Genomic DNA, 230686 nt, shown 5'->3' on the forward strand with positions numbered 1-230686 from the left:
GCGTGCTGATATCAATACAGCCCAAGCCCGTCTTCGCCGGGCAGAAATAAACCTTGCCTACACAGAGATCAAAGCACCTTATGATGGCATCATCATGGCAAAAGAAACAGAAACAGGTGCCTATGTAGCAACCGGAGATGCCGTGGTTACTTTGCTTTCACGCGAAAGCCTCGAAATCGAAGTTGATGTACCCGCACGTCGACTTGCCGGTATAAAAGCGGGAATGGAATTCACCCTGAGCCTAGAGGACAACACACCACTTGTTGCAACAATCAGGGCAATTCTGCCTCGTGAAAATCCTCTGACCCGTACGCGTCCTGTCAGATTAACTGCAGAACTTCCCAATCAAGATACTCTGGCAAACAATCAGAGTATTACTCTTCTGGTTCCTGCTGGCCCCAAAAGAGAAGTAGCAACAGTCCACAAAGATGCGATCATTCAAAGCCCTAATGGACCCATGGTTTTCCTAAATGCTAACGGTAATGCACTACCTCGTCCTGTTCAACTAGGACAACAGATTGGCGAACGTATCGAAGTCATATACGGCCTGCAAACAAGCGATGAAGTTGTGATCCGTGGGAACGAAAGACTGTTCCCCGGTGTTCCGCTTCAGGTTAATGACGCGGCATCGCCTGCAGAAAAAGGCACACAAGAAGAAAATACTGCAGATCAAGCCCCAGAAGAAGGTATAGATAAAGAAGATACAGATAAAAACGAGGGAGCCTCGTAATGAATCTGATCAAAATATCAATCGAGCGGCCTATCGCGATCATATCTGCCGTGATCATGGTCGTTCTATTCGGGGCCGTGGCTCTACAGCTTATCCCAATCCAGTTGACCCCGGATGTTAACCGACCAGTTATCACCATCAGAACCAACTGGGCCGGAGCAGCTCCGGCAGAGGTTGAGCGCCAGATCATCACCGAGCAGGAAGAAAAGCTTAAGGGCCTAGAAAACCTGCACAGTATGACCAGTAACTCATCCTATGGATCTGGTCGAATTACTTTGGAATTTAACGTCGGCACAGACATGGGCAAGGCCCTCCTTCTGACTGCCAACCGCCTGGACCGCGTCAGTGGTTACCCGGATGAAGCTGACGAGCCAACGCTTGATACTGCGGGCGCCGAAGATAGCCCCATTGCCTGGTTTGTTCTCACGCGTGAAGATGGCAACACAACCCCGATCCATACCTATGGTGATTTCGTAGAAGACATTGTCAAAGACAGAGTTGAACGTGTTCAAGGCGTTAGTGGCGTCAATATTTATGGCGGCAGTGAGCGCGAAATAGAAATCGTTATCCAACCCGAACTTCTTGCTCGGTACGGCCTAACCGCGAGTTCAGTGGTCAGTACACTCAGAGCAGCCAGTTCTTCGATTTCAGCTGGTGATGTGGAAGAAGGCAAAAGACGTTATATCGTTAGAACCGAAGGTGATCTAAACACACTCGAAGCTGTTAAAAAAGTTGTCTTGCGGAGTACGCGGGACGCCTTTACTGGCGGTGTTGCCCGCGTCACCGTGGGCGATATTGCACGTGTAAACTTTAACTACAAAGATCCCGGGGCCAAAATTCGGGTGCTCGGTAACGCCGCGATCGCTTTCAATGCCACTCGGGAAACAGGGGCCAATGTCATCGAAACCATGGATGGCATATATGAGGCAGTGGAAGAGCTTAATGCCCGGGCAATACCCGAGGCCGGGCTGAAACTGGAACAGGTTTACGACGAAACAGTTTACATCAATTCTGCGATTGATCTTGTCCGCCAAAATATTTGGTTTGGTGGTATACTCGCCGCAATTATTCTTTTGACCTTCCTAAGGTCTGTGCGTGCCACCGTTATTATTTCCATGGCGATCCCCGTCTCTGTCGTCGGGTCTTTTGTTGCCATGGCAGCCCTTGGCAGATCCATCAATGTGATTTCTCTTGCTGGATTAGCTTTTGCTGTCGGCATGGTGGTTGATGCCGCCATTGTCGTTCTCGAAAACATTTTCCGCCTGAAAGAAGAAGGTAAATCACCTGCTGTCGCGGCTTATGAAGGTGCACAACAGGTTTGGGGCGCAATTCTGGTTTCGGCACTAACAACGGTTATGGTCTTTATTCCGATCATGATTATGGAACTGGAAGTCGGACAGCTATTTCGGGACATCGCAGTTGCCATATCTGTATCGGTTACTCTATCACTCATTGTTTCTATTACGGTTATCCCTGCGCTATCCCGGCGGTTTTTACGTGACCACGACACCGATGGCAGTGATACCGTAAAACGTATTCCTCTGCCTGGAATTGATCAGTTTGGCTCTGGTTTTGTTCGGTTTGTCATGGGCTTCCAGACCATTGTTGTACAGCGGAAAATAGTCGCTATAGCGTTGGTAGGTGCTATTACCGCCATCGCGTCCTTAGGAACATGGAAATTCCTGCCCAAGCTGGAGTACTTGCCTGAAGGAAACCAAAATTTGGTCTTTGGTGTTATCATCCCGCCACCAGGCTATAACCTCGATACCATGACATCAATTGCTGTTGAGGTAGAGAATTCTATTCGTAACTTGTGGGCAAGCGAAACAGGGCCAGAATCCGAACCTGATCAGCCCCCAAAAATGGAACGTTTTTTCTTTGTTGCGACAAGATCAAACACCTTCCTCGGCGCTATTTCCGTTGATGGACAACGTGTAGGTGAACTCATTCCCGTTCTTCAAAAGCCTGTCTTTAAAGAACCCGGTACCTTCGGCTTCATCTACCAGCCCTCCCTATTTGGGCGTGGCATCGGTGGTGGACGTAAAATTGACCTCGACATTTCCGGGTCAAATCTTAACGAAATCCTTGCCATCGCCGGACAGGCGACCGGAAAGATGCTGGCCGTTTTCCCTACCAGTGAAGGCAACCAGTTCCGCCCCAAACCGGGACTTGAACTTGGTGCCCCAGAAGTCCGTGTTTTACCCGACAGAACACGTCTGGCAGATAACGGGCTGTCCGTTAACGATCTTGGCACCTCCATTGATGTCTTTAATGACGGCCTTAGAGTGGAAGAGGTAACTGTTGGAAACAAGCGCCTTGATCTAACCCTTAAAGGTCCGAACAAAGGCGTTACTCAAACGCAGGGGATTTCAAGTCTGCCTGTCGTCACATCTGATGGCACAATTGTTCCAGCGTCCAGTCTTGCCGATATTATTCTTACAGCTGGTCCGACCGAAATTCGTCACCGTGAACGCATGCGGACAATTACACTGGAACTCCGTCCTTCAGCGGGCGTACCTCTCGAAGAAGCTCTGGATATACTTCAGGCAGAAGTCATTGGCCCGATGGAAGAAGCCGGACTGCCAAACGATGTAAAGATGAGCCTCAGCGGAACAGCCGATAATCTGGCACAGACCTGGGATGCCATGGTGGTCAATTTGTTACTGGCGATCGTCATTGTCTATCTCGTGATGGCCGTTCTTTTTGAGAGCTTCGTCTATCCCCTGATTATCTTGTTGGCAGTTCCTTTGGCGACGGCTGGTGGTGTCGCAGGCTTGGTATTCCTCAACACCTTTGTGTTCCAACCGTTGGATATGCTGACACTCCTCGGTTTTGTCATTCTGGTCGGGATCGTGGTGAACAATGCTATTCTGGTCGTCCATCAAACCCTTCATCATTTGAGGGTCGAGAACATGCCTGCACAACAGGCTATTCTTGAGGCTACCAGAAACCGTATTCGTCCTATCTTTATGTCAACACTGACATCGGTCGTTGGCATGCTGCCACTGGTTCTGGTGCCCGGCGCAGGTTCTGAACTTTATCGCGGTTTGGGATCTGTAGTAGTTGGTGGGCTCTCGTTATCAGCCGTTTTAACTCTGCTTATCATTCCGCCGATGCTTTCCTTGATGGAACGCACTCTTGAAAAAGACCGCCTACATAATCAGGAACTGAAATCCCGCCCGGGACTGGCAGAGGCAGCTGAATAGCGCGATGATCGTTTTGCAGAAATAATATACTTCTGCAAAACGATCATCCTACAAAAAAGAAGTCTTTGGTACTCAAAGGCTTCTTTTTTGTGCGCAACACTGTTCCACAAAATCCAACCCTCTACCAATAAGTATTAATCAATAACGAGCTTAAGATTATGACCACGAGTCTTTACACTCCAATCAATACACTTAAACCAATTGGGGAAGACATATGGATTGCGGACGGACCTTCTGTATCTTTCTACGGCATTCCCTTCCCTACCCGCATGACCGTGGTCCGGTTAGAGAGCGGGACCCTTTGGGTGCATTCCCCGATCGCTATCAATAAAGAGTTATTGGACGAGATTAATCTTCTGGGCGATGTTAAATATCTCATTGCCCCTAACAATATCCACTATCTCTCTGTCGGCAAGTGGCAGGAAATCTATCCAAATGCTCAAGTATGGGCGGCCCCAAATGTTGCCGACAGAGCCAGAAAATACAATATTCCCTTTCCGACATTCCAAGAGTTAGACAATACGCCTCCTATGGCCTGGGAGCAGGAAATCGATCAGGTCTATGTGCAAGGTAACAAAATACTGCACGAGATCGATTTCTTTCACAGAAAGACGAAAACGCTAATACTCACTGATCTTATTGAAAATTTTGAAGCACAGAAGCTGCCTTGGTATTTTGCTTTTTTATGTAAGTTGGCCGGCAACCTTTCTCCAGATGGAAAAGCCCCTATAGACATGCGTATGGCTTTTTCAGGGGGACGAAGCAAAGCCCGAAAAGCTATTGAGCGCATGATATCGTGGAAGCCCGAAAAAATTATTCTCGCCCATGGTAAATGGTATGACAAAAACGGGACAGTCGAATTAAAACGTGCCTTTCGTTGGTTACTTTCCTAATCATACCATTTTCAGTTTAGATCGGTTTCTTAATCGTCAAGAGAAAAACGTCATAAGTGCGTTCTTCGAATGGCATCAACTCGCGCCCGGTTGTTTCGCAAAAATGCTTAAAATCAAGTTCGGCACTGTTATCCGTTTCAGGACCAGAACCCTGCCGTGGTCTGGGGGCTGTTTTGCTTGGTGAACTTACACTATCAACCGTTTTGACTCTACTGATCATTCCGCCAATGCTCTCCCTGTTGGAACACACTCTTGAAAAAGATCGCCTTCATAATCAGGACCTAAAATCCCGACCAGGACTGGCAGAGGCCGCGGAATAAAGCTTTGGAAATCCTGATAATTAAATACTCTTTGATACAGTTTCCAGAATGAAAAAAATCCAGCTGTACTCAATACAGCTGGATTTTTTTAACAGATACTTTTACCCTGGATTGGGTAAACATCTCATCTTCTTAAAGATGGTGATATTCACCCATTGCATCCAAGAGCCAGTCAACCAGATATTCGGCAAAGGATGGGCGGACAAACATCCGATAGGTCGGCTTGTCATCCAGCATTTGTAAAAGTACCGGTGCTTTCCCGACACGGGTTTGAACTGCCTGTCCCGGTGTAAAAGACTGAGCATCCATGTCCAAGCGACAACTTTTCTTCATGACATTACGCGCCTGAGCACCCGTTAGATCAAGCGCTGTACGGTTACCGGAAACATCGATAACAGCAACGTGCAATCCATCCAGCGCATCGCGCAGTTTTGTAACAAGATCATCTTGTCCGTCGACCGGACCAACAACCTGCCATTCGTCAGGACCAAGCCAGAAAACAGTAAAGTCACCCTTTGTTACATAGGTATTCGGGTCTGTAGGTACAGCAACACCAACGACCTTTTTCACCGCAGAAACAAACTTTTTATCTTCGACATTCCCACGGATATTCACCTGTGCCAGAAAAGGAATTTCCGACAAGTTGACACCCTGATCTCCGCTCACAGAACCATTGATCATGGCCTGTTCTTTGTGCGCGATAATACTGTTACGGAATGTATCAACCATCACGACGTTCTCCTTTTGGATCATAGAAGACCGGGCTGACAATTTTTACCTTTGTCACCTTGCCGCGATCATGCGCGTAAATCCATTGTCCCATACGGTTATGTCCATCCTTCACCAAAGCCATCGCGATGGAATGTCCAAGGTTAGGGCTCCAATAAGAAGATGTTACATGGCCGACCATCGGTGCCGGTGTCGGGTTCACACGCTCATAAGTAAGCTGCGCGCCCTCTTCCAGAACTTCCTTTGGATTTTCAGTTACAAGACCAACAAGCTGCTTACGATTTTCACGGGCAGTATCCTCACGCGTGAAAGAACGACGCCCAATGAAGTCACCTTTTTTCTTCGCAACGATCCAGTCCATACCAAGATCCTGCGGCGTTTGCGTGCCGTCAGTTTCCTGACCAATGATCACAAAGCCTTTTTCCGCACGAAGAACGTGCATGGTTTCAGTACCGTATGGCGTAATGTCGTACTTTTCACCGAGCTCCATACATTTCTTCCACAGATGGAGACCATGCCAGTTTCTGACGTTAATCTCGTAGGAAAGATCACCGGTAAAAGAAATCCGGAAGACGCGCGCCGGAACACCTGCAACTTCACCTTCACGCCATGTCATGAACGGGAAAGCTTCGTTAGAGAAATCCATCTCCGGCGCAAGTTCTTCCAATAGCTGACGAGCTTTTGGACCACCGATAGAAAGCGTCGACCACTCTTCAGTAACAGACGTGCAGTAAACTTCCAGATCAGGCCATTCTGTCTGCAAGTATTCCTCAAGCCAATCAAGAACACCAGCCGCACCACCAGTCGTCGTTGTCATGTGGAAGTGGTTTTCCCCAAGACGCGATGTCACACCATCATCAAAGACCATACCGTCTTCTTTAAGCATGAAGCCATACCGGCAAGATCCTACAGGAAGCTTTAGCCAGGCATTGGTATAAACCAGATTAAGGAACTGTGCGGCATCCTTACCCTGAATATCAATTTTACCTAGTGTGGACGCATCAAGAATACCGACGCCATCACGAAGAGCTGCGGTTTCGCGTGCAACCGCGGCATCCATGTCTTCACCAGCTTTCGGGTAATACCATGCACGCTGCCATTGGCCAACAGGCTCAAAAGTAGCGCCATTTTCCAGATGCCAGCCATACATAGACGTTCGACGAACCGGATCAGCCAAATCGCCATTGATTCCACGTCCAGCCAGCGCACCAAAGTTAACAGGTGTATACGGCGGACGGAAAGTCGTCGTACCGACTTTTGGAATGTCCTTTTCCAGCTGGGAAGACAAGATCGCCAAACCGTTCACGTTGGAAAGCTTACCCTGATCAGTCGCCATACCTGTTGTTGTATAACGCTTCATATGCTCGACAGAGTGCATACCTTCACGCGCTGCCAACATAATATCTGCGGCGGTAACATCGTGTTGATAATCAACATAATGCTTACGCTTGCCCTGACCAACGGGATGATCTGTTGGAACAACCCAATAGGCTTTGATGGCTTTTTCTTCGACAACAAGTGCTTTTGGTGAAGCTTTCGCCTTACCTTTGCCAAAACCTGTATCCATGGCTGCGGCAGCACCCGCTGCAGCACCTTCGTCAAGTGCAGACTGCAGGTCAAAAGAACCTTTACAGGCACCAACGGTACGTTCGTTTTGTGAAGAAATATTTGGTACAAAACAGATTTTCTCTTCATCATAACGGAGCTTGCCGATTGATTGAGAGAAAAGGTGAACTGCCGGATTCCAGCCACCAGAAGTCAGGATGGTGTCGCAATCAATTTTACGCTTGCTACCCGTGATCTTACTACCGTCTGAAGACACTGTTGCAACTTCAACCCCGGTAACACGCTTGCGGCCGAGTGTGGCGACAATACCAGAACCTGTTAGAACTTCGATACCTTTTTGACGTGCCGCGTTTGGCAGATCACCGTCAACGATTTCACGCAAATCAATGATGGTTGGAATATCCATTCCTGCATCAACAAGATCAATTGCAACAGAATAGGCACTGTCGTTATTTGTGAAAATAACACCACGACGCCCAGGTAGCGCACCATAACGATTTGCATAAGCCTGCCCCGCATTGGCCAGCATAATACCCGGACGATCATTATCCGCGAAAACCAACGGACGTTCGTGCGAACCTGTCGCCAGAACAACCTGTTTAGCACGGAAATGCCAGATACGGTGTTTGCTCAAGCCCGGCTTGGCACCCGGTCCAAAATGATCAGTTCTGCGTTCGTGAACTGTGATATAGTTATGGTCATAATATCCAAAAGCATTTGCACGCTTTAACAGACGAACATTATCCATAGATTCCAGTTCAGCAATAGCGGTATCAACCCATTCCTGAGCAGGCTTGCCATCAATGATCTGTTTTGTGTTCAACAAAGAACCACCAAATTCAGGTTGCTCATCACACAAAACAACACGGGCACCAGTACGGCCAGCTTCAAGCGCCGCACTCAGGCCCGCAGGACCGGCCCCAACAACCATGACTTCACAGAACTCGTTCATGTGGTCATAGGTATCCGGGTCTTTTTCACGGGGAAGCACACCCAGACCAGCCATGCGCCGGATAATCGGCTCGTACACCGTCATCCACATGGATTTTGGATCCATAAAGGTTTTGTAATAGAAGCCGGCAACAAAAATACGGGATGCTACAGAGTTAACCGCGGCAAGGTCAAAGTTTACAGACGGCCAGCAGTTAACTGATTTAGCTGTCAGACCTTCGTAAAGTTCAATCTGTGTCGCACGAACATTCGGCTCGCTACGCGGTCCGGTTTCGAGTTGGATAATTGCATTTGGTTCTTCAGAACCAGCTGTCAAAATACCGCGAGGGCGGTGCGTTTTGAAACTACGGCCCACCAAGTGAACCCCGTTGGCAACCAATGCAGAGGCCAAGGTGTCCCCTTTGGCACCTGTATAATTTTTACCGTTAAAGGTAAAATTAATGACATTGGAACGGTCAACCCGTGTTCCCTGTGTCGTACGGAACTTTTCGGTCATCACGCACCCTCTTTCTTTTTAACAGGGGCCTTTTTAGCAGCAGCTTTCTTAGCTGGAGCAGGTTTGGTAGTCACTGCTTCAGGTAAATCAGGCTTTTCACCTGTTTTATAAACAGAGACGATTTCATTGGTTACGGTGTTACGTGCAACGTTGAACCAACGACGGCATCCGTCAGAATGCACCCAACGCTCGCGGTGAACACCCTTGGTATTCGTCCGCATGAAAACGTATTCAGCCCATTCTGCATCAGTCAATTCATCCGGGTTTTCCGGGCGCACAATGTGTGCCTCGCCACCGTAATGGTATTCTGTTTCGTCGCGCTCACCACACCAGGGACATTTGATATAAAGCATCCAATTAACTCCTTAGTGGGCTACACCAGCAGCACCGTGTTCATCCACAAGCGCACCGGTAATAAAACGATCAATAGAGAACGCAGCATTAAGATCATGCGGTTCATCTTTGGCGATTGTATGGGCATAACACCAACCGGCACCTGGTGTTGCTTTGAAACCACCAGTTCCCCAGCCGGCATTAACGTAAAGGTTTTTAACCGGAGTTTTGCCAACAATCGGTGACGCATCAGGACAGGTATCAACAATACCGCCCCACGAACGCATCATCCGTGTCCGGGAGAACAGCGGGAAAAGCTCCATGGCTGATCCTAGCTGATCTTCGATCACGTGTAGCGAGCCACGTTGGCTATACCCAACATAGGCATCAATACCCGCCCCCATAACCAGTTCGCCCTTGTCTGACTGAGACACATAAACGTGCACGGCATTTGACATAACCACGCAATCAATCACTGGTTTCATCGGCTCTGAAACAAGTGCCTGCAAAGGATGGGATTCGATCGGCAAACGGATACCAGCCATATCAGCAACAACAGATGTGTGCCCGGCACAAGCCATCGCAACTTTCTTGGCTTTAATATCACCAAGCGACGTACGGACACCTTTTACAGTCCCGTTGTCGATCATCAGTCCTTGAACTTCACAGTTCTGGATCACGTCCACACCCATGTCATCCGCACCACGGGCATAGCCCCAGGCAACGGCATCATGGCGGGCTGTACCGCCACGGCGCTGTAGCGTGGCACCCATAACCGGATAACGGCTGTCTTTAGAGATATTGATAATCGGGCAAAATTCTTTGACCTGTTCAGCGTTCAGCCATTCAGCATCAATACCGTTCAGGTTATTCGCATTTACACGGCGAATTGATTCGCGAACATCACCAAGATTATGAGCAAGGTTCAAAACGCCGCGCTGAGAGAACATCACGTTGTAGTTCAGTTCCTGGGACAAGTTTTCCCACAGCTTCATCGCGTTTTCATAGAACAGGCCAGACTCGTCCCACAGATAGTTCGAACGAACAATCGTGGTATTACGTCCGGTGTTACCACCACCGAGCCAGCCTTTTTCAATAACGGCGACATTGGTAATGCCGTGCTCTTTTGCCAGATAATAAGCCGTTGCCAAGCCATGGCCACCAGCACCAATAATCACAACATCATATTCCGGCTTCGGATCTGGACTACGCCATTGGCGGGGCCAGTTCTGATGCCAGCTCATGGCATTTCTTGCCAAGCTGAAAATCGAAAAACGGGACATAGCCGTTCACACTCCTCTATTAGTTGTCCATATCCTACGCCTAGTTTCAAAACACTTCCATGTACGGCGAAGACAAGATCATTGAATACTTGCGACATTCTGATAATCTTCGTGTTTATAAGCGACACATTTCAGTCTTTATAAGCAAATCGTCATCACAAAGAGATACGCCACCAAAGGCAAGCAACACATGACATACAGAAGTTCGCAGGCAGATCCTCTATCCACCAAAGAAACCACATCTTTGAGTGTCGCATTTATCCTGCTCCCAAACTTCACTCTCACTCCCTTTTCCTCTGTTATTGATACCCTGAGACTCGCAGCAGATGATGAAGATTACAGCCGCCCCCTCAAATGCAGATGGTCCATCATCAGCCCCAAGCCCGGCAAACCTGTTAAATCAAGTTGCGGGGTAGAGATCACCCCATCACAGGGGATAAATGATCTCTCTCAATACGACTATCTGGTTGTCGTTGGTGGCCTTCTCCACAAGGGACCACAAGCGGATCATGAAAGCATCTCTGTATTGAAAAAAGCTGCCGCACAAGGTGTCTCCATCATCGGATTATGTACCGGCAGTTTTGCGATGATCAGAGCTGGATTGATGCAGGGGCGCAGATGTTGTGTCAGCTGGTATCACTATAATGATTTCCTAGAAGAATTCGCTGACGTCAAACCAGTCGCCGACCAGGTTTATGTTATTGATGGAAAACGCATTACCTGCGCAGGTGGTGCAGGTGCGTTGGATCTAGCCGCCTGGCTTGTCGAAAAACATTTGGGAAAAGCAGTGGCACAAAAAAGTCTCAGAATTCTTCAAGTCGACAGAGTTCGTTCAGCGTCGGCCCCGCAGCCGCAGCCCCCTACTGTCCAACTATCCCATAATGAGCGGGTCAGAAAAGCTGTTTTAACCATGGAACAGAATATGTCCGTACCGCTTTCCATCGAAGAGCTGTCCAGTCGTGTGAATATTTCAAAGCGCCAGCTCGAACGTACCTTTAGTGAACAGCTTGGTGTTTCACCCCAAGCTTGCTACAGAGACCTCCGGCTACGCCATGGTCTGTGGCAACTACTAAACACCGATAAGGCTATCAGTGACATCGCAGCCGATTGTGGCTTCTCCGATGCGTCACATTTCTCCCGGCACTTTAGCAAAACCTTCAAACGTCCGCCGTCTACTGTTCGTAGTCATCGTGAGGAAGGTCTGGAAATGCTACAAAAACTCATCCCGGAAAATCTCTCAAAACTAAACTTCGAATAATCGAATAGCAGCAATAAAAAAAGGCAGGGCTTCAAAGAAGCCCTGCCTTTTTTCGTACAAAGTATAAACCTCTTTAGGTAATACCGCGGATCCTGTCAGAACGACGACGTAGAATTTCCACTGTGGACAGCATAATAACCGAGAAAGTTATCAAAATTGTCGCCACAGCCAGAATAGTCGGACTGATCTGCTCTCGGATACCGGACCACATCTGCAACGGAATAGTTCGCTGCTCAACACCAGCGATAAAGATCGCCACAATAACCTCGTCAAAAGACGTCATCATCGCGAACAAAGCGCCAGAGATAACACCCGTCATAATTAGCGGCATCGTCACCCTAAAGAAAGTGTAGGTTGGTGTTGCTCCCAAACTCGCACCTGCCTTAATCAAGGTATGATCAAAGCCACTCAACGTTGCGGTTACCGTTATAACAACAAATGGTGTTCCCAAAGCAGTATGCGCAAGAATTAAACCTATGTAACTTTGCGCAATCCCAAGCTTTGAGTAAAAGAAAAACATCCCAGCAGCAGCAATAATCAAAGGCACGATCATCGGAGAAATCAACAATCCCATGATCATCCCTTTGAAAGGAAGTTCTGATCTATTTAATCCTAACGCAGCCAAGGTACCTAGAGCAGCGGAAAGTATTGTCGAAAAGAATGCGATAATCACAGAGTTTTTAATAGATTCCAGCCAGCGATCACTGGTCAAAAATTCTTCATACCAACGCAGAGAATAAGCGTCAGGATCAAGCGTTAACATCCCTTGCGTAAAACTAAAGTAAGGCTCTGCATTAAAAGAAAGCGGAACGATTACAAGAATTGGTGCAATCAAAAAGATGAAAATAGCCGCGCATAAAAAACGAAAGGTATAGTACCACGTACGTTCCAACGGGCCAGCATATGAAGGTACAGCCATAATCTTTATCCCAACTTAACAGAGTTAGTACCGACAACTCGGTTATAAACGCCATAGATTCCCAAGACGAGTACAAGCAACATGACACCCAGTGCCGCTGCCAATCCCCAGTTAAGTGAACCTTGCATATGATAGGCAATAAGGTTGCCGATAAACTGCCCTGATTGTCCACCAACCAAAGCCGGAGTGATGTAATAGCCAATCGACAGGATAAAGACGAGGATCGCCCCGGCAGAAATACCAGGAACAGTCTGTGGCAAGTATACTTGCCAGAAAGCAGTCCACGGAGTTGCGCCGAGTGATCGAGCGGCACGTAAATAGCTTGGCGGAACAGTCTTCATCACTGAATACAAGGGCAAAATCATAAATGGCAATAGGATATGGGTCATAGCAACCACCGTACCAATCGCATTATAAATCATCTGTATTCGAGCTTCATCAGCAATGATGCCGAACCAGACGAGTAAATCATTTAGAATTCCCTGTGCCTGAAGCATTGCAATCCAAGAACTAGTCCGCACAAGTAGCGATGTCCAAAAAGGAAGTAACACTAAAATCATTAAGACATTAGCAGTCTTCAAAGGTAACGAAGCCAAAAGATAGGATACAGGGTAACCGAGCAGAACTGTCATTCCAGTTATGAGCATCGACATCCATATTGTACGCCAGAACAGCTTTAGATATATCTGCTCTTTCGGATCAACAAAAGAAACCTCACCTTCCGGAGAAGTCTCCATATCAAAAGCATTGATATAATACGAAGCTGTTATACTTGCCCCAAGACGCTTGATTACTTTCCAGTTATCAATATCGCCCCATCCTTTTTTGATATCGACAAGAGATTCTTTATAGGGCGCCTGCAATTTTTTATGTTTACGCGAAGTCCCCATAATCAGACTACGCATACCACTTTTTTCGTAATTCAGTCGCTTAGCAGCTTTACCTATTGTCTTCGCCTTGCGTCCCTCAATAATATCTTGCGCCAAAGCAGCATAGATAGCTTCATCAGGTAGCTGTTGTTCATCCCAGTTTTCAAGAGCAGCCGTTGTTTGAGGCATAAACTCGTTAACCAGTGGATCATCAACACTACGATACAGCATGTTACCGATCGGCGCGACAAAGGTGACAATGATAAAAATAACTAAGGGCGCAACCAACATGGATGCCCTGATTTTGTTCCGGCGTAATGAGCGATGTAGGTCAGCTTTAAGCCGCTTCTGCTCTTCGGGGGCGAGTTCGCCCTTATTAGCCTCGACTGATATCGACATGAATTTTTCCCAGACGGTCTTTGAGGTTCAACTATTACCCGATTGATCACACAAAGAGTTTCCCCTTGCAGAGGGTTTATTATCTTTTGGGGCAGCTATTTAAATATTGATAGCTAAGTACTTTTGCAAAAGAGGGAGCATTTTCAGCTCCCTCTCTCATTTATTGACTTACTGAGCCAACCAAGCGTTGAAACGCTCGCTCAGATCATCGCCATTATCAGCCCAGAAACCAGCATCCTTTTTAATAGGAGTTTTGAAGTTTTCAGGGTTAGTCGGCATATGTGGGTTCATATCTACACCAGTGGAAATGTGTGTAGAGATCAACGGTGCAGACGACTTACGTGCAGGACCATAAGAAATATATTTCGCTTGATCAGCAAGAGCCTGTGTCGTTGTTGAGAAACGAAGATAGTCCATAGCAGCTTTTTTGTTCGGTGCATTCTTTGGAATCACCCAACCATCAAGCTCAAACATCTGGCCATCCCAGATAATTGTAAACGGCTGATTTTCAACAACTTGCGCATTAAAGATACGACCATTGTATGCAGACGCGATTGTTACTTCACCATCAGCAAGAAGCTGTGGAGGCTGCGCACCAGCGTCCCACCAAACAACAGAATCTTTAATTGTGTCAAGCTTTGCAAATGCACGATCTACGCCTTCTGGTGTATCAAGGACATCATAAACTTCGTCATAAGGAACGCCATCAGCAACAAGAGCCCACTCTAGGTTTGCCCCTGGAATTTTTTCAAGAGCACGTTTTCCCGGAAATTTCTCCAGGTCAAAAACGTCAGCGATTGTTTTTGGAGCATCTCCAGAGAAAGCAGTGTTGTTATAAGCAAATAGCGTCGCGTATACGATTGTAGGTACAAAGCAACCGCTTAAAGATCCATCAACAAAATCATCAAGAGGCATTGAACCATCAGCGCCTTTATCAAGATCATTGTTGTAGTCGATTTCTTCAACCAAACCTTCATCACAAGCAGTTAAAGCACCACCTTCAAGGATATCAACGACATCCCATGTACCATTACCAGCTTCAGCCTGGGCGCGCATACCAGCAAGTCCATTACCAGACTTATCTTCATCAAGAACGGTAATCCCGGTCTTTGCTGTAAAAGGATCACTGTATGCACCACGTTGGCTGGCAGTATATGCGCCACCCCATGATACCACTGTGATTGAATCTGCAGCTTGGGCTGCTGCACCAGCTACAAATGAACCCAGCACTAACGCAGTCGTAAGTTTTAAAGTTTTCTTCATTCTTAATATGCCTCCCTAAGGCTTTGTGACCTTCGTGTAAAACACCTCATTATCTTTTGTAAGAACAAAAGATGGTCTTAAGTATCAGGCATCAAGTGCCCGACAATCATCAATGCTCCATCCCACAGGAATGGTGTCGCCTTCGGCAAGACCTTTCTTGTCTGAAGAATTTGGAACTTTGACGATAAAATCATTATGACCACAGACGTTCATGCGAACGCGAATATGGTCACCAAGATAAATAACTTCTTCTGCTTTACCAGAGAACATGTTTTGACACTGACCCTCTGTCGGGTTCAAGAAAACTCGCTCTGGTCGTAGAGATAGCGTTGTCGCAGTACCTGCGCCATCTGTATTGATATCCAACGCCTTAACACGATCGCCGCTATCAAGAACGACTTCGCAAATACCATCAGCCAACGCATCAACTTTACCCGTAAGCTTGTTGTTCTCACCAATAAATTGAGCAACAAAAGCATTTTCGGGTTTTTCATAAAGTTCAACAGGAGGAGCAAGTTGCTGAATGCGACCATCCTCAAACACGGCAACACGATTTGACATTGTCAGCGCTTCGGATTGATCGTGCGTCACGTAAACAACCGTGACACCCAAGCGCTCATGAATATGTTTGATTTCATACTGCATCTGTTCACGCAGATTCTTATCAAGTGCCCCAAGAGGTTCATCCATAAGAACAAGGTCTGGTTCAAAAACAAGGGCACGCGCCACAGCAACACGCTGCTGCTGGCCACCAGATAATTGGGCCGGTCGTCGGTTTCCGAACTCTCCCAACTCTACCATATCCAGTGCGCGTTGAACTTTCTCTTCAACGTCTGCTTTGCTCATCTTTCTGACTTGCAGTGGAAAAGCTAGATTTTCCGCAACAGTCATATGCGGAAAAAGAGCATAGTTCTGGAACACCATGCCAATGCCACGTTTATGTGGTGCGACATTATTAATGGAACGTCCGTTAAGATAGATATCACCATGCGTTGCGGTTTCAAACCCGGCAAGCATCATCAGTGAAGTGGTTTTACCGGAACCAGAAGGTCCCAACATTGTTAGAAATTCGCCCCGTGGTATGTCAACGTTAAGGTCTTTAACAACCAAATTTACGCCGTCATAACTCTTTTGGACCCCATCAAAGCGTACATACGCTTCACTAGATGCGGGATTCGCCATAGCGCTTATTGCCTCGCTACCTGTTTATTTTTTTACGCTGTATGCGCATTATTTTGCTCACACATTAGAAACACTAATTCCTGATGAATCAAGCACTCACAAAAAAATGTTGTGCAATTCCAAAGGAACAAGCATCTCGCTCACTATTAATTCATATGGCTGGATTTACTTTATCCGACTTGCTGACCAAGTCTTGCCTCCCATTTTTAGCACAGCTAAATGCCACACTATCTTCACTGAATGTTTTTTAAGAAGAAGAGACTTACTTCTCTCAAAAAGTACCCTTCTTGAACGAGGGTTATTATCAATTCAGCTTATTTGCCTTTACCTCAACTACGATGGCTCATGAACCGAACACTGTCATGAATAGATGTGACATTAACATGAACGATTGAGACATAATGACTTATTTTTCATCCAATAGCGACATTTTCATCTTTAAAATCGCCAGTTTTCAAAATTAAATTTCCTACGCGCTTCACCTAAATAAATTAGGTAAATCAACAAGATCTTTTCACCTCATCGCGACAGCAGCCTTTATCCTAAGGCCGCTAATAAACATCATTCCTCGGGAACAACTTTACCGGGATTTAAAAGCCCCTTGGGATCGAGAGCCTGTTTAATTTTCCGCATGACTGCAACGGCATTATCCCCATGTTCTTTGATCAAGTACTTTTTCTTGCCCATACCAACCCCGTGCTCTCCGGTACAGGTTCCCCCAAAACCTATCGCCATATCTACCATCGCCTTGTTGACGCGTGACGCACTGTCCATTTCATTCTGGTTTTGTGGATCAACAATAAAAAGGACGTGAAAGTTTCCATCCCCTACGTGCCCGATAATCGGTGCGACAAGTTCTGCCTGATCAATTAACTTGCGCGTTTCGAGGATACATTCTGATAACTTTGAGACAGGGACACACACATCTGTTGGCCACCCCTCACAATCTGAACGCAGATTGATACTGGCATAATAGGCATCATGTCGTGCCTGCCATAATTTATTGCGATCTTCCTGCTCAGAAGCCCATTGGAAATCACCGCCACCATAATCTTTGACAATCTCTCCTACCTGCTCGGCTTGTTCAGCCACACCAGCAGGTGTTCCGTGAAACTCAAAGAAAAGAGTCGGTAAAACAGCATAATTAAGTTTGGAATAGCGATTAACAGCATCCATCTGCACATCATCCAGCAACTCAATTCGAGCCACAGGAATACCAGTTTGCACGATCAGCATGACGGCATCTACAGCTGTTTCAAGACTATCAAAGGAACAAACCGCAGATGAAATCGCCTCTGGAATGCCATAAAGCTTTAATTGCAGCTCAGTAATAATGCCCAGCGTACCTTCTGACCCCACCATAAGTCGCGTAAGATCATAACCTGCTGAAGATTTTCGCGCCCGTCCGCCCGTACGAATTACCTCCCCATCAGGCAAAACAACCGTTAGCCCAAGAACATTATCGCGCATGGTACCATAGCGCACAGCATTAGTACCCGACGCCCGCGTCGCAGCCATACCACCAAGGGACGCATCTGCCCCAGGATCAATCGGAAAAAACAGCCCCATATCCCGCAAATGGTGATTAATCTGTTTACGTGTCACACCGGCTTCAACCCGGCAGTCCAAGTCTTCGTCGTTTACTTCCAAAATGTTTCCCATTTCAGAAAGATCAATACACAAACCACCGGCAACAGCCGCAACGTGCCCTTCTAACGACGTGCCCGTACCAAAAGGTACAACGGGGCAATCATGCTCATTACAAAGTTTCATTATCGCTGAAACTTCTTCCGTCGAACGCACAAAGGCAACGGCCTCTGGCGGCATAACGGGATGATGGGACTCACCTTTGCCATGTCTTTCGCAAATCGCAGCAGAGAAGTTCAGGCGGTCCCCCAATATTTTAATCAGGGAAGCCTTCAAACTATCATTAAGACGTACTTTATTCCTCATTCAACCACCTGCGAAACTATGAAGATCGGACTCAAAGTCCTGAAGAAACCAAATCATGCTGGACTAACATCATGAGATCATTACCCTATCACGGAAGGAAATCATCAACCACCTGACAATAATATTTATTTTAATTTCATAGAGATAAGAGCATTCCCTTGCGAGAAACAGAGCTATATCCACCAGTAAAGGCATACCTTGAAAATCAGGGATATGAAGTAAAATCTGAAATAAAGGGATGTGATGTCATTGCAGTTCGCGGCAATGAAACACCTATCATTGTCGAGCTCAAAACCGGCTTTAATCTGACGCTCCTTCTTCAAGGGATTGATCGGCAAACACTGAGTGACGATGTCTATATTGCCTTCGCAATTCCCCACAGGTTAAAGAGAACCAATCCCTGGTTCCGCCAACAAAAAGATATCATCAAACTGTGTCGCCGTTTAGGATTGGGCCTCATTACTGTGCGCATGAGCGAAAATCAACCAACAGACATTCAGGTTCACGTTGACCCCGGCCCCTATCAGCCACGTAAAAACAAACGCCGCCAAGGATTGCTCCTCCAAGAGTTTGAACGCCGAGTTGGCGATCCCAACGAAGGCGGCACGAATAAACGCCCCATCATCACAGCTTATCGTCAAGATGCCCTGCGCTGTATAAGCTTTCTTCATCAACATCAAAAAGCAAAAGTTGCAGACGTCCGAAAGAATACACAGGTAGAAAAAACAGCCGCGATACTTCAGCGCGATGTTTATGGCTGGTTTATCCGTGTTGAAAGGGGAATATACGAACTTTCGCCCAAAGGGCAGGAAGCCATCAAAGAGTATGATGATATTATACAGGGCCTCAATGGCCAAAAGTCACCCGACGAATAAAGGAGAGGTAAGGTAAAATACGCTCATCACAAACCGGAGCAATAATCTATCACGAGTACGTGATATAACCTCCTCGATTACTTGTCAGAGGGATACTTGCCATATGAATGCCCTATTATCCTTTTAGAAACAGGATATGAAATATTTTTTTAGGTCGATAAGACGCCTCACAGCCATTGTATTGCTTTTACTTGTTGGTCCCGGACTTGTCATTCTGACAGGGCAAGTTGATCTGAATACGCCGTGGAGCAAAGCAAATCATGACAGAACAGGTATTGCTCCAGATCCGAGCCTTACCCCGGAAGCAATTATACAAATCTATGGCGCACGTACCTTTAACTGGCGCGGTGCATTTGCCGTCCACACCTGGATTGCTTTTAAAGAGAAAAATGCCCAAGAATACACCCGGCTGGAAGTCATTGGCTGGCGTCACTATCGAGGAATGCCTGTTACCTCAATATCGACTGGATGGCCTGATAGAAACTGGTTTGGATCCAGTCCTGAAATTTATTACGACCTTCGTGGCGAACAGGCCGCTGAAATCATTCCACAGATTATAAAAGCAGCAGAAACATATCGCTTTCCCGATCGATACGAAGCGTGGCCCGGACCAAATTCCAACACCTTTACGGCCCACGTGATCAGGCAAATCCCATCTTTGGATGCAGACCTGCCGCCAACAGCTATTGGCAAAGATTATCTGGATGAAGACGATAATTTTTTTGCCGCTGCGCCAAGTAACACAGGCCTCCAGCTGTCTATCTATGGCATCGCAGGGGTTACCGTTGCCAAAACCGAAGGTTTGGAAATTAATCTGCTCGGATTAAACTTTGGTGTTGACCCTGATGACCTTGCTCTTCGCTTACCCGGTATCGGCAAAGTGGGTTTTATAGAAAGCTCATCTGCATCCCAATCGCAAAATTGACAAAAAGTTCTGATATAAATTTCTAATAAGAAAGGTTGCCGTCGCACACGATAGCATTCTGAACGTGAACGATAGCTCTGATTTAGCTTCTTTCTTGGCACAGGGATTGACTCTCATGCAGTGGCAAGCTAGTGCAAAAGAGTTATATTGCAGCGCTTTCAGATGTCCTTTTGAATAAAGGATGAAGCCTCTAAGACAGACATTGGACAGACAAGGGCATAATAAACAGACAATGAGTATCTGGGGAAAAATCGTTGGAGGAGCCGCAGGCTTCGCACTTGGCGGACCGATTGGCGCTTTTCTTGGCGCTATGGCTGGGCATGCGGTTGATCGTATGCGCTCGGAAACCGAGGAAGAAGGCACTGACAGCACGAAACAGATTACCTTTACAATTGGTGTAATTGTCCTCGGCGCAAAAATGGCCAAGGCTGATGGCGTTGTCACCAAGGATGAAGTTGCCGCCTTTAAACAGGTTTTCCGCATTCCCCCGGAAGAAATGAAGAATGTGGGCCGCCTTTTTGATCGTGCAAGACAAGATGCGGAGGGCTTTGAGCCCTATGCGAACCAGATCGGACGAACCTTTAAGGATAATCCAGCTGTTTTGGAAGAACTTCTGAACGGCTTGTTCCACATTGCAAAAGCTGATGGCAACGTTTCCTCCGAAGAAGTTGTCTTTCTGCAACGTGTCGCAGAAATTTTTGGTTTTAGTGAAACCCAATGGGATCGTCTTCATGCATCAAATGTAGGGCCAGATAAATCTGATCCTTATAAAATTCTGGGCATTGCCCGCGAAAGCAGCGATCAAGAAATCAAAAGCGCACATCGCAAACTTGTTATCGAAAACCATCCTGACAAGCTGGTTGCACAAGGTATGCCGCAAGAATTTGTTGACCTTGCCAATGAAAAACTTGCCGCTATCAATGCTGCTTACGACCAAATCAAACAACTCAGAAGTTAAGAATTAAAACGAAATGGCGCCTCCTTCTCATCTTGTCGCTCTCAATAGCGCCGGATTGCGTTTTGGTACAAAAACGCTCTTTAATGATCTTACTTTCGGCTTGGCCCGCGGTGAAAAAGCCTGTCTGGTTGGCCGAAACGGAACTGGTAAATCCACCCTGTTGAAAATCATGTCTGGTCAGCAGGAACTGGACGAAGGACAACGCTTTCTTCAGCCCGGTATAACCGTTGCTTATTTGCCGCAAGATCCAGTTTTCAATCAGGATGAAACTGTCTTTGAACATGTAAAAGCTGGCCTACGTCCAGACGTAAGCGAAGCCGACTATTTGGTCGATGCCATGCTCAACCACGTCAAACTTCCCGGTGATAGGAAATTAACAGGACTATCCGGTGGCGAGGGTCGTCGCGCAGCATTGGCACGAGCCCTTATCAGTGACCCCGAAGTCCTCTTGATGGATGAGCCAACCAACCATCTGGACTTACCAACGATACAGTGGTTGGAAGAAGAACTTAAAAACTTCCGCGGCGCTCTGATGGTTATCAGCCATGACAGAGCCTTCCTCAACCACCTCACGCGTCAAACCTTTTGGTTAGATCGCGGGACCATTCATCGCCTTGGCAAAGGTTTCGAGCATTACGAAGCCTGGGCCGAAGAAATGCGCGAGAACGAGGCACAGGAATTCCACCGCCTTAAACGTAAAATTGTCCGCGAAGAGCATTGGCTACAACGTGGTGTAACCGGGCGACGGAAACGTAATATGGGCCGCCTGAGGAATTTACAGGATCTCAGGCAAAAACGTGCAGAGTGGATGAAAGGCCCGGGAACAGCCAAACTTCAAGTAGAAACCCTTGATACTGGCGGGGATAAAGTCATCACCGCAGAGAATATCAGCAAATCCTATCCTCTGGCAGATGGCGGAACCCGTGAAATCATCAAAGATTTCAGCACCAAGGTCAAACGCGGTGACCGTATTGGCATCGTTGGCCCCAATGGTGCCGGAAAGTCCACCCTTGTCAAAATGCTGGTTGAAAAGATTGAGCCGGATACGGGCAAGGTCGATCTGGGCACAAATCTGACCATGCTCTATTTTGATCAGAAGCGTGAAGATCTTGATCCAAACAGCACTCTTTGGGAAACCATGTCTCCCGGTGGTGGTGACTCCATCATGGTACGCGGACAACAAAAACATGTTGTCAGCTACCTGAAAGATTTCCTGTTCGACGACGGTCAGGTTCGCCAGCCCGTCTACACCCTTTCCGGTGGCGAAAAGAACCGCCTGTTACTTGCCCGTATGTTTGCTCAGGCAAGTAACTTGCTGATCCTTGATGAGCCTACCAACGATCTGGACATGGATACTCTTGACCTATTGGTTGAGGTGCTTGATGAATATGACGGCACGCTTTTACTCGTAAGCCACGACCGCGACTTTCTCGACCGATTGGCAACGGCTATTTATGCGGTTGAGGGCGATGGTACCGTTATCGAATATGCCGGTGGCTATAGCGATTATCGTACGCAAAAAGCGCTCAGCAATAATGCGACAGATGTATCAGGTATTACGCCTGAAAAATCCTCAGGAAAATCCAAAAAAGAAAATGCTCCCAGGGCAAAATCTTCTGCGAAACTTGGATACAAAGAACAACGAGAACTCGACTCTCTACCGGGTTTAATCGAAAAGCTAACCGAGCAATCTGAAAAGCTTCAGGCGGAAATGGCCGATCCGGAACTCTACAGTAAAAAACCGGAACGCTTTCAGGAAGCCAGCAAGCTTCTTGAAAAAGCACAAAGCGAACTTGAAGCATCTGAAGAACGCTGGTTGGAGTTAGAAGAAAAACAAGAGAATCTCAAAGCTGGAAAGCTGTAGAGAAATAATCTTTATCTAGGTTAAGATTGCCCATTACGAGTAAGGATTAAAACGCAAAGCATGGAACAGGTTGATTGTGTTGTCATAGGTGCTGGCGTTGTTGGTATGGCCTGCGCCAGAGCGTTGGCATTATCTGGACGTGATGTCATCGTCATTGAAAAAGAGTCCATGCCCGGGTCCGAAATCTCGGCTAGAAACAGTGGCGTTATTCACGCTGGTATTTACTATCCCCAAAATAGCCTGAAAGCCGAACTTTGCATCAAAGGCAAAGAGCTTCTCTACAGCTACTGCAATGATCATGCTGTACCCCATAAAAAGTGTGGAAAGCTTATAGTTGCGACAACTTCGGCAGAAGAAAAAACACTGGAAGACATAAAACAACGTGCAATAAAAAACGGCGTTGATGATTTACACTATCTTTCAGCTTCAGAAATAAAAGATCGCGAACCAGAACTCCATGCAACTAAAGCTCTGTTTTCACCATCCACCGGCATTGTTGACGTTCACAGCCTTATTCTGGCATTTCAGGGTGATCTGGAAAACAACGGGGGCATGATTGCCTTCAACACACCAGTAACTGGTGGCAAGGCCAGTGATCAAGGGATCATCCTTCATACGGGTGGCGAAAGTCCTATGACACTTCAAGCAAAAACTGTCATCAACGCAGGCGGCCTCCACGCACCGACACTGGCAGGAAAACTTACCCACTTTCCAAAAGAGTGTGTTCCTGATCTTTTTTATGCAAAAGGTAATTACTTTAGCCTTAGCGGCAAAGCACCTTTTTCAAACCTGATATATCCCGTTCCCGAGGCAGCCGGCCTGGGTGTTCATGTTACTCTGGACATGGAAGGTCAAATCAGATTTGGCCCGGATGTGGAATGGGTTGAAACCCTCGACTATGAAGTATCACCAGACAGATCCAGGCCTTTTTACGATGCTATCCGACGTTATTGGCCCGCCCTGAAAGATGGTGCGTTAACACCCGACTACTCAGGTATTCGCCCAAAGCTACAGGCACCAGGCAAACCTGCTGTCGATTTTGTCATTCAGGATAAAACCAATCACGGCATTCACGGTTTAATAAACCTCTTTGGGATTGAATCTCCGGGACTGACTGCTTCTATGGCAATCGCTGAAAAGGTTCTGGCGCTCAGCAGCCAAGGGTAGGATATCGAGCCTGGTATCCAAAAAGACTGGTCTGGTAAGAAAGTCCCTGCAGTCTTTTTCAACACCGAAACAAAAATTACCTAAATCATAGGACTTGCTTTCACCCGAAGAGAAACGCTGTAAAAACTGAGATATCAATCGATTTTTTCTCATAACAGCAAAGCTCCGTGATAAACAAAAATTTGAATTTCTAATTATGATCAATAGTTAAGATCACAGGGGATTGTTATTCAAACTGGAATTTGTCATACTTGAATGAGATTTTCTCATGGATCAAAGAATGCGTCGACAACTCCCACCTCTTAATGCGCTCAAAGCTTTCGAAGCAGCTGCCAGAAGGCTAAGTTTTACCGATGCAGCGGACGAATTGAATGTCACACAGGGTGCAATTAGTCGCCAAATAAAAACACTGGAAGTTTATTATCAGATCCAACTTTTTGAACGGGAACACCGCGGCTTAAGCCTTACTGAAAACGGACAGAAACTCCTCCCCGTTTTAAGCGATGTTTTTGATCGTGTGCATGAAGTATCCGAAGAGCTCACCGGGACATCCGAAGAACTAACCATCAAAGTTTTCCCTTCTTTTGCAGTAAGATGGCTCATCCCCCGATTATCAGAGTTCCAACAGCTTGAACCAGACATTAATATCAGGCTCACGACAGCATGGTTTCCCGTCGATTTTGATAGAGAAAATTTCGACGCAGGGATACTCCATAGCCATTGTATGCAGTCCGGACTGCACGATACTGTCGTTACAAATGAATGGATGACGCCTGTTTGCGCGCCCTCCACATTGCAAAAGCTCTCAAATCCACAAGACCCGAATTCACTCAGCGAAGTTATGCTTTTACATTGCGGCAGTTCTCATAAAGACGGAAGCCAGCTAACCTCCCAAAGTAAATACAGAGAATGGGCACAGTGGTGCAACGAGGCTAAAACGACATCCCTGGACCCAAACCACGGGGAAGCTTTTGATACGACCGACAGCGCTCTTCAGGCCGCAGCAATGGGATATGGGGTTGCCCTTGGGGATCTTATGATGATCGAAGATGATTTGGCATCAGGTCGGCTCGTCATGCCTTTTCCTCATCTCGTATCCCTTATAGGGCGTTATCATATCGTCAGCCCCAAAAACAAAGCAAACAGACCTGCCCTGCGAAAATTCAGGCAATGGCTCCTCTCCGTCAACGAGGATATCGTCGCCCGCAACCCAATCCTCAAAAAACTTGAAGCACAAACATCAAAAAAACTGGTCCCCTTACCGGAAAGAGACATATGAAACTCAATCATACTTTCCAATCTCCGAACTTTGGTCCTCGTCTAGAGGGTTCAGATATCAATATGCTTTTGCTGCATTACACCGGGATGCAGACAGGCAAAGAGGCACTTGAACGCCTGTGCGATAGCGCAGCACAGGTAAGTGCCCATTATTTGGTAGAGGAAAATGGAGAGGTCTTTCAGCTCGTCCCTGAAGAACTACGTGCCTGGCATGCCGGACTTGCATACTGGGGTGGACAAACAGATATCAATAGCTGCTCTATAGGCGTAGAAATTGTTAACCCCGGCCATGAATGGGGATACAGAGCTTTTCCTGCCGCACAAATGGAAGCCGTTACCGTCCTCTGTAAGCAGATTCTGAAACACCATCCTATTCCTGCATCCAGAGTATTAGCTCACTCAGACGTGGCCCCGGAACGTAAAGAAGATCCCGGCGAATTGTTTGACTGGGCCTTTCTTGCTAAACAAGGCATTGGTGCTTTCCCAGTTAAAACAACACAGAATAACAGCATTTCAGAAGATAACTTCGTTTTAAAACTAGGCGAATATGGCTACCCGGTGGACATGGATAGTCCAACGGGATCAGCGACAAAAGCGGCCATAATCGCCTTTCAAAGACATTTTCGTCCGAGCAAATTAAACGGACAAATCGACAAGGAATGCTGCCAAATTCTTGCGGATCTATATTCACAGCTTGACGACGACTGAGAAGCCGCCTAACTGTAGCGCGTCAGACGGTCCGACAGGCTGCTCTTTCTGGCAGGCCTTGCCTGAACCGGAAAGGGAGGAAAGTCCGGGCTCCACGGGAATACGGTGCCGGGTAACGCCCGGCGGGGGCGACCCTAGGGAAAGTGCCACAGAAAGCAAACCACCTGTAGGCCGCATTCCTTTATGGATTGTGACAAGCAGGTAAGGGTGAAAGGGTGTGGTAAGAGCACACCGCGCGGCCAGAAATGGAAGCGGCATGGTAAACCCCACCGGGAGCAAAACTAAATAGGGTCGGCAGGTTCACAAAACTTCGTTTTGAGGAATCAGGTGTTTTTCCGCATCGTCGACCGGGTCAGTTGCGAGAGGTGCTCAGCAATGAGCATCCCAGATGAATAGCCTTCCGTTGTCACAGGCTTCGGCTTTGTAGCAAGCGACAAAACCCGGCTTATGACCGTCTGACATTTATCACTTCAACCTTAGGACTTATCGGCTAAGTCAGCAGCTTGCTCTCTTAAGACGAACTTTTGTATTTTGCCCGTAGATGTTCTGGGAATGGATGTGAAAACAAACTTTTTGGGAATCTTGTAAGAAGCCAGATGCTCTCGACACCAATCATTTAGCTCCTCAGAACAAGCATCTTGATCAGACGCCAATTCGACAAAGGCACAGGGTGTTTCTCCCCATTTTTCGTGTGGCATAGCTACGACGGCGACGACAGCAACTGCGGGATGTCGATAAAGGATTTCCTCAATTTCAATGGACGAAATATTTTCTCCCCCGGAGATAATAATATCCTTTGATCTGTCCTTGAGCTCTATATATCCATCTGGATGCATCACCCCGAGATCACCAGAGTGAAACCACCCCCCCTCGAAGGCCTCTTTTGTTGCCTTATGATTACGAAAATAGCCCTTCATGACAACATTACCCCGGAACATAACCTCTCCCAATGTTTCCCCGTCACGAGGCACCGGGATCATCGTTTCCGGGTCAATGACGTCCAGCCCCTCCAACGGTAAGTAACGCACCCCTTGTCGTGCCTTAAGACCGGCCTGTTCCATTGATGAAAGATCTGACCATTCTTGGTGCCAGTCGTTAACCACGGCTGGTCCATAGGTTTCTGTAAGACCGTATAAATGCGTAACATCAAATCCGCCAGACTTCATGTCCGCCAACAATTTTTGTGGCGGTGGGGACGCCGCAGTCAAGAACTGTACTGTATGGCTCAAATCTCGCTTGATCGTATCTGAGGCAGAAATCATCAGCGACATAACAATCGGCGCTCCACAGAGGTGCGTCACACCATGATCAGCCAGTGAATTCCAGATTGGTTCAGCACGTACCTGTCTCAAGCAGACATGTGTCCCTATCACAGCAGAAAGTGTCCAGGGGAAACACCAGCCATTACAGTGAAACATTGGTAACGTCCAAAGATACACAGAATGTTTGGCCATAGAGGTTGTCAGTGCATTTCCCTGCGCCAGCAGATATGCCCCTCGGTGATGAGACACAACCCCCTTGGGATCACCTGTCGTCCCAGAAGTGTAGTTGATAGAAATTGCATCCCATTCGTCCTCTGGCATCATCCAGTCAAAATTTGGGTTACCCTGTGCCAAGACCTCTTCGTAATCCAGAGCATCAACACTGGTCATTGGCTCGGAATATTCTGGGTCATCATATTGAATAAGGAGCGGCGTAACTGTTGCCAAGGTTAGAGCTTGCTCCGCCAATGGCATGAACTCACGATCAACAATAAGTATTTTAGCGCCAGCATGATCCAACTGGAATGCGATGACAGTTGCGTCCAGCCTCGTATTTATTGAATGCAGAACAGCCCCGCACATCGGCACACCATAGTGGCATTCCAGCATCGCAGGTGTATTGGCAAGAAGAGCGGAAACCGTATCTCCACGGCCAATACCTTGTAACGACAAGGCAGACGCCAGCTGCCGCGAGCGTGCGTAAAAGTCCGCATAGTTACGATGCAACTTGCCATGAACAATCGCAGTATGGTTAGGGAAAACACTCGCCGCACGCTCAAGAAAGGTCAATGGCGTCAAGGATTGATAATTGGCCGGGTTACGATCAAGGCCTGTGTTATAAGGATTACTCATCTCCAACTTACTCATTTCGGACCTATTTATCTCGCCATTGTGGTGTTCGCTTTTCAACAAAAGCGCCGATGCCTTCCTCCGCATCAAACGCCAGCATGTTTTCAACCATCACATTCGATGCATATTCATAAGCTTGTGGCAGGCTCATTTCGCGCTGTTCGTAAAAAGCACGTTTCCCAGTCGCAAGAGTTAAACTGGATTTTGATGCAATCTTGTGAGCGAGACCAAGCACTGTCTCGTTTAATTCCTCGGGGCGCGCGACCCGATTAACCAAACCAATTTCAGCAGCCCGTGCTGCAGAAATCATATCCCCGGTCAAAAGCATTTCCATTGCATGCTTGTTTGAGACATTACGCGACAAGGCAACCATAGGCGTAGAACAAAAAAGTCCGATATGAACACCCGGCGTGCTGAATTGCGCTGTTTCAGATGCAATGGCGAGATCACAGCTTGCCACCAACTGGCACCCTGCCGCAGTCGCAATGCCGGAAATTTTCGCAATAACCGGCTTTGAGCAAGCGACTATTCCCTGCATTACCTCGGAACATAACGCCAGTATTTTTGCAAAGTAAGCCCGACCACGATCATCATGCTCTCGCGCCGCCGTCATTTCTTTGAGATTGTGTCCAGAGCTGAATACAGGCCCTTTCGCAGCAAGAACGATGACACGCACAGATGCGTCAACAGCAGCCGCAGAAAATGCATCTTTTAACTTGCGCAACATTTCTTCTGAAAGGGCATTACGCCGCTTGTCATCGTTCAATGTAAGGCGTAATACGCCCGCTGCATCTTTCTCACTGAGTAAAATATCCTGATCAGGTCCAGTCTCTGGCACAGCCCCTACTCCCTAAGTTCCGCAAATATTAATTTCAACGCTATCAGCTAATGTATTCGCAATAAAACAATAACGATGCGCGCGATGCTGCATCTTATCCAGCTCTTCTGATGTAATCGTAAAATCATTATCAAACTCGACAACAGGATGCAGATCAATTTTCACAACAGACATTTGCCCTTTAGAGTTCTTGCCCAAAAAAGCAACGGCACGATCTTTAAAGCCAGCGACCGGCCAGCCAGCTTTGGCTGCCAACGCAAGAAAGGTCATCATGTGGCAGCTTGATAAAGCAGCCCCCAATGCCTGTTCAGGATTTGTATTGTCCTCATCACCGCCCCAATCGGGGGCAGCATCAACTTTCACTTCATAATTATCATTGTAACGAACAGTGTGTGCGTTGGAATATTTACCCGGACGCAACTCAGCTTCAGAACGTTGCCAGGTTAGCTCAATTGAAAGTTCAGACATAATCTTTAGACCATTATTTGTGGTTCAGAGTATTTAATGTGAAATCAGGCCGCGACAGCGATCATCTTCTTCGGGTCAAAGAAAGGCTTTTCGACAACTCTAGCCTGTAAGATCCCGGACGGCATTTCAATATCAAAAACAGTTCCAACTTCACTTACATCCTCAGAGACCATTGCCAAGGCAATGTTTTGATTTAGACGGGGCGAGTAAATAGCCGAGGTAACCTTACCAACGATCCCATCACCCTTTTTCACTTTCCAGAATGTTGTATTAGACCCTTTAAGAGCTGGACCATTAATAACAAGCCCAATCTGTTTACGGGCAACACCCTTTTGACAAATCTTCCTTAAAGCATCCTTGCCAATGAAGTCGGCATCCATCTCCAAATCAACCAAGCGATCTAATCCCAATTCGTAAGGGTTGGTCATGATATCCATATCAGCATGATAAGACAGCATTCCACCCTCTATCCGACGGATTGAAGAGGTATGTCCCGGCTCAAGTCCAAAAGGTACGCCAGCCTTCATAATCTTTTCCCACAGCACATCCCCCTGCGCACTATCACGAAGATATAACTCATACCCGAGTTCACTAGACCAACCAGTCCGTGAAACAATCAATGGGATGCCATCAAGATTAACTTCGCGCAGCCAGTAGTAACGCAAATCCATAATGCTTTCGCCAAACAGCGCCTGCATGATTTCTCCAGATTTTGGCCCCTGTAATTGAAGAGGAGAAACATCCGGCTCACCAATAGTCACATCCAGACCAGAATGAACTGCAACGCCCTGCGCCCATAACAGGACGTCACTATCAGCCAACGATATCCAATAATGATTTTCGCCTAGGCGCAGCAGAATAGGATCATTAAGAACCCCGCCATCAGCATTGGTAATCAAAATGTATTTGCACTGCCCGACAGCAAGGCTTGATAAATTACGCGGCGTTAATAACTGAACAAACTTGCTGGCATCCGGCCCTGTAATTTCGACCTGACGCTCAACAGCAACATCACATAGAATAGCATTGTTCACCAGATTCCAGAAGTTCTGTTCCGGATCACCAAAATCGCGGGGGATATACATGTGATTATATACTGAAAACGCTTTTGCCCCCCAGCGAACAGTTGCATCAAAATAAGGGGATTTACGAATTTGTGTACCAAAACCAAAGTCATCGGTGTTCGTCATGCTACTTGCCTCTAATAGGGCAGCTTTTGACGGCTGCCGCGTGCTGATTGAATTCATCAGACGCTAACAGCCATTACAGAGAAATACGGGCTAAATTTTCCTGTCAAAAAGTCCAAACAGACCAATATACTTGTTGATAAAATCCATTTGGTCTCTTGCAATCTTCATCGGACTATATCAGGCGATTTTCGCACATTATAGTTGCCTCAGTTTTTCTGAACCGGAAGTAATCGAGTAAGATTTGGAGAAATAGATTTCACCTCTCTGGTGACAATGTAGGTCATGTAACGATCAATCCCCAATTCAGCAGAAAGCATGGCATCCATCATTTCTTGAAAAGAAGAGAGATCCTTAGAAACAATCTTCATCACATAATCGGTACCGCCACCCGTCGCGATGCATTCAATAACGTCATCCTCCCCATCTATATACGTTTCAAAACGTTTAAAGTCCTGCTTACGATGATTTGCTAACGAGATCGTCACAATGACTTTTGATAGGTTTACAACGTAGTCCAGTGCGATATTTGCAGAATATCCCCTGATCAGCCCTGCCTTTTTCAACCTTCCTAAACGCACCCAGCAAGGTGTTGGAGAAAGATTCACAATCTCGGCAAGTCTGGATTTACTAAGCTGGCCATTTTGTTGCACGGCGGCAAGAATACGAATATCAGCAGTATCCAGAACAATCTTACTCATTTGTTACCACCTTCTATTCAATTCCCGAGCTGAAAAACACTCAATATTCAATTGCAGATAAAACCTGCCTATAGATAACCAGAGAAAACAAATAAATCATTCCTGATCGCGACAAGAATACGAATGAATCGATCCGGGTTTATTAAAAATAATTCAAAACATCTCTCATCGAAATCAATACATCTAACATCCCGGGAAATCTTTAATGCCTCATTCATTCTTCATCATTCCCAACGCAATCTAAATTTACCAATAAAATCAATCCAAAACCTCATTTTTCATCCAGAGTATTTATCAAAAATTTATCATAAAAAATAAGCAATTAACTATGTTTTAACCATACCTTGACACAGCCTGAAATCGTTGACACCCATTCAATCCCATGATATCCCATAATATCCCATTTGAGATCAGAAACGACCCATTTCAGACCAAATCGGGAACAGGGCGAGATAGGAACGCAGGGGTGTGTTCTTAAAAGACCAATATCGGTCAATTCATTTTGAGGCGAAATCAGTGACCTTTTTTATAGGTACATTTGAAAACAAGGTAGATAAGAAGGGCCGCGTGTCGGTTCCGGCTACCTTTCGCCAAATGCTCGCCGACCAACCCTTTCAGGGAATAGTCATTTTCCGGTCATACCGTGCTGATGCCCTAGAAGCAGCCGGGATGGATTTCATGCGTCGCCTCCACAAAAGCATGAGCTCAAACCTCGACCTTTTCTCTGATGAGCATGATGATCTTGCCACAGCTATCCTTGCAGACTCTCACCAACTTTCTTTTGATGGTGACGGACGTATCCTCTTGCCCCCGGCACTGATCGCACACGCCCAAATCGATGATCGTGCAGCTTTTGTCGGCAAAGGAGATCTGTTTCAGGTCTGGAATCCTGCAACTCTGGAAGAGAAAAAGCAGGAAGCCAGAGATCGTGCCAAAGCCAAAAAGCTGACAATTACACTGGATAGAGAAGGAGAAAACGAATGACCTCTCCTCGTTCTCTATTCGCTATTCCTCGACCTGTTTTTAGCTCTCATGACCAGACATCGGAGTCATCTGATTCAAACCTGAATGCTCAGCAAGACGGCCACTACTCTGTCATGCTGTCGGAAATCATTGCTGCCTTGGCCCCGCAGGACAACGAAACCTTTGTTGATGGTACTTTTGGTGCTGGTGGCTACAGTCGAGCTATTGCACAACAGGCTGACTGCAAAGTGTTTGGCATTGATCGGGACCCAACGGCACATGAAAGTGCAAAAAAATTACCTGAAGTGATTTCAGGTAAAATTTCAACACTTTCCGGCTGCTTTGGTGATATGCAAGCGCTGTTGAAACAGGTCGATATCGACAAGGTTAATGGGATTACCCTGGATCTCGGTGTTTCTTCAATGCAGTTAGATCAAGCAGAGCGCGGTTTTTCTTTTCAGGAAGACGGTCCGCTTGATATGCGCATGGACGGCCCTAATTCTGATCAACGTCCGCCAGCGTCTCATATCGTAAATACATACGGCGAAAAAGAGATTGCGGACATTCTGTATAAATACGGGGAAGAGAAAAAATCACGCCTGATTGCACGTGCGATTGTGACCGATCGGGTTGAAAAACCCTTTGAAACCACCTTGCAGCTTGCAGAACTCATTCGCCGCATCATCAGGCAAAAGCCCAGAAAAGATGGTAAAACAATCCATCCCGCCACCCGCTCTTTTCAGGCCTTACGTATTTTTGTGAATGACGAACTGGGCGAACTGGAACGCGGTTTGGAAGCCGCAGAACAGCTTCTTGCTCCCGGTGGACGTCTGGCAATCGTTTCCTTCCACTCTTTGGAAGACCGTATCGTTAAAAACTTTTTACGCGAACGCAGTGGGGGGACGCCGCAGGGCTCCCGTCATTCTCCGACGGTCGAGCCCGCGGCTCTGCGTAAAGCACCGTTCTCTCTACCGGCAAAAAAGGCTATTGCCCCAAGCGAGAAAGAATGTAGCGAAAACCCTCGTTCCCGTTCGGCAAGGCTACGGGTGGCGATCCGCACAGATGCTCCTTGCACAAAAGGAGCAGCCACATGAAGAATCTCGGACTCACAATCTGGATCGTTGTTGGCGCTGCCTGCGCAATTGTTCTCTTCCAAATCAAAGAAGAAGTGAATGCGCTCGAAGGGCAATTGGCTCAGGTAGAATCACAGATCAAACACGACAAGGAAGCTATTCGTATCCTACAGGCGGAATGGAGTTATCTTAACCGCCCAGAGCGTTTAGCACGCTTGTCTTCTCAATATCTGGAACTAAAGCCACTGGATCCGGCACAAGTAATCACGCTATCCGATCTTCCCTATAAAGATCAGGAAGAAACACCAGGTACCAGCATCAAATTACCAGGGTCAGCAACCCCTGCCAGCGCAGAGGTGACAGAATGAGTGATTGGCGTGATGACAACAAACAGGGCCGTTTAACAAATCTGAACAACCCTAAAACGCCCAAATCAGTAATCACTCTGGACGGACGGTTGCGGCAAGCACTTGAGATTGGCCGAACGAGGTTGATTGTTTCCGGTGCGTTGATGGCAATGGCCTTTATGGTCATCTCTATTCGCTTGGTTGACCTGACTCTTTTACAAGGCCCTAAAGCAAGCAATAAAACGGTACAGGAAATTGATGAAGCCCCACCGGTCCAGACAACCCGTGCAGATATTGTCGATCGCAACGGTATTGTCCTAGCCACAACGCTTCCAACCGCATCGCTTTACGCCGAGCCGAGAAAAATTCCAAATCCGGAAGTCGCGACCAGAGTTCTGGCGGATATTTTGCCTGAACTTTCTCAGGACAAGCTCCTAAAGAAGCTCTCCTCTGACCGTGGTTTTATCTGGATCAAACGAAATCTGACACCGCGCCAGCAATATGCAATTAACAACCTGGGTATTCCCGGACTGGAATTCGAGCAGGAACAACGTCGTTTTTATCCTCACGGAAACCTTGGTGCCCACGTTATCGGATTTACAAACGTTGATAACAAAGGCCTTGCCGGAATAGAGCGCTCTTTTGACCGGGTACTACGTGAAAACCCCGAGCCAATTCAGTTAAGTCTGGACCTCCGCGTCCAACACATCTTACGGGAAGAAATGGCGCGTTCGATGAAAGAGTTCAGTGCCATCGGTGCCGCAGGCATTGTCATGGACGTGAACTCAGGCGAGATCATTTCTTCAGTTTCACTCCCCAGTTTCGACCCAAGCAATCCGGGAACAGCGTCAGATGATGCACGTTTCAATCGTGCAACGCTCGGTATCTATGAAATGGGGTCAACCTTCAAGCTGCTAACGTCATCCATGGCGCTTGATGAAGGTGTGGCTTCTGTTTACGACGGTTATGATGTCAGTAAACCTATTCGTGTATCTCGCTTTACCATCAATGATTACAAGCCGTTAAAGCGCTGGTTATCTGTTCCGGAAATCCTTATTTATTCCAGCAACATCGGCACAGTTCAGATGGCGATGGAAGTTGGCACAGAAGCACAACGTAAATATCTGTCCAACTTCGGTCTGTTACGCCCGGCATCTGTTGAGATCAGCGAAGTCGGTACGCCACTTGTTCCGTCACCATGGCGTGAAATCAATACCATGACTATCTCTTATGGCCACGGTATTGCCGTCAGCCCATTACAGTTGAGCTCTGCCATCTCAAGTCTGGTTAACGGCGGCACATTAAAGCCAGCCACTTTTATTAAACGCGCCAAGGATGATGTACCTCTCGGACGCCGCATTTTAAGCGAAAAAACGTCAGATTATATGCGTGATTTAATGAGGCTTGTTGTTTTGCACGGTTCAGGTAAAAACGCCAACGCCAAGGGATATCTCGTCGGCGGAAAGACAGGTACGGCAGACAAATTAAGAGGCGGGCGATATGTGAAAAATTCACGCGTTTCCTCCTTTGTTGCGGCCTTCCCGATGAACAATCCGCGCTATGTAGTTTATGTCATGGTGGATGAACCCAAAGGCACTAAGAAAACATATGGATTTGCAACGGGTGGCTGGGTCGCAGCCCCCGTGGTCAAACGTGTTGTCGAACGAATGGCGCCTCTAATGGGCATTGAACCCGCCTATATTGAAGATGCAGATACTGTTGGAAATACAATTTTGAAAAAGGCAAAGGCCCGCATGGAAGGACGTAAGGTTGCGGCTAGATAAACTGTTGTCAAAAATACCCGAAGAACTTCGCCCCTCAAGCAGTGATGACAACAGGGAAATAAAAGAACTGTCTCTTGATAGCAGAAAAGTAAAAACAGGTTACCTTTTTGCTGCTCTGCCTTCAGCGGTTGAAGGCGGCCCCGACGGCTTTAGCTTTATCCCTCAGGCCTTAGCTTCCGGCGCAACTGCTATTCTTGTTCCATCCAACAAAGACACCTCTTCGTTCGAAGCTAAAGTGGCTGTTCTGAAAAGCGACAACCCGCGGCAGACGATATCATTGCTGGCCGCGGCGTTTAGCGAGAAACAACCGGAAACGCTGGTGGCTATCACAGGCACCAATGGCAAGACATCAATTGCGACTTTCACACGACAAATTTGGGAAGCTCTTGGACATAAAGCAGCCAGCCTCGGAACGCTTGGTATCTACCCCCCTATTCCAAACGCACCCGCTGCCTTAACAACACCAGACTCTATTGGGCTTTTTAATAGCCTCAAAGACCTGAGCGATCTTGGCTATAGCCATCTGGCCCTTGAAGCATCCAGCCACGGGCTAGATCAATATCGCCTTGATGGCCTGCGCCTTAAAGCAGCAGCTTTTAGCAACCTTTCACAGGACCATCTGGACTACCACCCAGATATGGCCAGCTATCTAGACGCCAAACTAAGGTTGTTCCGTAACTTGTTACCTAAGGGCGCAACCGCTGTTCTCAATGCCGATATGCCAGAATATGAGAAAACTGCTAAAATTTGCGCTGAGAAAAACCACCATATTATCAGCTATGGTCACAGCCCCAGCGACCTGCAAATCATCGAACAAAGTCCAACAACAGACGGGCAGGATCTGACTTTATCGCTCTTCGGAGAAACTCATAAGGTGACGCTTCCTTTGACGGGCAGTTTCCAAGCTTCCAATATTATGGCCGCAGTTGGCCTTGTCCTTGCCTGCGGCGCAGATCTTAAGGAAATCCTGGATACCCTGCCTACGCTGAATGGCGTTCCCGGACGCGCTGAGAAAATAGGTAAAACAGCCAAAGGAGGTACGGTCTATGTTGATTTTGCCCATACTCCCGATGCTGTAGAAACCATCATTCAGGCTCTGCGTCCGCACACACCCGGCAAACTATCTATTATTGTTGGCTGTGGCGGTGATCGCGATCCGGGGAAACGCCCCTTGATGGGCGGTATTGCTGATAAGCTGGCCGATCAAGCCTACATTACAGACGATAACCCCAGAACAGAAAATCCTGCGACTATCCGCGCGCAGGCGATGGCTGCAGCGCCAAATGCCATTGAGATTGATGATCGACGCAAAGCCATTTTCAGAGCTGTTTCAGACCTTAATGACGGAGATCTCCTTATTATTGCCGGAAAGGGTCATGAAAGCGGCCAAATTGTCGGCGATAAAGTCCTTCCCTTTGATGATCGAATTGTTGCCAAAGAGGCAATAGATCACACGCTAGAAACCCGGAATACAGCCCAGGATACAGGAGGTCCAGATCATGCGTGAAGTATTATGGACAGCCGCAGAAGCAGCAAGTGCGACGGGTGGCGAGAACACACATGACTGGCAAGCTACCGGCCTGTCTCTGAACACGCGTAGCCTGGAAAAGGGTGACTTGTTTTTTGCTCTGCAAGGTCCAAACTTTGATGGTCATGATTATGTTGCCAAAGCCTTTGAAGAAGGTGCATCCGCAGCAGTTGTACAACGTCGGCCAGAACGCCTGTCTGATGACGCACCCCTACTTATCGTCGATGATACACTCGGTGCCCTCAACAGATTTGGAGCCGCAGCCCGTGCTAATAGCTCAGCTAAATTCATCGGTGTAACAGGCTCAGTCGGAAAGACTACGATCAAGGAAATCCTACGGCATTGTCTAAGCCAGCAAGCAGAAACAGCCGCCAGTGCCGCAAGCTTTAACAATCACTGGGGTGTTCCGCTCAGCCTGGCCCGAATGCAGCGAAATGCTGTCTATGCCGTTAACGAAATGGGCATGAACAGCACTGGTGAAATTCGTGAACTGACCAAGTTGGTCCGCCCTGACGTTGCTATTATCAGTACTATCGAAGCAGCACACTTTGAGTTCTTTAAATCTCTTGAAGAAATTGCCGAAGCAAAGTGTGAGATATTCGAAGCAATGTCTGCTGATGGTGTCGCAATATTAAATCGTGATCATCCGCTTTTTGATCTCATGGCCGAACGAGCAAACACAAACGGCGTAACAAACATTGTCAGTTTTGGGGAACATCCCAAAGCACAGGCAAGGCTGATCGGATATGAGCTTTTTGCAGAATATAGCCGAGTTGAAGCTGACATCTGCGGAAAGATTATCGATTACACGATTTCCAATCCTGGCTTTCACTGGATTTTAAACAGTCTGGCGGCCTTAGCTGCGGTTGATGCTGTTGGTGCAGGTGTTGAGAAAGCAGCCGCAGATTTAAGTACAGTTCATGGTCTTCCCGGACGCGGAGAAAAATCTGTTCAGCAGCTCGCAAATGGAAAACATTTCGAGCTTATCGACGACAGCTATAATGCAAACCCTGCATCAGTCCGGGCCAGTATAAACGTTCTCGCAAATGCCGTTCCTGATAATGCGGGGCGCAGAATAGCTGTTCTGGGCGACATGTTAGAGCTGGGTAAAAAGGCAAAAAAAATACACGCAGATCTCGCCGGTCCGCTTAATGATTCCGGCATAGATCTCGTATTTACTTGCGGACAGCACATGAAAGCCTTACACGAGGCATTGCCCGCGAACTTACGCGGTGTTCACACAAAAAATTCACAAGAATTAGCCGTCGTTCTGGCCACGGAACTTCAGGCCGATGACGTTGTATCAGTCAAAGGATCATTGGGAAGTAAGATGTCCGTGATTATAGAAACTCTGAAGTCTCTATCTGCACAAAATGATGGAGGAGAAGAGTAATGTTGTATGAAATATTCTTTCCACTGGCTGATGACTATTCGCTGTTCAATGTTTTCCGCTACATTACCTTTAGAAGCGGTGGTGCGGTTCTGACCGCTCTTCTCATCTCCTTTATTTTTGGCCCCAGGATAATTCGCTGGCTGAAGAACAAACAAGGTGAAGGCCAGCCGATCCGTGACGATGGCCCGGAAAGCCACCTCTTGACCAAAAAAGGAACCCCGACTATGGGGGGGGCACTCATACTGCTCGCCCTGTCGGTTTCCACCCTACTTTGGGCTAATCTGAGCAATCCTTTTATATGGATTATTCTGCTTGTAACCATTGGCTTTGGTCTTATTGGTTTTGGTGATGATTACCTCAAGCTGACCCAGCGCAATACCAAGGGCCTGCCCGGTAAAGCCAAACTACTCGCTCAAGTTCTGATCTCTGTTCTTGCTGCAACGGGTACAATGGCTGTCAGTCCTCCAGAAATGGGAACTCATCTGGCAATCCCTTTCTTCAAAGAGCTTATGCTGAACCTTGGCCTTTTCTACGTGCCTTTTGCTGTTTTTGTGATGGTCGGCGCATCAAATGCCGTAAATCTGACAGATGGACTTGATGGACTGGCAACTGTTCCTGTGATGATCGCGGGTGCCTGCTTTGGCCTGATCTCGTATCTTGTCGGTAACACCATCTTTGCTGAGTATCTACAGATTTCCTATGTACCCGGCACAGGCGAACTAACAGTTTTCTGTGGTGCTCTTGTTGGTGCGTGTCTTGGCTTCCTATGGTTCAATGCACCACCAGCCATGGTCTTTATGGGTGATACCGGTTCTCTAAGCATGGGAGGTGCTCTCGGAACTATTGCTGTTATCACCAAGCATGAAATCGTTTTATCAATAATCGGTGGTCTTTTTGTCCTTGAGACAGTTTCCGTAATCGTACAGGTCGCCTCGTTCAAAACGACGGGAAAACGTGTTTTCCGAATGGCCCCCTTGCACCATCATTTTGAAAAAAAGGGCTGGGCAGAACCAACAGTGGTTATTCGCTTTTGGATTATTTCCATGATCCTTGCCCTCATCGGCCTCGCCACACTGAAACTCAGATAAGAATAGATGATCGACTTAAGCACATATATCAGCTCAACCAATGAAAAAGCCTTTGCCGTTTTAGGTCTGGGACGTTCGGGGTTGACTGCTGCATGTGCGCTCGCCCAATCTGGCGCAAAAGTTTGGGCATGGGATGATAACCCGACAGGTCGTGAAAAGGCTGAAGAAGCGGGCCTGACACTTGTTGATTTGAATAACTGTGATTGGAACGCGGTACAAAGCTTGGTGATGTCACCAGGCATCCCTCTGACACACCCGACACCACATCCTGTTGCTGCAGCCGCAATAAAGAATAAAGTTGAAATCATTTGCGAAGTCGAGCTCCTTTACAGGGCTGTGCCCAAAGCAACTTTCATTGGCATCACCGGCACCAATGGAAAATCAACAACGACAAGCCTCATTGCGCACATTTTAACGTCGGCTGGACGTAATATTGCTGTCGGGGGAAATCTTGGTACCCCTGCTCTGGAATTGCCACAGCTGGATAGTACAGGCATCTACGTTTTGGAGATGTCATCCTATCAACTTGATCTGTTATCCCAGCTGACTTTCGATATCGCACTTTTCATGAATATCAGCCCGGATCATCTGGACCGTCACGGCGATATAGATGGTTATATCAAAGCAAAAAAACACATTTTCGAGCGCCAATCAAAAAGCGACACAGCAATCATTGGAATGGATGACAACCATTCCCGCGCAGTGTTCGATGCCGTCAACCAAACCGGAACGGTAAGAACAGTACCGATTTCTGGATCAACCAGATTGGCCGAAGGTGTTTTTGTGGCAGAAGGGCACCTTATTGATGATGTCTTTTCTACCGAAAAAGATGTTGCGGACCTAGGCACAATAGAACGCTTGCCTGGCAATCATAATCACCAGAATGCAGCTGCTGCTTTTGCCGCCTGCCGCTCTGTTGGACTGCCGGATGAACAAATCATTGCCGGGATGAAATCATTTCCCGGTTTAGCTCACCGTCAGGAACTTGTTACGACAAACAACGGTGTTCGCTATATCAATGATTCAAAAGCGACCAATGCAGATGCTGCCGCACGTGCGCTCGGCAGTTATGACAATATCTACTGGATAGCTGGTGGACGGGCAAAAGACGGCGGTATCGAAAGCCTATCACCCTACTTCCCGCGCATTCAAAAAGCTTATCTAGTTGGTGAAAGTGCAGATGCATTTGCCAATCAAATTGGCAGTTCGTTACCTTATGAGATTTGCGGAACGCTTGATGTTGCGGTCACAAAAGCAGCGAATGATGCCTTTCAATCAATTGAACAAGATCCCGTTGTACTTCTCTCTCCCGCGTGTGCGTCTTGGGACCAGTATCGCAGTTTTGAACTTCGGGGCGATCACTTCAAAGAGTGTGTCGCAAAGCTGAAGCATCAACCTGTAAAGGAAATTGCCTCATGAGCACTTTTTCTCGTACAGACACATCTGTTTTAGGCCGCTGGTGGTGGACCGTGGATCGATGGAATCTTGCTGCATTGCTCGCACTTATGGGATTTGGCGCTCTTCTGGTTCTAGCCGCCTCTCCTGCCGCTGCTGACCGGATCAGCGGTGTAGGAACTTTCCAGCTTGCGAAACGCCATTTCTTACTGCTTCCGGCTGCTGCTGCGTTCATGATTGGCATTTCCCTAATGCCTGTAAAAAAAGTGCGCCGTTTTGCCGTTATTGGTATGGGCCTGACAGTCCTTGCTTTACTGGCGACACTAGTGCTGGGCGTTGAAATCAAAGGTGCGACCCGATGGATTAACATTCTCGGCTTCTCTCTCCAGCCTTCTGAATTTGTGAAACCCTTTTTTGCCGTCACGATTGCCTGGATGCTTGCCAGCGCAAAAAGCGACGAAGGTATTCCGGGCACATTGATCGCTGTTGGCATCTGGCTCGTCGTCATCAGCCTTTTACTCATGCAACCGGACTTGGGACAAACAGTCGTTGTAACTGCCATCGGCGGTGTACAGTTATTTTTAGCAGGTCTCCCTATGATTTTGGTCGGTGGATTAGTTCTTTTCGCGGCCCTTGGCTTGATCACCGCTTACTTTACTCTCCCACACGTTACGGCACGTATTGATGGCTTTCTTGATCCCGCAGCAGGAAGTCGATACCAGGTTAATCGTTCGATGGAAGCCTTCAAGAATGGTGGGTTACTTGGGCAAGGCCCTGGCGAAGGCACTGTAAAATCACAGCTACCCGATGCACATTCTGATTTTATCTTTTCAGTCGCTGGCGAAGAACTTGGCCTTATTGCCTGCCTGATCATTGTCAGCCTGTTCGCTTTCGTCGTCTTGCGTGGTTTTAGCCGTCTATTACAAGAGAACAATCTTTTTGTTCTGCTCGCTTGCACAGGCTTGCTCGTACAATTTGGTCTGCAGGCTATTATCAACATGGCATCTGCAATTCACCTCATCCCAACAAAAGGTATGACACTCCCCTTCATCAGTTATGGCGGATCATCACTTCTCGCCTTGGCAGTCGGTATGGGAATGGTACTGGCCTTCACCAGACGCCGCCCTCACGGCGATTATGACGGGGGCATATAATGACAAACAAACCAATGCACATTGTACTCACAGCTGGCGGAACAGGCGGACATATGTTCCCGGCGCGCGCACTTGCCGACGAGTTACTTGCACGTGGCAATAAAGTCAGCCTCGTTACGGATCTAAGAGGTGCCGGTTTTGGCGAAGACCTGAAAGACGTAACAGTTTATCGCGTCTCTGCCGGCGGTGTTGCGGGTGGCGGCATTGTACGTAAAGTCCTTAGTCTCGGTAAAATCTTCATCGGCACCCTGAAAGCCCGGAAACTACTCAAGTCAATCAAAGCTGATGTTGTCGTGGCTTTCGGTGGTTATGCTTCTGTACCAGCAGGTTTGGCCGCCGGGCAATTTGGAATTCCTCTTTTCCTGCATGAACAGAACGCCGTGTTGGGTCGAGCAAATCGCCTAATGGCTACTAAAGCACACGGTATCTGTACCTCGTTCAAGAACGTCAGCCATATCCCGCAGGGATTAGAGAACAAAATCACCCTGACAGGAAATCCGGTTCGTCCTGAGATCCTGGCTCTTCGCGAAGTTGCCTACCCGACACCAGATGATCAGTCCACGTTAAATATCCTGGTCACAGGCGGTAGCCAAGGTGCTACTGTATTTAATACGATTGTCCCCGAAGCCCTTGCCCTTCTCCCCAAAGAAATTCGGACACGCCTTCATATCTCACAACAGGTGCGTGGTGAAGGGGCTGAGACAATCGAAGCCCTCTACAACGACAACGGCATCAAAGCAGATCTCAAAGCTTTTTTTGACGATATGCCAACAAGGCTAGCAACGGCACATATTGCTATCTGTCGCTCTGGTGCTTCAACGGTAACAGAATTGGCCGCGGCCGGACGCCCTGCCATTTTGGTTCCTTACCCCCACGCAACAGATGATCACCAAACTGAAAATGCACGTGATTTCACAGATGCAGGGGCTGGTTGGCTCATGGCGCAGCGCTGTTTAAAGCCACAAAAACTGGCAGATAGATTAATTTCACTTTTTTCACACACACAACTGCTCGAAAGATCAGCATCTTGTGCCCGCAACAGCGCCATCACTGCCGCTGCGAGTAATCTCGCAGATGTTGTGTGCGGCATAAAAGAAAGTAACGGAGACGAAAAATTAACAAGCGAGAACGTTTCAACGGGGGCGGTAGCATGAAAGGCATGCCACTCGACATAGGCCCTTTGCATTTTGTGGGTATCGGCGGTATCGGGATGAGCGGGATTGCCGAAATCTTGCACAATCTCGGATACCAGATTCAAGGCAGTGACATTGCTGAATCAGCCAACGTTCTCCGCCTGCGCGATATGGGTATTAAAGTCATGATCGGCCACAAGGCTGAGAACGTGCAAGATGCCCGCGTTGTTGTCGTATCCTCGGCTATCAAGCTGGATAATCCAGAAGTCGAAGAAGCACGTAATAATCTAACCCCTATTGTTCGCCGTGCCGAAATGCTTGCCGAACTTATGCGCTTCAAATCCTGCGTGGCTGTGGGTGGAACGCATGGCAAGACAACAACAACCTCTATGATTGCTGCGCTACTTGATGGGGGACGCTTTGATCCAACGGTCATCAATGGCGGAATTATCAATGCCTATGGCACCAACGCACGGTTGGGCGATGGTGACTGGATGGTTGTTGAAGCCGATGAAAGTGACGGTACCTTTATCAAACTACCCGCGACAATCTCGGTCATTACGAATATTGACCCGGAACACATGGAATTTTACGGCTCAATAGAAGCACTCCACGATGCTTTCGCAACTTTTGTTAAAAACATTCCCTTCTATGGATTTTCCGTCCTGTGCATAGATCACCCTGTGGTTCAGTCACTGATCGGACGTATTGAGGATCGCAGAATTGTCACCTATGGCTTTAGCCCACAGGCAAAATTCCGTGCCGTGAATGTTCGCACAGAAATCACAGGTAACGTTTTTGATGTCGTCATTTCAAAACGGAGTGACGCTGACAGCAGAACCATTACTGACTGCCGCCTACCAATGCTGGGGAATCACAATATCCTCAATGCACTTGCCGCGATCTCTGTTGCCAGCGAACTGGGTATGAATGATGATGAAATCCGGGCATCGTTGATGGATTTCAAAGGTGTGAAACGCCGCTTCACCAAAACAGGTGAAGTCAACGGCATAACCATCATTGATGACTATGGGCACCATCCCGTCGAAATTGCCGCTGTTTTACAGGCTGCAAGACAAGCTATTGACGAGGATTCGAAAGTAATTGCCGTCGTACAGCCACATCGTTATTCACGCCTGTCAGATCACTTTGAAGGTTTTTGCTCCTGCTTTAACGATGCGGATCAAGTTATCGTTTCTGATGTATACACCGCTGGTGAAGAACCAATTGAAGGGGCCGATCGCGACAGTCTTGTAAAAGGTCTCCTGACACGTGGGCACAGAAACGCGATTGCTTTATCTGGCCCCGACAAGCTTGCTGAGCTGGTTTCTGAAACGGCCACTACAGGTGATGTTGTTGTTTGCCTTGGTGCTGGATCAATATCGGCCTGGGCACATGCCTTGCCTGACGAACTGGACGCAGTACTATCCGGGGGTCGTAAATAAGCATGTCTCAACAGGCTCTTCCAGAAAACCATCTTATACATAGCCTGCCCCCCGTTCGGGGCAACTATAAGACTGATGCGCAATTGGCAAAGGTCACGTGGTTTAAAGTCGGGGGCCCAACAGACGTACTTTATACACCCGCAGATCAGGACGATCTAATTCACTTTCTACAGAACAAACCAGTAGATACACCAGTGCTTGTCATCGGAGTAGGGTCAAATCTCTTGATCCGTGACGGTGGTATTCCCGGCGTTGTTATTCGCCTCGGTCCTGCTTTTGCAAAGGTAGAAGCATCTGATGAAACAAAAAATCAGATTATTACCGGTGCCGCAGCCTTAGATGTCAAAGTCGCAAAAACAGCAATGAAAGCAGGAATTACCGGATTGGAATTCCTCTGTGGTGTTCCCGGCACAATTGGTGGTGCATTGCGAATGAATGCCGGGGCTTACGGTCGAGAAACCAAAGACATCTTGGTTTGGGCCGAAGCAATTGACTTATCAGGAAACATTCAACGCTTTAGTCCCGAGCAATTAGGGTATGCCTATCGTCATTGTGAATTGGGAAAAGAGTGGATTTTTGTTCGTGCCTGTTTTGTCGGCACAGCTGGAAATTCAAGCGAAATTGCTGAGAGAATGAAAGAAATTCAGGATGCACGGGGCAGCACACAACCCATTAAATCCCGTACAGGCGGCAGTACGTTTAAAAATCCTGATGACAACAAAGCCTGGCAGTTAATCGACAAAGCGGGATGCCGTGGCCTCAAGATTGGTGACGCTCAAGTATCTGAACAACATTGTAATTTTCTGATTAACAATGACAAAGCATCCGCACGTGATCTGGAAAATCTTGGCGAAGAAGTCAGGAAACGGGTCAAAGAAACCTCGGGCATAGAATTGCACTGGGAAATAAAACGCCTGGGAAACAAAACGCCTGAAAATAAAGCTGGCGAGCACTAAGAATATAAAAGGAAGAAGCATTTATGACCTGTCATGTCGCATTACTAAAAGGTGGTTTTTCAGCTGAGCGAGACGTGTCTCTTGCCAGCGGAGCTGCCTGTGCTGAGGCATTGCGCAAGGCAGGTTATACCGTAACGGAAATAGATGTTAGCCAAGATATCCCGGCATTGATTTCTCAGTTGCAAGAAAGCAAAGCTGTTGTCGTTTTCAATGCTCTCCACGGACAGTGGGGCGAAGATGGCTGTGTTCAGGGATTCCTGGAACTCTTGTCTCTGCCTTATACACATTCCAAGGTTCTAAGCTCTGCCCTTGCCATGCACAAAGAACGTGCCAAAGCGATGGTTGAGCAAGTTGGCGTACGTGTTCCCGAGAGCAAAAGCATTCAGGCCGTTGATCTGGCTGCGGGTGATCCCTTGCCCCGACCGTATGTTATCAAGCCATTGAGCGAAGGCTCATCCGTTGGTGTTCACATTGTCTTCGAAGGGGACAATCACGTTGCGGCAACGCGCGAAGATCTCGGGTTTTCCGGCGATATAATGGTTGAACGTTATATCCCCGGACGTGAACTGACTGTTGCTGTGATGGGTGACAAGCCACTCGCCGTTACAGAGCTTTCTCCTAAAGAAGGGTTTTATGATTACGAAGCCAAGTATACTGAGGGCAAAACCGATCATATAATTCCTGCATCAATTCCTGAAGCCATATACCAAGAAGCACTGGATGCTGCCCTGAAATCACATCAGGTTCTTGGTTGTGCCGGAGTAAGTCGAAGTGATTTCCGCTACGACGACACAGCAAATGGTGACGGCAAACTCTATTACCTGGAAACCAACACACAACCTGGAATGACAGACCTCAGTCTGGTCCCCGAGCAGGCAAAACATATCGGTATTTCTTTCTCTGAACTCTGTTCCTGGATGGTCCAAGAAGCCTTGGGGAACAAGGAGGAGCTATGAGTAGTAATAAAAAAACCACGCGCAGACGCAAAAGACCTCAGAAAAGGAGTAAAATTCCTTTTCGAGATACAAACTGGCGCAAAGTATTTTGGGGCACAGCCGCCGGAAGCCTAGTCGCAACTGTCGGGCTTGTCACGGTACTATGGACTAATGGCTGGATACCGGAAAAGATCAATCAAGGCGTTGAAGACTTTCATGGTATGACCGCTGATGCTGGGTTATCGGTAGAAGACGTCCTTGTCGAGGGCCGTAAAAGAAGCAACGCTGCAGCTATCCTCAGTAAACTGGATGTAGAGCGCGGCACACCGATTTTATCTTTTTCTCCTGAACAGGCAAAAGCGGATCTCGAGGAATTACCCTGGGTAAAAAGAGCTATTGTTGAACGCCGCCTGCCGAATATTATTTACGTAAATCTGGAAGAAAGAGAACCACTGGCACTCTGGCAAGAAGAAGGCGTTCTGCATGTCATTGATCAAAGCGGCGAAGTGATCGCATCTGCCAAGGCCAACAGATTTTCAAAGCTACCACTTATCGTTGGCCCTGATGCCCCTGATCACGCCCGCGAAATTCTCGCTCTCATAGAAAGCGAGCCAGAGCTTGGTAATCGAGTAAAAGCAGCCGTTCGTGTGAGTGGACGCCGCTGGAACATCCGCCTCAACAACGGTGTTGATGTGCAACTTCCCGAAGAAGACGCCAATGACGCCTGGTCTTTCTTTGCCCGTATCGAACGTGACGAAGGTGTTTTAGAGCGAGACGTTATCGTCGTTGATTTACGCTTGAGAGATCGTCTCATTGTCAGAACGTCCGGTGGCTCTGAAAAAAACAAAACGAAGAAAGTAAAAGGAAAGAAAACTTAATGGTACTGTCCCCTCGTTTCCGGACAAAAACAATGATCACGCCTTCTATCCAGGGAAACCGCCAATCATGAAGCGGAACCCCGGGGCTATCAAGCATGGAACAATAGCTGCCATAGACGTGGGCAGCAGCAAAATTTGCTGTTTCATTGCTCAAATGGATGGCGATAACCCACCGAAAGTAATCGGTATTGGACAACAGGCCAGCCATGGTATGAAGAGCGGCAACATTGTTGATATGGAAGCATTGGAAGATTCCATTCTGAATGCCGTGCATTCTGCAGAGCAAATGGCAAGTGAAACGGTTAATGCAGTACTCGTAAATCTCTCGGGGGGATCACCAGCATCCCACAACATAAACCTCGAAGTTGCCATCAATGGCCATGAAGTTACTGAAACCGACTTGAAACAAGCTCTTGAGCACGCCAGCAAAATTCAGGGGCCAGAAGGCAACGCTGAACAAGGTCGTCAGCTTATTCACTCCCTGCCAACAGGCTTTACCCTCGACGGTAATCGTGGCGTCAAGGACCCAAGGGGAATGCACGGGGAAATGCTGGGTGTAACAATGCACCTTATTACCGCCGCAGCAAATTCTTTGCGTAACCTGACAACCTGCGTCAAACGCTGCCACCTTGACCCCCTAAGTTTTGTGCTCACACCTTATGCATCAGGCCTTGCTTGTCTGGTCGATGATGAAATGGAACTCGGTGTTACTCTGGTTGATATGGGTGGCACAACAACATCGATTGCCGTCTTCAGCGAAGGAAAGCTGGTGTTCAGTGATGTCATCCCTGTTGGAGGCCATCACGTGACCAATGATGTTGCACGTGGTCTTTCCACACCAGTCGCCGAAGCTGAACGCATGAAAACCCTGTACGGTCATGCTGTCGCAACCGTTACAGATGAACGGGAAATGATTGATGTCCCACAGGTAGGCGAAGAAGCTGGTAGCCAACCGCAACAGGTCCCGCGATCACTTCTAGTCGGCATTATACAGCCAAGACTGGAAGAAACTTTTGAAATCGTCCGCTCGAAACTGGAAATGAGTGGCTTCGATAAAGTTGGTGGGCGGCGTGTTGTTTTGACAGGCGGTGCCAGCCAGCTTCCTGGCTTACCGGATCTTGCGAGCTTGATTCTCGACAAACAAGTTCGGATCGGTAGACCGATACGCGTAAACGGTTTGGCAGACGCCACAGGCGGGCCAAGCTTCTCTACCTGCGCGGGTCTTTTGACCTACGCAACCATTGCCCATAACGACGTTCAAACCGAGAAAACCCCCGAGGAGACTCAGCCTCAGAACTTCGTGAGTAAGTTTGGGAAGTGGTTCAGTGAAAATTTTTAAGAAAAAGTTAGGAATTAGCTCGACTGATTCCACTACTTTATAGTACAACTTGACAAACGAATGCGCCGAGTCGGCGTGCAACGGAGGTTAGTGATGGCTTTAAATTTAGATGTACCACCAGTTGATTCCGAACTGACCCCTCAGATTACGGTTATAGGGGTCGGTGGTGCAGGCGGTAATGCTGTAAACAACATGATCCAGAGTAATCTGGAGGGTGTCGAGTTTTTGATAGCAAATACCGACGCGCAAGCAATCGCGCAGTCATCATGTGATCGCACGATCCAGCTAGGCAGAAACATTACCCAGGGCCTTGGTGCCGGATCACGTCCAGACATAGGACAAGCTGCAGCAGAGGAAGCCATGGATGAAATCCTTGGTCACCTCGAAGGCTCGAACATGGTCTTTATTACAGCCGGCATGGGCGGTGGTACCGGAACCGGTGCTGCACCTGTCATTGCCAAATCAGCACGTGATGCTGGTATTTTGACAGTTGGCGTTGTGACCAAGCCTTTCCACTTCGAAGGTGTGCATCGTATGCGCCTTGCGGAAAAGGGTATCGAAGAGCTGGCACAATACGTTGATACGCTGATCATTATTCCAAACCAGAATCTGTTCAGAATTGCCAACGAAAAGACAACCTTCGCCGATGCATTTAAAATGGCGGATGACGTGTTGCGCTCCGGCGTTAGTGGTGTAACCGACCTTATGGTTATGCCTGGTCTGATCAACCTCGATTTTGCTGATATTCGCGCTGTTATGACCGAAATGGGCAAAGCCATGATGGGAACTGGCGAAGCCGATGGCGAAAGCCGTGCGATGGATGCTGCCGAAGCAGCAATTTCCAACCCGCTGCTTGACGAAGTATCTATGAAGGGCGCTCGTGGAGTTCTTATAAACATCACAGGTGGACCAGATCTGACACTGTTTGAAGTCGATGAAGCTGCAAACCGCATCCGGGACGAAGTTGATCCCGAAGCAAACATCATTTTTGGTTCTACATATGATCCGAATATGGAAGGCACCATGCGGGTATCTGTTGTTGCCACCGGTATTGATGCTGAATCAATGAAGAACATTCGTCCACCTGAAACGAAAGAATTCAAAGCGCCGCCAGCACCGTTGAATGTGACACCTGAAGCGCCCGCAGAACCACAGCCTGAACAAGCTGTTGCATCTGTTGCCGAAGCACCTCAACCTGCAGCAACGCCTGTCTCAACACCGGCCGCGGCAGCAAGTGCAGAACCTGCCGCTCAACCAATTATTGAGACAGGACCATCACAAACAAGTATCGAATCAGCGATCACACGCAGTGAAGCTGATGCTCAGCCTGTTTCCGCAACAGCACCACAAGCTGAAATAAAGAACGATACCTTTGTTGCTCCCACCCCGACCACGGTTACAAACCAGAAACCTGCGGCTCCTCAGGTAACAGGGCAAAAGGCAGATCCTTTTGCGGCGGCTGCTCTGGCTAACGGCACGGACAAACACGAAGATGCATCCAAAAAAGGACGCGGCTTGTTTGGACGCATTACCGGTGGTGCAGCACGTGCTCTTCAAGCTGCCACGCAGTCCGAAGAACAAGAAGAGCTTGAGATGGGAAAAGCAACTGTTAATGCCCCTGCGACACCTTCTGTGGCACCGACAGCAACCCCATCCGAATCGCCTGTAGCAGGTAACAGTCAACAGCCAAGATTGACCGGGTTGGATCCTCAAGACCGGATTCAAACGCCATCTACCGAAGAAGACCTTCTGGATATCCCAGCATTTCTGCGGCGTCAGGCCAATTAAAAGCAAATATTTCAAAGTACGTTACATTTCGTAACATATTGAAACAAACAGTGATTTGTTAGAGACAGGGGGACGAGCTATCGTTCCCTTGTTGCATTTTATCGGATGAACAGCTCGGCTGCTCCGGGGGATTAACTAACAAACGAAGCGTACTCATGAAAACCAACACTGCTGCCAATCGTGTACTGAAGCAAAAGACACTCAAAAGCGCAATCAATTGCTCTGGTGTCGGCCTACATTCAGGTGACAATGTTGTTATGACGCTTCACCCTGCAGAGCCAGGTACTGGTATTGTTTTTCACCGTACCGATGTCGCCGGGAAAGGCGCTATTATTCCAGCAACCTGGGAATACGCCATTGAGTCTCCTCTCTGTACCACCCTTGTAAAAGGTGATGTGAAAATCGGCACGATTGAGCACCTTATGTCAGCACTCGCTGGTTTTGGTATCGACAACTGTCGTATTGACATTAATTCTTGCGAAGTACCCGTTATGGACGGCAGTTCATCTCCCTTTGTGTTTCTAATCGAATGCGCAGGCGTTGTTGAACAGAATGCGCCAAAGCGTGCCATTCGCATCCTCAAAGAAGTACGTGACGATGAGGAAACCCGCTCTGGTATCCTGAGCCCAGCAGAAGGTTTCTCTGTCAGTTTCGAAATTGATTTTGATACACAAGCAATCGGACGTCAGGAACTCTTTATGGAAGTCCGCCCCGACCAATATAAACAGGAAGTAAGTCGCGCCCGTACTTTCGGCTTCCTGCATGAAGCAGATCAGCTTCGTAAAATGGGCCTTGCCCGTGGTGGCTCACTGGACAATGCCATTGTTATTGATGGCGATACGGTGATGAATGAAGGCGGTCTTCGTTATGGCAACGAATTTGTCCGCCATAAAATTCTAGATTCTATCGGGGATCTGTTCCTTGCAGGCGCACCAATTATTGGTCATTACCACGGCATTAAAAGTGGTCACGCCCAAACATACCGCTTGGTGAAACAGCTGCTTTCCGACAATAGCGCTTGGGAATGGGCCACCCTACCAGCGGAAAACACTGTTGCTCGCAGCTCTAGCTTTGTTGCACCGGAACGCGCGGTCGCTGCTTCTGTTTAATATTCATCGTATTGAAGATCACAAAAGCCCGGTTTCACTGGGCTTTTTGCATTTATAAACGCTGGAAAAATATTTTTTTTATCCTGAAGAGATCAAGTTATCCTTACGACGCTTGAGGACAAGAGTTTGAAGCCCTATAGTGCTCTGGTTATACCCTTACCATTGGTGTTTATATGCCTATGGAACAAGCCCGAATAAGTCATTTGGGGATGCATAATTTGGTTTTGGATAAAGAGTAACCTAAGATGAATTTCCGTCTTTTCGGACAGCAGATTGATAGTTCCTACAAACAAGTGACCCTTGCGGTATCACTCCTCGCATCTTTAGCAGCTTGTAGCTCTGATGACAGACCCGCTTATGTAGAGCGCCCCGTTGAAGAACTGTACAACGATGCTAATAGCGCCTTAAAAGCAGGTGACAACGAAGATGCAGCAAGGCTCTTTGACGAAGTTGAGCGTCAGCATCCTTATTCGGTATGGGCATCAAAGGCACAGTTAATGGCAGCCTATGCTCTTTATTCCGAGAACAGATATGATGATGCCATCAGCGCCTTGGATCGCTTCATTGATTTGCATCCCGGTAACCGCGATACGCCTTATGCGTATTATCTGAAGGCACTTTGCTATTACGAGCAGATTTCGGACGTCGGACGTGATCAAAAGATGACGCGTGATGCACTGTCGTCTCTACGGGATGTTGTCCGCAGATTCCCCGAAAGTAAGTATGCACGTGATGCTCAGCTAAAAATTGACCTTGCAAACGATCACCTCGCCGGGAAACAGATGACCATCGGGCGCTTCTATCTGAACCGTAAAGAGTACCTTGCCGCAATCAACCGCTTTAGAACTGTCATAGGTCAATACCAGACAACCACACACGTCCCAGAAGCATTACATCGCTTGGTAGAGGCGTATCTTGCACTTGGTATTATTGACGAAGCACAAGCAACTGCTTCAGTTCTAGGGCACAACTTCCCCGGCGAACGTTGGTATCAAGACAGTTACGCGCTCTTAACCGGACAGGATCTGGAACCAGAAGAAAAAGAAGGTTCCTGGATTTCTGAAGTTTGGGATTCCATTCTCTAGTGATAGGTGCTCCATGCTGCTGAACCTTTCCATCAGCAATGTTGTGCTGATTGACCGCCTGGAACTTTCTTTTGATAACGGCCTCTGCGTTCTAACGGGCGAGACAGGCGCAGGTAAATCCATACTGCTTGATTCTCTTGGTCTTGCCCTTGGCGCAAGAGCTGAATCCCGGCTGGTTCGCCAAGGCACCGACAAAGCAACCGTGTCCGCCGTTTTTGATCCAGTATCAGACCATCCCGTTTTCGAGTTCTTAAAAGATAAAGACGTTTCCATCGACGATGATCTGCTCGTTTTCAGACGTGTGGTAAACCCTGATGGCAGAAGTCGTGCTTACATTAACGACACACCAGTTTCCGCAAACCTGCTCAGGCAAGCAGGCGATTTACTGATAGAAATACAAGGGCAATTCGAACAGCGCGGCCTTTTGGATCAGAGTAATCACCGAAACTTACTCGACGCGGCAAGCGATAACGTTCACCTTACATCACAAACCTCCGAGCTTTGGCGCAAATGGCAGGCTCTTTCCAATGAGCGATCTGAAGCCGATGAAAAGCTAGCTCAGGCACAACGCGAAGAGACATTTTTACGTCATTCTCTGGAAGAGTTAGATAATCTGTCTCCGGTTGCAGGAGAGCTAGAAACTCTTTCATCACAAAGACAATTATTAATTCACAGTGAAAAATTAATTCAAGCGATGAATGCTTGTACACTGGAACTTAGCGGAGAAAACGGTATTGGTGGTGCCGAAAATTCGCTTGCCGAAGCACAACGGCACTTGGCAACAACACCAGAAAACGTTAGTGAAAAAATACAGCCTGTGGTCGAAGCTTTGGATCGCGCAACTTTCGAAATACAAGATGCTCTCGCCAACCTCCAAGACGTATCCAATGATCTAGATCTAGATCTAGATCCAGCCCGCCTTCAAGAAACAGAAGAACGCTATTTCCTCTATCAAGACCTCGCCAGAAAGCACCGTGTTGAGCCAAAAGAGCTGGTCAAAGTGCGAGACCAAGTAGCAGAGCAGCTCAAGCTCATCGATACAGGCAACGAACATCTCCAAAAACTAGATCGTTTATGCGAAGAAGCGAGATCTGCCTATGCCAAAGCAGCTGAAAAACTAAGCAAGGCTCGACATAAAAAGGCCAAAGAATTAGATCAGGCAATCAATAACGAGTTACCACCCCTTAAACTCGAGCGTGCCATTTTTCAAACCTCTCTAATTATTCAATCCGAAGAGAGCTGGGGTCAACATGGCTGGGATCAGGTCGCATTTCTGGTCGCGACAAATTCAGGCTCAACACCGGGTCCATTGGGTAAGATTGCATCCGGCGGCGAACTCGCACGGTTTCTTCTTGCGTTAAAAGTCGTTATGGCAAAGGTCAGTCCAATTGATTGCCTTGTCTTTGACGAAGTTGATGCAGGCATTGGTGGTGCCACTGCACACGCAGTCGGAGAACGCCTGTCCCGCCTCGCAGAAGAACGACAAATTCTTGTCATTACGCATAGCCCTCAAGTCGCCGCCAAAGGTATGCAACATCTCAAAGTCGCGAAGTCCTCCAAAGCAGATCAGACCACAACAACTGTTTTCCATTTAAGCAACGAAGAACGCCGGGAAGAAGTAGCCCGTATGCTGTCTGGTGCCGAGATAACCAACGAAGCACGTTCAGCAGCCGATAGCCTTTTAGGATAGATACCTTGACAAAAGACACCTCTACATTCTCTCTCTTTGATCCAGAGACAGAAAGGCTTACCGATGAGCAGGCTACGACTGAACTCGCATATCTCGCAACAGAAATAGCACGTCATGATGCACTTTATTATCAGAACGATGAACCCGAATTAACTGACGCTGAATATGACGTCCTAAGACGTCGGAACGAAGCTATTGAAAAGGCATTCCCGCATCTTGTACGCGAAGACAGCCCGACACATAAAGTCGGGGCAGCACCATCCTCCGGTTTCGGCAAGATAAAACATTCTGTGCCCATGCTCTCTCTTGGGAATGCTTTTGCTGACGAAGATGTTTCTGAGTTTTTGGCACGTATCAGGCGCTTTCTTGGCCTAGGTAAAGATGAGGCGGTAAATATCTTTGCTGAACCCAAGATCGACGGTCTTTCATGTTCTATCCGTTACGAGAAAGGTGTTCTCGTACAAGCAGCAACTCGTGGCGATGGTGCCATCGGTGAAAATATAACCGCGAACGTAAAAACCATTGCCTGTATCCCCCATCAACTCACCGGGACCTCTTATCCTGATGTTGTCGAAATTCGGGGTGAGGTTTACATGCGTCGGGATCGTTTTCAGGAACTTAATACAAATCAGGCATCCACCGGGGGCAAGACATTTGCCAACCCCCGAAATGCCGCAGCAGGGTCATTAAGACAACTAGATCCTTCCATTACATCCGCCAGACCATTAGATTTTTTTGCTTATGCCTGGGGGGAAACTTCTGCGCCCTTAGGTGAAAGCCTAACTGACGTTCGGGCCAAGATGAAATCCTGGGGATTACCCGTTAATCCAGGACAACTATGCACGTCACTAGATGAAATCCTTGGCTATTACCGTCAGATCATGACCGACCGTCCCGATCTTAACCATGAAATTGACGGTATTGTTTACAAGGTGAACCGCCTTGATTGGCAAGAACGCCTCGGTTTTGTCAGTCGTGCCCCGCGTTGGGCTATTGCACACAAATTCCCTGCCGAGCGTGCGATAACACGCCTTAACGAAATAACCATTCAAGTGGGCAGAACCGGCGCACTCACCCCCGTTGCAAACCTTGAACCAATCACGGTTGGTGGTGTTGTCGTTTCCAGGGCAACCTTACACAACAAAGACGAGATTGAACGAAAAGACGTACGTGAAGGTGATAGCATTGTCATCCAACGCGCTGGCGACGTTATCCCACAGGTCGTAGAAGTTATTCTCGAAAAACGTCCCGAGGACTCTGTCCCTTTCCCCTTCCCTGATCATTGCCCTGAGTGCGGATCTCAGGCCACACAAGAAGACGGCGAAGTTGTCACCCGTTGTACGGGCGGCTTGATATGCCCGGCGCAGGCCGTAGAACGTCTGAAGCATTTTGTCAGCAGGAATGCCTTTGACATCGAAGGACTTGGCGACAAACAAATCAAGTTTTTCTTTGAACAAGGCACTATCAAATCGCCAGCAGATCTATTCAGATTGGCCGAGAATGACCGCAGAAGGCTAACGCCCCTTCGAAACCAACCTGGTTGGGGACGGCAATCTGTAGAAAACCTTTACAATGCCATCGAAAGCAAAAGAACAATCGGCCTGGACCGCTTTATCTTTGCCCTTGGCATCCCCCAGATTGGTCAAGCCACAGCTAAACTAATGGCTAAAACCTATGGCACCCTGGAACATATAGAAGAAATCACACAACTTGCGCATGATCCGGAAAGTGATGCCCTGCAAGAGTTACTGTCAATCGACGGCATCGGGGCTTCTATGGCAGGTGATTTGATTGCCTTCTTTAACGAACCTCACAATCAGGAAGTCATCGCCGATCTTAAGGCACAAATAAAAGTTGAAGAGTTTATTCTCGAAATTAATACCGACTCACCAGTAACAGGGAAGACAGTTGTTTTCACTGGCAAGTTACAGACAATGTCCAGGGATGAAGCCAAAGCAAAAGCGGAAAGCCTGGGCGCGAAGGTTTCCGGATCTGTTTCGAAGAAGACTGATTACGTAGTGGCTGGTGCTGATGCTGGTTCCAAACTGAAAAAAGCTGCCGACTTGGGTGTAAGTGTTTTAAGTGAAGAAGAATGGCACAAACTTGTGGGGTGAACTAAAGCGGCTCCACACAACCTTTTTATCATCCAAATCACTTATTTCAACAAGCTATTCTTACAAACACTACACACAACCATAGCGATAATTATATTTTCATTTACCCATTATTAGTAAATAAAATTCAAACTTAAAACCGCTCGTAATCTAAAACTACATAACTGCCAAACTTTGCCGAGTTGGTATATTTCGTAGTCACGAGACAAAACCCCTAGGTTGGATTGAGTATAGGTTCCCACCTCAAACACCTACACAGGAGCGGTTCTGTCATGTTGAAACTTACTTTTTTCCGAAGTGCAAAAATCAGTTTACGTATTAGCCTTATTGCAGTTCTTGCCGTTGCTAGTCTTGTTATTCTTGGTGGTACATTTTTTTCAGGCGATCAATTGGTTGGACGCGCCTTTAACGATCAAGAAAACAATGAAAAACTAGCCACGCTGACAAAAAATATAGAAATTGGTGTCTTACAGATGCGCCGAAGGGAAAAAGATTTCCTTTTACGTAAAGATCAAAAATATGCGGATCTGTACCTCAAACAGGGAAAAGAAATTTCAACAGCATTGACTGAACTTGCAAGCCTTCCAGCAGCAGAAAATCTGCAAACCGAAATTAGTCGCCTTCGCAACAATCTAGATCAGCACTCTCAACAGTTTGAAAAGGTTGTCACCCTATTAACAGCAATGGGACTTGATGAAGAGAGCGGTTTGAAAGGTGACTTACGAACTGCAGTTCATAAGGTAGAGGAACAGCTAAAAATTAACGAACAAGAAGCACTAACAATTAAAATGCTCATGATACGTCGCCATGAAAAAGATTTCATGCTTCGGGGACAGGACAAATATATAAATCGTATCGCAGATCGTCGAACTGAATTTTTACAATTACTTGAAAATTCTACTCTATCCACCCCAGACAAAGAAGAGTTAACTACCTTAATCAATCACTATCAACTTAAATTCTCTCTTTGGGCAGAAACCCACCTAGAAGCGCAAAAGGAAATAACGAATTTAAGTGCAATATTCAAATTAATGGAGCCCGATTTCAAATTGCTGTTTGAAACAGCAGGAACGGGATTGATTCAAGCAAAGACTGAATTAACAAACGTACGCGAAAAGACAAACATCATCACAATTTCTGTTGGTCTTGTTCTACTACTTAGCTCTATTTTGTTAAGTATTCTTATTACACGTAGTATTACACTACCTTTGGGGAAAATTATTTCTGCGATGAAACGTCTTGCAAAGGGCGACCAGACAATTGAACTCACCGGCTTGGATCGCAAAGATGAAATGGGTGAAATGAGTCGCGCCGTCCAGGTTTTCAAAGAGAATTCAATTGAAATCACACAAACACGCGCCGAAAATGCGAAACGCAGAGAAGAACAAGCAGCCAGTCTCAAAGCTGAGATTCTTTCGATTGCAGATGCTCTGGGGCAAGAGGTCAGAGATGCAGTAGAGGACGCCAATGCAAAAACAACCGAAATGAGGTCTGCCTCACGGAATATGAATGAGATCGTAGAATCATTAACGAATAGAACAACATCAGTATCGACCAGTACTGGCCAAGCCAGCGAGCGCATTCAAGCCGTCGCATCTGCATCAGAAGAATTATCCTCTTCTATTGGGGAAATCACAAGACAAGTGGAGCAATCGAATGCCATCACCCTTAAAGCCGTAGGAGAGGCACAAAGTACCGACACAACAATCAGCGAGCTTTCTGGTGCTGCCGAAAAGATTGGTCATGTTGTTAATTTAATTCAAGATATTGCCGAGCAAACCAATCTTCTGGCTTTGAATGCCACAATTGAGGCCGCTCGTGCTGGTGACGCAGGTAAAGGCTTTGCTGTGGTTGCTTCAGAAGTCAAAAGCCTCGCGACACAAACAGCCAAAGCAACGGAAGAAATCAGCGACCAAGTCACATCAATCAGAAGCGAAACCGGCAAGGCTGTTACTGCTATTCGTTCAATCACAGGGACAATTAGTGAGGTTAATGATATAGCTCAAACCATTGGGGATTCGATTGAACAACAAGATCTGGCAACCAGAGAGATCAGTCAAAACGTTCAAGAAACAGCAATCAACACGACCGAAGCCTCAAACGAGGTCAGCCACCTTGCTGTAGAAACAAATGAAGTTAGAAACATATCGACCCAAGTACGGAATAACGCAGATCAGACAGCGGATCAAATTATAGAGCTACAAAACAGAATGGCTGATGTTTTGAAAAAATTGAGAGAGTCTGCTGTTGGCAATCGCCGTTCAACAGAAAGGTTTGATGGCCCTTGGTCCGCAGCTTTAATAAACGGATCAGAGATGATCGACGTTGAATTGACGAACCTCTCACTGAGCGGTGCCAAGGTGAGTCCGCTATCTGTTATTCCCGATCAAGTATCCCAAATTCAGCTTGCAGAATTTAATGAAGCCCTCAACTTTAATATTGTTGAGTTAAATTCAACCGGTGAAATGCGGCTGGCTTTTGTACACACAGCAAATACAGAGTCTCAGCTTGCTGAATATATTGCAGCACACACGAAAGGGACCATAAATCAACAAGCCGTTGCCTAGATTATTTTTGTAAATTCCAAGATAGGAAGTCTCTATGTTTGTCGCATAGAGACTTCTGTTTTAATAATCCGCGTTCATAGCAACTGTGAAGTACTAGGTCTTATATGGCCTTTAGGGATAATAAGGTACTAATTCATGACACCTTTATCTTCGCTTAGTGAACGATTTCTAATGGTATCCAATGCCTGTTGCCACTTTTCAACAATTTCTGTTGGCGTACTGTTTGAAAAAGCAAGATAGAGATCGAATTCACCAATGTCTGCAACTCTTCGGATGCGCGATTGAGGGATATTTTCGGCTTCTAATATGAACTGCAAATAATTTCCATCAAGTGCCAACAGTTCGTATCGATGATCGATCAATCTCAAAATGGCTTTGCGGGAAGTTGCGGAATGATGCAAATTCTTGAATCCCATTGACATAAGGATCTTTTCCGCTGCGCCTCCTCGCTGTACCCCGATACTAACCGCCTCCTTGGCTTGCTCAAGCCTCTGGTCGTTCTCTCCAAAGTATTCATTATCGTTAAGCTCTGATGTATATATCCCCATATTGACCGTCTCAATTGGGCCAACCCATTGAAAGTCAGGCTCTCTCGAAGGAACACGCACAATAGAGAAAATACCACTATTCTCTCTATCTTTTGCATATTTATAGGCTCTTGCCCAAGGCAAAAAGGAAATGGAAGGTTCGACACCTATTTCACGGGCCATTTTCTGGATGATTTTACTGGATAATCCCAGTAATTTTCCATCAACCTCATAGTTATATGGCGGAAAATTCTCTGTATATATCGTTTGGGCGTGTGCAGGTACAAAGAGCAAGCTCAACAGCAGATAAAATACAGCCCCATACCCACATGATCTCATAGATACCAACCAACTCATAGTAGTCGTACTCTTTGACTACAAATCACACACCAATCAAATATAACCTTTGCTCTATAGCAATATGATCAACGAAAAGAGCACGTATCATATGGGAATTGTTTTAACATGTGTTTAAGAAAACGATCTAATTCATTAGCTAAAACATTATATCTACCCTTAGAACACACCAACAAGTCGAGTATACTCTCGCCTGCAGCAACATCGCTTGGCTTTGCAGTCCACCCTGCTAAAATATAGTGATGAAAACAAGTCGTCGAACCTATACAAGTGACTTTAAGAGTCATAGCCACAGAGCTTTTCACCAGCTGATTATTCCGCACAAAGGTGAATTGGAACTTGAGGCAGAACAATCTTCCGGTGTTGCCAGAATTGATCAAGTCGCCATTATAACGGCCAATGACACACATGCATTCAGGGGACTTCGCCCTAATAGTTTTACCGTCGTCGACTTTGATTTTGCTGATGCCAACTATATGCCCGAGCTCAATTCACTCTGGGACAGCGCCCACAACCAGATTCTGTTTCCGCTTGATGATGGCCTGCTAAACCTCAGCCAATTTACGGCTTCAGAATTCAAAGACCAGGCCATGACATCTATCGGAGAGCAAAGCATCAAGCTCTTCCTGCTAGCCCTTGCGGATAGAAATAACACTGAAGACAACAAGCTTCCAGAAAAGCTGCAAAAGGCCTTGAAGTTCATTAAACAAAACCATACGAGGAAGCTATCTTCAAAAGATATTGCCGAACAGGCTTGCCTGTCCGTGAGCCATCTACATGCGCTCTTCAGTAACTATTTAGGATATTCACCGCAAAAATTCCAAACCAACTTGAAGCTGGAACACGCCCGGCAGCTCGTTTTAAATTCAAGGCTTTCCCTGATCGAGATCGCACAAGATGTTGGCTATTCAGATCAAAGTAGCTTCAATCGGGCCTATCGCACTAGCTTTGGGACAACACCCGGCACTGACCGTAGGCTCCACAATAAAACCTGAAACAGAATTCCAAAAACAGAATCCCCAAAACAGAATCCTGGCAAAAAAAATCAGAACCAAAGACAAGACATCTGTTCCAAAACCTCTACATTCCAAGCCTTAGCTTTGCCCCATAACTTTGGAACTCTAAACAGAAATGACATCCTCACCAAGCCACAGCATACGAGCGACTATTATCGGCACTATTGCTATTCTTTTGTGGGCACTTTTGGCGCTTTTCACAACGTGGGCAAAAGGTATTCCTCCCTTCCAGCTCTTAGCCCTCACATTCTTTATTGCCTTTGTATCCGGGTTTATTGTTTTAAGTGCCAAAGGCAAAAAATCTTTTCAAAACTTAAAACAGAAGCCCATTGTCTGGATTGTCTCAGTTGGTGGCCTCTTTGGGTATCATTTGTTTTACTTCATTGCCCTGCATAATGCCCCCGCAGTTGAAGCAAGCCTGATTGCATACCTCTGGCCGCTCCTGATTGTTTTCTTCTCTGCATTGCTACCAGGCGAGAGACTTTACTGGTTTCATGTGGCAGGTACTCTTATCGGTCTGGCCGGCGCTGTCCTGATTGTCACCAAAGGACAGAGTTTATCTTGGAGTGCGGAGCATTATGTGGGTTACCTTGCCGCAATCGCCTGCGCGCTGACCTGGTCAAGCTACTCTGTCCTCAACAGAAAATTTAAAGACGTTCCAACAGATGCCGTTACCGGGTTTTGCGGGGCAACAGCTTTTCTAGGGTTTGTTTTCCACCTCGGCACAGAAACATGGGTAACACCCACAAGCATCCAGTCGTTAGCTATTCTAGCTCTTGGGCTTGGTCCTGTTGGCCTAGCTTTCTTTGTCTGGGATTACGGAACGAAGCACGGAGATATTCAAGTCCTTGGCGCTCTCTCTTATGGTGCGCCGCTTCTGAGTACCTTGTTACTTGTCGCTGTTGGCTTGGCACAGGCAAGCTGGACGCTTGCCATCGCTTGTTTGCTCATCGTCGGTGGCGCGTTCCTGGCCTCAGCAAAAATGCTAAAATCGAATTCTACTTTCCATGAGACCGAATCTCTTCCCGAAAAGGAGCTTTAGGCAAAAATAAGTAAACACCGTAATCTCATAACCAGACCCAACCTTTACAACATGGCAGCCACAATCGCTTCCGGTCGATCTTCCTGTACCAGATGCCCCGCATTTGGAACGATAGAAAGCCGACCATTGTTAAGGAATTTGGCCAGTTTCTTCCCATGAGACAATGGTATCCACTTATCTTCTTCACCCCAAATAATGTTAAGGGGGCACGCCATAGAAGCATATTGATCAGATATGTCATCCGTATATTTTTGATCCATTTGTGCAATTTGTCGGTAAAAGGCCGCTTTCCCCCGATTACCTTGCCAAGGCTGCATATAGAAAGATAAAGCTTCTTCATCCAACGGATGAAAAGCAGCACCCTGTATATAGGCCCGCAAGATCGCATCGTGAATATAATCCGGGTTCCCCACAAATGCTGTTTCATGGTTTCGCACATGCTGAACAAAAGGAGATCCCCAAGGAGCCAACGCCACAGGATCAACCAGTGTCATTTGTGCATAATTCAGCCCGTTTAGGTAATGAGCGCGTAGAGCTGTAGCACCACCAAAATCGTGAGCTAGAATAGCCGGTTTGACCAGTTGCCAATGATTAACTAGAGCGACCAGGAGTTCATTTTGAACACCCAGAGAAACATCTTGCCCCTCTCTTTTTTCAGATTGCCCATAGCCCAAAAGATCAAAATAATACACCCGCCATTTATGGGCCAACAAAGGAGCAATTCGACGCCAGACTTGCGATGAAAAAGGCGTACCATGAACAAGAACAAGTGGTTCGCCGCTACCTATCACGTCCCACGCCACAAATTGCCCTTTAAAATCAAACTGATGATCCAACGTCAACATAATGCGCTTCCCTTATATGGGGGTGGATACCCGAATTTAATCACCCCGAACTTAATGGCAAGGACACTCAGGAGAAACACTCAGGAACTTGAAAAAGCTTCCAGCTTTAAACTTCCAGTTCGCCTTTTTTTGTTCCCTCGGCTTCTCAACATTATGATTTATCGTTTTCTGTCCGAAGTTTCCGCGCCCCTCAAACACATCATGGCTCTCTAATCGCGTCGCTAAAATGTAAGTTTTTCCTAAAATATCTATCATTGATCCATTCCTTTCATGTAACTATTCTCATAAATATCAGGTAGAATGGGTTTAAATTCAAATTAGGAAAAATCTTAAAATGTTAGATTTTATTACATTTAATGCGTGACTTTCCCTCCCTTTCCAGCCTACGCGCCTTCGAAGCTGTCGTGAGACATCACAATCTAAGTCACGCAGCCAAAGAGCTGAATGTGACCCACGCTGCTGTTGCCCAACAAATCAAGCGGCTTGAAGAATGGTTTGGCATCACACTCACCCAACGTGAAGGCCGGGGTGTCGTACCGACAGAGTCCGGGTTTCGCCTCGGTGCCGAACTGGGAAAGAGCTTTGATATCATTGATGATGCGGTCAAGGATCTCAAAGACAGCACAACAGACCGCCCCTTGCGTATTACCATGACACCAACCTTCGTAAACTTCTGGCTCATGCCACGCTTGGGGGATTTTCGCAAACAGCACCCTGATGTTGAAATTCTACTGAATGCTAACAGTGATGTCGTCGATCTGCGCAGGGATGATTACGATCTTGCCATACGTTATGGTGCCGGCAATTGGCCAGGCTTTAGCGTTGAGCAGCTTATGCCCAGCTACACCAGCATCGTAGTATCGCCAGAACTTCTAAAAGATATTCGAATCAAAGAGCCTAAAGATCTTATGAAATTACCTTGGGTGTGTGATATTGATCATCGTCACTCAGAATGGCAGCTTTGGCTTCAACATCATAAAATTGATTTTCATGCGCATCATGCAAAAATTCATTTATCAGGATACTTAACCAAGGACGCTATTCGTGATGGACAGGGCGTCGGCGTCTTGCCTTCTAACTGGGTGCAGGAAGACATTAAAACTGGCCAACTCGTCGAGCTCTTCTCGCTGACAGGAGAAGAGCTCACTGGATACCACCTTGTCTATAAACAAGGTATCATTCCAGTACATCTAAAAAAATTCCTGACCTGGATACGCAGCCAAAACAAAGATAACGTGATGTAAATGCCCGCCCTCTTGCTTTCAAACAGAGAGCGGGCATACAAAATCAAATAGCCTGTGTCGCGGTTTCAAGCCATGCCGCATGATCTTGATCCAGCAAAGGCGTCAACTCTTTACGAACCCAGGCGTGATACTCATTCAGCCATTTAATCTCTGCCGCACTCATCAAAGACGGCTCAATCAAGCGCAGATCAATTGGACATAGCGTAACCGTTTCAAAATCATATAACGGTATATCCAAGCCAACCATCTGTCCCGCATCACGCACGATCATCAGGTTTTCGATACGGATGCCATATTCTCCAGCTTTGTAGTAACCGGGCTCATTCGACAGAAACATCCCGGGCTCCAAAGCTACAGGTGATGAAACTTTTGCAATTCGTTGCGGCCCTTCATGTACCCCAAGGAAGCAGCCGACACCGTGCCCGGTTCCATGGTCATAATCCAAACCAGCATCCCAAAGCGGACGTCTTGCAAGACTATCCAGCTGAATACCGTTCGTACCCTTCGGGAATTTTGCCGTAGACAGAGAAATATGCCCCATCAATACCCGGGTAAAACGATCCTTCATTTCCTCGTTCGGTGTACCAATAATAACCGTACGTGTGATATCAGTCGTACCATCCAGATACTGCCCCCCGGAATCGATCAAGAAGATCTCATCTTTGTTGAGCGGTAAAGAACTTTCATCACTCACTTTATAGTGACAAAGAGCACCATTGGGTCCAGCACCGGAAATGGTATCAAAAGAGATATCTTTATATAAAGGAACCTCTTCCCTGAATACTCTGAGTTTTTCAGCCGCTTCCATTTCAGTCACGGGATTATCTGTACCAGCCCGTGCCGTTGCGTTTTCTGTCACCCACTTGAGGAACCGTACCATAGCAGCACCATCGCGGACATGAGCAGCACGAATACCGTCCAGTTCTGATGTATTCTTTCTGGCCTTTGGAAGACTTACTGGGTCCAAATCCCGAACAAGCTGCGCACCATTTTCTTCCAAGAGGGACGTGATACGCTCGGGGCAGGTTGCTGGATCAACTAAAACTCTTTTGCCTTCACGCGCAAAAGTTTCAAGGCGCGCTTCCAATGTGCCCGGCTCAGCCACTTCAACCTGATTGTCCAATGCCGAGAGGGTTTCACTTGTCACTTTTTCTGAATCAACAAACCACTGCACGGCACCGTCGGCATGCACAACTGCAAAGGAAAGAACCAACGGTGTATGATCCACATCTTCGCCACGCACATTTAAAAGCCATGCAACAGAGTCCGGTAAACTCAAAACTGCGCAGTCCGCGTCTGATTTTGTAAGTAGTTTACCAATCTCTTCGCGTTTATCGCGTGAAGATTGCCCTGCATGCTTTAGATCGTATGGCATGGATTTAGTACAAGGCCTGGCAGGCTGGTCCAACCAAACCTTATCAAGCGGATTTTCCGAAAGAGGAACCAGAACACCCCCGGCTTTTTCAACCCCCTTGCGCAAGGCTTTGATTTGGTTTTCACTCTGCAACCAGGGATCATAGGCAATACGCATACCCGCGGAAACATTATCTTCCAACCATTGATGGGCAGGCTCTTCAACCAGATGCTGGTAGGCAAAAAGCTGTTCACTTACTTCTTGCCGCACCTGAATTGTATAACGCCCATCCACAAAAATAGCTGCCTTGTCCATAAGAACAGTCCCCAGCCCGGCAGATCCCGTAAAACCACTTAACCATGCCAACCTCTGGGCCTGTGGCGGAACGTATTCTCCTTGGTGTTCATCAGTCCTGGGAACGATGAAGCCGTCCACACCTTCTGATACCAGTTGGTCCCTCAATGCTTTTAGGCGTGCCGTATGATCAAGAATAGCCGTTTCAGGCATTTTTCAGTCCTTATACAATATACAATCCAGTTTTCAGCAGATTATCTGAGCAATCCACGCATAACAACACTTGCTTTTGCATAACACTAAATTATTTATTTTCAACACCTTAACCGGTACAAAACAAAATTATGCTCAAAATGCATAGCTGTGGTGCAGAATCACCGCTACCGAAAAAACTTTTATGAGCTAGATATAGTGCAACAACACAGCGGCAATAGAAAGACATAGTCGGCCGCATTAACTGATCTAGGAGAAATGATCATGAGAGAAGATAAATTCGTATTCGCGGCCAACGAAATTGCTAACCAGCCTGTATTCGTAACTGTGGCACCACACCGCTACACAAAAACATACCGCATCTATGCAGCTATTTCTGGCCTCGTTCAGAACTTCAAAAACTACATGGAACGTCGCGCAACTGTAAATCAGCTTTGGGACCTTAACGATCGTGAACTGAACGACATTGGCCTAAGCCGCGGTAACATCGAAGCAACTGTAAACAGCCTTTATGCTGAAGCAGCAGAAAAAGAAACCAAAACTTTTGAACCAGGCTTCTCTTTCCTTTCTTCTTCAGATTTTGTTTCTACAAAAGAAACCAAAGAAGCTGAAAACAACAGCAAGGCAGTACGCGCAGCATAACCCCCCTTTTGCTTGCAGCACTACTTGTTGAAACGCGCCGGAATCCCCGGCGCGTTTTTTGTTTGTCCAAAAGATATGCCTAACCAAGAAAGGCCCCTGTTGAATGAACAAGGGCCTTTCTTTTAGTTTGAAATAAATGTGATGAGGCTTTTACCGAGATAAAACCAATGTCGCCCACTCACCCAAGTGAAGTTCTCGGATAACTTTTAGCCCCACGGCTTCATGAGCTTTCACAACCTTATCCTGTTGCGTGATGAGCAACCCGGAAAGCACAGCGACACCGCCATTGACCAAGTTCTTTTCCAGTAAAGGCGCCATCTGGCAGAGCGGTTCAGCAAGAATGTTTGCCGCGATCAGATCATAGGGGCCACGCGCGGCAACTTCCGGGGCATTATAGCCATCCCCGCAAACACCTGTGATATCAGAAACATTATTCAGATCTGCATTTTCCAGTGCCACACGTACAGAATCAGCATCAATATCCACCCCGAGAACAGGACAGTTCCATAGGATTTTGATTCCCATAGATAGGATCCCGGACCCACATCCCATATCCAACGCATTAACGACTTTTTTGTCCTCGGCCAAATCTGTGAGCGCGATCAAACACCCCTTTGTCGTATCATGTTGCCCGGTACCAAACGCTACATTAGCCTCAATCAACAGAGGTACAGAACCTTCTGGTGGCTGCTCGGTTACATGTGATCCATGAACAAAAAACTTTCCGGCCACGATTGGCGGCAAAGCCTTTTGACTTTCAGCAACCCAATCAATTTCAGGAAGTTGTTCAATCGTAGTCGTTGGAACATCACCACCAACGATTTCAGCCGTACTGGCCAAAATGTTGTTAACCTGCTCATCAGATGGCTTGCCATCTACATATACTTTAACAGACACAACCCCAGATTCATTCGGGTTTGTTGTGACGATTGCGCCATCAAGTGGTTCCAGAGCAAGCTCATAGATAGGTAAGTTGACCTCTTTTATATCCAAAGCCACAACCCAAACTGCGGAGTTATCTTCTCTCATTACATACCTGCCTGTTCGGCGGGAACCACAAAGTTACTCAGAACTTTTTTGCTTCCGGCCTTATCAAAAGAAATTGTCAGACGTTCACCTTCAACCGAAGTTACTAACCCATAGCCGAATTTTTGATGGAAAACCCGTTCTCCACGACCAAAACCGCTTTTACTTTCAGAAACCTTTTGCGCTGCTTGTCGTACAAGTTGAGATTCACCGCCTGAATAGCTTCTGGCACGCTGCATTCCCGGGCTCGTCCGGTCATTATCTTGCCAGCCTCTGCCAGAGCCAAAACCACCATAAGATGGCTCTAACGGCGCAGAGTAAATGCCCCGATCACTTTCCCGCTCAATGTGTTCATGGGGAAGCTCATCGACAAATCGTGACGGGATTGCCGAAGCCCAGGAACCATGCATACGCCTGTTCGCTGCAAAGGAAATGATCGCGCGTTCTCTGGCACGGGTTAATCCCACATAAGCCAATCGACGCTCTTCTTCCAACCCTTTAAGACCTTGCTCATCCATGGCTCGTTGGTTCGGAAACAGTCCCTCTTCCCAACCGGGTAGAAAAACAGTTTCAAACTCAAGTCCCTTGGCACCATGCAAGGTCATGATAGAAACCATTTCCTGGTTCTGTTGGCTATTGGTATCCATCACAAGACTGACGTGTTCCAGAAAGTCAGGAAGGCTTTCGAATTCACCCAAAGCATTAACCAGTTCACGCAGGTTCTCAACACGTCCTTTGGCCTCAACGGACTTATCGTTCTGCCAGAATTCCAGATAGCCGCTTTCTTCCAGAATAAGGTCAGCCAATTCCGGATGCGGCAATTCATTCTTCTTATTTTGCCAACTTTCAACTAGTGCAACAAAACCTGCCATAGATTTACGAGCCGCAGGGCGTAACTCATCGGTTTCAACAATCACCTGCGCCGCCTTAAACAGCGATGTTTCATTCTGTCGCGCTAATTGGTGAACAACAGCCATAGCAGCTGGCCCTAGTCCTCTTTTAGGTTTAGCAATACAACGCTCAAAAGCCAGACTGTCATCAGCTGAATTCACGAGGCGCAGGTACGCCAGAGCATCGCGTATTTCCAGACGCTCGTAGAAGCGTGCGCCGCCGATCACCCTATAAGGAATGCCCAGCGTCAAGAAGCGTTCTTCAAATTCACGGGTCATCGCCCCCGTCCGAACGAGAACAGCAATCTGGTCCAGTGATTGACCTTGGCGTTGCAGACTTTCCGTTTCTTCACCGACAAAACGGGCTTCGGCTTCCCCATCCCAGAGTCCGCGAACACGCAGCATTTCACCTTCGTCATCATCCGTCCAAAGCGTCTTGCCTAAGCGTCCTTCGTTATGACTGATAACAGAAGAAGCCGCGGCAAGTATCCGTCCCGTAGAACGGTAGTTCCGCTCCAGACGAACCACCTTTGCACCGGGGAAATCTTTTTCAAAGCGAAGGATATTACCAACTTCTGCCCCGCGCCACCCGTAGATAGATTGATCATCATCCCCGACACAGCACACATTCTGATGCCCCTGCGCTAAAAGACGTAACCAAAGATACTGGGCCACGTTGGTGTCCTGATACTCATCGACCAAAATATAGTGAAAACGTCGATGGTAATCCGCCAACACATCCGGATAGGTCTGAAAAATCACGAGAGTATGCAACAACAAGTCACCAAAGTCACAGGCGTTCAGCTCTTTCATACGCTGTTGATAGCTCTGGTAAATTTTATGAATGCGCCCGCCAGCAAATTCTTTGGCTTCATTGGCAGAAACATGATCAGGTGTTTGCCCCCGATCCTTCCAACGCTGAATAACACCAAGAACAGATTTTGGCGGCCATTTCTTATCGTCGAGATTATTTTCTTTCAGAAGCTGCTTCACCAATCGCAGCTGATCATCCGTGTCAATAATCGCAAAATCACTTCCCAGGCCAACCTTCTCGGCATGAGCCCGTAACATACGAACCGCGATAGCATGGAAAGTCCCCAACCACCAACGCTCGACGGTCGGCTCGTTCAGAATCGAAGCAACACGCTCCTTCATCTCCTGCGCCGCTTTATTGGTAAAGGTCACAGCCAGAACCTGACCGGGGAAAGCTTTTCCTGTTGCCAGAATATGAGCAAGGCGCGTGGTAAGAACCCGCGTTTTCCCAGTTCCGGCCCCAGCCAGGACAAGAACAGGTCCATCCGTAGTCTGAACGGCATCCATCTGCGATTCATTAAGACCAGTAAGATAGGGCGGTAGCCCTTCGTTTTGCATTTGCGATTCGTCTATCATGATTGGTTTATAGCGCAGCTTCTCGACAAGCTCATCCACTTTTACCTCTTGACCTAAAGATCAAACAACTCTTTATGTTATGCAAAACTCTGGATCACAAGAATATACAGGAAAAAACATGGCCCGTATTACAGAGCGCCACGCGCTACTTTCTGAAACACCAAGTACACAACGGGTCGTCACCATGCATCGCTACGGTGCAGATACAAATGGCAAAGTTGCTTATGTTCAAGCCTGCCTACACGCCGACGAAACCCCGGCTATGGCTTGCACACATCATCTTCTGCAACGCTTGGAAGAAGCGGACCAACAAGGATTATTAAAAGGTGAAATTGTCATCGTTCCCTTTGCCAACCCGATCGGACTGGATCAGTTTGAAGACGATATTCTCATTGGGCGCGTTCACCGTGGTGGTGATGGTAATTTTAACCGCGGTTGGTACGACCTGACAGCAATGGTCCAAGATCGTCTTGCAAACAAACTCGGCAAAGATGAAGACGATAATGTAAAGTTGATCCGCTCAACGATGCAGGACGTTCTAAACGAAGTTACACCAACAAGTGAATTTGACAGCCTCCGCAAGATATTAGCGAAAGAAGCAGCCCGAGCGGATTACGTCTTCGATCTTCATTGTGATGACGAATCCCTCCCCTATCTTTATATCTCTGACCTCAACTGGCCCGATTGTCAGGATTTTGCCGCTGACTTTGGCGCAACAGCCGTCATGATGGCCGAAAATTCCGGCGGCGGCAGCTTCGACGAAGTATATACCCGCCCCTGGGCCGAGCTTTCACGCCTGTTCCCCGATGCAGCAATTCCGCAGGCAACCATGTCAATGACTGTTGAACACCGGGGACGCCCGGATGTGTCAGACGAAATCGGAGCAAAAGATGCTGATGCACTCTATAACTTCTTCATCCGTCGCGGCCTAATCGAAGGCGATGCAGGGCCATTACCTGCTCCACTGTGTGAAGCAACGGGTACAGACGCTTGTGAAATAATTCCCTCGCCGGGCGCAGGCTTTGTTACCTATTGTAGGGAGTTGGGTGACATCGTGAAGAAAGGCGATCAGATCGCAACCTTGATTGATCCCGCAGCAGAAGATCCAACCCAATCCCGCACACCGATCTATGCTGGAACCGATGGTATTTTCTTCACTCGCCGCCAGCACAAAGCTGTAAAGCCTGGCCTTGTTATTGGTAAAGTCGCTGGCAAAGAACCGCTAAAGGCAGGATACCTTCTCGAAGACTAACCTCTTCAGAAAGCCTCACGAAATAATAAGGGCTGAGAACGATATCGTTCTCAGCCCTTATACATATTAAATACAGCTTTGTACTTAGTCATCCCTTACAGAAGCAATCACATGTCACCGCGTTCTTCAGCCCGGGCTTGCTCCATTGCTTTTTTATAGGCAAGTGCCACGTCATGTTCATGAAGAACACCTTTGAGAATACCTTCTTCATCAATCACCGGGATATAAACTTCCCCACTTGCACCATGCGCCTGAAGCGCCTGCTCGATATTAGAATCTTCTTCCAATTGAACAGCTTTGGTTCGCGCAATATCCAATGCGGTTAAGGCAACACCCTTTTCCTCTTGCAGATCTAGTCCATCAGCCAATTCGATAAAGGTAATAGAGCCTTTAAGCCGTTCATCTTCATCAATAACAAAGACCTGCCCCAGTCGGTTTTTTCTGATTTCTTCCCTGACGTGGCTTAAATCTGCAGAGGTATCAACAGTCGAGACTTCGCAATGCACCATATGCGATATTGTAATAGACCGCATCAAACTTGCCTCACGCCCACCCCGGATTTCAACGCCACGTCTTTCAAGTTGCCACATAAAAAAAGAGCGCCCATGAACCTGTTGCGTGATCACACTCGATAGAGATGTCGCGATCATCACCGCAATAGTTAAAGCATAGTCATTTGTTAGCTCAAAAATCATAAGGATGGTTGAGACCGGCGCCCCGAGAACCGCACCCGCAACGGCCCCCATACCAATGACGGTATAAGCTCCGGTGCCTGAAGAGAGTTCCGGAAAAAGACTGGTCGCAATGATTCCATAGGCACCACCCACCATTGCCCCTAGAAAAATCGAAGGTGAAAACACACCACCCGAAAACCCTGACCCCAGAGAAATAGCCGTTGCAATCGTCTTAACCACAATCAAAGCCAGTAACAACCACAGAGGATAAAGTTCTGACAAGGCTGCGTCAGTTGCTTCATAACCAACACCAAGAACCTGAGGGAAAACAAGAGCCATGACACCCAAGGCCAAGCCCCCGATCATAGGCTTTCCCCAAAAAGGAATATTCAACTTCTTGAAAGTATCTTCAGCAAAGATCACCGACCACATAAAGGCAATCGCCGCCAAGGCAGAAATAATCCCCAAAAGAGCAAAAGCCGGAAATTCCCAGAATGATGACAATGACATTGCTTTAGGCAAGATAAAGGCTGGAAAATCACCATAATAAATCCGGCTGATAATCGTACCCACAACCGAAGCAATAACAATAGGCGCAAAAGCAGAAAGCGCGTAGTGACCAACAACAACTTCAAGTGCAAAAAAGACACCCGCTATCGGAGCGTTAAAAGAGGTCGCAATCGCTGCGGCGACACCACACCCCAGAAGTGTTCGGAAGAGTGAATAGCCAAGGTGTAGCCTTTTAGAAAGCCAGGCACCAATTGATGCCCCAAGATGAACAACAGGCCCTTCACGTCCGACCGATGCCCCCACACCGATAGAGAAAGCTGAAGCAATTGCAGCCCTAACGCCAATTTTCAAAGACATCCGTCCGCCCTTGAGCGCGGTTGCTTCGATAACATGTGGCACACCTTGCGGCTTACCATCGGGTAAGAAATACCGAATAAATAACCCTACGATTCCCCCACCAATAACGGGAACAAGAACAATGTGCCACCAGGGTAATCCCGCAATACCAACGGATATTTTTTCACCTTGAAACCCATAAAAAAACATCTGAACAAGATCAATAAAATGACGGAACGCCATAGCGGCAAGACCCGCAGCAGCACCAATAATCACCGCTAAAGACGATAATATCACCTGTTCATTTTGTATGAATTGCCTGATCTGTTGCAGTGGCGACAAGCGGGCACCCTTATCTTCAGACATACCGCCCCCGGTCCATAACGTCGCTAAAGGGAACATTTGAGCATAAACTGTCTTTACAGAATACCCGGTTATCCGCCCCTAGAGGTAAATCAGAAATGCAAGTTGAATTAAGCAGGACCGCCATCCGCAGCTATCGTATTTAATTGTTCTAATAACCGTTATAACGCTATGGAAATTATAGTTCCACCAGAACAATGTATTTTTTTATAAAATTACCGAGAGCAGTACTTTAAAGTTACGGGAAAATTTTACTGCCGATTTAGACTACATACAGCGCCCGATCGACCCTTCTGCACAAATTCGTTTACCATCGATCCACGTTGCACCCGACAAATCTGCTTTCGTCAAATCCGCTCCTTCGATTTGTGCTTTAGTGAGATCAGCTCCTCTAAGTATCGTCTTGAAAAGACGTGCACGCTTTAAATTTGCCCTTGTAAAATCAGCACCCTGTAGATCTGCTTTGGTAAAATCCGCTTCTGGTAAAGAAGCCTTTGTGAAATTGGCCTCTACCAATGAAGCGCTGACAAACTTGGTCCTAAAGGCAGAGACGTTTTTTAGATCAGCCCGGTTTAGTGATCCTCGCAGGAAACTGGTATCTCTTAATCGAGCGCCAGAAAGCTCAACATCATCCAGATTCAGTCCGTCCATATTACATCGCTGCCAGTTCACATCAGCTCCGGCCGGGTCTGTACAAGCCGCCACAACAGCAGAAGATGATTGAAAATAAAAAAAAGCGACAATCGCAAAACAAAGACTTTTATTCATAATCTTAATGTTAGAAATCAAACTCTTAACTTCAAGTAAATTTACGCTCACTTGTTTTGCTTTCGACAATTTCATTCTGATTAAATGGGTCAGCTATCGGTATTCCAGGACATTATTGATCGCCCAACGTTAACAGGCAAGGGCAAGCCTTCTTGGCCTTCATATATATCTTTTAAATTATCAATCAGTGCATTTGGCATTTCACATGAAATACGTCTCTTCAAATCGACATGAAGAGATATCCATTCGGACGTCGCAGCTAAATAATTTTCATCAATATTGTAAAGCGAATGATGGTAGCTCATCTTTTTACGATCATACCCAAGTAATTTGGTTTCTACTCTCATATTAGAGCCCAGATGGAGTTCCTTCATATAGTTCACATGATTTTCAACGACAAAGGTCGAACAGTTCGTCTGCTGGCGATAATTTTCGGTAACACCAAAAAATTCGAGAAAAGCATCGGTAGCATCACAAAAAACGTGCATATAATAAGCAACGTTCATATGCCCGTTATAATCGAGCCATTCTGACGGAACACACCCTTCAAAACTGACTAAAGGCATTACCTCATTCGGGTGAATCACGACACTATTTCCTTTAACAAAAAACAATAAAACAACACAAACACCACGAATCCGGCGGAAAATTACAGAAGAAAAAAGATTAAAATAACATTACGCTAAGGAAGATTCGCAGGAACATATTCGTTAAAATTTAAAACAAATCAAGCGAGCGTGATGCAAAAATACAACAGTATATTTCTTCCACCCTATTTAATGACTCTTATGACTGGTTTTGCAATCAAGCTTGTGATAATCAACCATACTAAGATTTAGTCTCTTTAAAAATTAAGTAGAGTTATGTTTTAAAGAGCATTTAAGTATTTTGTTTTGTTCACGTTCGTTTGTGTTGCAATATTTATTATATTGCCAGCAAATATCAGGGGGGTCTCTGGGTGAGCAAGTGTTATGACCGTAGAAACAAATGATAGGCGAAATGTCGTGGGGTTAGGTATTTTGTCCGAGATTAATTCTCGACTGATAAAACGTTTGGTTGCTTTTACTGCCGTTGCTATTTTTGTGACAGGCTGTGCAAGTAAGCCGAACTCAACACTGCAGGATGAAGCCAATGCAAGCACTGATGACCAGTGGGCGCAGACTGAAGGCTCAACCGCAGTTGACGAAGGTGATAACGATCCAATTGAGACCGTTAACCGCTTTATTTTTGCGTTTAACGATGCAGCAGACACAATTATTTTCCGTCCTGTTGCAGAAGGATATCGTTTCCTGGTTCCTTCTCCAATTCGGGATTCTGTTCGTAATTTCATCAGAAATACTTACACACCCGTCATTCTTGCCAACGACTTGCTTCAAGGCGATATCGAAAAGGCCGAGAATACGTTTGCTCGATTCCTCATCAACACAATTGCAGGTGCTGGTGGTTTGGCTGATGTCGCGAGCCAAACAGGTCTAGAATACCACTCAGAAGATTTTGGACAGACAATGGGAACATGGGGCGTACCAGAAGGTCCTTACCTCGTACTTCCAATCTTGGGTCCATCAAACGTCCGTGATGGTGTTGGCCTGATTGGCGATGCTCTTCTTGATCCGTTGACCTATGTTGCTAAAACAGAAGTTTTGATTGGACGCAAAGTAACCGATGGTATCGACAAAAGATCACGTAACATCGAAACTGTTGATGAACTAAAACGTGATTCTGTCGATTTCTATGCGCGGGTTCGTTCGCTTTATCATCAAAAGCGTGTAAACGAAATTAATGATGGTGAAGCAGAACCAACATTGGCACCTGGACTAACAGACATCTTCCCGGAAGATGATGACCAAGTGTCTTATGCGGAATAAATCATGAAGCGGTTTACGAGCTTTATAAAAAACATTGCAGCTCTCCTTGCGGGGGCTGCTTTCTGTTTAGCTGCCTTTAATGGGCCAGCAAATGCAGATGATGATGCAGGACAATATCTCAAGGCCCTGCAAAAAAAGGCAATCACTCAACTATCAAATGAAGACGTTTCAGAAGAAGAGCGTGAAAAGCAATTCCGCGCACTCCTTAATAAAAATTTTGATGTTGAAGGAATAGCGCGCTTTGTAATCGGAAAATACTGGCGAAAAGCCGAGGACGATCATCGCAAGGAATTCATTGTTATCTTTGAAGACGTCATGGTTCAACGCTTTCTTCCGACCTTCTCTCAGTACGCAGGTTCAGATTTCAGAGTTACGAAAGTTGTTCCCAAAAAATCTTTCTTCATCGTTTTTAGTACCGTAAAAGCAGAAAACGGCGAACCCGCACAAATTCTTTGGCGGGTTGAGAAGAAAGACGGCTCATCAGACTATATCATTACAGACATCGCTGCAGAAGGTATCAGTCTGCGATCCACCTATCGCTCTGACTACACATCTGCACTAAAAAGCCTGGGTGGAGATCTCTCCGAACTCAATACCAAGCTTCGCGAAAAAATACAGTCTGGTGATTTTGCGCCTAAAGAAAATAGCTAAGAGTATAAGAGAGAAACAAAGCATTCTCTTAGAGTTAAGAAGCCTCGGATTTATAAAACCGGGGCTTTTTTTATGGGCGCATGTCATGCCCGCAAGACTTATAGATGAAATCTACAAAAAAGATAAAATCCCAAAATTAAAAGCGCTGAAACAATCTATGCTTCAGCGCTTTTACAAACTATCCGGACTTAATACGAACGGTATTATCGTTTAAGTGGCTTGTATTTAATACGGTGTGGCTGGTCAGCTTCAGCACCAAGACGACGCTTACGATCTACTTCGTAATCTTCATAGTTCCCTTCGAACCAAACAACCTGACTATCCCCTTCGAAGGCAAGGATATGCGTAGCAATGCGATCAAGGAACCAGCGATCGTGCGACGTCACCAGAACACAGCCACTATATTCAAGGATTGATTCTTCCAAAGAACGCAGTGTATCTACATCCAGATCGTTTGTTGGCTCATCGAGAAGAATAACGTTCGCGCTCTTACGTAGCATCTTGGCAAGATGCACCCGATTTCGCTCACCACCAGAAAGTTGACCAACCTTCTTCTGTTGATCACCGCCTTTAAAGTTGAACGCACCGACATAAGAACGAGACTGATAAGTGTGCTTGCCAATTTCGATTACATCGAGGCCATCTGAAATTTCTTCCCACACGTTCTTATCTGCAGAAAGCGCATCACGACTTTGATCTACATACCCAATTTCAACAGTCTCACCAACATTCAACGAACCTTCATTTGGCTGTTCTTGTCCGGTGATCATTCTGAACAGGGTCGTTTTACCAGCACCATTGGGACCAATAATACCAACGATAGCACCTTTAGGAATTTTGAAATTCAAGTCTTCAATAAGAAGCTTGTCACCAAAAGCCTTTGAAAGATTATTGGCCTCAATCACAAGATCACCCAACCGGGGGGCCGGAGGAATCACGATACGACCAGGATCTGGTGCACGAGAGCTTTCTTCTTGTACGAGATTTTCATAAGCTTGCAGACGCGCTTTGGATTTAGTCTGACGCGCTTTCGCGCCCTGACGCACCCATTGCAGCTCATCTTTCAGGAATTTCTGCTTCGAGCTTTCCTGCTTTTCTTCAATAGAAAGACGCTTCTGCTTTTGCTCAAGCCAGCTAGAGTAATTTCCTTCGTAAGGAATACCTTCACCACGATCTAGCTCTAAGATCCAGCCAGCAACATTATCAAGGAAGTATCTATCGTGCGTTACGCAGACAACAGTTCCTTTATAATCTTCAAGAAAGCGTTCCAGCCATGATACTGATTCAGCATCCAGATGGTTAGTCGGCTCATCGAGAAGAAGCATATCAGGACTGGACAAAAGCAACTGACATAAAGCAACACGACGACGCTCACCACCAGATAACTTTGTCACATCAGCATCACCCGGTGGACAACGCAACGCATCCATAGCGATCTCGACCTGACGATCAAGATCCCAAGCATCTAGTGCATCGATCTTTTCTTGTAACTCACCCTGCTGTGCGATCAAATCGTCCATTTCATCTGGATCGACCTCGGCAAATTTCGCACTCAAAGCTTCAAAATTTTCAAGTAGTGCTTTTGTCTCTGCAACGCCCTCAAAAACATTTCCCGCAACATCCTTCTCCGGATCGAGCTGAGGTTCCTGAGGTAAGTACCCAACCTTCACACCATCGGCAGCACGCGCTTCGCCATTGATTTCGTTATCAAGGCCCGCCATAACTTTCATCAAGGTAGATTTACCTGAACCGTTCAAGCCCAGAACACCAATTTTGGCGCCCGGGAGAAAGTTCAAATGAATGTTTTTTAGAACCTGTTTTCCACCGGGGAAAGTTTTAGAAACCCCATCCATTTGGTAGATATACTGATATGATGCCATTCGGCGCTCCAATTAATGGTCTGTTGTATATGTGCAAGCTATCTTGCGTTGATGCGGTTTTACCCTATTGAACAGCCGGAAGCAATCACCGCTCGCCAAGATTGTCCAGATACCAATCCGATGTTTTCACTCACCAGCTTTCGCAACTATCTGCTTGGCCTGTAGAGGCAAAAAAACACCAAAAACAGATCCTCTACTACCTGTTTGAACCAGCTCTAACCGTCCGCCAAAATGTTCAACAATCTGACGAGAAATACTCAACCCCAAGCCTGTCCCGTGTGGTTTATCTGCTAAGCCTTCACGAGATTGGTGGAATTTTTCAAAGATATGTTCACGCGCTTGCCAAGGCACTCCCCGTCCATTATCCGCAACAGTAATCGCCACTTCCTCGCCCTGTAGAAAAACTGATACCTTGACCCATCCACGGCTTTCATCACAAAATTTAATGGCATTGGATAACAAGTTCACAAAAACCTGCATCAACCTATCCCGATCCCCCCTGATCACAGGCAGGTCAGACGCGAAATCGACATCAAGGGCAATTTCTTTCTCACTCAGAATTGCAGACATCGTATCCATCGAATTCTCAACAACTTGCGGAATGTCCAGATCCTCAAGTATCCATTCCATTTGACCCGCTTCAATTTTTGCCAGATCGAGAACCTGATTAATCAGTCGCGTCAAACGAACACTCTCTTTGACAATGATCTCAAGAAACCGACTTTTTTCCTCTTCTTCGAGGTCGGGGTGATCACTTAAAATTTCACTGAAAGATCGGATAGAAGTCAGCGGCGTTCTAAGCTCATGACTCACCGTCGATAAAAACTCGTCTTTCAGACGATCAAGTTCCTGCAAGCGTTCATTCGCAGCTCGCAATTGCGCCGTTGTACTTTCCAACTCTTTGGATTTCTGCTCCAAGCTCTGGCTGTATTCAATAACTTGAGACGTCTCATCAAGAATTGTCATCACTTCTTCAAGACGCACGACCTCCCCCTTGACCACTGAAGAAATCATCACACGAGCAGACGCCGCGCCAATAGCGCCGGACAGAAGACGTTCTGTCACATGAACCAGATCAGCATCAGCCGTGATAACACGCCTGCGCTCCAAGCCTCGATCTCTGAAATAACCGCTGAAAGCCCTGTCAGCTCTGGCGCGCCCTAAAAAGCGAACAAGAAGATTAAACAAATCTTCGACAGAGGCAGAACCTTGCCATATCTGAGAACGCGCCCCCTGATCAGCATAGCGATAAACATCCACAAATAACGCCCCCTGAACACGCTCAATCGCCGAGTGTCGTGTATAGAGAGATACAAAAACGTAGGCTCCAGCGTTAAAGACTGTTGTCCAGAAAAGCGCATGCGTTAAGTGATCAAGTCCCTGCAAACCAAACAGCTCATATGGTCTCAGCAACTCAACACCCAAAGGACCGGCGGCGATAAAAGTAATCGGCAACAAACCAGACTTCGCAAAAGCGGGCAACAGAAGCGTATAGGCCCAAACAACAAAGCCGAGGGAAAGACCAACTAACGCCCCTTTGCGGTTTCCGCCTTTCCAGAACATCCCCCCAATCATTGCTGGTGCGAACTGGAAAACCGCCGCAAAAGAGATAAGACCAATGGTGACAAGGGCATCGCTTTCCCCCAGAAAACGAAAGTAGGCATACCCAAACAGGAGAATGAGTATAATACTGCTACGTCGCACAAAAAGCAGGACGCCTGTAAAGTCACTTTTTTCCCTCAGACCTAACCAGTTCCATCGCAAGAGCACCGGCATCACCAAGTCATTGCAAACCATAGTGCTCAAGGCGATCGTAGCGACAATAACCATCGATGTCGCAGCTGAAAGCCCACCTAAAAACACAAGAAGAGCAAGCATCTCTTGTTCGTGCGCCATAGGAAGAGTGAGAATGAAAGTATCTGCATTTACATCCCCCCGCGGAAATTGAAGCATCCCCCCCAAAGCAATTGGTAAAACAAAAATATTAATCGCCAGAAGGTAAAGCGGGAACAGCCAGACACCTTTTCGAAGCTCGGGCTCATTAACGTTCTCAACAGCAATAACCTGAAATTGTCGCGGCAAACACACTGCCGCAACCATAGACAAAGTCGTCAAGGTTACCCACGTTGTATAAGCTCCTTCTTTTTCAAAGGTCATCAATTGCACAAGTTCGGGCACACGTGACGCTTGCTGAAAAAGGTCACCGAAACCATCATACAACCCAAAGGTTACAAAAATCCCCACAGCCAAAAAGGCAAGAAGCTTCACAACGGATTCAAAGGCGATGGCCACCACAACGCCATCGTGATGCTCACTGTTATCAATATGCCGTGTCCCAAAGAGGATCGCAAAAATAGCAAGAACCAAAGCGACCCAGAAGGCCGTATCCGCAACCGTGGCAATCGGAGGTGAATTAAGGGGCGCAATGACTTCCGGATATTGCTTTAAAACATTGAAGCTGGTGGCAACGGCCTTAAGCTGGAGGGATATATAAGGCACAATTCCCACAACCGCGATTACAGTTACCAAGGCACTCAAAGGCGTACTTTTCCCATAGCGCGAAGATATAAAGTCAGCAATTGACGTTATGCGGTGGGCTTTTGTAATACGGATAATCTTTTTAACGACCAGCCACCACAGGACAAAAACAAGGGTTGGCCCCAAGTAGATGGGCAGAAAATCCAAACCGCTGGAGGCCGCGCGCCCTACAGAACCGTAGAATGTCCAGGATGTACAATACACCCCCAGTGAGAGCGCATAGATATAGGGGTGCGACGTTATTCCTGCACCACGCTCTGCACGCTTATCTGCGAAATAGGCGATCGCAAAAAGAACCAGAAGGTAGCCAATAGAAGAAAGTATGATGATCCAATCAACCAGCATGATCATCATCCTTGAGTGAAAGATTTTTGCTCTGATCCGTCGGTGCTTCTTTATCAGAAGAAAGCCCAGCATCCGATACCAAAGTATCAATCACTGTCGGCGCATTGGGATCAAGCGCATTCGTTGCATCATCAGCATCTTTCGAGGCTGACCAGGCAACAGCAGCAATAATCCCTCCCCACGCAGCAAAAAGATATAGGAACAATGGCGGAAGCCCCCACACAAGCTTTTCATCACTAAAAATAGACAGAAAAAGGGGGCTGAAAAGCAGTAAGGCCAATAGAAACAGCGCAATACTGCGATCACCCTTATCACCGGGACGGCTCACTCACACTCCTTCCGGGGGAATAGCGAACTCATGAACTTGACTGCCATTAATTTTGAAAAACCTATGCCAGTTTCTCTTCAACACCCAAATGCTGTTTGACCAACCTAACAACATCTTTTGTTGAAAAAGGCTTTGTCACAAAATCATCGGCACCGAGTTCCATCCCCTTCAATCGATCAACATCACGTCCTTTTGCCGTCAACAAAATAACGCGCATTTCTTTCCATGCGTCATTTGCACGTACATACTTCAAGACTTCAAAACCGTCTCTTCTTGGCAGCATGATATCAAGCAATATCAGATCAGGCGGACGACTTTCCACCATTCGCAAGGCTGCATCACCATCACGTGCAATAAAGACATCAAAGCCAGCCTTCTTCATCAGAAAGCTTAATGAGTCGACAATATGAGGCTCGTCCTCGACCACGAGAACCGTCTGAGGCATTTTCTGCCTTTCTCCGCTATCCGGTTATCTCTTTTAAATTCCCTGTTGGCCTAACATTACAGTGTAGGTCCATGTTTTGCCAAGCGGTGTTTTGCCAAGTTGTGTTTTCAGGCCTTCACACCGCCCGTCATACTACAGGGCATTAATTTCCAATTAAAACACTATCTGGATGCGCAAAATCAACGCCATCGGCATAAACCACATGTCTAGCAAACGATGCCTCACACCCTAAGCTCACCGCAAAGGTATTCCCCGCCTGTCCCACCATCACACCAGGTTTGGTTACAGTCTTTGATATCGAAAAATAAACACTTTGATCCTCTGCACGGAGAGAATGAAGGTTAATACGCCCAGGCTTTAAAAACGCATCCTGTACACCCCAATCGGGCGAGAGAACGCCATATCTTGGTATTCGTAAACCAGATGCACTGAAACGCTTCGAGATCTGTCCTGCGAGATCAACTCGGATAAAATGGAACGGCACCCCTTCTTCCTCGGGCTTTTGCAAGGTTGTCAATCGATGGCACACCTGTTCAAAACCAGCCCGAAAACGTCGACGTAACAGATCAATGTCGTGCCGTAACTCAAAAGCCGCACTCCGAAACGCACTGTAGGGCATCATAACCGCACCGGCGAAATAACTTCCCAATGCCTTCAAACACAGATTTTTCGCTTCTTTACTACTCAAAGGAACATTAGAAAGAACATTTTCCAGTACATCAGCATAGGCAACTTCTGCGATAATTCTGGCCATTCTAAAATTTAAAGAACTTGTCGCCAAAGTTTCCATCAACCTCAATGTGCCACCGTCCTCTCCCTTTAACTCCCACATCCCTCGCAGGAGCGTTCCTTGCGACGATACAGGAACAATCTCAACCTCAATACCCAACTGTTCATCCAAGTAATTCGCCAAAGCATCAAACAATCCGTAGGGCTTGGGCTCATTTAAGCGGCTTCGGAGTTCTTCGGCAGCTTGTTCCAAAACAGGAAAATAGTGATCGTTGGCCGAAAGCATATCAACCACTTCATCCGTTGGCGTTTCGCTCAGCAAAGCAGCCTGTTTTGATTCACCATTAATAAAATCAAACAGCTCTCCAACCATAGTGGTTAGCTTTTGGCTCTCATCGACAAGGACATTAGTAAATCTTTCCCGCTGATGCTCTGAAAGGTCATCATTGTCCTGTAAGATTTCGGCAAAAGACCTAATCGATGTTAGCTGAGTCAAAAGCTGATGACTGGTTTCTGTAAAATAAGGATCAGCAGAAATAGATTCCCGCGCTTTAAGCGTATCTTCTCGTGCATTACGGAAAGCCCTGTACAGCTTCAACAAAGCACGACTGATCTCTGGATGCATGGCAACGAAATCACCAAGCACGGTGGTATCAGGCCTTGACTTTTCAAACAGGGGATCAGAAAAAAGCTCATTCATAGCAGAAAGAAGCCGCGCTTCTTCTCCCCCCGTAAGCTCACCTTCTTTCACATTGAAAGCTTCTTCCAGCTTCTTTTGTAACTTTCTTGATAAGGGCCGTTGATTATGCTCAACCAAGTTCAAATAGGCAGCAGAAATGTCAATTTTCTTTGCCATGGCAATTTGTGTAAGCCCTATCTGGCTTCTAAGATGGCGAATTTTTCGCCCCGCAAATATTTGTCGCGCCATGACATTTACAGCTTTCACAAAATTCAGAGAAATACCCTAAATAATTTTACAAAATTTGCAAAATTACACAACGCTTTATTGTCATCACACTCTATGAATTCTATTTTTGAGTCATACGAACAAGTCAGTCCCTGTGCTTGATATTGTTAGTTGTGGCTTTTGTGCATGAGCCATCGTACACCTGTCCTGCGGCACTCTTATTTTCTTACCGGAAGAAGAGCGCATTCAGATTAAGACAGGAAATTGATCTCTAAAGTAAGTTCTGGCGTTTTGTGTTTTCGCATAGAACAGCAAATGCTTTAGGGATATAGGCAAGCTGGTTATCGCCAACTTTATAATCAGCGAAGCTCTATCGACCTTACTGAGCGAGAGAGGCAACGCCCCTCTCGTTTTTTTCAAAACCCGATATTAAATCCCGATATTAAATAAAGATTTGTCCCGCAGCCATATAGGCCACAATCGCAACCGTCGACACAGCCAAGACACTATTTACAATCAACCTTTTTTGCGGACTCTGAATTGCCGATATTATTCTTGCACCTCCCCATGACCACATACAATTCGTAGGGAAACCACCAATAATAAACACCCCACACATTACTACCCATTGTTCAAGCACTGGGCTCTCCGGATTAGTAAATTGCGCAAATACCGTCGTTGCCATCAACCATGCTTTCGGGTTCATCGGATGCACAATTAACCCGTTTAAATACCCCACAGTATCAGCACTTTGATCCCCAGATAATTTACCGAGGTCTGATCTGGCGATTTTCCATGCGAGATACAAAAGATAACAACTACTAATCACGGTTATTACCGGCGCGAGTGCTGGTATACCTTTTAAAAGGCTTGTAATACCAAAGGCCGCAACAGCCAAGACAAGAAAGAAACCGCTTTGGACACCGAAGGTAAAAGGCAAAGCACCACGAAAGCCCAACTTTGCCCCTGTCGCCATCAAAATCATATTTGCAGGCCCCGGCGTTCCGGACATAACCGCAGCAAAAATTAACGCAGGAATAATATTCTCTATCGGCATGGCATCGTGCCCTTTCCTCTCATTATCAGACAAAACATCTGATCACCTGTCACGCCTTGCATATTCATATTGAAATGTTCATTGAACAATTGTTATATTGTTACTATGACAATTTTATCCCTCATCTCAAAAAACCAAACGGACGACGGTCAGAAATACGCCCATCTGGAACAGCTGTTTAAAACGGCTATCCGCGATGGTATTTTGAAACCGGGAGAGAAATTACCGCCTTTGCGAACAGCCGCGTGGGAAGCCAAGTGCAGTCTCGGTACAATGTCACGTGTTTACAGTTCGTTAGAACGTAAAGGTTTGGTTAGTGCCAAAGTAGGTCGTGGCACCTTCGTTGAAGAAGCTGCAAACATTGGCGCCGATGTCATTCTGCCCAATCCACAGCATTCCCGAAGAGAACACCCTCTAAAAAACGACTACACTGTTGATTTGGGAATGAACGCCATAGCCAATGATTGGGGAGAAGAAATAATTCGCTGGGCGCTGCAACGTACTTCAACCAAAGCATCCAGCTTCAATCTGATGACTTATCGTGATGGTTTTGGCGACGCGCAACAGAAGCTTGCATTACGCGCTTTTTTACCCGAACCATTACGTGGAATAAGTGATGACAGAATACTCATCAACCATGGTGCTCAGAATGGTGTTTACACGGCGCTTGGACGATTATCTTCACCAGGCGACACAATATGTCAGGAACCCCTAAGCTACCCCGGTGTCTCAGCGGCTATATCTCAACTGGGATTATCCAGTTTAACAGTGGAGACCGATGATCAAGGCATTTGTCCAATCTCATTTGAGCAACACTGTAAAAAAGGCCGTGTTCGTATTCTTGTAACAACAGCCACAGGTCACAATCCCACCTGCATCACAACACCACTCTCCCGCAGGAAAGAAATTGGGGCAATAGCCCGAAAATATGATGTTCTTATTATTGAGGATGATATCTATGGCTTCCTCTATCCGGACGCCCCACCTCCCTATGCTGAACTTTTCCCAGAACAGGCAATCTATCTCAGCGGTCTGGCCAAAAGAATCACTCCATCTCTGCGCATAGGTTTTGCTGTTGCACCGCCCCATCTCACGATGCTGATGGCCCAAGGAATCACCGCCCAAACCTGGATGGTTTCACCAATACTCATCAACGCAGCCATAGAAATTGCCAGTCGCACAGATGATCTTACCGACTTCACCCGCCAGACGACTGCCACGGCGAAAGAACGCCATAACCTGACAAGCCGCATTCTCTCACCTTACATCGACAGTTACGCATCCTGCCAATCCCACGCATGGGTCCGACTACCAGAAACAATCTCAATATCACAACTTGTCCGCCGGGCCTCCAAAGTCGGAGTCCATATTCTAGACGGTAGTCGTTTCGCCAACAATACAACTTCGGGCAGACACAACGTCAGGCTCTCAATCATGGCCCCAGAAACAATACAAGAACTGGAAATAGGCTTAATAAAGCTGAGTACCGCTCTCTCTAACCCAAATGAAAGATCTTGCGACTTCTTTTAAACTAAAGATATATTGCTAAAATAATGAAATATTACTCGCACAACAATTGTCGTAACATCATTTAAACACCAACATTTCAGTAATCACACAAAACTATACTTTTACAGCGCCATACTACCAGTGATCAGAAATTAATAATCATTATCAATAACTTTATTTTTTCATAAACTACTTGAAAATCTGATCAAACGATTTACATTATTGGAAAGATTCTAAAGTAGATCACAAGCCGTAGTAAGATAATAAATTTCAAATAAATATAAATTCAAAGCGAGGATATCATGAAAGGCGACAAAAAAGTTATTGAGCACTTGAACACTGCGTTAACGCACGAACTAACAGCGATTAACCAGTATTACCTGCACTACAAGCTTCTTCAGGACTGGGGTGTTGAAGGCCTTGCCAAGCATGAATACAAAGAATCCATCGAAGAAATGCAGCACGCTGACAAGCTTATGGATCGCATTTTGCTTCTTGATGGCTTCCCAAATCTTCAAAACCTGAACAAGCTTAAAATCGGGGAAGATGTAGAAGAAATTCTAAAATGCGACCTCGCCGGTGAACTAGAAGCCGTTGAAGTTTACAAAGCAGGCATCGCCTATTGTGAGTCAGTACAAGACTATGGCAGCCGCGAACTTCTTCGTGAAATTCTCGTCGACGAAGAAGAACATGTGGATCACCTGGAATCACAGTTTGAGTTGATCAAACGTATTGGTATTCAGAACTACGTCCAATCTCAGAGTAAAGTCGAAGGCGATTAAATCTCCTTAAATCTTCGGACTCGCAGAGCACGATCAGAAAAAGCCAGTGATTTTCACTGGCTTTTTTATATGCAAATCAAATTATCGCATAAAAATTTACCTCATTCTCTTTCCTGTAAAGCTTTTAAACACCAAGGATTCACTCCACTAATCTGACTTATTTAGTACAGTATTTTCCACAAGAAAGAGTAATTACGAAATTGCAACTCATTCTCAAATATGCTAGTCGTTGCGAATAATACTCATCTGCTTTTGTGTTCTTCAGAAGCAACACGTTATGTCGCCTGGCTATTAAAGTCCGAAACTAGCCAAAACTAAATTGGCCAGATTTAAATTGGTCGAAACAAAATTGGAATGAAAATGAGTCACGCTCTCAAAAAAGCTGCGCGTGTAGCGAGCACTGTTACAGTTCTTACTGTTCTCGGTGCAGGTACTGCATTTGCAGACACTGTTGACGCAAAAAGCGTCTTGAACAACTACGCCAACATTGCTCAGGCAGGCTTTGAAGATTCTCTAACATCAGCAAAAGCTTTGGACAGTGCAATTGATAAGCTCATTGCCACGCCAACTTCAGCCTCTCTGAACGCTGCGCGTGCTGCCTGGGTAACTGCACGTGCTCCTTATCAGCAAACAGAAGTTTACCGTTTCGGTAATGCCATCGTTGACGATTGGGAAGGTCGCGTTAACGCCTGGCCTCTTGATGAAGGTCTCATCGACTATGTTGATACTTCCTATGGCGACGAATCAGACGAAAACGCACTTTACACAGTCAACGTAGTTGCTAACTCAAAACTATCCGTAAACGGTAAAGCTGTTGATGCTTCTGAAATTACGCCAGCTTTGATTTCTGAAACGCTGCACGAAGCAGAAGAAGTCGAATCAAACGTTGCAACAGGTTATCATGCAATAGAATTCCTTCTTTGGGGGCAGGATCTAAACGGTAATGGCGCAGGCGCAGGCAACCGCCCGGCAACTGACTTTGACGTTAAGAACTGCACAGGCGGCAATTGTGATCGCCGAGCTCAATACCTCAAATCCGCCTCAACTCTTCTGATCGCTGATCTCGAAGAAATGAAGGCAAACTGGGATGAAAAAGGCGAAGCAAGAGCCACTCTTCTAAAAGACACTTCTGCTGGCCTGGCTACGATCCTAACTGGTATGGGCTCCCTTTCATACGGTGAACTTGCTGGTGAGCGCATGAAACTGGGTCTTCTATTGAACGATCCGGAAGAAGAGCATGATTGTTTCTCTGACAACACTCATAACTCTCACTACTTTGACCAGATCGGTATTCGTAATGTGTACACTGGTCACTACCGTCGCCTGGATGGCTCGGTTGTCAGCGGTCCTTCCATTTCTGATCTTGTAAGCGCAAAAGATGCTGCAATTGACAGCGAACTTACAACAAAGCTTGATGCAACTGTAACATCCATGGCTGTCATGAAAGCCCGTGCAGAAAGCATCGAAGCCTACGACCAGATGATCGGTGAAGGCAATGTTGTCGGCAATGCTGTTGTGCAAAAAGCAATCGACGGTTTGATTGACCAGACCCGTTCAATCGAACGCGCAGTTGTTGCTCTTGGCCTGTCAGCTATTGAAGTTGAAGGTTCAGATAGCCTCGACAACCCGAATGCAGTTTTTAACTAAGACCTGAATATGGGTAGGCAACAGAGGCACTGCGACCTCGTGTCTATCTATTCAGAATATATAGTTATGTTAGTTTGTGGGCAGCTCTGATTTAGGGGCTGCCCATTTCACATTCTCAAAATTTGATAAACAATAATAAAATGCCAACGTCATCAGGAAAACACCTGCCCTTCTTTTGCGCCCTTCTTATTGGAATGAGCTTTACCTCAAGTGTAAATGCCACCTCTTCTGTCCGAAGCGATCTTTCTTCAAAAGATTTGGAACGGGTACAAGCCATTACCCGGCCCACAAGTGACTTTTCCAAAGCAGAAACCTACGAAAACAAATCTGCTGGTGCCCCGACATCAAAAAAAACAGTCTCGTCAAAATCCTTTTCACATTCCTCAGCCAATTTATCATTCGAGGGCGAGCGCGATTTCAAGTTGGGCAACAGTCTCTTTAAAAAAATCTGGGTCTCATCTCCTTCCTCCACCAAAGCATCTGATGGACTAGGCCCCCTTTTTAACGCCAGATCCTGCCAACGATGTCATTTACAAGATGGCCGCGGACACCCTCCCGAAAGCAATGATGATCTGGCCACGTCAATGTTCTTGCGTCTATCCGTTCCGGCACGAACAGAAGCAGAAAAGCAAGCACTTCGCAGTGGTGAACGACTGCGCATTCCTGAACCAACCTATGGCGGACAGTTACAAGACCAGGCAGTGACGGGTCTGCCAGCCGAGGGAAAAATGCGTATTTCCTATGAAGAGGAAGTTATACTCTTAAACGGCGGCGAAAGCGTATCATTACGCAAACCAAGCTATAGCGTTGATGAACTTTCCTATGGCGATATGGATCCCGATGTCATGCTTTCGCCTCGGGTCGCACCGCCAATGATTGGCCTGGGTCTTTTGGAAGAAATCCATGAGCAGGACCTTCTCGGGCTGGCAGATCCAGAAGATAAGAATAATGATGGAATTTCCGGGAAAGCCAGCTTGGTTTTAAATCCAGAAACCGAGCAAAAGGAAATTGGGCGTTTTGGCTGGAAAGCTTCCAACAGAACCGTTCATACGCAATCTGCAAATGCTTTTGCAGGGGACATTGGGTTATCAACCCCGGATATCCCAGCCCACTGGGGGGATTGCACAGCGAACCAGCCAAGATGTCTTTCACAACCGCACGGATCACAGAAAAATCTGGGCGAAGGAGAAGCCCCAAAAAAAGTCTTGGACCTTGTCGTTTTTTATTCAAAAAACCTTGCGGTCCCGGCACGCCGTAACGTTAACGACCCAAATGTTCTTAAGGGGAAAGAGCTCTTTTACAAAAGTAGATGTACTTCCTGTCACCAGCCAAAGTTTGTGACCCGTAGAGATGCCAAACAAAAAGAACTCGCTTTCCAACTTATCTGGCCTTATAGCGACCTGCTCCTCCATGACATGGGCGAAGGTTTGTCGGACGGCCGTCCTGTTGGCAATGCCACAGGAAGGGAATGGCGAACACCGCCGCTATGGGGGATAGGGCTTACGGAAAAAGTGAGCGGCCACACCTATTTTCTTCATGATGGGCGGGCACGAAATCTGTTAGAAGCAATTATCTGGCATGGTGGCGAGGCACAAGCGGCTCGCGACAAGGTTGTCACGATGTCACCCAAAGAACGAAATGACCTGATCAGCTTCCTGGAATCCCTTTAATGATGACGAACACTCACCAAAAGCCCGCGACATCCCTAAAGCGTTGTTTCATGAACGTTGTTTGCGCCATCCTCACCGGAGGTGCCATCACCGGGATAACAGTTACAGGTATCTCAGCCACTGCTTGGGGACAATCCGCTGAAACAACCTACAGACCAGTCATCAAACAGGTTATCGAGAAGGCGATCCTGCCGGGTTATGAGAACCTGGTCGAGGTTGCTGCTCAACAGGGAAACGACATAGAAAAATTATGTCTATCCCCGAATGAAGCCAACCTGAAATATGCCCGAGATAGCTTTCGCTCTCTTGTTTCTGCGTGGTCCCGTGTTGAGATGTACCGTATTGGCCCTGCGATTAAAGGCAATCGACAGGAAAAACTGTTTTTTTGGCCGGATCGTAAATCAATCGGGCTACGACAGGTACGAAAGTTGATCAATACCCAAGACAAAACAGCTCTCACAACAGAAACATTGCAAAAGAAGAGTGTCGCGGTTCAGGGTATTTTGGCTCTTGAGTATGTCCTTTTTGGAAAAAACTCAGACGCTCTCTCTACCACCACCCCGAAATCCTATCGATGTGAGTATGGAGCAACCATTGCCCAGACAATAGGAGCAACAGCAAAATCGATTGTTAACGACTGGTCATCACCATCGGGCTATGCAACCCAGATGCTTAATCCAAGTTCGACAAGTCCCATCTACCGATCTGATGCAGAAGTCATGCAGGATCTGCTTCGTATCAGTAGTGAAATGATACAGAGTACCCGGGATCTCAAGATAAAAAATACAATCAAAGACAGTCCGGCAAAATCGAAACCAAAGCGGGCACCTTTCTGGCGTTCTAATTTGACGCTTCACGCGTACCAAAATAATCTGAAAGCTGTTGAGGCTCTCTTCACAGTTGGCGGCCTTGGTAAACTGACACCCCGCTATACAAAGTCACTTTCCTTTGAACTTGAACAAACCAATAAATTTTTAGCGAAGTTGGAAAAAGAGAACTCCCCCTGGGAGGAGCAGGTAAAACAGAAAGAAGCTCATGAACTCCTAACCTTTACTCTTATCCCCCTGGAAGGTGCACAATACATTGTTAGCGAACTAATTCCTCAAGAACTTGGCCTCAGCCTTGGCTTTAACTCTTTAGATGGCGATTAATAAATGGCGCTATCTCGAAGAACTTTCTTAAGTCGAATTGCTGCCAGTGGCGTCCTGGCAACCGGGCAATTACCTCTGGCCTCTTTTGCACCGGGTTTTGCTCAGGCGCAAACAAGCTCCCCCCATCAAGCGGCTTACGTTTCCACACTCAGACAGTCAGACGGTCAGTATGCCGCCGCTGTTATTGATCACGCAGGAAACTTGATCTTCCAAGAACACCTTGATGATAGAGGACACGCAACGGCGATCACACCTAACAAGAAATTCGCTGTCGTCTTTGCCCGACGCCCAGGACGTTTCGCATTGGTGCTGGATCTCGTAAACAACCAGCGTCATCAGGCATTTTCTCCTTCAGCAGGGCATCATTTTTATGGTCATGGATTTTTCTCTCCTGACGGAAAAATACTCTATGCGACCGAAAATGACTATGAGAATGAACGCGGCATTATCGGCATATACGACACAGAAAATAACTTTGCGCGGATCGGTCAACACGACAGCTACGGCATAGGTCCACACGAAGCAATCCTGCTTTCCGACGGCATTACCATTGCCATCTCGAATGGCGGCATTGTTACCCATCCGGACTACCCCAGACAAAAATTGAATCTTCCCTCTATGGAGCCGCAAATAAGCTACATAGATCGGCGCGATGGAAAACTTATATCACAAAGCAAGTTGCCTTCAGAATACACTCAACTCTCTTTACGACACATAAGCGCAGCAAAAGATCACATTTGGATTGGCGGTCAATTCGAAGGCGATCCAGGCAACAGCATCAGTCTTGTCGCCACACATTGCATCGGTGAAGAAATAAAGCCCGTGTCCAAAGGACAAACCTATCTCGGCATGAAGCAATATATTGGATCTGTCAGCACAAATGCTAACGATACCCTAGTTGCCACAAGCGCCCCCAAAGGCAACAAAATCGCGATATGGAATAGTGACACCCGTGAGCTCGTGAAAATCATAACCCATCAGGATGCTGGCGGCGTCGCGCCAAATGGAAAAGATTTTACAATCTCAGACGGGCAGGGAAATTTGTGGCAAAATAACAAAGCCATTTATCACAACCCGGAAATTGCATGGGATAATCATCTTAGTTCAGTATCCTAATCCACCATACCAACATCAGCTATAATGTAACTCTTATCGCTTGTTAACTTTCATAATGTTATTCTTCGTTTAATCCTGCTCTTCTCATCAGCAAGAATGATAGAAATGTTAATAACCATTCCAGATCTTTTAGATCAATCCAAGCTCATTGAAATCAATGAACTTCTTGATCAAGGACAATTCAAGGACGGAAAGCTTACAGCAGGATGGCATGCAAAGCTTGTTAAGAACAACACCCAACTTTCGGGCCGAGATAAGGCCGCAAAACAGGCAACAGCCCTTTTAACAAATGCGCTACAGCGTAACCCAGCTTTTGCACACGCCACACTCCTTCGACAGATGCGTTCTCTTCTTTTCAGTCGCTACGAACCAGGTATGGAGTATGGTAACCATGTGGATGATGCCATTATGGGTTCGGACAGAAGCTTTCGTACCGATATATCTTTTACTGTTTTTCTAAGCGATCCGAAAAGTTACGAAGGCGGAGAACTGATAATGGACAGTTCTGTTGGCGAGCAGAAATTCAAGTTACCCGCGGGCTCGGCAGTTGTATATCCTTCCACTACATTGCATAGAGTTGCCCCTGTCACCAAAGGTGTCAGGCAGGTTGCCGTCAGCTGGATACAGAGTCTTGTCAGGTCGGCAGAACAACGCGAAATAATTTATGATGTTGATAATACCCGACGCGCCCTTTTTGAACGCGAAGGGAAAAGTAGAGAATTTGATCTTCTGACCAAAACCCACGCCAACCTATTACGGCTTTGGTCTGAACCGTGACAAAGCGAAACAAATAGTTCAAAAAAAAGGCTGCCCGAAACAGGCAGCCAAAGTTTGTCTTGGGGAATTTAACAAGTAAATTAAACAGCTAATAGCGAGTAGAGCGTATCTTTTAGCGCTAAACGTTCCTTTTTGATCTCATGGATATGATCATCACTTAACGTCTCAACCTCACTTTCGTGCCGATGAATTATCCTGTTAATTCGATGATAATCCTCAGCGAGTTTCGCAAAATGTGCATCAGACTGCTTCTTGGTGTGAATGCGGTCTTTAAACTCAGGAAATTCCTCTACGAGTTCATGTGGTGTGTGCTGTGACATTTCCACTCCGTTATTACTGCCATCTACAGGTATGATAATAGAAGTGGAGAGCAGTTCTGACTTTGACGTAGGTCAAATCAAAGCCTCTTTTCACATATTCAGGCGATTTACTTCATTGAGGGTACTGCATAAGGAATTCAATCAGAAATCGTCGTCATCCGGCTCTCTAAGAGCAATGCCCCCCAGCAACATATCCACCTCGTTACCGTCACAAGACAGAGGCAAAACAAGACTTTCGACATCTTTGATACCCGGAAGCTCTCCGATATAAGGTAGAATAGTCCGTATCGGCTTTTTCTCCTGCGCAACTCTTTCATATAGAGCAAACATCAGACTAGGAGGGTTCTGAGTGGGAATTTCGCTTAAACGCAAGCCTGTGTAACACTTCGTTGCGATTTCATCTATCAAGGTTCCGATAAGGCGATACTCAAAATCAAGCGGATTTCGATGAACATCAATAAGCTCACAATAGGGAAGCAACGCTGGTATAGCCTGAGGATCAATATCTGCACGAGCGGGCAATTCTTTTACCCGAGGCAATGCTTCCCAATAATCAAGTAATTCAACAAGATGGGATGCCTCAACATATAGCTTTTCACTCAATTCTGACATGGATTGCACTTATCTTTTCTCCGCTTATCCAGCGAGCTTTCCTCTTATCTTGGCCCCTTGTCTTGATAAGTATAGCACATATTTCCCTACCCCGGCTTGAAAACCATAAGATAGAAAACAATTACAATCATTGGAAAGGCCAAAGATCCTAACAAAATCCACCACCGATCTAACACCCAATAGACTCGCGGCACATCGCTATTGTTATCCAGTGATGTCTTGATCAAATCCCGCATCCGGATTTGAAGCCACACAACCGGTAGCCAACAAACACCTGCACCGAAATAAAGAACAATATCCCATAAAACCCAAGCGTCATCTATATCATAGCCAGTGACATAAAGTAATCCGATACCTGATAGGAACTGCACAATTACGGCCGGTGTTGTAAAAAGCCAATCAGCAATGACCACATGGCGCACGGCAAAATACATTTCCGGTAAATCTCGGTTACGATTGGCTATAAACATATAAAATGCACTGCCAATCCCAGTGCCAAACAGGATTGTTGAGCTCAGAATATGTATCCATTTCAGGAGAGTATAATCCATAAACTTTCCACTCTTACCCCACTTTCATAAGCAACATTAACATTGATAAGTATTTAAAAGATTAGTTTGCTTTCAACTTGTCCCGCAAACAAAATCCAGCCTAAAGTAATTTAACGTCCAATTCCCTTTCCACCCCCATAGTTCGGAGCAACACGTGTCTGCAGGAGACCCTATATTTAAATCTGTCTTCGGAAAGGATTGGGACAAGCTTCCGCCTGTGATGAAAAAACACTACGCCGTGCGTTCGAACAGTCGTGATCGAGTTGTCGTCAAAGGAAAACTGGACATTAAAATATCGCCTATGGTTAGCCTGATGGCACGGATCAGCGGTATGCTTCTCGCTTACTCAGGCAAAAATATCCCCGTTACTGTTGTCTTTAGAAGTGATCATCAAGCCAATTCTTCGACATCAAATACGCCCTTCTATTTTGACCGCACCTTTCACTTTCCTGACCGTGGTGACATCACTTTTTGTTCTAGGATGGAGCAGATTGACAGTAATGTATTAGTTGAATTTATGCGCTTTGGCATTGGCTGGAAACTCGCGTACGAATGGGATGGAAAAAAGATTATCCTGCGTCACAAAGGTTATGTCTGGCGGTTATTTGGGAAACTACTTCCCCTACCCTTCTCCTGGATAATGGGCAAAGGCCATGCTGAAGAAACCCCGCTTTCTGATGACACCTTTTCCATGTGGACCCACGCCAAACACTCCCTCTTCGGCCCAACCTTTGGGTATGCAGGTGATTTTAAAGTCACGGAAGTCAAATGCCCCAAGTAGAAGTCTCTCCAAAAACACAGCGAACAGTTCTTATCCTCGGGGGCTATGGTAACTTTGGTAAACGTATTGCCTCTGCCCTAACCCACGACAACATCCCGGTTATCATCTCGGGTAGAAATACAGAAAAAGCCAATTGCTTTGCGAGCCTGCTTCCCAGCAAATTGGTGCAAACAGCCTGCTTTGACGTAAATAAGGATCTTGCCGCTGAGCTAAAACGCCTTAACCCGGCTGTTGTAATCAATACCTGTGGCCCCTTCCAAAACAGTAACTACGATGTTGCAGAAATTTGTATAGAGGCTGCTGTTCCCTACATCGATCTTGCCGATGGTCGAGATTTTGTTGTTGGCATAAAAACGTTAGATGACAAAGCCAGATCCGCTGAAGTTCCTGTTATCTCAGGAGCCTCAACCGTTCCCGGATTGTCATCTGCTGTGCTGGATAAATATAAAGACCTCTTTTCTGAAATTGATCAGATGATCTATGGTATTTCCCCCGGGCAGGGTGCCGAACGCGGTCTGGCCACAACTCAAGGCATTATGAGCTATCTGGGCAAAAAGCTCTCTCCTGCGCAAGGGACATCAACTCCCCGCTACGGTTGGCAGGATATTTATCGTCAAGATTTTCCCATACTCGGTAAACGCTGGATGGCGAATTGCGATATTCCTGATCTCGATCTTTTGCCATCACATTACAACATCAAGTCTGTGCAATTTTCAGCAGGTATGGAACTGAGCTTGCTCCACCTCGGCCTTTGGGGCCTATCGTGGCTTATCCGTTGGGGCCTGCCTCTAGAACTTGAAAAACATGCCGCCTCGTTGCTCAAGCTCAGTAACTGGTTCAACATTTTTGGTACTAGCAACGGCGGTATGCATATCATCCTCAGGGGGAGAGATCACAACGGTCAGTCATTGACAAAAAAATGGTTTATTATTGGACTGGACGGTGATGGCCCACAGATCCCGACAATTCCAGCCATCATCCTTGCGAAAAAGATTATTCGTGGCAAGGATGTACCCTCAGGAGCAATACCTTGTGTTGGCTTGATTAACCTCGATGACTATCTAAAAGAACTTGCGCCCTTTCATATCCGTACCTTTGAAGATTAAGTCTGATGAAACTTGTACCTGCCTGCCTCAAAGACCTCCCCCTTCTGCCTACCATTGCTTTGAAATCAAAAAGCCATTGGGATTATCCTCAGAATTTTTTGGATAAATGTAAGGTCTTCTTTGAAGAAGAGTTCACAGAAGAATACCTGAAAGAATCCCACACTTTCATCATTAAACAAGATGAGGAAATCATTGGCATGGGCAGCCTGTTATGGAAAGAAGTCCCGATGATCGATAATTTTTGGCTACTGCCTGAGAATATCGGAAAAGGCTATGGCAAGCAGGCTTTTGACCTTCTCGTCCAGGAAGCAAAAAACCTTGGCTGGCCGAACCTTACAGCAATTGCTGATATCTATGCCGAAGGCTTTTACAAAGCTATGGGCGCCAAACGCGTAGGCGAGGTTCCCTCTGAAGTACAGGACAAAATGCTCCCCAAAATGTTTATTGATCTCATTTAGCTGTGCCTTGCTTCAACGTGAACTCAAGTAGATATACTCTCCCGATAAAGACGGTTATAGTCGTTAGGTGTCATCCCACAGTTTTCTTTAAAATCGCGGATAAAGTGTGACTGATCACTGTATCCCAGATCATAAGCAATCGCACGCCAATCAGGATCCTGTTCTTTTGAAAGCATAACAGCTTCCAATGATCGATATCGGCATATGATCCATTTTAGACTTAACCCGATGTGTTTTTGAAACAATCGCTGTATCTGACGGGGTTCAACATCGAATTCATCTAAAACTTCCGTAACGGAGTTAAGCCGGTTCACACCCGAGAGTCTGCCCAAAACTTGATTTACCAACCGCATTTCTCTGGTAACTGACAGTGAAAGTTCAAAGAGATAATCATTAATTGCAACAACTATACTCTCAAAATCGCTGTCAAAGTTCACTGCTGGAAAATGTCTTAAGGATATGTCGTCCCCACCTGATAAGAACATATACTGACTGGCTGGACGCAGCTTAATGCCAAAAACAGCTCCCTGTCCCGCTAGCTTGTATTCGAAAATCGTTCTTCTGATTTCTGATAATTTCCAGATACCACTGTCTTGTTCGATATAAATATCGGCTTTCGGTTCTGTTAGAATTTTCTGAACCTTATACTTGGCGTCGGGAACATCCCAGGTCACTTTCCAGAAATATTCAAATAGAGAAGACAGTTCATTCGGAACATCAAGTTTTTCAATTTTTTGATGTTCCAGGTTGTGAATAACTACATTGGCCATAAGTTAATTTCTGTCGTTTGCATTCTATACTTCACAATCCCTTTTTGCTCATTATTTCACCCAAAGAGAAAATGTATTTCCAAACACTGAGCATCAAAAGGTACTTACATGACAAAGACTACGAAACTATCTGGCACGCTTAAAGTTCTTAAGTGGGATGAGCAGGATATTGAAAACAATATGTCCCCTGTTCGCGTACAATATGAATTTCAAAGCACTGAAGAAGATGCAAGGCAAAGTTTCATCGGTGACGCGTGTTATAGCTTCTTTTACAAAGTCCGCTCTCCGGAAAATCCTTTGGCGTCCCATACCCTGTATAATGGTTTTCTATCACTAAGCGTTGAACTTGACGGGTGCGCCTCTCTCCTCACATTTAAGGACATAGGTGAGTTTAAAGACGGAACCGCCATCTCGAATTTAACCTCGATTGAAAACAACCAATATAAAGCCCATGGCAGTTACACAGCCTCCCCTTCACAAAGTGAATTCACCCTTGTAGTTGAGCCCATATAGTTGAGAAGACATAATTTTATAAACACTATGTAGCTACTCTTCCTTTGGTAATGTCACCTGATTATGCCCAAACCAATGCGCGAGATGATCAATCAAAAGGCGAACACGGCGGGGCTGGATTGCGCCGTCGGGGTAAACAATCTGAAGCCCTGCCGGAACTGCTGCAAATTCTTCCAAAACAGGTACCAAAGCACCTGTTTTGAGATCATCTTGAATATCCCAGATAGATTTCAACGCAAGGCCGTATCCGGCACGACACCAGATCCTGACCAGATGCCCGTCATTCACCGTACGGTTGCCACGGACAAAATACTTCTTTTCCCGCCCCTCCACGGCAAAACGCCATGCGTGATCTACCTGATTACCAAACCTCATTAAAATACAGTTGTGATGTATCAGATCTCCCGGATGGCCCGGAGTGCCATTTTTCTTGAGATAATCAGGCGACGCACAGACCACACGCCTGTTATCCCCCAGCTTTTTTATGCGCAAAGAGCTATCGGCCAGAACCCCGAGACGCAAAGCAAAATCAAGCCCTTGTCCAACCAGATCAACATATCCATCTGTCAGGGTCAGATTGATACTTATTTCAGGATGCCGTTCCATAAAGCTGTCCAGCAAAGGGACAATCCGATTGTACCCCAGATCAATCGGGGCACTGATATGAATGGTTCCCGAAATCTTTTCCACACCAAGCTTGATGCGGGATTGCACCTCGTCAGCTTCAGCCAGAATACGCCGGGCACCAGACACAAGTTCACGCCCTTCATCCGTCAGACTGATCGAGCGGGTCGTCCGGGTCAAAAGGCTTGCTCCATAATAAGCTTCCAGCGCAGCAAGACGCTCAGAAACACTTGCCGGTGACAGGCCAAGTTCTCGCCCGGCAGCCGCCATTCCGCCCTTTTCCACAATACGCAAAAACAGCGTCAGATTATCCAGATCCATAATATCCGGGCCTTATCAATTATTCGGATTTTCCAAAATATCATTTCGAATTTTGCCCAATTATCAGACGCCATAGCAAGTGCTATCTGATAATCACGAAAGGAGAAGCCCCTTATGCAACTTGATCATGTAACCATACGCACCCGGAATCTTGCGGTCACACGTGACTTCTTTCTCAGTATTTTTGATTTGGAAGAACGCGAGCGTCCCCAGACCATTAAACGCATTCCCGGTCACTGGCTCTATTCAGATGATCGCCCAATCGTGCATCTGATCGGATCACATGGTCACGGTATCGACTGCGCCGCAGAAGCCTTTGATCACGTCGCCTTTCGATTACACGGTTACCAGAAATTCAAGGAAAAGCTCCATACATTAGGTATCCGCTACACCTGTATGGATCTTCCTGAAATAGAAGAACGGCGGCTTTTCTTTCGCACGCCCTGTGGCCCTCTTCTGGAAGCAGTATTCGCCGCTTCTGCTCACGACTGTACTGACGCCAAATTCAAATGACATTAAGGATATCCCCTATGACCAGCTCTCTCTTCCAACCTCTCTCACTTGGCCCGACAGATCTACCGAACCGAATTGCCATGTCGCCGATGACCCGCGCCCGGACAACACAGCCCGGCAACATTCCAAATTTACACATGGCAGAATATTATGCCCAAAGAGTCTCTGCAGGACTGATTATCAGTGAAGCAACCCAGATCTCTCAGCAGGGTCAGGGATACTCCTTCACCCCCGGTATTTTCTCAGATGACCATATAGATGGCTGGAAACTTGTGACCAATGCCGTTCATAAAAAAGACGGACGTATCTTCCTGCAGCTATGGCACGTCGGGCGTATGAGCCACGAAAGCTTTCATGCCGATGGCAAACCCGTCGCCCCTTCGGCCTTGTCTCCTGATGCTCAGGTATGGGTTGTTGACCCGGCCACTGGCGAGGGAAACATGGTTGATTGCCCCATCCCCCGTGCATTGGAAAAGCATGAGATCACAGCCATCATCAACGACTTCCGACAAGCCGCAGCCAATGCAATTACCGCAGGTTTCGACGGCGTCGAAATTCACGGTGCCAACGGATATTTGATTGACCAGTTTCTGCGCCGCTCGTCAAATCAGCGAACAGATGAATACGGTGGATCACAGGAAAATCGCATTCGCTTTCTCGTCGAAGTCGCCGAAGCTATCGCCGATGAAATAGGTGCTGATCGTACAGGCATCCGATTGTCCCCCTATATCACCCAGCGAAATATGGCTGATGAGGAAATTATTGATGTCATTCTCAAATCTGCGAAAGAACTCAATCGTATCGGCCTAACCTATATCCATCTGTCCGAAGCAGATTGGGATGATGCCCCGCAGGTGCCAGACCAGTTTCGCCACGACTTGCGCGCACTCTATTCCGGTAAAATTATCGTCGCAGGAAAATACACCAAAGAACGCGGCGAACAGATTATTTCGGATGGTCTGGCAGATATCATCGCCTATGGACGCCCTTTTATTGCCAATCCGGATTTACCTCATCGTTTTGCCAACAACTTGCCGCTCGCGGATTTTGACGGCGGCACACTCTTTGGCGGCACAGAAAAAGGATATAGCGATTACCCGGCTTGGAAAGAGGCATCATGAGTCTATCCACAGAAGAAATTCTGGCAGGTTGGCAGAATGATAACATCGGTACCGAACGTGTTCTCGCCACGGGTGATATGAGCATTTGGCATCTACGATTAGATCCCGGAGCAACCATAAAACCCCATCGTCACGACCATCCTTATTTTTGGACGGTCCTGACACATGGCACAGGACTATCACGGTTTGATGACGGTCGGGAAGTTGCCATTAGCTATCAAGCCGGAGATACCCAGCATTTCCCTGATCTCACCCCAGAAACCGGATTTGTGCACGATCTGACGAATAGCGGCGACACGCCACTGGTTTTTGTCACGGTTGAGTTTAATTCCACCGTTGATCCCAGCCTTTACCAAAAGCCAACTTGAATCTCAAGAAAGTCGGACCCCTCAGTACGATCAAGAACACCTGACATGAAAAGGAAACGCAAAATGAAAGCTGTTGCTTTAACCCATTACCTTCCCATCGAAAATCCAAATTCATTCTTTGATGCAGAGCTTGAAAAACCAACACCAGCGGGTCGGGATATCCTTGTCTCAGTCAAGGCCGTTGCCGTTAACCCCGTTGATACCAAAGTCCGCGCCCCCAAGGACACCGTCGAAGACACCCCGCGTGTCATTGGCTATGACGCCAGTGGTGTCGTTGAAGCCGTTGGCGAAGACGTTACATTGTTCAAGGTCGGTGACGAGGTTTATTACGCTGGGGATATTACCAGATCAGGCACCAATGCCGAATTTCAGCTGGTTGATGAACGCATTGTCGGACACAAACCCAAATCTTTGTCCCATGCCCAAGCTGCCGCCCTTCCCCTAACCACTATCACCGCCTATGAAGCATTCTTTGATCGCCTGTCTATTGATCCCAATGGCGCAAACAAAGATGAGAGCATTCTCATCATTGGTGCAGGGGGTGGGGTTGGCTCTATCGGTATTCAGCTTGCCAAACGCGCAGGCCTGAAAGTGATCGCAACGGCCTCTCGCCCGGAAACCACATCGTGGGTCAAAGAGCTTGGCGCTGATTACATCGTTAATCACCGCGAAGATATAGTTTCACAAGTTCGTGCACTTGGCATACAGCATGTGGATCATATTGCCATCTTCAACGACATGCGCCATTGGGAAACAGCCGTCGAGCTAATTCGTCCCCAAGGCGGCATTGTCACCATTGATGATACGGATCAGCCAATGCCCATGGCCGGCATGAAAATGAAGGCTGCCAGCCTGCACTGGGAATTCATGTTCGCTCGTGCCATGCACAATACCCCCGACATGATTGAACAACACAAACTCCTGAGCCGTGTTGCCAAAGAAATTGATGCCGGACATATCCGGACAACAGTTTCTGATATTCTCTCTCCCATTAACGCCGAGAATATCAAAAAAAGCCACGCCTTGATTGAGGCGGGCAATGTGAAGGGAAAAATTGTGCTGGAAGGCTTCTAACCACAATAACTGATGTTTGACCTGCCTCTAACGGCTCGCTCTTAATAAGGGTGAGTCGTCTTTTTCACGTCAAACAAATCGTTATTTTATGAAGATTTTGCGCAACCAAGGGATAACTTTCTTGAAATCTCACTATTCAGTAATTTCATAGGAAAAAACATCCCCCAGCGAACAGCCAAACACATGGGCGATCTGAAAAGCCAGCTCTAGCGACGGAGAGTATTTCGCCTTTTCAATCGCCACAATCGTCTGTCGGGAAACACCCGTTTTTTCCGCCAATTCCTTTTGCGTCATCTCATCGTGATCAAACCGCAATCGACGAATATTGTTGGTAATCTGACCCTTCGCCGTACCCTTTTTAACCATTTTAGATTCCCCCGCGATAGAGGAACAACTTGACGAGATCACCGATAACGTTGGCGATAAACATGAAAAAAATGATTAACAGAAAAACCAGTGAAGGCGCGAGAACATCCAGCGCCAAGACCCCCATGGACACCATAAAACCGAAACTGAAAACCAACAGGATGATCTGCATGGACTTGAGATCGAACAACTTGTCCCGCTCATCATTCATCATGGGTTCATAGTCCTTGGTGATGATCGAATGGATAATAGTAAAGAGGATATGCACCACAATACTGACCACAATGCCGCCGCCCACAAGAATAAAGAAGCTCTTCCCGATCAAACGATACCCATCAGGCCCATTCATCGCCCCGCCCTGATAGAGGCCGAACATATAAAAGCCAAATACCCCGAACATAATCAATGTGGTTATAAGGGAAACACCCACTCTTCTTTCTTGTTGAGACATCGCCGTTATCTTTCTGTCATCTCGCTTAATTATTACTACATGATGTGTCTTGTATTTCCGACACAATGTTAAACAAATCAAACTCTGAGTCAAATATATTTGACTACATTTCAAAATGAAGTCACAGTACGAGCATCTTCATTGAAGACCCTTTTAAAGTACCGCAGCCAACTAAATCATTAATCGAGCAAATAGAGAAATAAACATGACAACATCAAAAGAACCATCACAACCAGAAGCTTCCTCCGCAAAATTCTGGAACAAAATGGCAGATCGCTATTCAAAATCCCCCGTATCCAATCAAGCTGCCTATGAAAAGAAGCTAGAGATCACGCAGAGTTACTTCACACCAGACATGGAAGTTCTGGAACTTGGCTGCGGTACAGGTACAACGGCCCTTATTCATGCCCCCTTTGTAAAACATATCCGCGCTATTGATATTTCGGAAAAGATGCTGGAAATCGCAAGAGATAAAGCGGAGAAACAGAGCGTCGAAAACGTCTCCTTTGATCAAGCAGCCATTGATACCTTCACTGCCGCCGACCAATCCTATGATATCATCATGACACACAGCGTGCTCCACCTGCTCGACGATAAAGAAGCCGCTATCGCCAACATCTATAAAATGCTCAAACCCAGCGGCTATTTTATCAGCAGCACCGTCTGCCTGACCGGGATCATGAGATTCCTGCAACTGATCCTGCCCATCGGTAGGCTTTTGGGATTTATGCCACTGGTAAAATTCTTTTCAGCCAAACACCTGGAAAAATGCATCACCAATGCAGGGTTTGAAATCATCAGTTCCTGGGAACCGAAAAAGAGCCATTCAGCGTTTATTGTGGCGAAGAAATAGGTACGCCTAATTACAAAAAAGAGTCAACAAAAACAATACAACCTATTCAACAACAGACAAAATAAATAACATCCTAAAAGTGTTGCCTTATTCATAGATTACTCTAGAGTTTACCTAACAAAATCCTTAAATTAACTCAACAAGGTTCTCTCGTGTTCGGAAACAATAGAGTACACAAAATTGGTATTTTCAATCAGCTTATTTTGAAAATTTTACTGAGAGTATCATTAATAATTATTATTTGTTTTTTTGTGGGTTTTGCAGCAGCTACAACAAGTTATATCCATGACATAGCTCTTTTTAAAGATCTAAAAAGCATTCAAAATGACACAGAAACAATAATCAAGGATCTATCAGGAACAATCTCAATACAAAATGGGGACATTTCTGAATTACAAAATGCCATTTACTCTGCACGAACAAAATTACATTATTATAAACTACACGATTCATCCAATACCGCTGTATGTAGAAAAGGTCTATGTAAAAAAAATCTCCAAAAGTTAATTAAAGACCTAGAATTCACAGCAAAAGAAATAACTAGATACAGAAAAAATAATATTACCAAAATAACAAAACTAGAAGTGGACATTAAAAAATTAATCACGAAGACATCTACAATAGAAAAAGAGTATAATACCACACTAAACACAATATATATGAACATCAAAGAAATTTTCATTTGGATTGGTATCTGGCCAGTATTTTTTACGCTCCTTAGTACTTTTATTTTTTACATATTATCTCAAGAAGAAGTTAGAAAGTTATTTTCTGACTTGAGCCTAACGAAGGTAGGAATTGCAACTCCATTCTTTCAAGCAGAACTGACTTATGATGCAGCAAAAAGGAAAATTAATCATGCAAAAGAAGTCATAGAAAAAGAAACAAACTTACAATATAAAAATGCAATTGCTTCAGTAGATTTAAATAACGAATTTCATCTACTTTGTTACAAAATTTGGGAAACAATTCTACCTGAACATAATAAATTAAGTTCTCAAAAACCACTCGAGTTTCAGGCAACACTTCATGTTCCTGGCTTTCTTGAAACAGATGGTGAACACGAAGATTTAGTTCAAGCAATCGAATATGTAAAAATATCTAATAACAGGGATTATGTCTTAAGTAGTGAAGGGAAAGCTGGTAGGAGATTTTCTGTTCGCTATGGAATAATTGGCAAAGCATGGCGGTTAAGGGCTGCGATTTATAACCATGAAGTAAAAGGAAAACTCCCAATCCAATTAATTCGCCATTGGGGATTATTAAAAAAAGAAGCTGATAATCAAAGTGATAGCTCCAGCTCTACTGGTTCATTATTAGCATTAATCATCCCACAAAAATATGACCACAAAATTGTGGATAATACATTTCAACACAACCCTATTGGGATAATTTTTATTACTGCCGATTACAAAAATGCTTTTGGTAATCCTGAGGGGCTAAACAGTCAAAACATTCAATATCCAGGTGACATTTTAGCAAAACAGTATCAAGAACAAATCATAACTCTCGAACAATTTAAGAATCTTCAAGAAAAGATTATATCATTGCAAAAACAAATGAACCATCATGATTAATGAGACAAATATTCGCTAAACACACTTACTATGGCTTGATCTTCAAGAGAATTAGTTTTGAGGACAAACGTTAACATCCTCAAGTGAACAACTCAAAATATCTTCGGAAGACCCTGTTTTATATTTATTTGACAAAGTATCAATAGTTGTAAAATTTCCGTATTTTTTAAGATAATTTTTTGTTCCAATATTGCTGGTTTCAACTGTAACAATAGCCTTATCAACAGAGTTTTTTAACCATCTCTTTTTTAAGTGATTCATCAAAACGAAACCAACTCCGCAGTTCCTTTTATCTGCCCTCACTTTCAAAGTTGATAGCTTGACTTCTCTTACTCCTTTAGGTGTCTCAATTCCTAAGCCGACCAAATCCCCAGCAGCAAATAAGCCAACACCATAAGCTTTTCGGAGCAAAATATCGTTGAATTTCTCGTCAAGCCACTCAAAACCGCATGGATATACAGTGTTGATATCATTTAACAAAGAAAAGACCTGCCTTCTATCAAAAGAGCGTAATTCACGAATACATTGCATATTAGTATTAAAACACCTTTTATTAGAAAATATACCACCCACAATTTATCACTAAATATAGCAGAAAACAGAATATATGCAATTTATGCATGATGTCTTTATAAAACCGGAATGCGCACAAACTCGACTAAGTACCCCACTTTACAACAAGTCACTTACGATTTTTATATAGAATTTTTATGCAAGAAAATTGGTGGGCCCGGCAGGACTTGAACCTGCGACATCTCCGTTATGAGCGGAGGGTTCTAACCAACTGAACTACAGGCCCACTTGAGCGCCTAATGTTGCTCAGACGCTCGGAATCTTCAAGTGTTAAATGTTCGATTCTGTAACAGAATTATAAAAATTTTCGACTTGATAATTTTACCCATCAAATATTGAGCCTAATGGCAGGTGATAGATATCACGCCTTGCATCATACACCTTCATTAAACAAATGATACACGCAGTGTATCAGGCATAAGAAAGTCGGGCGGCACCGTAGGACACCGATTTTGTTTCAGGATCAACCCGCATCAGGTCTTCGCCAACCAGTACGGGACCGTCGAATGACTTCTGAACTTCGGCAAGGAGTTCATCGCGGTTGCTGTTTGGCGGAACGATATGAGTCAAGAGCAGGCATCCAACGCCAGCCTCACTAGCCACTTTGCCGACTTCGTCTGACAAGGTATGATACCCCGCAACGGCTGCGATGGTTTCGGCGGATCGTACGCCCTCAACCACATGCATTTCCCGGTGGACAAAGACCTCGTGCACCAAAAGATCGACACCCTTGGCGGCTTCGATCAAGGCCGGGCAGTATGTGGTATCGCCAGACAGGGCGATCTTGGTTGCGCCCCTTGCCTTACCCGCCCCACTTTCTTTTGGCGCAGCAAAGATAAAACCAAAAGCCGGGTCGATAGGTTGATGATCAACGGCGATCACATCAACGGTGACTTCTCCAAACTGGAGGCGTTCACCCGCTTTAATCTCGGTAATATCCAGTTCCAGGGCGGCTGTCGAAGGACGCTTTTCGTGTTTAATGCGCAGGTCCAACTCTTCCTTCCAGACTGCCATCAGCCCCTCAACAAACTTCCGCGTTCCCGTGGGGCCATAGATACGTTGCGGTGTTGTTCGACCCTGATGCCAGGCAGAGACAATAACCTGATAGATATCAATTACATGGTCAGAGTGAAGGTGCGTGAGTAAAATAGCATCCAGCTTCGCCCCGGATGATCCCGTACCAACAAGACGTTGCGTCACACCGGAACCACAGTCAATCAGGATTTCGGTATCACCACCATCCCCTTTATGGCGGATCAATTGTCCTGCCCCATAGCGTTCTGTATGTACCGCCGGACAACCCGTCCCTAAAAGCGTGATATCCATCTTTACCTCCCAGTTGTCCGTTACATCTTGTCCGTCTTGATGCGGACGTCATCGCACGTATTCTTATAACTTGCTTCTCGGTTTTGTACTTTGCACAGAAAAAGTATCAAATGAAACTATTATTTTATTGGGTAAATCAACTCGAAACGCTCAAGCACCAGAAGGGTGTCTTTCGTGAAACTATTTCCAGTTGCCGCAGCACGTCGTGTGAAAAAATCCTGATGATCTTGCTGCCATTTTTCGTAAGTCCCCTCGCCCTCAGCCAACGCAAAATCTTCTGCAACGTCGCTATAGGCAGTAAGTGATACCGATGTCATTTGAATCAAACAGCCTGGTACTCCTGCAAAATCAGTCAGGATATGATAACTGCCCTCTTCGGGCGGATTTTCGTTATCGTGCTCGTAATCAAACAGTGCACCACAGGTTGCCGTTTTCTTACCTTCCATGACGAGAGCCAGGAGATCATCAGCCATTTCAGGGCTATCACCAAAGAACCAGGATGAAAAAGAGGCGTCCCGGTCTTCCGTCGGGATATAATCCCAACAGCTTTTCCAGAACGCCTCTAGCTTTTCATCTGATTCCCGAAGTGGATTTTCTGCCATCATCAGGTCCAAGTAATATCTTTACGCCGTAATTATGTATCCAGGAAGCTGCGCAGCTTGCGCGAACGACTTGGATGCTTGAGTTTACGGAGTGCTTTAGCTTCGATCTGACGAATACGCTCACGTGTAACAGAGAACTGTTGACCAACTTCTTCCAGAGTGTGGTCAGTGTTCATACCGATACCAAAACGCATGCGAAGAACACGCTCTTCACGCGGGGTCAAGCTGGCGAGAACACGGGTTGTGGTTTCACGCAGGTTTGACTGAATCGCAGAATCGAGCGGGATAACAGCGTTTTTATCTTCGATGAAATCACCAAGATGGCTGTCTTCCTCGTCCCCGATCGGGGTTTCAAGAGAAATAGGCTCCTTGGCAATTTTCAAGACCTTGCGCACTTTTTCAAGCGGCATGCCCAAACGTTCTGCCAATTCTTCCGGCTGTGGCTCGCGGCCAATTTCATGAAGCATCTGACGGCTGGTACGAACCAGCTTGTTGATGGTTTCAATCATATGAACCGGAATACGGATTGTCCGGGCCTGATCCGCGATAGAGCGGGTAATGGCCTGACGGATCCACCAAGTCGCATAGGTCGAGAACTTGTAACCGCGACGGTATTCAAACTTGTCCACCGCCTTCATCAGACCAATGTTACCTTCCTGAATAAGATCAAGGAACTGAAGGCCACGGTTCGTGTACTTCTTGGCAATAGAGATCACAAGACGCAGGTTGGCTTCGACCATTTCGGTCTTGGCACGGCTGGCTTCTTTCTCACTGGTCTGCACGACTTTAACAGTCTTGCGGAATTCAGGAATTGGCAAACCAACATCATCGGCAACCTTGGAAATGCTTCCACGGATTTTCGTGATATCCTCGGAATAGCGGTCCGCGAATTTATCCCAGCCTTTGCCTTTGTAAGTTTTGATTTCTTCAAGCCAATTCGGGTGAAGTTCACTACCGAAATAGGTGTCGAGGAATTCTTGACGCGCAACACCAGACTTTTCAGCCAGACGCAGAAGTTTACCTTCCTGAGACATCAGATTTTTGTTCAGGCCGTAAAGCTGATCCATAAGCTGTTCAAGACGGTTGGAGTTAAAGTGAACCCCTTCCATAAGCTCGATCATTTCCTGCTTCATTTTGCTGTATTTTTTCTCTACAGCATCCGGCACCTTGTCACCACCAAGCAAGGATGTCAGGCGCTTTTCCTGAACTTTGCTCAGCTTCTGTTGATGACCCGCAATGTTTTCGAGCATCTCGAGAACCTGTGGCAGCAAAGCTTCTTCCATGGCCGCAAGAGACATGTTGTTCTCTTCAGCGTCATCATCTTCTTCGCCGCCTTCAGCAGACGCTTCCTCACCTTCAGCAGGCGCTGGTTTGTCTTCGTCATCATCGTCGACGACTTTTTCGCCAGGCTGACTGACGATTTCGTCTTCGACATCCGCTTTGTCACCAGCACCGGATTCTTCAAACGCGATATCATCGTCGTTTGGTCCGCCGCCATAGGTGGCATCCAGATCAATAATGTCTCTGAGCAGAAGATCACCTTGAATCAGGCCTTCGCGCCAGTGAAGTAATGAGCGAATTGTCAGCGGACTTTCGCAAATGCCGCCGATCATTTTATCCCGGCCTGCTTCGATACGCTTCGCAATCGCAATCTCACCTTCGCGAGACAGCAATTCAACTGTGCCCATTTCACGAAGATACATACGAACAGGATCATCGGTACGTCCGGCGTCCTCTTCCTTTACGTTTCCGACAACAACTTCGTCCGGCTTCGCTTCTTCATCAACGGCTTCGTCTGATTCTTCGTTCTCGACGACATTGATACCCATCTCGGAAAGAAGGGCCATGATGTCTTCGATCTGCTCGGATGACATCTCATCAGATGGCAAAACCTTGTTGAGCTCATCATAAGTGACATAGCCAACTTCTTTTGCCTTCGCGATCATCTTTTTGACGGTCGCGGATGTAATATCCATTAGAGGTCCGTCGGAAGTTTCTTCCCGATTTTCCGTGCTTTTTTCAGCGGTTTCGGTCGCCTTGGTCGCCATATAACCTTGTACCCCAAATAGCAATTTAGCACGCTAGCCGATTCGATAATTAGCCAACGTGCTCTCTCGTAACGCTTAGTGACTGTCTTCATAGGCATCCGGGTCATAACTATCCAAGTCGATAGCTATACCGGATGTCTCTTGCCGGAGTTGCTTGTGCGCCTCTAGCTGAGTCAATCCCGTTTCGTCCATATTCGCCGCAAATTCGCGACTGTGAACACCTTTTTCCTGTTCTGCCTGTTTCTCGCGGAACATAGCCGCTATATGCGTCACACCGTGCTCAGCTGCATAGCTGTCCGTTGCCGGTCGCGCAAATTTTCCGTGATCCATAACAGCAGGACTCAAGAGTTCATCCATTAGTCGAGAATATCCCTTATCGCAGAGTTGGCATTTAAGTGCCTCTCTGTCAAGATCTGGGTCTCGAACAATAACATCCACGAGATCTTGTAACACCCTGTTATATGCCTCGCTCGGAAGCCTCAAACTCGCCAGATCCTCTAGCTGTTTGGACAAAACATTGGGGTGATTGATCAGCGTCGCCAGTAAAACCTGTTCCTGTCGCTGCGCTAATTTTCTCGCAGGTAAATTCGGTCGGGGGATACGCGGATCCAATTCAAACGAATCCTTCTTCCCCCATTGGCTGTTGCGATTCTGCTTGCGCCCAGCCTGTTTCTTGAAGGGTTTGTTATAACCTTGATAGTTATTCCCGCCATAACCACCGCCCCCTTGATTAAAGCCCTGATTATAACTGGGCCCACCATACCCCTGAGCAGTAGGTTGGGCTGCACCTTTATTCGTCACACCCGTCAGTTCATCAAAGCGCCGGAACATTTCCTTTTGATATTCAAACTTCAAATCCTTGTCGGTGATAACACTGAATTGTCTGCGCAGCTCGGCCTTTAAGGCGGCGCGCCGTTCCGGTGTTTCGATATCCGCGCCCGAGGTAGTTTTCCGCCACAGCATTTCTGACAAGGGTTTTGCCGTGCGCAATACTTCGCGCATTTGTGCCGGGCCTTGTGTTTGAATAAGGCTGTCCGGATCTTCTCCTTCGGGCAAGGTCGCAAAGCTGAGGGATTTTCCTGGCTGAATGATAGGCAAAGCCCGTTCAACCACTCTGTTGGCCGCACGAATACCCGCAGTATCACCGTCGAGACACAACACTGGTTCCGGCACCATGCGCCATAGTTCCTGTATCTGGTCTTCGGTTACCGCTGTTCCCAGGGGCGCAACAGCCGATGGAAAGCCTGCCTGCGAGAGGGCGATGACATCCATGTAACCCTCGGTCACAATAACCTCGCCCAGATCATGAGCTGCCTGACGCGCACTTGCCAGATTGTAGAGCACCTTGCCTTTATGAAAGAGGATCGTATCCGGCGAGTTCAGATACTTGGCCTTGCTGTCACCCAGAGCACGGCCACCAAAGGCAATAATCCGACCACGACGATCTGTAATCGGGAACATCAGCCGATGAATGAAATAATCCCAGTATTCGTTCCCATCTTTTCGCCGATCCTCATCACTGTGTTTGATCACCCCGACATCAACCAACTGTTCGTCGTCAATCCCGCGTGCGTTCATTGCCTTGCGGATCAAACCGCGTTGATTGGGGGAATAACCAAGACGAAAACGACTAACGGTTTCCGGCCTTAAGCCTCGACGATTAACATAATCACGTGCTTCCTTGCCTGCATCACCCGCCAGTTGCTCTTCGAACCATTTGGCAACTTCTTCCATGACATCATAAAGACTGGCGCGTTTTTTGGATCTCTCAGCCTCTTCTTTGGTGGCTTTGGGAACTTGCAATCCTGCCTGTTCGGCAAGGCGTTCCACAGACTCCGGAAACGAAAGGCCCTCTGTCTCGGTGACAAAGGTAATGACATCGCCATGGGCACCACAGCCGAAGCAATGATAAAACCCTTTATCATCATTAACAGTGAATGAGGGGCTTTTTTCGTTATGAAAAGGGCAGAGGCCGCTGAATTCCCGGCCCCGTTTGGTAAGTTTGACCTTGCGTCCAACCACGCCGGAAACCGGCACACGTGCGCGCAGCTCATCTAAAAACTCAGGCGTGAATGACATTGAAGGGCGTGTTCCCAAACCAACAGTACCTTGATCTGAAAGTTAGCTTATCACAGCAGTGCAAAAGAAAACAGAACCCATAGGCAATCCCATGAGTTCTGTTTACATATAATCAGCTTTTGGCAGATTTAAACCAGTTTGGCTTTTACAACACCACTGGCTTTACCAAAATCCATTGTTCCCGCGTACTTACTTTTAAGCGCGCCCATGACTTTCCCCATATCTTTAATGGAATCCGCCCCGAGCTCAGCGATGAGATCTTCGACAATCTTTTCAATTTCTTCAGAAGACATTTGCTTCGGAAGAAACTTTTCGATCACGACAATCTCATTCTGTTCGCGTTCTGCGAGTTCTGTACGACCAGCCTTTTCGTACATTTCAATCGAATCTCTTCTTTGGCGAATCATTTTCTGGAGCATTTCCAGAACCGCTTCCTCACCAATAGGATCACTCCCCTCGCCACGCGCCGCGATATCGCGGTCTTTTAAAGCAGCCAAAATAAGCCTAAGCGTTGATATCGCTTGCTTATCTTTGTTGCGCATAGCTTCTTTGAGAGCATCATTCAAGCTGTTACGTAGCATCATTTGCCCCGAACAAGTTTAGAAAGGACCAGAACCTACTCTAAAAAGAAAGAAATGGCAAAGTTTTAAAAACTTTATAAGCCACTGTTATTAAACAATATTTTCTTTCGTGTTTTTCTTGACCTAAAAGCCACTTATGCTTATACAAAGGCCTCAGCTATTAAATCGCTGACGATTACGTCTGCCTAAAGGACGCCTCATCCATGAGTATTATGACATCAAAAGAAACCTCCGTCTCCCAGACAGGGGTTGTTGATTCTGCCTGCAAACAACCTGCGGGAGCAACCGCGGTCCTCGTTCTTGCCAACGGGCAAGTGTTTTGGGGAAGAGGTTTGGGCGCAGAAGGTGAAGCCGTTGCAGAAGTTTGCTTCAACACCTCTATGACCGGGTATCAGGAAATCCTGACCGACCCTTCCTATGCAGGACAGATCATCACTTTTACCTTCCCGCACATCGGGAATGTTGGAACCAATGACGAAGACATCGAGACAATTACACCGTCTTCACGCGGCGCCATTCTCCGAATGGACATCACGCAGCCTTCCAATTGGCGCGCAACCCGTGACCTTGATGCCTGGTTAAAATCTCATAATCTCAGCGCGATCACAGGTGTCGATACCCGTGTCCTTACTCGCCTTATCCGTGACAATGGCGCGCCGAACGGCTGCATCGCCTATCACGCTGATGGTAAATTCGATCTTGAAGCATTGCGTAAGAAAGCCGCTGACTTTCCGGGACTGAACGGCATGGACCTCGCCAAAGAGGTTACCTGTGCTCAGACAGCAAACTGGAATGAAAAACGCTGGACCCTTGAAGAAGGTTACCAGAGTGAAGAAAATCCTGAGTTTCATGTGGTCGCAGTGGATTTTGGCGCCAAACGCAATATCCTGCGCTCACTTAGCTCCCAAGGCTGTCGTGTAACTGTCGTTCCAGCTAATGCAACTGCTGACGAAATTCTAGCCCACAAACCAGATGGCGTCTTCCTGTCCAACGGTCCGGGTGATCCGGCAGCCACTGGTAAATACGCCATCCCAATGGTGAAGGCCCTTCTCGACCAGAAAGATCTGCCAATCTTTGGTATCTGCCTTGGTCACCAGATCCTTGCGCTTGCACTTGGTGCTGATACCAAGAAAATGCACCTTGGTCATCGTGGTGCAAACCATCCGGTAAAAGACTTCACCACGAACAAGGTAGAAATCACCAGCCAGAACCACGGTTTCATGGTGGACAAAGATAGCCTGCCGGAAAATGTTGAAGAGACACACATCTCTCTTTTCGACAACACCAACCAGGGTATTCGTCTGAAAGATCGCCCGGTGTTCTCTGTTCAGTATCACCCAGAGGCATCGCCCGGACCACAGGACAGTCAGTACCTGTTCAAGCGGTTCCGCGATCTTATGGCAAACCGCCAAAAATAAGTAGCAATGGCGGCGCTTTCAACAGCAGCCGCCATTGTTTTAACGAGACAGCTGAACAGCTCACCTGCCCTGAACAAGGCAAGAGCAAACAGACAGAAGATGAGTAAAGCAGACCATGCCAAAAAGAACAGACATCAAATCCATCATGATCATCGGCGCGGGGCCGATCATTATCGGTCAGGCTTGTGAGTTTGACTATTCCGGTGCACAGGCCTGTAAAGCGCTTCGCGAAGAAGGGTACCGGGTTATCCTGGTAAACTCGAACCCGGCAACGATTATGACAGATCCGGGGCTTGCTGATGCAACCTACGTCGAGCCAATCACGCCGGAAGTTGTTGAGAAGATCATTGAAAAAGAAAAGCCCGATGCGCTTCTTCCAACAATGGGGGGCCAGACGGCCCTGAACACAGGTCTTGCTCTGGAACGTTCGGGCGCTTTGCACAAGCATGGTGTTGAAATGATCGGCGCTAAAGCTGATGTCATTGAAAAAGCCGAAGATCGCTTGCTGTTCAGAACAGCCATGGAAAAGATTGGTCTTAAGTCTCCACGCTCAAGCGTTGTTCACTCTTACGAAGAAGCTCTGGAAGCTCTCGAAACTGTTGGCATTCCCGCGATCATCCGCCCCTCTTTCACTCTTGGCGGTACAGGCGGTGGTATCGCTTACAACCCGGAAGAGTTTGAAGAGATTGTCAAAAGCGGCCTGAAAGCCTCACCAACAACAGAAGTACTGGTTGAACAGTCTGTTTTGGGTTGGAAAGAGTATGAGATGGAAGTTGTTCGCGACAGCGCTGACAACTGCATCATCATCTGTTCCATCGAAAACATCGACCCCATGGGTATTCATACCGGTGATTCAGTTACGGTTGCCCCTGCCCTGACACTGACAGATAAAGAATATCAGATCCTCAGAGATGCCTCTATCGACTGCCTGCGTGAAATTGGTGTCGACACAGGTGGATCAAACGTACAGTTCGGTCTGAACCCGGAAAACGGAGAGCTCGTGGTCATCGAAATGAACCCGCGTGTATCCCGTTCATCTGCACTGGCATCCAAAGCAACGGGCTTCCCGATTGCCAAGATCGCGGCAAAGCTTGCGGTTGGTTACACACTGGACGAACTCAAGAACGATATCACCAAGGTCACACCAGCATCTTTTGAGCCGACAATTGACTATGTCGTCACCAAGATCCCGCGCTTTACCTTCGAGAAATTTCCAGGTGCAGAAGACTATCTGACCACTGCGATGAAATCTGTGGGTGAAGCAATGTCCATCGGACGGTGCTTTGCTGAATCAGTTCAAAAAGCGCTGCGGTCCATGGAAACTGGCCTGACTGGATTTAACGAAGTTGATATCCCTGGCGCCGTTGATACAGACGGCAATGTAGATAAAGATACCGTTCGGTCCTTCCTGTCGAAGCCAACAAAAGACAGAATGCTGACTATTGCTCAGGCATTGCGTCATGGCTTGACTGTTGAAGAAATTTTTGTCGTTACAAAATTTGATCCGTGGTTTGTGCGCCAGATCGAAGACATTGTCCTGATGGAAAATGACATTCGTGAAAACGGCCTGCCAAAAGATCGTCAATCCTTCCTGACCCTCAAGAAAATGGGCTTTGCGGACGCACGTCTTGCAGAGCTAACCAATCAGGACGAAAGCGACGTCACCAAGCACCGGCACAGCTTGAACGTCACCCCAGTATTTAAACGGATTGATACTTGCGCAGGCGAGTTCCCGTCCACTACGCCTTACATGTATTCATGTTACGAAGGCGACGGAGTTAATCCGGCGGAATGTGAATCAGACCCGACTGACCGTGAAAAAATTATGATCCTTGGCGGTGGCCCAAACCGTATTGGTCAGGGCATCGAGTTTGATTACTGTTGTGTCCATGCGGCCTACGCCCTTAGCGATGCAGGTTACGAGACCATTATGGTCAACTGTAACCCGGAAACAGTTTCCACCGATTACGATACGTCGGACCGTCTCTATTTCGAACCTCTTACAGGTGAAGACGTTATCGAGATCGCCCGCAAGGAACAAAGCAACGGCACCCTCAAGGGTGTGATTGTACAGTTTGGGGGGCAAACGCCTCTTAAATTGTCACAGGCTCTCGAAGATGCGGGCATTCCAATCCTTGGAACATCTCCGGATGCCATTGATCTAGCCGAAGATCGCGAACGCTTCCAGAAGCTCTTGCAGGAACTTGACTTGCGTCAGCCGATCAACGGTACAGCAACGACCAAAGAAGAAGCTTTCGCCGTTGCAGAACGTATTGGTTTCCCGGTTGTTATCCGCCCGTCTTATGTTCTTGGTGGCCGAGCCATGGAGATCATTCACGAAACCAGCCAGCTGGAACGTTATATCAACACTGCTGTGCAGGTATCCGGAAAAAACCCTGTCCTACTTGATGGCTACCTGCAGGACGCAATTGAAGTCGATGTTGATGCGATCTGTGATGGCAAAGATGTCTTTGTTGCCGGGATCATGGAACATATTGAGGAAGCTGGTATTCACTCTGGTGACTCAGCCTGCTCCCTGCCACCCTACAGCCTGTCTGAAAGCATTATTACCGAGATCAATGAACAAGCCCATAAACTGGCGCTTGCTCTCAATGTTGTTGGCCTGATGAATGTTCAATTCGCGGTCAAAGATGATGTTGTGTACATTCTCGAAGTAAATCCACGGGCCAGCCGGACAGTTCCATTTGTTGCGAAAGCAACCGGAAATGCCGTTGCCAAAATTGCTTCCCGTGTCATGGCTGGTGAAAAGCTTGCCGACATTGATCTGATCACAGAGCGTGGTGAACATATTGCCATCAAGGAAGCTGTCTTCCCCTTCAACCGTTTCCCGGGTGTTGATGTCATGCTTGGCCCTGAAATGCGGTCAACCGGTGAAGTTATGGGTCTGGATACATCCTTTGGCCGCGCTTTCCTCAAAGCACAGATGGCCGTTGGCATTGACCTTCCTGATGAAGGAACAGTCTTCATCTCCGTGAAAGACCGTGACAAAAAAGTTATGGAAGATCTCGCCAAGGATCTCTTGGATATGGGTTACAAAATTGTCGCAACCAGCGGCACAGCAACCCATCTTCAGGAAAAAGGCTTCGAAGTTGAACGGGCGCTGAAAGTCCGCGAAGGTCGCCCGAACATTGCCGACACCATTAAGTCTGGCAAAGTCCACCTGATCATCAATACAACCGAAGGTGCCAAGGCAATTGCGGACAGTTTTGATATCCGTCGCGGTGCTCTCGATAGCTCGGTTCCATACTTCACAACTGCCAATGGTGCCCGCGCCATGGTAGAGGCTTTGAAAGCAAAAAGAGAAGGCCTACTTGAAGTCGAGCCACTTCAGGCTTATTTTAAATCTTCGTTCTAATTTAAGTGGCTCCCGATTCTGCCCTAAAATGGTGGTGGAATCGGGAGTAACTGTTTTTATAAACGCCTGGAAAAGCGAATGAGTGAAAAGTTCCCTATGACCAAGGAGGGCCTTGCCCGCCTTGAAGAAGAGCTCCGTAACCTGAAAGTTGTCGAGCGTCCGGCAGTGATTCGCGCAATCGCTGAAGCACGCGAGCACGGCGATCTGTCAGAGAACGCCGAGTACCACGCCGCCCGAGAAAAGCAGAGCTTTATTGAGGGCCGAGTTCTTGAGCTTGAAGCACGGATCTCGCGCGCAGAGGTAATCGATGTTGCAGCAATGAGTGGTTCGACCGTGAAATTCGGTGCAACCATCACCATTGCCGACGAAGACACCGACGAAGAATCCACCTATCAACTGGTTGGCGATCTGGAAGCAGATGTCAAAGCTGGCCGCATTGCCATTACATCGCCTATGGCGCGCGCAATGATTGGTAAAGAAGAAGGTGATTCAGTTGAAGTCAGAACACCAGCTGGTGAAAAGGGCTATGAAATCGTCAAGATTGAATATATTTAAGCCACAATTTCTTGGCTAAGTTAATACCCGGTACTCCTTTGAGATACCGGGTATTTTTTATGTATAACCGAATCTAACGGAACTCGCCTCTATGCTACTTCACAAAGAATTCTATTACATTCGCCACGGACAAACCGACTGGAACGCCAAGGGCTTGATGCAGGGATTTACCGACATCCCCCTGAACGAGACCGGACGAAAACAGGCTTGCGAAGCAGCAGAATCCATCAAGCACGTTAAAATCGAAACCATCTGCGCAAGCCCGCTAGGCCGCGCCCTCGAAACCGCCCAAATTCTCAATCAGGTTCTCAATTGTGAAATTGTCGTTATTGATGAGCTTAAAGAAGCAGGCTTTGGGAAACAGGAAGGGCTTGTCGACGACGGATGGTTCGAAGCCTGGAAAGACGGCGAATTTACCCCTGATGGGGCAGAGACAAGACTTGAGTTTATTGAGCGCGCAACAAATGCCGTCAACAAGGCGATTAATCGCCCAGGCCCTGTTTTAATCGCAGCCCACGGTGGCCTTTACGGGGCTATAAAACATCATTTCGATTTACCGGATTACCAACCACTCCCTAACTGCGCCCTCTGTCATCACACACCGCCGAATGCAGAAAATTCTCTTTGGCAGAGAAAATTTGTAAATTCAGTGTAGAAGTCGCTTATTCAAAAAAACGCACTGTTTGATAAAAGAAAGATTGAGAAAGCTCACTATTAAGGGATGCGCTGTGAATTCTCATGATAGATCCGCCTTGCTCTTGCCCATAGGTATAAAAACTATCCATCAAACTTGCTTTATAAGCCAACCATTTTGTCTTTGCCTCTGAAAGCTGTGTAAACACTGTTTCTGAGGCACTTTGTGAAAGCTCATCAAAAAGGTAATCACTCTCACCATTCCAGCGTTCAGCGCTTTGATGAAAACATCCCGCAATATCTAAAGTTGTCATTGCGGTTTCAAGACAAGCTTTCTCTAGCAGCTCAATCGGATTATCTTCTGGGACAAAGACAACTTTGAAAAGCTCAGCATCAGACTTGCGCCGGACGCCGATACCATTACCAGCATCGATAACCAGCTCGAACTTTTCACCCCTATCCCATTTCTCAATTTGTTCAAACGAGATAAACCGATAATAAAAGGCCGCTTCCAGCTCCTTGCCTGCCTCTGTCTGGAAATACACATAGCCCGGATCATGGAACTCTTTATAAACCAGCTCTTCAAGGATCAGTGTTTGTGACGCCTCCTCGGCCCCTGCATTAGAAGCCGTAAAAGCGAAAAGGAAAGAGAGAACCAATAAAAAACACCTATACCATCTTTTCATATTCGCACTCTCTCCTTTTTAGTACGACTTACAGATCAAATACTTTCAATAAGAAAGCATCCATCAGGGCCACTTCTTTCAAACGTTCAAAGCGTCCGGAAGCACCGCCGTGACCTGCGGACATATTGGTTTTGAAGATCAGATAATTACTATCCGTTTTTAGCTCGCGCAGGCGCGCAACCCATTTTGCAGGCTCCCAATAGGTAACGCGGGGATCAGTCAGCCCGGCCGTTACCAGTATATTCGGATAGTCCTGTGCCGTCACATTATCAACAGGTGAATAGGACTTAATATAGTCATAAGCGTCTTTACTTGCGATCGGATTGCCCCATTCCGGCCATTCTGGCGGCGTCAACGGCAACGTTTCATCACACATGGTTGTCAGAACGTCCACGAAGGGAACATCCGCAACAATCGCTTTGAAGAGATCAGGACGCATATTTGAGATAACACCCATTAACATACCACCGGCACTTCCGCCGTGTGCTGCAATCTGCCCTGCAGATGTATAGCCCTCAGCAATAAGATGCTCAGCCGCCGCGACAAAATCGATGAAGGTATTCTTCTTCTTGTCCATTTTACCATCGAGATACCAGCCATAGCCCTTATCTGTACCGCCGCGAATATGAGCAATAGCATAGACAAAACCACGATCGACTAACGAAAAGCTGCTCCGCATAAATCCAGCAGGGATTGCATTCCCATAGGATCCATAGCCGTAGAGCAACAAAGGAGCCTTGCCATCCAATATGGTATCTTTTTTGTATATCAGTGAGATCGGCACCAGTGCACCATCATGCGAAGGTGCCAATAGCCTCCGAACCGCATAATCATCCGGATTGTGCCCGCTTGGGATTTCGTCTTCCTTGCGCAGTGTCCGTTCACGGTTTTCCATATCGTAATCAAACACACGCGCGGGTGTTGATGGCGACGAATAGCTAAAACGCAGTGCCTTAGTATCGAACTCATATCCGCCGGACATGCCAAGGCTATAAGCCTCTTCATCAAAAGCGATCTCGTGCTCCTGACTGTCAGCAAAACGCGTTACAATAATTTTTGGCAGGCCCTCAACACGTTCCAGTCTTGCCATGAAATCTTTGAATACGATCAAGCTCAGAATCAATACCCCCGGCTTATGAGCAACCAGGTCTTTCCAATTTTCTCGCTCTGCTTTGTTCAAAGACGTTTCACAGATCTTGAAATCCACCGCATCATTGGCATTGGTCAGAATGAGAAGACGACCCTCATGATCACTGACTTCATATTCAATACCCGGTTCACGGATGGATACGACAAGGGGTTGGGAAGCAGGATTGTGTGCCGGAATTAAGTGAACTTCAGATGTTTGATGATCGTGCGCCAGTATCTGAATAAATTTACCGGACTCGCTTTTCCCAATACCGACAAAAAAGCCAGGATCGCTTTCCTCGTAGACAAGTACATCAAGGCTTTCATCATCACCCAGATAATGCCGCAGTACTTTTGAAGGACGGTGATTATCATCCAGTACCGTATAGAACAGCGTTTGATTATCTGCCGCCCACACCACAGAACCGGATGTACTGTCAATCACATCGTCCAGTTCTGCACCGGTCACTAAATCTCTAATTCTCAGGATGTAATATTCAGAACCTTTTTCATCGACACTATAAGCGAGAAAACGATGATCAGGACTGTGAGTACAGCTTGCGATCTGGAAAAAGTCTTTACCTTCTGCCTTTTGATTTCCATCGAGAAGAACCTCTTCGTCTCCTTGGTTATCTCGTGGTTTACGACAGAAGATCGGGTGCTGTTGCCCTTCTTCATAACGGACATAATACAGCCAAGGGCCGTCCGGCGATGGTACCGAAGAATCATCTTCCTTAATCCGCCCCTTCAGCTCCTCAAACAAGAGCTTTTGCAGATCTTCCGTATCTGCCATAACGGCCTTACAGTATCCGTTTTCCTGCTCAAGATAGTCCCGAATATCCGGCGCTAATTTATCCGGTTGCCGCATGACTTCCTGCCAGTTATCTGCCCGCAACCATGCATAGGGATCTTCGCGTCGATCACCATGTAACTCATGCACACAACTTTTTTGCTGTGCTTTGGGGGCAAAGGTATTTTCAGATACAGGACTGCGGCTCATCTTGGTTCCATCTGGTCATAAAAAAGTTCTGGTACAGAAGCATTAAATGGTTACATCATATTAGGAAACAAGAAATGACAGGAAATTGTATCTGATCACATCACATACAAAAGGCAGAGTTATTCCATGAACAATGTTATCAATCTAAAGCAAGCTCGCAAGAACAAGGCCCGGAAAGAAAAATCCGCAAAGGCTGCTGATAACCGTGTTGAGTTTGGCCGAACAAAAGTTGAAAAAGAAATTTCCAAAGCGCAAAAAGAGCGTCAGACAAAAATTCTCGACGACCATAAACTTGATTCTTAAATCATTCTCTCACTCAACTCATAAACTGGCTTCTGACATTTTTTAATACATTTCATAAAAAATGCCCTTGACCTAGAGCGCACTCCAGCATTTACGATCTGATTTATCCGCTTTCAAAGTATAGAAGAACATACATGTAGTTCTGAAAAGCTAAAGGAAGTGGACACCTCTACTCACGACAAAACGAGCGTAGGAAAAATTATGTATATCGGCGAGCTTTCAACCCAGAGCGGTCTCTCCATAGATACTCTTCGTTACTATGAAAAAATCGGTCTGATCCCAGATCCGACACGAGATCAAGGAGGCCGACGTGTTTATCAGGAATCAATTAAGGACTGGATTGCCTTCCTAAAGAAGCTCCGTGCCACCGGAATGGGGGTTAAAGACATGGCCCGATACGCTGCTTTACGAGAAATGGGGCCTGAAACAGCAAATCAACGCCGCAAGATGCTCGAAGACAGACGGGATATTGTGAGCGCAAAAATAGACGAGCTTTCAGATTGTCTGAATTTATTAAATTACAAAATTGACCTCTACGAAGAAATGGAACGTGACGGTCTGAAAACAAGCTCTCCTCTGGAAGCTAAAGTTCAGACCAAAGGCTTATTAAAAAAGGAAAATTAAAAAATGGATAAATCCGCATTACAAAAAGGGCGTGATTATGCAGCACAAAACCTCGCCCCAAATCTCGAAGAAATTTTAGGCGAACGATACGACGGGCTAGTCCCGGATATGTCAGAAAGCCTTATTGAATGGGCCTACGGGCGCCATTACTGCCGCGAGGGCCTTGATGCAAAAACCAGACAGCTTTGCACCATCGCGGCGCTAACGGTCTTAGGCGGGCATACAGCCCCCCAGCTTAAAATTAATATTGAGCATTCCCTCAGAAGCGGGGCCAGTAAAAAAGAAATCGCTGAAACGATCTGGCAGATGGCCGTATATGGCGGGTTACCTGCTGCTATTAATGGATTAAATACAGCGAAAGAAGTTTTCGAAGCTCAAGAGACACAATAAGTAACGATAAACAAGTATCATTCCGACACAAAAAAAGCGCCATGAAAATTGGCGCTTTTTAACATCTCGATTACAACGTTAAATCACTTCACTTCAAGAGAAGCAACTTCGAGATCATCTGTTTTCTCACGATAGAAAATGTGCCGGCCAATTGTCGGCCCCTCATCAAAAGCAGTTCGCCATTTAGGGCTTACATAATCAGCGTGGTACCAAAGTGCACCTTCGCTTACATCGTTGGAAACACCCCAATATACATAGCGAGCAAGCTTTTGGGCTTCTTCCCAAGATGCCTGATCTTTAATTTCGTCCTTCTTGCCATCACACCACCAAGAGAATTGGCACTTGTTCAAGCGCGAAGATCCACCTTGCTGAACCACACCACAAATAGTTGACGGAAATCTGTCGCTTGCCACACGGTTAAGTACAACATGCGCCACCGCGCGTTTACCACTTGTATTTTCACTACGGGATTCAAAATAAATGTTCTGCGCCAGACACTCTAGTTCAGTGTCATAACTCGCCGGTGTTGGACGACGACGCTCTAGTTCAGGCAAGACAGCGTAATCACGCGCCAGGGGCCTAACATCAACAGGGGAAATGAAATCATCTTCCGCCACTTGTACTGCTTGGGCATTTTGCTGCGCTTCAGGCGCAATTAGCCCTGCACTGATAACCAATGCAAACAAGAATGACGAAAAACCATACCAATGATTACGGAATTGGCCACGTAGCCGATACCCTATCCGTCTAATCTGTTGTAAACCACGTCTCATTTAAGTACCTCAGCTTATCACTTCAGCAGCTTCTTCAAGCCCGTGCCCACACAGCCTGTCTCATTGTGAGCGTACCCCGATATGGGGATGAATTGAAAACAAACAACCCTATGTCGCTTGTCACGCCCAAATCTTTACAAGAGATTAACATCAAGAGTCAAAGAAATATTTATCATGAATTAGAGACAAAAACGCCTAAAACTACTTACAATCCTCATGAATACATGAAATAAAAACATTAATTACTATAAAGAATTTAATTTTACTTTAAATAAAAAATATTCAGCCATGCATCTTTCGCATGGTCCCTATGTTACCCAATGAAACACAGCTTTATTTATTGTGATAAAAATGAGACCGCAGAGAAAAATACTCTCCAGAAACATAAACAATTGATAAAAAACACTATTTGAAAATAGTTTGTTTTTATATGAATTCTTTACGTTAACAATTTTTATTTAGAAAATGCCTCGTGATAAAATTGCAACAGGCAAAAAGCATTCGAAACGCTCTCTCGATATCACTTATTTTAATTAACCTTTTTACTTCAAGCGTTAACCATATTTACTACATAAAAATCTCTACGTTTATATGGATTCACGCCAAATTCCCTCAGAAATGACACCAATTTGCGGCATCTACCTATAGATTTTCACCGTGACAAATGTTTAAGTGCCGTATCGCAAAAACCTCGGGGAAGCCTGAAAAATGAACAAGACCATCAAAATTGCTGGTATTACACTCATCTCACTCGCTGTGTTGATTGTTGCTGGCGTCATCTTCATCTACTCTTCTCTGGATTCAATCGTCAAAGCAGCCGTTGAAAGCGTTGCCTCGGACATGACCCAGACAGAAGTCACACTGAACAATGTCTCTATATCACCGACTACCGGCGAAGGGAGCCTTTCCGGCTTTCTTATGAGCAACCCTAAAGGTTTCAAATCAAGCGACGCTTTTAAGTTTGAAGAAATCACGATTAAAGTCGATCCGGCGTCCATCGCCAGCGACGTCGTGGTAATTAACGAAATACGTATAAAGGCGCCACACATCACCTATGAAGTTGGTCCACAGAAAAGCAATATCGACACAATTAATGAAAACGCTCAATCGAGCAGTAATTCAGATAACAACAGTGACAGCGCATCAGATTCCGGCCCCAAATTCATCGTAGAGCACCTCTACCTGAACGATGGTGAAGTTTCTGTTGCTGCAGCGCCACTTGGCGACAAGACAATTGATGTTGATCTTCCAAACATACACCTCAAAGACATTGGCAAAGGCGGTAACGGTGCGACCCCCGATGTTATTTTGAAAGCTACCCTTGGCGCTGTTACGAAGAATATTACCAGCGCTTTAGGATCTGTTGATCTTGAAGGTATTGCAAAAGACGTAAAAGGCCGTGTTCAAGACCTTTCTGAAGGTGCTGCCAGTGGTGCGTCGACTGTGACAGATACTGTCGGTGATGCCGCTTCAGGTGCAGGTGAAGGCTTAAAGGATGCTGCTGATGGAGCAGGAGATGCCCTAAAAGGTTTGCTTGGCGACTAACGCGACATAACCAAACCTAAAGAAAAATGGAGCTCTTGATTGCAAGTGGCTCCATTTTTTTATCCTATCCTGAAAAAATCTCTGAACTGTGACAAGACAACGCCTTGCACCACTGTTACTTTGGGAGTACCTCAGATACACAATAATACCTTCCGCATTCAGCACAGGTGTAACCAGAGACAATGACCGACCAAAATTCTCCCGTAATGCTCGCAAATCAGGTTCAGATCATCGGTGGAGGATTGGCCGGATTAAGCTTGGCCGCAGCACTTGGAGCAGCGGATATAAAAACTCTCTTGGTCGATCTTGAGCCTCCCTTACCGGAGGACCCTTATCAAGATGCAAAAGATAACCGTACAACAGCATTGATTCAAAACTCTATCAATCTGCTGAATGCTTGTGGTGCCTGGGCCGGGTGTGAAGAATACGCCACAGCACTATCAGTGATGCGAATTGTTAACCTGCCACGGGGAAAACAAAAATACCCCAGTTCAACAGATTTTGATTCCCGGGAAATAAATGATAGCCCCTTTGGTTTCAATGTCCCCAATGCTGTGTTGAGAAGAGTGCTATGTACCAGACTAAGCGAACTTCCCTCTGTCACGCACCTGACCTCAACGAAGATGGAAACACTGGAGAGTAGTGAAAATGGCTATATACTTGGCCTATCCAATGGACAGCAATCTATTGCAGAGCTAACAGTTGGCGCAGATGGGAAAAACTCCCCAAGCCGTAAAGCCATTGGCATTAAATCCATGTCATGGCCCTATCCACAGACCGCAATCACCTGTTATATCGAACACAGTAAACCTCACCAAAATATTTCCACGGAAACCCATTATCCCGCCGGTCCCTTCACACTCGTCCCCATGATGGGCAAACGATCTTCCATTGTCTGGGTAGAAGAAACCGCGTTGGCAAAAAAGCTGCTCGCACAAGATGATGAAAGCTTTACCAAGGCGCTGAAAGAGAAAATCAAAGGCCGCTTGGGAACCGTTAAGCTATTTGGAAAACGGGGTGGCTTCCCCATATCTGCCATGCTCAGCAACTCCTTTCACGACCAACGCTTTGCGTTGATCGCCGAAGCAGCACACGCCCTGCCCCCGATTGCAGCTCAAGGGCTCAATTTGAGTTTGCGTGATGTCGCTGTTCTTGCCGAACTATTAATTGATCAAAACAATAAAAGAAGCGACCTCGGCGACATTCAGTTGCTCGAAGACTATGACCGCGCCAGACACTTTGATGTTTTCACCCGCTTGGCAGCTGCAGACGGGCTTAACCGATTTGCCTCCAATGACAGCGCCATTCTGCACAAGGTACGAGATCTTGGTTTATCCGCAGTACGGAACTTTGCCCCCTTGCGTCATTTCATGATGAAATCTGGCATGACATCTCCTCTTGGAACGCCAAGCCTGATGACCGGCAAGGAAATAAAAAAATAATCCACTCATGTCGCCAAAGTTATATGACATTGACGCTTTGATGAATGGCTTTCAAAACATATCCCCTTATATCTTCTAGGGATATGTTATATATATCCTTATGTCAGGAATTCGGCACGCCGTAGTTCTTCAAAGAATAACAAAACAATAAAACTTACTGCACCACAGGAGGTGACTACCTTGGATTTGCGCCAATTGGAACTACTCTGTGCGCTGGCGCGCGAAAAGCATTTCGGACGGGCTGCCAAAAACTGTAATATTTCACAACCCGCCTTTTCCGCCAGAATTCGACAGCTGGAAAACGAACTTGGCGTTCCAATCGTCAAGCGAGAGCGCAGTTTTCAGGGGTTAACGACGGAAGGTGAACTGGTTGTCACAATTGCACAGCGCATTCTTGCCGAAGCCCGCACCCTAAAGCAATCGCTGAGTCAAATGAGCAAAGGCTTGGCAGGCCACCTTCGTATTGGCGCCATTCCATCGGCGATGCCGATGATGTCACTTATCAAAAACCCTTTTTGCGAAGCGCACCCTAATATAACAGTTTCAATTCTGTCCCTCTCTTCCTCAGAAATACAGTTGGGTCTGGAAAAATTCGATCTTGAAGTCGGCGTCACCTATCTGAGTAATGAGCTCAGCACCAACGTCGAAAGCCACGAACTTTATCACGAAGAATATTCCCTAATTCACAAAGCAGACGGCCCCTTAAAAGACAGAGAGACAATTACATGGCAGGAAGCTGCTGAGCTGCCGCTTAGCCTATTAACAAGGGATATGCAGTACCGGCGCATTATTGATAAAACCTTTGAAGAACTCGATTGTTTTGTCACGCCACATACACAAACCAACTCTATCACACAGCTGCTTCATGAAACGCGATTTGGCAACACATCCAGCATCGTCCCCATCAGCTTGATTCATGTTCTCCGAAATTTGGAAGGTGTCGTTGCCATCCCGTTGTCAGAGCCAAGACTTGTGAACAAAATCGGCATGATTATCGCAAAAAGAGAGCCTAGCTCTCCCATTGCGAAAGAATTTTTTAAACATACCAAACGCCTGGATGTGGAAAAACTACTGCATGAAGCTGGCCAGGAAAGCTGAAATAATAATCAACGATAGAGATCTCCTATATCAGTGATGAGTTATCAGTGATGAGTACAACATCAGACACCATCAAGCTCGACCCAAGCTGGAAAGAAGCTCTGTTTTCTGAGTTTAGCAAAGACTATATGCGAAATCTGAAAGCCTTTCTGAAACAGCAAAAAGACAGCAAAAAAGTTATCTTCCCCAAGGGAAATGAGTATTTTCAGGCACTTGATCTAACACCGATAGATCAAGTGAAGGTCGTCATTTTAGGGCAAGATCCCTATCACGGCCCCGGGCAGGCCCATGGCTTATGTTTTTCTGTTCGGCCTGATGTTCCTCTCCCCCCTTCCCTCAAAAATGTCTATAAGGAAATGGAACAGGATCTCGGTATTCATCAACCGTCTCATGGGTATCTGAACTCGTGGGCCGAACAGGGTGTTTTATTACTCAATTCAGTATTAACCGTAGAGCAAAACAAAGCCGGATCTCATCAAGGGCGTGGCTGGGAACTTTTTACGGATAAGATAATTGAAACGCTTAATCACCGGCATGACGGTTTGGTCTTTATGCTGTGGGGAAGTTACGCACAAAAAAAGGGGGCTGTCATTGATAGAGAACGGCACCTCGTTCTGCAATCGCCACATCCTTCGCCTTTAAGTGCACATCGTGGATTTTTTGGTAATCAACATTTCTCAAAAGCAAATGCGTATCTGGAAAAACAAAAAAAGACAGCCATAAACTGGTTGCTTCCAGAAACCCCTTGATTCTTTATATCATTGGAGCTTTCCGAACCAATTTTTGACTGTCTTTTCTGATTACCGAGCGTAAGGAAGTTTAAATTCGTGTCACAGTTCCTTGCAAATCATCCATCGTAATATCGACAAACAACTGATTCGCCAGTTCTTCCAACTGATCACGAATACTATCAACAGGAACAGAAGTCGGGATGGCTATATTTATCTCGGCACTGAAAATTCTCTCAGAAGACATTGCACCATCTTGACAGTCCGTCGAAATTTCATTGATCCCGATTTTCTTCTCTGCCAGAGCATGGGAAATATCCTGAACAATTCCGGGATGATCCGGACCGATAATCTCCAAACTAAGTTCACGCAATGTCTCGTCAGAACCAGCTTTTGCTTCTTGCTCGATAATAAGTTGGCAGTTTGCACAGCCAAGAGACTGAATATCGCGCTCAAGCGCTTTGTGATTAGCTTCAGGAACTGAAACACGGACAATACCGGCGAAGTTACTGGATAGTCTGGTCATCCGGCTTTCCAGCCAATTCCCACCATGTTTATTCACCATCGTGGACAGGTCATCAACCAATCCGGGGCGGTCAGAGCCAATAACTGTAAGGATAATGATATTCGCCATGTCACAATTCCTTTTCCCTGTGCATTACATAATCAGTATAGATCGCAAACCCTCTATTATTTATACAAAAACGACTTTATTAGGTCTCTTTATGACATAAAATTTCAAATACGCTGTCATCCCAAGATAGAAGTACCTTCAAACCAGTTTATCGTTTGAGCAGTATACACCATATTATCAGTCATATATGTCTCAATTTATACAGCGATGACTTCTCTCGTTTTTAACAACACAAAAAATGAGATCAGGCTTCTTTATATTTGCGGATATAAACAGCCCGCAGATCTTTGAACCAGGCTGGTTCCGGCTTGAGCCAATAAAGATCATCAATAGCCTCACCTTCGTCATACGAGAAGTTGAAGCGTTCTTGAGCTGCCAGATCCAGCTCTTCATGGGCATCTTTGACAGCAGAGTTATACCCGGAATAGGCCATAAACATTCCCGCCCCCTTGGGAGAAAGCAACCAGTTGATCAACTCATAACTCTGATCAACATTCTGACTACCTTCGGGAATAGCAAGCGTATCCAGCCAGGCAAGCGCACCTTCTTTCGGGGCCAAAAATTTAAATCGACTGGTTGTCTGTTTCCATAGTGTATGCGCTGCACCGCCCCACCCCTGCCCGATGACACAGTTATTTAGCGTAAAGGCAGAAGCCAAACCTTCTGTATCCATCCAAAATTGGCGAACATGTGGCTTGTGCTCTTGAGCAAAAAGGAGCGCTTCACCTAGAACTTGTCGGGCGAGATCTTCGTTAACGTAGGCTGAATTCAGGCGCTCCCCCGTACCATCCAGCATTAATGCCATTGATGTCAGCGCTGATTCAGGACGTGTTGCGACAAAACCTTTGTTTTCAAATGACCACTGATCACCCCACGAAAGCTCGCCCGGTTGGTAGTCCCGCAGAAGGCTGTCAAACACGATCCCTTCACAGCCCCATGCAAAAGGCAGTGCATACCGCCGCCCCCTGTATATCGTTCCCATACTTTCAGCATTCTTCAAAATACTGCCATGGATGAGATCAAAATCTAACTTTTCCTCTTCAATCGGGCGTAAGAGGTCTTTAGCCAGATACCAGTTTGTTAAAAAGGACGAAGATGGAAAGACGAGATCAAATCCCCGTCCCTTGGTCGCTTTCAAAGTCAGCAGAGCTTCGCTATTACTCTCGTATTCCGTTAAATAAATTTGAATGCCAGTGTCTTTTTTGAACTCAGAGATCATTTCATCGCTGAAATATCCCTGCCAGGAAAAGACTTCTAGTTCCTGCTCTGTGCTAATGGCCGGAGATGCAAGAGAAGGAGATGCAAGAAAGGATGTTGCGCAGCCGATCCCGGCAAGACCAATCGTTCCTTTTAAAAGATGACGGCGACTAATTTCATGATCTGATTTTTTTGCTCTAACAGTACTTTTCTCGGAATGAGATCGACAAGAAGTCAATGAGCTTTGAACAAGTGGGCGATACGGCACGACCATGGACTGATACTTTCTAATACATTCTTGATCGAGACATGCGACCAAGCCCCCACTTAATCCACTTGCCTGATTTAGTTAAATAAAACTCTATCAAAATACAAATTATACACTTGTTAAAAATCAGTCCCCAAGCCTTCAACAAGTATCAGAACGCAGCATAATAGGCCTGCCACAAAAAAGCCACTCAGAAAGTAATTCATAGCTTGCAACACTACTAAAAAAAGGCCGGGCTAAAAAGCCCGGCCAAGTCTGTGGGGTAAGTTACTCGAAGAGCAACTTCCTTTTTATGCGTCAACCTTTCGGATCGGACGACGCATAACTCTTGTGGCCAACCTGAAGAGCAATCTCTTCATTCTCTCTCAGGACCACATATTACTCACTGTCTGGAACCTTTTTATCCCGCTGCACAAATACAGAGATAAGAGCCAGAACACCCGATACGACCATCAACATCAACGACACAGCATTCAATGCAGGGGTTGATCCTTGTTTCAGGCGATCAAACATCGTGATTGTCAAAGGAGAGTCAGATCCCACCAGCATCAGGGTCGTGTTGAAGTTTTCAAAAGACATAAGGAAACAAACAATTCCCGCCCCGATCATTGCAGGCTTCAGGAATGGCAACGTGATGGTCTTCACCGCTTCCCATTTTGTTGCGCCCAAATTCAGGGCGGCTTCTTCCAAACTGGTATCAAACTTGCGAAGTCGGGCGGAAATCACCAATGTGGTAATCGTGGTTACAAAAGCAAATTGCCCCATAATAACGATAAACAAACCCGGACGCAGGAAGTCCAGATCCAGCCCAAAACTATCTTCTACACCATTGGCAATCGAGTTGGTGAAAATCAAAATCGAAATTCCCAAGATCACCCCCGGAATAACCAATGGCATCAGGGCAAAAATATAGAGAATATTTTTCCCCCGGAAGGTATGGCGCTCGAACAAAAACGCATTACAGGTCCCGACAAAGACGGATAGCAGCGTCACACAAATTGCGATAAAACCGGAGTAGCCAATTGATTCCAAAAGTTGCCCATCATTAAAGACCCCGATACGGGAATCTTCTGTGCCAATAAACCAGTCGAAGGTGAAACCATTCCATGGCATGGACGGGAACAGACTGTCGTTAAATGCAAAGACACCAACAACCACAAGCGGTGCCGCCAGATATATAAAAAATAGCGTTATATAAGCCGCATAAAGACGGGTGCTGAACTTTGACTGAGGAAGAGACGGTATCATATCAACGCTCCTTATTTCACAGTATCAGCAAGTGTCTGGCGACTTAATTTCAAGCCGACAAAAACAATCGCAGATGAAAGGAATAAAAGAAGGAAGCCAAAGGCAGAACCAGATTCCCAGTTAAAGCGTGTGATAAACTGGTTATAGATTTGCTCGGTAAACCACAGGCTATCTTTCCCACCAAGAAGCGTCGGCGTCAGATAATTCCCCAGCGTCAGCATAAAGACAACAATACAGCCCGATGCGATCCCCGGCATTGCATGTGGAATAACGATCTCGCGCAGAATAGAGTACGTGCTGCCACCAAGATCATACCCGGCTTCGATAAGACTATCATCCAGTGTATCCAGCACAGAAACCAGCGGAACGACCATAAAGAGCATGGATGTATAAACCAAACCAACCATCAACGTCGCATCGCTATAGAGCAACTCAACAGGACCATCAACCAAGCCAGCCCATTGCAGAAAACTACTGATTACACCGGATTCACGTAACAAGATCATCCACCCGAAAGTTCTGACAAGCTCCGAAACCCAAAAGGGGATCAAGCACATCATAAATAGCAGGTTACGCTTTTTGCCTTTAAGAACTTTGGCAATGTAATAAGACACTGGGAAACCGACAACCAATGTGATCGCTGTTGCGACAATTGACATAACAGCTGTACGAACAAAGGTGTTCCAATAAAGCGGTTCGGTAAAGAACTCGATATAGTTCTGAAAACTGAAAGCATATTCCCGATACCCCAACTTTTCGCGTAGGGAAACAGTCAAAAGATCGAGATGCGGTAAAATAATAAGCAGGAACAGCCAGAGTAAAAGCGGTAGCATCAACAGGAAAGTCCCAAGCTTAATCATCGGGATTGTTGTGCTCTTTTCTGTTCCAGAAACCATCTGGAGTGTACTCATGCTGCTTGCTCCTCACCAAGACCAGCCTGAGGCGTACCCGTCTGGGATACGTAGGCGCGCGCTTTATCAATACCCCACGACAGACGAAGCTGTTCGCCAGATTTGAGATCACTGAAAGCACCTGTTTGCGGTAATGATACAGTTACTTGATGGCCTGTTTGCTGATCGCGCACCTGCGCGCGACTGTTCGCGCCGTCAAAGAGAAGGTTTTCGACGATCCCGGACAGCGTATTCTGACCATCTTCAATATGAGCACCTGTCTGCGCAGAGCTGTCTCGCTCAATGGTAATCGCTTCAGGACGTACAAAGAGCTCTACTCTGTCACCAGCATTAAGCACCCTCTCATTTCCTGTTATTCCGGCAATTACACCACCATCGTCAAGCGATACCAAGGCTTGTCCATTATCAAGGGAATCAACCCGCCCACTCCAGCGATTTGAATCACCAACAAACCCGGCGACGAAAGCCGTTTTGGGATTATAATAAAGGTCCTGCGGGGATCCGACTTGCTCAAACCGTCCTTCATTCATGACCGCAACATTATCGGACATCACCAAGGCTTCAGACTGGTCATGGGTAATATAGACAAAGGTTGTTCCAACTTCATGCTGAAGCTGTTTCAGCTCAACTTTCATGTGTTCGCGCAGTTTCAAATCGAGAGCACCTAATGGCTCATCAAGAAGCAAAACAGCTGGCTCAAGAACAAGGGAACGTGCAATTGCGATGCGCTGACGTTGCCCGCCAGAGAGCTGTGTGACATCCTTTGGTCCCGCATCTGGCAGGCTTACCCGTTCCAGCACATCAGCAACTTTTTTATCTATTTCAGCCTGCGGCAGTTTTCTACGCTTCAAGCCGTAGGCGATATTCTCAGCCACGTTCATCATGGGAAATAGTGCGAGGTGTTGGAAAACCATATTCACAGGACGCTTGTTCGGGGGAACCCCCAACATTGATTGTTCTTTGATGACAATGTCACCGGCTGTCGGTTCAATAAAACCGGCAAGCATACGTAAAAGAGTGGTTTTACCACAGCCACTTGGACCGAGTATTGAGAAAAAAGATCCCTTTGGAATTTCCAAAGACACATTATCAACCGCTGTAAACTTCCCAAAAGATTTCACCAGCTGGCGACACTCAAGATCCAATTGATTGCTCATATTCTTTATTTACCTACGAAAGGACGTTGTGTTTTATCAGGTCTATCGACCTCTTATGCCGGGCTTTAGAGTCCCCCGAGATTAGGACTTTAGCGACGAAACATTTATCAAGCCGCTGATGGCAGGACCCCCGATCTCATACAAGACCGGGGGTTGCCTTTTATGCACCGTATGACACGCTCTTCCTAGTTAGAAGAAGCAGCTTTCACACGATCCAGAACTTTACCTTCGATAGTTTCGAGCCCTGGCGGTACAGTCGGGTACCATTTGATATTATCAAGATCAGCCTGAGGGAAACTACTCTGGAACTGAGCTTTCAGTTTATCATCAGCGTGCTCATCAGCACCTTTAGATGCTGTAAAGTTACCAGCAGCAGCGGTAATCTGAGCAGCAACTTCAGGACGCATTACGAAGTTGATCCACTTGTAAGCAGCAGCTTCGTTTTCAGTTTTCTTTGGCAGAACAAAAGTATCAATCCAACCAAGAGCACCAGATTTAGGCGCAACAAAAGTTACGTCTGCATTATCGTTGTTAAGCTTCCATCCGCCTGTATCCCAGGCCATGGCAGCAACAACTTCGCCTGAGCGAACAAGGTTAAGAAGTGCGTCGCCGCCTTCCCAATAGGTTTTCACATTTGCTTTACAAGAAATGAGCTTGCTTTCAACATCGCCCATGATTTCTTCGTATTTTGCTTTATCGCCATATGCAGCAAATGGATCATGACCAAGAGCAAAAGCAAAACCGATCAGCGTTGGGCGTTTTAGACGGTAAGAAACTTTACCCGCAACCGCATCATTACAAAGATCAGTATAATCTTTAACCGTGCTAGCAAGCTTTGTGTTCAGAACCAGACCACTTGTACCCCATACGTGTGGCACACCGTAAACATCACCTTTATAGGTCGTGTTTGTCTTTGTTGCTTCAAGCATAGAGCCGATGAACTGGCTAGAATCGATTTTAGAAAGATCAATTGGCTTGTAAATTCTATGTTCGGCCTGCGCACCAGAAATACGGTCTTGGCTAGGCTGAGCAAGGTCAAAACCGCCACCGCCAGTTGCACGAAGCTTTGCGATCATTTCTTCGTTGTTAGATTTAGTAACCTTAACATCGATGCCAGTTTCTTCCTTGAACTGCTTAACAACAGATTCAGGTGCATAACCACCCCAGGTAAGAAGGCGTAGTTCTTCTGCGTGTGCCTGACCAGCAAATACAAGGCCTGCGATTGCAGTTACACCCAGAATTGCCTGTTTAAGCGAAAGCTTGGCTTTCGTGTTAATCATAAAAAACCTCCGTGTTTATAAATGCGCATGTTCGAATGCGTTCTAGCCCCCAGAAGGACCTTTTATTCACCGAACAAGAGCTCTCCAAGTCTGACTTCAATGTTCAGAATGAACATTTTCCTATCGTGAATGCACACCTACAGGGCGTGTATTACAGTGACATTGAACTTTGTTTGCAATTCCGCTTTTACACGGTTTTGCTTGCGGCTTTGTTGTTTTGGAAATACTACACAGATAGTGGCATCACTTTAAGATCCATTATTGGACACCCAAGCAGACCAATTTTATATTAAGTTCACGAATATGGCTAAATTTGCATCCGGCGCCTTACTAGAAGGCATTAAACTGGACCCGACATCACAGACCCCGCTTTACAGACAACTCTACAGCGGGATCAGAAAGCTTATTCTTTCCGGTGACTTACCTCCCGGAACCAAGCTTTCAGCGAGCAGAACAATAGCAACAGAGCTGGAAATTTCCAGAACAACGGTTATCAATACAATTGAGCAAATGATTTCCGAAGGTTTTCTGGAAACACGTCGGGGTGCCGGGACTTATGTAACCCATCGTTTATCAGCAATGACAGATTTCTACCAAACTGCCAGTGATGACGACCCCGATTCTTTCGAAGAAGATCCTGATTTAACGCTTTCAAATCGAGGTCTTAGATATTCGGAACTCCCCCATCAATATGAACCAGAGGACATTTACACCTTTAGGCCCAGCCAACCCGCATACGAACTATTACCTCATGATGTTTTCTCTCGCCTGACCAACCGGTATCAACGCAAGCCATCCAACGACGATCTAACATATGCAGATCGTGGTGGGTTCATGCCTTTACGAGAAGCAATCTCAAGTTATCTGAAAACATCACGTTCTGTACGTTGCACGCCCGAGCAAATCATTATTACCTCTGGAACACAATCTGCTCTGAACCTTGCAAGTCAACTCCTCCTTGATCCCGGCGATACAGTCTGGATGGAAGATCCCGGTCACACAGCAGCCCGCTGTGTGTTTGAGGGAACAGGTGCCAATGTCGTGCCTGTTCCTTTGGATGAACATGGTTTCAACCCCGATCTTTGCCCGGAAGAAGCTAAAAACACGCCGGCACGCCTTGCTTATGTAACGCCGTCAAGTCAGCATCCTCTGGGATATCGTATGCCCCTCACCCGACGCATCAAGCTCTTGGAATGGGCACAGCAAAACAATACCTGGATATTTGAAGACGATTATAACAGTGAATTCAGATACACGGGGCGCCCCCTGTCTGCTCTACAGGGCTTGGATAAGGGCGGGCGTGTTCTCTACGTCAGCTCCTTCACCAAGATACTCTATCCCGGTCTTCGGCTGGGTTACATGATTGTTCCCAAATCAATGGCAGAAGATTTTGCCCACGCCTCAACCATTTTGCAGCGTTCGACCCCCAAGCTTACTCAACAGATCATCGCCGATTTTATAAATGAAGGCTTCTTCGCAACACACATGCGGAAAATGCGCCGGATATATCACCAACGTCAGCAAATTCTTATTGAAGCGGCAGAAAAACACCTCAAAGGTTTGGTCGAAATAAATCCGGTAGAACAAGGGTTTCACTGTAACGCCTGGCTTCCGGATCATGCAGACCCAGAACAAGTTGAACAGACGTTACGGGCCGCAGGTTACGCCGTGAACAATCTGGACTATTACTGCATGACCCCGTTGAAACGAAAAGGCTTCATGATCGGCTTCGCTGGCACGCCCGAAGAAAAAATTTCCGACGGCATCAAAGGTATGGCAAAAATATTGAAAGAGATCCTCTAAAAGCCGAAGATCTCTGACAACTTTAACCTCAGGAAACTACGACAGGGCCTTCTTTAATCTGTCCACGGCTTCTTCAAGGACTTCCATGCGCTTACTAAAGCAAAAGCGAACCAAGTTGGAGGGGCCTTCAATGTCGTAGAATACACTGACTGGAATTGCGGCCACCTTTGCCTCTGTGGTTATATAACGACAGAACTCTTCATCACGGCCACTATGAACACCGCGAATATCCACTGTCACGAAATAGGTTCCGTCACAGGGCAGGACATCAAAGCCAATATCAGCCAAAGCCTTGGCCAAATAGTCACGTTTGACTTCCAGATCTTTTGTCAAACTATCGAAATAGCTTTGGTCTTTTGATAATCCAACGGCCACAGCCTTTTGCAAGTTAGGAGGCGTGGTAAAGGTCGTAAACTGATGCGCCTTGATAATAGGAGTTAAAACCTCTGGCGCACCACATACATAGCCAACTTTCCAGCCCGTGAGCGCAAAGCTTTTCCCCGCAGATCCTATGCGGACTGTTCTATCCCTCATACCCGGAAGCGTGATCAACGGATAGTGTTTCCGTCCGTCAAAAATGAGGTGTTCATAAACTTCGTCACAAACCGCATAGATATCATACCGCAGGCATAATTCAGCTAATGCTTCCAGCTCATCCCAATGAAACGCCTTTCCTGTCGGGTTCATCGGGCTATTGATAATAATCAGCTTGGTTTCGTGAGTAAGGGCTTCGTCGAGTTCTTCAATCGGTAACTTCCAGTCCGGCGCCGACATGGGCACAATTACCGGAATTCCACCCGCTCTTTTAATCAGAGGGATATAACAATCATACGATGGTTCCAGAACGACAACTTCGTCACCCGGCTCAATTAACCCAAACAAACAATCCGCCAGCGCTTCTGTGGCTCCAGAGGTCACCATCACCTCTGTTTTCCAATCCAGGTTGATGCCATAGAACCGTTTATCATGGTCCGCAATCGCTTGCCGTAGTTCCGGAACACCCATCATTGACGGGTATTGATTCGGTCCTTCCATCAAGCTGTCAGCGGCTATTTTCCGCAACTCTTCAGGACCATCCTCATCAGGAAACCCTTGCCCCAAATTAATAGCATCATGTTCCAGTGCCAATTGGGACATCACTTCAAAAACAGTTGTACTATAGGAAGAGAGGACAGAATTGGCATCTTTCATGGTGTTGGCTCCTGTTTAGAATTTCTTCTATTAATAGTAACACCTTAGCCATTTTACACACAACGAAAGTTGAAACTATTATTTAATGCTCCACCATTTTTACCTTTCCCTGAAAAAAACTGACTGGTTCACCAAATAAAATCACTTCCCGATCACCCTGATCTACTCCAAGTTCTTTTTAAATCATCAACAGATTCTCTCTACCCGAGGTAATAGGGTGGGAATAATTATTTATGGAGTAGAAAATGAGTTCGCTCGCCCAAAAAGAACAATTTGATGTTTCAGTAAAAACACTGAACCTTTCAGAACGTTCCCTGGAAATCAGGTGGTCAGACGGAAAAATTGCAACATTCCATTACCTATGGCTTCGTGACAATTGCCCAAGCGGCTTTCATCCTTCAACACAAGAGCGCTTGTTCAATCTAACAACCGTGAGCCCGGACATTCGCGCCGTCAAAGCTACTTTTGACGAAACCACACTCTATGTTACGTGGTCAGAGGGAGCACACAAAAGCGTATACCGACTTCAGTGGCTTTATGAGAACGCCTATTCCCCAGACTTCAAAAAAACGGATACATCTATTACCGTACCTTGGGGAACAGAAATTTTAAACACCATGTATGAAGTCGACTACAACGACCTGATGCAGGATGATCTTGCCCTCTTTAACTGGTTAAAGGCAGTCCAAAAATCCGGTATTTCCTATGTACGTAATGTTCCCTGCACAGACGAAGGGGTAACAGATGTTGCCAATCGAATCTCGTTCTTGCGGCAAACGAATTTCGGAACCGTTTTTGACGTGCAGTCAAAACCAAACCCCATTAACAACGCCTATACTTCCGAAGCACTCCCCCTGCATATTGATTTGATCAATCAGGAAATACCGCCCGGCTATCAGTTCCTTCACTGCCTTGCAAACGACAGTCGGGGCGGAGAATCAACCTATGCAGATGGGTTCAGAATTATCGAAGAGCTCAGAGAAACAGATCCGGAAGCTTTTCATTTGCTAAGTACCGTTACGGTACCCATGCGCTTTCACGATACCGAAACCGATATCCGTACGCGTAATACCATCATAAATGCAGATGAGAACGGTCAACTTGTCGAATTGAGGTACAGCCCTCACCTCGTTGATACTTTCGACATGGATGAAAGCATGATGGACAGCTTCTATCTTGCCTTCAGAAAATTGATGGTACTGATTAATGATCCACGATTTGTTATTTCCGTCAAAATGAAACCCGGGGATCTATGCATCTTTGACAATCGAAGGGTCATGCATGGTCGTAATGCATACGAAGCTGGCGATGGTTACAGCGGCGCAAGGCACCTGCGCGGGTGCTATGTAGATCGGAGTGATTTTGAGAGCCGTTTGCGTGTTCTAGGGCGTAAATACGACTAACTCGCTTACCAAACACCTAACAAAAGCTCGGTCCAAACGGATCGAGCTTTTGTTTTTTCACCAAACAAGCGGCGACATACCATCATAGAGTAATTTTACCCCCGCAAAGATCATCATCAGATAGCTGATTTGATAAAACAAATCGGGAGCAATGATTTTATGTAGCTTAAGTCCTAACCAAATACCCAAGGGCACAATTGGTACAAAGAGAAGAGACAGTAGCAGGTTTTCAGCAGAAAACTGCCCCATCCACGTATAGGGGATCAGCTTAACCTGATTAACAATTAAGAAGAAGGCGACATTTGTTCCGACAAAAACCGTCTTATCCAACCTCTGTCGCAAAAGGAAGAACTTGACCGGGGGGCCACCTGCATGGGCGACAAAACTGGTAAATCCGGCGACCAGTCCACAACCGACGCCAATAGATGTTGAGGCCCGCGCCTGCTTCTTTTCTTTCTGATTACCAACAAAATAACTTAGCCCAAACAACAGTGTCAGGAGCCCGAGCAAAATCCGGATATCATCAGCATCAACATAACTATAAGTCAAAGCCCCGATAGCAATTCCCGATAGAGCCCCCAAAACCAGAACAACCAGATTTTTACGATGAAAATTCTTTCGATATGCCCAGATGCTGAGGACGTCCATACAGCACAGGATCGGCAACATTATCGCGGCGGCTTTGAAGGGGGAAATAAACATCGCCATCAAAGGCACAGTTAACGCCCCCATTCCGCCTGAAAATCCGCTCTTGGAAATCCCGGTAATAAGAACGGCAATCGCCGCAACGACATAGAAGCTATAAGAAACATCGGGCAGCATAAAGCAGGGCCATTCTGTGAGAATTATGTGTCACAACGTGACACAATACCTTTAAGGGAGACGTCGCCACTTATAAAGCCAAACGATATAAGCAACTGTTTTTAATAACTAAATCAAACACTATTTTCTTCCCAAAAGCACCTCTTTTCTTTTGCCATTTTGTGAACAAATGATTGTCTTTTAAATATCACACCACACACCTCCTCACATCATCTAGGGTTATCTCAAGATGTAAAGATCATCGTAAATTAATGCTCTAACCTAAGTTAGACAGATAAAGTAAGAGGAGCCCGAATTGCAGTATTTATGCCGTGTCTAAATGAAGTTTATGTCGTGCCGTTTAAACGTCGATCTTTCACGTCAAAACAGCACTGGTTGCTAGATCTATCGCCAATAAAAAATCAAGCCACCAAAATTAAACGAGTTCATCACCTTAAAAACTGTCGTCGAGTTCTTACAATGAAAAAATCTTTCCTTATCTTGTCACTTATCCTGATGTCTTTTTCTCTTTCAAGCCAAGCCTTTTCACAGGATCTCATTGTTCCTAAAGACAATAAAGGCCAGGCTATAAACTTGGCAGCTTTAGCAAAAGATGCGGCATGGCGTCAGAAAATTTCCAAGAAATGGAAAGCTTCAAAAGCCAAAGAAACGGCTCGTAAGAACAAATATATCAAAGTACGTTTCGTTACCATTGATAACACACAAGAAGCGAAGCTTGATAACCGTCAAGACGTTCTATCATTCTACAACTAAAACTAATTTCCGAAGTACCGCCTAGTCGTGGCGCTACTGGTGCGCCATGATTTCGCAAAGTATTTATTTTGCACCAAAACGATGCCATAGCTTTGCTAAGAAAGTTTTCAGTTAGGGTGGTTGTGATTGTGGGATAGATGAGGTGCCAATTTTTTTGCGTCTAGTAGCAACGCTTTCCACTCAGGGCTGTTTTTAAAATCTTTTGCAGCCTTTTTGATCTTCGGCATCATCGATATTTTTTCCGAAGCATTGGAAAGCATAAGGATGGCTTGCTGACAACTCAAAAAATAAGGTGTTCCGATATCTTCCAGCGTCATACCAACTTTGGGCAATGATGCGTGGATAACTGATTCTGTTGCCGTAACCGCATCCACTCGTCCCTTTTTCAAAAGCCAAAGCGCTTCTGTGAAATTTGCGGTTTCAACCTTCTTGATTGAATGATTGTGATCTATCCAGGTACCAGTACTTGCGCCTCTGACTATTGCCAGCCGAAGTCCTTCTATATCCTCCGTTGATTTGATCTCTAGCCCCTTTAAGCCAACCAGCATTTTATCAAGCCGAATAGTTGTCTCCAGAGGTGTTGCAAACTTTTCTGATAGATACTCAGGAAATGTAACAGTCAGATCATACTTACCCTTTTCCATTCCCCAGATAAGTCTCTGTCGAGGCACAAGCACAACTTCAATTGGCTCGTCCAAAAATGTGGCTAAAGTCTCAAAATAAGAAACCGTAATACCCTCTATATCTCCTGACTCGTCATAAAAGCCCCAAGGCTTCTCAGCGAGCACGACCGCTTTTAATGGCACATCCGATGCAAAACCGAAGCTTGTTGATGAGAAGATCATCAACACAAGGAAGAAACACAATTTCATAAACGTAAGCAACCAGACGAAAAAAACGTAAACGTAAGCAGATCATTACAACAATCCCACTAACCATCAAGTGTTATATTAAGGTGACATATTTACACTGTTATTTAAGGAAAATTGAGAAATATGAAACTATTATGACAGTAACTTCTTGCTCTGGCTTGCACAGCTGGAAAAAGGTAATAAATCTTCTCAGCAAAGGTGAAAGGCGAGATAGTGCCAATTGAAAACGAGTATAAATTTGCGCTCCACGATCCAGAGGGCAAACTAGAAGCAAAGTTGTTAGCCTCGGATTGTTTTCGTGTCGAGATACGACAGGGCTACATCCGCAAAGGTGCTCGTATTCGAGAGTGGCACGACCTACAATCCCAAACCATCCGCTATATCTTCACTTACAAGCATCGCGTTGACGATGACGTCATAGAAGTCGAAACAGATATTACTGAAGAAGATTTTAATCGTCTTTGGTCTGTGCGTGAATACGATGTAACCAAAATTCGTTTTAAGTTCATCGTCGATGGCATGACATGGGACGTGGATTTCTTAAAAGACCGCGGCAAAACATATTTCTCTCTGGCCGAGGTAGAATTACCCGAAGAACAACGAATAGTTCCGACACCACCTGCCTTGATCAAGGATTATGTCCTCGGTGGCACAGGGCGGCACGATAAAACACTGTCAAACAAGCGTCTTTTACATGTTGATTATGCAAAACAGGTTGAGGCTGCTTTTATTGCCGGTGAAGATGCCGTTCAGGAATTGGTTTCGACATACCAGGTCACATAACTTTCTTTAAACTGGCCTTTTTAGGAAAAGAACGCTTAATATATATTCCGTAACCTATTGAAACAAAAATGCGGCCACTGATAATTTGACTTCACCGGAAATCAAGTTCTCCTCTGACAACACCACCCTGACTTGCTCTCTTTCCGGTTCCTGGACAACGCAAGAGCTTGCAGGCGTCATCGCCCAAACACCCAATAAGAATAAATCAGGTTATAAGGAACAAATTTTTGACCTCACGGCAGTCGAGGTCATGGATACAGCTGGTGCACTCTACTTTCTACAATACCAAGATGATGTCGAAACGAGCGGACAGAAGACATCGCTTAAGAATGCACCCAAACATGTCAGGCAAATTCTTGATACCGTAGAAAAACACCGTATCAAAGAGTGCCCCCCCGAAACCACTCTCAAGGGCGTAAAAAAACTACTCGCCGATACAGGTGAAAGCTTTTTCAAGATTATGGCTCAAGGGCGCGAACTGGTCTCTTTTCTGGGTCTTGTCCTCAACGCTTTTGGAAAACAGCTTATCAATCCCAAGTGTATTCGCTGGACACCCCTTATTGCACAGATGGAACAGATCGGAATTCATGCGCTTCCGATTGTAGGCCTTATTTCCTTCCTGATTGGTGTTGTCCTTGCTTTTCAGGGTGCCGGACAACTGGAACGCTTTGGCGCACAAATATTCACCATTAATCTCGTCGCTGTTGGCGTTTTGAGAGAAATGGGGATTCTGTTAACTGCCATTATCGTTGCAGGTCGATCAGGGAGTGCTTTCACCGCGCAGTTGGGCACAATGAAGGTCAATGAAGAAATTGATGCCATGCGCACCATTGGTCTCGATCCGATTGACGTTTTAGTCCTTCCTCGCATCTTCGGTCTCATTCTGGTGTTACCGCTGCTCACTTTTTATGCGGATATAATGGGATTGCTCGGCGGCGCAGCCATGACCATGATCACATTGGACTTATCGTTGTTCCAATACATTCGCTACCTTCAGGACGCCGCATCCCTGGGCGATTTCTTTGTGGGCATGATCAAGGCTCCAATTTTTGCGTTTATCATTGCTTTGATCGGCTGTCACGAGGGGTTACAGGTAAGCAGAAGTGCAGAATCAGTCGGACGACAAACCACTCGATCCGTTGTAGAGGCAATTTTTTTCGTCATTGTCCTTGATGCCCTTCTTTCCATTCTCTTTTCTGTTATGGGGATTTGAGATATGCCAAAAGGCCTTAAGTCCCAAGACTTTGTCATATCCCTCAAAGACATTCGTAATCAGTTCGGGTACCAAATCCTTCACGATCATCTCGATCTGGACATCAAAAAAGGCGAAGTTTTAGGTATTGTCGGCGGTTCTGGAACCGGAAAGTCTGTTCTCATGCGGACCATTGTCGGCCTTAATCAAAAGACCGCCGGGACAATTAAAATCCTTGGACAAGATGTCGATCAAATTTCACAAGTAGAACTAGCCTCTCTTAGACAACGTATGGGAGTTCTCTTTCAGGACGGCGCCCTCTTTTCCTCACTGACAGTTTCGCAAAATATAGAAGCGGTAATCAATGAGCATACAAAACTTCCCGCACAGTTTGTGCGAGAGGTCGCAGCTCTCAAAATTGCATTAGCCGGTTTACCCGTTGAAGCCGGTAGCAAGTATCCATCAGAACTGTCAGGCGGCATGAGAAAGAGAGCCGGTATTGCACGCGCGTTGGCACTTGACCCGGATATTCTTTTTCTGGATGAACCAACAGCCGGCCTTGACCCTATTGGAGCAGCACAGTTTGATTCTTTGATTGCAAAGCTGCAGGACACCCTGGGCCTTACCGTTATTATGATTACCCATGATCTGGATTCATTACACGCCATTTGCAACCGCATTGGCGTTTTATTGGATAAAAAAATAAAAGTTGGAACAATCACTGAATTAACAAAAGAAACAGATCCATGGATTAAAGAATATTTTGGCGGTCCCAGAGGGCGTGCTGCAACAAGATCACATGACTGATACTATATAAATAATGACCAACACTGTTTTGAAAAAGTTTACCCGCGATCACACAAAAGCTTACGTCTTAACAAAAGCTTATACTGGGGCATCTTGCCTTGGCGAGGAGATATAATGGAAACCCGTGCAAACCATATGATTGTCGGTTCTTTTGTCATTGCTTTTTTTATAGGAGCATTGGTCTTTGTGATCTGGCTCGCCAAGTTTGAAGCGGATAGAAACTATGCCCATTACAACATTATTTATCGCGGGGACGTAACTGGCTTGAAACCCGGTAGCCCGGTTCGTTATCACGGAGTCAATGTGGGGGAAGTCATTGATGTTGCTCTCTCACCCGATAAACCAGCCGAAGAAGTTGTTATTTTGCTGGAAGTTGAAGAAGGCACACCAGTTAAGAAAGATACAACAGCAACCTTACAACTCGAAGGCATTACCGGGGTAAAGTCCATCCAGTTGACGATCGGTAATATGCAGTCGGCAGCTCTTGTAGAAGAAGGACCCTATGGACACCCTGTTATCCAGTCCAAAACATCAGCACTGGATCAACTACTCGAAGGTGCACCAGAGCTCGTTTCAAATGCGAACGTTCTGCTTGCGCGTGGCAATGATCTCTTTAATGATCAAAATAGAGCAAACATTGCACAAACTTTGCAAAATATTGAAGCACTGACAAAAGCACTTGCTGAGAAGGAAAACCAGATTTCTCTTCTCATCGACGATACCGCAATCACCGCAAGTAACATGAAAGCAGTATCACTATCCGTAAAAAAGCTAACAGAGGAACTACATCATGGTAGCTCGGAAATAATCGGTAAAACCAACAGTGCAATCACTTCGTTGGATAACGCTGCCATATCCATCGACAAACTCGTCGCCGAAAGTTCTCCGGAAATTAAAGTTCTGGTTCAAGACTTCCAGCAAACTGCACGCAGCTTTGCGAAGACCAGTAATCAGGTTGAAGCCTTGATCAGCGAAAATCGTGAGCCTCTTCAAGATTTTACATCTACAGGTCTTTATGAGTTTTCAAATCTTTTGTCTGAAACCAGAACCCTTGTCAGAGACTTGCAACTCATCGCCGGAGAAATTGAACGCGATCCCGCAAGATTCTTTTTTGGCGACAAGCAAAAGGGCTTTGAACCTCCAGAATAATGTATGAGAATAATTACCGCCAAATAACCTTATGATCGGATCGTCAAGATCCTGCAAAAGTCATTATGACAAAGACAGAACAAGTGAGCCCAATGAACGATACAAAAGACAACAATCGACGCCACTTCCTGAAACTTGCAGGCCTGCTTCCTGTTTCTGGTCTTATTGCATCCTGTTCCACCTTAATTCCAGGGCAAGGCCCCCTTCCTAATCTCTACCGCCTGTCCCCCAAAAGTACTTTTGATACGGCATTACCGGAAGTTCCCTGGCAATTGGTTCTGGAACAAACTTCAGCCAACGCCAGCCTTAACACAACAAAGATCGCGCTACAGCGTAAAGCCAATCAAATGGAGTACTATGCAAACGCCGGCTGGGTTGATAAAGCACCCATCATGGTTCAAACACTTTTGGTCGAATCATTTGAAAACACGAATAAAATTGTTGCCGTTGGCCGGGAAACAATTGGCCTCAGGTCAGACTTTATCCTGAAGACAGAACTTCGTGAATTCCAAACTCTCTACTTGGGGAGTACGCCCGAAGTCAGAGTCGTTATTAACGCCAAGATTGTACAAATGCCCCGCAGAACCATTATTGGCTCGCAAAGTTTCGAAGCAAACATTCCTGCTCAATCTGATCAACTAAACTCTGTTGTTGCGGCTTTCGATGAAGGCTTGGGGAAAGTTACAAAGAAACTGGTTGAATGGACACTTTTTACGGCGCACTCACAATACAAAGCACGTTAATTTTTTTCGTGTAAAACAGAGCAGCTACGATTTTCTAAGGAAAAAACGTACGTATATGGTATCTGTTCGAAATATCCAAACTTCTATACCAAATATACGAATTGCGCTGACCACAAATTCTCATAAATCTTGTCGGATAACTTCATATATCTAAGGCCAGATTTCACATGATTATCAGGGATAAACCCAGCGCATTTCGGCTCTTTTTCGTTCTCAAGGGGTCTGTAGTCCCTACTATCGCTCCTCAAATTCTATTTTCAGCAATGGTCGGCTTCTTTGTCTATTTTGCGTACAGCCGTTTTCCAAACTTCTTACCAATCCTGACGGTAACACCTTTCATCTTACTGGGTGTTACACTCTCTATTTTTCTGGGTTTCAGAAACCGCGCATCCTACGAAAGATGGTGGGAAGCAAGAAAACTCTGGGGACAACTGATTATCGACACGCGATCTCTCGCAAGGCAGGTTCAGACATATGCGTGGGCTGAAAATACATCGAAGAATAATTTTCAACCTGAAATCAGAGATAAAACTACTGATCAGGTTTTGGAATGCAAAACACATCAAAAGCATCTTGTGCAACTCGCAATCAGCTTTTCACATGCGTTGCGGCACCACCTTAGGGGAACGGATTATAACGACGATGTGTATAAGTTTTTATCCCCTGATACGACAGATCGGCTGAAGAAGGTGCGTCACAAGCCAAACTTCATTTTAAATCTGATGGGTGAAGAACTCCGCCAACTGCTTCAAAAAGAATTCATCGGAGAAATCTCGGCAAGAAATTTGGAAGAACGTCTAACATCCCTGTCTGCTATTCTCGCGGCTTGTGAAAGAATACATAATACGCCCTTACCCTTTGCTTATAACCTACTCCTTCATAGAACAGCTTATATCTATTGTTTCTGCCTTCCTTTTGGCCTCGTTACTTCATTGGGCCTCATGACCCCTTTTGTAACAGCAATAATCGCATATACCTTCTTTGGGTTGGACGCCTTGGGTGAAGAACTGGAAGATCCTTTTGGCACCTCAGCACACGACCTTGCCCTGACCACAATGTCTCACAACATTGAAATCAACCTGCTTGAAACACTTAATGAGGACAACCTGCCCGAACCAGTGGAACCAGACGGTTATTATCATGTCTGACTATGTTATCTGAACGGCTTCAAAACCATTGCTTATTCTATCTTTTCCAATAGAAATCGAAGATGTTGGCGTTCGTCACTTGATAAGTTTGATAGCATCTTCTCTTCTGTTTGCACGTGTGACACTACCATCTCATTCGCCAAATCAAAACCTTCGTCAGTTAACGCGACCATCTGTCCCCGCCTATCATTTGGGTCCATCATTCGCTTTACGAGGCCACGTTTTTCAAGGCGATCGAGCCGATTGGTCATGGCAGATGTCGAAAGCATCATGTCTTTTGCCAACAGTGAGGGAGATAATGTCTCTCCTTCCCCTTGGCGGCGCAGTGTGAACAACACATCCATACCGGCAAAGTCCAGATTATAGTTAGAAATATTACTTAAAACGCCCTGCCGAAGCTTTTCCCCAGCTCGCCAGATCTCACCACAAACAGCCATTGGCGTCGGATCTATATCGGGCCTTTCCCGACGCCATTGAGTTAAAATTCCCTCCATCGGGCCACCTTCTGTTGCCGACAGAATCATATTCTTTTCTGGAATCGTCTTTTTTGGGCCTTGACTCATTTCATAACAATCCTTATTTATTTTGATATCAAATTATTTGACGTCAAAATATCTCATATCAAACTATCCCAGATAGAGATACATGGCGTTCCCAAAATTGTAAAGACCATAAGCCGTCAAGGCCCTGGAAAGAGTAAAGGATTGCGCCATGCCAGATACAACACTTCAACACCGCACCCCCAACTACCCGATTGATTCAATATTTATCAACAGGTGGTCCCCCCGCGCTTTTGATAGCAGCAACATCCCGGATGAAGATCTTCAAACCATTCTAGAGGCCGCAAGATGGGCACCCTCTGCCTTTAATGTGCAACCCTGGCGCTTTGTTTATTCTCACCGTGGCGATGAACACTGGAACACGCAGCTAAATCTTTTAGATCCTTTTAATAAAAGCTGGGCCCAAAACGCATCAGCACTCGTGTATGTAATATCAGACAAGATTGTCTCGGGGGATGGCACACGACCGGACAAGCCTTCAAATTACAATAGTTTTGACGCGGGTGCTGCCTGGGCTCAGTTAGCTCTTCAGGCTTCTGTTAGTGGATATAAAGCTCATGCGATGGCTGGTCTCTATTTCGACAAAGCGCAAGAAGCATTGAAGCTTCCCGAACGTTACAAGGTCGAAATTGCCGTTGCCATTGGCAAAAACACAACTCCAAATTTCCTTGCTCCTGTGTTACAGGAAAGGGAGATCCCCAGTCAACGTCTTGCAAGTAAAGACATTATTTTTGCAGGTACTTTTTCATAGTTTTACACACCCCAAGCATTTTACTGCTTTGAGCGAAACAAGAAGTGTCCTAACATTCAGGAGAAGATGAATGAGTTTATCAACCGCCAGCAATACTCCGGAAAAAAACATTAAAGGCAAGGATATTAAGAGCGGAAGTGTACTGAAAAGCCCCACCAGCCTTCTCCTGATTACCGGCACCTTAATCGGCTTTAACTTCCCCTTGGGAAAGATTGCAGGTGAAGCGAATGTTTCACCTATGATTTGGGCTCTTCTGGTTTCTGCAGGGGTTTGTTGCCTGCTTCTCCCAAATTTACTCTTCCGTAAACAGCTTACAGTTCCCAAAGGAAAAACCTTACGCTACGCAATCTTATCTGCCCTTATTTCTTTTGTAGTCCCCAACCTTCTGCTCTTTAGTGTTATCCCGCATGCCGGGGCAGGGTATACAGGATTAATGTTTGCACTCTCACCTGTGTTCACACTGGCACTTGCAACTTTGTTCAGGTTAAAAACCCCCAACATCTTAGGGGTAATTGGCATTGCCATTGGTCTAGCAGGTGCTATCGTCGTCAGCATTACCCGGGCTGGTTCTGCAGAAGCTCCGGAACTTATATGGATTATCGCGGCAATCTTGATACCACTGACATTGGCGTGTGGTAATATCTATAGAACTATTGATTGGCCAGAAAATGCCTTACCTGATGGTCTCGCGTTTTGGAGCCACAGCTTCGCAATATTTGTGTTCATCATCTTGCTTCTTGCAACCAAGGGAACAATCCCCATTTCAGAACTGTCTGCAATCCCCTGGATTGCAGTAACACAAGCTGTTGTTGCAGGCCTAACCTTCCCGGCTTTCTTTAGATTACAACAAAAGGGTGGCCCTGTTCTTCTTAGCCAGATCGGGTATGTTGCCGCCGCAGTCGGCCTTATAACCGCAACCTTTATTTTGGACGAACGTTACAGCCTCTTTACCTGGGGCGGAGCGGGCATAATAGCCATCGGTATTGTCATCACTATTATCTCTCAAAGACAAAAAGCTTAATACCCCCACCACAATAAATTACCTAGGGTGTCACAACGATATCCTAGGTTTGAAGGGAAGCCATCAAACTTGCTCCCTCTTGTAAAAACTTGTGCCACAGAAAATTGACGTGGGGATTCTTAAGTACCTCAGGATGGCACACCATGGAAATCTCCGTTTCAGGTATAGGAATTTGCCATTTGATTCTGCAAAGCCCGATATGTGTGGCTATATAATCAGGCAAAATACCGATACCCACCCCCGCCAGTACGGCTTGTGCTTGAACAGGCACACTATCAGATCGAAAGACAATGTTTTTAGAAAGTGCGCGGAGTGCGAAGCTTTCCATATAAGGCATAGACATATAGGCTTCATTAAAGCCAACAAGCTTATGTAAACTTAAATCTGCCTCCAAATTTGGCTGACCAGACGTTTCAAGATATTTTTTCGATACCCATAACCCGTTTTTTAATGCAAATATCTTTTTCTCAACAAGCTCAGTATCTTTCTGTCCACGAACTCTAAACGCGATATCAGCTTCACCACGGTGTATATCGTCTATCTGGTTCCCTGGTGATAATAAAACCCTCAAGTCAGGTTCTCGCACCTGTAACTGAGCAACAATCTGCGGCAACCAATAGGCCGCCAACCCCTCCGTCGCTGTCAAGCGAACTGGCGGATAATCGCGTTGACCAAAGCTTTCTAACTCTTTCTCAAGACGAAAAGCCGTTTCAACAAGCGGCGTAATCCGCTTCGCAAGCAATAAACCATAGGCCGTTGGCCGTACATATTTGCCATCGCGTTCCAGAAGCTGTTGCCCAAGCCTCTCTTCCATAGCCACAATGCGTCGCCCAACCGTTGGCTGGCTAACACCTAAATCGCGCGCAGCAGCAGAAAGCCCCCCGCCTTTAATAACGGCCTGAAAATATCGATAGTCATCCCAATCACTCATCTATTCATTTTTGTATGAATAATGATCAAAAACAAACATTTTTATTTATAAATCTAATTGCGTATGATTGTTACCAGAACAAACACCCGGATTAAAAACAGGCGCAGGATTATGCCAATGAGCCAAGAACACCAGTACAAAACTCACCTTTCCTGGACCGGAAACAAAGGAAGCGGAACGAGTAACTACAGAGCTTATGACCGCCATTATGATATTATAATCGAAGGTAAAATGACATTACCGGGTTCTTCTGATCCTGCGTTTCGTGGTGATCCCGCGCGGCATAATCCAGAAGACCTTTTACTCGCGTCCATTTCATCCTGTCATATGCTGTGGTATTTACATCTTTGTTCGGTCAATAAAATCGTTGTCGTCAATTATCAAGATACTTCAACAGCGACAATGTCCATGAACTCTGATGGTAGCGGGCAATTTTCATCCGCAATGCTTAACCCGGTAATCACCATCAGCGAGGATTCAGATAAAGAAAAAGCCATCCAGTTACATCATGAAGCAAATAAGCTTTGCTTCATTGCCAGATCAGTGAACTTCCCAGTTCACCACGAACCCCAAATAAAAATCGAAACATAGGTAAGCTCAATAATCACGGTCAGGCGCAAAAAAACTGACCATGATTACGCTCTATTCAGACGGCATTCTATTCCATGCATCCAATGCTGCGACCTTATAAGCTTCGGCAAGTGTTGGATAGTTGAATGTGTTCTCAACAAAATATTCCAGCGTTCCCTTTAAATTGAGAACGGCCTGTCCGATATGAATGAGTTCTGTCGCCCCTTCTCCAACGATATGCACCCCAAGAAGCCGTCGGGTTTTAAGTGAGAAAATCATTTTCATCATACCGTGACTAAGGCCCATAATTTGCCCTCGCGCAGTTTCGTGGAAATGGCAAATACCACACTCGTAGGGAATACCTCGCTGTTGCACTTCTTCTTCTGACATCCCAACTGTCGACATCTCCGGAACAGAATAAATACCATAGGGGAAATATTCAGGTGCGTCATAAGCATCTTGCTCAAAGGCGTGACAAGCTACGATACGGCCCTGCTCCATAGATGTTGACGCCAGACTCGGGAAACCAATAACATCCCCAGCAGCATAGATGTGATCAACCTCGGTCTGAAAATTTTCATTAACCTGAATTCGGTTACGGTGATCCGCCTTGATCCCAGCTTTATCCAGACCAAGTTTATCTGTCGCCCCCATTCGCCCGGCAGAGAAGAGAACCATATCAGCCTTAACGATACGCTTGTTTTCAAGCGTAATCATATTACCTCCGCACTCGACCTTATCGATTGCCTCAACTCCCTGACCAAAACGGAAAGTAACATTCTGCTGTCTAAGGAGATGTGTAAATTCAGCAATAAGTTCGCGGTCAATAAAATCGAGCATCGTTTCTCGTGGCTCAATAACCGTTACGGCAACATCCAGTGCACTGAATATCGTCGCGTACTCAATACCGATAACCCCTGCTCCAATCACGGCAAGCGATCTTGGCAAGTGTTTTAAATCAATAATTTCATCACTATCGATGATCGTTTCCCCATCAAAGGGGATATAATCAGGCCTGTGAGGTTGCGTACCCGTCGCAATGAGAATTTTATCACCGTGGACAGATGTCACTTCACCTTCATCATCAACAATTTCAAGCGTATTAGGATCAACAAAATGGGCCAGCCCCTGAATCCATTCGACTTTGTTACGCACAAACTGATGTTCAAGGTTGTCCACCTCGTGCTGCAGGGTCATGTGTAAACGTTCTAGAAGGTCTTCAGCGGTGATATTGTCTTTCACACGATAGGAACGGCCATAGAAAGTACGTTCCCGCCAGCCTGACAAGTTCAGAACGGTTTCCCGTAGTGTCTTGCTTGGCAATGTCCCGGTATGAACAGAAACCCCTCCGATTGCAGGGCTTTTTTCGATAACAAGAACTCGTTTGTTCCATTTCGCAGCCTGAACAGCAGCACGACGCCCTGATGGCCCACTTCCGATAACAACAAGTTCATACCGTTCCATACTTTCCCCCAACAATCTTTCTTCTCTGTCACGCTTTATCTCAACAAATTCACTCAAAACATTCAAAGCAATAGAATAGTTTTGATGATATTTGCTGCATATCAAAGCCTATATAGTGCAAGATCTATTCAATCGTTATTGATCAACATCAATCAGACAGTAATAAAACTATGTCCTGATATTACAATGCGAGAGTTACCCATCGCCTAATTAAATTAGCTTATTATTCTAAACCTGATAAGTGCTATAATTTACCTGTACTTACAACCAGATTCTTTGACCGCATCTATCAGCTGAAGCCATCATCCCTTCAGTCGCTTGTAGGCTGTCAGACTATAATCATCCACTTCCACTACCGCATCGGCTAGACTTTGCGCATCCAGCAACTGCTGGAACTCCTCCTCATCAACCACTCCCTTCTCCACAGCGACATGGTAAAGATCTTCGCGAGCAACACCTCTCAGGGCACCCGTTTTCCGAGCAGTTCTAATACGGGCTTCCAACGGGATCACCATCTGCATTTTACGATAGGCTTTTTCCAAAGCACCCATGGCATCATCCGGACTATCCGATACGGAAATATCGCTGGACAGTTTCTCTCGTCCACCGAGATCACCCATCATACGACTGGCCAGTGCAATGTTCTGCATATCTGTTGGGCCATGGGCTTTTCGCCCGAGTAGGAACAGACGTAATCTCAGCATTGTTCCGACAAACTTTACCGGATAGTTGTGCGTTATTGCCAGCAATGCCTGCTCAATTTCCTGATAGGCATGGGCACAAAACCAGTCCAGATAAAGTTCATCTTCTTTAGCACTGCCTTCATTTTCAAAGCGCTTTACTGCTGCTGTCGCCAGATAAAGCCAGGATAAAGCATCCGCCAGACGTCCGCTGAGTGTTTCCCGACGTTTTAGACTACTACCCAGCAGCAACATGGAAACATCCGCAACCAAAACAAAGGCTGATGAATAACGGGTGATTAGCTGTTTGTGACCGCGTGCTTTTGATGTTCCTTTGACCTTGAGAAAACGCCCTGCCGTTAAACCATCAATACCAGCTCTGGCCGCGTTACAGACAGTAAAGTTGATATGCCCCCAAAAAGCATCATCAAAATCCTTGAGGCTGTTTTTTGCCACGGCTTCCAGTTCTTTGGGAACAAAAGGATGGCCACGAATGGACCCCTGTCCAAAGATAATCATGGACCGGGTCAAAATGTTCGCCCCTTCAACAGTAATCGCAATCGGCAAGCCATCATAGGCCCGGCTCAGAAGATTTTTCGGACCTCGGCAAATGGCCGCACCGCCTAATATATCCATCGCGTCCAAGAAAACCGTCCGCATGTTTTCGGTTAAATAGGCTTTGGCTATTCCCGATAACACTGACGGTCGCTCACCAGCATCAACAGCGGCACAGGTTAATTGACGCGCAGCATCCATCCCATAGGTCAAACCGCCAATTCGGGCCAAGCGTTCCGCAACCCCTTCAAACTTACCAATTGGTAATCCGAACTGCCGACGAACGGCCGAATAGGCCCCAGTCACACGCGTTGCCAACTGTGACGCCCCTAAAGAAAGGGATGGAAGAGAAACAGATCGACCCGCAGCAAGGGATTCCATTAACATGCGCCAGCCCTGACCAACCCCTTCTTCTCCGCCGATAACATAACTAATTGGAATGAAAACATCTTTGCCCTCAATGGGGCCATTTGGGAAGGGAATACCCATAGGATCATGACGTCTACCAATTGACATGCCCTTTGTATCCCTCGGGATCAGCGCACAGGTTATCCCAAGATCCTCTTTATTCCCCAATAAACCATCGGGATCGCTCAACTTGAACGCAAGACCAATAACCGTCGCAACAGGGGCCAACGTAATATAGCGTTTGCGCCAGTTAAGGCGAATACCCAGAACTTTCTTACCCCTGATTTTCTCTTCACAAATAACGCCATGACTTTGAATAGAAGCAGCATCACTCCCCGCCTTTGGTTCTGTTAAGGCAAAACAGGGCATCTCTTCCCCGGAAGCTAGACGAGGAAGGTAGTGATCCTTTTGTTTTTCTGTTCCATAGTGGAGCAACAGTTCAGCAGGCCCCAAAGAGTTAGGCACCATTACAATAACGGACAGAGGCAGTGAACGAGACGAGAGCTTCAACACCACCGCAGAATGAGCCTGTGCAGAAAAACCTAGACCGCCGTATTTTTTGGGAATAATCATTCCAAAAAATTTCATGTCCCTTAATTTTTGCCAAAGTTCTTCAGGAAGATCACGGTCCTGAGCAATCTTCCAGTCATCCGTTTCCCGACAGATCTCTTCAACTGGTCCATCCACAAAAGCCTGTTCTTCTTTTGTGAGCCCAGAAACGTTAAACTTTTCCAGCTTCGTCCAGTCTGGTCGACCACTGAATATTTCAGCATCCCACCACACCGTACCAGCATCCAATGCGGTCTGTTCCGTCTCGCTGATCTTTGGTAGACTGCGTTTGACAATTTTCATTAATCCTGCGGTTAGAAAAGGCCGCCTGATGGCATGAACCCCAAACAAACCTGAAAGAACAGCCGTAAAGATAATTGCCCATCCTGTAAGGACGGTTGGCATCCCGGCAAGATCTCCACCCGCAATAAGCACAAGAAGCGCCAACACCCATCCCCAGAATCCTTGCCCACGATATAACAGCGTTGCAAAAACAATGATCGCAAGTATGAATGTGAAAAGGATAATCATAATGGAGGCCTCTTCTTCTTATTGATTTATTAATCTGATAGCTTGAGGAGTTTTCAGTATGTCGCCTAATTCCTCAAAGGCTGACCAGTTTTTAACATGTGATGTACGCGCTCAACAGTATCAGGGTGGCGACACAAGGTGTGAAACGCTTCGCGCTCCAACTGTAGCAACTTGTCTTCACTGACTTTGCCAGTCATATCCGTATTACCGCCGCTCAGGATTGTCGAAAGAGCTGCCGAAACGACGACATCATGCGGCGTGGCTTTTCCTGATTTCCGAAAGCCTTCCACGGCCAGATCCAAGGCGACTTTACCGCTTTCGCCAGGTAACGTTATTTCAACCGCTGTTGGTGGACGGTATCCAGAAACAAGTTCAAGTGCACGCTCTTTGGCATCCGCAAGAACGCGGTCACGGTTCATGGTTATCCCATCCTCCGCTCGTATAATTTTCATATCCCGTGCTTCTTCCGCTGATTTGGCAACCTCTGCCAGGCCGATCAGCTCAAAAACCTTGGATACGGCAGGCATTGGTCCTCGCGGCGTGTCAGATGCCAACGACCAGCGGCACATCATTTCCTTACACCCACCCCACCCGGGAATAATACCTACGCCGACCTCTACCAGACCAGTATATGTTTCTGCATGCGCCTGTACCGCATCACTGTGTAAAAGCAACTCACAGGCGCCGCCTAACGCAAGCCCCGAGGGGGCGGAGACAATCGGAAAAGGGGCAAACTTCAATGCCTTGTAAGTTTCCTGACCACGACGAACCATATAATCAATAAAGGGATAGGCCCAAAGTCTGGCAGCAACAGACATTAAACCGATATTAGCCCCGACCGAAAAGTTGGTCCCATCGTTATAAACAACCAGTGCTTTGTATTCACTGGTTTCAATTTTTTCCCTTGCCCGGTCCATCATGGACAAGGTCCAAAGATTGAGCGAGTTCATTTTGCTATGGAATTCCAGACATAAAACATCGTCATCCAGATCCCATAGGGATGCAGACGGGTTACGCATCACAGGTTTTGATCTTGCTTTAATATCATCAAGCTTGAGAACCCCGGCATTGGGGTAACGTTTTAAATACTGTCCTTCATGCCCAAAGACCTCTCTAAAACCTTTGGATTTACGATAGAACTTACCTTTACCAACAGATTTCAGAACAAGGGGAACATCTGTTTTTTCAGACCGTAATTTGGCACAAAACCATTCCACGCCAATTTGATCCAACAGCTCAAAAGGGCCATATTTCCAATTATAACCCAGCTTCATAGCTTCATCGACAGCTTCAATATTGTCAGAAACATCCGGGACGAGTGATGCCGCATAGGTCAGAGTTTTTGACATAACGGACCAGGCATAACGTCCAGCAGAACTGTCATCTTCCAACACCTTGCGTGGGTTCTTTCGGCCAGCCTTTTTCACAATATCAACAGAGGGACGCTCTGCTTTTGCATAGTCCCCTGTATTTAAATCAATCGCCTCTTTTATCTTGTCAGGACTATCAGGCCTTAAGCGATAAAAGCCCCCTTTGCCTTTACGACCGGTATAGCCATCGGCAATAAGCGTCTTGATGAGTTCGGGCTCTTGATAAATTCCATGGAAAGGATCTTCAGGTGGCAGGCTTTCTGACATTGAGGAAAGAACATGAGGCATGAGATCCAGCCCGACCATATCCAAAAGAGCAAAAACACCTGTTTTAGGAATACCAAAAGGTCGCCCGATCACAGCATCTGCAACTTCTATCGAAACATTCTGCTTTATGGCCTCTACAACGGCACACTGCAGCCAGAAAATACCTATACGATTGGCAAGAAACCCCGGCGTATCCTTACAATGAACGACGCCCTTACCCAAGCTGCGATCACAGAACCTTTCGATAAGCTTGCACTGTTCATCAGAAACTTCAGAACCCGAGACAAGTTCCAGTAGCCGCATGTAACGGGGCGGATTAAAAAAGTGGGTAATCAAAAAATCACGTCTGAAGTTTTCAGGTAAACCAGCGACAAGCTGTTCTCGACACAGAGTAGATGTATTTGATGAAACAACGGCGCCCTTCTTTCGAAATTTATCGATTTTTTTATAAAGCGTCTGTTTTATCCCAACGTCTTCTATAATCGCCTCAATGACCCAATCGCAATCCGCCAAAAGCCTGAGATCATCTTCTGTGTTTGCAGAAATAATACGTTTTGCATTCCGTTTGTTCATCAGAGCAGCAGGATTGCTTTTGATCAACTTGCCAATAGCATCCTTTGCTATCTGATTGCGATCTTCCTTACCTTCTGATGGGCGATCAAACAGGAGAACAGAAACACCAGCGTTCGCAATCTGCGCGGCAATGCCCGCCCCCATAACCCCCGCGCCAATAACGGCAACTTTATCTATTCCCTTCATTCAACGGCCTCCAGAATAGTCGCTATTCCCTGACCACCACCAATGCACTGGGTTGCCAGTGCGAACTTGCCCTTTTCCCGTTTTAACAACTGAGCCGCTTTACCTGTTATACGAGCCCCGGTTGCCCCCAAGGGATGCCCAATGGCGATAGCCCCGCCATCCAAATTGATTTTACTTTCATCCAGTTTCAAATCTGCCATACAGGCCAATGCCTGACTTGCGAACGCTTCGTTCAATTCTATGACATCCAGATCTGAAAGCGAAATTCCTGCGCGGGCAATTGCCTTGTTTGTTGCCGCCACAGGGCCAATTCCCATTATCTCCGGTGCACAGCCAGCAACCGCGATACTGCGAATTTTAGCAAGGACATCCAGTCCCTGCGTTTTTGCAAAATCAGACGTACAAACAATAACTGCCGTTGCCCCATCTGTCAGAGGTGATGACGAGCCGGCCGTTACATTTCCCTCTTCTTTGAAAGCAGGTGAAAGTTCGGCCAATCCCTCAATCGTACTGTTTTCCCGAATACACCCATCCTGATCAACCATATCGCCCGCGGGTGTTTTTACCGGAATAATTTCATCCTTGAAGTTTCCCTTACCCTGCGCTTCAGCCGCTTTCAAATGACTATTAAGAGAAAACTGGTCCTGATCCTTTCGGCTGATGGCATATTTATCAGCAACATTTTCAGCTGTTTCTCCCATGGAAATATAGGCTGCAGGGTATTCCTTTGCGAGAGATGGGTTCAACAGAGGATTAAAGCCCATCATCGGCACCCGGGTCATTGATTCGATACCCGCACAAATATAGGCATCCCCCGCCCCCATCGAGATAGCTCCGGCGGCCATATGGATCGCCTGCATGGATGACCCACAGAAATGGTTAATCGTCGCGCCCCCCACCGATTGAGGCAGATCAGCAAGAAACACGGCCAGACGGGCGACGTTTAATCCCTGCTCGCCTTCGGGAAAAGCACATCCCATGAAAACGGCTTCAATAGCCTTACCTTCAATCCCGGTTTTGTGTACCAGCCCTTTAATGACCTGTGCGACTAGATCATCCGGTCGAACCTTGGCCAAAGCTCCCTTGTTCGCGAAATGGAACGGGGAACGCGCGTAACCTGCAATGACAATATCGACCATATTTCTACCTCTGTTGTTTTCAGAACGGCTGCTCTGTATTTCAATATCTTTTTGCTATTCTCTCTAAAGCATTACGTCGAAGACGCTTCTTCCCGAAGCTCTTTCTTGGAAAGCTTACCAATCATGGTTTTTGGTAATTCTGATCTGAACTCAATTTCTCTCGGCACTTCAATTGGGGACAAATACTCTTCCAGAAATTCTAGAAGTTCATCTGCGTCCAGATTTTCACCTGCTCGCAGCTTGATGAAAGCTTTAGGAATTTCGCCATGTTCTGCCTCGGCAATGCCGATGACCGTGACTTCTTCTACTGATGGATGACGGTTGATCGCTTCTTCAATATTTCGGGGATAAACATTGTATCCATTACAAATAATCAGATCTTTAAGACGATCCAGAAGAAAAACATAGCCTTCGTCATCCATATAGCCAACATCCCCGGTATGAAGACGGCCGTCTTTGATTGCACGTCCAGTCGCTTCCTCATTATGCCAGTAGCCCGCCATAACTTGAGGACCTGTCACACAAAGCTCTCCCTTTTCGCCAATATCTAGCAACCCGTGGGGAGCCTCTATATCCCGGATTTCAAAATGCGTTTCAGGCAACGGGAGGCCGATAGATCCCTCTTTATTATATCCACCAACCGGATTACAAGCACAAACCGGTGATGCTTCACTCAAACCATATCCTTCGACAAGCACACAGCCTGTCAGACTTTCAAACTGCTTCTTTGTATCCAAAGGCAGGGGCGCGCCGCCTGAAATACAGTACTTAATAGACGAAAGATCATATCGCTCAACGACAGGCGAGTTATTAACCGCACCATACAATGTTGGCACCCCCATCATTAAGGATGGCTTCAATCGATCGATAGTCTTGAGCATCTGTCCCAGTTGAAAGCGGGGAAGCAAAACTATCTCTGCGCCAAGGGCAATTCCCATATTCAAGACAGTGGTCATGGCAAAAACATGGAACATTGGCAAAACACCGAGGATACGCTCTTCCCCCGGAACAGCATCTGAAAACCAGGCTACAACCTGGGTCGTATTGGCAAGCACATTACCATGACTCAAAATCGCTCCCTTAGGCTTACCAGTGGTTCCCCCCGTATATTGTAAGACGGCGGTATCCTTACGGGAAACATCTACGGGATACGCTCCTTCTGTACTTTCAGCCAGATCAGCAAATTCTATAAATTTTGGTCCCGAGGGATGCGAGATTTTATGAAACTGCAACAAAGAAAAAAGCGTTCCCTTAATCGTCGGCATTGCTTGAGCAAGTCGGCAGATGACAACTTTTTCCAATGATGTTTGAGAGAGCTGTTTTTCGACCTTCTCGCAAAGCTCTTTAACATCCAGTGTTATCAAGAGTTTCGCCCCACAGTCATTCAACTGATGTTCCAGCTCTTCCGGTGCGTACAAAGGGTTTGAATTAACAACAATCGCACCGATTTTTAAAATCGCATAGTAACAAACAACAAAATAAGGGCAATTCGGCAAAAATAGAACCACACAATCGCCTTTGCCAACACCTTGGCGTTGCAATCCCGCAGCAACCAACTGTACCTGCTCAAAAATATCTGTGTAGCTATAGCTCCGACCAAGAAACTCTACACAGGAATGTTCCGGGAACCGAGCAACAACCTGTTCCAAATTTTGATAGAGAGATTGGTTATCAGATCGAACCGCGTCATCACGTAGCAAAGAGGCTTCGGGGTACGTACCAGTATGAGATGCTTTTTTAGGCTTTTCATTCATGATCCAATACCTCGCTCTTCATGCACCCGTTCTTCTGACGTCCCTTCTTGCCCGAGCTCGCGATGAGCGGCAGCTTGCTGATCGATACTTTCCAGAAAGCCAAGAATACCCTGTCGGCAATTACCTATGTTTTCGTGCAAAATTCCATGTTTCTCTGCTTCCACCATAATCAGCTCTTTATCCTGAGTGCCGATCAAATCAAAAACCTTATTAATTCCTTCTGCATCAACAATCGGATCTTCAATGCCCTGAAAAAGCTTCACCGGACAGGAAACATGCGGAAGATTTTCGCGAAGTTGTTCGTGCAACTGATAAAGCTCATAGGTCGTTCGCACAGGCACACTCCGATAATTAATTTCCGGATTTTCTGCAGGATGCTCTTTGAAAATTCCCTTCTCTTCTATTGTTGGAACCCAGCTTGTCAGCTTTTCCAAACCATGTGCCAAATGAGCAAATAACAAATTACTGGTCTTGAATTGCCAAGGAACAGAAACGGCAGAAACAGAGGATATTCCTTCCGGATTATGAGCCGCTTCAAGTAAGGAAAGTGTCCCCCCCGTCGCAAAGCCAACCAGGCTGATATTATCGACAAAAGCAGACAATATCTGCCTGCCCCGTGCGATGGAATCCATCCAATCTTGCCAATGCCGATCTCTCAAATCCCAAGGAGACGTCCCGTGCCCTTTCAAGCGAACACCCATAACAGCATAGCCCAGTTCAGATATTTCCCGCCCAAACTCATAAAGCTCTGCCGGGGAAGCTAAAAGACCATGAACAATAAGCACGCCGGTATTACGACAGCTTTCCGGTACAATCAGATAGGGTTCTGCCGGGGCACAGGCCGTTTCTTTGACATTAATTTCCAAATGGTGAGATTTCGTATAGGTTTTACGATCGCAATCAAGTGACAAATTTTCATCATCAAGAAGATGAAATGCCAATGTTTTTCGCCCAACATCCCGTAAAATTTCATAAGATTCTTCAACACTGAGTACAGCTTCTTTTATCGGCATCACTTCATTCGCATAAACACGGATCAAATTTTCCAGACGGACCGTGTTAAAGCTTGTTATTTCAAGAACTGTCTCATCAAAAAGATAATAATCTCCATCTTCTTTAATATGTTCGACACACCCTTCTGCAGACATGTATTTTTCCAATGCCCCGCAAATCTGCCCATTACCTAAATTCCAATAATTTTCAGGCTTTGTCAGGCTACGGTGCAAGTGCACATCTGCTTTTTTCTGACATGACTTAATAGCCAGATAGAGTGCCTTGTGGAAATGTGTCTTTAAAATTCGCGGTTCTTTTTTCAGAACAAGATATCTGATCAAAGACGATGCCAAATGATAGAGATTAACCGTGACCCCTGCATAGATTGCATCCATATAATAATCGCGCAAACGGTTGGTTCCGCGGGTACTACATAGCTTGAAGATCTTTTCATTCAATGTATCCGGTGCATGGGATAGTTTAAAAAAATCGTCAAGGGAATTAATCTGACTAAACACTCTGGAAAGCAGGCGTTTTTCCCACCACGTCCATACATGCCTTACATCCATTGGTTTGCTGACACGGATATCCATGTCACAATCTTTAAGCAGAATATTAGCTTCGATCAGAACCTCTTCAACAAGCCTAGGATTACTTCCTTTGCTGAAGAACTCCGCACTGCGACTTAAAATATTGTCGCTCGCCCTGATTGGGTAGAAGGTTATATTTGCCGGAATGATCTCGGTCGGTTTACTTGCAACTGCAAGAAGTTCTTCTGTTGTATCCATTTCCAGCGCCTTCGCCCACCTTTCAAGGCGCGCATATTCCTTGGCTTCAAAAACAGACAAGACACGTTGTTTGAACAACTCCACAGTCAATGCAAGAACAGCAGCTCCTGTATGGTGCTTGCGCCTGATCTTCGCAGTTGGAGAAAAAATACTATACTCGCCGGAGGGACCCACAACATGCCTGTCTTTAACCATCCCCCCCTCAGGGAAAATAATTACCTTGCGACCTCGTAGGATTTCAGCAGCAAGAAACGGAAGCAATCCCGGATGATTATGTGGTACAGCCCCAACGCCATATAGAAAACTGGCGAAGGATTCACTGCCTTCAAACAATTCCCCTGCGGCGACACAGCGACAATACTGACCTGTTTCTTCATGGATAAGATACTGGGGAATAATCGTTTCAAATCGAGCAAAATGATTGAAGAGATAAATATCTCCTTCAGCAAATTTATCATAATCATCGTGCAAACAGATATTGATGCCCAGGCGTTTTTTCACCAGAGAGAAAGCCTTCACGCACCAGTCATATGTTGGTTTAAAGTCGAGGTCCAGTTCTGTATCCATCTCCCTACCTAAGCCTTTATCTCTAATACCTCGGCAGTATCAGAATGCAGCCTTACAATAATTATCTGTGTACGATTATCCTCACCTAAAAATCACAATTCAGAGATCAAGCCCTATCACAACTCAATCATCCTCCACCGAGTAAACCATAATACGGGCTAAGGTAGTATTAATATTAACCACTTTCGCGCAAAATTAAGGCGTAAAAAAGGGGCTGGTAAAAATTACCAGCCCCTTTTCCCATAAACAAACTCAGTTTATCTTCTATATAAAGCCACGCTCTTTGAGCTGTGCAATAACCTGATCTGCTAAAACTTCAGCTTCTGCACTTCCACCTGCCAAGACAATCTCTGCATTAACAGGAGCCTCGTAAGCGGAATCAATACCTGTAAAGTTTTTGATGTCTCCGGCACGGGCTTTTTTATAAAGCCCCTTAGGGTCTCGTTCTTCACAAACTTCCAGTGGCGTATCCACAAAGACCTCAAGAAACTCGCTTTCACCCATCAATTCGCGAGCCATACGGCGCTCACTTCTAAAGGGAGAGATAAAAGATACGAGAACAATCAACCCGGCATCAACAAACAGGCTCGCGGTTTCAGAGACGCGGCGAATGTTTTCAACACGGTCTGCATCTGTAAAACCAAGGTCTTTGTTCAAGCCATGACGTACATTGTCGCCATCCAAAGTGTATGTATGTCGCCCTTCGGCAAAGAGCTTTTTCTCAACCAAGTTTGCAACCGTAGACTTACCCGCGCCAGACAATCCAGTAAACCAGAGAACACAAGGTTTTTGCCCCTTCTGTTCTGCCCGATTACCTTTGTTGACATCCAGTTCCTGCCAAACAATATTGCTTGCACGACGCAGTCCGAAGTCAATCATCCCCGCGCCAACTGTTGCGTTCGTATAGCGGTCAATCAGAATAAAAGAGCCTGTTTCACGGTTATCTTTATAAGCATCGAACGGAATAGCCCGATCAAGAGCCAGATTACAGACACCGACTTCATTCAGTTCCAGCGTTTTACCGGCTTGTTCTTCCAAGGTGTTTACATTCACCTTGTGATGAAGATCTGAAATCACCACAGGCACAGTCGTTGCCGCCGTTTTCAAAAGATACGGACGACCCGGCAATAGAGCATCTTCTTGCATCCACAAGATATGTGCCTTTAGCTGATCACTAAGTTCTGGCACTTCATCAGCCTTGGACAGAATATCGCCACGGCTAATATCAATTTCGTCCTGCAACGTGATCGTAACCGCTTGCCCCGCGATCGCCTCTTCCAAATCGCCATCGAAAGTGACAATCCGGTCGACTTTCGATGTCTTGCCAGATGGAGAAACCGCAATGTCATCACCCGGTTTAATACGGCCAGATGCAATCGTTCCACTGAAGCCTCGGAAATCAAGATTAGGACGGTTCACCCATTGAACAGGCATCCGGAAAGCGGTCTCTGTTATATCCGTGGTGACATCAACAGTTTCAAGATGACCAAGCAGAGTTGGGCCTTTGTACCAGTCCATCTCAGTACTAGGTTCAATAACATTTTCACCTTTAAGCGCAGAGATCGGCGCCGTGATAATGTTCGGGATATCCAGCTTATCCGCAAAGGCCAGATATTCTTCAACAACTTCGTTGTATCTGTCCTGGGAATAATCAACCAGATCCATCTTATTCACCACAAGCACGACATTTTTAATGCCAAGCTGAGACACAATATAGCTATGACGTCTGGTTTGCGTCAGAACACCTTTGCGTGCATCAACGAGAATGAGCGCAAGCTCTGCCCCTGATGCACCCGTTGCCATGTTCCGGGTATATTGTTCATGACCTGGTGTATCCGCGACAATAAACTTACGTTTATCCGTAGAGAAAAAGCGATAGGCAACATCAATGGTAATGCCTTGCTCTCGCTCAGCCTGAAGACCATCAACCAACAAAGCAAGATCAATATCTTCCCCTGTTGTACCAACTTTTTTACTATCGCTTTCCAGTGCCGTTAGCTGGTCTTCAAAAATGAGCTTTGAGTCATAAAGCAATCGACCAATAAGTGTTGATTTTCCATCATCCACAGAGCCACAGGTGATAAACCTCAACAGGCTCTTTTCTTCCTGTGCCTTAAGATAAGCCAGAATATCTTCGGAAATAAGGGTATCTTTGTGGGCCATTAGAAGTAGCCCTCCTGCTTTTTCTTTTCCATTGAGCCTGCCTGGTCATGATCAATGACACGTCCCTGGCGTTCGGATGTTGTAGTGAGCAACATTTCCTGAATGATGTCCGGCAATGTCGCAGCTTCTGATTCAACTGCGCCTGTAAGCGGATAACAGCCAAGCGTCCTGAAACGAACTGATTTCATCTCTGGCGTTTCACCTGACTTCAACGGCATGCGATCATCGTCAACCATAATCAAAGCACCATCGCGCTCAACTACTGGACGCTCCGCTGAATAATAAAGCGGTACAATCGGAATGTTTTCACGATAGATGTATTGCCAGATATCCAATTCAGTCCAATTGGATATCGGAAAGGCACGAATGCTCTCGCCCGGCTTCACACGGGCATTGTATACATTCCACAGCTCTGGACGCTGATTTTTTGGATCCCAGCGATGGTTCTCTGATCGGAAAGAGAATACACGTTCTTTCGCGCGGGATTTTTCTTCGTCCCGTCGCGCGCCGCCGAAAGCAGCATCAAATTTGTATTTATCCAACGCCTGTTTCAAGGCCTCGGTTTTCATCACATCGGTATAAAGCGCAGAACCGTGGTCAAAGGGGTTCATCCCCTTCTCACGCCCGTCTTCATTGGTATGAACGATAAGATCAAACCCGTATTCCGCAGCCATTTTGTCGCGGAATGCGATCATTTCCTTGAACTTCCATGTGGTATCAATATGCATCAAAGGAAAAGGAGGTTTTGAAGGATAAAAAGCCTTACGTGCCAAATGCAACATAACGGCAGAATCCTTACCAATGGAATAAAGCATCACAGGGTTACGAAACTCTGCAGCTACCTCACGAATGATATGGATGCTCTCAGCTTCCAACTGTTTTAAATGTGTCAGATACGGGTCGCTCACCGTTTTCTCCGATATACTGCTATCAAGCAGGTAAAGTACAAAAAATCCAGCCCCAAAGCAGCCATAAACTCAACAAATGTCAAGTTCTTAGTCAAAATCAGGGCTACCAATTACACACTGAAAAATTGTTAATACCAAGATTCAGCGCAGAACTAATATGTGAAATAGGTAATACATTTTATTTAACAACATTAAAAGATAATTATTTATATTAAACATTATTTTAGTGTTATTATGTAAATTTAAAATACTCATTGCATTTCAAACTATTAAATGGATTCCACCATTTCCCCACCAACTTCAAACAAAAGAAAAAACCTTAAACCACATGTGAAAAATGTACTTTATCCGCTTTTTTTCGCCTTTATGTGTTTCAGCGTCTGTTATCCGAAAGATACTCAGGGTATATACTTCCTATTGAGCCACCAATGAAATGAGAGATATGAACACTCCTTTTAATGATCCCGACTTCCCTTACACGGCAATGCCTCATATTCAGGAAGATGGCATCTGGTGTGAAGTAAGAAAGTTCGAAAGCCAAACGCTCTCAGAAAATAGTCCCGCGCTCTTTCTGGATCGGGATGGTGTTATCGTTAAAGAGGTGAACTATCTGCAAAATCCAGATGATGTCGAACTCATCCCCGATGCTGTTGAAACAATTAAGGCTGCCAATAAAAAAAATATTCCAGTGGTTGTCGTTACCAACCAGGCCGGAATTGCTTATGGTTATTTTGGCTGGCAGGAATTTCAGGCTGTCCAAAACAAAATGCATAAAGAACTTGAAGCCAAAGATGCCTATGTAGACGCAGTCTACGCCTGTCCTTTTCACAAAAAAGGGCAAACACCGTGGGGCGGACATCCAGATCACGAGGCGAGGAAGCCAAGCAGCGGAATGCTTTTACGGGCAAGAAATATGTTTTCAATCAACATGAAAAAATCATGGATTGTCGGCGATAGAGCCTCAGACCTTGAAGCTGGAAAAAAAGCAGGTTTGGCTGGCGGCTTACATGTTTTAACAGGGCACGGATCTCGTGAAGGAGAAGTCACAGCAGCAAGACAACTATCCGGTTCAGACTATCAAATTCAAGAGGCAGCCTCAATTAAAGGTGCTCAAAACCTGCCTCTATTTACGCGTTAAGTTCCTTATCTTTTGGTCATGACGGACTGAGAGAAAGGCAGGTATGAACGAGAATAACCAGCAGTAAAAAGACTTGCGCTTACTTCTCGTCCCGCAATCGAATTTCAGTCACGCCACAGATATAGTGCCCGACTGCAATATGCATTTCCTGAATATGGTTTGTTGTATCCGATGGTACTTTGATACATAGATCACAAAGTTCAACAAGTTTGCCACCGCCTTGTCCTGTGAACCCCATTACCGTAATACCCATCTTCTTTGCCACATCAACAGCAGCAACAATATTACCGCTGTTACCACTGGTCGTAATACCAACAAACACATCCCCCTCTTTACCCAAGCCACTCAGTTGACGCGCGAAAACTTGTTCGTATCCATAGTCATTTGCGATTGCCGTCAAGGCAGAGGTATCTACGGTTAAAGCGATAGAAGGAAGAGAACCACGCTCGATAATGTAACGCCCGACCAACTCAGCTGCTAAATGTTGAGAATCAGAAGCAGACCCTCCATTGCCGCAGAAGATGATTTTATTGCCACGCTTAAGTGCCTGCACCCAAATATCGGCAGCTTCATCCATGACATCTCCCAAAGTGCTGAGAGCTTCAAAGTTTTTCACAACAGTCTGGCAATAGTTTTGAAACGACACGAGAGAACCTTTTTGTGGAAATTCAGAATATGGTTTAAGTGAAATGCACTAATATTATGTCAATATTATGCAGTGCTCCTAATTAGACCTAGCACTTGGAACATGAGTTTTCCAGCTTAGAGAAAATCTATTCTCGACAAAAAGATCAAGATAAACGATCACATAAAATTTGTGCCATCATGGCGCCGCCTTCCTTGATATGCTTTGCAAGTAAAGCAACCGCTTGATCGCACTGATCAGCCTCGACTGCTGTCAAAATATCTGCATGTTCCTGTTGAGATTTTAACTTATAAGGAATTGTTTCAAACACCAGCCGCTGATAACGCTCATTATGCAACCACAGCTCATCAAGAGATTTCATTAGTCTCGGTTGCTGTGCCCCAGCATAAATTGATCGATGAAAATCCCAATTTGCTGACATGAGCTGATCAAGATTTTTTGATTCATTGCCTTTGACAATAGCCTGCTGTGCATTTTCATAATCTTTTATACTAAAAACTGTCATTGCCTTTCGAAGAGCCAGACACTCCAGCTCCACGCGCATATCTGTAATCTCCTGAGCATCTTCCATCGTTAAAGGCGTGACCATAGCTCCCCGCCGTGGCTGGAAAAGCACCAACCCTTCTGCTCCCAGTTTCTGCAAGGCTTCACGCACAGGGACATGGCTTGCTCCAAACCGTTCAGCAATATGATCCTGACGCAACCGATCACCGCCGGAAATTTCTCCCCGCAGGATGTCACTTCTCAGCTGCAACGCAATTGCATCACTCATTCCCAAACCAGTTACGGGCAAACCACGACCTTTCGATTAAGCTTCTCTAGAATTAAAGATCTGCAAGGCACTGTTACATTGCTACCACAGATTCCTATCATCATATGTTGAGCTATTACATCCCGGGTTATCACATTCCGGGGCGAATACTATTTAAACAAAGCCCCAACTCTCTCAAGCGATCAAGATAACTGGTTATTCTTGTTACTGTTTTAGGATCACTTAGTTTCATCTCCGCATCAAACTTGCTTTTATATAACGGTAAGACAAAATCCGGTGCCGCCAGAGGATAGGCACCCAATCCTGAAAGGCTTTGTTTTAATTGCTGCTGCACTTTTGATGTGCCCAATGCGCCCGGGCTTGTTCCCATAATACCCACAGCAAGGTTCTTGAAAACAGATGGTGTCCCGCGAGACGCCCAATCGATGGCGTTTTTCAAAACCGCTGGTAAGCCACTGTTATATTCTGGCGTTACAACAAGTAACCCGTCCGCTTTGCGAATAACCTCTTTAAAAGCCAGTGCTGCAGCTGGTGTTTCAATATCTTCCACATCCTGATTGAAGAAGGGCATGTCAGCCAGTTGATCAAACACTTCAATGGTCACACCTTCTGGGGTCGCCGCTATCGCTTCTGTCAGTAAAGCACGGTTATAAGAATCTTTTCGTAAACTCCCGACCACAGCAACAATATGAAAAGATCTATTTGGGCCTTCCGGCAAAGCCATCCTATTTCCCCCTTAAACAAGAATATTATCCACTAAAAATGCCATAACATGTTCCGAGCTTTGAACCCAGCAAGATTAGCTTCAAAAAATTAATTCAAAGAAATGTATCTGTGGAAAATGCCTGTGGAAAATATCAATAGAAACAACCGTAAAAGTCAATAAGACCAAAATTAAGACCTTAAGACAATTGTCGGAATTTACTTGGCGTCAAACCCGTGGCCCGACGAAAACGAGTAGTCAGGTGACTTTGACTGCTGAAGCCACATTGAAACGCGATTGCACTCAACGTGTTGTGGGTATCACTCAGTAAATCTTTAGCTTTTTGTACACGGCGAGACAAAACATACTGATGCGGACTAACCCCCATGGTCAGCTGAAACATTCGCGTAAAATGAAAGGGGCTTAACTCAGCAATCGCGGCCAAATCTTCGACAACCAGCCCCTGATCCAAGGCTTCTTCAATATAGTCTTTCACCCTTTTTGTAATAAAGGGCGATAGCCCTCCCCGGACAAATTCAGGTTCGGCGTTTTTATTACTATAGCATCGAAAGAGGTGTTGAATCAAAAGCTGCCCGGCGTGAGACAGACTCATTCTATCCGCAGGATTTTGCCAATCCAAAGGTAAAATTACTTGGCGAAACAACTGCTCAATAACAGGGTCACTTTGAAAGGCAACATCTTCCAGTTCAACCAGGTTGGGATCAATATCATAACTTTCCAAAGCAATCCGGTCGAACTCTGCCTGATCAAAATAGAGGTGCATAAACTTGAAGGGAGCTTCAATACTCCATTCAGAACGAACGCCCGCGGGCATGATACAAACAGCACCGGGATGTCCCTTACCAAGTGATCGTTCACCGTTATGGCGGCGCGTTCCTTTCCCGCCCTGCAGATAATAGCTCAGGGTATGATGGCTTGCCCTCTCATACACTGCATAGCCTCCATCATTATGCCACGCAGACAAAGAGAGACCTGATCCAACCTCAAGAGTTTGGCTGGATTGTGCCCCCACTTTTTTCAGGGTTTTGTATATATACAGTTCTTCAGGCCGCATACTCTTCGCCGATACCAATTTCCTTCAACTTAGCTCTCTTGTTCTCTTTTGAGAAGGCTTCAACTTTCACTTAACCGCAAGAATGTGAAAAAAGCATGTAAAACTGATATACAGCCTGACCTTTACGCTCTATGAGTTCACCATATTTCGAACTGTAAGTTGTCAGGATAATTCTGTGAACATACTGCTGTATCTGGGAACAGTGTTGATTTGGGGAACGACTTGGTTAGCAATTGCCTTTCAGGTCGGAACCGTGCAGGTAGAAGTCTCTGCCTTTTATCGCTTTTCCCTGGCAGCATTGGTACAAATCTTCTTTATGCTTGCCCTGAGAAAAATCACATGGGTTCCTCTCAAGCAACATAAGTGGTTTGTTCTACAGGGCTGGTGCCTTTTTTGTCTGAATTTTATCTTCTTTTATAATGCTGCCAAGTTCCTGCCCAGCGGGTTGATCGCCGTGGTTTTTTCCTTGGCAAGTATCTTCAACATGATCAATGCCTTTGTTTTTCAGCAGAAGCCACCAACACTAAGGTCCCTGATTGGTTCATACCTGGGTGTTTTGGGGGTTTGCGCTCTCTTCTGGGAAGATATTCAACACGGCAACTGGGCCAGTAGCAGCCTGCTGGGCTTACTTTTATCCATAGCCGGGACCTATTGTTTTTCTCTTGGAAATTTGATTTCACAGCATCAGCAAAAAGCGGGACGTAATGTCCTTGTTTCCAATTCGTACGCCCTGGTTTACGGCAGCATGACACTTGGGGTGTGGTGCCTGATCCAAGGTTATTCTTTTGATATGGAAAACTCTGTTAAATACCTTGGCTCCCTCCTTTACCTCGCCATTCCCGGGACAGTTATAGGTTTCGCCATGTACCTTAAACTTGTTGGAAAAATCGGTGCCGAGAAAGCTGCCTATTCCACTGTTCTTTTCCCAATTGTTGCCCTGTCACTCTCAACCGTTTTTGAAGGGTATATCTGGACAGAAACAGCTATTCTAGGCGTTATACTCGCACTAGGGGGAAACCTTATCGTTTTCACCAAATGGTCGCCTAGACAAAAGCCAAAACAAACCATAAAGCATAAAACCTGACAGGTTTTATGCTCCATCAATTAAGGCCAAGGACGCCCCACGCAGCTTCGGTCAAATCCTGTGTGAAGCTTTTATAATCTTGTGTCAGGCGACCATAAACGTGAAACACCGCGGGCTGAACAACGACGCCCAGAACCATTGCTGCCATCAGATCAGGATCACCTTGCTTTATTGCTCCAGCGTTCTGCCCCTGCGCGATTAAATCCCGCAAAACAACGACGGGTGTAATCATATCATCCGGAACTTGTTTGAGCTGCCCATGTTGTGTCAGAAGCAAGAAGGTAAACAGCGCCTTGTCTTCAGCAAATAATTGGCAAAACCTGGCAATCATATCGGCAATTTTTTGTTTGAGATCTTCTTCTGACGATGCGATTTCGAGCAAAGAACTCCCTTGTTCTTCATAAAGAGACAGGAACAGTTTTCTTACTAGCTCATCTTTGCTTTTGTAATGACGATATATTGTGCCTTCAGCAATTCCCGCCCCGGCTGCCATATCTTTGGTCGTGGTTTCAGTCACTCCCTTTTCGGCAAAGAGCTCCATCGCAACCCGGTTGATTTTGTTTCTTGTCGCGGTGCCATCACGCATAACTTAATGAACTCAACATCTATTGTGATTAAGCACTCACTATACTCCTGAATACAAAAACGAAAACCCAAAAAACTTAAAACCTATCAAGTCTTTTTGGGTTAACATATTAGAGTTATCGAAAACTTATCTGGCTTAGCTAATCAGAGCCATACAAGCATCAAACTCTTTCAGGAACAGATCAGCATTCTCCATAGTAAAACACACTGGTGGCTTGATCTTAACCACATTATCCAGAGGACCATCCGTAGAAAGCAAGATATTCTTTTCCTTCATAAGGTTAACGATCTTGCTCGCCTCAGCTGTTGCAGGCTCCAGGGTTTCTCGGTCACATACCAATTCAGCTCCGATAAAGAGCCCCCGTCCCCGCACTTCACCTATTAATGGATAGCGCTCCATCATCTCTGTCAGGCCACCCAGAATATGTTGCCCAACTTGGTCAGCGTTATGCTGTAAGCGTTCGTCCCGAATTACCTGTAATACTTCCCGACCAATGGCACAGGAAACCGGGTTTCCGCCAAAGGTATTGAAGTATTCCATGCCATTGAAAAAAGCATCCGCCACGGCTCGGGTTGTGATAACTGCCCCCATAGGATGGCCATTTCCGATCGGCTTTCCGAGAGTAACAATATCCGGGACAACATCCTGCAACTCAAAGCCCCACATGTGACTTCCAATGCGACCAAAACCAACCTGTACTTCGTCCGCAATGCAGAGACCGCCTGCACTTCGCACGGCTTTATAAACACGTTTCAGATACTCATCTGGCAGAACAATTTGCCCCCCACACCCCAGTAAGGATTCAGCAATAAAAGCCGCAGGTTTTCGCCCTTGTTTTTGCAAGGCCGCCAACTGCTCAATTGCCATATCAGCATATTTCCTACCGCAATCAGGATCACTCCATTTTACAGGACCACGATATCCGTCAGGCATCGGACAAATTTTTACATGGTCCGGACAGCCCTTGCCCCCTTTGCGATTAAACTTGTAGGGACTTAGATCAATGAGGGACGTCAGATTTCCATGGTATGCATGATCGACAATCAGCATATCCTTTTGTCCGGTATAGTTCTGTGACAGGCGCAGAGCCAAGTCATTCGCCTCACTGCCAGAATTCGTGAAGAAACAAACTTCGAGGGAGTCCGGAAAAGTTGCCAACAGCTCACGCGCATAATTAACAATATTATCATGCATATAGCGCGTGTTTGTATTGAGAACAGGCATTTGCCCCGAAGCAGCAGCAACAACACGAGGATGACAGTGCCCAACATGACAAACATTGTTCACCATATCCAGATATTGCTCGCCCTGTTCGGTATAGAGGTACTGCCCTTCACCGCGAACAATTTTAAGGGGGTCTGAGTAAGACAAGCTCAGATTGGGACTTAAATGCCTGGCGCGTTCTTCACGGATGCTTTTAGAGCTGCGCGTCACATCACCCTGACATTTTGTTTTCATGCCAAGAATGAGATTGGGACTTGGGCAAACAGATGACCAGACATTGATTTCGCTGCGTGCAGCAACGCCACAGACATCATTTTCCATGCCCATCAAATCGAGTAAAAGCTGAAAATGAACATGAGGCGCCCAGTTGCCATTTTCAGGATAAGGACCGAGGTAACCGATAACCTCCCCTTTTTTGAAAGCTTTCCCGTCTTCCCAAAGCTCTAGCGATGTCCGGCTGAGATGCCCGTATTTCGTATAGAACACCTGCCCCTCATCGGTTTTGTGTTCCAGGATCACAACCGGACCATAATCATAATCACGCGTATTATCGTTATGAACACGCACAATACCATCTAACGGCGCATAGAGAGGCTCATAAGCAGGAAGGAAGAGATCGATCCCCAGATGTACGGTACGTTTTTCATCCGGATCTACCGTCTCAAAAAAGTCTCCCTTATACACATCACGATCTTCCAGATAACTACCAACCCCAACTGCAGCATCTGCATCTTTCATCATCGCAAAGATAACATCCGTCGCGTCTTGGGCACTACGTGGTATCCCCTCATCGTTTACCGACAAAGGTGAAAGGTCGAGAACCAGTACATTTTCGGGCGAAAGATCGTGCTGGCAAATTGGGCCGATCTTGTCTGCATTTCTCAAAAGCCACTGTTCCAGCTTCCGCGATCCGGCACAGGCTTCATAACCACAGACATCACGCAAACGATAGTGCACCACCTGTGGATTGATCCCTTTCATCTTGCGAAGAAGATCACGAATATCTTTCTGGCTGATCAACAGATATTCATTTTCCGGATTGGCTGAATATTGCTGCGCTGCCATACAGGATGATTCAGCCAAGCGTACTCTTATCAAATCATAAAGAATGGCAAGCTCGTCTTCCTGCAGTGGGTTTACCCTGTGATAACCGGAAACAACATCACAAGCACGTCCCACCGGGTCTTTCTGAGCCAACATAGCATAAGCACAAGCGACCGCGACCTCGCAAACTCGATGGCTTTGAATGAAATCACCAAAATCAATAAGGCCGCTAATATTACCCTGTTTATCGACAAGAATGTTGTAGTCATTCGCATCATTGTGAATGACCTGTCGAGGCAACCTGCTCAAAGCACTTGCCGTTTCCTTTAAAAATTTATCCAGAATAGACGCAACGATATCGCGTATGGCAACATCCTCAATCAAAGCAACGAATGCCGTATGTGCAGATGCTTGGGCAATATCCCATAAAAAGGTTCTATCTGCTCCTGCATACATAAAGGATTTTAATGCCAGATCCATGCGACCCATCAACGCCCCAATCTGAGAGAAATCCAGATCCTGCCCTTGCGCTGCTTTATTCCAGACCTCGCCACCCAACCAGGTTAGAGCACGGATAAACCTGACCTGTCCGTCACAATCCATGATCTTATAAGTCGTCGTTTTTTTGCTGTTCTCAAGAATTCTCGGAAGCGGCAACCCCGCATCCTGATTTGCCAGTTCTATAAGCAGCTGATCCTGCGCATCCAACCAACATAGATCTGTCTCTGGCGCATAAAGTTTAAGAACAAAGCTCTTGCCCCCAGCAACCGTCATCCGAAAGTTCTGATCTCTCTCGCTTGGCAAGCTACTGGCTTTTGCCGCAAGACCATAAAACTCTTGGAAAAGAACTTCGGCTTCGCTTTCGGTATAAACATGGAGTTTATCTACGGACATCTGATGCACCCTGTATGCGGTTAGTCTCTGGGGTAATCTATTGAAAGCAGTATAGAAAAAATAAACGCCCACATCTTTCGCCATTATGCGCGTTTGATTGTTTTTATGGCAGGTGCCTGATACTCTCTGCCCGTTACTTTCAATGGGCAAAAGATGTTGACGTTTCGATGCGTGATTTAGATGAAATTGATCGCCAGATCCTACAGGTACTGCGTAACAACGCGCGTGAAACGATCAAGGGAATTGCGACGCAGACCAATATTGCCCGTTCGACAGTACGTCATCGCCTGCAACGACTTGAAGATGATCAAATCATAACCGGCTACAGAGTCGAGTTGAAAAATGCATCGACCCGTGGTTTCGGGGCTTTTCTGTTTTTGAACCTTGCGCACACACCAGCAAAAGATTTGATCACCGAAATATCCAGTTATCCGGAAGTCATACGCTGCTATTCCCTCGCGGGAGAACCAGATCTTTTGGTTGAGGTTATGGCAGAAACACCCGAATCTCTCAATGATGTGCGCAATAGATTATCTGCAAACTCGGCTGTAAGTGAGCTTAAAACGTCTTTGGTTCTTAACCGCGAGCTAGAAACCTAGATTAAGAACCATAGATCAATTTTCAAAAGTTTCGGATTGGATTTTACTTGTCGTCACTCTCGACAACCAACCGTCCTTCTTCAGCTTTGAAAAAGAACTGACTTGCGATCAACCATCCCTTCAGGGGGCGCAGAGGAAGAATACAGGTTAACAAAAGCAAGGGCATTGTTGTCAGGAAATGCGCCCAAATGGCGGGTTCAAACTTGACTTCGAACCAGAGTGCAAAGACGACGACCGGAATACAAAACAACATCTGAATGAAAAAAGCAGGACCATCAGCAGGATCTGCAAAAGAATAATCAAGGCCACAAACCTTGCACCCTTTGGCAACAGTCAAAAATCCGTCAAAGATTTTCCCCTCACCGCATCTAGGGCATTTTCCACGGGTACCCGTCTTCATAGAAGACAGCTTGGGGTAAATCTTCTCTGCTGTATCGTGCATGTTAAATTCCACATTGTTATTCGGTAACCGACTCAAAAGAGCAGATCCGATTTGTTATGGAATTATAGATAGTCTGTTATTACGCTTTATACGATAACAAAGTGACGCTTCACAACGTCGCAGCATCACCTTGCCAGACCTCTACCCTACTAATTCACAGAACACTTGGCCTAATTCACAGAACACTTAACCTAATTCAAATGACGTGATCCCGTACACTCGATCTAACGGAAGATTCACGCTGCCCCCCTTGTACATTCGAGCCGTTTCAAAACTTTGTACAAGTTCATAACGTTCTGCCAGTAACAACCCGTCTGCGTTATTTTCTGGTACATCCAGAATAATATTACTGCCTTCAATCTCGGCACAAAGCCCATTGAAAATATCATTCGCGACAACAGAATTATCCGCAAACAAAGGACCCGTTTTATATCCATCACAATACGGACGTATGAGGCCATAACCTTTTAGCTGCTGGTCTTCAAGTGCGGCAAATCCCAGATGCCCTTCTTCACCAAGCCAGGCTTTCAAAAAGGCCTTACGCTCTTCGAAAAAACAGCCTGCATCAAATGCAGCAACCTGCTCAAAAGGTAAATTCTTAACATCAACAAGGCTAGACGCCTTGCTTGTCAGTGCCTTTGCCTTACCTTCAAAGCGAATATTACGGTGAGCAAGTTTAAAGCCCGATTTAATGTAATTATCCTGCTGATACACAACACCATCCAGGCCAATAATTCGGCCCTTCAGGCTAGCCAACGCATGATCCCAAATGGCAAGACCAAAGCCTTTTCCGCGCCAAGGCTCTCTGATGATATAAAAACCAACAAAGCCATAATTATTTCCATATTTAACCGCAGAAATACATCCAATCGGCTCGCCCTTCAAGATACCAATATAAAAGCCGGTCCTATCCGCTTGGTAAAAACATTCAATATCTCTCAGGCCGGGGTTCCATCCTTCTCCGGCGGCAAGATCGCACAAAAGCTGAATTTCCTCTTCTTGAGCAAGACGAATTTCAAAATGATCTTTATTTATACTTTCAGTCACGGAAAAACCTTTTGGATGAATAAATTACGACAATATAATATTGAAAAACTTATACTTTAACCACACACTACATAGCCTAAAATTATGTCAAAAATTGGAACTTCCAGCACATGACACCAAACGAACTTGTACAACTCGCCGAATATAACCACTGGGCTAATCAGACGCTTTATAAAAGCTGCTCTCAACTGTCAGAAGCAGACTATAAAGCTGAACGCCCCAGTTTTTTTGGATCAATCCACAACACCCTCAACCACATCCTTGTTGGCGATAGAATTTGGTTTGGTCGTTTCGAAGATAAACCCGAAAAATTATCTTTATCTGACGTCTTGTTTCAGGATTTCACCACCTTACAAACAGCACGCGATGCTGAGGATCTACGCATTCTCGAATACGCCCGAGGCATTACTCAGGAAACGCTGGATAGTAACCTTACCTATACCAATGTTGCCGGGGATAACCATTGTGATCCCATGAGTGCTCTTCTCCGGCATGCATTCAATCATCAAACTCACCATCGTGGTCAGGTGCACTGCCTTTTAAGCCAGACTGATGTTCCTCCTCCGTCTTTAGACATAATGTATTATTTGCGTGCTCAGGATTAGAGTTTTTACGAGCATGTCAGCCAAATAAATCCATCTGCTTCGTAGACTTTATATTCTTACCAGGACCCGACCCATTATCAGTATCCGATTTGCAAAAATCAGATGGAACTAAAAACTGGCTGACATCGAGATACCGTAGAGATCTTTTGTTTAACCCGTAGCGCTTCCGAGCCAAAGAGAAACGGTCGGCAATGAGTTGTGCAAAGACACCTTCCCCCCGCATACGCTTCCCCCAACGTGAATCATAATCACGCCCGCCCCGCATTGATTTCAATATCCCCATGACACGATTAGCCCGATCCGGATAATGCAACCGTAACCACTCGATCCAAAGGTCTCTTATTTCACCGGGCAGCCGCAGTAATACATAGCTGCAGGAAACAGCACCCGCACGCGCAGCAAGCCCGAGAACGCGTTCTATTTCATGATCATTCAACGCAGGAATAATTGGTGCCATTAACACAGAAACAGGCACACCAAGTTCTGTAAGCTGTCGGACAGCATCCAGACGTTTGGTGGGTGTACTTGCTCTGGGCTCCATAGCCCGCGCCAACTTCCGGTCAAGTGTCGTTATAGATACGGCAACAGAAACCAGATTTTTCTGCGCCATACGTTGCAGGATATCTGCGTCCCGCATCACCAGATAACCTTTTGTGATGATGCCAACAGGCTGGTTAAAAGCTTCACAAACCTCCAAAGCCTGCCGGGTAATTCTTTGTTCTCTCTCGATGGGTTGATACGGATCCGTATTGGCACCAAAAGCGATAACCTTACATTTGTATGTTTTTTTTGAGAGCTCTTTACCCAACAGCTCAGCCGCATCATCTTTTACATAGATCAGACGCTCAAAATCCACGCCCGGTGAATGACCAAGGTAAGCGTGCGTTGGCCGTGCAAAACAATAGATACAGCCATGTTCACATCCCTTATAGGGATTAAAGGATAACTCAAAGGGTATATCCGGCGAATTATTCTTTGAGATTACCGAACGGCTTGGATCTGGCGAGATCGCTGTTTGTAACCTCTCTCCTTCATCCAAACTGCCCCAACCATCATCTGTTCGCTCTCGCTCATATGCTTCGAAACGACCAACACGATTTGTGATTGCCCCTCGTCCGCGATGCGCATCGGGATGGAGGCGTCCCTTTAGAAGCTCTTCTCTTTTGTCCGGTGCTTGCTCTGTACTCTGTTCCATAAACAATAGATACACCAATAAGAACAAAAAAAGAACAAAATTACTTTCAATAATCATAAAGGCAAAGATAATCTTTATGAATCAACTAGATAATATCACAGTTCAAAATGAAACCGATTTCAGGTTTTGGTCGAATCGCGCGGGCTTAACAGATAATTTTCAAGCGATACCATACATCTGTTGAGTACTTATTTTCTATTCAATAAATACCCGTAAAACAGTCCACCCACGAGAGGTGTCAAATAAATAGGTACCTGATAAAGAGCCAGAAAGGGGAGTATCTCTTGCAAAAAAGTGACCGGAATAACCGCAGCGACAAGTCCCAAATTCCTGTTACCAGCAACCATGGCAAAGGACAAAACACTTTCCGCTTTCATGCCTTCTACAGACTTAAATAATCGACCTATACGCCGAACAATAAGTCCAATAATTGAAAAGAAAAGTTGAGCACCAAAGTTAGAGGCGACAGCAATAGATAACAACAGCACCATATAGACAGGATTGTTTTCAATAATTTCTGACACCCCTGCCATTGCTGTGGCAACAAACAGCACCATGATAACAGTACTTATCCCGTCCAACTGAGCACCACTTCTTTTAATGCGCTCTCGCCCCAGAATCTTACGAACGATCATGGCAATCAGAAAAGAACTACCCACCGTCATCAGCAGTTTTTGAAAAAGCGTCCATTGATCAAAAGGCATCTGATCCCCCAGCGTGATGCCAATAATCCAGGGAGCTGTCAGAGGGATAATAGCAGTTCCCGCCAAGGTGATATTGAACACCAATTCACCATCAAGTTTCAGAAGATAGGCAAGATTTGGTGCAGATCCCAAAGGTGGCGCACACGCCATCAAAACCAGTGCGATATGGATCGGAGCAGCAAGTGAAAAATACCGTGCGATCCAATGTACACTCAAAGGAAAGACCAACATCAAAATAGCCAGAGCAATAGGCAACAAAATCGGGCTCTTTAAGTGACCGACGACACGCGCCAAATCGACCCTGATCATCGCAACTGATATAAGACCAATGATAATAAAGGTCATATAGGGCAGAAGAACGTTGCTAACGGCAGAAGGAAGATAGGCACAAAGAGGCAAGCTCAGCGCTAAAACAATAGAAGCTCTGTTCCCAATGCACGCAAACAGTATCGATAGTGCACCCATAACCCTTAATCTCTACCCTTAGCTCAGAGAGCGCCTGACAACTCGCTTGTTATTGAGATGAAACCACCACAGGCTTACGCTTTTTACGAACTGACAACCAAACGCCAGAACCGATCAGCACGGCACCAACGGCGTGATACACTTCCGGTGTTTCACCTAGCAAAAGAATAGCCAGCGTTGCCGCAAAAACGGGCAAGAGGTGAATGAACTGCCCCGCCAGACTGGCCCCGACATGTTTGACCCCTTCATTCCAACAGATGAAGGCAACAATAGAGACCGGAATCCCGGCGTAGAATACAGCTAGCAGGTTGTTTCTCGTCATGTCCAAAGGAGCTGCCTCTATCCAACCAGGAAGATAGAGCGCCGCCAGAGCGGCTTCGCCAATTAGCACGTTTAGTAAAATAAATGAGAACGGCGATGCGCCAGTTGGTTTCCACCTAAGCAACAAAGAATACAAGGACCAGCTCAACACAGCCCCAAGAACAAATAAATCACCGCTATTCAAGGTTAGATTCAACAGGTTTTCCGGGTGCCCCCTAACAAGAAGCGTTAGAACACCACAGAATGAAATGACAATTCCAACAACCTGTATCGACCTAATTCTGTCGCCAAAAAACAGAAACGACAGGGCAATAATAATAACCGGGATCATAGAGTTAAAAAGCGCAGCATTCGTAGCAGCGGTCGTCTGCAACCCGAAATAGAGGAGCGTGTTAAAGCTCGCGACGCTCAACAGTCCCAGAATAATCATCTTCCCAATAACCGGACGAAACAGATGCCAATCTTTCTTGAGGGCAAAAACCGTGAAAGGAAACAAACACGCAAGAGCCAGCGTCCAACGCCAGAAAGAAAGTGTAAGCGGCGCTATTTCTGTTGATACGGCGCGACCAACGATAAAGTTCCCCGACCAAAGAAGTTGCGCAATTATCAGGAACAGAATTGCCCAGCGTTGAGAAGACATGCAAACCTCGTTTTCAGGCCCCATTTTCAGGCGTTTTTTGGATTTTGCCAACACTCGTTTCTCAAACCACATGCAGGCAAAAGGAAGCTAAGGCATGAAATAGAGTTCAGCAAGACATGAATCATCAGAACTCATAATTGAGATCACCATACCCTCTCTTCTCAGCGATCAATTCGCAAATTTATACAGATTACCTTGCAACATAGATGTTGTCTTATGCCAGAAGATCAAACTCGGCCAATATCGTATTGATTGTCTTTCGAACATCTTCCGACGCATACCCAGCTTTAACCATAACGCGAAGACCATTGTACGCAATGTTCAACCCCATCGCCTTCTTTTGCAAAGTCTCTTCATCAAGATCTTTATGTTCACCAGCATCTTTCAAGGCACAATAAAACCCCTGTACCATTTTCCCCATCATATCCTGACAGATCTTGCTTATTTCCGGATCGTGTGGGGCTTGGTCAACCGCAGTGTTACAGAGGAAACACCCGCGTCGATCATTATCATCTTCGACAACAGCAACAACCGTTTCTAACAAAGCTTGAATTCGGTGCGCCCCATTTGGAATATTTTTATCGTTTAGCAGCTGCAAGCCCGGTTCAATACAGCTGGCCTCGTATTGTTTTAATGCAGCGAGGAACAGACCTTTTTTATCGCCAAAAGCTTTATAAAGGCTCCCCCGGGCAATTTTCATAGCCTCAAGAAGGTCACTGATCCCGGCCCCCTCATAACCCTTGGACCAAAAAACCTGCATTGCTTTTCCTAATGCATCCGCTTCATCGAATTCGCGTGGTCTAGCCAATTGCCCAATCCTTTTAGCTCATCCATATAATCAAACGTCTTGCGGAATAATCAAATAGTTTGGCTGGTATTCCTTTGGCTTTAGGTATCTTAAACACTGAACTTAAATATTGAGGTTCATCCACATAACACCTTCATCACGCTTTTGTGTTTTTGACCGATCAGTTCCTAATACTATATTAGCTAGGAAGCCGGATCAAGTGCCCGATTGGGTCGTGACCTAAATCAGATAATGGATGGCTTGTTTAAAACCGTTCAGTTACTTTTTATTGTGGAGACAAAAATGAAACGTTTATTCAAATTCCTCGCCGTAGCTTTTTTGGCAGCGACTACTTTTTCAATCACATCTGCCCACGCAGGCGGTAGCGTTTCAAAAGGAACTTTTGAAGGTAGAAGCGATCACATCACAACTGGTAATGTTGAAATCAAAAAAGCAAATGATGGAAGCTACATTGTTATACTTGCCGACAACTTCTCACTTGATGGAGCGCCAGATCCCAAACTTGCCTTTGGCAAAGATGGAGTTGATAGAAGTACAATCTTTGCCCCCCTCAAAAGCAAAACCGGGAAACAGGAATATAGTCTTCCCGCCAGCATCAACCCAGCAAACTTTAACGAAATCTATGTTTGGTGTGAAAAGTTTGACGTTCCTCTCGGTGTTGCAAGTTTAAAGTAACCTGAACTCCCGAAGGTTACGGAATAGGCAATTCCTCCCCTCGGAAAGGCCTATTCACACAAGAACGGCTAGCCATTTATTGGTTAGCCGTTTTTCTGTCTTCTCAAACAAGAATGAGTAGTTGCATTAAAAAGAAGACAAAGAAGCATTACCACCACAAACCAAAACACCAACCTTCTCATTTTTCTCGGGAACATAAGCCCCGGATAACAAAGCAGCCAAGGCTGTGGCCCCACCCGGTTCCGCTATTTGACGATAATTATTCCAAAGGCATTCCTGCGCTGCTTTGACATCTACATCGTTCACCAAAACAGATTGATGAACAAAATTCTGAGCAGCTTCAAATCCATGATCACCGATCAGACTTGCCCCCAAAGCATCCGCCGCTAGACCCGAGACAGAAACACCGACGGGATGACCTGCATTTAAGGCAGAGTGCAACGTTGCCGTTCCCTCGGTTTCGACAGCAATAACTTTGACCTTGCCACGATACCAAGACGCAACACCGCCGATTAATCCGCCGCCGCCAACAGCCACCAACAGACTATCAATCTCCGGCGCTTGCTCTTCAAATTCAAGGCCGACAGTTCCCTGACCCGCAACAATTTCCTGTTGATCATAGGCGTGAAGCAGCTTGGCACCTGTTTCTTTCTGACACTCAAGACACGCCGCCAAAGCTTCAGAAAAATTGGCCCCAACAACATTAATCCGGGCACCGTATTGTTCCAGCTTTGCCAATTTCGCTGGCGATACAATTTCAGGCACAAAAATCTCTGTACGTACCCCTAACTTATTTGCCACATAGGCCACAGCGGCACCATGGTTTCCACCAGAAGCCGCAATAACACCACCTTTGGGCACATCACCGGACAAAAGAGCATTAAAACCACCCCGGACTTTAAAAGATCCGGAATGCTGCATCTGCTCAAATTTTAACGTGACTGGCACATCATCGAGAAACTCACCCGCAGGTACCCGCAAAATAGGCGTGCGACGAACATGCTCTCTGATCAAGTCGTAAGCGTTCAAAATTGTCGATTGCGTAATATGTCCGGACACAGCTTTCACCTGAAAAGATAGTAAGAGGGAGATTTCACCTAAAAGGCATAAGAAACACAACCTAAAACATTATGATTACTTGGTTATTTTTCAAGCCCATTCAAAAAATCATCAAAAACACCGGAATTTATCACACTTTTGTTAGACCTGATGTAATTCCGCAGACGCAGACTATATCCCAAGCCTGTACTCGCTTTGTTCACCAACAAATAAAAAGACCTGACAAACAAAATAGGGAGCTCGGTATGTCACCGGATGCCGTACACCATCAAGATAACAGTATTATTCTTTCTGACAGTAACTTACTAAAAACACATACAATCATTCTGGATCAGGGAGATCCGGAAGAAAAACGTCAGGAAATCCTAGACTATTTCCACAAGACATTCAGCCTTTACGAAACACTTTTTGAATGCCTCAAAGATGACAATGCTTTCTATGCTCGGGCCAATTCACTACGCCACCCCTTGATCTTTTATTATGGCCATACGGCTGTTTTCTTTATCAATAAGCTTAACGTTGCCAAATTTATTGATACCCGGATTGATGCAACACTGGAATCAACCCTTGCCATTGGTGTCGATGAAATGTCGTGGGATGATCTGAATGAAAATAACTACGATTGGCCAACCCCAAAAAAAGTAAAAGCTTACCGAGATAAAGTGAGAACACTGGTTGACCATTTTATTCGATCCTGTGAAATCACTCTTCCCATCAAACAAACAGATCCTCTGTGGGTCATCATGATGGGGATCGAGCACGAACGTATTCATCTTGAAACATCAGCCGTTCTAGTACGAGAGCTTCCGTTAGACAAAATCCGCCCGCACCGTTTTTGGAGCAAAATTTGCCAAAGCAGTGGAATAGCCCCCGAAAATGATCTTCTTCCTGTAAGCGGAGGTAAATTGACGCTAGGAAAAGGGCAGAGTAACCAGCATTTCGGTTGGGATAACGAATATGGTTCCTATGAAACCAGGGTAGAAGACTTTAAAGCAAGTAAATACCTGGTCTCAAACCAAGAGTATTTTGATTTTGTAAAAGACAATGGTTACGCACGGGAAAACTTTTGGACTGAAGAAGGATGGAAATGGGTTTCCTATCGCAAAGCCGAGGCCCCCGTCTATTGGGTCAAGCATAGTGGCGAATATAAATATCGAACAATGCTGGAAGTTATTCCAATGCCATGAGATTGGCCTGTCGACATCAACTATCTTGAGGCCAAGGCTTTCTGCAACTGGAAATCCGAGAAAACCGGGCGCTCTATTCGATTACCAACAGAAGCAGAATGGTACCAACTCCGCACATTGGAGCCCAAGGACCAATCCACTTGGAACAGTGCACCGGGAAATATAAATCTGGAACAGGGTATGTCACCTTGCCCTATAAATAAAAACGAATTTGCCCAAGGTTTTTTTGATATAATCGGGAATGTCTGGCAATGGACAGAAACAGCTATAGACGGATATGAAGGCTTTGCTGTCCACCCGATCTATGACGATTTTTCAACGCCAACATTTGATGGTAAACACAATGTATTCAAAGGCGGCTGTTGGATCTCGACAGGGAACTACGCCCTCAAAGATTCCCGGTATGCTTTTCGTCGCCACTTTTTTCAATATTCAGGCCTGCGCTACGTCGAAGCACCAGAGCTCCCTACAACAGAGGTTAATATGTATGAGACCGACGACATTGTCGCGCAGTATATCGAATTCCACTATGGCGAAGAGTACTTCAACGTTCCAAACTTCCCCGTTGCCTGCGCCAAAATTTGCATAGAGAACACAAAACAAGCAAGGCGAGAAAGAGCCTTGGATCTTGGTTGCGCAACAGGACGCGCATCCTTTGAGTTAGCAAAAACATACGATCATGTCGATGCCATTGATTTCTCTGCTCGCCTGATTCAAGCGCCATCAGCATTACAACAAAAGGGAACACAACGATACACCATCCATGACGAAGGAGAGTTGGTAAGCTATAAAGAGATCAATCTGGATGATTTTGACGGGTACACACATATAAAAGACAAGATAGATTTCATGCAAGGAGACGCCTGCAATCTATCCTCGAAATATACAGACTACGATCTTGTTTTTGCTGGCAATCTTATTGATCGACTATATGACCCCAAGAAGTTCATCACTTCAATAAAAGATCGGATAAGGTCAGGCGGTTACCTTATTCTGACATCACCTTACACCTGGTTAGAAGAGTTCACAGAACGCAACAATTGGCTAGGTGGCTTCAAAGCAAATACTGGGGAAAACTATACAACACTAGACGGATTGGGTGACGCTCTCGCGCCAGAGTTTGAACTCGCAAGTCAACCTGTTGATATTCCCTTTGTTATCCGCGAAACCAAGCGCAAGTACCAGCATACCCTTGCTGAGCTATCTATATGGAAGAAAGTGTCCTAAGCCACTTTTTCTGTTTTAATACCTTAAGGCCCTGAAAATTTTCAGGGCTTTTTTCATGGGACATCCTACTCAACACTTAAGACACACGTCATATCGAAAAAATACATATCTCAATAATTATTCCTGAAAAATAAAATAAATTCAGGAATAATTATTGATTTTTACATAAAAAACACTTAACACTCTAAAAATGAACGAACCAGATAAAAAGATTCTGTCACTTTTGCAAAGCGACAACAAAACTCCCATGACCACGCTGGCAGAACAAACAGGCCTGAGTGTATCAGCGGTCAATGATCGTGTGCGCAAGTTACAAACCAACGGCACGATCAAAGGAAATTGTGCCGTAGTAGATCCGGAAGTTTTAGGGTTGGAACTCCTCGCCTTCCTTTTCATTGACCTTCATCAAGATGCTGATGAAGAGGCTTTTATACAGCAAATGAAAAGCCTTACTGAAATACAGGAACTCCATCACGTGACAGGCCAACACAACTATCTGGCCAAGGTTCGCGTCAAAAACACCAAGGGACTGCAAAGTTTCTTATCGCAAAAACTAAAACGACAACCAGGGGTCGCTCAAACAGAAACCCTGATCGTGCTGCAAAGCGAAAAAGAAACAACCGTTCTGCCAATATAAACGTCGGTGTAAAGATTCCTTTCATCGGCTCAACAAACCGATGAAGAGATCAAAAAATGTTAGCACTTATCCTCAAAGGCCTTTTAATGGGCCTCGCCATCGCTGCCCCTGTTGGTCCCATGGCGCTTCTCTGTCTAAAACTAAGCTTGGAAAAAGGCATTAAATCCGGGATCGCTACTGGATTGGGAATTGCCATGGCAGATATGAGCTATGGCGTCGTAGCTTTGCTCGGCTTTTCCGCTGTCATGGCAGTCCTTCTGGATTACAACGAGACTATTCGCTTGATCGGCGGTATAGGACTAGTCGCGCTTGGGGGATATAGCCTTATAAAAGCAACAAGAAATCGGGAACCTGTGAAGCTTTCTCCACTTACATCGCGCGTCGTTTCAAAAGACTTTATCCTGACCTTCACGACAGCCTACGGTCTGACAATAACAAACCCCATGACCATACTGGTCTTTCTGGCAATATTTGCTGGATTAGGGGATGACGTTTCTTACGAAGGCAAATGGATTGTGGCTACGGGAATTTTCTTAGGATCTCTTGGCTGGTGGATTATGATTGCGTTCATAGGCAGTGTTTTACGCACACGCGTGTCACCCAGAATCATTACGGCCATCAATATTACTTCGGGCGTTATTATTAGTGGGTTTGGTTTCTACATCCTCTTATCGTGACCGCTAATAAGGCAGATTGATTTAATTCGAAGGGATGCTATCCGCCGGGCGATACTTCTCAAGAAGCTCTTTGTACTTTTCACTATCCAAAACCGCCGCCAAAGCCTGATTAAACTTTGCAACAAAACCGGGCGGCACAGATTCTTTGCTCAGCATGAAATGAACGGGATCGGCATTGAGCAAATGAGGTAAAGGCCGAATAGCATTCAATCGTCGAGCTTCAATTGCATGGTGATACCCCACATACAAATCAGCAATAACCATATCCACACGATGATTTAACAGCTGTTGAATTCGGGCTTCGGTCTCCGCATTCAATCGCAAGACACCTGAATCAATAGCCCTTTGTTTTTCCTCGCCATACTCAGGGCCATACCATCCCCCCAAACCTGCAGTAATGCTAAGCTTCTGATCGACAGCGTCCCTCAACTTATAGTCTTTATATTGATTATAATCCGATGATCGTACAAACATTGCCACAGTCTCATCACGGTAAGGTTCCGAAAAATAGGCATAGGCCGACCGCTCAACAGTTATCGAAGCAGCTGGCATGATATCCAGCATGCCCCGTTTCAAAAGCATTTGCGCCCGCTTGGACGGCATCAAAAGAAGATTATATTCACAGTCCATTTCAGACATAACCGACTTCACAACATCGATATCCAATCCGGTAGGAACCGAGTTTTTGGGAACGTATTGATAGGGAATATAATTATTGGAATAGGCAATAGAGTAAGCTTTTTCACAATCAGCGGCAGTTGCAACCTGCGCCCCGAAGCACGCAAAAATGCTTAAGATAACAACAGAATACATGCGCGATTTCATCGCCAACCTCTTTAGGTTCATCAGTCTTGCTGATGTTTTACCCCCACGACCTCAAAGATTATATCACAAATAGGTTAACAACTTTTCTTTATTTTCGGTTTGATCAATACTGCTCTTCAATCCAGTTGGGGAAATTGCATGACAACAAACGCACTACTTTTTAAAAACTATAGTTACCGCGATGATCCCAATGTCACTGATTTTGATGACAGCAGACCCATTATTGTTTTTGATGGTGAATGCGCTCTTTGCTCTGCTTTTATTCAGTTTGTTGTCAGGCACGATAAATCCGAAGAATTTCAGTTCACAACAGGACAATCCAATTTAGGTCAGGCACTCTTTCAGCACTATGATCTGGATACCGTAAATTTTGAAACCAACCTTTTGATTTCAAAAGGCAGAGCCTATGCCAAGATGTCTGCATTTTCACAGACGACGTCTCTCCTGCCCTATCCTGCCAAGTTTCTTAGTCTCGCCAAATATCTTCCCTCTCCGATGGATAATTGGCTTTATGATCTGATCGCACGAAACCGCTACCGTTTATTTGGACGCGCTGATAGTTGCCTGTTGCCAGACAGCAATCTCAAAAAACGCTTGATCGAATAATGCCATAAACATTTACAAGCTGATCATCGACATCTTATGGTAATTTACTTTATCTGAGTCACAAATAATCCCCACAGGCCAAACGTGATTACTATTTATGATTTAAAACCCAGGTTTCAAAACCTGCTACGCCCCCTTTGCGCCAAGCTAGTATCCATAGGAATCACGGCAAATCAGGTCACTATTTTTGCAGCTATTTTATCTGCTGTTGGTGGGGCCGCAATTCTATTCAATCCGACATCGCCTGTGCCATTATTCCTTTTGCCTGTCTTGCTTTTTATCCGCATGGCACTCAATGCCATAGACGGTATGATGGCACGGGAATTCAATCAAAAAAGCAATTTGGGTGCCATACTCAATGAGCTTACAGATGTAATCGCCGATGTTCTTCTTTATCTGCCCTTTGCGCTTATACCCGGTATCAACGCCTATTTGATTGTTGCCCTTGTAATGCTCGGGATCATGGTTGAAATGATTGGGGTTGTATCCATTCAAATTGGCGCATCCCGCCGTTATGACGGCCCCTTTGGGAAAAGCGACCGCGCCTTTGCCTTTGGCTTTGTTGCCGTGGTCTTGGTTCTAGGTTTTGTGCCTGTTTTATGGCTGAATATATTACTTGCTGCTTTAGTTGCCCTGTCTTGTTACACGATATTTAATCGGGCCAAACAAGCCTTGAAAGAAGCAGGGGATCTATCATGAATTTGATTGAACAACTACCGATCACACAAAACCTGCTGTATATCATTGCTGGCGTTTATGTACTCTTATGTCTTGCCACCATTATTGTTTCCTTGATGCGTCGGGGACAAACACAGGAAAAACATCTGGAACTCTGGCTCAGGGTAAAGTCCTGGTGGTATATGATCACCATCTTTACCTTTGCCATCTGCATAAACAGAACACTGTCCGTTATCTTCTTAGGCTTGATATCTTATCTCGCTTTGAAAGAATATCTGTCGATGATTCCGACCCGACGTGCTGATCGTCGTGTACTCTTTTGGGCCTATATCGCAATTCCTATACAGTATTACTGGGTCTATAGCGGCTGGTACGGCATGTTTATTATTTTCATTCCCGTATGGGTCTTTCTATTCCTTCCCTTCCGCATGGTTTTGAAGGGAGAAACAGATGGTTTTCTCAAAGCTATTGGTACCCTGAACTGGGGACTGATGATGACGGTCTTCAGCCTTTCCCATGCCGCGTATCTAATTGTTCTTCCCGAAACGGCATCAGAACATCATACGCCTGTGTTTGATAAAAGCGGTGCAGCACTTTTATTCTTACTCGTACTGCTGACACAGTTTAACGATGTTGCTCAATATGTGTGGGGAAGGCTTATTGGCGGACCTAAGATTATTCCCAAAGTAAGCCCGGGGAAAACATGGGCCGGATTTTTAGGGGGTATGGTTTCGACAGCATTATTATCGATGTTGTTATCTCTTGTTATCTCCCCCATGTCCCTGCACATGGCAGCTCTGGCCGGTATCATCATTTCCTTTACAGGTTTTATTGGTGACGTCACTATTTCAGCGGTAAAAAGAGATCTGAAAGTTAAGGATACAGGCAGCACAATACCCGGACACGGTGGCTTGCTCGACAGAGTAGATAGCTTGACCTACACAGCACCGATATTTTTCCATTTCCTTCGATATTTTTATTATTAACGATGATCAATACTCTTCTCAGATCACTGTTCTTTATGTTTCTTGTCCGTCCTTTGGTATTAATCGGCTTGGGAATCAACATCCGAAACAGACACTCACTACCATCCCAAGGACCCGCTGTGATTATTGCCAATCACAACTCACACCTTGATACACTGGTGATCCTGTCTCTCTTCCCGCTATCCTTGTTACCTCGCGTACGTCCCGTTGCTGCCGCAGATTACTTTCTCCGCAATCCCTTGCTTGCCTGGTTTGCAACCAAGATCATCGGCATCATCCCAATTCAACGCACGAGCAAAGGTGGAAATCCCTTACACCAAGCTTTTGAAGCCTTACGCAACGATGAAGTTCTTATTATTTATCCCGAAGGGTCTCGCGGCGATCCTGAAGAATTAACAAAATTCAAAAAAGGTATTTCGCTGATTAGTAAAAAGTTTCCGGATGTTCCCATAACTCCGTTATTTTTACACGGATTAGGGAAAGCTCTTCCCAAGGGTGACGCTGTTTTTGTGCCGTTCTTTTGCGATATATTTGTTGGCGATGCTCAGTTTTGGGATGGGGAAAAAGATCGCTTCATGCAAAAACTGGAAGCACAGATAACTGATCTTTCTAAACAAGGGCACTTTCCCGAATGGATATGATTTCTCAACCTAGCTTCCTAGTGGTCTCTTCCCCTCAATAACAGCTTTATAGCCTTCCATCGCTTCATAGAGAAAATCAAGTAGAACTCTTACGCGACGATTTTCCTTTATGTCGGCATGGACCAAAACCCACATTGTATTATCAGAAATCAGCTTGGCATCCGGAACGCGAACCAGGTGAGGATCTGTATCCCCCATGTAACAGGGAAGCATGCCGATACCCATACCATTCCTCAACATAACCTGCACAGAGTTCGCAGAGGTTGCTATCGCAGAAATACGTGCAGGAAGGACAGGTTTTGCCGCCCCTTCGTAGCTTTGTGAAATCCAACGATCCAGCTTGGGACGGTCTGCCAAATACCCTGTAGAGGCGTAACACCCCAGAGGACTTTCGGCAATTCGGCGTCCGACGGCGTCCGGTGGTGGATTACGAGTGATACGGATGACAACATCGGCTTCACGTTGCGAGAGCTTTGCCATTTGGTCAGAGCTTTCCAACACCAGTTCCACCATCGGATAGAGTTCTTGAAAAGCTGCTATATTTGGGTGCAACAAACTTAAGAAAAGTGTTTCTGACATTGATAGCCGCACTTTGCCCGCGATTTGAGTATCTCGCGCAAAAACCCGACGATCCAGTTCTTGCATCGAGGCTTCTGCATCTTCCGCTGCAGATAAAATTTCGCGTCCGACATCACTTAAATGCAGTCCAGTTGTGACCCGTTCAAACAAGGGAACACCAACACCTTCTTCCAAAATTCGTAACCGTCTGGAAACCGTCGCATGCGTGACGTTTAACCGCCGGGATGCTTCCCGAACTGAACCTGATCGGGTTAAAGTTAGAAAGATACGAATATCATCCCAATTAAATGACTGGATCATTTTTCGTCCACAGTGTTTTAATTTTGGATAATTTCACATCCACCTACTTCGTGCCATCTTTTTCTTATTCCTACTCACACAAACACAAAATGGATAGAAAAATGAAATACCAAGTAACACTAATTGAAGCCGACATTCGCGAAGCCATGAACGGCGAAATGAGCTTGGCAATCAAGGCAAATAACGAAACCTTAGCCACTCTTGATTACTTCTGGACACCAGAACATTTCACTGCACGCTTTAATGGTTTCGCGCCCACCATGCCCAAGCCAGCCCACCCCATGATCTTCCTCGGTAAGCCGATTGAGAGCATCAACACACTAAAACAAACACCAGAAACATCCCCTGTTGATGTCTTTAAAAACAACATCGTCGAGTTCGACGTCTAATCACTTTTCTTCGTGATTTAACGCACATAAAATATGGAAAAATTCAATGAAATCAATGATATTACTACTCACAGCAACAGCCATTTTTGTGAGCAGCAACTCCTTGTCCTTTGCGGAAACATCCAACAAAGGTGTTCTCGCCCTGATCAATACAAACGATACCGCTGCCTATGACAGTAAACTGGAACACTTTGAAACCAAGCTTAATACCCAAGGCTGTAATATTTTGCGCGAGGGTCCGGTAATTGCTGAAGATGGTGATATAGATCTGGATCAGCCTAATCGCTTTATCTACATGACTTGCACATCTTCATTACTGGGACGCCCAGATGGCAGAGCATTAATATCAGAACTAAACCAAGGTATTGAGTATGCTGTTGCCGTAGAAGGGATATCCATTTTACACGACGATACCTCTTTCAATAAAACAGCAACGGCCCGCTCCTATATTCTCAAGGTCAGTCACTACAATAATACGGCACCCACCCAAAGAGATCAGGATTTATCAACCCTGGGGGAGCTTGTTCATCCAAGGTCGGACACCTACCAAACAGAAGCCTTTATCGAGGTCTCACAAGCCTATGGTATGCCCACCCCTGACGAAGCGGTTGTTATCTATTACGACAGTCCTGAAGCAGGTGATCGTTTTCGTAAACACAATCCTGATGTTCTGGAAAAAATCGTCGACTTCAATGATAAACATCTCAACGATTTTATTTATTATGTTGCCCAAAGCAGGCGATAATCAGGGATCGTTTCTTTTATCTTCACAAAACTATGCGTCAGCTTTCCAGCTGGCGTGTAGCCCATTGGAACAAGGCACTTTCTTTCTGCGCTAGTTGCGCAACAACAGAAAGGTGATGACAGTTCGCCGCGTTCATACGATCAAGCCGTTCGAACCTATTTCCCCACACCTTCTCCAGATTATCAGACTGTCGATGAAAACCACGACTTTCATCACCGCCAACAACGAGGAGAAAAGGGCAGATATTTTGTGGCTCAACAAATAAGGGGCTTAACGATTTTGCCTCATCCATATCCAGTCCCAGTTTGTTATTAATTGATGTTGGAACTAGCTGTGTAAGGTCAAAAAGACCGCTAATTGCAATTGCACTGTGTATTGGGTTTACATCAGCGGGCAAGCCATAGCTTGACCAGTCCGTGGCTAATAACATCCCAACCAGATGTCCGCCCGCCGAATGTCCACTAATTTGAATTTTACGGGGATCATAGCCATGTTTACCTGCATGCTGCCAAAGCCAGACAAAAGCCTGTCTGATTTCTTCTGTAAGTTCTCTCAGTGTTACTGTCGGACAAAGATCGTAACCAAGCATGGCAACATTCACGCCCGCATCCAGAAAGGCCTTGGCCAGAAAGCTGGACTGGCTTTTATCCATTGCCTGCCAATAACCCCCGTGAATAAAAACGTGCAATGGCGCGTCTCTATTCTCTGTGAGGTAAAGATCCAGCTTTGCCCGCTCACCTGCTCCGTAAGAAAGATCCAGCATTCCAGAAACAGTTTTACTGAAATCTGAAGCACGTCGTTCCCAATCCGCAAAAATGTCCATGTGGTCCGGTATCGCCGCACGGACATTGTAAAGCTTGTCTAATTCAAGATCTATTGTCACGACTTACACCCCCAGATACCGATGCTGCATGTCTTCATTTGCCAACAGATCTTCTGAACTGCCCGACCAGACTACACGACCCTTTTCCATCACATAATGCCGATCGGCAATCCGGGCCATCGCCTCGGGGTGTTTATCAATCACGAGAATTGCCTGTCCGGATTTCTTGAGATTATGCTCCAGAACATGCCAGATTTCATCGCGAATAATCGGAGCCAAACCTTCCGTAGCTTCGTCCAAGATCATAAAGCTCGGGTTTGTCATCAAGGCACGCCCGATCGCCAACATTTGTTGCTCACCACCAGAAAGTGTCCGGGCGTATTGCTTGGCCCGTTCTCTGAGCCGGGGGAACAGGTCCATCACCATATCAACGGACCAGGGATCATCGACACCTGCGTGATTGGCTGCAGTCGCAACCAGATTTTCAAACACGGTCAGGTTCGAAAAAACCTGTCGTCCTTCGGGAACATACCCAATACCCAGTTGCGCTATACTATGGCTTCTGAAGTCCTGAATGGCGACACCGCCAAATGAGATCTCTCCCCTTTTTGAAGGTGTAAGGCCCATAATCGAACGAACAGTGGTGGTTTTCCCCATGCCATTACGCCCCATAAGGGTAACAACCTCACCGGCCTTGATTTCCAAATCAACACCGAACAGAACCTGACTGGAACCATAACTGGTTTCAACGCCTGAAAGCTTCAAATCCCCCATTTAATAGTCCCCCAGATAAGCACGCCGTACCTCGGGATGGTTCTTAATCTCATCTGGCGTTCCCGTTATCAACACCTGCCCTTTGACCAACACAGTAATTATATCCGCAAGGGCAAAAACCACATCCATGTCATGTTCAACCAACAGCATGGTTACATCCCCTTTCAAGGGACGTAAAAGTTCCATCATGCGTAAAGATTCCGATTGCCCCATACCTGCCATAGGCTCGTCCAGTAACAACATGGACGGCGCTGTTGCCAAGACCATCGCCAATTCCAGCTGCCTTTGTTGTCCGTGAGCCAGATCCATAACCGGACTATCGGCAAAATCAGAAAGACCTACGCGTTCCAGTATTTTCCGTGCCGGGGTACGTAAGCTGTGATCCCTACGCGCGTTATCCCAAAAGCGAAAACTGTGACCTTGTTGAGACTGTATTGCCATCGCCACGTTATCTTCAGCAGTAAATTCGGGCAGTAAACTCGTGATTTGATATGACCGCTGTAATCCTGATCTTGCACGTTTATCCACGGGCCAATGGGTCACATCCTGCCCATCAAAACGAACACGCCCTGTATCGGATTGCAGCTCACCCGACAACTGAGCAATAGCTGTGGATTTACCTGCCCCATTCGGGCCGATTAATCCATGAATAGTCCCACGCTTAACGGTAAAGGTCAGACCGTCACTTGCAGCAATCGCCCCAAAGCATTTTGTCAGACTTATGACTTCAAGAATAGGATCAGCCATTATCTGCCCCCTTCCCGATCAACAGGCCGTAAAGCCCCTTACGGGCAAAAAGCACGATCAAGACCAGCATCGGCCCAAGGAAAATCATCCAGTGCTCTGTCCAACCCGCCAAAACTTCTTCCATCAGCAACAAAGCAGCAGAGCCAAGAACCGGACCGATGAGTGAACCCATACCACCGAGAATAACCATAATCATGATTTCTCCCGAGCCGGTCCAATGCATCAATCCCGGACCAACAAACTCGGTATGGTTCGCCAATAAAGCTCCGGCAAGCCCCGCAATCATGCCCGACAGAACAAATGCCATCAGCTTGTAGCGATAAACAGGATACCCCAGCGCCTTCATTCTGACTTCGTTCTGTCGACACCCGCGCAGAACCATGCCAAACCGACTTTTCACAATCCGCGAACAACACCACAGACACAAAAGCAAGAGAACCAGACAGGTAAAGTAAAAACTTTTAGCGTCATATAGATCCAACAGAGGAATTTCACTTCTCTCCCATATATTAAGGCCGTCTTCGCCGCCATAGGTCGGAATAGAGATCATGAAAAAATACAACATCTGGGCAAAAGCCAGTGTTATCATAATGAAGTAAACACCTGATGTTCGCAGGCTCAACGCCCCGATAATTAATGCCAACAAACCACTAAAAATCATTGCAAGAGGCCATTGGATAAAAGCCTGCGTTGTCCCCTGCCACTCCCCGGGTAAAAAGACCACAGCAGTGCCTTCGTAGCTGTGGTGGGTCAAAATACCAACCACATAAGCGCCCAAGCCCAGAAAAGCACCATGACCAAAGCTAACCATCCCGCCATAGCCAAGGATAAGATCCAAACTTATAGCCACAAGCGCATAGATCAGGATACGGCTTGCGATATCAACCAGAAAAGGTTCATTGAAGAGGTTTGCAAACAGAGGAACGGCAAAGAGAACCAAAATCCCAACCAGAGAAACGATCTTTGTTCTTAAGCTGGCCTCTGAACCTATAATCTTATTTAAAAACATATGGCCAGTTAGCTCCCGTATGCTTGGAACAAACCACGGGGCTTCCAGATCAACACCACAGCCATCAACACATAGATAGCAACAGATGACATGGAAGCAGCAACAGTATCCGCAGATGCAGGATCAAGAAGTTCCCGCATGATGGTAGGTAAAAAGGCCCGCCCATAGGTATCAACCATCCCCACCAGCAACGCACCAACCAGTGCGCCACGGACAGAGCCAATCCCCCCAATAATAATAACTACAAAGGTAAGGATCAGAATTTTTTCACCCATGCCAACCTCAACCGCCAGCATCGGGCCAGCCAACGCCCCGGCAAGGCCCGCAAGCATCGCCCCTATCCCGAAGACAATGGTATAAAGTTGATCGATATTTACCCCCAGGGCGCCCACCATTTCACGATGTGTTGCCCCTGCCCGGATCAACATCCCCACCCGGGTGTGAATGATCAGATGCCGCAGAAGCAACGCAACAATCAGGCCCGCCCCGATAATAAAAAGACGATAGGATGGATAAGGCGCTCCGGGAATGAATTCCAAGGTCCCTGAAAGAAGTTCCGGCGTTGATAAAAACAGAGCTTGAGGGCCCCACAGGATTTTAACGAGCTCATTAAAAAACAATATCATGCCAAAGGTTGCGAGTACCTGATCAAGGTGATCACGATTATACAATCTGCGCAAAGCAGAGAATTCCAACAACATTCCGGTTAATCCCGCAGCCCCCAGAGCAGCAAGAATACCAAGAACAAAGCTGTCGCTTGCCTGCGTTACACTGGCCGCGACATAAGCCCCGATCATATAGAGAGACCCGTGAGCCAGATTAATGAGGTGCATAATTCCAAAAACCAGCGTCAAACCCGCTGCCATAAGGAAAAGCATTACCCCTTGTTGAAGCCCGTTCAGCGACTGTTCAAAAAACAGTTCTATCGTTAACATAAACACATTCCAAACATGGCCAAATATGACCAGATACGGCCAGACATGACCAAGCCAAACACCCTCATTTAGCAGCAAGACCGATTGCCATCCAGAGTGCGAAAAGCTTGTCCAGATGGTAATCGACCCTGACGCTAAGGGCCTATCATTAGGCTTTGGTTATACTTAAAGTTTACATTCTGTTGCGTAAGCATCCTGATGAGCAGAGAAGACTTTGCTCACAATTTTGTTGGTGACAATGTCCCCGTCTTTATGAACAACACGCACATAGATATCCTGAACCGGATGCTGGTTTGATCCAAACTTGAAATCACCACGCACAGAGTCAAATTCAGCTTTTCTAAGGGCATCGCGGAACTTGCCATCATCAGAAAGATCCCCCCCAACAGAAGCAACTGCTGAATCAATCAAAAGTGCAGCATCATACCCCTGACTGGCATAGAGAGATGGGTTCCGCCCATAGGTCTCCTTGAAGGCTTTCACAAACGACGTATTCGCAGGGTTATCAATATCCTTGTTCCATTGTGATGTGTTGTAAACACCAACCGCGGCATCACCAACAGCCTTCAGAATGCCTTCATCGAAAGAGAACGCTGGTCCGAAAAGAGGCGTTTCAGCATTTAATCCAGCTTGGGAATACTGCTTAACGAAATTGATACCCATACCGCCTGGCAGGAAGAAATAAACCGCATCCGGTTTCGCCGCACGCAGGTTAGCCAACTCCGCAGCATAATCGACCTGACCAAGTTTGGTATAAACTTCACCCGCTACGTCACCTTTGTAGAAACGCTTGAAACCTGCAATTGCATCTTTACCAGCCGGATAGTTTGGCGCCATGAGGTAAACATTTTTCAACCCCTTATCGGTCACATACTGTCCCGCAGCTTCGTGAAGGTTGTCATTTTGCCATGCCACGTTGAAATAATTTTCATGACATTTTTTACCCGCCAAAGCCGATGGACCTGCATTGGGGCTAATGTAAAACTTGCCTGCGCGGGTCACACTTGGGACAACGGCCATTGCCAGGTTGGACCAGACTATACCGGTCACGATATCAACGTCGTCCTGTTTGATCATGCGTGTGGCAATTTGCTTGGCATTGCCAACCTTGCGCGCATCATCCACTTCGATAACCTGTGTTTCAACACCGCCCAGCTTGCCATCTTTCATTTTCAAGCCAAGCATAAAGCCATCGCGGATATCAATGCCAAGACTGGCACCGCCGCCGGATAATGTAGTGATCATCCCAATTTTCAAAGGCTCCGCAGCCTGAACAGCAGGTGATGTAAAACCTGCACTTAGTGCCATTGCACCAGCCATAAACAGTGGTAACAGATGTTTCTTTTTTTTCATTTTTCGCCCCTTGAAAAACGAGCCAAGAACTTGTCTCGCGATTTATGGTCCGAAGCCAACAGCCCGGAACCTCCCTATTTATTATGGCGAACACGGTAATCGAAGGGCTGTGGACAGGCAACTTTTTATCACCTGTGGCGATAGATAACCGGCCATAATTCTCAAGATATCCTCTCCATAAGATCTTGCCCTGCACCTTATTATTCTTAAATTTACGAACACAATGCATAGGGGCCATGCAAAAGATATAGGCGGATCGGGCTTGACCCAAAGAGAGCCTTCCTATATTCAAGCGTCACTTCGCGAGAAATCGTGGTGTTTCGGCACATGTTTTTTCGCTCTGATGGGATTTCGTAATAATCCCGCCTAGATCGATAGCGCTTATCCTTGTGTTGGACATTGATGTCTCCAAAAGTGCGGCGAAGAGCTAGATTGATCCAGGTATAGCCTTCACCATGCTTTTAAAGGAACTTTCCTGCATGACTCAGTTTTCCGAGCTCAATCTGATTGAGCCGCTTCAACGTGCTATCGACGCACAAGGTTTCACCACGCCTACAGCTATTCAGTCCAAGACTATTCCTGCCCTAATGGAAGGCAGAGATGTCATTGGTCTTTCCCAAACAGGTGGTGGTAAAACAGCAGCCTTCGTTCTTCCCCTTCTACAGCGTTTGTTTGAACGAAATGAGCGCTATGTTGCCAACCATCCCCAGGCTTTGATTCTTGCACCAACGCGTGAAATCGCTATGCAGATCGGCCACGTCCTTCGTGGTCTGTCCAAGTTTTTGCCGATCCGTTACACAACGGTTACTGGTGGCGCCCCAATGTTCCCACAGTTCCGCGACCTTAACCGCGGCGTGCATATTCTTGTGGCAACACCTGGCCGTCTGATTGACCACGTAAAGCGTGGATCAGTTAAATTCGATCACACAACAACACTTATTCTCGATGAAGCAGATCGCATGCTCGATCTTGGCTTCTCAGATGAAGTGGTTGAGATCGCAAACAGCTTGCCAACCGAACACCAGACCGTTCTTTTCTCTGCAACGATGCCAAAATCTGTTGATCGTCTGATCACACAGCTTTTGAAAGATCCAGTTCGTATCGAAACAGCAAAAGAATCAACAACCGCCGCAAACGTTACCCAGCGTGCGTTCTATGTTCACGGCGGACAGAAGCAAGCTCTTCTAAGTCACATTCTGGACAAACATCCGGGTGAGCGCGTTCTTGTTTTCATGCAGACGAAAGCAGAATGCGACCGTTGGTCCGATGCCCTTCGCGAAGACGGTCGTCGAGTGGATGCAATTCACGGTGACAAGCAGCAGCGCATTAGAACCAAGGTGATGAATAAATTCCGTCGCGGCGATATTGATGTGCTTGTTGCTACTGATGTTGCTGCCCGCGGTATCGACGTACAGGGTATTAAGGTTGTCGTGAATATCGACCTGCCGACTGACCCGGAAAACTATGTGCACCGTATTGGCCGTACAGGTCGTGCAGAAGCCACGGGTGATGCCTACTCATTCTGCTCGCCAAAAGAAATCGGCACCCTGAAACGCATTGAAAAATCTATCCGTCAGGATATCACCGTTGAAAAGGATCATCCTTTCCACGTTGAAATCAGCAAGCGCGATGCTAATTCCCAAAAACCAAACAACCGTCGTGGCCGGAACTTTGGCAAACCAGGTGGCAACCGTGGTCGCGGTGGACCTGGCGGCCGTAGTGGTCCGGGACGTGGTCGTGCCGCAGGTAACGGCAATGGTGGCTTCGGTGGTCGACAGGCTCAAAATGCCAATGGCGAGAACAGATCCCAGAAGAAATTCACCAAGCGTCAAGCAGCATAAAGCTCGCTTCGCAATAATTATACAAAAAGAAAGGCTGCCCATTCCGGCAGCCTTTCTTTTTGTCGTTTAAACTTGGATTCAGTAAAACTTCTGCACGAATTAAAGATTAATAAAATCTGTGAACGTCACAACCATGTTTACTGTTTCATCATCATCTGACAGCGGAAGCAGAATAGCATCGCCCTGCCACAAATTCGGGATATCTGATGGAACACCTTCGCGATCATAAACCGGGCATTTCTTTTCCGATACGATGCGATAGTTTGTCAGAACGTCTTCCACAGTAGTCCCAAAACTGCCATCAGCAACAGTCCGCCCGGTCGGATCAAATCCCCGAGCTTCAACTTCCTTGGTGCCAACAAGACGATAGGTAAAATCAAGCGGCTTTCGCTTAACATCAACCAGGATCATACTCGCCAGAAATGACTTCATCTCGACCGGATCAAGATCAGCACGCGAAGGCATAGAGCGGCCTTTACGCTTTGAATCCCAATATTCATAGAACGTCCGAATACTTTCCGGACAGGAGTCCAGAAAATCCAATGTTGTCAATCTGTCGTATTTCGGTTTCATTCCAAAAACTGGCCCACTAATTGGCTCTGCAACGGCAGAATGCCATCCTGTTTCATTTCTTAGCCCTGTTACATTCTTTTGCATGCAACTAAACCATTATCTTTATGAACGAATGCGAGTAAAAAATTACAACGACCTGTCTCGCTTATTGTAAATATATATTTACATATAGTGTTCATAGCTATTCGCAATAGTACCTAGAGAATAATTTCCCATTAGAACAGCAAAAATTGCGAGAATGATAAGACATTGAAATAATAGGAATATCGCGGTAAACCTATAACGTTAATTCATCTCTGGGTAGATTACGCATGTCGCAAAAAACTCCACTTCTTTACAGCTTTAGACGCTGCCCCTATGCCATGCGGGCCAGACTCGGTTTACAAAGCAGCCACCAATTTTGTGAGCTAAGAGAAATTGTTTTACGCGACAAACCTTCGGAAATGCTTGAGGCATCACCAAAAGGTACAGTCCCCGTTTTGGTACTGTCCAACGGTGATGTTCTGGAAGAAAGCCTAGATATTATGCTCTGGGCTCTCAACCAACATGATCCGGAGAACTGGCTAACTCCTGAAATCGGCACATTCGATGAAATGCTGGTTCTGATTCATCGCTGCGAGAGCGAGTTCAAAGGGCATCTGGATCGATATAAATACGCCCCACGTTACGAAGAAGATGTTGACCCGATAGCGCACCGCACGCAGGCTGAAAACTTCTTGGGCGAGCTAGACAAGTTACTCGCAAAAAATTCATTTCTATTTGGAGGGCAAAGATCACTGGCCGACATGGCCATTGCACCTTTTATCAGGCAATTCGCCAATGTTGATCGTGCATGGTTTGACCAAACTGACTATCCACACCTAAAATCCTGGCTATATGAATTTCTCGACTCTTCTCGCTTTAAAGCTACTTTGAAAAAATATCCCGTCTGGGCTACAGGTGATCCCGTCACCTACTTCCCGGAACAGCCCATCCCTTAAACGATACGAGCTCACTCCCGCAGGCTTCCTTAGGCAATATCATGTTAAAAATTACCAACACTATCCAGATTGCCCCGGAAGAACTTGAAGAGACCTTCATCAGGGCCTCTGGCTCTGGTGGTCAGAACGTCAACAAAGTATCCACAGCGGTACAATTGAGATTTAACGCAAAAAATAGCTCGGCTATTTCGAGTTTTGTTTTCAACCGCTTAAAGAGCATTGCAAGCCACCTGATGACACAAGATGGCGAGATCCTTATTACAGCAAACAGCCACCGTACTCAGGAACGAAACCGTCAGGATGCCCGTGACAGACTTGCTGATTTAATCAAAAAGGCCACAGTACAACAGAAATCACGTCGACCGACCAAACCTTCCAAATCAGCAAAAACAAAGCGAACGGATAAAAAAAAGCAGCGCGGCGAAATTAAAAAAGGTCGAGGACGAGTTTCAAAGTCAGATTACTAAAGATCACCGACCTTCCTAATTCTGTTGATGATAAAGCATCTAATATTGAGGCCTAATATTGAGAATGAGTACATTGCATAACAGGCATCGACTGTGCCCTTGATTTTCATAAGCGCCCATTACTCAAGACAGACCTATACACTTACCGACACAAAACCTACTTCACGAGTTTTATCTATACGGGCTCTATCTGTAATGAGGGCCAATTCTTTTCAGGTTCTTGGCAAACTCGCGATGCTCTTTAACATTTTTAGGACCGTGAACCCGTTTGGTGCTAGCAGGATGATCCCCCAACCACCACGGGGCTTTCCATGCCGTTGCCGGGCGAACCGGCCTTGTTGTAAACCCACCACCACAATTTGGGCATACATTTTCAAAAACGCCATGTGCACAATCATTGCAGAACGTACATTCAAAAGAACAGATCTGAGCATCTTGTGATTCCGGGGGAAGATCTTTATCACAGTGTTCACAGGAAGGACGTAACTCCAACATCACCTACTCCGTTATTTACCAACAACTGATAAAGAAACCATACCCGAGCCGACAGCCTTCACAAGGCAAATGACACGCCCTATCCTGGCAAAATTCTATCAGAATCTGCCACTTACTTTTCAGCCCTCAATGGTCATTGGCACAAAAGTCGTTGCTTTTACGCGGGAAACAGCAATTGATGTCTGGAAACGCCTTACATTACTGTCATTAAAAAAGAAACGATGCGTGAAAGCTTCGTAATCTTTCATATTCTTTGCAATAACAATTAATACAAAATCAGAGCCACCTGCCACACAATAACAATGCTGAACCTGGGGCTCTTTTTTGGCTCTTCGTTTAAAAGCATCCGTTTCATCAATACGGTCTCGTTCTAGGTCCACCGAAATAACCGCGGTCACTTCATAACCAACAGCTTCGGGATCAACGATCGCATTTTCCGACTGTATAATACCACTTTCCCGCAAGCGTTTTAAACGTCGCTGTACCGACGCAGTTGAAGCATGCGCCTTTTCTGACAGGACGGCTATTGGCGTTCGCGCATCTACCTGAAGCTCTTCTAAAATCCTCTTATCAACATCATCCATCACATTACGATCACTATAATTAAAAATAAGATCTTAATAAATCATACTAAAGAATTTATTGATACATAAAAATCACCCCTCATTGTTACTGTCGTCGATCCAACAAACATTTTTTGGTTATCTAATGAAACAAGGTTTTTTAAGTATTCTTCCACTCGCTGCCGGTGCTGCAGCCTATGGATTTGCCTTTGGCGTTATCGCAGCACAGCTCGATTTCCCGTGGTGGGGCATCGCAATAATGAGTGCTTCGGTACATGCAGGCTCTTCACAAATTGTTGCCGTTGAACAGTTTGCATCGGAAGGTTTTGTGATCGGTGCCGTCCTGGCCGGCTTAGCGCTTAACATGCGATACTTAGGCATTATCGCCTCACTCAATAGCGTCCTCAAAGAGGTCCCGTTGTTTCAACGTCTGTTCGCCATTCACATCACAAGTGATGAAAATTGGGCCCTAACCTTTGCCAAGCGCGCAAAAGATCCATCCATCGGTGCCCCCTTTCTGATCGGGTCTGGCTTAACGATGTTTGTGACCTGGATTATCTCAACAACTGGGGGGGCGTTGTTAGGACAATCTATTCCCAACCTTGTTGATTACGGTCTTGGTTTTGCCTTCACAGCCGCTTTCATAGCCATGGCACGTGCAATGTGGCGCAACAAGCAAGATACTCTGCCATGGGTCATAACATTCGTTGTTACCATCCTTCTGATCAAGCTTTCTCTGGGCAGTGCCTTCGCCATTATAGCCGGCAGTATCGCAGGTGTTATCACAACAGGGCTCACACAACAGATAAGCAAAAAGGCTGCAGCATGACTGATGCACAATGGTTCCTGATCGGAACACTGGCTTTAGGAGCCTATTCAATTCGCTTTCTGGGACTGGTAAGCGGACAACTCATCAGCGACAACAAACATCTTAGCAAATTTCTAGCTGATCTACCTGGCTGCCTGATCGTCGCTCTCATTGCCTCCTCCCTTGCCGGGGCTGATCCCATCACTTGGACAGCAGCAGCTATCGCCTTTGTTGTTGCTTTAATTTCCAATCATGTCGTCATAACGATGATATTTGGCTTCATCGCCATCTTTGCTTTGAAGCACTTTTTTATCTAGCTGACAGATCTGTTTCTCATTCAACTGAAACCAGTAATGACTGAAACTGATCCTTTAAATATCCAGCGCCATAAGAGTCTCACCCTGTAGAGAGATAGCCCCCAGTTTATCGTAAAATTTACGAGCTGGGGGATTACCCTTCCAGACTGTCCACATCAGCAATTCACAATCATTATACCGACCGATACGACGTAATTCTTCTATCATTGCCTGGCCAACACCTTGGGAACGCCAATCTTGGCGCACAAATAGATCAGTCATAAAAATCATGCCCTGAAAGCTATCTGCCCAAAATCCATAGCTAAAAATTGCATAGCCCAGAACGTCACTGTTCTTCTCAGCGATCAGCGCAGAAAAAAGCGGTTTTGTCCCAAAGCCATGTTTTATGAGTTTGGCAAGATTAACTTCTGCATCAAACGGTGCCCGTACCTCCCCCAACCCAGAGAGATAGTCCGCAAATTCTTCAGCCATTTTCACAATTTTTGGCATGTCATCTTGCTCAGCAAACCGAATAACAATATCCGCGTCCATCATTTTATTCGTCCCCATCCCCCGCCAAAAAGCGCCTTTTCTGTTACTTCTGTGGAAAAAGATAGCTTTCTACGCAAATTTTACAGTATGATTTATGTAATTGATCTGTTTCTGTTCGGTTATTACAAACTATGCCACCAAAGAACTGCGTTTCAAACGATTGGCACAACAAAAGGAAAGGCTTTCTCTTTTTCTGTTTGAGTATTTTTATATCTCTTGCTTCAATAACAGAAACTTTAGCCGCTCCCAAAACTATCAAAATCGGTATTACACACTTCCCCCCATTTTATGTTGTCGAACATGACCATCCCCTAAAGGGTCTTGGTCTGGATCTCATATCCGCCATGAACGATGCTCAGTCTGATTATAAATTCGAAGTTATTGAAGCGAGCCCACGCCGCCGCCACGATATGTTTCAAAAGGGGTTATATGACGTTTCCCTATTCGATCATTTAGATTGGGGCTGGAATCCTGAAACCGTTGAGATCACCAAGGTTTATCTAAAGGGTGGAGAACGCTATATCAGTTCAAATAAAGCACAAGAAAAGCCAGACTTTTTCCAAAACATTTCGTCAAAAAAAATTGGCGCCATCCTTGGATACCATTACCGGTTCGCTGAATTTGAAACTGATCCACAGGAACTGAACAAACGCTTTGACATAAACCTGGTCGCCAATCAGGAACAAATCATCAAACAAGTCCTGTCAAACCGTATCGAAGTCGGTGTCATCTCTGAAACATTCCTGAAGAAATACCTGAGGGAAAACAAAGAAAATGCAGACAGGATTACGATCTCTGAAAATTACGATCAGGAATATAACTTTGTTGGCATTGTCAGAAAAAATGCCCCGATCTCGGCTCTAACCCTGGAAAGAATTATCGGCTCCGTCACCAGCAATCCAGAATACAAATGGATCGCCGTTAAGTACGGTATAAAGTGGCATCATTAAAGTTTGTGATAATCCCGGAGCTTTTCGTAATCACCCTCTCGAAGATATTCAAACAAGGTACGTCGCTCTTCTTCCCCAACCCCTGCAGCCTCCAGAGCTGACGCACCCAGCCTCAAACTCGCTTCCACTGTTTCAGGGATCGCGTGAGAAGCACCAAGCTCCGTAAAGTGATCCGCATCCGGCCAATCCCTGACCCGAACGTGTAACGGTACATCTGGGTAAAGCCGCTTCATTGTGCGCACAACCCCTTCGGCGGCTTTGTAGTTATCCAGCGTTATTACAACCAGTCGTGCACGGCCTGCCCCCACTGATTTTAAAATCTCCGGACGGCTGGCATCCCCAAACAATACATTATAGCCAAGGCGGCGACCCTCAGCGACTTTCTTTGCGTCCATATCAATTGCGACAGTCGAGACATCAACCTTCCGTAGCATCCCGGCAATCACTTCGCCTACTCGTCCAAATCCGGCGACAATAACGGGGCGTTCTGGTACTGGTTCAGAAACTTCCATGGCGTCTGATGCTGGGGATTTGAGCCATTCTGCGAGTAGCTCGCCGACCTTAACCATCATAGGCGTTGTTACCATGCTCAAGACAATAATAGCGATCAACGTCTCCATCATGTCTTCCGGTAACAGACCCAGGCTATCCCCAAGGGTAAATAGTACAAACCCGAACTCCCCGGCCTGAGAGAGCAAAAACCCACACTTAACAGCAATCGCCAAAGGCGTTTTCCAGATCTTCGCCAGAACAATAATCACCAGAGCCTTAATTGTAATAAGGGCAAGAGCTCCAAGGATAACGATTTCCAGATTGGCAAAGACTGATTCCGGCACAAACGACATGCCTACACTCATAAAAAACAGCCCGAGCAACAGGCCGCGAAATGGCATTACATCAGCTTCAATCTGCTGTTTATACTCTGATTCAGAGAGCAAAACGCCGGCGATAAAAGCCCCCATCGCCATGGAAAGCCCGACCAACTCCATGATCCAGGCAAAACCAAGCACGAGTAAAAGAGCCGTAGCAACAAAAACATCACTGTTTTTACTGTGCGCTATGGCGTGCAGCATCGGGTTAATCGCATAACGCCCGGCAATAAGAACCGAAATAAAGATGCCCACTGATTGTAAAAGCGCAAACCCCATAGACACAGAGAAACGCATCTCACCAAAAGACAACAGGGGCAAAAGGATCAATAAGGGAACAACGGCAAGATCCTGGAAAAGAAGAATAGAAAAGCTGGTCCGCCCCCAATGACTGGTTGTTTGGTGCTGATCTGCCAATATCTGAACACCAAAAGCTGTCGATGAAAGCGCCAATCCAAAGCCAATAACCAGCGCCGTTTCTCGCGCGATACCAAAAGCAAAATAACTCAGGGCAGCGATGAGCAAACCCGAAACTGCGACCTGAAGCCCCCCCAGACCGAATACCAGCTTGCGCAAGACCCAGAGGCGTTGTGGTTTGATTTCGATCCCGATTAAGAAGAGAAGGAAAACGACACCGAACTCGCCGATATGACGCATATAATCAGCATCATTTACAAGGCCAAGGCCCGCAGGGCCAATGAAAGCACCAGCTGCGAGATATCCAAGAACAGATCCAAGACCCAATCGACTAAACAACAAAACCGCAATTACGGATGCTGCCAGCAACGATATGATCTCGATCATTCTTCTCCCCTTCTCCCGATTTAAATTTACTTGATGTAAATTTCCTCGGTGCAAATTTTCCAAGCGTAAATCAGTTCGTTTTTTTATCGTGGACTAAAACGCTTTTCATCTGAATTTCTTCCAGCATACAACCAGAATGAATATATATGGTTAATTTTTCAGAATCCGACGCTTGATCTTTCATCGACAATCTTAACACAATGAGTTTCAGCAAACCTTTGACCTAGCTCATCAAGATCGCCAAAATCACGACTCAATAATACCTGCCCTCCTAGTTTTTACTACCCAATTTTCCAGTGAGTACTTTTATGTCACATAGCTTTTCCAAGTCTCAAATCGTCCGCAAGCCTGCGATAAAATCAAATGGCGGTATTGTTGCTGCCCAGCACATTAAAGCAGCAGAAATAGGCGTAGAGATTCTCGAGCAAGGAGGAGATGCTATTGATGCTGCTGTTGCTGTCTCTTTTGCGATGGGCGTTCTTGAGCCCTGGATGAGCGGCCCAGCAGGCGGAGGCGCTATGATGATATGGCGCGAGGCAGAGCAAAAATCCTACGCCCTCACCTATGGCATGAAGTCACCAAAATCTCTGGATATTAATGCCTTTCCTTTATCAGCAGACGGGAAAGCCGCTGACCTCTTCCCTTGGCGCGCTGTAGAAGGAGATCTTAACGTACAGGGACCTCTTTCCATCGCCGTTCCGGGTACTGTCGCTGGTGCCGGAAAAGCCCATAGCGCTTTTGGCAAAATGCCCTGGAAAGACCTGATGCAACCTGCCATCAAAGAAGCAAAATCAGGACTGCTCGTTGATTGGTATGCAGCTTTGATTATAGCCTCGGCCACTCAAGCTTTATCCAAAGATCCAGATGCAGCAGTAACATTTTTGGAAAACGGGCAATGGCCAACGATCGCAGGTTGGACAGCCTTATCAGAAAAACGCATAGATCAGTCTTTACTTGCCAGTACTCTCACTCATTTGGCTGAGCAAGGTCCCGAAGACTTCTATAAAGGCGATATAGCCGCATCTATGGTAAAAGACATTCAAGACAAAGGCGGATTTCTGTCTTTGGATGACCTTGCCTCCTATGCCATTGAATTCAAAGATCCTCTGATTATTCCCTATAGAGACAGTCGCATATTCGCGACACCGACACTTACAGCAGGTCCGACGCTCGCGGATACTTTAAGCCAGATGGAAAATATGTTTACGCCGGACAATTTCCCAGATGCGAAAAGTTTCAGCGCCTATGCCGAAGCTTTGAGTAAAGCATATGAAAGACGATTGGCAACAATGGGGGACCAAGATGCCCCTCATGCCCCGTCTTGCACCACACATTTTTCCATTGTTGATCGACACGGCAATATGGTCTCCATGACCCAAACACTGCTGTCACTTTTCGGATCGCGGGTTATCTCACCAAGTACCGGATTACTCATGAACAATGGCATCATGTGGTTTGATCCGGAACAAGGGCATCCCAATTCTCTCGCGCCCAACAAACGCTGTCTGATGAATGTCTGCCCAGTGATAGGAGAACAGCGAATCGATGAACGAAGCACAGGAAATCAAATCCATCGGCGTTTTGCGATCGGAGCTTCAGGCGGACGAAAAATCATGCCAGCGGTTATGCAGCTTTCTTCTTTCATGACAGACCATAATATGGACCTAGAAGAGGCTTTCCACCATCCCAGAATGGATGTTTCCGGCGGTGATAGCATTATTGCGGATGAAGACCTCGCCCCGGAAATTATTACTGAGTTATCCAAAAAACACGACGTCACAACAACAAAACGAACCGTTTTCCCCTACACCTTTGCCTGTCCGGCTGGCGTTTCCAGAGAAGACGGAATGAATTCCGGGTGTACAGAAATCATGTCACCCTGGGGCGATGCTGTTGCCGAAGGAGACACCGAATAATGGTAACGCGTGACGCTGTCATAAAGCGGGCTGAAAACTATTTTGACAATGGTCCGTTTCTCATCGATCTGGAATGTCTGATCGCAGTTGAAACCGAGAGTCAAAACCCGGATCAACGATCAGAACTTTATCGATACCTCCGCGAAGCGATAACGCCGCTCTTAAGCAAACTGGACATCAAGAGCAACATATACGAAAACCCTGATCCTGCTGGGGGCCCCTTTCTGGTCGGAGAACGATTGGAATCTCCGGACCTGCCAACGGTTCTCACCTATGGTCACGGCGATGTTATTCGTGCGCAAACGGATCAATGGCAGGAAGGGTTACACCCCTTCAGAGTCGTAACCCAAGGCGAAAAAATCTATGGCCGGGGAACTGCGGACAACAAAGGGCAGCACCTCATCAATCTCGCCGCCCTGAAATGCCTACTCGATGAACGAGGTTCATTGGGCTTTAACCTGAAAGTCGTTATAGAGACGTCCGAAGAAACGGGTTCCGCTGGCCTTGCCCAATTTTTTGAAAGTCACAAAGATCTTTTGAAAGCAGATGTCCTGATTGCATCTGACGGCCCCAGACTTCAGCCAGATACCCCAACCCTTTTCATGGGAACGCGTGGTGCCATTAATTTTGATCTCAGTGTTAACTTACGAGACGGTGCGAACCACTCCGGCAACTGGGGCGGATTGCTCGCCGACCCTGCGATAATACTATCTCATGCCATCGCGACCATCACAGATGCCAGAGGACAGATCCAAATCCCTGAATGGCGACCGACAAGCCTGACAGAGGGTATCAAGGATACATTGAAAGATCTGCCCATAGATGGTGGCCCGGAAATCAATCACTACTGGGGGGAAGAAGGGTTAGATCCGGCACAGCGTGCTTTTGGCTGGAATTCCTTTGCTGTACTTGCCATGAAAAGTGGCGTACCCGAAGCCCCGGTTAATGCTATTGCTGGTCATGCAAGCGCCCATTGCCAACTCCGGTTTGTGGTTGGGACCGACACAGATGACATTTTACCCGCGCTCCGCAGGCACCTCGATAAAGCTGGCTTCTCATCTGTTGAAATTATTCCAAGCAAAGAAGCATTTTTCCAAGCAACCCGCCTTGATCCTGATCATCCATGGGTAACGTTTGCCGCAAGATCCATTCAAAAAACAAGTGGCAAGCCACCACACATACTGCCTAATCTCGCAGGGTCACTCCCCAACGAAACTTTTAGTGAAATTCTAGGACTTCCGACAGTATGGGTGCCTCATTCCTATGGAGGCTGTTCTCAACATGCCCCAAACGAACACTTACTCGAGCCAATCGTTAGAGATGGCCTAAGAAATATGGCGGGACTTTTCTGGGACATCGCAGAAGAAGGCAAGAATACTAACTGATTTTTTCCTCTGTTCTCGGCCAAATGTCTGTGCGCGCAAACTTGTAATCCGTGGTTCTTGGATCATTAGGATAAGGCCCGTCGACACTGGCATAGAGAATTTCCGACGCGACAGGAACAAAAGCATCATAAAAATGGTTGGTGGACTTTATAACCAAAATCTTTTTTGACTGGGGATCGACACCAAGGTTTCGGAACAGGCTTGGATCAAAGCTCTGACTGCGATTGGAATTGAGGATGACAGTAATACCGAGGTAATCAATTGCAACGCTATCCCCCAGCGGGACAATAGATGTGCCAAAATCCTGCGTTGCATTCAGAACAATTTTGAGAACCGTCACTTCAGCGTCTATGGGAGAACCTGCTGTATCCGACATCTTGCTTCCAAAACGCAGTTTGAGCTTAGCGCCCTCACCTGCTGAGATACACGTTTTTACAGCCATTGGATCCCAGATTGTACCAACCGCCGCATCAAAGGCTTTCTGTCCAACCAACGTACGAAGTAGAATTGTTGAATCACCCGGAACGCCACCGCCAGGATTATCCCAGACATCAGCAATAACAACTGGGCCACTTTCAGCAGCCTTAGCGCGTTCGACCGCCTCTGCTGGCGATAAAAATTCTGGACGTGTCGCCCCCCGAAATGAAAACAGTTCCTGGCTTAGATCAGCAGCAAGTGATGGAGCACTATCCTGTGCCTGTTCAGCAACAACCAGTATCTTTGTCCCCATATCCGGAACATCTCCGGCCATGAAACCATGGATAACGGAAACAGACAAAATGCCCTTTTGACCTTCAAGGTCTTTGATCTTGTCCACAAAGCTGCGCATTGGTTCTCGGCTTGTCGGCAGGACCTCGATCATATTACAATCAGCCACATGGAGTTCGGGGAAAATCTCTCCTCGTACCGTTCGCGCAACCAGATCAACACAATCTTCGGCGCACTCAACAAAATCCGTATGAGGGAACTCTTTGAAAGCAACAAGAATATCAGCATTCTTGGTACGTTTTTGCGAAAGATGACTATGCGGATCAAGTGTAGCCCCGATAACAACATCCAGACCAACAATTTCCCGAACGGCTTCGAGCAGTACGCCCTCACAATCCTGGCAATTCTGAGCTACCATTGCCCCGTGCAACCCAAGAACAACAGCATCAACAGGTAGAGCTGATCGTAATTGATCCAGAACTTCTTCTCTTAAGCTATCCCAAGTTTTTGCATTTACAATGCCTCCCGGCTCTGCCCAGGTTGCCGTGCCTTCCACAAGTTCCCAGCCTTCTTCCTGTGCTTTGCGACGACACACTGGAAAAACAGCACTACAGAGCGTCGGCGTTTCAGGGTGTTCACCAGGCGCCGCATAGAAGCTTTCCTTAAAATCATTCAGATCGGCACGCAGAGGAGAGAAGGTATTTGTCTCGGTTGCAATTGATGCGCAAAATATTCGCACAAGAAGTCCTCATAAATTAATCGTATAAATATTCTAAAAGAAAGCCCGAGGGAGAAACTTCTCCCTCGGATCAGGTAGGCAATTATTTGAGATAATTACGAGTATTAGCTTTACCCAGTTCTTCCTGGAAAAGATCCAAAAGCGTAACGCCTTTCTCACCAAGAGTTTCTTCTACGTGTTTCAAGACCACAGGCTGCGCCGCAGACTTAAACTGATCACGAGATTCAGCTGATAGAGCTGTGACTTCAATTTTGTCTTTCAAACCCGCCAAACCACGATCAGAAGCTTCAATTACCCGGCTCAAACCACGGCTGGCAACCACACAGGAGTTGGCAGCATAATTCAAAACACGTTGTTCATCTGCAGTAAGATCATCCCAGAAGGTCTTTGAAACCATAAAGGTATAAGGCGCAAAAAGATGATTGGTCAGGGTCATATATTTCTGAACTTCAGAGAACTTGGCAAAAGAGATAATCGGCACCGGGTTCATTTGTCCGTCGATCACACCTGTCTGCAGACCAGAATACACCTCGCCCCACGCCAAAGGATAGGCTTCCCCACCAAGAGATTGAATAATTTTCTGGTGAGACGGCAAGGTCATTGTGCGCACACGAATTCCCTTGAAATCTTCAAGATTTTTAATTGGATGCTTCGAGTTTGTAACCGCAAAGAATCCACCTGTGTCGGGGAACCCGAGAACCTTAACGCCGCTGACCGTTTCTTCGATATCTCTGGAAAGTTCCGCACCAAAGGGACCATCAAACACATCATATGTTGCAGCATTATGATCAAAAGCAAACGCGAGGTTCAAAACATCAATACGCGGATAGTAGGACGAGATTGCTCCTGTGGAGGTTAGCGTCGCCTGAATCACATTATCACGTACCAACTGAACATGTTCTTTGGCAGAGCCAAGCTGGTTGGAAGGATAGACTTCCACCTCAATAGAGCCGTTGGTATCAGCCTCAACAATATTGGCAAAAACGGCTGTACAGGCATGTGCCGGATTTTCAAACGGGTCCATTTTATTGTCATGACCGAACTTGAGGACTTTAGGTCCCGCCATTGCGCCGGTAACACTTGAACAAAGCAGAGCACCCACAGCAACAGAAGTCGCCACTTTTTTCAGTAACTTCATTTTACGTCTCCCTATATTTATTTCTTTTTTCAAACTTGCGTCTGTTGTTTCTATGAAGTGAAGGAGCAGTCGCCACTCCTCATCTCGCTGGGATCAGGCAAATCCCAGTAATCGTGGAAGGGCCAAGGCCAGATCCTCCCAAAAAGCAAAAATGAACAGAATAATGACTTCGGCGATCAAGAAGGGCCAAAGCTTTGCTGCGATGCGCTCTAGCCGTTCTCCTGTCACCGAAGACAAGACAAAGAGGCAGGCACCAACCGGCGGCGTCATCAAGGATATGTTCAAGGCAAGAATAAAAATTATCCCGGCATGAATAGGTTCCAGGCCAATTTGTTCCGTTAACGGCACAAGAACCGGGGCCAACAAGATCAGAATCGCGGTGATATCCATCACCATACCAATCGCCAAGAGCAGGACGATTACCAAAGCAATAATGATGTAAGGGTTGTCCGAAATAGACAGAATAGCTTCGGCAATTTCTTGTGGGATGCGGTTAAAACTCATCCACCATCCCAGAATTGCAGCAAAAGCAATGATAACAAAAATCACCCCCGTAATTCGGGCCGTGCGGATCAACATTCCAATAAAATCAGGAACCGTAATTGCCCGATAGACGACAACACCGATAAACAACGCATAACCAACGGCAATGGAAGCTGCTTCTGTCGGCGTAACAATACCTCCCAGGATGCCACCAAGGATGATAACTGGCATAAAAAGTGCCAATATCGACGATTTGAAGATCTGCACCAGCTCTCTAAAACTGGACCTTGCCTCTGCTTCGGGAAGATTGTTTGCCTTAACACCAACAGCAATGACAATCATGCATACAAGACAAATCAATAATCCAGGAAGAATTCCTGCGGCAAATAATCCTCCGATAGAGACCCCCATCAAAGAACCATAAACAACCATCAAACCAGACGGTGGAATAGTCGGTCCGATAATGGATCCCGCCGCTGTTACTGCACAGGCATAATCCCGACTATACCCCCGCTTGACCATTGCAGGGACAAGCGTTCGGCCAAAAGCCGCAGCATCTGCTGTTGCGGCCCCAGTCAAACCAGCGAAGAAGACTGAAGCAAGCATATTGGTATGCGCTAATCCACCTCGAAAGTGTCCAACCAACGCCTGCGCCAAAGTCACCAGACGATGTGTAATCCCCGTATGGTTCATAATTTCACCAGCAAGGATAAAGAAAGGCATGGCCAGGAAAGGAAAGATGTTTAACCCATTGAACATCTTGCTCGGTGCCAGCGCAAAAAAAGCACCACCCCCCATATCAATAAGTCCAATAATACCGGCAAGTCCCAGAGCGAAGCCGATCGGCATGCCAATCAAAACCAGAACAACAAAAGCAATACCAACAATCATTGAACTGCTCCTGCACCAGACGGCAAGCCATCATTAGAATCGGTCATTACCTCGCCCTGATCTCTGAGGGCCACCAACAGAACCTGTAGCGCAGCTATGGCAGAGGAAACCGGTATCGCCGCAAAAGGAATTGCCAAGGTCATGCCGAAAATCATTGCTTGGCGCGTGCTGCCGCCGACAGTGAAATCAATGCCGTACCAGCATAAAAAAGCGAACAAAGCAAAGGTCATAACATCAACAAGAATGAGGAGAGGTCTGCGAAAAATCTGGGGCAACCGGTCAATTAAAATGGAAAGACCAATATGTTCTCTGCGGGCGATACCCGCCGAAATAGCAAGGAGTGCCGCCCAAATCATAAGGTAACGAGCCAAAACTTCTGGCCAGGGCAATTGCCAATGGAAAAGATATCTATCAACAACACCCAACCATACATCCAGGACCAATAACAGCATCAGCACAGCAACAATGCGCTCAACAATCCAATTTAGTCTTGTGCTGGCTTTTGCGGCGAAAGCTCTCATCACTCCTCCCAGAAATGTAATTTAACTACATTTACTGTTCAGAATCGGCTCTTGTAAAGTAAAATTACGTAAATAAACTTCATAAATTAGTATTTTGACGTAATTTTAGGTATACATTTTAGTTAAATCATCAAAAATCATTGTTTTTGTAATTTAACTACGTAGTATGAATTTATACCACGTTTAAACGCATAAGGATGCTCAATTGGCTGCTACTTTTGATTTAATCACAAAAATAAAAAAAATGGATGGTAGCTTTAAAGCCAGGGAACAACAGGTTGCCACTTACGTTCTTAATAATCTAGAAAGCGTTAGCCAAGTCAGCGTGAACTCACTGGCGAAGTTTTGCGATGTCAGCGAACCAACTGTCATTCGCTTTTGCAGAAAACTTGGCTGCGACGGCTTCAAGGACTTTAAAATACAATTGGCGCAAAACGTTGCTGTCAGTATGCAATATTTATCCCGAACGGATAAACCTACGACGTCAACTGACAGTACAATTGATCAAGTTCTTGATGCCCTTATCTCAACAACCGAGGTCGCCAAAGATCAAATAAATCACGACGAAATATCCAGAGCTGTCGATGCCCTGACCCGAACAAAAACACTCATTTTCTGTGGCGTAGGTGGCGGATCGACAACAGTCGCTTTTGATGCCGCCAACAGATTTTTTAGACTTGGTATCACCGCCCTGTCTTTAAATGATGCATATCTTCTCAGAATGCACGCTGCCACTCTTGGCCCTGACGACCTTATGTTCTTTATTTCCTCAACAGGCACCCCGAGAGCTTTGATTGACACAGCCAAAATCGCCAATCAATACGGCGCCACAACCGTGTGTCTGACAAAGCCAAATTCAGAGCTTTCCCAAGTCTGCACCATCACCGTTGGCATGGAACTTCCCGAAGATCCGGATATATACAAACCCACAGCGTCACGTCTGGTCTTTCTGGCTGTCATCGATATTTTGGCCGCGTCTGTCGCCCGCAAGATGCCCGAAAAAACCAAAGAAAAGCTACGCCGTATCAGAGCATCCCTCACTGCCCTGCATGGCAATACAGACCCACAGCCAATTGGGGATTAAGTATGGATTATACTTCCAACGCCGAAACAGTCACAACGAATGACATCATGACCCCCGCCGTCATGATTGACGTAAAAATTGCTCAAGAGAATATTGAGAAACTGCAAGAGCATTGCAACCAATACAATATCTCGCTTCGCCCTCACATAAAAACACATAAATTACCATCTATGGCACACCGCCAAATTGAAGCAGGTGCAATCGGCATCACCTGCCAAAAAATAGGTGAAGCCGAAATTATGGCTGATGCAGGTATCAAAGATATCCTCATCACCTACAATATTATCGGGGATGAAAAGCTAGATAGATTGACCAAGCTTGCTCAAAGATGCACTTTATCCGTCGTAGCCGATAATGCCTATGTCATCGATGGATTGGCAAAAACCTTTGCCAAAAAAGAACATCCTCTGGAAGTCTTGATCGAATGCGATACCGGGGCAAATCGATGCGGCGTACAATCAGCAGCGGAAGCTCTTGATCTCGCGCGCATAATCCACAATGCAAGTGGCCTTGTACTTGGCGGATTAATGACCTATCCGCCGATGGGTGACCAGTGTCATGTGAACAACTGGCTGAAACGCACTCAAGATCTACTTATAGAGAATGGTCTTCCTTGTCCTAAAATAAGCAACGGTGGCACGCCGAACATGTGTCGTTCACAAGAAGTTTCCGTAGCAACAGAGCACAGATCAGGCACCTATATTTATAACGATAGGTCTCTCATTGAAGCCAATCTCTGTCGCATACAAGATTGCGCCCTGAGCGTCCGGGCAACGGTTGTCAGTCACCCAACAAAAGATCGCGCCATTATCGATGCCGGGTCAAAAATGCTAACATCCGATCTATTGGGCATGGAAGGTTTCGGCCTGATCAAAGAAGCACCAGATGTAGAGATCACCAGTCTGAGTGAAGAGCACGGCATTCTTGACCTTAAAAACAGCAAATGGTCCCCCAAAATCGGGGATCAAATTCACATCATCCCCAACCACGCCTGCGTCGTATCCAATATGGTCGATTATATTTATTTAATAGACGGCAATCACCTAGAAAAAACAGCCGTAAGTGCAAGGGGTTTAGTAACTTAAACCTGGCATCGATTAACGCTTTAACTCGCCATAACTTGAGGTAAGGGCACCGGCTCAAAACCAGCTTGCTCCAGCCTTTCTTTCACACATCGGGCGATGGCAACCGCCTCAGCAGTATCCCCGTGAACGCAAATGCTATGGATAGGCGTATCGATGCGCTTACCCGACGGCGTGATAATCTTACCCTCTTCCACAAAAGAGAGAATTTGATCCGCAGACTGCTCCGGGTCGTGTATCACAGCATGCGGCTCAGACCTTGGGGTCAAATTTCCGTTCTCATCGTAAGTTCTATCGGCAAAGATTTCGCCAGCTGTCGGCAGGCCAAGCTCAAGTCCAGCCTTGCAAAGACAGGACCCCGCTGTCGCCAACATAATAAGAGATGGATCAACTGCGGCAATGCCACGGGCGATAGCCAAAGACATATCCATATCAACAGCGGCCATATTGTTTAGTGCCCCATGAGGCTTCACATGCGTAACCTTGGTGCCTTGGCTCTTGGCCACAGCCATCAGGGCACCAATTTGATACACCATCATGGCTTCCAATTCAGGTAACGGCAAATGCATTTTACGACGCCCAAAGCCCTGTAAATCGGGGAAAGCAGGGTGCGCGCCAATGCTCACCCCTTTATCCTTGGCGGCACGAGTTACATCAGACATGACCAACGGGTCACCCGCATGGTACCCACAGGCAATGTTTGCGGACCCAATGATATCCAGCATCGCAGCATCATTGCCAATGGAATACATGCCGAAACCTTCGCCCATATCTGCATTCAAATTAATTTTTTTCATTTATGCCTCCCTCTAGATGTCCAGGAAAATGCCCGCTTAATCCAGCATCCACAACACCATCGATCAAATTCACTTCGTACAAGGCCTTTAGATCCATAACCCCTTCGCCAAAATAATCCTGAATAGAGGATATGGCCCGCTCCAGTTCTGATTTTCGGACTTTTCGAGCAGCTTGCGCTTCTTCAAGAGAAACCAGTTGAAAGCGAATTTCAGTCCCAGGCATTAACTGCCCAAGAAGCGGAAGGTCTGATGTAATAACAGCACCTATTTTCGGATATCCACCAATTGTCTGACAATCAACAAACAAAATAATCGGCTGCCCGCTGCCTGGCACCTGAATAGCCCCCGGCACGATCCCATCAGAAATAAGATCACTTCCTTTTTCTGGCAAAGGTTCTAATTCAGGCCCTTCCAACCGGATACCCATACGATCCACATCAGAGCTGACCTTGTAGTGCTCTCCTGTGAACTTTTCGATCACGTTCTTAGAAAAATAATCATCCTGCGGTCCAGCTAGCACACGGATTGTCTGTGTTGTTGTAGAAAAGGAATCTGCAACAATTTTTTCCAAACCATCTCGCGGCTGAGGCAGTCTGACCTTTATAGTATCACCAGCTTGCAAAGGAAGGCCGTTCACACCCCCCAATTTTGCCCGGGCATAGGTCGAATAGCTATCAAGAACCGGGACCAAATCAAAACCACCTTCAACGGTCAAATATCCCGTCGCACCATTTTTTAATGGATCAACACTCAGAACATCTCCCTCATCCAGGGTTACGGATTGCCAGGGCTTTATAGAGATACTATCGCCACTGTCGGCACGCTTGTGTTCAGCAGTAACGTCGCCAGCAAGACCAAGGCGCATCTTCCCACCTGCAGCAACTACCTTTGGTCCCAGAAAGCGAAATTCTATTGCGGCTTCAAAGGGGGCATTTCCCACCAACGCATTACCTAATTGCAAAGACTGCGAGTCCGCCGCACCACTTCTTGGCACACCAAATCCGGCATATCCTTGACGCCCTTCATCCTGAAGAGAAGCGAGTATACCCGGAGAAAGGATTTTTAAGATCGCAACCATCAGCTTTCTCCCTCGCGAGACAGAAAGCTCTGCGGAGCAATACGTTCCGCAGATAAATCAGCTTTGATATCGTTATATTCTTCTATCGTAACAGGCTTGAACTTCACCGAACCACCCGCCGAGAGTAAGCTTGGCTGCGTCCAGGTATTGTTAAAAAAGGGCACCGGGCATCGGGCAAGTAAATGCCATCCACCTGGACTTTCCCATGGATAAACAGCCGTTTGTTCATTCGCAATACCAACTGACCCCGCCGGGACTCTTACCCTCGGACTTGTTCTTCTGGGAAATTGTAACCTTGCATCGAGTTCCCCCATAAAGGCAAAGCCCGGTAAAAATCCAATCAAGAAAATATCGTAAGCTGTTGAAGAGTGAATATCGATGATCTCCGCCACCGAAAGTCCACTGCGCTGCGCCACCTCATCCAAATCAGGTGCAAATTCACCCTCGTAGCAAGCAGGTAAGATCCAAAGTTCTTTATTTACCCCTTTAGCATCCAGTGGCATCTGAGCCAGTACACTGACACGTTCTGTCACCTGATTATAATCAGCAAGATCCGGATTCAAGCACACCGTTAAAGAACGACTCGCCGAGATAATATCGAAAACGCCGGGCAACCGCCCCTCTTCGACTTCTTGTTCAATCGAGCCTCTCAAAGCACGAACAGAACGCGCACCAATAGCTCCCTTAAGCTTAGGAAATTCTATCGTAAAGGCGCTATCGCCTAGTGTAAGGACTCGGATATCCAATTTAGCTCTCTTTGAGTTTTTCGTTATTGAACTACAGCATTAGATACACATCAACTATAAATCGTTATTGTTTTATTGACTTTTTGTCAACAAAACGTCATCGTTAATTTATGCGTTAATGATGACACAAGTATTTTTGGCTCATTCATCGCGCTGTATTGCTCACATTCTTCCGATTCAACGAAAAGGATTGAGCCAAAAAGAACGTTTACGGCCACAAATATCGCTACGAATATTAGGGCCAACACATAGAAACCCCTGGGAGGTTTTAAAAAATGAAACTCTTACGTAACTTCACCGCTGGTGTTGCTGCCCTTACTATGGGCGGAATTGCCACTGTTTCTGCTGACACTTGGGATATGCCGACACCATACCCGGACAAAACATTTCACACAGCGAACATCATTGAATTTGCCAAAGATGTAGAAACAGCAACTAACGGTGACCTGAAAATCAAAATTCATTCCGCCGGATCACTTTTCAAACACCCTGAGATCAAAAATGCTGTTCGTAGTGGTCAGGTACCAATCGGCGAATTCTTCCTGTCCCGCCTATCGAATGAACATGCTGCATTTGGCGCAGACTCCCTTCCATTCCTCGCAACTAATTACGACGAGGCAGGAAAGCTCTGGTCTGCTCAGAAACCTGTGATCAGTACCCTACTCGACAAACAGGGCCTGATGCCACTTTTCTCTGTTCCATGGCCACCACAGGGACTTTACACCAAGAAGGAAATCAACACTGTTGATGACCTCAAAGGCCTCAAGTTCAGAGCTTACAACGCTACGCTCGAGAAGTTTGCCCAGCAAACAGGCGCAGCCCCGACACAAGTCGAAGTTCCCGACATCCCGCAAGCTTACGCAACCGGTCGTGTTGAAGCGATGATCACATCGCCTTCTACCGGCGCAAACAGTAAAGCCTGGGACTTTGTTTCTCACTACACACACATTCAAGCGTGGGTACCAAAAAACATTGTTGTGATTAACAAAAAATACTGGCGCAAGCTTGATGAAGTCACACAAAAGGCTGTTTTGGCCGCAGCAGAAAAAGCTGAAAAGCGTGGCTGGGCAATGAGCCAGGAAGAAACAGCAGCCAAAATCAAAATCATGCAAGACAACGGCGTGACAATTGTAAACCCGCCTGCAACTGAATTGATGACAGGCCTGAAAGAAGTCGGTGCCGGCATGCTTTCTGATTGGAAAGAATCTGCTGGAAGTGAAGGATCTGAAATCCTGACTTCATACGGCAAATAAATTCCCTGTTGGGCGGCTCATTCACCCTAATCACGTGATGAACCGCCCTTTTTTATTCCGGCTTTTTAGGTTTATTAGGCTAAATAAATGCCTCCAGGCTTATTCGTCACTCAAGGGTGTGTGCGACCATGAGACAGATACTCAATAAAATATATTCGATCAGCGGTTGGACGGCAGCTTTTTTTATTGTCGCGATTTGCCTCACGGTTATGGCACAGGTTTTCCTGAACCTGCTTGATCGACTCAGCAGTCTTATCACAGGCGAAGCAATTGGCCTGACAATCCCATCCTATGCTGAATTTACCGGTTTCTTTCTGACTGGCGCCTCATTCCTCGCCCTTGCTTACACCCTAAGAGATGGTAGCCACATCAGGGTATCACTGGTTCTACAGCACTTACCCCCTAAAGTCCGACACATTGTTGAAATATGGTGTTTGGGCGTTGCAGCTGCGATGGCTGTATATTTCGCGATCTACACAGGCTTTCAAGTACACGAAGCATACAAATATAACGACCTTTCGCCCGGCATGATAGCTATACCAATCTGGATACCTATGTTTCCCATGCTTGCCGGGTTAGCCATTCTCGCACTCGCTCTGATTGATGAACTGATTTGTGTCATCACAGGTGGCGAACCAAGTTACGAAGGCAAGGGTGAAAACTTGCTCGAACAAGATCATGCTGATCTTCACGCTGAATAAGAAGGGCAAGAACAATGTCAGAAATTTATTTAACCCTTCTTCTCTTGCTTACCCTGTTTGCCCTTTTGGGGTCCGGGGTCTGGGTTGCCTTCTCCCTGTTTGGTGTCGGCATCTTTGGTATGGCACTTTTCACAGATGCACCGGTTGGTGATGTACTTGCCACAACGGTTTGGGGCGCGAGCAATCATTGGGCATTGGCCGCCTTACCGCTGTTTATCTGGATGGGGGAAATCCTGTTTCGATCCCGACTGTCAGAAGACATGTTTAGCGGTCTTTCGCCATGGATGGGAAAAGTTCCCGGCAAACTTCTGCACGTGAACATTTTTGGCTGCGCAATTTTTGCCGCGGTTTCCGGTTCATCCGCTGCGACAGCAGCAACCATTGGCAAGATGTCAATTCCCGAGCTTTCCAAACGCAAGTATCCGGAAAGCATGATGATTGGCACCTTGGCTGGATCGGCCACCCTAGGCCTGCTTATTCCACCATCCATCATTCTGATTGTGTACGGCGTCGCAACAGAACAATCCATCGCCCGCCTTTTTATTGCTGGCGTTCTACCTGGCCTGCTTCTTGTCGGTCTTTTTGTTGGCTTTGTAATTATCTGGGCAATGATGAACAGGGATATTCTGCCTGATGTCATTGAAGAAATATCACTGGGTGAAAAACTGAGGCGTGCAAAAAACCTGCTCCCTGTCATCATTCTTATCAGCGGCGTTATTGGCTCCATTTACACAGGCATTGCTTCACCGACCGATGCCGCAGCCGTTGGCGTTGTTCTAGCCCTGCTCTTGTCCTGGCTTACAGGGGACCTGAACAAAACGACATTTTTCGAAGGCCTGATGGGCGCGACCAAAACATCCTGCATGATTGCTTTCATTCTGGCTGGCGCCGCCTTCCTTACCGTAGCCATGGGCTTTACAGGCATCCCCAAACTGCTTGCTGAATGGATTGGCGGCTTAGAACTAAGTCCCTATGCCCTCTTGGCGGCGCTGACCGTGTTTTTTATCGTACTCGGCTGTTTCCTGGACGGTATTAGTGTTGTCGTTCTGACCACATCAGTAATCATGCCAATGGTAGAGCAGGCAGGCATTGATCCACTCTGGTTTGGCATATACGTCGTCATCGTTGTCGAAATGTCACAGATCACACCACCTGTAGGTTTTAATCTCTTTGTTCTACAGGCTCTGACAGGGCGAAACATATTAACCGTTGCAAAAGCAGCTCTGCCATTCTTTGGCCTCTTGATACTGGCACTTGCTATTATCATTGCCGTACCAGAAATCGTGACCTATCTTCCGAACAATATGTAGGCAAGATAACCATGCCAACTGCGAGATAAACCGTTCTATTGATCAAAAGGTTCCAGTATGTCTGACAAACCCAAAACTCCGCGCCACATCGTTTCATCGGAACACCTGGCCAGTGATCAGGGATGGCAGATGAGCGAACTGGAATACGGATTGATCATCGCATTCAACGGATTTTCCCGCTGGATGGTACGCTGTATGAATGCTGCCGGACATCAGGACTTCAACCCACTTGATGTCTTGGTGCTTCACAACGTGAACCATCGTAACAGGGAAAAGCGACTGAATGATATCTGCTTCGTCCTTAACGTTGAAGATCCTCACACCGTGAACTATTCCCTTAAGAAACTCATCAAGGGCAAACTGGTCAAAGGCACAAAAAAAGGGAAAGAGATCTTCTATTCCACAACAGAAGAAGGATCCGAAGCATGCTCTGAGTACAGAAAAATCAGAGAACTTTGCCTGATAGATCCTGCCGTCGCGACCGACACCCGATTTGATGAAGTCGCTCATACCGCCCAAATTTTGCGCAGCATTTCCGGCCTTTACGATCAAGCCTCCAGAGCCGCCGCGTCTCTCTAATCCGACTCACCCCCAATCAAATCGTCCCAACAACATCTAAGCGCAAAGCCTCGCCAACTTGTAAAGTTTGCGAAATGATCCCACTTGTTTTAACGTGAATGAATAATAAGAGTGCGAAACAAACACCCTCAACAGAACAGAGTTCTGCACAAAAAACAAAAGGGATAGTGAAGCCGTAGGAATATACCAGTCAAAATGACAACGAAAACGGCACACTTAAAACGTCAGGAATAGAGCAACATCCAGAATACAGCCTTGTATTTTTTTGCGAGATGCTCTTGAGGCAACGAACATGGGATCGACAAGCAACCACGCGACACATGTGGAAAATACACTTGAAGCAAATGGCGCCGCCCAGAATGCTGTGGCAGCATCATGGCGCCGATCTAAACTTTTACACCACCTCTCCCCCGATTATACACGACCACCAGAACGCATATCTTCTTCGGAACTGAAACAGGCACGGGAAAAACTTGGCCCCCTGATTCACACCGCCGAGACAAGCCTTGATCGCCTTTATCTCGCGGTTGGGAATGCAGGTTGTTGCGTTATTCTTGCTGATGCAAGTGGTATCGCGGTTGATCGAAGGGGAGCGGCTAGTGACGACAGAACCTATGATAATTGGGGCCTTTGCACTGGCGCGTTATGGAGCGAAGAAAGCGAAGGCACGAATGGTATTGGCACCTGCATCGTTGAAAAACGCCCCCTGACCATCCATAAGGATCAACACTTCCACAGTAAAAATATCAGTCTGTCCTGTAGCGCAGCCCCTATCTTTGATCATGAAGGTCACTTGCTGGCCGCCATCGATGTCTCCTCCAGCCGCGCAGACTTAACACCAGACTTTGCAAAAATTATCTCTTTCTCTGTTATCGATGCCGCCCGGCAAATTGAATCTGAGTATTTCCGGCAAACATATCACAAAGCCGATATCGTTCTTGCCAGTCCCCCTAACGGACAACCCGGGGCATCACCCAACCTGCAAACGGCTCTGTTAGCAGTTGATCAAGACGGACTTGTTATTGGCGCTTCACGAGGAGCACGCCGCCTCTACGGGCTTGATAATGGTCCAATTAAAGAACCTATTCTGCTTGCGGATCTACGCGGAAGAGAAGTTAATCACGCCAAAGAATATGAATTGGCTGAGCGACGGGTTATTCTTCAGGCACTCGCCCATACAGGAGGCAATGTTTCTGCGGCAGCCAACGCCATGGGCATAAGCCGGGCAACATTGCACCGAAAGATCAAATTCCTGAATTTGGCCCTCTAAGCCTCAACCAACAAGCGTTCTCCTACGAAGACCGCACAGACACCTCGTACTTCTTTAGAAGCCTCCGGAGTTGATGGTAACTCAGCGACAAGGCTTGCGCCGCATCAGTTTGGTTAAATTGATACCGCTCAAGAGTTTGCGTAAGAATCCCTCGCTCAAAATCTGCAACAGCTTCGGCAAAGTCATCAATGGCAACACTCTCGATCTCAACAGCTTCTTCCTTTTTCCTTTTTCCGCCTCCAAATCGCCAAGGACTATCAAAGGGATCTATATATATCTCATCAATTGCTGTCTCAGTGACAGGCAATCTACAAATCGTTCGCTCAACAGCGTTTTTAAGCTCTCTGACATTGCCCGGCCAGGCATAGTCAATAAGCTGCTTCTTCGCTCTTGCTGAGAATCCGGGGAAAAGATCACGCCCAACCTCCCGCGTAACTTCTAACGCAAAATGATGCGCCAGCGTCAGAATATCCCGGGGCCTCACACGTAAAGGCGGCAGAGTGAGAACATCAAAGGCCAATCGGTCTAACAAGTCCGCCCGAAAAGTACCCTCAGCAGCAAGTGCGGGCAAATCAACGTTCGCCGCCCCAATAACCCGCACATCCACATGAAGCGTTTCACTCCCACCAACCCGCTCAAATTCTCCATACTCAATAACCCGAAGAACTTTCTCCTGAACCGCACTGGATGCCGTCGCAATCTCATCCAGTATAAGTGTCCCGCCATCAGCACGCTCGAACCGCCCGATATGCGTCCGTTGCGCCCCTGTAAAAGCACCTCGTTCATGCCCAAACAACTCACTCTCCAACAAACTATCCGTTAAAGCAGCGCAGTTAATTTTGACCAAAGGACCATCCCAGCGTCGGGACAGATAGTGCAGGCGGGATGTAAACAACTCTTTGCCGGTTCCCCGCTCTCCAACCACAAGACATGGCTTATCGATCAAGGCAAGTTGGGACGCCTTTTCAACCACATCCAAAAAATGAGGGTCTTCCCCGATAATATTAACAAGAGCATCCATATTTATTAGCTATATTAGTTATCTATTTTCGCTAATAAATATCGTTATTTAAGGGTAAATTTTCAAGCTTATTCTCTAACACACTGTTTTAAAACAAAACTTAAAGTTGGCACACCTCATGCAATCTATCGAAGTATTCTTACTCCTCGAAAGGAAATTGTTATGAGTATCTTTTCCCGTCTGACCGACATTGTTAATTCCAACATCAATTCTCTGTTGGACCGTGCGGAAGAACCGGAAAAAATGGCCCGCCTTATGATTCAGGAAATGGAAGACACCTTGATCGAGGTACGCTCATCTTCTGTAAAGGCAATTGCCGACAAAAAAGACATTGAGAAAAAGCTTACTGCCCTAGAAACATCCAAGACTGAGTGGGCAAACAAAGCTGAATTCGCGCTTTCAAAAGGACGTGACGATCTTGCCAAAGGCGCCCTTCTAGCCAAAAGAAAAATTGAAGAGCAAATGGATGCCCTTCAAACTGAACTGGGCTACATAGAAGAAAGCCTTGCAAAATCCAGCGACGATCTTTCAAAACTTCAGGCAAAACTAGACGAAGCTAAAGCCAAGAAGAAGTCGATGGAAATTCGTTTAAATACAGCTGAAAAAAGAGTAAAACTTCGTAAGACAACTTACGATGGCCGCGTTGATGACGCCCTGGCTCGTTACGACAATCTGGAGCGCAAAATTACAGAACTGGACGCGGAAGCTGATTCATACGACCTTGGTCGGACAAAAACGCTGAACGACGAGTTTTCGGAACTGGAAGCGGAAGCAGAAATCGCTGATGAACTTGCGGCATTAAAGGCAAAAATGTCAAAGTCCAAGAAATAATGCCCCTAGCCTGCAACGGTCCAGAGCGGCCGGGATTTAGAACAAACAGATTTTGAACTGAGAAAGAAATTAAACAATGAGCTTCGCTGTAGCTTTCTTCGTCCCCTTGGTAGTGTTTTTATCTATCGTTGCCCCGCTCTGGATCATTTTCCATTATATAACAAAGTGGAAAACGATGAAAAAACAAGATCTGGGAAATGGTATGGTAGCTGTCCCCAAAGAAGAGCTTTTAAAGATGCGCAACGTAGCGAGGAAGCTGGCCGATCGAGTTACCACACTCGAAAAAGTGCTGGAACAGGATTAAAGTCAAACCTTCCTCTACACCAACGCCACCTGCACCAAAGCTAATCAGCGACCAGAAGAGAACGGGATTATTCACATGCACAATCAGAGAAAAAAACCAGGCTGTCACAGTTATCAGGCCTACCACCATCAGGGTCCTGTCAAACGGGTAACTCGCGCCATTGCAGATCGCTTTGGCGTGCCGAGAAAGCTTGTTTTGGCCGCCTTTATTATTGGTCTTTTTATAAACTTTGTCCTGACGTTAATCGTTTTTTTTCTCTCCCTCTACTGGGTAAATAATCCAGGTCGTCTGGAGGGAAAATTCAACAAAATGGCGCACAAAGCAAAAAACTGGGCGAGCGGCAACAATACAGGAAAATACCAAACACAATACGCCTATGCTGGCGCTGAACAAGCACCCTCCCCTCAAGATAGCAGAGACGACAATCTGGATTTTTCCGAGCTTTGCCGAGAGTTTGAAGACCTGGAACGCCGAACAGCAGACATGGAAAAACATGTTTCTTCTGAAGAATACAAACTCAACAAAGAGTTTCAAAAGATGAAGAAGGACGACACATAAAGCCTTCTGCTGACCAAGTATATACCTAGTAAATTTACCAGTGTAACTGCGCCCTTTAGAGCCCCCCGCCCTAAAGGGCGCTTTCCGTTTTATTCACGACAATGAAATCAAGCTGCCTGATCCAAAGCGCGTCCCAAAGCAACAACAAGCGTCAGCGCCAGGGTCATGCTGGCAGAAAGCGACCGGAAGGCATGCACTTCAACTTCCTCCACCTCCAAACAGACATCTGAATGCTGCGCAAGGGGGCTTAAAATGCCATCACTGATCGAGACGACAGGTATATCTTTACTTTTTGTTTCCTTGACCAGTTGGACGACTTCAGCGGCATAGCTTTTGAAACTGATCGCCAACAACACATCCCCCGGACGGATAGAACGCGCCTGCTCAAAGAACATGCCCCCGTTACCATCTATGAGCACACAGCGCTTATCCAACTGCGCTAGAGCATAGGACAAATAGCTTGCAATCGGGAAAGATCGCCTTTGCGCCGTCAGGTAGATAACATCTGCATCAACCAAGGCCTCAACTGCCTGTTCCAACTTTTCAGGGTTAAGTACCTCACGCAGGTTATTCAACGCTGCGATGCCACCATCAATAAAATCATCAAGCACAACGCTCGAGCTATTGGATTGGCACGAATCATCCCTGCCTAACGAGCGGATACGTTCTTTATAGTTAGAGCCATTCTCGACAAGGTGCGAACGAAAAACTTTCTGCATTTCGCTAAAGCCCGAGTACCCAAAAGCTTTGGCAAAGCGGATAAGACTTGAAGGTTGAACTCCTGCACGCTCTGCAATTTCAGAAACCGTTTCCAGCGCCATATCGTTCGGATTGTCCAGCGCATATTCTGCGATCTGCTTCAAACGCTTGCTAAGCTCATCATGGCGGGATGCCAATTCATCCCGCAAGGCATCATAGGTACTGGGAGCAATCATCAAATAGCCTTTCATTTTTTCCATTCTTCATACCAGACTGACACACAAATGGAATATAAATTCTATAAAAGGAATAAATGATAATAATTTAAATCAATGCACACGTTTGCTCAAAATTTGAAAACCATGTAAATAAAGACGCTTATGACCAAATCAGGATCCGGTATGAAAAAACAAAATGTCACCTCTGCTGATGTTGCCAGGCTGGCCGGAGTGTCCCGTTCTACAGTTTCACGTTGCTTCAAATCAGACAGTCGAATATCGGATGTCACTCGCAAGCGCGTCATAGAAATCGCAGATCAACTGGGATATCAAGTCAACAAACTTGCGCGCTCAATGAGCACCAAAGAAAGTGATTTGGTTGGATTGGTTTCATCAGGATTACACGATCCATTTGCCGTTATCCTTGTGGACAAGCTGATTTCAACTCTCCAGAAAATGGGCCTGCATCCCATTCTATTGGACGCGTCCAACGAAAAACAGCTTGATATCTCCATAAAAAAGCTCGCCCAATATCAAGTCAAAAGCATTGTTATTACATCCGGCAGCCCTTCGTCTTCTATTGGTGCCAAATTTATAAACCGGGACATACCTGTCATCTTGTT

General features: G+C 46.2%; 211 protein-coding genes, 1 tRNA gene, 1 other RNA gene and 1 pseudogene (2 of these 214 running past the window's edge). 115 read left to right on the forward strand and 99 right to left on the reverse strand.

What is annotated here, in order from left to right:
• From BKB51_RS04895 to BKB51_RS20625, 4 genes are all read left to right on the forward strand, one after another.
• Positions 1-730, forward strand: the 3' portion of a protein-coding gene (locus BKB51_RS04895; RefSeq protein ID WP_085899942.1) for an efflux RND transporter periplasmic adaptor subunit. 473 nt of this gene lie to the left of the window's left edge; the window shows 730 of its 1203 coding nt (coding positions 474-1203); its start codon lies beyond the left edge, outside the window; its stop codon occupies positions 728-730.
• Positions 730-3936 (forward strand): efflux RND transporter permease subunit, encoded by a 3207-nt coding sequence (locus tag BKB51_RS04900; protein WP_085899943.1) that lies wholly within the window; start codon positions 730-732, stop codon positions 3934-3936. The genes BKB51_RS04895 and BKB51_RS04900 overlap by 1 nt, the downstream gene beginning before the upstream one ends.
• Positions 3937-4094: 158 nt before the next feature.
• Positions 4095-4829 (forward strand): DUF4336 domain-containing protein, encoded by a 735-nt coding sequence (locus tag BKB51_RS04905; RefSeq protein ID WP_085899944.1) that lies wholly within the window; start codon positions 4095-4097, stop codon positions 4827-4829.
• Between the two features lie 56 nt (positions 4830-4885).
• Complete coding sequence (locus BKB51_RS20625) at positions 4886-5149, forward strand: hypothetical protein (protein WP_125911790.1); 264 nt, start codon at positions 4886-4888, stop codon at positions 5147-5149.
• Positions 5150-5281: 132 nt separating this feature from the next.
• On the opposite strand, the gene BKB51_RS04915 is transcribed toward BKB51_RS20625, so the two are convergent.
• From BKB51_RS04915 to BKB51_RS04930, 4 genes are read right to left on the reverse strand one after another with little or no spacing between them, the layout of a single operon-like run.
• Entirely contained in the window at positions 5282-5878 is a 597-nt protein-coding gene (locus BKB51_RS04915) for a sarcosine oxidase subunit gamma (RefSeq protein WP_158090150.1), read from the reverse strand.
• The gene (locus BKB51_RS04920; RefSeq protein WP_085899947.1) at positions 5871-8891 is read right to left on the reverse strand and encodes a sarcosine oxidase subunit alpha; all 3021 of its coding nucleotides are present in this window, start codon (positions 8889-8891) and stop codon (positions 5871-5873) included. The genes BKB51_RS04915 and BKB51_RS04920 overlap by 8 nt, the downstream gene beginning before the upstream one ends.
• The gene (locus tag BKB51_RS04925; protein ID WP_085899948.1) at positions 8891-9244 is read right to left on the reverse strand and encodes a sarcosine oxidase subunit delta; all 354 of its coding nucleotides are present in this window, start codon (positions 9242-9244) and stop codon (positions 8891-8893) included. The genes BKB51_RS04920 and BKB51_RS04925 overlap by 1 nt, the downstream gene beginning before the upstream one ends.
• 12 nt (positions 9245-9256) lie before the next feature.
• Positions 9257-10507 carry a sarcosine oxidase subunit beta family protein gene (locus BKB51_RS04930; protein WP_085899949.1) on the reverse strand — a complete coding sequence of 417 codons (1251 nt, stop codon included), beginning with the start codon at positions 10505-10507 and terminating at the stop codon, positions 9257-9259.
• Between the two features lie 190 nt (positions 10508-10697).
• Between BKB51_RS04930 and BKB51_RS04935 the strand changes: the two genes are divergently transcribed.
• Positions 10698-11765, forward strand: a complete 1068-nt coding sequence (locus BKB51_RS04935) for a GlxA family transcriptional regulator (RefSeq protein ID WP_085899950.1) — start codon at positions 10698-10700, stop codon at positions 11763-11765.
• A gap of 73 nt (positions 11766-11838) precedes the next feature.
• Here the strand turns inward: BKB51_RS04935 and BKB51_RS04940 are convergent, their stop codons facing one another.
• The 5 genes from BKB51_RS04940 to BKB51_RS04960 form a co-directional block, all read right to left on the reverse strand.
• Positions 11839-12684 carry an ABC transporter permease gene (locus tag BKB51_RS04940; RefSeq protein ID WP_085899951.1) on the reverse strand — a complete coding sequence of 282 codons (846 nt, stop codon included), beginning with the start codon at positions 12682-12684 and terminating at the stop codon, positions 11839-11841.
• 5 nt (positions 12685-12689) lie between these two features.
• Positions 12690-13952 (reverse strand): ABC transporter permease, encoded by a 1263-nt coding sequence (locus tag BKB51_RS04945; RefSeq protein ID WP_085899952.1) that lies wholly within the window; start codon positions 13950-13952, stop codon positions 12690-12692.
• Positions 13953-14120: 168 nt separating this feature from the next.
• Positions 14121-15215: an ABC transporter substrate-binding protein gene (locus BKB51_RS04950; RefSeq protein WP_085899953.1), complete on the reverse strand. Its 1095-nt coding sequence runs from the start codon at positions 15213-15215 to the stop codon at positions 14121-14123.
• Positions 15216-15299: 84 nt separating this feature from the next.
• Positions 15300-16397 carry an ABC transporter ATP-binding protein gene (locus BKB51_RS04955; RefSeq protein WP_085899954.1) on the reverse strand — a complete coding sequence of 366 codons (1098 nt, stop codon included), beginning with the start codon at positions 16395-16397 and terminating at the stop codon, positions 15300-15302.
• A 561-nt stretch (positions 16398-16958) separates the two neighbouring features.
• Positions 16959-18350 (reverse strand): FAD-binding oxidoreductase, encoded by a 1392-nt coding sequence (locus tag BKB51_RS04960; RefSeq protein WP_085899955.1) that lies wholly within the window; start codon positions 18348-18350, stop codon positions 16959-16961.
• A gap of 158 nt (positions 18351-18508) precedes the next feature.
• Here BKB51_RS04960 and BKB51_RS04965 point away from each other — a divergent pair, with 158 nt between their 5' ends.
• The 8 genes from BKB51_RS04965 (at position 18509) to rnpB (ending at position 26588) form a co-directional block, all read left to right on the forward strand.
• The gene (locus BKB51_RS04965; protein ID WP_245813215.1) at positions 18509-19225 is read left to right on the forward strand and encodes a DUF2161 domain-containing phosphodiesterase; all 717 of its coding nucleotides are present in this window, start codon (positions 18509-18511) and stop codon (positions 19223-19225) included.
• A gap of 136 nt (positions 19226-19361) precedes the next feature.
• Complete coding sequence (locus BKB51_RS04970) at positions 19362-20150, forward strand: DUF3750 domain-containing protein (protein WP_085899957.1); 789 nt, start codon at positions 19362-19364, stop codon at positions 20148-20150.
• Between the two features lie 232 nt (positions 20151-20382).
• Entirely contained in the window at positions 20383-21108 is a 726-nt protein-coding gene (locus BKB51_RS04975) for a TerB family tellurite resistance protein (RefSeq protein ID WP_085899958.1), read from the forward strand.
• Between the two features lie 13 nt (positions 21109-21121).
• The gene (locus BKB51_RS04980) at positions 21122-22972 is read left to right on the forward strand and encodes an ABC-F family ATP-binding cassette domain-containing protein (protein WP_085899959.1); all 1851 of its coding nucleotides are present in this window, start codon (positions 21122-21124) and stop codon (positions 22970-22972) included.
• A gap of 60 nt (positions 22973-23032) precedes the next feature.
• Positions 23033-24139: an NAD(P)/FAD-dependent oxidoreductase gene (locus BKB51_RS04985; protein ID WP_085899960.1), complete on the forward strand. Its 1107-nt coding sequence runs from the start codon at positions 23033-23035 to the stop codon at positions 24137-24139.
• 268 nt (positions 24140-24407) lie between these two features.
• Complete coding sequence (gene gcvA / locus BKB51_RS04990; RefSeq protein ID WP_085899961.1) at positions 24408-25418, forward strand: transcriptional regulator GcvA; 1011 nt, start codon at positions 24408-24410, stop codon at positions 25416-25418.
• A complete protein-coding gene (locus BKB51_RS04995; protein WP_218043950.1) occupies positions 25415-26125 on the forward strand; it encodes an N-acetylmuramoyl-L-alanine amidase in 711 nt (236 codons plus the stop codon). The genes gcvA and BKB51_RS04995 overlap by 4 nt, the downstream gene beginning before the upstream one ends.
• Positions 26126-26147: 22 nt before the next feature.
• Positions 26148-26588: RNase P RNA component class A (rnpB, locus tag BKB51_RS05000), an RNA gene on the forward strand.
• A gap of 13 nt (positions 26589-26601) precedes the next feature.
• Here rnpB and BKB51_RS05005 read toward each other — a convergent pair.
• From BKB51_RS05005 to BKB51_RS05025, 5 genes are all read right to left on the reverse strand, one after another.
• Positions 26602-28254: an acyl-CoA synthetase gene (locus tag BKB51_RS05005; RefSeq protein WP_198946634.1), complete on the reverse strand. Its 1653-nt coding sequence runs from the start codon at positions 28252-28254 to the stop codon at positions 26602-26604.
• Between the two features lie 7 nt (positions 28255-28261).
• A complete protein-coding gene (locus tag BKB51_RS05010) occupies positions 28262-29074 on the reverse strand; it encodes an enoyl-CoA hydratase (protein ID WP_198946635.1) in 813 nt (270 codons plus the stop codon).
• Positions 29075-29086: 12 nt separating this feature from the next.
• Positions 29087-29542, reverse strand: a complete 456-nt coding sequence (locus tag BKB51_RS05015) for an OsmC family protein (protein ID WP_085899963.1) — start codon at positions 29540-29542, stop codon at positions 29087-29089.
• Between the two features lie 44 nt (positions 29543-29586).
• Positions 29587-30732: a glycine cleavage T C-terminal barrel domain-containing protein gene (locus tag BKB51_RS05020; protein ID WP_085899964.1), complete on the reverse strand. Its 1146-nt coding sequence runs from the start codon at positions 30730-30732 to the stop codon at positions 29587-29589.
• 206 nt (positions 30733-30938) lie between these two features.
• Complete coding sequence (locus BKB51_RS05025; protein WP_085899965.1) at positions 30939-31430, reverse strand: Lrp/AsnC family transcriptional regulator; 492 nt, start codon at positions 31428-31430, stop codon at positions 30939-30941.
• Between the two features lie 516 nt (positions 31431-31946).
• On the opposite strand from BKB51_RS05025, the gene BKB51_RS05030 reads away from it, so the two are divergent.
• From BKB51_RS05030 to BKB51_RS05130, 21 genes are all read left to right on the forward strand, one after another.
• A complete protein-coding gene (locus BKB51_RS05030; protein ID WP_085900229.1) occupies positions 31947-32414 on the forward strand; it encodes a division/cell wall cluster transcriptional repressor MraZ in 468 nt (155 codons plus the stop codon).
• Complete coding sequence (rsmH, locus tag BKB51_RS05035; protein WP_085899966.1) at positions 32411-33487, forward strand: 16S rRNA (cytosine(1402)-N(4))-methyltransferase RsmH; 1077 nt, start codon at positions 32411-32413, stop codon at positions 33485-33487. The genes BKB51_RS05030 and rsmH overlap by 4 nt, the downstream gene beginning before the upstream one ends.
• Positions 33484-33834 (forward strand): cell division protein FtsL, encoded by a 351-nt coding sequence (gene ftsL, locus BKB51_RS05040; protein WP_085899967.1) that lies wholly within the window; start codon positions 33484-33486, stop codon positions 33832-33834. The genes rsmH and ftsL overlap by 4 nt, the downstream gene beginning before the upstream one ends.
• Positions 33831-35597 carry a peptidoglycan D,D-transpeptidase FtsI family protein gene (locus BKB51_RS05045; RefSeq protein WP_085899968.1) on the forward strand — a complete coding sequence of 589 codons (1767 nt, stop codon included), beginning with the start codon at positions 33831-33833 and terminating at the stop codon, positions 35595-35597. Before ftsL ends, BKB51_RS05045 begins: the two co-directional genes overlap by 4 nt.
• The gene (locus tag BKB51_RS05050; RefSeq protein ID WP_085899969.1) at positions 35584-37104 is read left to right on the forward strand and encodes a UDP-N-acetylmuramoyl-L-alanyl-D-glutamate--2,6-diaminopimelate ligase; all 1521 of its coding nucleotides are present in this window, start codon (positions 35584-35586) and stop codon (positions 37102-37104) included. Before BKB51_RS05045 ends, BKB51_RS05050 begins: the two co-directional genes overlap by 14 nt.
• Complete coding sequence (locus tag BKB51_RS05055) at positions 37097-38518, forward strand: UDP-N-acetylmuramoyl-tripeptide--D-alanyl-D-alanine ligase (protein WP_218043951.1); 1422 nt, start codon at positions 37097-37099, stop codon at positions 38516-38518. The genes BKB51_RS05050 and BKB51_RS05055 overlap by 8 nt, the downstream gene beginning before the upstream one ends.
• On the forward strand, positions 38518-39606 hold the full coding sequence (gene mraY, locus BKB51_RS05060) for a phospho-N-acetylmuramoyl-pentapeptide-transferase (protein WP_085899971.1): 1089 nt from the start codon (positions 38518-38520) through the stop codon (positions 39604-39606). Before BKB51_RS05055 ends, mraY begins: the two co-directional genes overlap by 1 nt.
• A 6-nt stretch (positions 39607-39612) precedes the next feature.
• Positions 39613-41025, forward strand: coding sequence for a UDP-N-acetylmuramoyl-L-alanine--D-glutamate ligase (gene murD, locus BKB51_RS05065; RefSeq protein ID WP_085899972.1), 1413 nt, complete (start codon positions 39613-39615; stop codon positions 41023-41025).
• A complete protein-coding gene (gene ftsW / locus BKB51_RS05070) occupies positions 41022-42155 on the forward strand; it encodes a putative lipid II flippase FtsW (protein WP_085899973.1) in 1134 nt (377 codons plus the stop codon). Before murD ends, ftsW begins: the two co-directional genes overlap by 4 nt.
• The gene (gene murG / locus BKB51_RS05075; RefSeq protein ID WP_085899974.1) at positions 42155-43309 is read left to right on the forward strand and encodes an undecaprenyldiphospho-muramoylpentapeptide beta-N-acetylglucosaminyltransferase; all 1155 of its coding nucleotides are present in this window, start codon (positions 42155-42157) and stop codon (positions 43307-43309) included. Before ftsW ends, murG begins: the two co-directional genes overlap by 1 nt.
• Positions 43306-44733 carry a UDP-N-acetylmuramate--L-alanine ligase gene (gene murC / locus BKB51_RS05080; RefSeq protein WP_085899975.1) on the forward strand — a complete coding sequence of 476 codons (1428 nt, stop codon included), beginning with the start codon at positions 43306-43308 and terminating at the stop codon, positions 44731-44733. The genes murG and murC overlap by 4 nt, the downstream gene beginning before the upstream one ends.
• A 2-nt stretch (positions 44734-44735) precedes the next feature.
• Complete coding sequence (gene murB / locus BKB51_RS05085; protein WP_085899976.1) at positions 44736-45689, forward strand: UDP-N-acetylmuramate dehydrogenase; 954 nt, start codon at positions 44736-44738, stop codon at positions 45687-45689.
• Positions 45690-45712: 23 nt separating this feature from the next.
• Positions 45713-46645: a D-alanine--D-alanine ligase gene (locus tag BKB51_RS05090; protein WP_085899977.1), complete on the forward strand. Its 933-nt coding sequence runs from the start codon at positions 45713-45715 to the stop codon at positions 46643-46645.
• A complete protein-coding gene (locus BKB51_RS05095) occupies positions 46642-47502 on the forward strand; it encodes a cell division protein FtsQ/DivIB (protein ID WP_085899978.1) in 861 nt (286 codons plus the stop codon). The genes BKB51_RS05090 and BKB51_RS05095 overlap by 4 nt, the downstream gene beginning before the upstream one ends.
• A 67-nt stretch (positions 47503-47569) precedes the next feature.
• A complete protein-coding gene (gene ftsA, locus BKB51_RS05100) occupies positions 47570-48841 on the forward strand; it encodes a cell division protein FtsA (RefSeq protein WP_085899979.1) in 1272 nt (423 codons plus the stop codon).
• 93 nt (positions 48842-48934) lie between these two features.
• Positions 48935-50629, forward strand: coding sequence for a cell division protein FtsZ (ftsZ, locus tag BKB51_RS05105; protein WP_085899980.1), 1695 nt, complete (start codon positions 48935-48937; stop codon positions 50627-50629).
• 155 nt (positions 50630-50784) lie between these two features.
• Complete coding sequence (gene lpxC / locus BKB51_RS05110) at positions 50785-51738, forward strand: UDP-3-O-acyl-N-acetylglucosamine deacetylase (protein ID WP_085899981.1); 954 nt, start codon at positions 50785-50787, stop codon at positions 51736-51738.
• Between the two features lie 245 nt (positions 51739-51983).
• On the forward strand, positions 51984-52823 hold the full coding sequence (locus BKB51_RS05115) for an outer membrane protein assembly factor BamD (protein WP_085899982.1): 840 nt from the start codon (positions 51984-51986) through the stop codon (positions 52821-52823).
• Between the two features lie 13 nt (positions 52824-52836).
• Positions 52837-54513: a DNA repair protein RecN gene (gene recN, locus BKB51_RS05120; RefSeq protein WP_085899983.1), complete on the forward strand. Its 1677-nt coding sequence runs from the start codon at positions 52837-52839 to the stop codon at positions 54511-54513.
• Between the two features lie 5 nt (positions 54514-54518).
• Positions 54519-56627, forward strand: coding sequence for an NAD-dependent DNA ligase LigA (gene ligA, locus BKB51_RS05125; RefSeq protein ID WP_085899984.1), 2109 nt, complete (start codon positions 54519-54521; stop codon positions 56625-56627).
• A gap of 272 nt (positions 56628-56899) precedes the next feature.
• Positions 56900-59194: a methyl-accepting chemotaxis protein gene (locus BKB51_RS05130; protein WP_085899985.1), complete on the forward strand. Its 2295-nt coding sequence runs from the start codon at positions 56900-56902 to the stop codon at positions 59192-59194.
• Between the two features lie 128 nt (positions 59195-59322).
• On the opposite strand, the gene BKB51_RS05135 is transcribed toward BKB51_RS05130, so the two are convergent.
• Positions 59323-60078 carry a substrate-binding periplasmic protein gene (locus BKB51_RS05135; RefSeq protein WP_085899986.1) on the reverse strand — a complete coding sequence of 252 codons (756 nt, stop codon included), beginning with the start codon at positions 60076-60078 and terminating at the stop codon, positions 59323-59325.
• A 242-nt stretch (positions 60079-60320) separates the two neighbouring features.
• On the opposite strand from BKB51_RS05135, the gene BKB51_RS05140 reads away from it, so the two are divergent.
• Both BKB51_RS05140 and yddG read left to right on the forward strand, forming a co-directional pair.
• Positions 60321-61073, forward strand: coding sequence for a helix-turn-helix domain-containing protein (locus BKB51_RS05140; RefSeq protein WP_085899987.1), 753 nt, complete (start codon positions 60321-60323; stop codon positions 61071-61073).
• 136 nt (positions 61074-61209) lie between these two features.
• The gene (gene yddG / locus BKB51_RS05145) at positions 61210-62136 is read left to right on the forward strand and encodes an aromatic amino acid exporter YddG (RefSeq protein ID WP_085899988.1); all 927 of its coding nucleotides are present in this window, start codon (positions 61210-61212) and stop codon (positions 62134-62136) included.
• A gap of 44 nt (positions 62137-62180) precedes the next feature.
• Here the strand turns inward: yddG and BKB51_RS05150 are convergent, their stop codons facing one another.
• Positions 62181-62981 (reverse strand): alpha/beta fold hydrolase, encoded by an 801-nt coding sequence (locus tag BKB51_RS05150; RefSeq protein ID WP_085899989.1) that lies wholly within the window; start codon positions 62979-62981, stop codon positions 62181-62183.
• 356 nt (positions 62982-63337) lie between these two features.
• Between BKB51_RS05150 and BKB51_RS05160 the strand changes: the two genes are divergently transcribed.
• A complete protein-coding gene (locus BKB51_RS05160) occupies positions 63338-64225 on the forward strand; it encodes a LysR substrate-binding domain-containing protein (RefSeq protein ID WP_085899991.1) in 888 nt (295 codons plus the stop codon).
• Between the two features lie 43 nt (positions 64226-64268).
• Here BKB51_RS05160 and BKB51_RS05165 read toward each other — a convergent pair whose 3' ends face one another.
• Positions 64269-66086, reverse strand: coding sequence for an aminopeptidase P family protein (locus tag BKB51_RS05165; protein ID WP_085899992.1), 1818 nt, complete (start codon positions 66084-66086; stop codon positions 64269-64271).
• Positions 66087-66350: 264 nt separating this feature from the next.
• Here BKB51_RS05165 and BKB51_RS05170 point away from each other — a divergent pair, with 264 nt between their 5' ends.
• Positions 66351-66728, forward strand: a complete 378-nt coding sequence (locus tag BKB51_RS05170; RefSeq protein WP_125911791.1) for a DUF1127 domain-containing protein — start codon at positions 66351-66353, stop codon at positions 66726-66728.
• Positions 66729-66878: 150 nt separating this feature from the next.
• On the opposite strand, the gene BKB51_RS05175 is transcribed toward BKB51_RS05170, so the two are convergent.
• Positions 66879-67757 carry a 50S ribosomal protein L11 methyltransferase gene (locus BKB51_RS05175; protein WP_085899994.1) on the reverse strand — a complete coding sequence of 293 codons (879 nt, stop codon included), beginning with the start codon at positions 67755-67757 and terminating at the stop codon, positions 66879-66881.
• Complete coding sequence (locus BKB51_RS05180; protein WP_085900230.1) at positions 67757-70033, reverse strand: ATP-dependent helicase; 2277 nt, start codon at positions 70031-70033, stop codon at positions 67757-67759. Before BKB51_RS05180 ends, BKB51_RS05175 begins: the two co-directional genes overlap by 1 nt.
• Positions 70034-70151: 118 nt before the next feature.
• Between BKB51_RS05180 and BKB51_RS05185 the strand changes: the two genes are divergently transcribed.
• Positions 70152-71285, forward strand: a complete 1134-nt coding sequence (locus tag BKB51_RS05185; RefSeq protein WP_158090151.1) for a succinylglutamate desuccinylase/aspartoacylase family protein — start codon at positions 70152-70154, stop codon at positions 71283-71285.
• Between the two features lie 107 nt (positions 71286-71392).
• On the opposite strand, the gene BKB51_RS05190 is transcribed toward BKB51_RS05185, so the two are convergent.
• The 3 genes from BKB51_RS05190 to BKB51_RS05200 form a co-directional block, all read right to left on the reverse strand.
• Positions 71393-73171 (reverse strand): chloride channel protein, encoded by a 1779-nt coding sequence (locus BKB51_RS05190; RefSeq protein ID WP_085899996.1) that lies wholly within the window; start codon positions 73169-73171, stop codon positions 71393-71395.
• A gap of 264 nt (positions 73172-73435) precedes the next feature.
• Entirely contained in the window at positions 73436-73936 is a 501-nt protein-coding gene (locus tag BKB51_RS05195) for a pentapeptide repeat-containing protein (protein WP_085900231.1), read from the reverse strand.
• Positions 73937-74025: 89 nt separating this feature from the next.
• On the reverse strand, positions 74026-74523 hold the full coding sequence (locus BKB51_RS05200; protein ID WP_125911792.1) for a thioesterase family protein: 498 nt from the start codon (positions 74521-74523) through the stop codon (positions 74026-74028).
• A gap of 384 nt (positions 74524-74907) precedes the next feature.
• On the opposite strand from BKB51_RS05200, the gene BKB51_RS05205 reads away from it, so the two are divergent.
• On the forward strand, positions 74908-75801 hold the full coding sequence (locus BKB51_RS05205) for an MlaA family lipoprotein (protein WP_085899998.1): 894 nt from the start codon (positions 74908-74910) through the stop codon (positions 75799-75801).
• Positions 75802-75804: 3 nt separating this feature from the next.
• Positions 75805-76452 carry an MlaC/ttg2D family ABC transporter substrate-binding protein gene (locus BKB51_RS05210; RefSeq protein ID WP_085899999.1) on the forward strand — a complete coding sequence of 216 codons (648 nt, stop codon included), beginning with the start codon at positions 75805-75807 and terminating at the stop codon, positions 76450-76452.
• Positions 76453-76655: 203 nt separating this feature from the next.
• Here BKB51_RS05210 and ettA read toward each other — a convergent pair whose 3' ends face one another.
• The 6 genes from ettA to BKB51_RS05240 all read right to left on the reverse strand — a co-directional run bounded on the left by ettA (position 76656) and on the right by BKB51_RS05240 (position 84714).
• Positions 76656-78332 (reverse strand): energy-dependent translational throttle protein EttA, encoded by a 1677-nt coding sequence (gene ettA / locus BKB51_RS05215; RefSeq protein ID WP_085900000.1) that lies wholly within the window; start codon positions 78330-78332, stop codon positions 76656-76658.
• Between the two features lie 126 nt (positions 78333-78458).
• Positions 78459-81215 (reverse strand): sensor histidine kinase, encoded by a 2757-nt coding sequence (locus tag BKB51_RS05220; protein ID WP_085900001.1) that lies wholly within the window; start codon positions 81213-81215, stop codon positions 78459-78461.
• A complete protein-coding gene (locus BKB51_RS05225) occupies positions 81205-81543 on the reverse strand; it encodes a hypothetical protein (protein WP_085900002.1) in 339 nt (112 codons plus the stop codon). The genes BKB51_RS05220 and BKB51_RS05225 overlap by 11 nt, the downstream gene beginning before the upstream one ends.
• Before the next feature lie 61 nt (positions 81544-81604).
• Positions 81605-81988 carry a response regulator gene (locus BKB51_RS05230; protein WP_085900003.1) on the reverse strand — a complete coding sequence of 128 codons (384 nt, stop codon included), beginning with the start codon at positions 81986-81988 and terminating at the stop codon, positions 81605-81607.
• A gap of 142 nt (positions 81989-82130) precedes the next feature.
• Positions 82131-83663: a helix-turn-helix domain-containing protein gene (locus BKB51_RS05235; protein ID WP_125911793.1), complete on the reverse strand. Its 1533-nt coding sequence runs from the start codon at positions 83661-83663 to the stop codon at positions 82131-82133.
• 403 nt (positions 83664-84066) lie between these two features.
• Positions 84067-84714, reverse strand: a complete 648-nt coding sequence (locus BKB51_RS05240) for a LysE family translocator (RefSeq protein WP_125911794.1) — start codon at positions 84712-84714, stop codon at positions 84067-84069.
• A gap of 72 nt (positions 84715-84786) precedes the next feature.
• Here BKB51_RS05240 and BKB51_RS05245 point away from each other — a divergent pair, with 72 nt between their 5' ends.
• The 7 genes from BKB51_RS05245 (at position 84787) to BKB51_RS05275 (ending at position 93333) form a co-directional block, all read left to right on the forward strand.
• The gene (locus BKB51_RS05245; protein WP_085900006.1) at positions 84787-86211 is read left to right on the forward strand and encodes an aminotransferase-like domain-containing protein; all 1425 of its coding nucleotides are present in this window, start codon (positions 84787-84789) and stop codon (positions 86209-86211) included.
• Between the two features lie 281 nt (positions 86212-86492).
• Positions 86493-86972 (forward strand): bacterioferritin, encoded by a 480-nt coding sequence (bfr, locus tag BKB51_RS05250; RefSeq protein ID WP_085900007.1) that lies wholly within the window; start codon positions 86493-86495, stop codon positions 86970-86972.
• Between the two features lie 360 nt (positions 86973-87332).
• Positions 87333-88619: an imelysin family protein gene (locus tag BKB51_RS05255; RefSeq protein ID WP_198946636.1), complete on the forward strand. Its 1287-nt coding sequence runs from the start codon at positions 87333-87335 to the stop codon at positions 88617-88619.
• Between the two features lie 140 nt (positions 88620-88759).
• Entirely contained in the window at positions 88760-90289 is a 1530-nt protein-coding gene (locus BKB51_RS05260) for a di-heme oxidoreductase family protein (protein ID WP_085900232.1), read from the forward strand.
• Entirely contained in the window at positions 90289-91440 is a 1152-nt protein-coding gene (locus BKB51_RS05265) for an imelysin family protein (protein ID WP_085900009.1), read from the forward strand. The genes BKB51_RS05260 and BKB51_RS05265 overlap by 1 nt, the downstream gene beginning before the upstream one ends.
• A 3-nt stretch (positions 91441-91443) precedes the next feature.
• Complete coding sequence (locus BKB51_RS05270) at positions 91444-92556, forward strand: DUF1513 domain-containing protein (protein ID WP_085900010.1); 1113 nt, start codon at positions 91444-91446, stop codon at positions 92554-92556.
• Positions 92557-92661: 105 nt separating this feature from the next.
• Positions 92662-93333: a Fe2+-dependent dioxygenase gene (locus BKB51_RS05275; protein ID WP_085900011.1), complete on the forward strand. Its 672-nt coding sequence runs from the start codon at positions 92662-92664 to the stop codon at positions 93331-93333.
• Positions 93334-93413: 80 nt separating this feature from the next.
• Here the strand turns inward: BKB51_RS05275 and BKB51_RS05280 are convergent, their stop codons facing one another.
• From BKB51_RS05280 to BKB51_RS05290, 3 genes are all read right to left on the reverse strand, one after another.
• Positions 93414-93653, reverse strand: a complete 240-nt coding sequence (locus BKB51_RS05280) for an HP1242/YdcH family protein (RefSeq protein ID WP_085900012.1) — start codon at positions 93651-93653, stop codon at positions 93414-93416.
• Positions 93654-93794: 141 nt separating this feature from the next.
• Entirely contained in the window at positions 93795-94265 is a 471-nt protein-coding gene (locus tag BKB51_RS05285) for a PAS domain-containing protein (RefSeq protein WP_085900013.1), read from the reverse strand.
• 86 nt (positions 94266-94351) lie between these two features.
• The gene (locus BKB51_RS05290; RefSeq protein WP_085900014.1) at positions 94352-94816 is read right to left on the reverse strand and encodes a DUF2269 family protein; all 465 of its coding nucleotides are present in this window, start codon (positions 94814-94816) and stop codon (positions 94352-94354) included.
• 154 nt (positions 94817-94970) lie between these two features.
• On the opposite strand from BKB51_RS05290, the gene BKB51_RS05295 reads away from it, so the two are divergent.
• Genes BKB51_RS05295 through BKB51_RS05305 form a run of 3 tightly spaced genes read left to right on the forward strand, consistent with a single transcriptional unit; the run spans position 94971 to position 97161 of the window.
• Positions 94971-95597, forward strand: a complete 627-nt coding sequence (locus BKB51_RS05295) for a DUF4166 domain-containing protein (protein WP_085900015.1) — start codon at positions 94971-94973, stop codon at positions 95595-95597.
• Positions 95585-96703, forward strand: a complete 1119-nt coding sequence (locus BKB51_RS05300; protein ID WP_085900016.1) for a saccharopine dehydrogenase family protein — start codon at positions 95585-95587, stop codon at positions 96701-96703. The genes BKB51_RS05295 and BKB51_RS05300 overlap by 13 nt, the downstream gene beginning before the upstream one ends.
• A 5-nt stretch (positions 96704-96708) precedes the next feature.
• Entirely contained in the window at positions 96709-97161 is a 453-nt protein-coding gene (locus BKB51_RS05305) for a GNAT family N-acetyltransferase (protein ID WP_085900017.1), read from the forward strand.
• Positions 97162-97184: 23 nt separating this feature from the next.
• Here the strand turns inward: BKB51_RS05305 and BKB51_RS05310 are convergent, their stop codons facing one another.
• Positions 97185-97931, reverse strand: coding sequence for a helix-turn-helix domain-containing protein (locus BKB51_RS05310; RefSeq protein ID WP_085900018.1), 747 nt, complete (start codon positions 97929-97931; stop codon positions 97185-97187).
• Between the two features lie 108 nt (positions 97932-98039).
• On the opposite strand from BKB51_RS05310, the gene BKB51_RS05315 reads away from it, so the two are divergent.
• Positions 98040-98444 carry a hypothetical protein gene (locus BKB51_RS05315; protein WP_085900019.1) on the forward strand — a complete coding sequence of 135 codons (405 nt, stop codon included), beginning with the start codon at positions 98040-98042 and terminating at the stop codon, positions 98442-98444.
• Between the two features lie 33 nt (positions 98445-98477).
• Here the strand turns inward: BKB51_RS05315 and BKB51_RS05320 are convergent, their stop codons facing one another.
• Positions 98478-99389 (reverse strand): LysR family transcriptional regulator, encoded by a 912-nt coding sequence (locus BKB51_RS05320; protein ID WP_085900020.1) that lies wholly within the window; start codon positions 99387-99389, stop codon positions 98478-98480.
• 114 nt (positions 99390-99503) lie between these two features.
• Between BKB51_RS05320 and BKB51_RS05325 the strand changes: the two genes are divergently transcribed.
• The 4 genes from BKB51_RS05325 (at position 99504) to BKB51_RS05340 (ending at position 102465) form a co-directional block, all read left to right on the forward strand.
• Entirely contained in the window at positions 99504-99902 is a 399-nt protein-coding gene (locus BKB51_RS05325) for a VOC family protein (RefSeq protein ID WP_085900021.1), read from the forward strand.
• Between the two features lie 17 nt (positions 99903-99919).
• The gene (locus BKB51_RS05330; RefSeq protein WP_198946637.1) at positions 99920-101023 is read left to right on the forward strand and encodes an alkene reductase; all 1104 of its coding nucleotides are present in this window, start codon (positions 99920-99922) and stop codon (positions 101021-101023) included.
• The gene (locus BKB51_RS05335; protein WP_088245192.1) at positions 101020-101391 is read left to right on the forward strand and encodes a cupin domain-containing protein; all 372 of its coding nucleotides are present in this window, start codon (positions 101020-101022) and stop codon (positions 101389-101391) included. Before BKB51_RS05330 ends, BKB51_RS05335 begins: the two co-directional genes overlap by 4 nt.
• A gap of 63 nt (positions 101392-101454) precedes the next feature.
• Positions 101455-102465, forward strand: coding sequence for a zinc-binding alcohol dehydrogenase family protein (locus BKB51_RS05340; RefSeq protein WP_085900022.1), 1011 nt, complete (start codon positions 101455-101457; stop codon positions 102463-102465).
• 132 nt (positions 102466-102597) lie between these two features.
• On the opposite strand, the gene BKB51_RS05345 is transcribed toward BKB51_RS05340, so the two are convergent.
• Together BKB51_RS05345 and BKB51_RS05350 are read right to left on the reverse strand one after the other, a co-directional pair.
• Positions 102598-102831 (reverse strand): helix-turn-helix transcriptional regulator, encoded by a 234-nt coding sequence (locus tag BKB51_RS05345; RefSeq protein WP_085900023.1) that lies wholly within the window; start codon positions 102829-102831, stop codon positions 102598-102600.
• 1 nt (position 102832) lies between these two features.
• Positions 102833-103282, reverse strand: coding sequence for a hypothetical protein (locus BKB51_RS05350; RefSeq protein ID WP_085900024.1), 450 nt, complete (start codon positions 103280-103282; stop codon positions 102833-102835).
• 205 nt (positions 103283-103487) lie between these two features.
• On the opposite strand from BKB51_RS05350, the gene BKB51_RS05355 reads away from it, so the two are divergent.
• A complete protein-coding gene (locus tag BKB51_RS05355) occupies positions 103488-104135 on the forward strand; it encodes a class I SAM-dependent methyltransferase (protein ID WP_085900025.1) in 648 nt (215 codons plus the stop codon).
• Between the two features lie 152 nt (positions 104136-104287).
• Positions 104288-105712, forward strand: coding sequence for a hypothetical protein (locus tag BKB51_RS05360; RefSeq protein WP_085900026.1), 1425 nt, complete (start codon positions 104288-104290; stop codon positions 105710-105712).
• A gap of 51 nt (positions 105713-105763) precedes the next feature.
• Here BKB51_RS05360 and BKB51_RS05365 read toward each other — a convergent pair whose 3' ends face one another.
• From BKB51_RS05365 to BKB51_RS05395, 7 genes are all read right to left on the reverse strand, one after another.
• Complete coding sequence (locus BKB51_RS05365) at positions 105764-106285, reverse strand: N-acetyltransferase (protein WP_125911795.1); 522 nt, start codon at positions 106283-106285, stop codon at positions 105764-105766.
• 149 nt (positions 106286-106434) lie between these two features.
• Positions 106435-106511 (reverse strand) — tRNA-Ile (locus BKB51_RS05370).
• Positions 106512-106696: 185 nt separating this feature from the next.
• Complete coding sequence (locus tag BKB51_RS05375; RefSeq protein WP_085900028.1) at positions 106697-107611, reverse strand: MBL fold metallo-hydrolase; 915 nt, start codon at positions 107609-107611, stop codon at positions 106697-106699.
• A 119-nt stretch (positions 107612-107730) separates the two neighbouring features.
• A complete protein-coding gene (locus BKB51_RS05380; RefSeq protein ID WP_218043952.1) occupies positions 107731-108216 on the reverse strand; it encodes an ASCH domain-containing protein in 486 nt (161 codons plus the stop codon).
• Positions 108217-108245: 29 nt separating this feature from the next.
• Entirely contained in the window at positions 108246-110261 is a 2016-nt protein-coding gene (gene rpoD / locus BKB51_RS05385; RefSeq protein ID WP_085900030.1) for an RNA polymerase sigma factor RpoD, read from the reverse strand.
• A gap of 75 nt (positions 110262-110336) precedes the next feature.
• A complete protein-coding gene (dnaG, locus tag BKB51_RS05390) occupies positions 110337-112340 on the reverse strand; it encodes a DNA primase (protein ID WP_085900031.1) in 2004 nt (667 codons plus the stop codon).
• A gap of 128 nt (positions 112341-112468) precedes the next feature.
• A complete protein-coding gene (locus BKB51_RS05395) occupies positions 112469-112921 on the reverse strand; it encodes a GatB/YqeY domain-containing protein (protein WP_085900032.1) in 453 nt (150 codons plus the stop codon).
• Between the two features lie 212 nt (positions 112922-113133).
• Here BKB51_RS05395 and carA point away from each other — a divergent pair, with 212 nt between their 5' ends.
• From carA to BKB51_RS05415, 4 genes are all read left to right on the forward strand, one after another.
• A complete protein-coding gene (carA, locus tag BKB51_RS05400) occupies positions 113134-114339 on the forward strand; it encodes a glutamine-hydrolyzing carbamoyl-phosphate synthase small subunit (protein WP_179188178.1) in 1206 nt (401 codons plus the stop codon).
• A 115-nt stretch (positions 114340-114454) separates the two neighbouring features.
• Positions 114455-117715 carry a carbamoyl-phosphate synthase large subunit gene (gene carB, locus BKB51_RS05405; protein ID WP_085900034.1) on the forward strand — a complete coding sequence of 1087 codons (3261 nt, stop codon included), beginning with the start codon at positions 114455-114457 and terminating at the stop codon, positions 117713-117715.
• 78 nt (positions 117716-117793) lie between these two features.
• Positions 117794-118270, forward strand: coding sequence for a transcription elongation factor GreA (gene greA / locus BKB51_RS05410; protein WP_047764414.1), 477 nt, complete (start codon positions 117794-117796; stop codon positions 118268-118270).
• A 91-nt stretch (positions 118271-118361) separates the two neighbouring features.
• The gene (locus tag BKB51_RS05415; protein ID WP_085900035.1) at positions 118362-118925 is read left to right on the forward strand and encodes a histidine phosphatase family protein; all 564 of its coding nucleotides are present in this window, start codon (positions 118362-118364) and stop codon (positions 118923-118925) included.
• 7 nt (positions 118926-118932) lie between these two features.
• On the opposite strand, the gene BKB51_RS05420 is transcribed toward BKB51_RS05415, so the two are convergent.
• Together BKB51_RS05420 and BKB51_RS05425 are read right to left on the reverse strand one after the other, a co-directional pair.
• A complete protein-coding gene (locus tag BKB51_RS05420) occupies positions 118933-119589 on the reverse strand; it encodes a lysozyme inhibitor LprI family protein (RefSeq protein ID WP_085900036.1) in 657 nt (218 codons plus the stop codon).
• 28 nt (positions 119590-119617) lie between these two features.
• Positions 119618-121717: a S9 family peptidase gene (locus BKB51_RS05425; RefSeq protein ID WP_085900037.1), complete on the reverse strand. Its 2100-nt coding sequence runs from the start codon at positions 121715-121717 to the stop codon at positions 119618-119620.
• Between the two features lie 126 nt (positions 121718-121843).
• On the opposite strand from BKB51_RS05425, the gene BKB51_RS05430 reads away from it, so the two are divergent.
• The 3 genes from BKB51_RS05430 (at position 121844) to BKB51_RS05440 (ending at position 123034) form a co-directional block, all read left to right on the forward strand.
• Positions 121844-122020 carry a DUF4169 family protein gene (locus BKB51_RS05430; RefSeq protein WP_085900038.1) on the forward strand — a complete coding sequence of 59 codons (177 nt, stop codon included), beginning with the start codon at positions 121844-121846 and terminating at the stop codon, positions 122018-122020.
• Between the two features lie 201 nt (positions 122021-122221).
• Positions 122222-122644 (forward strand): MerR family transcriptional regulator, encoded by a 423-nt coding sequence (locus tag BKB51_RS05435; protein ID WP_198946638.1) that lies wholly within the window; start codon positions 122222-122224, stop codon positions 122642-122644.
• Between the two features lie 3 nt (positions 122645-122647).
• The gene (locus BKB51_RS05440; protein WP_085900039.1) at positions 122648-123034 is read left to right on the forward strand and encodes a carboxymuconolactone decarboxylase family protein; all 387 of its coding nucleotides are present in this window, start codon (positions 122648-122650) and stop codon (positions 123032-123034) included.
• An 83-nt stretch (positions 123035-123117) separates the two neighbouring features.
• Here the strand turns inward: BKB51_RS05440 and BKB51_RS05445 are convergent, their stop codons facing one another.
• The gene (locus BKB51_RS05445; RefSeq protein ID WP_085900040.1) at positions 123118-123807 is read right to left on the reverse strand and encodes a cell wall hydrolase; all 690 of its coding nucleotides are present in this window, start codon (positions 123805-123807) and stop codon (positions 123118-123120) included.
• Positions 123808-124515: 708 nt separating this feature from the next.
• Here BKB51_RS05445 and BKB51_RS05450 point away from each other — a divergent pair.
• The 4 genes from BKB51_RS05450 to ung all read left to right on the forward strand — a co-directional run bounded on the left by BKB51_RS05450 (position 124516) and on the right by ung (position 128641).
• Positions 124516-125352 (forward strand): DUF748 domain-containing protein, encoded by an 837-nt coding sequence (locus BKB51_RS05450; protein WP_085900041.1) that lies wholly within the window; start codon positions 124516-124518, stop codon positions 125350-125352.
• A 182-nt stretch (positions 125353-125534) separates the two neighbouring features.
• Complete coding sequence (locus BKB51_RS05455) at positions 125535-126794, forward strand: FAD-dependent monooxygenase (protein ID WP_085900042.1); 1260 nt, start codon at positions 125535-125537, stop codon at positions 126792-126794.
• Positions 126795-126974: 180 nt separating this feature from the next.
• A complete protein-coding gene (locus BKB51_RS05460; protein WP_125911796.1) occupies positions 126975-127892 on the forward strand; it encodes a LysR family transcriptional regulator in 918 nt (305 codons plus the stop codon).
• A 50-nt stretch (positions 127893-127942) separates the two neighbouring features.
• Positions 127943-128641, forward strand: a complete 699-nt coding sequence (gene ung / locus BKB51_RS05465) for a uracil-DNA glycosylase (protein ID WP_085900044.1) — start codon at positions 127943-127945, stop codon at positions 128639-128641.
• 70 nt (positions 128642-128711) lie between these two features.
• Here the strand turns inward: ung and BKB51_RS05470 are convergent, their stop codons facing one another.
• The 6 genes from BKB51_RS05470 to BKB51_RS05495 all read right to left on the reverse strand — a co-directional run bounded on the left by BKB51_RS05470 (position 128712) and on the right by BKB51_RS05495 (position 135315).
• The gene (locus BKB51_RS05470) at positions 128712-129254 is read right to left on the reverse strand and encodes a glycine cleavage system transcriptional repressor (RefSeq protein ID WP_085900045.1); all 543 of its coding nucleotides are present in this window, start codon (positions 129252-129254) and stop codon (positions 128712-128714) included.
• Between the two features lie 244 nt (positions 129255-129498).
• The gene (locus BKB51_RS05475; protein WP_085900046.1) at positions 129499-130725 is read right to left on the reverse strand and encodes an extracellular solute-binding protein; all 1227 of its coding nucleotides are present in this window, start codon (positions 130723-130725) and stop codon (positions 129499-129501) included.
• Positions 130726-131097: 372 nt separating this feature from the next.
• Positions 131098-131967, reverse strand: a complete 870-nt coding sequence (locus BKB51_RS05480) for an ABC transporter permease (RefSeq protein ID WP_085900047.1) — start codon at positions 131965-131967, stop codon at positions 131098-131100.
• Positions 131968-131978: 11 nt separating this feature from the next.
• Complete coding sequence (locus BKB51_RS05485) at positions 131979-132878, reverse strand: ABC transporter permease (RefSeq protein WP_198946639.1); 900 nt, start codon at positions 132876-132878, stop codon at positions 131979-131981.
• A complete protein-coding gene (locus BKB51_RS05490; RefSeq protein ID WP_085900048.1) occupies positions 132875-134035 on the reverse strand; it encodes an ABC transporter ATP-binding protein in 1161 nt (386 codons plus the stop codon). The genes BKB51_RS05485 and BKB51_RS05490 overlap by 4 nt, the downstream gene beginning before the upstream one ends.
• A gap of 185 nt (positions 134036-134220) precedes the next feature.
• Entirely contained in the window at positions 134221-135315 is a 1095-nt protein-coding gene (locus tag BKB51_RS05495; protein ID WP_085900049.1) for an extracellular solute-binding protein, read from the reverse strand.
• A gap of 303 nt (positions 135316-135618) precedes the next feature.
• Between BKB51_RS05495 and pdxR the strand changes: the two genes are divergently transcribed.
• Positions 135619-137118, forward strand: a complete 1500-nt coding sequence (gene pdxR / locus BKB51_RS05500; protein ID WP_085900050.1) for a MocR-like pyridoxine biosynthesis transcription factor PdxR — start codon at positions 135619-135621, stop codon at positions 137116-137118.
• Between the two features lie 36 nt (positions 137119-137154).
• On the opposite strand, the gene BKB51_RS05505 is transcribed toward pdxR, so the two are convergent.
• A complete protein-coding gene (locus tag BKB51_RS05505; protein ID WP_085900051.1) occupies positions 137155-138309 on the reverse strand; it encodes an aminotransferase in 1155 nt (384 codons plus the stop codon).
• Between the two features lie 245 nt (positions 138310-138554).
• Between BKB51_RS05505 and BKB51_RS05510 the strand changes: the two genes are divergently transcribed.
• A complete protein-coding gene (locus BKB51_RS05510; RefSeq protein ID WP_085900052.1) occupies positions 138555-139712 on the forward strand; it encodes a TauD/TfdA family dioxygenase in 1158 nt (385 codons plus the stop codon).
• Between the two features lie 57 nt (positions 139713-139769).
• On the opposite strand, the gene BKB51_RS05515 is transcribed toward BKB51_RS05510, so the two are convergent.
• A complete protein-coding gene (locus BKB51_RS05515) occupies positions 139770-140534 on the reverse strand; it encodes a sulfite exporter TauE/SafE family protein (RefSeq protein ID WP_085900053.1) in 765 nt (254 codons plus the stop codon).
• A gap of 459 nt (positions 140535-140993) precedes the next feature.
• Here BKB51_RS05515 and BKB51_RS05520 point away from each other — a divergent pair, with 459 nt between their 5' ends.
• Entirely contained in the window at positions 140994-141287 is a 294-nt protein-coding gene (locus tag BKB51_RS05520) for a hypothetical protein (protein WP_125911797.1), read from the forward strand.
• A gap of 107 nt (positions 141288-141394) precedes the next feature.
• Here BKB51_RS05520 and BKB51_RS05525 read toward each other — a convergent pair whose 3' ends face one another.
• A complete protein-coding gene (locus BKB51_RS05525; RefSeq protein WP_085900055.1) occupies positions 141395-142159 on the reverse strand; it encodes a substrate-binding periplasmic protein in 765 nt (254 codons plus the stop codon).
• Positions 142160-142372: 213 nt separating this feature from the next.
• On the opposite strand from BKB51_RS05525, the gene BKB51_RS05530 reads away from it, so the two are divergent.
• The 6 genes from BKB51_RS05530 (at position 142373) to BKB51_RS05555 (ending at position 147981) form a co-directional block, all read left to right on the forward strand.
• The gene (locus BKB51_RS05530) at positions 142373-142942 is read left to right on the forward strand and encodes a CYTH domain-containing protein (RefSeq protein ID WP_085900056.1); all 570 of its coding nucleotides are present in this window, start codon (positions 142373-142375) and stop codon (positions 142940-142942) included.
• An 85-nt stretch (positions 142943-143027) separates the two neighbouring features.
• Positions 143028-144155 carry an ABC transporter permease gene (locus BKB51_RS05535; protein WP_218043953.1) on the forward strand — a complete coding sequence of 376 codons (1128 nt, stop codon included), beginning with the start codon at positions 143028-143030 and terminating at the stop codon, positions 144153-144155.
• A 3-nt stretch (positions 144156-144158) separates the two neighbouring features.
• Positions 144159-144941 carry an ABC transporter ATP-binding protein gene (locus BKB51_RS05540; RefSeq protein WP_085900057.1) on the forward strand — a complete coding sequence of 261 codons (783 nt, stop codon included), beginning with the start codon at positions 144159-144161 and terminating at the stop codon, positions 144939-144941.
• Between the two features lie 114 nt (positions 144942-145055).
• Entirely contained in the window at positions 145056-146090 is a 1035-nt protein-coding gene (locus tag BKB51_RS05545) for an MlaD family protein (RefSeq protein WP_085900058.1), read from the forward strand.
• Positions 146091-146182: 92 nt separating this feature from the next.
• A complete protein-coding gene (locus tag BKB51_RS05550; RefSeq protein WP_158090152.1) occupies positions 146183-146833 on the forward strand; it encodes an ABC-type transport auxiliary lipoprotein family protein in 651 nt (216 codons plus the stop codon).
• 167 nt (positions 146834-147000) lie between these two features.
• A complete protein-coding gene (locus tag BKB51_RS05555; protein WP_085900060.1) occupies positions 147001-147981 on the forward strand; it encodes a bestrophin family protein in 981 nt (326 codons plus the stop codon).
• A 32-nt stretch (positions 147982-148013) separates the two neighbouring features.
• On the opposite strand, the gene BKB51_RS05560 is transcribed toward BKB51_RS05555, so the two are convergent.
• On the reverse strand, positions 148014-148544 hold the full coding sequence (locus tag BKB51_RS05560; RefSeq protein ID WP_198946640.1) for a MarR family winged helix-turn-helix transcriptional regulator: 531 nt from the start codon (positions 148542-148544) through the stop codon (positions 148014-148016).
• Between the two features lie 148 nt (positions 148545-148692).
• Here BKB51_RS05560 and BKB51_RS05565 point away from each other — a divergent pair, with 148 nt between their 5' ends.
• Together BKB51_RS05565 and BKB51_RS05570 are read left to right on the forward strand one after the other, a co-directional pair.
• A complete protein-coding gene (locus tag BKB51_RS05565) occupies positions 148693-149292 on the forward strand; it encodes a nitroreductase family protein (RefSeq protein ID WP_085900061.1) in 600 nt (199 codons plus the stop codon).
• Between the two features lie 70 nt (positions 149293-149362).
• Complete coding sequence (locus BKB51_RS05570) at positions 149363-150313, forward strand: DMT family transporter (RefSeq protein WP_085900062.1); 951 nt, start codon at positions 149363-149365, stop codon at positions 150311-150313.
• 43 nt (positions 150314-150356) lie between these two features.
• Here the strand turns inward: BKB51_RS05570 and BKB51_RS05575 are convergent, their stop codons facing one another.
• On the reverse strand, positions 150357-151244 hold the full coding sequence (locus BKB51_RS05575; RefSeq protein WP_085900063.1) for a LysR family transcriptional regulator: 888 nt from the start codon (positions 151242-151244) through the stop codon (positions 150357-150359).
• A gap of 117 nt (positions 151245-151361) precedes the next feature.
• On the opposite strand from BKB51_RS05575, the gene BKB51_RS05580 reads away from it, so the two are divergent.
• The gene (locus BKB51_RS05580; protein WP_085900064.1) at positions 151362-151835 is read left to right on the forward strand and encodes an OsmC family protein; all 474 of its coding nucleotides are present in this window, start codon (positions 151362-151364) and stop codon (positions 151833-151835) included.
• A gap of 51 nt (positions 151836-151886) precedes the next feature.
• Here the strand turns inward: BKB51_RS05580 and sthA are convergent, their stop codons facing one another.
• From sthA to cysD, 8 genes are all read right to left on the reverse strand, one after another.
• Positions 151887-153278 (reverse strand): Si-specific NAD(P)(+) transhydrogenase, encoded by a 1392-nt coding sequence (sthA, locus tag BKB51_RS05585; protein WP_085900065.1) that lies wholly within the window; start codon positions 153276-153278, stop codon positions 151887-151889.
• Between the two features lie 302 nt (positions 153279-153580).
• The gene (locus tag BKB51_RS05590; RefSeq protein ID WP_085900066.1) at positions 153581-156001 is read right to left on the reverse strand and encodes an acyl-CoA dehydrogenase; all 2421 of its coding nucleotides are present in this window, start codon (positions 155999-156001) and stop codon (positions 153581-153583) included.
• 65 nt (positions 156002-156066) lie between these two features.
• Positions 156067-158397, reverse strand: coding sequence for a 3-hydroxyacyl-CoA dehydrogenase/enoyl-CoA hydratase family protein (locus BKB51_RS05595; RefSeq protein WP_085900067.1), 2331 nt, complete (start codon positions 158395-158397; stop codon positions 156067-156069).
• Complete coding sequence (locus BKB51_RS05600; RefSeq protein WP_085900068.1) at positions 158394-159536, reverse strand: thiolase family protein; 1143 nt, start codon at positions 159534-159536, stop codon at positions 158394-158396. The genes BKB51_RS05595 and BKB51_RS05600 overlap by 4 nt, the downstream gene beginning before the upstream one ends.
• 71 nt (positions 159537-159607) lie before the next feature.
• Positions 159608-161290 carry a long-chain-fatty-acid--CoA ligase gene (locus BKB51_RS05605; RefSeq protein WP_085900069.1) on the reverse strand — a complete coding sequence of 561 codons (1683 nt, stop codon included), beginning with the start codon at positions 161288-161290 and terminating at the stop codon, positions 159608-159610.
• Positions 161287-163638, reverse strand: a complete 2352-nt coding sequence (locus tag BKB51_RS05610; RefSeq protein ID WP_085900070.1) for a serine aminopeptidase domain-containing protein — start codon at positions 163636-163638, stop codon at positions 161287-161289. The genes BKB51_RS05605 and BKB51_RS05610 overlap by 4 nt, the downstream gene beginning before the upstream one ends.
• Positions 163639-163902: 264 nt before the next feature.
• Positions 163903-165801: a sulfate adenylyltransferase subunit CysN gene (cysN, locus tag BKB51_RS05615; RefSeq protein ID WP_085900071.1), complete on the reverse strand. Its 1899-nt coding sequence runs from the start codon at positions 165799-165801 to the stop codon at positions 163903-163905.
• Positions 165801-166709, reverse strand: a complete 909-nt coding sequence (gene cysD, locus BKB51_RS05620) for a sulfate adenylyltransferase subunit CysD (RefSeq protein ID WP_085900072.1) — start codon at positions 166707-166709, stop codon at positions 165801-165803. The genes cysN and cysD overlap by 1 nt, the downstream gene beginning before the upstream one ends.
• A 442-nt stretch (positions 166710-167151) precedes the next feature.
• Here cysD and BKB51_RS05625 point away from each other — a divergent pair, with 442 nt between their 5' ends.
• Entirely contained in the window at positions 167152-167847 is a 696-nt protein-coding gene (locus tag BKB51_RS05625) for a D-glycero-alpha-D-manno-heptose-1,7-bisphosphate 7-phosphatase (RefSeq protein WP_158090153.1), read from the forward strand.
• 79 nt (positions 167848-167926) lie between these two features.
• Here the strand turns inward: BKB51_RS05625 and BKB51_RS05630 are convergent, their stop codons facing one another.
• The 4 genes from BKB51_RS05630 to BKB51_RS05645 form a co-directional block, all read right to left on the reverse strand.
• Positions 167927-168493, reverse strand: coding sequence for a D-sedoheptulose-7-phosphate isomerase (locus BKB51_RS05630; protein ID WP_085900074.1), 567 nt, complete (start codon positions 168491-168493; stop codon positions 167927-167929).
• Between the two features lie 145 nt (positions 168494-168638).
• Positions 168639-169286, reverse strand: coding sequence for a GntR family transcriptional regulator (locus tag BKB51_RS05635; RefSeq protein WP_125911798.1), 648 nt, complete (start codon positions 169284-169286; stop codon positions 168639-168641).
• Positions 169287-169395: 109 nt separating this feature from the next.
• On the reverse strand, positions 169396-169989 hold the full coding sequence (locus tag BKB51_RS05640) for an NADPH-dependent FMN reductase (protein WP_085900076.1): 594 nt from the start codon (positions 169987-169989) through the stop codon (positions 169396-169398).
• 178 nt (positions 169990-170167) lie between these two features.
• A complete protein-coding gene (locus BKB51_RS05645; protein ID WP_085900077.1) occupies positions 170168-171043 on the reverse strand; it encodes a helix-turn-helix transcriptional regulator in 876 nt (291 codons plus the stop codon).
• 175 nt (positions 171044-171218) lie between these two features.
• On the opposite strand from BKB51_RS05645, the gene BKB51_RS05650 reads away from it, so the two are divergent.
• Positions 171219-172127: a DMT family transporter gene (locus BKB51_RS05650; RefSeq protein ID WP_085900078.1), complete on the forward strand. Its 909-nt coding sequence runs from the start codon at positions 171219-171221 to the stop codon at positions 172125-172127.
• 16 nt (positions 172128-172143) lie between these two features.
• On the opposite strand, the gene BKB51_RS05655 is transcribed toward BKB51_RS05650, so the two are convergent.
• Positions 172144-172713, reverse strand: a complete 570-nt coding sequence (locus BKB51_RS05655) for a TetR/AcrR family transcriptional regulator (protein WP_085900079.1) — start codon at positions 172711-172713, stop codon at positions 172144-172146.
• 135 nt (positions 172714-172848) lie between these two features.
• Positions 172849-175875, reverse strand: a complete 3027-nt coding sequence (locus BKB51_RS05660) for an aminotransferase class III-fold pyridoxal phosphate-dependent enzyme (RefSeq protein ID WP_158090154.1) — start codon at positions 175873-175875, stop codon at positions 172849-172851.
• A 167-nt stretch (positions 175876-176042) separates the two neighbouring features.
• Here BKB51_RS05660 and BKB51_RS05665 point away from each other — a divergent pair, with 167 nt between their 5' ends.
• Positions 176043-176474, forward strand: a complete 432-nt coding sequence (locus BKB51_RS05665; protein ID WP_085900081.1) for an Lrp/AsnC family transcriptional regulator — start codon at positions 176043-176045, stop codon at positions 176472-176474.
• A 43-nt stretch (positions 176475-176517) separates the two neighbouring features.
• On the opposite strand, the gene BKB51_RS05670 is transcribed toward BKB51_RS05665, so the two are convergent.
• Positions 176518-176916 carry a DUF983 domain-containing protein gene (locus BKB51_RS05670; protein WP_085900082.1) on the reverse strand — a complete coding sequence of 133 codons (399 nt, stop codon included), beginning with the start codon at positions 176914-176916 and terminating at the stop codon, positions 176518-176520.
• A gap of 186 nt (positions 176917-177102) precedes the next feature.
• Positions 177103-177963, reverse strand: coding sequence for a GNAT family N-acetyltransferase (locus BKB51_RS05675; protein WP_198946641.1), 861 nt, complete (start codon positions 177961-177963; stop codon positions 177103-177105).
• 110 nt (positions 177964-178073) lie between these two features.
• Between BKB51_RS05675 and BKB51_RS05680 the strand changes: the two genes are divergently transcribed.
• Complete coding sequence (locus tag BKB51_RS05680; RefSeq protein ID WP_085900083.1) at positions 178074-178568, forward strand: DinB family protein; 495 nt, start codon at positions 178074-178076, stop codon at positions 178566-178568.
• Positions 178569-178584: 16 nt separating this feature from the next.
• On the opposite strand, the gene BKB51_RS05685 is transcribed toward BKB51_RS05680, so the two are convergent.
• The 4 genes from BKB51_RS05685 to BKB51_RS05700 all read right to left on the reverse strand — a co-directional run bounded on the left by BKB51_RS05685 (position 178585) and on the right by BKB51_RS05700 (position 182701).
• Positions 178585-179763, reverse strand: a complete 1179-nt coding sequence (locus tag BKB51_RS05685) for a PA0069 family radical SAM protein (protein WP_085900240.1) — start codon at positions 179761-179763, stop codon at positions 178585-178587.
• 188 nt (positions 179764-179951) lie between these two features.
• Positions 179952-180932, reverse strand: a complete 981-nt coding sequence (locus BKB51_RS05690) for a hypothetical protein (RefSeq protein ID WP_085900084.1) — start codon at positions 180930-180932, stop codon at positions 179952-179954.
• 49 nt (positions 180933-180981) lie between these two features.
• The gene (locus tag BKB51_RS05695; RefSeq protein ID WP_158090155.1) at positions 180982-181944 is read right to left on the reverse strand and encodes a DMT family transporter; all 963 of its coding nucleotides are present in this window, start codon (positions 181942-181944) and stop codon (positions 180982-180984) included.
• A gap of 163 nt (positions 181945-182107) precedes the next feature.
• Complete coding sequence (locus BKB51_RS05700) at positions 182108-182701, reverse strand: TetR/AcrR family transcriptional regulator (protein ID WP_125911799.1); 594 nt, start codon at positions 182699-182701, stop codon at positions 182108-182110.
• Between the two features lie 282 nt (positions 182702-182983).
• Here BKB51_RS05700 and BKB51_RS05705 point away from each other — a divergent pair, with 282 nt between their 5' ends.
• Positions 182984-183376, forward strand: coding sequence for a DM13 domain-containing protein (locus BKB51_RS05705; RefSeq protein WP_085900241.1), 393 nt, complete (start codon positions 182984-182986; stop codon positions 183374-183376).
• Between the two features lie 126 nt (positions 183377-183502).
• Here the strand turns inward: BKB51_RS05705 and BKB51_RS05710 are convergent, their stop codons facing one another.
• Entirely contained in the window at positions 183503-184435 is a 933-nt protein-coding gene (locus tag BKB51_RS05710; RefSeq protein ID WP_085900087.1) for a threonine/serine dehydratase, read from the reverse strand.
• Between the two features lie 245 nt (positions 184436-184680).
• On the opposite strand from BKB51_RS05710, the pseudogene ovoA reads away from it, so the two are divergent.
• The 4 genes and pseudogenes from ovoA to BKB51_RS05725 form a co-directional block, all read left to right on the forward strand.
• Positions 184681-186018: pseudogene (gene ovoA, locus BKB51_RS20875) on the forward strand (5-histidylcysteine sulfoxide synthase); the annotation flags it as partial.
• Positions 186019-186105: 87 nt separating this feature from the next.
• A complete protein-coding gene (locus BKB51_RS20880; RefSeq protein ID WP_245813246.1) occupies positions 186106-186849 on the forward strand; it encodes a putative 4-mercaptohistidine N1-methyltransferase in 744 nt (247 codons plus the stop codon).
• Positions 186850-187039: 190 nt separating this feature from the next.
• Entirely contained in the window at positions 187040-187486 is a 447-nt protein-coding gene (locus BKB51_RS05720; protein WP_085900088.1) for an Lrp/AsnC family transcriptional regulator, read from the forward strand.
• A 56-nt stretch (positions 187487-187542) separates the two neighbouring features.
• A complete protein-coding gene (locus BKB51_RS05725) occupies positions 187543-188163 on the forward strand; it encodes a LysE family translocator (RefSeq protein ID WP_085900089.1) in 621 nt (206 codons plus the stop codon).
• 21 nt (positions 188164-188184) lie between these two features.
• On the opposite strand, the gene BKB51_RS05730 is transcribed toward BKB51_RS05725, so the two are convergent.
• Positions 188185-188988, reverse strand: a complete 804-nt coding sequence (locus tag BKB51_RS05730) for a substrate-binding periplasmic protein (RefSeq protein ID WP_158090156.1) — start codon at positions 188986-188988, stop codon at positions 188185-188187.
• A gap of 138 nt (positions 188989-189126) precedes the next feature.
• On the opposite strand from BKB51_RS05730, the gene BKB51_RS05735 reads away from it, so the two are divergent.
• From BKB51_RS05735 to BKB51_RS05750, 4 genes are all read left to right on the forward strand, one after another.
• Positions 189127-189594 (forward strand): thiol-disulfide oxidoreductase DCC family protein, encoded by a 468-nt coding sequence (locus BKB51_RS05735; protein WP_085900091.1) that lies wholly within the window; start codon positions 189127-189129, stop codon positions 189592-189594.
• A gap of 84 nt (positions 189595-189678) precedes the next feature.
• Positions 189679-190293, forward strand: a complete 615-nt coding sequence (locus BKB51_RS05740) for a CDP-alcohol phosphatidyltransferase family protein (protein WP_085900092.1) — start codon at positions 189679-189681, stop codon at positions 190291-190293.
• The gene (locus tag BKB51_RS05745; protein WP_085900093.1) at positions 190290-191258 is read left to right on the forward strand and encodes a phosphatidate cytidylyltransferase; all 969 of its coding nucleotides are present in this window, start codon (positions 190290-190292) and stop codon (positions 191256-191258) included. Before BKB51_RS05740 ends, BKB51_RS05745 begins: the two co-directional genes overlap by 4 nt.
• 35 nt (positions 191259-191293) lie before the next feature.
• Positions 191294-191899 carry a lysophospholipid acyltransferase family protein gene (locus tag BKB51_RS05750; RefSeq protein ID WP_218043954.1) on the forward strand — a complete coding sequence of 202 codons (606 nt, stop codon included), beginning with the start codon at positions 191294-191296 and terminating at the stop codon, positions 191897-191899.
• Between the two features lie 9 nt (positions 191900-191908).
• Here BKB51_RS05750 and BKB51_RS05755 read toward each other — a convergent pair whose 3' ends face one another.
• The gene (locus BKB51_RS05755) at positions 191909-192778 is read right to left on the reverse strand and encodes a LysR family transcriptional regulator (RefSeq protein ID WP_085900095.1); all 870 of its coding nucleotides are present in this window, start codon (positions 192776-192778) and stop codon (positions 191909-191911) included.
• A 101-nt stretch (positions 192779-192879) separates the two neighbouring features.
• Here BKB51_RS05755 and BKB51_RS05760 point away from each other — a divergent pair, with 101 nt between their 5' ends.
• Positions 192880-193167: a hypothetical protein gene (locus BKB51_RS05760; RefSeq protein ID WP_085900096.1), complete on the forward strand. Its 288-nt coding sequence runs from the start codon at positions 192880-192882 to the stop codon at positions 193165-193167.
• 46 nt (positions 193168-193213) lie between these two features.
• Positions 193214-193912: a hypothetical protein gene (locus BKB51_RS05765; protein ID WP_085900097.1), complete on the forward strand. Its 699-nt coding sequence runs from the start codon at positions 193214-193216 to the stop codon at positions 193910-193912.
• Positions 193913-193949: 37 nt separating this feature from the next.
• On the opposite strand, the gene BKB51_RS05770 is transcribed toward BKB51_RS05765, so the two are convergent.
• The 6 genes from BKB51_RS05770 to BKB51_RS05795 form a co-directional block, all read right to left on the reverse strand.
• Positions 193950-194795, reverse strand: coding sequence for an alpha/beta hydrolase (locus BKB51_RS05770; protein ID WP_085900098.1), 846 nt, complete (start codon positions 194793-194795; stop codon positions 193950-193952).
• Positions 194796-194798: 3 nt separating this feature from the next.
• Entirely contained in the window at positions 194799-195509 is a 711-nt protein-coding gene (locus tag BKB51_RS05775) for an ABC transporter ATP-binding protein (protein WP_085900099.1), read from the reverse strand.
• Positions 195510-196256 carry an ABC transporter ATP-binding protein gene (locus tag BKB51_RS05780; RefSeq protein ID WP_085900100.1) on the reverse strand — a complete coding sequence of 249 codons (747 nt, stop codon included), beginning with the start codon at positions 196254-196256 and terminating at the stop codon, positions 195510-195512.
• Entirely contained in the window at positions 196249-197265 is a 1017-nt protein-coding gene (locus BKB51_RS05785; protein WP_085900101.1) for a branched-chain amino acid ABC transporter permease, read from the reverse strand. Before BKB51_RS05785 ends, BKB51_RS05780 begins: the two co-directional genes overlap by 8 nt.
• 8 nt (positions 197266-197273) lie before the next feature.
• Positions 197274-198200, reverse strand: coding sequence for a branched-chain amino acid ABC transporter permease (locus BKB51_RS05790; RefSeq protein WP_198946644.1), 927 nt, complete (start codon positions 198198-198200; stop codon positions 197274-197276).
• Positions 198201-198365: 165 nt separating this feature from the next.
• Positions 198366-199553: an ABC transporter substrate-binding protein gene (locus BKB51_RS05795; protein ID WP_245813220.1), complete on the reverse strand. Its 1188-nt coding sequence runs from the start codon at positions 199551-199553 to the stop codon at positions 198366-198368.
• Between the two features lie 479 nt (positions 199554-200032).
• Between BKB51_RS05795 and BKB51_RS05800 the strand changes: the two genes are divergently transcribed.
• Positions 200033-201394, forward strand: a complete 1362-nt coding sequence (locus BKB51_RS05800; protein WP_218043955.1) for a DEAD/DEAH box helicase — start codon at positions 200033-200035, stop codon at positions 201392-201394.
• A 99-nt stretch (positions 201395-201493) separates the two neighbouring features.
• Here the strand turns inward: BKB51_RS05800 and BKB51_RS05805 are convergent, their stop codons facing one another.
• Entirely contained in the window at positions 201494-202051 is a 558-nt protein-coding gene (locus BKB51_RS05805; protein WP_085900103.1) for a PAS domain-containing protein, read from the reverse strand.
• A gap of 227 nt (positions 202052-202278) precedes the next feature.
• Here BKB51_RS05805 and BKB51_RS05810 point away from each other — a divergent pair, with 227 nt between their 5' ends.
• Together BKB51_RS05810 and arfB are read left to right on the forward strand one after the other, a co-directional pair.
• Positions 202279-202947 (forward strand): glutathione S-transferase, encoded by a 669-nt coding sequence (locus tag BKB51_RS05810; RefSeq protein ID WP_085900104.1) that lies wholly within the window; start codon positions 202279-202281, stop codon positions 202945-202947.
• A 41-nt stretch (positions 202948-202988) separates the two neighbouring features.
• Positions 202989-203414, forward strand: a complete 426-nt coding sequence (gene arfB, locus BKB51_RS05815) for an alternative ribosome rescue aminoacyl-tRNA hydrolase ArfB (protein ID WP_085900105.1) — start codon at positions 202989-202991, stop codon at positions 203412-203414.
• Between the two features lie 186 nt (positions 203415-203600).
• Here the strand turns inward: arfB and BKB51_RS05820 are convergent, their stop codons facing one another.
• Together BKB51_RS05820 and BKB51_RS05825 are read right to left on the reverse strand one after the other, a co-directional pair.
• Entirely contained in the window at positions 203601-203909 is a 309-nt protein-coding gene (locus tag BKB51_RS05820) for a DUF1272 domain-containing protein (protein ID WP_085900106.1), read from the reverse strand.
• 119 nt (positions 203910-204028) lie between these two features.
• A complete protein-coding gene (locus BKB51_RS05825; protein ID WP_085900107.1) occupies positions 204029-204493 on the reverse strand; it encodes an Lrp/AsnC family transcriptional regulator in 465 nt (154 codons plus the stop codon).
• A gap of 124 nt (positions 204494-204617) precedes the next feature.
• Here BKB51_RS05825 and BKB51_RS05830 point away from each other — a divergent pair, with 124 nt between their 5' ends.
• Positions 204618-205301 carry an AzlC family ABC transporter permease gene (locus BKB51_RS05830; RefSeq protein ID WP_085900108.1) on the forward strand — a complete coding sequence of 228 codons (684 nt, stop codon included), beginning with the start codon at positions 204618-204620 and terminating at the stop codon, positions 205299-205301.
• Positions 205298-205597: an AzlD domain-containing protein gene (locus BKB51_RS05835; protein ID WP_085900109.1), complete on the forward strand. Its 300-nt coding sequence runs from the start codon at positions 205298-205300 to the stop codon at positions 205595-205597. The genes BKB51_RS05830 and BKB51_RS05835 overlap by 4 nt, the downstream gene beginning before the upstream one ends.
• Positions 205598-205651: 54 nt before the next feature.
• Here BKB51_RS05835 and BKB51_RS05840 read toward each other — a convergent pair whose 3' ends face one another.
• Positions 205652-206131, reverse strand: coding sequence for a GNAT family N-acetyltransferase (locus tag BKB51_RS05840; RefSeq protein WP_158090157.1), 480 nt, complete (start codon positions 206129-206131; stop codon positions 205652-205654).
• Positions 206132-206325: 194 nt separating this feature from the next.
• Here BKB51_RS05840 and BKB51_RS05845 point away from each other — a divergent pair, with 194 nt between their 5' ends.
• A complete protein-coding gene (locus tag BKB51_RS05845) occupies positions 206326-207078 on the forward strand; it encodes a substrate-binding periplasmic protein (RefSeq protein ID WP_158090158.1) in 753 nt (250 codons plus the stop codon).
• Here BKB51_RS05845 and BKB51_RS05850 read toward each other — a convergent pair.
• Positions 207075-208751, reverse strand: coding sequence for a monovalent cation:proton antiporter-2 (CPA2) family protein (locus BKB51_RS05850; protein ID WP_085900112.1), 1677 nt, complete (start codon positions 208749-208751; stop codon positions 207075-207077). The two genes, BKB51_RS05845 and BKB51_RS05850, sit on opposite strands and share 4 nt — an antisense overlap.
• A 308-nt stretch (positions 208752-209059) precedes the next feature.
• Here BKB51_RS05850 and BKB51_RS05855 point away from each other — a divergent pair, with 308 nt between their 5' ends.
• Positions 209060-210667 (forward strand): gamma-glutamyltransferase family protein, encoded by a 1608-nt coding sequence (locus tag BKB51_RS05855; protein ID WP_085900113.1) that lies wholly within the window; start codon positions 209060-209062, stop codon positions 210665-210667.
• Positions 210667-212052, forward strand: a complete 1386-nt coding sequence (locus BKB51_RS05860) for a M20 family metallopeptidase (RefSeq protein ID WP_085900114.1) — start codon at positions 210667-210669, stop codon at positions 212050-212052. Before BKB51_RS05855 ends, BKB51_RS05860 begins: the two co-directional genes overlap by 1 nt.
• On the opposite strand, the gene BKB51_RS05865 is transcribed toward BKB51_RS05860, so the two are convergent.
• The 4 genes from BKB51_RS05865 to BKB51_RS05880 form a co-directional block, all read right to left on the reverse strand.
• Positions 212045-213499 (reverse strand): M81 family metallopeptidase, encoded by a 1455-nt coding sequence (locus tag BKB51_RS05865; protein WP_085900115.1) that lies wholly within the window; start codon positions 213497-213499, stop codon positions 212045-212047. The two genes, BKB51_RS05860 and BKB51_RS05865, sit on opposite strands and share 8 nt — an antisense overlap.
• A gap of 82 nt (positions 213500-213581) precedes the next feature.
• Positions 213582-214637, reverse strand: a complete 1056-nt coding sequence (locus BKB51_RS05870; protein WP_085900116.1) for a TRAP transporter substrate-binding protein — start codon at positions 214635-214637, stop codon at positions 213582-213584.
• 93 nt (positions 214638-214730) lie between these two features.
• Positions 214731-216011, reverse strand: coding sequence for a TRAP transporter large permease (locus BKB51_RS05875; protein WP_085900117.1), 1281 nt, complete (start codon positions 216009-216011; stop codon positions 214731-214733).
• Complete coding sequence (locus tag BKB51_RS05880) at positions 216008-216532, reverse strand: TRAP transporter small permease (protein ID WP_085900118.1); 525 nt, start codon at positions 216530-216532, stop codon at positions 216008-216010. Before BKB51_RS05880 ends, BKB51_RS05875 begins: the two co-directional genes overlap by 4 nt.
• A 205-nt stretch (positions 216533-216737) precedes the next feature.
• Between BKB51_RS05880 and BKB51_RS05885 the strand changes: the two genes are divergently transcribed.
• Entirely contained in the window at positions 216738-217616 is an 879-nt protein-coding gene (locus BKB51_RS05885; protein WP_085900119.1) for a MurR/RpiR family transcriptional regulator, read from the forward strand.
• Positions 217617-217618: 2 nt separating this feature from the next.
• Entirely contained in the window at positions 217619-218701 is a 1083-nt protein-coding gene (locus BKB51_RS05890; protein ID WP_198946645.1) for a D-TA family PLP-dependent enzyme, read from the forward strand.
• A 20-nt stretch (positions 218702-218721) separates the two neighbouring features.
• Here BKB51_RS05890 and BKB51_RS05895 read toward each other — a convergent pair whose 3' ends face one another.
• Genes BKB51_RS05895 through pxpB form a run of 3 tightly spaced genes read right to left on the reverse strand, consistent with a single transcriptional unit; the run spans position 218722 to position 221319 of the window.
• A complete protein-coding gene (locus BKB51_RS05895) occupies positions 218722-219495 on the reverse strand; it encodes a LamB/YcsF family protein (protein WP_085900120.1) in 774 nt (257 codons plus the stop codon).
• A complete protein-coding gene (locus tag BKB51_RS05900; protein ID WP_085900121.1) occupies positions 219482-220573 on the reverse strand; it encodes a 5-oxoprolinase subunit C family protein in 1092 nt (363 codons plus the stop codon). Before BKB51_RS05900 ends, BKB51_RS05895 begins: the two co-directional genes overlap by 14 nt.
• Positions 220573-221319, reverse strand: coding sequence for a 5-oxoprolinase subunit PxpB (pxpB, locus tag BKB51_RS05905; RefSeq protein ID WP_158090159.1), 747 nt, complete (start codon positions 221317-221319; stop codon positions 220573-220575). The genes BKB51_RS05900 and pxpB overlap by 1 nt, the downstream gene beginning before the upstream one ends.
• A 275-nt stretch (positions 221320-221594) precedes the next feature.
• Here pxpB and BKB51_RS05910 point away from each other — a divergent pair, with 275 nt between their 5' ends.
• From BKB51_RS05910 to BKB51_RS05930, 5 genes are all read left to right on the forward strand, one after another.
• On the forward strand, positions 221595-222572 hold the full coding sequence (locus BKB51_RS05910; protein ID WP_085900123.1) for a TRAP transporter substrate-binding protein: 978 nt from the start codon (positions 221595-221597) through the stop codon (positions 222570-222572).
• Between the two features lie 128 nt (positions 222573-222700).
• Positions 222701-223273, forward strand: a complete 573-nt coding sequence (locus BKB51_RS05915; RefSeq protein ID WP_085900124.1) for a TRAP transporter small permease — start codon at positions 222701-222703, stop codon at positions 223271-223273.
• Positions 223274-223287: 14 nt separating this feature from the next.
• Positions 223288-224583: a TRAP transporter large permease gene (locus BKB51_RS05920; protein ID WP_085900125.1), complete on the forward strand. Its 1296-nt coding sequence runs from the start codon at positions 223288-223290 to the stop codon at positions 224581-224583.
• A gap of 57 nt (positions 224584-224640) precedes the next feature.
• A complete protein-coding gene (locus tag BKB51_RS05925; RefSeq protein ID WP_085900126.1) occupies positions 224641-225162 on the forward strand; it encodes a winged helix DNA-binding protein in 522 nt (173 codons plus the stop codon).
• 292 nt (positions 225163-225454) lie between these two features.
• Entirely contained in the window at positions 225455-226432 is a 978-nt protein-coding gene (locus tag BKB51_RS05930) for a helix-turn-helix domain-containing protein (protein WP_085900245.1), read from the forward strand.
• 22 nt (positions 226433-226454) lie between these two features.
• On the opposite strand, the gene pspF is transcribed toward BKB51_RS05930, so the two are convergent.
• Positions 226455-227453, reverse strand: coding sequence for a phage shock protein operon transcriptional activator (gene pspF / locus BKB51_RS05935; RefSeq protein WP_085900127.1), 999 nt, complete (start codon positions 227451-227453; stop codon positions 226455-226457).
• 162 nt (positions 227454-227615) lie between these two features.
• Between pspF and pspA the strand changes: the two genes are divergently transcribed.
• From pspA to BKB51_RS05950, 3 genes are all read left to right on the forward strand, one after another.
• Positions 227616-228284: a phage shock protein PspA gene (pspA, locus tag BKB51_RS05940; protein ID WP_085900128.1), complete on the forward strand. Its 669-nt coding sequence runs from the start codon at positions 227616-227618 to the stop codon at positions 228282-228284.
• A 76-nt stretch (positions 228285-228360) separates the two neighbouring features.
• Positions 228361-228588, forward strand: coding sequence for a hypothetical protein (locus BKB51_RS05945; protein WP_085900129.1), 228 nt, complete (start codon positions 228361-228363; stop codon positions 228586-228588).
• 75 nt (positions 228589-228663) lie between these two features.
• The gene (locus BKB51_RS05950; RefSeq protein WP_085900130.1) at positions 228664-229146 is read left to right on the forward strand and encodes a hypothetical protein; all 483 of its coding nucleotides are present in this window, start codon (positions 228664-228666) and stop codon (positions 229144-229146) included.
• Between the two features lie 107 nt (positions 229147-229253).
• On the opposite strand, the gene BKB51_RS05955 is transcribed toward BKB51_RS05950, so the two are convergent.
• A complete protein-coding gene (locus BKB51_RS05955) occupies positions 229254-230105 on the reverse strand; it encodes a MurR/RpiR family transcriptional regulator (RefSeq protein WP_198946646.1) in 852 nt (283 codons plus the stop codon).
• A gap of 141 nt (positions 230106-230246) precedes the next feature.
• On the opposite strand from BKB51_RS05955, the gene BKB51_RS05960 reads away from it, so the two are divergent.
• A protein-coding gene (locus tag BKB51_RS05960) for a LacI family DNA-binding transcriptional regulator (RefSeq protein WP_158090160.1) crosses the window boundary here: on the forward strand, positions 230247-230686 show its 5' end (the start). It continues 586 nt past the right edge of the window; 440 of the gene's 1026 nt are visible here — the first part of the coding sequence; it begins with the start codon at positions 230247-230249; its stop codon lies beyond the right edge, outside the window.

The sequence above is a fragment of the Kiloniella majae genome (assembly GCF_002118315.1).
Classification (GTDB): domain Bacteria; phylum Pseudomonadota; class Alphaproteobacteria; order Kiloniellales; family Kiloniellaceae; genus Kiloniella; species Kiloniella majae.

Bases quoted from the DNA above. Each gene is read 5' to 3' on its own strand.
- BKB51_RS04900 (WP_085899943.1), top strand. From the start codon at position 730: ATGAATCTGATCAAAATATCAATCGAGCGGCCTATCGCGATCATATCT.
- BKB51_RS04905 (WP_085899944.1), top strand. From the start codon at position 4,095: ATGACCACGAGTCTTTACACTCCAATCAATACACTTAAACCAATTGGG.
- BKB51_RS04915 (WP_158090150.1), bottom strand. From the start codon at position 5,878: ATGGTTGATACATTCCGTAACAGTATTATCGCGCACAAAGAACAGGCC.
- BKB51_RS04920 (WP_085899947.1), bottom strand. From the start codon at position 8,891: ATGACCGAAAAGTTCCGTACGACACAGGGAACACGGGTTGACCGTTCC.
- BKB51_RS04925 (WP_085899948.1), bottom strand. From the start codon at position 9,244: ATGCTTTATATCAAATGTCCCTGGTGTGGTGAGCGCGACGAAACAGAA.
- BKB51_RS04930 (WP_085899949.1), bottom strand. From the start codon at position 10,507: ATGTCCCGTTTTTCGATTTTCAGCTTGGCAAGAAATGCCATGAGCTGG.
- BKB51_RS04935 (WP_085899950.1), top strand. From the start codon at position 10,698: ATGACATACAGAAGTTCGCAGGCAGATCCTCTATCCACCAAAGAAACC.
- BKB51_RS04940 (WP_085899951.1), bottom strand. From the start codon at position 12,684: ATGGCTGTACCTTCATATGCTGGCCCGTTGGAACGTACGTGGTACTAT.
- BKB51_RS04945 (WP_085899952.1), bottom strand. From the start codon at position 13,952: ATGTCGATATCAGTCGAGGCTAATAAGGGCGAACTCGCCCCCGAAGAG.
- BKB51_RS04950 (WP_085899953.1), bottom strand. From the start codon at position 15,215: ATGAAGAAAACTTTAAAACTTACGACTGCGTTAGTGCTGGGTTCATTT.
- BKB51_RS04955 (WP_085899954.1), bottom strand. From the start codon at position 16,397: ATGGCGAATCCCGCATCTAGTGAAGCGTATGTACGCTTTGATGGGGTC.
- BKB51_RS04960 (WP_085899955.1), bottom strand. From the start codon at position 18,350: ATGAGGAATAAAGTACGTCTTAATGATAGTTTGAAGGCTTCCCTGATT.
- BKB51_RS04970 (WP_085899957.1), top strand. From the start codon at position 19,362: ATGAAATATTTTTTTAGGTCGATAAGACGCCTCACAGCCATTGTATTG.
- BKB51_RS04975 (WP_085899958.1), top strand. From the start codon at position 20,383: ATGAGTATCTGGGGAAAAATCGTTGGAGGAGCCGCAGGCTTCGCACTT.
- BKB51_RS04980 (WP_085899959.1), top strand. From the start codon at position 21,122: ATGGCGCCTCCTTCTCATCTTGTCGCTCTCAATAGCGCCGGATTGCGT.
- BKB51_RS04985 (WP_085899960.1), top strand. From the start codon at position 23,033: ATGGAACAGGTTGATTGTGTTGTCATAGGTGCTGGCGTTGTTGGTATG.
- gcvA (WP_085899961.1), top strand. From the start codon at position 24,408: ATGGATCAAAGAATGCGTCGACAACTCCCACCTCTTAATGCGCTCAAA.
- BKB51_RS04995 (WP_218043950.1), top strand. From the start codon at position 25,415: ATGAAACTCAATCATACTTTCCAATCTCCGAACTTTGGTCCTCGTCTA.
- BKB51_RS05005 (WP_198946634.1), bottom strand. From the start codon at position 28,254: ATGAGTAAGTTGGAGATGAGTAATCCTTATAACACAGGCCTTGATCGT.
- BKB51_RS05015 (WP_085899963.1), bottom strand. From the start codon at position 29,542: ATGTCTGAACTTTCAATTGAGCTAACCTGGCAACGTTCTGAAGCTGAG.
- BKB51_RS05020 (WP_085899964.1), bottom strand. From the start codon at position 30,732: ATGACGAACACCGATGACTTTGGTTTTGGTACACAAATTCGTAAATCC.
- BKB51_RS05025 (WP_085899965.1), bottom strand. From the start codon at position 31,430: ATGAGTAAGATTGTTCTGGATACTGCTGATATTCGTATTCTTGCCGCC.
- rsmH (WP_085899966.1), top strand. From the start codon at position 32,411: ATGACCTCTCCTCGTTCTCTATTCGCTATTCCTCGACCTGTTTTTAGC.
- ftsL (WP_085899967.1), top strand. From the start codon at position 33,484: ATGAAGAATCTCGGACTCACAATCTGGATCGTTGTTGGCGCTGCCTGC.
- BKB51_RS05045 (WP_085899968.1), top strand. From the start codon at position 33,831: ATGAGTGATTGGCGTGATGACAACAAACAGGGCCGTTTAACAAATCTG.
- BKB51_RS05055 (WP_218043951.1), top strand. From the start codon at position 37,097: ATGCGTGAAGTATTATGGACAGCCGCAGAAGCAGCAAGTGCGACGGGT.
- mraY (WP_085899971.1), top strand. From the start codon at position 38,518: ATGTTGTATGAAATATTCTTTCCACTGGCTGATGACTATTCGCTGTTC.
- murD (WP_085899972.1), top strand. From the start codon at position 39,613: ATGATCGACTTAAGCACATATATCAGCTCAACCAATGAAAAAGCCTTT.
- ftsW (WP_085899973.1), top strand. From the start codon at position 41,022: ATGAGCACTTTTTCTCGTACAGACACATCTGTTTTAGGCCGCTGGTGG.
- murG (WP_085899974.1), top strand. From the start codon at position 42,155: ATGACAAACAAACCAATGCACATTGTACTCACAGCTGGCGGAACAGGC.
- murC (WP_085899975.1), top strand. From the start codon at position 43,306: ATGAAAGGCATGCCACTCGACATAGGCCCTTTGCATTTTGTGGGTATC.
- murB (WP_085899976.1), top strand. From the start codon at position 44,736: ATGTCTCAACAGGCTCTTCCAGAAAACCATCTTATACATAGCCTGCCC.
- BKB51_RS05090 (WP_085899977.1), top strand. From the start codon at position 45,713: ATGACCTGTCATGTCGCATTACTAAAAGGTGGTTTTTCAGCTGAGCGA.
- BKB51_RS05095 (WP_085899978.1), top strand. From the start codon at position 46,642: ATGAGTAGTAATAAAAAAACCACGCGCAGACGCAAAAGACCTCAGAAA.
- ftsA (WP_085899979.1), top strand. From the start codon at position 47,570: ATGAAGCGGAACCCCGGGGCTATCAAGCATGGAACAATAGCTGCCATA.
- ftsZ (WP_085899980.1), top strand. From the start codon at position 48,935: ATGGCTTTAAATTTAGATGTACCACCAGTTGATTCCGAACTGACCCCT.
- lpxC (WP_085899981.1), top strand. From the start codon at position 50,785: ATGAAAACCAACACTGCTGCCAATCGTGTACTGAAGCAAAAGACACTC.
- BKB51_RS05115 (WP_085899982.1), top strand. From the start codon at position 51,984: ATGAATTTCCGTCTTTTCGGACAGCAGATTGATAGTTCCTACAAACAA.
- recN (WP_085899983.1), top strand. From the start codon at position 52,837: ATGCTGCTGAACCTTTCCATCAGCAATGTTGTGCTGATTGACCGCCTG.
- BKB51_RS05130 (WP_085899985.1), top strand. From the start codon at position 56,900: ATGTTGAAACTTACTTTTTTCCGAAGTGCAAAAATCAGTTTACGTATT.
- BKB51_RS05135 (WP_085899986.1), bottom strand. From the start codon at position 60,078: ATGAGTTGGTTGGTATCTATGAGATCATGTGGGTATGGGGCTGTATTT.
- BKB51_RS05140 (WP_085899987.1), top strand. From the start codon at position 60,321: ATGAAAACAAGTCGTCGAACCTATACAAGTGACTTTAAGAGTCATAGC.
- yddG (WP_085899988.1), top strand. From the start codon at position 61,210: ATGACATCCTCACCAAGCCACAGCATACGAGCGACTATTATCGGCACT.
- BKB51_RS05150 (WP_085899989.1), bottom strand. From the start codon at position 62,981: ATGTTGACGTTGGATCATCAGTTTGATTTTAAAGGGCAATTTGTGGCG.
- BKB51_RS05160 (WP_085899991.1), top strand. From the start codon at position 63,338: ATGCGTGACTTTCCCTCCCTTTCCAGCCTACGCGCCTTCGAAGCTGTC.
- BKB51_RS05165 (WP_085899992.1), bottom strand. From the start codon at position 66,086: ATGCCTGAAACGGCTATTCTTGATCATACGGCACGCCTAAAAGCATTG.
- BKB51_RS05170 (WP_125911791.1), top strand. From the start codon at position 66,351: ATGAGAGAAGATAAATTCGTATTCGCGGCCAACGAAATTGCTAACCAG.
- BKB51_RS05175 (WP_085899994.1), bottom strand. From the start codon at position 67,757: ATGAGAGAAGATAACTCCGCAGTTTGGGTTGTGGCTTTGGATATAAAA.
- BKB51_RS05180 (WP_085900230.1), bottom strand. From the start codon at position 70,033: ATGATAGACGAATCGCAAATGCAAAACGAAGGGCTACCGCCCTATCTT.
- BKB51_RS05185 (WP_158090151.1), top strand. From the start codon at position 70,152: ATGGCCCGTATTACAGAGCGCCACGCGCTACTTTCTGAAACACCAAGT.
- BKB51_RS05190 (WP_085899996.1), bottom strand. From the start codon at position 73,171: ATGTCTGAAGATAAGGGTGCCCGCTTGTCGCCACTGCAACAGATCAGG.
- BKB51_RS05195 (WP_085900231.1), bottom strand. From the start codon at position 73,936: ATGAATAAAAGTCTTTGTTTTGCGATTGTCGCTTTTTTTTATTTTCAA.
- BKB51_RS05205 (WP_085899998.1), top strand. From the start codon at position 74,908: ATGACCGTAGAAACAAATGATAGGCGAAATGTCGTGGGGTTAGGTATT.
- BKB51_RS05210 (WP_085899999.1), top strand. From the start codon at position 75,805: ATGAAGCGGTTTACGAGCTTTATAAAAAACATTGCAGCTCTCCTTGCG.
- ettA (WP_085900000.1), bottom strand. From the start codon at position 78,332: ATGGCATCATATCAGTATATCTACCAAATGGATGGGGTTTCTAAAACT.
- BKB51_RS05220 (WP_085900001.1), bottom strand. From the start codon at position 81,215: ATGCTGGTTGATTGGATCATCATACTTTCTTCTATTGGCTACCTTCTG.
- BKB51_RS05230 (WP_085900003.1), bottom strand. From the start codon at position 81,988: ATGCCTCAGACGGTTCTCGTGGTCGAGGACGAGCCTCATATTGTCGAC.
- BKB51_RS05245 (WP_085900006.1), top strand. From the start codon at position 84,787: ATGACAATTTTATCCCTCATCTCAAAAAACCAAACGGACGACGGTCAG.
- bfr (WP_085900007.1), top strand. From the start codon at position 86,493: ATGAAAGGCGACAAAAAAGTTATTGAGCACTTGAACACTGCGTTAACG.
- BKB51_RS05255 (WP_198946636.1), top strand. From the start codon at position 87,333: ATGAGTCACGCTCTCAAAAAAGCTGCGCGTGTAGCGAGCACTGTTACA.
- BKB51_RS05260 (WP_085900232.1), top strand. From the start codon at position 88,760: ATGCCAACGTCATCAGGAAAACACCTGCCCTTCTTTTGCGCCCTTCTT.
- BKB51_RS05265 (WP_085900009.1), top strand. From the start codon at position 90,289: ATGATGACGAACACTCACCAAAAGCCCGCGACATCCCTAAAGCGTTGT.
- BKB51_RS05270 (WP_085900010.1), top strand. From the start codon at position 91,444: ATGGCGCTATCTCGAAGAACTTTCTTAAGTCGAATTGCTGCCAGTGGC.
- BKB51_RS05275 (WP_085900011.1), top strand. From the start codon at position 92,662: ATGTTAATAACCATTCCAGATCTTTTAGATCAATCCAAGCTCATTGAA.
- BKB51_RS05280 (WP_085900012.1), bottom strand. From the start codon at position 93,653: ATGTCACAGCACACACCACATGAACTCGTAGAGGAATTTCCTGAGTTT.
- BKB51_RS05285 (WP_085900013.1), bottom strand. From the start codon at position 94,265: ATGTCAGAATTGAGTGAAAAGCTATATGTTGAGGCATCCCATCTTGTT.
- BKB51_RS05290 (WP_085900014.1), bottom strand. From the start codon at position 94,816: ATGGATTATACTCTCCTGAAATGGATACATATTCTGAGCTCAACAATC.
- BKB51_RS05300 (WP_085900016.1), top strand. From the start codon at position 95,585: ATGCCCCAAGTAGAAGTCTCTCCAAAAACACAGCGAACAGTTCTTATC.
- BKB51_RS05305 (WP_085900017.1), top strand. From the start codon at position 96,709: ATGAAACTTGTACCTGCCTGCCTCAAAGACCTCCCCCTTCTGCCTACC.
- BKB51_RS05310 (WP_085900018.1), bottom strand. From the start codon at position 97,931: ATGGCCAATGTAGTTATTCACAACCTGGAACATCAAAAAATTGAAAAA.
- BKB51_RS05315 (WP_085900019.1), top strand. From the start codon at position 98,040: ATGACAAAGACTACGAAACTATCTGGCACGCTTAAAGTTCTTAAGTGG.
- BKB51_RS05320 (WP_085900020.1), bottom strand. From the start codon at position 99,389: ATGGATCTGGATAATCTGACGCTGTTTTTGCGTATTGTGGAAAAGGGC.
- BKB51_RS05325 (WP_085900021.1), top strand. From the start codon at position 99,504: ATGCAACTTGATCATGTAACCATACGCACCCGGAATCTTGCGGTCACA.
- BKB51_RS05330 (WP_198946637.1), top strand. From the start codon at position 99,920: ATGACCAGCTCTCTCTTCCAACCTCTCTCACTTGGCCCGACAGATCTA.
- BKB51_RS05335 (WP_088245192.1), top strand. From the start codon at position 101,020: ATGAGTCTATCCACAGAAGAAATTCTGGCAGGTTGGCAGAATGATAAC.
- BKB51_RS05340 (WP_085900022.1), top strand. From the start codon at position 101,455: ATGAAAGCTGTTGCTTTAACCCATTACCTTCCCATCGAAAATCCAAAT.
- BKB51_RS05345 (WP_085900023.1), bottom strand. From the start codon at position 102,831: ATGGTTAAAAAGGGTACGGCGAAGGGTCAGATTACCAACAATATTCGT.
- BKB51_RS05350 (WP_085900024.1), bottom strand. From the start codon at position 103,282: ATGTCTCAACAAGAAAGAAGAGTGGGTGTTTCCCTTATAACCACATTG.
- BKB51_RS05355 (WP_085900025.1), top strand. From the start codon at position 103,488: ATGACAACATCAAAAGAACCATCACAACCAGAAGCTTCCTCCGCAAAA.
- BKB51_RS05375 (WP_085900028.1), bottom strand. From the start codon at position 107,611: ATGGATATCACGCTTTTAGGGACGGGTTGTCCGGCGGTACATACAGAA.
- BKB51_RS05380 (WP_218043952.1), bottom strand. From the start codon at position 108,216: ATGATGGCAGAAAATCCACTTCGGGAATCAGATGAAAAGCTAGAGGCG.
- rpoD (WP_085900030.1), bottom strand. From the start codon at position 110,261: ATGGCGACCAAGGCGACCGAAACCGCTGAAAAAAGCACGGAAAATCGG.
- dnaG (WP_085900031.1), bottom strand. From the start codon at position 112,340: ATGTCATTCACGCCTGAGTTTTTAGATGAGCTGCGCGCACGTGTGCCG.
- BKB51_RS05395 (WP_085900032.1), bottom strand. From the start codon at position 112,921: ATGCTACGTAACAGCTTGAATGATGCTCTCAAAGAAGCTATGCGCAAC.
- carA (WP_179188178.1), top strand. From the start codon at position 113,134: ATGACATCAAAAGAAACCTCCGTCTCCCAGACAGGGGTTGTTGATTCT.
- carB (WP_085900034.1), top strand. From the start codon at position 114,455: ATGCCAAAAAGAACAGACATCAAATCCATCATGATCATCGGCGCGGGG.
- greA (WP_047764414.1), top strand. From the start codon at position 117,794: ATGAGTGAAAAGTTCCCTATGACCAAGGAGGGCCTTGCCCGCCTTGAA.
- BKB51_RS05415 (WP_085900035.1), top strand. From the start codon at position 118,362: ATGCTACTTCACAAAGAATTCTATTACATTCGCCACGGACAAACCGAC.
- BKB51_RS05420 (WP_085900036.1), bottom strand. From the start codon at position 119,589: ATGAAAAGATGGTATAGGTGTTTTTTATTGGTTCTCTCTTTCCTTTTC.
- BKB51_RS05425 (WP_085900037.1), bottom strand. From the start codon at position 121,717: ATGAGCCGCAGTCCTGTATCTGAAAATACCTTTGCCCCCAAAGCACAG.
- BKB51_RS05430 (WP_085900038.1), top strand. From the start codon at position 121,844: ATGAACAATGTTATCAATCTAAAGCAAGCTCGCAAGAACAAGGCCCGG.
- BKB51_RS05435 (WP_198946638.1), top strand. From the start codon at position 122,222: ATGTATATCGGCGAGCTTTCAACCCAGAGCGGTCTCTCCATAGATACT.
- BKB51_RS05440 (WP_085900039.1), top strand. From the start codon at position 122,648: ATGGATAAATCCGCATTACAAAAAGGGCGTGATTATGCAGCACAAAAC.
- BKB51_RS05445 (WP_085900040.1), bottom strand. From the start codon at position 123,807: ATGAGACGTGGTTTACAACAGATTAGACGGATAGGGTATCGGCTACGT.
- BKB51_RS05450 (WP_085900041.1), top strand. From the start codon at position 124,516: ATGAACAAGACCATCAAAATTGCTGGTATTACACTCATCTCACTCGCT.
- BKB51_RS05455 (WP_085900042.1), top strand. From the start codon at position 125,535: ATGACCGACCAAAATTCTCCCGTAATGCTCGCAAATCAGGTTCAGATC.
- ung (WP_085900044.1), top strand. From the start codon at position 127,943: ATGAGTACAACATCAGACACCATCAAGCTCGACCCAAGCTGGAAAGAA.
- BKB51_RS05470 (WP_085900045.1), bottom strand. From the start codon at position 129,254: ATGGCGAATATCATTATCCTTACAGTTATTGGCTCTGACCGCCCCGGA.
- BKB51_RS05475 (WP_085900046.1), bottom strand. From the start codon at position 130,725: ATGGTCGTGCCGTATCGCCCACTTGTTCAAAGCTCATTGACTTCTTGT.
- BKB51_RS05480 (WP_085900047.1), bottom strand. From the start codon at position 131,967: ATGATACCGTCTCTTCCTCAGTCAAAGTTCAGCACCCGTCTTTATGCG.
- BKB51_RS05485 (WP_198946639.1), bottom strand. From the start codon at position 132,878: ATGAGTACACTCCAGATGGTTTCTGGAACAGAAAAGAGCACAACAATC.
- BKB51_RS05490 (WP_085900048.1), bottom strand. From the start codon at position 134,035: ATGAGCAATCAATTGGATCTTGAGTGTCGCCAGCTGGTGAAATCTTTT.
- BKB51_RS05495 (WP_085900049.1), bottom strand. From the start codon at position 135,315: ATGATTAACACGAAAGCCAAGCTTTCGCTTAAACAGGCAATTCTGGGT.
- pdxR (WP_085900050.1), top strand. From the start codon at position 135,619: ATGGCTAAATTTGCATCCGGCGCCTTACTAGAAGGCATTAAACTGGAC.
- BKB51_RS05505 (WP_085900051.1), bottom strand. From the start codon at position 138,309: ATGAAAGATGCCAATTCTGTCCTCTCTTCCTATAGTACAACTGTTTTT.
- BKB51_RS05510 (WP_085900052.1), top strand. From the start codon at position 138,555: ATGAGTTCGCTCGCCCAAAAAGAACAATTTGATGTTTCAGTAAAAACA.
- BKB51_RS05515 (WP_085900053.1), bottom strand. From the start codon at position 140,534: ATGCTGCCCGATGTTTCTTATAGCTTCTATGTCGTTGCGGCGATTGCC.
- BKB51_RS05520 (WP_125911797.1), top strand. From the start codon at position 140,994: ATGAAAAAATCTTTCCTTATCTTGTCACTTATCCTGATGTCTTTTTCT.
- BKB51_RS05525 (WP_085900055.1), bottom strand. From the start codon at position 142,159: ATGAAATTGTGTTTCTTCCTTGTGTTGATGATCTTCTCATCAACAAGC.
- BKB51_RS05540 (WP_085900057.1), top strand. From the start codon at position 144,159: ATGCCAAAAGGCCTTAAGTCCCAAGACTTTGTCATATCCCTCAAAGAC.
- BKB51_RS05545 (WP_085900058.1), top strand. From the start codon at position 145,056: ATGGAAACCCGTGCAAACCATATGATTGTCGGTTCTTTTGTCATTGCT.
- BKB51_RS05550 (WP_158090152.1), top strand. From the start codon at position 146,183: ATGAACGATACAAAAGACAACAATCGACGCCACTTCCTGAAACTTGCA.
- BKB51_RS05555 (WP_085900060.1), top strand. From the start codon at position 147,001: ATGATTATCAGGGATAAACCCAGCGCATTTCGGCTCTTTTTCGTTCTC.
- BKB51_RS05560 (WP_198946640.1), bottom strand. From the start codon at position 148,544: ATGAGTCAAGGCCCAAAAAAGACGATTCCAGAAAAGAATATGATTCTG.
- BKB51_RS05565 (WP_085900061.1), top strand. From the start codon at position 148,693: ATGCCAGATACAACACTTCAACACCGCACCCCCAACTACCCGATTGAT.
- BKB51_RS05570 (WP_085900062.1), top strand. From the start codon at position 149,363: ATGAGTTTATCAACCGCCAGCAATACTCCGGAAAAAAACATTAAAGGC.
- BKB51_RS05575 (WP_085900063.1), bottom strand. From the start codon at position 151,244: ATGAGTGATTGGGATGACTATCGATATTTTCAGGCCGTTATTAAAGGC.
- BKB51_RS05580 (WP_085900064.1), top strand. From the start codon at position 151,362: ATGAGCCAAGAACACCAGTACAAAACTCACCTTTCCTGGACCGGAAAC.
- sthA (WP_085900065.1), bottom strand. From the start codon at position 153,278: ATGGAACGGTATGAACTTGTTGTTATCGGAAGTGGGCCATCAGGGCGT.
- BKB51_RS05590 (WP_085900066.1), bottom strand. From the start codon at position 156,001: ATGATTATCCTTTTCACATTCATACTTGCGATCATTGTTTTTGCAACG.
- BKB51_RS05595 (WP_085900067.1), bottom strand. From the start codon at position 158,397: ATGAAGGGAATAGATAAAGTTGCCGTTATTGGCGCGGGGGTTATGGGG.
- BKB51_RS05600 (WP_085900068.1), bottom strand. From the start codon at position 159,536: ATGGTCGATATTGTCATTGCAGGTTACGCGCGTTCCCCGTTCCATTTC.
- BKB51_RS05605 (WP_085900069.1), bottom strand. From the start codon at position 161,290: ATGAATGAAAAGCCTAAAAAAGCATCTCATACTGGTACGTACCCCGAA.
- BKB51_RS05610 (WP_085900070.1), bottom strand. From the start codon at position 163,638: ATGGATACAGAACTGGACCTCGACTTTAAACCAACATATGACTGGTGC.
- cysN (WP_085900071.1), bottom strand. From the start codon at position 165,801: ATGGCCCACAAAGATACCCTTATTTCCGAAGATATTCTGGCTTATCTT.
- BKB51_RS05625 (WP_158090153.1), top strand. From the start codon at position 167,152: ATGAACACTCCTTTTAATGATCCCGACTTCCCTTACACGGCAATGCCT.
- BKB51_RS05640 (WP_085900076.1), bottom strand. From the start codon at position 169,989: ATGGCTTTGCCGGAAGGCCCAAATAGATCTTTTCATATTGTTGCTGTG.
- BKB51_RS05645 (WP_085900077.1), bottom strand. From the start codon at position 171,043: ATGCGGCCTGAAGAACTGTATATATACAAAACCCTGAAAAAAGTGGGG.
- BKB51_RS05655 (WP_085900079.1), bottom strand. From the start codon at position 172,713: ATGCGTGATGGCACCGCGACAAGAAACAAAATCAACCGGGTTGCGATG.
- BKB51_RS05660 (WP_158090154.1), bottom strand. From the start codon at position 175,875: ATGTCCGTAGATAAACTCCATGTTTATACCGAAAGCGAAGCCGAAGTT.
- BKB51_RS05665 (WP_085900081.1), top strand. From the start codon at position 176,043: ATGCGTGATTTAGATGAAATTGATCGCCAGATCCTACAGGTACTGCGT.
- BKB51_RS05670 (WP_085900082.1), bottom strand. From the start codon at position 176,916: ATGCACGATACAGCAGAGAAGATTTACCCCAAGCTGTCTTCTATGAAG.
- BKB51_RS05680 (WP_085900083.1), top strand. From the start codon at position 178,074: ATGACACCAAACGAACTTGTACAACTCGCCGAATATAACCACTGGGCT.
- BKB51_RS05685 (WP_085900240.1), bottom strand. From the start codon at position 179,763: ATGGAACAGAGTACAGAGCAAGCACCGGACAAAAGAGAAGAGCTTCTA.
- BKB51_RS05690 (WP_085900084.1), bottom strand. From the start codon at position 180,932: ATGGGTGCACTATCGATACTGTTTGCGTGCATTGGGAACAGAGCTTCT.
- BKB51_RS05705 (WP_085900241.1), top strand. From the start codon at position 182,984: ATGAAACGTTTATTCAAATTCCTCGCCGTAGCTTTTTTGGCAGCGACT.
- BKB51_RS20880 (WP_245813246.1), top strand. From the start codon at position 186,106: ATGTATGAGACCGACGACATTGTCGCGCAGTATATCGAATTCCACTAT.
- BKB51_RS05720 (WP_085900088.1), top strand. From the start codon at position 187,040: ATGAACGAACCAGATAAAAAGATTCTGTCACTTTTGCAAAGCGACAAC.
- BKB51_RS05725 (WP_085900089.1), top strand. From the start codon at position 187,543: ATGTTAGCACTTATCCTCAAAGGCCTTTTAATGGGCCTCGCCATCGCT.
- BKB51_RS05730 (WP_158090156.1), bottom strand. From the start codon at position 188,988: ATGAAATCGCGCATGTATTCTGTTGTTATCTTAAGCATTTTTGCGTGC.
- BKB51_RS05735 (WP_085900091.1), top strand. From the start codon at position 189,127: ATGACAACAAACGCACTACTTTTTAAAAACTATAGTTACCGCGATGAT.
- BKB51_RS05745 (WP_085900093.1), top strand. From the start codon at position 190,290: ATGAATTTGATTGAACAACTACCGATCACACAAAACCTGCTGTATATC.
- BKB51_RS05750 (WP_218043954.1), top strand. From the start codon at position 191,294: ATGTTTCTTGTCCGTCCTTTGGTATTAATCGGCTTGGGAATCAACATC.
- BKB51_RS05755 (WP_085900095.1), bottom strand. From the start codon at position 192,778: ATGATCCAGTCATTTAATTGGGATGATATTCGTATCTTTCTAACTTTA.
- BKB51_RS05760 (WP_085900096.1), top strand. From the start codon at position 192,880: ATGAAATACCAAGTAACACTAATTGAAGCCGACATTCGCGAAGCCATG.
- BKB51_RS05765 (WP_085900097.1), top strand. From the start codon at position 193,214: ATGAAATCAATGATATTACTACTCACAGCAACAGCCATTTTTGTGAGC.
- BKB51_RS05775 (WP_085900099.1), bottom strand. From the start codon at position 195,509: ATGGGGGATTTGAAGCTTTCAGGCGTTGAAACCAGTTATGGTTCCAGT.
- BKB51_RS05780 (WP_085900100.1), bottom strand. From the start codon at position 196,256: ATGGCTGATCCTATTCTTGAAGTCATAAGTCTGACAAAATGCTTTGGG.
- BKB51_RS05785 (WP_085900101.1), bottom strand. From the start codon at position 197,265: ATGTTTTTAAATAAGATTATAGGTTCAGAGGCCAGCTTAAGAACAAAG.
- BKB51_RS05790 (WP_198946644.1), bottom strand. From the start codon at position 198,200: ATGTTAACGATAGAACTGTTTTTTGAACAGTCGCTGAACGGGCTTCAA.
- BKB51_RS05795 (WP_245813220.1), bottom strand. From the start codon at position 199,553: ATGAAAAAAAAGAAACATCTGTTACCACTGTTTATGGCTGGTGCAATG.
- BKB51_RS05800 (WP_218043955.1), top strand. From the start codon at position 200,033: ATGACTCAGTTTTCCGAGCTCAATCTGATTGAGCCGCTTCAACGTGCT.
- BKB51_RS05805 (WP_085900103.1), bottom strand. From the start codon at position 202,051: ATGCAAAAGAATGTAACAGGGCTAAGAAATGAAACAGGATGGCATTCT.
- BKB51_RS05810 (WP_085900104.1), top strand. From the start codon at position 202,279: ATGTCGCAAAAAACTCCACTTCTTTACAGCTTTAGACGCTGCCCCTAT.
- arfB (WP_085900105.1), top strand. From the start codon at position 202,989: ATGTTAAAAATTACCAACACTATCCAGATTGCCCCGGAAGAACTTGAA.
- BKB51_RS05820 (WP_085900106.1), bottom strand. From the start codon at position 203,909: ATGTTGGAGTTACGTCCTTCCTGTGAACACTGTGATAAAGATCTTCCC.
- BKB51_RS05825 (WP_085900107.1), bottom strand. From the start codon at position 204,493: ATGGATGATGTTGATAAGAGGATTTTAGAAGAGCTTCAGGTAGATGCG.
- BKB51_RS05830 (WP_085900108.1), top strand. From the start codon at position 204,618: ATGAAACAAGGTTTTTTAAGTATTCTTCCACTCGCTGCCGGTGCTGCA.
- BKB51_RS05835 (WP_085900109.1), top strand. From the start codon at position 205,298: ATGACTGATGCACAATGGTTCCTGATCGGAACACTGGCTTTAGGAGCC.
- BKB51_RS05840 (WP_158090157.1), bottom strand. From the start codon at position 206,131: ATGATGGACGCGGATATTGTTATTCGGTTTGCTGAGCAAGATGACATG.
- BKB51_RS05850 (WP_085900112.1), bottom strand. From the start codon at position 208,751: ATGATCGAGATCATATCGTTGCTGGCAGCATCCGTAATTGCGGTTTTG.
- BKB51_RS05855 (WP_085900113.1), top strand. From the start codon at position 209,060: ATGTCACATAGCTTTTCCAAGTCTCAAATCGTCCGCAAGCCTGCGATA.
- BKB51_RS05860 (WP_085900114.1), top strand. From the start codon at position 210,667: ATGGTAACGCGTGACGCTGTCATAAAGCGGGCTGAAAACTATTTTGAC.
- BKB51_RS05870 (WP_085900116.1), bottom strand. From the start codon at position 214,637: ATGAAGTTACTGAAAAAAGTGGCGACTTCTGTTGCTGTGGGTGCTCTG.
- BKB51_RS05875 (WP_085900117.1), bottom strand. From the start codon at position 216,011: ATGATTGTTGGTATTGCTTTTGTTGTTCTGGTTTTGATTGGCATGCCG.
- BKB51_RS05880 (WP_085900118.1), bottom strand. From the start codon at position 216,532: ATGAGAGCTTTCGCCGCAAAAGCCAGCACAAGACTAAATTGGATTGTT.
- BKB51_RS05890 (WP_198946645.1), top strand. From the start codon at position 217,619: ATGGATTATACTTCCAACGCCGAAACAGTCACAACGAATGACATCATG.
- BKB51_RS05895 (WP_085900120.1), bottom strand. From the start codon at position 219,495: ATGAAAAAAATTAATTTGAATGCAGATATGGGCGAAGGTTTCGGCATG.
- BKB51_RS05900 (WP_085900121.1), bottom strand. From the start codon at position 220,573: ATGGTTGCGATCTTAAAAATCCTTTCTCCGGGTATACTCGCTTCTCTT.
- BKB51_RS05910 (WP_085900123.1), top strand. From the start codon at position 221,595: ATGAAACTCTTACGTAACTTCACCGCTGGTGTTGCTGCCCTTACTATG.
- BKB51_RS05915 (WP_085900124.1), top strand. From the start codon at position 222,701: ATGAGACAGATACTCAATAAAATATATTCGATCAGCGGTTGGACGGCA.
- BKB51_RS05920 (WP_085900125.1), top strand. From the start codon at position 223,288: ATGTCAGAAATTTATTTAACCCTTCTTCTCTTGCTTACCCTGTTTGCC.
- BKB51_RS05925 (WP_085900126.1), top strand. From the start codon at position 224,641: ATGTCTGACAAACCCAAAACTCCGCGCCACATCGTTTCATCGGAACAC.
- BKB51_RS05930 (WP_085900245.1), top strand. From the start codon at position 225,455: ATGGGATCGACAAGCAACCACGCGACACATGTGGAAAATACACTTGAA.
- pspF (WP_085900127.1), bottom strand. From the start codon at position 227,453: ATGGATGCTCTTGTTAATATTATCGGGGAAGACCCTCATTTTTTGGAT.
- pspA (WP_085900128.1), top strand. From the start codon at position 227,616: ATGAGTATCTTTTCCCGTCTGACCGACATTGTTAATTCCAACATCAAT.
- BKB51_RS05945 (WP_085900129.1), top strand. From the start codon at position 228,361: ATGAGCTTCGCTGTAGCTTTCTTCGTCCCCTTGGTAGTGTTTTTATCT.
- BKB51_RS05950 (WP_085900130.1), top strand. From the start codon at position 228,664: ATGCACAATCAGAGAAAAAAACCAGGCTGTCACAGTTATCAGGCCTAC.
- BKB51_RS05955 (WP_198946646.1), bottom strand. From the start codon at position 230,105: ATGGAAAAAATGAAAGGCTATTTGATGATTGCTCCCAGTACCTATGAT.